Annotated in this window: 225 protein-coding genes, 4 tRNA genes and 1 pseudogene (2 of these 230 running past the window's edge); 110 read left to right on the top strand and 120 right to left on the bottom strand. The window is 66.3% G+C overall.

Annotation, left to right across the window (positions count from 1 at the left end; translation table 11 throughout):
• Positions 1-195 carry the 5' end (the start) of an acyl-CoA dehydrogenase family protein gene (locus U1872_RS08610; RefSeq protein ID WP_332792469.1) on the bottom strand. The gene continues 951 nt to the left of window position 1, outside the view, so 195 of the gene's 1,146 nt are visible here — the first part of the coding sequence; its start codon is at positions 193-195; the stop codon falls past the left edge of the window.
• A 146-nt stretch (positions 196-341) separates the two neighbouring features.
• Here U1872_RS08610 and U1872_RS08605 point away from each other — a divergent pair, with 146 nt between their 5' ends.
• A complete protein-coding gene (locus tag U1872_RS08605) occupies positions 342-1,172 on the top strand; it encodes an SDR family NAD(P)-dependent oxidoreductase (protein ID WP_332792468.1) in 831 nt (276 codons plus the stop codon).
• A gap of 7 nt (positions 1,173-1,179) precedes the next feature.
• On the opposite strand, the gene U1872_RS08600 is transcribed toward U1872_RS08605, so the two are convergent.
• The gene (locus U1872_RS08600; RefSeq protein ID WP_332792467.1) at positions 1,180-1,659 is read right to left on the bottom strand and encodes a hypothetical protein; all 480 of its coding nucleotides are present in this window, start codon (positions 1,657-1,659) and stop codon (positions 1,180-1,182) included.
• 204 nt (positions 1,660-1,863) lie between these two features.
• On the opposite strand from U1872_RS08600, the gene U1872_RS08595 reads away from it, so the two are divergent.
• Positions 1,864-2,391, top strand: coding sequence for a CHAP domain-containing protein (locus tag U1872_RS08595; protein WP_332792466.1), 528 nt, complete (start codon positions 1,864-1,866; stop codon positions 2,389-2,391).
• A gap of 33 nt (positions 2,392-2,424) precedes the next feature.
• Here the strand turns inward: U1872_RS08595 and msrB are convergent, their stop codons facing one another.
• The gene (msrB, locus tag U1872_RS08590) at positions 2,425-2,916 is read right to left on the bottom strand and encodes a peptide-methionine (R)-S-oxide reductase MsrB (protein ID WP_332792465.1); all 492 of its coding nucleotides are present in this window, start codon (positions 2,914-2,916) and stop codon (positions 2,425-2,427) included.
• A gap of 146 nt (positions 2,917-3,062) precedes the next feature.
• Here msrB and U1872_RS08585 point away from each other — a divergent pair, with 146 nt between their 5' ends.
• Positions 3,063-3,347, top strand: a complete 285-nt coding sequence (locus tag U1872_RS08585; protein WP_332792464.1) for a hypothetical protein — start codon at positions 3,063-3,065, stop codon at positions 3,345-3,347.
• A 7-nt stretch (positions 3,348-3,354) separates the two neighbouring features.
• Here the strand turns inward: U1872_RS08585 and U1872_RS08580 are convergent, their stop codons facing one another.
• The 3 genes from U1872_RS08580 to U1872_RS08570 are packed head-to-tail and all read right to left on the bottom strand — an operon-like array spanning position 3,355 to position 6,805.
• The gene (locus tag U1872_RS08580) at positions 3,355-4,584 is read right to left on the bottom strand and encodes a cytochrome P450 (RefSeq protein WP_332792463.1); all 1,230 of its coding nucleotides are present in this window, start codon (positions 4,582-4,584) and stop codon (positions 3,355-3,357) included.
• Between the two features lie 32 nt (positions 4,585-4,616).
• Positions 4,617-5,873, bottom strand: a complete 1,257-nt coding sequence (locus U1872_RS08575; RefSeq protein WP_332792462.1) for an ABC transporter permease — start codon at positions 5,871-5,873, stop codon at positions 4,617-4,619.
• On the bottom strand, positions 5,870-6,805 hold the full coding sequence (locus U1872_RS08570; RefSeq protein WP_332792461.1) for an ABC transporter ATP-binding protein: 936 nt from the start codon (positions 6,803-6,805) through the stop codon (positions 5,870-5,872). The genes U1872_RS08575 and U1872_RS08570 overlap by 4 nt, the downstream gene beginning before the upstream one ends.
• Positions 6,806-6,909: 104 nt before the next feature.
• On the opposite strand from U1872_RS08570, the gene queG reads away from it, so the two are divergent.
• On the top strand, positions 6,910-7,974 hold the full coding sequence (gene queG / locus U1872_RS08565; protein ID WP_332792460.1) for a tRNA epoxyqueuosine(34) reductase QueG: 1,065 nt from the start codon (positions 6,910-6,912) through the stop codon (positions 7,972-7,974).
• Between the two features lie 227 nt (positions 7,975-8,201).
• Here the strand turns inward: queG and U1872_RS08560 are convergent, their stop codons facing one another.
• Positions 8,202-8,567 (bottom strand): hypothetical protein, encoded by a 366-nt coding sequence (locus U1872_RS08560; protein ID WP_332792459.1) that lies wholly within the window; start codon positions 8,565-8,567, stop codon positions 8,202-8,204.
• Positions 8,564-9,244, bottom strand: coding sequence for an EI24 domain-containing protein (locus tag U1872_RS08555; protein ID WP_332792458.1), 681 nt, complete (start codon positions 9,242-9,244; stop codon positions 8,564-8,566). The genes U1872_RS08560 and U1872_RS08555 overlap by 4 nt, the downstream gene beginning before the upstream one ends.
• 124 nt (positions 9,245-9,368) lie before the next feature.
• Here U1872_RS08555 and U1872_RS08550 point away from each other — a divergent pair, with 124 nt between their 5' ends.
• Positions 9,369-10,367 (top strand): adenosine kinase, encoded by a 999-nt coding sequence (locus U1872_RS08550; protein ID WP_332792457.1) that lies wholly within the window; start codon positions 9,369-9,371, stop codon positions 10,365-10,367.
• A gap of 204 nt (positions 10,368-10,571) precedes the next feature.
• On the opposite strand, the gene U1872_RS08545 is transcribed toward U1872_RS08550, so the two are convergent.
• From U1872_RS08545 to hisB, 8 genes are all read right to left on the bottom strand, one after another.
• Positions 10,572-12,146 carry an amino acid permease gene (locus U1872_RS08545; RefSeq protein WP_165954510.1) on the bottom strand — a complete coding sequence of 525 codons (1,575 nt, stop codon included), beginning with the start codon at positions 12,144-12,146 and terminating at the stop codon, positions 10,572-10,574.
• 88 nt (positions 12,147-12,234) lie between these two features.
• Complete coding sequence (locus tag U1872_RS08540; RefSeq protein ID WP_332792456.1) at positions 12,235-12,612, bottom strand: HIT domain-containing protein; 378 nt, start codon at positions 12,610-12,612, stop codon at positions 12,235-12,237.
• 10 nt (positions 12,613-12,622) lie between these two features.
• The gene (locus tag U1872_RS08535) at positions 12,623-12,943 is read right to left on the bottom strand and encodes a phosphoribosyl-ATP diphosphatase (protein ID WP_140847153.1); all 321 of its coding nucleotides are present in this window, start codon (positions 12,941-12,943) and stop codon (positions 12,623-12,625) included.
• Between the two features lie 31 nt (positions 12,944-12,974).
• Positions 12,975-13,163, bottom strand: a complete 189-nt coding sequence (locus tag U1872_RS08530; RefSeq protein WP_332792455.1) for a hypothetical protein — start codon at positions 13,161-13,163, stop codon at positions 12,975-12,977.
• Positions 13,164-13,302: 139 nt separating this feature from the next.
• Positions 13,303-14,070: an imidazole glycerol phosphate synthase subunit HisF gene (gene hisF / locus U1872_RS08525; protein ID WP_332792454.1), complete on the bottom strand. Its 768-nt coding sequence runs from the start codon at positions 14,068-14,070 to the stop codon at positions 13,303-13,305.
• A gap of 157 nt (positions 14,071-14,227) precedes the next feature.
• On the bottom strand, positions 14,228-14,965 hold the full coding sequence (hisA, locus tag U1872_RS08520) for a 1-(5-phosphoribosyl)-5-[(5-phosphoribosylamino)methylideneamino]imidazole-4-carboxamide isomerase (protein WP_332792453.1): 738 nt from the start codon (positions 14,963-14,965) through the stop codon (positions 14,228-14,230).
• On the bottom strand, positions 14,953-15,570 hold the full coding sequence (gene hisH, locus U1872_RS08515; RefSeq protein ID WP_332792452.1) for an imidazole glycerol phosphate synthase subunit HisH: 618 nt from the start codon (positions 15,568-15,570) through the stop codon (positions 14,953-14,955). The genes hisA and hisH overlap by 13 nt, the downstream gene beginning before the upstream one ends.
• 124 nt (positions 15,571-15,694) lie before the next feature.
• Complete coding sequence (gene hisB, locus U1872_RS08510) at positions 15,695-16,282, bottom strand: imidazoleglycerol-phosphate dehydratase HisB (protein ID WP_332792451.1); 588 nt, start codon at positions 16,280-16,282, stop codon at positions 15,695-15,697.
• Positions 16,283-16,353: 71 nt separating this feature from the next.
• Between hisB and U1872_RS08505 the strand changes: the two genes are divergently transcribed.
• The 4 genes from U1872_RS08505 to gmk all read left to right on the top strand — a co-directional run bounded on the left by U1872_RS08505 (position 16,354) and on the right by gmk (position 19,368).
• The gene (locus U1872_RS08505) at positions 16,354-16,836 is read left to right on the top strand and encodes an SspB family protein (protein ID WP_332792450.1); all 483 of its coding nucleotides are present in this window, start codon (positions 16,354-16,356) and stop codon (positions 16,834-16,836) included.
• A gap of 161 nt (positions 16,837-16,997) precedes the next feature.
• The gene (gene fumC, locus U1872_RS08500) at positions 16,998-18,383 is read left to right on the top strand and encodes a class II fumarate hydratase (protein WP_332792449.1); all 1,386 of its coding nucleotides are present in this window, start codon (positions 16,998-17,000) and stop codon (positions 18,381-18,383) included.
• A gap of 58 nt (positions 18,384-18,441) precedes the next feature.
• Positions 18,442-18,663 (top strand): hypothetical protein, encoded by a 222-nt coding sequence (locus U1872_RS08495; RefSeq protein WP_332792448.1) that lies wholly within the window; start codon positions 18,442-18,444, stop codon positions 18,661-18,663.
• Positions 18,664-18,711: 48 nt separating this feature from the next.
• Positions 18,712-19,368: a guanylate kinase gene (gmk, locus tag U1872_RS08490; protein WP_332792782.1), complete on the top strand. Its 657-nt coding sequence runs from the start codon at positions 18,712-18,714 to the stop codon at positions 19,366-19,368.
• A 91-nt stretch (positions 19,369-19,459) separates the two neighbouring features.
• Here gmk and U1872_RS08485 read toward each other — a convergent pair whose 3' ends face one another.
• The 7 genes from U1872_RS08485 to U1872_RS08455 form a co-directional block, all read right to left on the bottom strand.
• Positions 19,460-20,146 (bottom strand): ATP12 family chaperone protein, encoded by a 687-nt coding sequence (locus U1872_RS08485; RefSeq protein WP_332792447.1) that lies wholly within the window; start codon positions 20,144-20,146, stop codon positions 19,460-19,462.
• Between the two features lie 193 nt (positions 20,147-20,339).
• Entirely contained in the window at positions 20,340-20,561 is a 222-nt protein-coding gene (locus tag U1872_RS08480; RefSeq protein ID WP_332792446.1) for a hypothetical protein, read from the bottom strand.
• Entirely contained in the window at positions 20,558-21,238 is a 681-nt protein-coding gene (locus U1872_RS08475) for an HAD-IA family hydrolase (RefSeq protein ID WP_332792445.1), read from the bottom strand. Before U1872_RS08475 ends, U1872_RS08480 begins: the two co-directional genes overlap by 4 nt.
• 177 nt (positions 21,239-21,415) lie before the next feature.
• Positions 21,416-22,015 (bottom strand): FMN-binding negative transcriptional regulator, encoded by a 600-nt coding sequence (locus U1872_RS08470; protein ID WP_332792444.1) that lies wholly within the window; start codon positions 22,013-22,015, stop codon positions 21,416-21,418.
• 16 nt (positions 22,016-22,031) lie between these two features.
• Positions 22,032-23,153 (bottom strand): RluA family pseudouridine synthase, encoded by a 1,122-nt coding sequence (locus U1872_RS08465; protein ID WP_332792443.1) that lies wholly within the window; start codon positions 23,151-23,153, stop codon positions 22,032-22,034.
• Entirely contained in the window at positions 23,150-23,524 is a 375-nt protein-coding gene (gene crcB, locus U1872_RS08460) for a fluoride efflux transporter CrcB (protein ID WP_332792442.1), read from the bottom strand. The genes U1872_RS08465 and crcB overlap by 4 nt, the downstream gene beginning before the upstream one ends.
• An 85-nt stretch (positions 23,525-23,609) precedes the next feature.
• On the bottom strand, positions 23,610-24,401 hold the full coding sequence (locus tag U1872_RS08455; RefSeq protein ID WP_332792441.1) for a hypothetical protein: 792 nt from the start codon (positions 24,399-24,401) through the stop codon (positions 23,610-23,612).
• A gap of 111 nt (positions 24,402-24,512) precedes the next feature.
• Between U1872_RS08455 and U1872_RS08450 the strand changes: the two genes are divergently transcribed.
• Positions 24,513-24,743 (top strand): hypothetical protein, encoded by a 231-nt coding sequence (locus U1872_RS08450; RefSeq protein ID WP_332792440.1) that lies wholly within the window; start codon positions 24,513-24,515, stop codon positions 24,741-24,743.
• Between the two features lie 58 nt (positions 24,744-24,801).
• On the opposite strand, the gene U1872_RS08445 is transcribed toward U1872_RS08450, so the two are convergent.
• The 7 genes from U1872_RS08445 to U1872_RS08415 form a co-directional block, all read right to left on the bottom strand.
• Positions 24,802-25,371, bottom strand: a complete 570-nt coding sequence (locus tag U1872_RS08445) for a glycine zipper 2TM domain-containing protein (RefSeq protein ID WP_332792439.1) — start codon at positions 25,369-25,371, stop codon at positions 24,802-24,804.
• 124 nt (positions 25,372-25,495) lie between these two features.
• Positions 25,496-25,924: an OsmC family protein gene (locus U1872_RS08440; RefSeq protein ID WP_332792438.1), complete on the bottom strand. Its 429-nt coding sequence runs from the start codon at positions 25,922-25,924 to the stop codon at positions 25,496-25,498.
• Positions 25,925-25,996: 72 nt separating this feature from the next.
• Entirely contained in the window at positions 25,997-26,320 is a 324-nt protein-coding gene (locus U1872_RS08435) for a glycine zipper 2TM domain-containing protein (protein ID WP_332792437.1), read from the bottom strand.
• 822 nt (positions 26,321-27,142) lie between these two features.
• A complete protein-coding gene (locus U1872_RS08430) occupies positions 27,143-28,078 on the bottom strand; it encodes a bifunctional riboflavin kinase/FAD synthetase (protein ID WP_332792436.1) in 936 nt (311 codons plus the stop codon).
• A 61-nt stretch (positions 28,079-28,139) separates the two neighbouring features.
• Positions 28,140-28,610 carry a dihydrofolate reductase gene (locus U1872_RS08425; protein WP_332792435.1) on the bottom strand — a complete coding sequence of 157 codons (471 nt, stop codon included), beginning with the start codon at positions 28,608-28,610 and terminating at the stop codon, positions 28,140-28,142.
• A 53-nt stretch (positions 28,611-28,663) separates the two neighbouring features.
• A complete protein-coding gene (locus tag U1872_RS08420) occupies positions 28,664-29,182 on the bottom strand; it encodes a hemerythrin domain-containing protein (protein ID WP_332792434.1) in 519 nt (172 codons plus the stop codon).
• Positions 29,183-29,240: 58 nt separating this feature from the next.
• Positions 29,241-30,035: a thymidylate synthase gene (locus tag U1872_RS08415; RefSeq protein ID WP_332792433.1), complete on the bottom strand. Its 795-nt coding sequence runs from the start codon at positions 30,033-30,035 to the stop codon at positions 29,241-29,243.
• A gap of 109 nt (positions 30,036-30,144) precedes the next feature.
• Between U1872_RS08415 and U1872_RS08410 the strand changes: the two genes are divergently transcribed.
• Positions 30,145-30,558, top strand: coding sequence for a JAB domain-containing protein (locus tag U1872_RS08410; protein WP_332792432.1), 414 nt, complete (start codon positions 30,145-30,147; stop codon positions 30,556-30,558).
• 3 nt (positions 30,559-30,561) lie between these two features.
• Here U1872_RS08410 and U1872_RS08405 read toward each other — a convergent pair whose 3' ends face one another.
• The 4 genes from U1872_RS08405 to U1872_RS08390 all read right to left on the bottom strand — a co-directional run bounded on the left by U1872_RS08405 (position 30,562) and on the right by U1872_RS08390 (position 36,410).
• Positions 30,562-31,263: a class I SAM-dependent methyltransferase gene (locus U1872_RS08405; protein ID WP_443025364.1), complete on the bottom strand. Its 702-nt coding sequence runs from the start codon at positions 31,261-31,263 to the stop codon at positions 30,562-30,564.
• Positions 31,264-31,313: 50 nt separating this feature from the next.
• The gene (prfB, locus tag U1872_RS08400) at positions 31,314-32,441 is read right to left on the bottom strand and encodes a peptide chain release factor 2 (protein ID WP_133186187.1); all 1,128 of its coding nucleotides are present in this window, start codon (positions 32,439-32,441) and stop codon (positions 31,314-31,316) included.
• Between the two features lie 140 nt (positions 32,442-32,581).
• Positions 32,582-35,125 carry a penicillin-binding protein 1A gene (locus tag U1872_RS08395; protein WP_332792430.1) on the bottom strand — a complete coding sequence of 848 codons (2,544 nt, stop codon included), beginning with the start codon at positions 35,123-35,125 and terminating at the stop codon, positions 32,582-32,584.
• Between the two features lie 70 nt (positions 35,126-35,195).
• Positions 35,196-36,410, bottom strand: coding sequence for an N-acetylmuramoyl-L-alanine amidase (locus U1872_RS08390; protein ID WP_332792781.1), 1,215 nt, complete (start codon positions 36,408-36,410; stop codon positions 35,196-35,198).
• Between the two features lie 565 nt (positions 36,411-36,975).
• Here U1872_RS08390 and U1872_RS08385 point away from each other — a divergent pair.
• The 5 genes from U1872_RS08385 to U1872_RS08365 all read left to right on the top strand — a co-directional run bounded on the left by U1872_RS08385 (position 36,976) and on the right by U1872_RS08365 (position 43,814).
• Entirely contained in the window at positions 36,976-39,801 is a 2,826-nt protein-coding gene (locus U1872_RS08385) for an Rne/Rng family ribonuclease (protein ID WP_332792429.1), read from the top strand.
• A gap of 107 nt (positions 39,802-39,908) precedes the next feature.
• Complete coding sequence (locus U1872_RS08380) at positions 39,909-41,264, top strand: M48 family metalloprotease (RefSeq protein ID WP_332792428.1); 1,356 nt, start codon at positions 39,909-39,911, stop codon at positions 41,262-41,264.
• The gene (locus U1872_RS08375) at positions 41,264-41,995 is read left to right on the top strand and encodes a DsbA family protein (protein WP_332792427.1); all 732 of its coding nucleotides are present in this window, start codon (positions 41,264-41,266) and stop codon (positions 41,993-41,995) included. The genes U1872_RS08380 and U1872_RS08375 overlap by 1 nt, the downstream gene beginning before the upstream one ends.
• Before the next feature lie 107 nt (positions 41,996-42,102).
• Positions 42,103-43,029, top strand: coding sequence for an ABC transporter ATP-binding protein (locus U1872_RS08370; protein ID WP_332792426.1), 927 nt, complete (start codon positions 42,103-42,105; stop codon positions 43,027-43,029).
• On the top strand, positions 43,026-43,814 hold the full coding sequence (locus U1872_RS08365) for an ABC transporter permease (protein WP_332792425.1): 789 nt from the start codon (positions 43,026-43,028) through the stop codon (positions 43,812-43,814). The genes U1872_RS08370 and U1872_RS08365 overlap by 4 nt, the downstream gene beginning before the upstream one ends.
• Here the strand turns inward: U1872_RS08365 and U1872_RS08360 are convergent.
• Positions 43,811-44,188 carry a winged helix-turn-helix transcriptional regulator gene (locus U1872_RS08360; RefSeq protein WP_332792424.1) on the bottom strand — a complete coding sequence of 126 codons (378 nt, stop codon included), beginning with the start codon at positions 44,186-44,188 and terminating at the stop codon, positions 43,811-43,813. The two genes, U1872_RS08365 and U1872_RS08360, sit on opposite strands and share 4 nt — an antisense overlap.
• 98 nt (positions 44,189-44,286) lie before the next feature.
• On the opposite strand from U1872_RS08360, the gene U1872_RS08355 reads away from it, so the two are divergent.
• A complete protein-coding gene (locus tag U1872_RS08355; RefSeq protein WP_332792423.1) occupies positions 44,287-45,348 on the top strand; it encodes an SDR family oxidoreductase in 1,062 nt (353 codons plus the stop codon).
• Positions 45,349-45,432: 84 nt separating this feature from the next.
• Here U1872_RS08355 and U1872_RS08350 read toward each other — a convergent pair whose 3' ends face one another.
• From U1872_RS08350 to U1872_RS08335, 4 genes are all read right to left on the bottom strand, one after another.
• Complete coding sequence (locus U1872_RS08350; RefSeq protein ID WP_332792422.1) at positions 45,433-47,301, bottom strand: CocE/NonD family hydrolase; 1,869 nt, start codon at positions 47,299-47,301, stop codon at positions 45,433-45,435.
• 152 nt (positions 47,302-47,453) lie between these two features.
• Complete coding sequence (gene glpX, locus U1872_RS08345; RefSeq protein WP_332792421.1) at positions 47,454-48,422, bottom strand: class II fructose-bisphosphatase; 969 nt, start codon at positions 48,420-48,422, stop codon at positions 47,454-47,456.
• A gap of 209 nt (positions 48,423-48,631) precedes the next feature.
• Complete coding sequence (dapD, locus tag U1872_RS08340) at positions 48,632-49,456, bottom strand: 2,3,4,5-tetrahydropyridine-2,6-dicarboxylate N-succinyltransferase (RefSeq protein WP_332792420.1); 825 nt, start codon at positions 49,454-49,456, stop codon at positions 48,632-48,634.
• Positions 49,453-50,121, bottom strand: a complete 669-nt coding sequence (locus U1872_RS08335; protein ID WP_332792419.1) for a pyrimidine 5'-nucleotidase — start codon at positions 50,119-50,121, stop codon at positions 49,453-49,455. Before U1872_RS08335 ends, dapD begins: the two co-directional genes overlap by 4 nt.
• Before the next feature lie 233 nt (positions 50,122-50,354).
• Here U1872_RS08335 and U1872_RS08330 point away from each other — a divergent pair, with 233 nt between their 5' ends.
• The 4 genes from U1872_RS08330 to U1872_RS08315 all read left to right on the top strand — a co-directional run bounded on the left by U1872_RS08330 (position 50,355) and on the right by U1872_RS08315 (position 53,289).
• Positions 50,355-51,353, top strand: coding sequence for an LLM class flavin-dependent oxidoreductase (locus U1872_RS08330; RefSeq protein WP_332792418.1), 999 nt, complete (start codon positions 50,355-50,357; stop codon positions 51,351-51,353).
• Between the two features lie 166 nt (positions 51,354-51,519).
• Entirely contained in the window at positions 51,520-52,299 is a 780-nt protein-coding gene (locus U1872_RS08325) for a TIGR00266 family protein (protein ID WP_332792417.1), read from the top strand.
• A gap of 106 nt (positions 52,300-52,405) precedes the next feature.
• Complete coding sequence (locus U1872_RS08320) at positions 52,406-52,645, top strand: hypothetical protein (RefSeq protein WP_332792416.1); 240 nt, start codon at positions 52,406-52,408, stop codon at positions 52,643-52,645.
• A 167-nt stretch (positions 52,646-52,812) separates the two neighbouring features.
• On the top strand, positions 52,813-53,289 hold the full coding sequence (locus U1872_RS08315; RefSeq protein ID WP_332792415.1) for a hypothetical protein: 477 nt from the start codon (positions 52,813-52,815) through the stop codon (positions 53,287-53,289).
• 122 nt (positions 53,290-53,411) lie between these two features.
• Here the strand turns inward: U1872_RS08315 and U1872_RS08310 are convergent, their stop codons facing one another.
• Genes U1872_RS08310 through U1872_RS08300 form a run of 3 tightly spaced genes read right to left on the bottom strand, consistent with a single transcriptional unit; the run spans position 53,412 to position 55,857 of the window.
• The gene (locus tag U1872_RS08310) at positions 53,412-54,845 is read right to left on the bottom strand and encodes a sensor histidine kinase (protein ID WP_332792414.1); all 1,434 of its coding nucleotides are present in this window, start codon (positions 54,843-54,845) and stop codon (positions 53,412-53,414) included.
• 2 nt (positions 54,846-54,847) lie between these two features.
• A complete protein-coding gene (locus U1872_RS08305; RefSeq protein ID WP_140846559.1) occupies positions 54,848-55,513 on the bottom strand; it encodes a response regulator transcription factor in 666 nt (221 codons plus the stop codon).
• 38 nt (positions 55,514-55,551) lie between these two features.
• Positions 55,552-55,857 carry a hypothetical protein gene (locus U1872_RS08300; protein WP_332792413.1) on the bottom strand — a complete coding sequence of 102 codons (306 nt, stop codon included), beginning with the start codon at positions 55,855-55,857 and terminating at the stop codon, positions 55,552-55,554.
• Between the two features lie 346 nt (positions 55,858-56,203).
• Here U1872_RS08300 and U1872_RS08295 point away from each other — a divergent pair, with 346 nt between their 5' ends.
• Positions 56,204-57,994, top strand: a complete 1,791-nt coding sequence (locus tag U1872_RS08295) for an ABC-F family ATP-binding cassette domain-containing protein (protein WP_332792412.1) — start codon at positions 56,204-56,206, stop codon at positions 57,992-57,994.
• A gap of 271 nt (positions 57,995-58,265) precedes the next feature.
• Here U1872_RS08295 and U1872_RS08290 read toward each other — a convergent pair whose 3' ends face one another.
• Positions 58,266-58,466 carry a hypothetical protein gene (locus U1872_RS08290; RefSeq protein ID WP_332792411.1) on the bottom strand — a complete coding sequence of 67 codons (201 nt, stop codon included), beginning with the start codon at positions 58,464-58,466 and terminating at the stop codon, positions 58,266-58,268.
• A 170-nt stretch (positions 58,467-58,636) separates the two neighbouring features.
• Here U1872_RS08290 and U1872_RS08285 point away from each other — a divergent pair, with 170 nt between their 5' ends.
• Positions 58,637-60,730: an AsmA family protein gene (locus U1872_RS08285; RefSeq protein ID WP_332792410.1), complete on the top strand. Its 2,094-nt coding sequence runs from the start codon at positions 58,637-58,639 to the stop codon at positions 60,728-60,730.
• 191 nt (positions 60,731-60,921) lie between these two features.
• Here the strand turns inward: U1872_RS08285 and U1872_RS08280 are convergent, their stop codons facing one another.
• From U1872_RS08280 to U1872_RS08250, 7 genes are all read right to left on the bottom strand, one after another.
• A complete protein-coding gene (locus U1872_RS08280) occupies positions 60,922-61,383 on the bottom strand; it encodes a hypothetical protein (RefSeq protein ID WP_332792409.1) in 462 nt (153 codons plus the stop codon).
• Between the two features lie 36 nt (positions 61,384-61,419).
• The gene (locus U1872_RS08275) at positions 61,420-63,492 is read right to left on the bottom strand and encodes a catalase (protein WP_332792408.1); all 2,073 of its coding nucleotides are present in this window, start codon (positions 63,490-63,492) and stop codon (positions 61,420-61,422) included.
• 163 nt (positions 63,493-63,655) lie between these two features.
• The gene (locus U1872_RS08270) at positions 63,656-63,913 is read right to left on the bottom strand and encodes a hypothetical protein (protein ID WP_332792407.1); all 258 of its coding nucleotides are present in this window, start codon (positions 63,911-63,913) and stop codon (positions 63,656-63,658) included.
• Positions 63,910-64,521 (bottom strand): response regulator transcription factor, encoded by a 612-nt coding sequence (locus tag U1872_RS08265; RefSeq protein ID WP_332792406.1) that lies wholly within the window; start codon positions 64,519-64,521, stop codon positions 63,910-63,912. Before U1872_RS08265 ends, U1872_RS08270 begins: the two co-directional genes overlap by 4 nt.
• A 27-nt stretch (positions 64,522-64,548) precedes the next feature.
• Positions 64,549-64,968 (bottom strand): response regulator, encoded by a 420-nt coding sequence (locus tag U1872_RS08260; protein WP_332792405.1) that lies wholly within the window; start codon positions 64,966-64,968, stop codon positions 64,549-64,551.
• Positions 64,953-65,729 (bottom strand): nitrogen regulation protein NR(II), encoded by a 777-nt coding sequence (locus tag U1872_RS08255; RefSeq protein ID WP_332792404.1) that lies wholly within the window; start codon positions 65,727-65,729, stop codon positions 64,953-64,955. Before U1872_RS08255 ends, U1872_RS08260 begins: the two co-directional genes overlap by 16 nt.
• Positions 65,726-66,280, bottom strand: a complete 555-nt coding sequence (locus U1872_RS08250) for a hypothetical protein (protein WP_332792403.1) — start codon at positions 66,278-66,280, stop codon at positions 65,726-65,728. The genes U1872_RS08255 and U1872_RS08250 overlap by 4 nt, the downstream gene beginning before the upstream one ends.
• A gap of 411 nt (positions 66,281-66,691) precedes the next feature.
• Between U1872_RS08250 and U1872_RS08245 the strand changes: the two genes are divergently transcribed.
• The 7 genes from U1872_RS08245 to U1872_RS08215 all read left to right on the top strand — a co-directional run bounded on the left by U1872_RS08245 (position 66,692) and on the right by U1872_RS08215 (position 77,120).
• Positions 66,692-69,202, top strand: a complete 2,511-nt coding sequence (locus tag U1872_RS08245; RefSeq protein WP_332792402.1) for a TonB-dependent receptor — start codon at positions 66,692-66,694, stop codon at positions 69,200-69,202.
• Positions 69,203-69,245: 43 nt separating this feature from the next.
• The gene (locus U1872_RS08240) at positions 69,246-70,535 is read left to right on the top strand and encodes an N-succinylarginine dihydrolase (protein WP_332792401.1); all 1,290 of its coding nucleotides are present in this window, start codon (positions 69,246-69,248) and stop codon (positions 70,533-70,535) included.
• Positions 70,532-71,998, top strand: a complete 1,467-nt coding sequence (locus tag U1872_RS08235; RefSeq protein WP_332792400.1) for a hypothetical protein — start codon at positions 70,532-70,534, stop codon at positions 71,996-71,998. Before U1872_RS08240 ends, U1872_RS08235 begins: the two co-directional genes overlap by 4 nt.
• Before the next feature lie 280 nt (positions 71,999-72,278).
• Complete coding sequence (locus U1872_RS08230; RefSeq protein WP_332792399.1) at positions 72,279-73,154, top strand: glycosyltransferase family 2 protein; 876 nt, start codon at positions 72,279-72,281, stop codon at positions 73,152-73,154.
• 100 nt (positions 73,155-73,254) lie between these two features.
• Positions 73,255-73,815, top strand: a complete 561-nt coding sequence (locus U1872_RS08225) for an RNA polymerase sigma factor (RefSeq protein WP_332792398.1) — start codon at positions 73,255-73,257, stop codon at positions 73,813-73,815.
• Positions 73,816-73,828: 13 nt separating this feature from the next.
• A complete protein-coding gene (locus tag U1872_RS08220; protein ID WP_332792397.1) occupies positions 73,829-74,770 on the top strand; it encodes a FecR family protein in 942 nt (313 codons plus the stop codon).
• On the top strand, positions 74,739-77,120 hold the full coding sequence (locus U1872_RS08215; RefSeq protein ID WP_443025363.1) for a TonB-dependent receptor: 2,382 nt from the start codon (positions 74,739-74,741) through the stop codon (positions 77,118-77,120). Before U1872_RS08220 ends, U1872_RS08215 begins: the two co-directional genes overlap by 32 nt.
• Positions 77,121-77,131: 11 nt before the next feature.
• On the opposite strand, the gene U1872_RS08210 is transcribed toward U1872_RS08215, so the two are convergent.
• The gene (locus U1872_RS08210; protein WP_332792395.1) at positions 77,132-79,351 is read right to left on the bottom strand and encodes a penicillin acylase family protein; all 2,220 of its coding nucleotides are present in this window, start codon (positions 79,349-79,351) and stop codon (positions 77,132-77,134) included.
• 56 nt (positions 79,352-79,407) lie between these two features.
• On the opposite strand from U1872_RS08210, the gene U1872_RS08205 reads away from it, so the two are divergent.
• From U1872_RS08205 to U1872_RS08185, 5 genes are all read left to right on the top strand, one after another.
• Positions 79,408-80,667, top strand: a complete 1,260-nt coding sequence (locus U1872_RS08205) for a metal-dependent hydrolase family protein (protein ID WP_332792394.1) — start codon at positions 79,408-79,410, stop codon at positions 80,665-80,667.
• Positions 80,668-80,818: 151 nt separating this feature from the next.
• Positions 80,819-82,021, top strand: a complete 1,203-nt coding sequence (locus tag U1872_RS08200) for an efflux RND transporter periplasmic adaptor subunit (protein WP_332792393.1) — start codon at positions 80,819-80,821, stop codon at positions 82,019-82,021.
• A gap of 6 nt (positions 82,022-82,027) precedes the next feature.
• Complete coding sequence (locus U1872_RS08195; protein ID WP_332792392.1) at positions 82,028-85,216, top strand: efflux RND transporter permease subunit; 3,189 nt, start codon at positions 82,028-82,030, stop codon at positions 85,214-85,216.
• Entirely contained in the window at positions 85,213-86,736 is a 1,524-nt protein-coding gene (locus U1872_RS08190) for an efflux transporter outer membrane subunit (RefSeq protein ID WP_332792391.1), read from the top strand. Before U1872_RS08195 ends, U1872_RS08190 begins: the two co-directional genes overlap by 4 nt.
• Positions 86,733-87,548: an HpcH/HpaI aldolase/citrate lyase family protein gene (locus U1872_RS08185; RefSeq protein WP_332792390.1), complete on the top strand. Its 816-nt coding sequence runs from the start codon at positions 86,733-86,735 to the stop codon at positions 87,546-87,548. Before U1872_RS08190 ends, U1872_RS08185 begins: the two co-directional genes overlap by 4 nt.
• A gap of 112 nt (positions 87,549-87,660) precedes the next feature.
• Here the strand turns inward: U1872_RS08185 and U1872_RS08180 are convergent, their stop codons facing one another.
• From U1872_RS08180 to U1872_RS08170, 3 genes are read right to left on the bottom strand one after another with little or no spacing between them, the layout of a single operon-like run.
• The gene (locus tag U1872_RS08180) at positions 87,661-88,527 is read right to left on the bottom strand and encodes an S-methyl-5'-thioadenosine phosphorylase (RefSeq protein WP_332792389.1); all 867 of its coding nucleotides are present in this window, start codon (positions 88,525-88,527) and stop codon (positions 87,661-87,663) included.
• Entirely contained in the window at positions 88,524-88,868 is a 345-nt protein-coding gene (locus tag U1872_RS08175; protein ID WP_332792388.1) for a hypothetical protein, read from the bottom strand. The genes U1872_RS08180 and U1872_RS08175 overlap by 4 nt, the downstream gene beginning before the upstream one ends.
• A complete protein-coding gene (locus tag U1872_RS08170; protein WP_332792387.1) occupies positions 88,868-89,491 on the bottom strand; it encodes a DNA-3-methyladenine glycosylase family protein in 624 nt (207 codons plus the stop codon). Before U1872_RS08170 ends, U1872_RS08175 begins: the two co-directional genes overlap by 1 nt.
• A 72-nt stretch (positions 89,492-89,563) precedes the next feature.
• On the opposite strand from U1872_RS08170, the gene U1872_RS08165 reads away from it, so the two are divergent.
• A complete protein-coding gene (locus U1872_RS08165) occupies positions 89,564-89,881 on the top strand; it encodes a 2Fe-2S iron-sulfur cluster-binding protein (RefSeq protein WP_133186893.1) in 318 nt (105 codons plus the stop codon).
• A gap of 117 nt (positions 89,882-89,998) precedes the next feature.
• Here U1872_RS08165 and rlmB read toward each other — a convergent pair whose 3' ends face one another.
• On the bottom strand, positions 89,999-90,745 hold the full coding sequence (gene rlmB / locus U1872_RS08160) for a 23S rRNA (guanosine(2251)-2'-O)-methyltransferase RlmB (protein ID WP_332792386.1): 747 nt from the start codon (positions 90,743-90,745) through the stop codon (positions 89,999-90,001).
• Between the two features lie 223 nt (positions 90,746-90,968).
• Between rlmB and U1872_RS08155 the strand changes: the two genes are divergently transcribed.
• Positions 90,969-91,055, top strand: a tRNA-Tyr gene (locus U1872_RS08155).
• A 4-nt stretch (positions 91,056-91,059) separates the two neighbouring features.
• Here U1872_RS08155 and U1872_RS08150 read toward each other — a convergent pair.
• Complete coding sequence (locus U1872_RS08150; protein WP_332792385.1) at positions 91,060-92,298, bottom strand: tyrosine-type recombinase/integrase; 1,239 nt, start codon at positions 92,296-92,298, stop codon at positions 91,060-91,062.
• Positions 92,298-92,954, bottom strand: a complete 657-nt coding sequence (locus U1872_RS08145) for an Arc family DNA-binding protein (RefSeq protein ID WP_332792384.1) — start codon at positions 92,952-92,954, stop codon at positions 92,298-92,300. Before U1872_RS08145 ends, U1872_RS08150 begins: the two co-directional genes overlap by 1 nt.
• A gap of 137 nt (positions 92,955-93,091) precedes the next feature.
• On the opposite strand from U1872_RS08145, the gene U1872_RS08140 reads away from it, so the two are divergent.
• The 14 genes from U1872_RS08140 to U1872_RS08075 all read left to right on the top strand — a co-directional run bounded on the left by U1872_RS08140 (position 93,092) and on the right by U1872_RS08075 (position 100,444).
• Entirely contained in the window at positions 93,092-93,304 is a 213-nt protein-coding gene (locus U1872_RS08140) for a helix-turn-helix transcriptional regulator (RefSeq protein ID WP_332792383.1), read from the top strand.
• 207 nt (positions 93,305-93,511) lie between these two features.
• Positions 93,512-93,874, top strand: coding sequence for a hypothetical protein (locus U1872_RS08135; RefSeq protein ID WP_332792382.1), 363 nt, complete (start codon positions 93,512-93,514; stop codon positions 93,872-93,874).
• Positions 93,871-94,086 carry a hypothetical protein gene (locus U1872_RS08130; RefSeq protein ID WP_332792381.1) on the top strand — a complete coding sequence of 72 codons (216 nt, stop codon included), beginning with the start codon at positions 93,871-93,873 and terminating at the stop codon, positions 94,084-94,086. Before U1872_RS08135 ends, U1872_RS08130 begins: the two co-directional genes overlap by 4 nt.
• Complete coding sequence (locus U1872_RS08125; protein WP_332792380.1) at positions 94,083-94,562, top strand: hypothetical protein; 480 nt, start codon at positions 94,083-94,085, stop codon at positions 94,560-94,562. Before U1872_RS08130 ends, U1872_RS08125 begins: the two co-directional genes overlap by 4 nt.
• A complete protein-coding gene (locus U1872_RS08120; RefSeq protein ID WP_332792379.1) occupies positions 94,559-97,033 on the top strand; it encodes a DUF927 domain-containing protein in 2,475 nt (824 codons plus the stop codon). The genes U1872_RS08125 and U1872_RS08120 overlap by 4 nt, the downstream gene beginning before the upstream one ends.
• Positions 97,023-97,619, top strand: coding sequence for a hypothetical protein (locus tag U1872_RS08115; RefSeq protein WP_332792378.1), 597 nt, complete (start codon positions 97,023-97,025; stop codon positions 97,617-97,619). Before U1872_RS08120 ends, U1872_RS08115 begins: the two co-directional genes overlap by 11 nt.
• 334 nt (positions 97,620-97,953) lie before the next feature.
• On the top strand, positions 97,954-98,388 hold the full coding sequence (locus U1872_RS08110) for a hypothetical protein (RefSeq protein ID WP_332792377.1): 435 nt from the start codon (positions 97,954-97,956) through the stop codon (positions 98,386-98,388).
• Positions 98,385-98,699: a hypothetical protein gene (locus tag U1872_RS08105; protein ID WP_332792376.1), complete on the top strand. Its 315-nt coding sequence runs from the start codon at positions 98,385-98,387 to the stop codon at positions 98,697-98,699. Before U1872_RS08110 ends, U1872_RS08105 begins: the two co-directional genes overlap by 4 nt.
• Positions 98,686-98,928: a hypothetical protein gene (locus U1872_RS08100; RefSeq protein WP_332792375.1), complete on the top strand. Its 243-nt coding sequence runs from the start codon at positions 98,686-98,688 to the stop codon at positions 98,926-98,928. Before U1872_RS08105 ends, U1872_RS08100 begins: the two co-directional genes overlap by 14 nt.
• Positions 98,925-99,149 carry a hypothetical protein gene (locus tag U1872_RS08095; RefSeq protein ID WP_332792374.1) on the top strand — a complete coding sequence of 75 codons (225 nt, stop codon included), beginning with the start codon at positions 98,925-98,927 and terminating at the stop codon, positions 99,147-99,149. The genes U1872_RS08100 and U1872_RS08095 overlap by 4 nt, the downstream gene beginning before the upstream one ends.
• Positions 99,146-99,313 carry a hypothetical protein gene (locus U1872_RS08090; RefSeq protein ID WP_332792373.1) on the top strand — a complete coding sequence of 56 codons (168 nt, stop codon included), beginning with the start codon at positions 99,146-99,148 and terminating at the stop codon, positions 99,311-99,313. Before U1872_RS08095 ends, U1872_RS08090 begins: the two co-directional genes overlap by 4 nt.
• The gene (locus tag U1872_RS08085; protein ID WP_332792372.1) at positions 99,306-99,758 is read left to right on the top strand and encodes a hypothetical protein; all 453 of its coding nucleotides are present in this window, start codon (positions 99,306-99,308) and stop codon (positions 99,756-99,758) included. The genes U1872_RS08090 and U1872_RS08085 overlap by 8 nt, the downstream gene beginning before the upstream one ends.
• Before the next feature lie 199 nt (positions 99,759-99,957).
• On the top strand, positions 99,958-100,179 hold the full coding sequence (locus U1872_RS08080; RefSeq protein WP_332792371.1) for a hypothetical protein: 222 nt from the start codon (positions 99,958-99,960) through the stop codon (positions 100,177-100,179).
• 28 nt (positions 100,180-100,207) lie between these two features.
• Positions 100,208-100,444 (top strand): hypothetical protein, encoded by a 237-nt coding sequence (locus U1872_RS08075; RefSeq protein WP_332792370.1) that lies wholly within the window; start codon positions 100,208-100,210, stop codon positions 100,442-100,444.
• Here U1872_RS08075 and U1872_RS08070 read toward each other — a convergent pair.
• A complete protein-coding gene (locus tag U1872_RS08070; protein WP_332792369.1) occupies positions 100,418-101,308 on the bottom strand; it encodes a hypothetical protein in 891 nt (296 codons plus the stop codon). The genes U1872_RS08075 and U1872_RS08070 overlap by 27 nt on opposite strands.
• Positions 101,309-101,456: 148 nt before the next feature.
• On the opposite strand from U1872_RS08070, the gene U1872_RS08065 reads away from it, so the two are divergent.
• Complete coding sequence (locus U1872_RS08065; protein ID WP_332792368.1) at positions 101,457-101,750, top strand: hypothetical protein; 294 nt, start codon at positions 101,457-101,459, stop codon at positions 101,748-101,750.
• Between the two features lie 44 nt (positions 101,751-101,794).
• Here U1872_RS08065 and U1872_RS08060 read toward each other — a convergent pair whose 3' ends face one another.
• Together U1872_RS08060 and U1872_RS08055 are read right to left on the bottom strand one after the other, a co-directional pair.
• Positions 101,795-102,070 carry a hypothetical protein gene (locus U1872_RS08060; RefSeq protein ID WP_332792367.1) on the bottom strand — a complete coding sequence of 92 codons (276 nt, stop codon included), beginning with the start codon at positions 102,068-102,070 and terminating at the stop codon, positions 101,795-101,797.
• Positions 102,067-102,390, bottom strand: a complete 324-nt coding sequence (locus U1872_RS08055; RefSeq protein ID WP_332792366.1) for a hypothetical protein — start codon at positions 102,388-102,390, stop codon at positions 102,067-102,069. Before U1872_RS08055 ends, U1872_RS08060 begins: the two co-directional genes overlap by 4 nt.
• 341 nt (positions 102,391-102,731) lie before the next feature.
• On the opposite strand from U1872_RS08055, the gene U1872_RS08050 reads away from it, so the two are divergent.
• From U1872_RS08050 to U1872_RS08040, 3 genes are read left to right on the top strand one after another with little or no spacing between them, the layout of a single operon-like run.
• On the top strand, positions 102,732-103,145 hold the full coding sequence (locus tag U1872_RS08050) for an HK97-gp10 family putative phage morphogenesis protein (RefSeq protein WP_332792365.1): 414 nt from the start codon (positions 102,732-102,734) through the stop codon (positions 103,143-103,145).
• A gap of 32 nt (positions 103,146-103,177) precedes the next feature.
• Positions 103,178-103,621 carry a hypothetical protein gene (locus U1872_RS08045; protein ID WP_332792364.1) on the top strand — a complete coding sequence of 148 codons (444 nt, stop codon included), beginning with the start codon at positions 103,178-103,180 and terminating at the stop codon, positions 103,619-103,621.
• 3 nt (positions 103,622-103,624) lie between these two features.
• On the top strand, positions 103,625-107,467 hold the full coding sequence (locus tag U1872_RS08040; RefSeq protein ID WP_332792363.1) for a tape measure protein: 3,843 nt from the start codon (positions 103,625-103,627) through the stop codon (positions 107,465-107,467).
• A gap of 9 nt (positions 107,468-107,476) precedes the next feature.
• On the opposite strand, the gene U1872_RS08035 is transcribed toward U1872_RS08040, so the two are convergent.
• The 3 genes from U1872_RS08035 to U1872_RS08025 all read right to left on the bottom strand — a co-directional run bounded on the left by U1872_RS08035 (position 107,477) and on the right by U1872_RS08025 (position 110,137).
• Positions 107,477-108,346 (bottom strand): PDZ domain-containing protein, encoded by an 870-nt coding sequence (locus U1872_RS08035; RefSeq protein WP_332792362.1) that lies wholly within the window; start codon positions 108,344-108,346, stop codon positions 107,477-107,479.
• Between the two features lie 101 nt (positions 108,347-108,447).
• Positions 108,448-108,987 (bottom strand): hypothetical protein, encoded by a 540-nt coding sequence (locus U1872_RS08030; RefSeq protein ID WP_332792361.1) that lies wholly within the window; start codon positions 108,985-108,987, stop codon positions 108,448-108,450.
• A gap of 322 nt (positions 108,988-109,309) precedes the next feature.
• On the bottom strand, positions 109,310-110,137 hold the full coding sequence (locus tag U1872_RS08025; RefSeq protein WP_332792360.1) for a KilA-N domain-containing protein: 828 nt from the start codon (positions 110,135-110,137) through the stop codon (positions 109,310-109,312).
• Positions 110,138-110,524: 387 nt separating this feature from the next.
• Between U1872_RS08025 and U1872_RS08020 the strand changes: the two genes are divergently transcribed.
• The gene (locus tag U1872_RS08020; protein WP_332792359.1) at positions 110,525-111,160 is read left to right on the top strand and encodes an SOS response-associated peptidase family protein; all 636 of its coding nucleotides are present in this window, start codon (positions 110,525-110,527) and stop codon (positions 111,158-111,160) included.
• A gap of 12 nt (positions 111,161-111,172) precedes the next feature.
• Here U1872_RS08020 and U1872_RS08015 read toward each other — a convergent pair whose 3' ends face one another.
• Positions 111,173-112,570: a putative bifunctional diguanylate cyclase/phosphodiesterase gene (locus tag U1872_RS08015; protein ID WP_332792358.1), complete on the bottom strand. Its 1,398-nt coding sequence runs from the start codon at positions 112,568-112,570 to the stop codon at positions 111,173-111,175.
• A gap of 253 nt (positions 112,571-112,823) precedes the next feature.
• On the opposite strand from U1872_RS08015, the gene U1872_RS08010 reads away from it, so the two are divergent.
• The 3 genes from U1872_RS08010 to U1872_RS08000 all read left to right on the top strand — a co-directional run bounded on the left by U1872_RS08010 (position 112,824) and on the right by U1872_RS08000 (position 115,323).
• A complete protein-coding gene (locus U1872_RS08010) occupies positions 112,824-113,714 on the top strand; it encodes a DNA N-6-adenine-methyltransferase (RefSeq protein WP_332792357.1) in 891 nt (296 codons plus the stop codon).
• Positions 113,715-113,885: 171 nt separating this feature from the next.
• Positions 113,886-114,995: a site-specific integrase gene (locus U1872_RS08005; RefSeq protein WP_332792356.1), complete on the top strand. Its 1,110-nt coding sequence runs from the start codon at positions 113,886-113,888 to the stop codon at positions 114,993-114,995.
• Positions 114,996-115,071: 76 nt separating this feature from the next.
• Positions 115,072-115,323: a hypothetical protein gene (locus U1872_RS08000; RefSeq protein ID WP_332792355.1), complete on the top strand. Its 252-nt coding sequence runs from the start codon at positions 115,072-115,074 to the stop codon at positions 115,321-115,323.
• On the opposite strand, the gene U1872_RS07995 is transcribed toward U1872_RS08000, so the two are convergent.
• Complete coding sequence (locus U1872_RS07995; RefSeq protein WP_332792354.1) at positions 115,320-115,559, bottom strand: helix-turn-helix domain-containing protein; 240 nt, start codon at positions 115,557-115,559, stop codon at positions 115,320-115,322. The two genes, U1872_RS08000 and U1872_RS07995, sit on opposite strands and share 4 nt — an antisense overlap.
• 155 nt (positions 115,560-115,714) lie before the next feature.
• On the opposite strand from U1872_RS07995, the gene U1872_RS07990 reads away from it, so the two are divergent.
• The 8 genes from U1872_RS07990 to U1872_RS07955 are packed head-to-tail and all read left to right on the top strand — an operon-like array spanning position 115,715 to position 118,559.
• Positions 115,715-115,960, top strand: coding sequence for a hypothetical protein (locus U1872_RS07990; RefSeq protein ID WP_332792353.1), 246 nt, complete (start codon positions 115,715-115,717; stop codon positions 115,958-115,960).
• Entirely contained in the window at positions 115,957-116,430 is a 474-nt protein-coding gene (locus tag U1872_RS07985; RefSeq protein ID WP_332792352.1) for a hypothetical protein, read from the top strand. The genes U1872_RS07990 and U1872_RS07985 overlap by 4 nt, the downstream gene beginning before the upstream one ends.
• Positions 116,427-117,095 carry a hypothetical protein gene (locus tag U1872_RS07980; protein WP_332792351.1) on the top strand — a complete coding sequence of 223 codons (669 nt, stop codon included), beginning with the start codon at positions 116,427-116,429 and terminating at the stop codon, positions 117,093-117,095. Before U1872_RS07985 ends, U1872_RS07980 begins: the two co-directional genes overlap by 4 nt.
• Complete coding sequence (locus U1872_RS07975; protein ID WP_332792350.1) at positions 117,092-117,724, top strand: hypothetical protein; 633 nt, start codon at positions 117,092-117,094, stop codon at positions 117,722-117,724. Before U1872_RS07980 ends, U1872_RS07975 begins: the two co-directional genes overlap by 4 nt.
• Complete coding sequence (locus tag U1872_RS07970; RefSeq protein WP_332792349.1) at positions 117,721-117,849, top strand: hypothetical protein; 129 nt, start codon at positions 117,721-117,723, stop codon at positions 117,847-117,849. The genes U1872_RS07975 and U1872_RS07970 overlap by 4 nt, the downstream gene beginning before the upstream one ends.
• Complete coding sequence (locus U1872_RS07965; protein ID WP_332792348.1) at positions 117,846-118,151, top strand: hypothetical protein; 306 nt, start codon at positions 117,846-117,848, stop codon at positions 118,149-118,151. Before U1872_RS07970 ends, U1872_RS07965 begins: the two co-directional genes overlap by 4 nt.
• 1 nt (position 118,152) lies before the next feature.
• Positions 118,153-118,398, top strand: a complete 246-nt coding sequence (locus tag U1872_RS07960; protein WP_332792347.1) for a hypothetical protein — start codon at positions 118,153-118,155, stop codon at positions 118,396-118,398.
• Complete coding sequence (locus tag U1872_RS07955; RefSeq protein WP_332792346.1) at positions 118,398-118,559, top strand: hypothetical protein; 162 nt, start codon at positions 118,398-118,400, stop codon at positions 118,557-118,559. Before U1872_RS07960 ends, U1872_RS07955 begins: the two co-directional genes overlap by 1 nt.
• 63 nt (positions 118,560-118,622) lie before the next feature.
• Here the strand turns inward: U1872_RS07955 and U1872_RS07950 are convergent, their stop codons facing one another.
• Positions 118,623-119,573 (bottom strand): hypothetical protein, encoded by a 951-nt coding sequence (locus U1872_RS07950; RefSeq protein WP_332792345.1) that lies wholly within the window; start codon positions 119,571-119,573, stop codon positions 118,623-118,625.
• 193 nt (positions 119,574-119,766) lie between these two features.
• Positions 119,767-120,447, bottom strand: a complete 681-nt coding sequence (locus U1872_RS07945; protein ID WP_332792344.1) for a hypothetical protein — start codon at positions 120,445-120,447, stop codon at positions 119,767-119,769.
• A gap of 530 nt (positions 120,448-120,977) precedes the next feature.
• Between U1872_RS07945 and U1872_RS07940 the strand changes: the two genes are divergently transcribed.
• From U1872_RS07940 to U1872_RS07930, 3 genes are all read left to right on the top strand, one after another.
• Positions 120,978-121,565 (top strand): hypothetical protein, encoded by a 588-nt coding sequence (locus U1872_RS07940; RefSeq protein WP_332792343.1) that lies wholly within the window; start codon positions 120,978-120,980, stop codon positions 121,563-121,565.
• A 171-nt stretch (positions 121,566-121,736) separates the two neighbouring features.
• Positions 121,737-121,810, top strand: a tRNA-OTHER gene (locus U1872_RS07935).
• Between the two features lie 21 nt (positions 121,811-121,831).
• Positions 121,832-122,974, top strand: a complete 1,143-nt coding sequence (locus tag U1872_RS07930; protein ID WP_332792342.1) for an aminotransferase — start codon at positions 121,832-121,834, stop codon at positions 122,972-122,974.
• Positions 122,975-123,137: 163 nt separating this feature from the next.
• Here U1872_RS07930 and U1872_RS07925 read toward each other — a convergent pair whose 3' ends face one another.
• The 6 genes from U1872_RS07925 to U1872_RS07900 form a co-directional block, all read right to left on the bottom strand.
• Positions 123,138-123,422, bottom strand: a complete 285-nt coding sequence (locus tag U1872_RS07925) for a hypothetical protein (protein ID WP_332792341.1) — start codon at positions 123,420-123,422, stop codon at positions 123,138-123,140.
• Between the two features lie 62 nt (positions 123,423-123,484).
• On the bottom strand, positions 123,485-124,516 hold the full coding sequence (gene mtnA / locus U1872_RS07920; RefSeq protein ID WP_332792340.1) for an S-methyl-5-thioribose-1-phosphate isomerase: 1,032 nt from the start codon (positions 124,514-124,516) through the stop codon (positions 123,485-123,487).
• 113 nt (positions 124,517-124,629) lie between these two features.
• A complete protein-coding gene (gene mtnC, locus U1872_RS07915) occupies positions 124,630-125,313 on the bottom strand; it encodes an acireductone synthase (RefSeq protein ID WP_332792339.1) in 684 nt (227 codons plus the stop codon).
• Positions 125,310-125,846, bottom strand: a complete 537-nt coding sequence (locus U1872_RS07910; RefSeq protein WP_332792338.1) for a 1,2-dihydroxy-3-keto-5-methylthiopentene dioxygenase — start codon at positions 125,844-125,846, stop codon at positions 125,310-125,312. Before U1872_RS07910 ends, mtnC begins: the two co-directional genes overlap by 4 nt.
• Positions 125,843-126,457 carry a methylthioribulose 1-phosphate dehydratase gene (locus U1872_RS07905; protein ID WP_332792337.1) on the bottom strand — a complete coding sequence of 205 codons (615 nt, stop codon included), beginning with the start codon at positions 126,455-126,457 and terminating at the stop codon, positions 125,843-125,845. The genes U1872_RS07910 and U1872_RS07905 overlap by 4 nt, the downstream gene beginning before the upstream one ends.
• Before the next feature lie 11 nt (positions 126,458-126,468).
• Positions 126,469-126,542 (bottom strand) — tRNA-Gly (locus U1872_RS07900).
• A 134-nt stretch (positions 126,543-126,676) separates the two neighbouring features.
• Between U1872_RS07900 and rutB the strand changes: the two genes are divergently transcribed.
• The 4 genes from rutB to rutA are packed head-to-tail and all read left to right on the top strand — an operon-like array spanning position 126,677 to position 129,663.
• Positions 126,677-127,408 (top strand): pyrimidine utilization protein B, encoded by a 732-nt coding sequence (gene rutB / locus U1872_RS07895; protein ID WP_332792336.1) that lies wholly within the window; start codon positions 126,677-126,679, stop codon positions 127,406-127,408.
• 2 nt (positions 127,409-127,410) lie between these two features.
• Complete coding sequence (gene rutC / locus U1872_RS07890) at positions 127,411-127,794, top strand: pyrimidine utilization protein C (protein WP_332792335.1); 384 nt, start codon at positions 127,411-127,413, stop codon at positions 127,792-127,794.
• On the top strand, positions 127,787-128,587 hold the full coding sequence (rutD, locus tag U1872_RS07885; protein ID WP_332792334.1) for a pyrimidine utilization protein D: 801 nt from the start codon (positions 127,787-127,789) through the stop codon (positions 128,585-128,587). Before rutC ends, rutD begins: the two co-directional genes overlap by 8 nt.
• A gap of 5 nt (positions 128,588-128,592) precedes the next feature.
• Entirely contained in the window at positions 128,593-129,663 is a 1,071-nt protein-coding gene (gene rutA, locus U1872_RS07880) for a pyrimidine utilization protein A (RefSeq protein WP_332792333.1), read from the top strand.
• Here the strand turns inward: rutA and U1872_RS07875 are convergent.
• The gene (locus U1872_RS07875; protein ID WP_332792780.1) at positions 129,660-130,532 is read right to left on the bottom strand and encodes a LysR family transcriptional regulator; all 873 of its coding nucleotides are present in this window, start codon (positions 130,530-130,532) and stop codon (positions 129,660-129,662) included. The two genes, rutA and U1872_RS07875, sit on opposite strands and share 4 nt — an antisense overlap.
• A 99-nt stretch (positions 130,533-130,631) precedes the next feature.
• On the opposite strand from U1872_RS07875, the gene U1872_RS07870 reads away from it, so the two are divergent.
• The 8 genes from U1872_RS07870 (at position 130,632) to U1872_RS07835 (ending at position 139,250) form a co-directional block, all read left to right on the top strand.
• Positions 130,632-132,131 (top strand): CoA-acylating methylmalonate-semialdehyde dehydrogenase, encoded by a 1,500-nt coding sequence (locus U1872_RS07870; protein ID WP_332792332.1) that lies wholly within the window; start codon positions 130,632-130,634, stop codon positions 132,129-132,131.
• A gap of 4 nt (positions 132,132-132,135) precedes the next feature.
• Positions 132,136-132,516 (top strand): RidA family protein, encoded by a 381-nt coding sequence (locus tag U1872_RS07865; protein ID WP_332792331.1) that lies wholly within the window; start codon positions 132,136-132,138, stop codon positions 132,514-132,516.
• Between the two features lie 82 nt (positions 132,517-132,598).
• Entirely contained in the window at positions 132,599-133,705 is a 1,107-nt protein-coding gene (locus tag U1872_RS07860; protein WP_332792330.1) for a polysaccharide deacetylase family protein, read from the top strand.
• Complete coding sequence (locus U1872_RS07855) at positions 133,702-134,847, top strand: acyl-CoA dehydrogenase family protein (RefSeq protein WP_332792329.1); 1,146 nt, start codon at positions 133,702-133,704, stop codon at positions 134,845-134,847. The genes U1872_RS07860 and U1872_RS07855 overlap by 4 nt, the downstream gene beginning before the upstream one ends.
• Positions 134,848-134,959: 112 nt before the next feature.
• Positions 134,960-136,003 (top strand): enoyl-CoA hydratase/isomerase family protein, encoded by a 1,044-nt coding sequence (locus U1872_RS07850; protein WP_332792328.1) that lies wholly within the window; start codon positions 134,960-134,962, stop codon positions 136,001-136,003.
• 103 nt (positions 136,004-136,106) lie between these two features.
• The gene (locus U1872_RS07845) at positions 136,107-136,880 is read left to right on the top strand and encodes an enoyl-CoA hydratase (RefSeq protein ID WP_332792327.1); all 774 of its coding nucleotides are present in this window, start codon (positions 136,107-136,109) and stop codon (positions 136,878-136,880) included.
• A gap of 128 nt (positions 136,881-137,008) precedes the next feature.
• Positions 137,009-137,887, top strand: coding sequence for a 3-hydroxyisobutyrate dehydrogenase (gene mmsB, locus U1872_RS07840; protein ID WP_332792326.1), 879 nt, complete (start codon positions 137,009-137,011; stop codon positions 137,885-137,887).
• Positions 137,888-137,945: 58 nt separating this feature from the next.
• Positions 137,946-139,250 (top strand): methyltransferase family protein, encoded by a 1,305-nt coding sequence (locus U1872_RS07835; RefSeq protein WP_332792325.1) that lies wholly within the window; start codon positions 137,946-137,948, stop codon positions 139,248-139,250.
• Positions 139,251-139,343: 93 nt separating this feature from the next.
• Here U1872_RS07835 and U1872_RS07830 read toward each other — a convergent pair whose 3' ends face one another.
• The 3 genes from U1872_RS07830 to U1872_RS07820 form a co-directional block, all read right to left on the bottom strand.
• Positions 139,344-140,717 carry a glutamate--cysteine ligase gene (locus tag U1872_RS07830; protein WP_332792324.1) on the bottom strand — a complete coding sequence of 458 codons (1,374 nt, stop codon included), beginning with the start codon at positions 140,715-140,717 and terminating at the stop codon, positions 139,344-139,346.
• 50 nt (positions 140,718-140,767) lie between these two features.
• Complete coding sequence (locus tag U1872_RS07825) at positions 140,768-141,520, bottom strand: 16S rRNA (uracil(1498)-N(3))-methyltransferase (RefSeq protein WP_332792323.1); 753 nt, start codon at positions 141,518-141,520, stop codon at positions 140,768-140,770.
• A 223-nt stretch (positions 141,521-141,743) separates the two neighbouring features.
• Positions 141,744-143,318: a PAS domain-containing hybrid sensor histidine kinase/response regulator family protein gene (locus tag U1872_RS07820; protein WP_332792322.1), complete on the bottom strand. Its 1,575-nt coding sequence runs from the start codon at positions 143,316-143,318 to the stop codon at positions 141,744-141,746.
• 254 nt (positions 143,319-143,572) lie between these two features.
• On the opposite strand from U1872_RS07820, the gene U1872_RS07815 reads away from it, so the two are divergent.
• Positions 143,573-144,325: a Crp/Fnr family transcriptional regulator gene (locus tag U1872_RS07815; RefSeq protein ID WP_332792321.1), complete on the top strand. Its 753-nt coding sequence runs from the start codon at positions 143,573-143,575 to the stop codon at positions 144,323-144,325.
• 173 nt (positions 144,326-144,498) lie between these two features.
• Here the strand turns inward: U1872_RS07815 and U1872_RS07810 are convergent, their stop codons facing one another.
• Positions 144,499-144,654 (bottom strand): hypothetical protein, encoded by a 156-nt coding sequence (locus U1872_RS07810; protein WP_332792320.1) that lies wholly within the window; start codon positions 144,652-144,654, stop codon positions 144,499-144,501.
• Between the two features lie 180 nt (positions 144,655-144,834).
• On the opposite strand from U1872_RS07810, the gene ubiA reads away from it, so the two are divergent.
• The 3 genes from ubiA (at position 144,835) to U1872_RS07795 (ending at position 147,983) form a co-directional block, all read left to right on the top strand.
• Positions 144,835-145,767: a 4-hydroxybenzoate octaprenyltransferase gene (ubiA, locus tag U1872_RS07805; RefSeq protein WP_332792319.1), complete on the top strand. Its 933-nt coding sequence runs from the start codon at positions 144,835-144,837 to the stop codon at positions 145,765-145,767.
• 73 nt (positions 145,768-145,840) lie between these two features.
• Positions 145,841-147,199, top strand: coding sequence for a TldD/PmbA family protein (locus U1872_RS07800; RefSeq protein ID WP_332792318.1), 1,359 nt, complete (start codon positions 145,841-145,843; stop codon positions 147,197-147,199).
• Positions 147,192-147,983 carry an inositol monophosphatase family protein gene (locus tag U1872_RS07795; RefSeq protein WP_332792317.1) on the top strand — a complete coding sequence of 264 codons (792 nt, stop codon included), beginning with the start codon at positions 147,192-147,194 and terminating at the stop codon, positions 147,981-147,983. Before U1872_RS07800 ends, U1872_RS07795 begins: the two co-directional genes overlap by 8 nt.
• 1 nt (position 147,984) lies before the next feature.
• Here the strand turns inward: U1872_RS07795 and U1872_RS07790 are convergent, their stop codons facing one another.
• Positions 147,985-148,305: a DMT family transporter gene (locus U1872_RS07790; RefSeq protein WP_332792316.1), complete on the bottom strand. Its 321-nt coding sequence runs from the start codon at positions 148,303-148,305 to the stop codon at positions 147,985-147,987.
• 179 nt (positions 148,306-148,484) lie between these two features.
• Between U1872_RS07790 and U1872_RS07785 the strand changes: the two genes are divergently transcribed.
• Entirely contained in the window at positions 148,485-148,916 is a 432-nt protein-coding gene (locus U1872_RS07785; protein WP_332792315.1) for a hypothetical protein, read from the top strand.
• Here U1872_RS07785 and U1872_RS07780 read toward each other — a convergent pair.
• Entirely contained in the window at positions 148,913-149,611 is a 699-nt protein-coding gene (locus tag U1872_RS07780; RefSeq protein WP_332792314.1) for an HAD family hydrolase, read from the bottom strand. The genes U1872_RS07785 and U1872_RS07780 overlap by 4 nt on opposite strands.
• Before the next feature lie 5 nt (positions 149,612-149,616).
• Positions 149,617-150,813 carry a toxic anion resistance protein gene (locus U1872_RS07775; RefSeq protein WP_332792313.1) on the bottom strand — a complete coding sequence of 399 codons (1,197 nt, stop codon included), beginning with the start codon at positions 150,811-150,813 and terminating at the stop codon, positions 149,617-149,619.
• A 173-nt stretch (positions 150,814-150,986) separates the two neighbouring features.
• On the opposite strand from U1872_RS07775, the gene U1872_RS07770 reads away from it, so the two are divergent.
• The 3 genes from U1872_RS07770 to U1872_RS07760 all read left to right on the top strand — a co-directional run bounded on the left by U1872_RS07770 (position 150,987) and on the right by U1872_RS07760 (position 156,053).
• Positions 150,987-153,350, top strand: coding sequence for a TonB-dependent receptor (locus tag U1872_RS07770; protein WP_332792312.1), 2,364 nt, complete (start codon positions 150,987-150,989; stop codon positions 153,348-153,350).
• A 239-nt stretch (positions 153,351-153,589) separates the two neighbouring features.
• Positions 153,590-155,431 (top strand): translational GTPase TypA, encoded by a 1,842-nt coding sequence (typA, locus tag U1872_RS07765; protein ID WP_332792311.1) that lies wholly within the window; start codon positions 153,590-153,592, stop codon positions 155,429-155,431.
• Between the two features lie 88 nt (positions 155,432-155,519).
• Positions 155,520-156,053 carry a TlpA family protein disulfide reductase gene (locus tag U1872_RS07760; protein WP_332792310.1) on the top strand — a complete coding sequence of 178 codons (534 nt, stop codon included), beginning with the start codon at positions 155,520-155,522 and terminating at the stop codon, positions 156,051-156,053.
• Here the strand turns inward: U1872_RS07760 and U1872_RS07755 are convergent.
• Positions 156,025-157,908, bottom strand: coding sequence for an energy transducer TonB (locus U1872_RS07755; protein WP_332792309.1), 1,884 nt, complete (start codon positions 157,906-157,908; stop codon positions 156,025-156,027). The genes U1872_RS07760 and U1872_RS07755 overlap by 29 nt on opposite strands.
• 262 nt (positions 157,909-158,170) lie before the next feature.
• Here U1872_RS07755 and U1872_RS07750 point away from each other — a divergent pair, with 262 nt between their 5' ends.
• Together U1872_RS07750 and U1872_RS22855 are read left to right on the top strand one after the other, a co-directional pair.
• Positions 158,171-158,470 (top strand): hypothetical protein, encoded by a 300-nt coding sequence (locus U1872_RS07750; protein ID WP_332792308.1) that lies wholly within the window; start codon positions 158,171-158,173, stop codon positions 158,468-158,470.
• Positions 158,439-158,594, top strand: a pseudogene (locus U1872_RS22855) (hypothetical protein); the annotation flags it as partial. The gene U1872_RS07750 and the pseudogene U1872_RS22855, both read left to right, overlap by 32 nt.
• A 111-nt stretch (positions 158,595-158,705) precedes the next feature.
• On the opposite strand, the gene U1872_RS07745 reads toward U1872_RS22855, so the two are convergent.
• The 5 genes from U1872_RS07745 to U1872_RS07725 all read right to left on the bottom strand — a co-directional run bounded on the left by U1872_RS07745 (position 158,706) and on the right by U1872_RS07725 (position 165,646).
• A complete protein-coding gene (locus tag U1872_RS07745; protein ID WP_332792307.1) occupies positions 158,706-161,009 on the bottom strand; it encodes a TonB-dependent receptor in 2,304 nt (767 codons plus the stop codon).
• Entirely contained in the window at positions 161,006-161,470 is a 465-nt protein-coding gene (locus tag U1872_RS07740) for a MarR family winged helix-turn-helix transcriptional regulator (protein ID WP_332792306.1), read from the bottom strand. Before U1872_RS07740 ends, U1872_RS07745 begins: the two co-directional genes overlap by 4 nt.
• A 412-nt stretch (positions 161,471-161,882) precedes the next feature.
• Entirely contained in the window at positions 161,883-164,417 is a 2,535-nt protein-coding gene (locus U1872_RS07735; RefSeq protein ID WP_332792305.1) for a TonB-dependent receptor, read from the bottom strand.
• A gap of 141 nt (positions 164,418-164,558) precedes the next feature.
• Positions 164,559-165,215 carry a peptidylprolyl isomerase gene (locus tag U1872_RS07730; protein WP_332792304.1) on the bottom strand — a complete coding sequence of 219 codons (657 nt, stop codon included), beginning with the start codon at positions 165,213-165,215 and terminating at the stop codon, positions 164,559-164,561.
• 23 nt (positions 165,216-165,238) lie between these two features.
• Positions 165,239-165,646, bottom strand: coding sequence for an EVE domain-containing protein (locus U1872_RS07725; protein ID WP_332792303.1), 408 nt, complete (start codon positions 165,644-165,646; stop codon positions 165,239-165,241).
• Positions 165,647-165,787: 141 nt separating this feature from the next.
• Here U1872_RS07725 and U1872_RS07720 point away from each other — a divergent pair, with 141 nt between their 5' ends.
• Together U1872_RS07720 and U1872_RS07715 are read left to right on the top strand one after the other, a co-directional pair.
• Complete coding sequence (locus tag U1872_RS07720) at positions 165,788-166,162, top strand: hypothetical protein (RefSeq protein WP_332792302.1); 375 nt, start codon at positions 165,788-165,790, stop codon at positions 166,160-166,162.
• 96 nt (positions 166,163-166,258) lie between these two features.
• Entirely contained in the window at positions 166,259-166,531 is a 273-nt protein-coding gene (locus U1872_RS07715) for a DUF3297 family protein (protein ID WP_332792301.1), read from the top strand.
• Between the two features lie 184 nt (positions 166,532-166,715).
• Here U1872_RS07715 and U1872_RS07710 read toward each other — a convergent pair whose 3' ends face one another.
• Positions 166,716-167,516 (bottom strand): LytR/AlgR family response regulator transcription factor, encoded by an 801-nt coding sequence (locus tag U1872_RS07710; protein WP_332792300.1) that lies wholly within the window; start codon positions 167,514-167,516, stop codon positions 166,716-166,718.
• Positions 167,513-168,637: a sensor histidine kinase gene (locus tag U1872_RS07705; protein ID WP_332792299.1), complete on the bottom strand. Its 1,125-nt coding sequence runs from the start codon at positions 168,635-168,637 to the stop codon at positions 167,513-167,515. Before U1872_RS07705 ends, U1872_RS07710 begins: the two co-directional genes overlap by 4 nt.
• Before the next feature lie 201 nt (positions 168,638-168,838).
• Here U1872_RS07705 and U1872_RS07700 point away from each other — a divergent pair, with 201 nt between their 5' ends.
• A complete protein-coding gene (locus U1872_RS07700; protein ID WP_332792298.1) occupies positions 168,839-169,456 on the top strand; it encodes an HD domain-containing protein in 618 nt (205 codons plus the stop codon).
• 155 nt (positions 169,457-169,611) lie between these two features.
• Here the strand turns inward: U1872_RS07700 and U1872_RS07695 are convergent, their stop codons facing one another.
• Positions 169,612-170,184: a DUF3617 domain-containing protein gene (locus tag U1872_RS07695; RefSeq protein WP_332792297.1), complete on the bottom strand. Its 573-nt coding sequence runs from the start codon at positions 170,182-170,184 to the stop codon at positions 169,612-169,614.
• A gap of 83 nt (positions 170,185-170,267) precedes the next feature.
• Here U1872_RS07695 and uvrB point away from each other — a divergent pair, with 83 nt between their 5' ends.
• Positions 170,268-172,466: an excinuclease ABC subunit UvrB gene (gene uvrB / locus U1872_RS07690; protein WP_332792296.1), complete on the top strand. Its 2,199-nt coding sequence runs from the start codon at positions 170,268-170,270 to the stop codon at positions 172,464-172,466.
• A gap of 98 nt (positions 172,467-172,564) precedes the next feature.
• Here the strand turns inward: uvrB and U1872_RS07685 are convergent, their stop codons facing one another.
• From U1872_RS07685 to U1872_RS07650, 8 genes are all read right to left on the bottom strand, one after another.
• Entirely contained in the window at positions 172,565-175,372 is a 2,808-nt protein-coding gene (locus U1872_RS07685; RefSeq protein WP_332792295.1) for a TonB-dependent receptor, read from the bottom strand.
• A gap of 191 nt (positions 175,373-175,563) precedes the next feature.
• Positions 175,564-177,699, bottom strand: coding sequence for an NAD-dependent DNA ligase LigA (ligA, locus tag U1872_RS07680; protein ID WP_332792294.1), 2,136 nt, complete (start codon positions 177,697-177,699; stop codon positions 175,564-175,566).
• A 300-nt stretch (positions 177,700-177,999) separates the two neighbouring features.
• On the bottom strand, positions 178,000-178,362 hold the full coding sequence (locus U1872_RS07675) for a response regulator (RefSeq protein WP_332792293.1): 363 nt from the start codon (positions 178,360-178,362) through the stop codon (positions 178,000-178,002).
• Complete coding sequence (locus tag U1872_RS07670) at positions 178,359-179,933, bottom strand: sensor histidine kinase (protein WP_332792292.1); 1,575 nt, start codon at positions 179,931-179,933, stop codon at positions 178,359-178,361. Before U1872_RS07670 ends, U1872_RS07675 begins: the two co-directional genes overlap by 4 nt.
• Before the next feature lie 339 nt (positions 179,934-180,272).
• Complete coding sequence (locus U1872_RS07665) at positions 180,273-180,722, bottom strand: SEL1-like repeat protein (protein ID WP_332792291.1); 450 nt, start codon at positions 180,720-180,722, stop codon at positions 180,273-180,275.
• Between the two features lie 546 nt (positions 180,723-181,268).
• Entirely contained in the window at positions 181,269-181,475 is a 207-nt protein-coding gene (locus U1872_RS07660; protein WP_010185321.1) for a cold-shock protein, read from the bottom strand.
• Between the two features lie 336 nt (positions 181,476-181,811).
• On the bottom strand, positions 181,812-183,476 hold the full coding sequence (gene recN / locus U1872_RS07655) for a DNA repair protein RecN (protein ID WP_332792290.1): 1,665 nt from the start codon (positions 183,474-183,476) through the stop codon (positions 181,812-181,814).
• A 79-nt stretch (positions 183,477-183,555) separates the two neighbouring features.
• Entirely contained in the window at positions 183,556-184,509 is a 954-nt protein-coding gene (locus tag U1872_RS07650; protein WP_332792289.1) for an outer membrane protein assembly factor BamD, read from the bottom strand.
• Positions 184,510-184,626: 117 nt separating this feature from the next.
• Between U1872_RS07650 and U1872_RS07645 the strand changes: the two genes are divergently transcribed.
• A complete protein-coding gene (locus tag U1872_RS07645) occupies positions 184,627-185,451 on the top strand; it encodes a class I mannose-6-phosphate isomerase (protein ID WP_332792288.1) in 825 nt (274 codons plus the stop codon).
• Between the two features lie 67 nt (positions 185,452-185,518).
• The gene (locus U1872_RS07640; protein WP_332792287.1) at positions 185,519-186,691 is read left to right on the top strand and encodes a glycosyltransferase; all 1,173 of its coding nucleotides are present in this window, start codon (positions 185,519-185,521) and stop codon (positions 186,689-186,691) included.
• Here U1872_RS07640 and U1872_RS07635 read toward each other — a convergent pair.
• From U1872_RS07635 to yajC, 5 genes are read right to left on the bottom strand one after another with little or no spacing between them, the layout of a single operon-like run.
• On the bottom strand, positions 186,677-187,864 hold the full coding sequence (locus tag U1872_RS07635) for a DUF3089 domain-containing protein (RefSeq protein ID WP_332792286.1): 1,188 nt from the start codon (positions 187,862-187,864) through the stop codon (positions 186,677-186,679). The two genes, U1872_RS07640 and U1872_RS07635, sit on opposite strands and share 15 nt — an antisense overlap.
• A gap of 57 nt (positions 187,865-187,921) precedes the next feature.
• Positions 187,922-188,302 carry an Mth938-like domain-containing protein gene (locus U1872_RS07630; RefSeq protein WP_332792285.1) on the bottom strand — a complete coding sequence of 127 codons (381 nt, stop codon included), beginning with the start codon at positions 188,300-188,302 and terminating at the stop codon, positions 187,922-187,924.
• Positions 188,302-189,261 carry a protein translocase subunit SecF gene (gene secF / locus U1872_RS07625; RefSeq protein ID WP_332792284.1) on the bottom strand — a complete coding sequence of 320 codons (960 nt, stop codon included), beginning with the start codon at positions 189,259-189,261 and terminating at the stop codon, positions 188,302-188,304. The genes U1872_RS07630 and secF overlap by 1 nt, the downstream gene beginning before the upstream one ends.
• A gap of 12 nt (positions 189,262-189,273) precedes the next feature.
• A complete protein-coding gene (secD, locus tag U1872_RS07620; protein ID WP_332792283.1) occupies positions 189,274-190,860 on the bottom strand; it encodes a protein translocase subunit SecD in 1,587 nt (528 codons plus the stop codon).
• Between the two features lie 4 nt (positions 190,861-190,864).
• On the bottom strand, positions 190,865-191,206 hold the full coding sequence (gene yajC / locus U1872_RS07615; protein ID WP_332792282.1) for a preprotein translocase subunit YajC: 342 nt from the start codon (positions 191,204-191,206) through the stop codon (positions 190,865-190,867).
• A 214-nt stretch (positions 191,207-191,420) separates the two neighbouring features.
• On the opposite strand from yajC, the gene U1872_RS07610 reads away from it, so the two are divergent.
• From U1872_RS07610 to U1872_RS07600, 3 genes are all read left to right on the top strand, one after another.
• The gene (locus U1872_RS07610; RefSeq protein ID WP_332792281.1) at positions 191,421-192,095 is read left to right on the top strand and encodes a hypothetical protein; all 675 of its coding nucleotides are present in this window, start codon (positions 191,421-191,423) and stop codon (positions 192,093-192,095) included.
• Positions 192,096-192,151: 56 nt separating this feature from the next.
• Positions 192,152-192,228 (top strand) — tRNA-Pro (locus U1872_RS07605).
• A 228-nt stretch (positions 192,229-192,456) separates the two neighbouring features.
• Positions 192,457-193,005: a YcxB family protein gene (locus U1872_RS07600; RefSeq protein WP_332792280.1), complete on the top strand. Its 549-nt coding sequence runs from the start codon at positions 192,457-192,459 to the stop codon at positions 193,003-193,005.
• 54 nt (positions 193,006-193,059) lie between these two features.
• On the opposite strand, the gene U1872_RS07595 is transcribed toward U1872_RS07600, so the two are convergent.
• On the bottom strand, positions 193,060-193,824 hold the full coding sequence (locus tag U1872_RS07595) for a dienelactone hydrolase family protein (RefSeq protein WP_332792279.1): 765 nt from the start codon (positions 193,822-193,824) through the stop codon (positions 193,060-193,062).
• A gap of 190 nt (positions 193,825-194,014) precedes the next feature.
• Between U1872_RS07595 and U1872_RS07590 the strand changes: the two genes are divergently transcribed.
• Positions 194,015-195,628 (top strand): MFS transporter, encoded by a 1,614-nt coding sequence (locus U1872_RS07590; protein ID WP_332792278.1) that lies wholly within the window; start codon positions 194,015-194,017, stop codon positions 195,626-195,628.
• 48 nt (positions 195,629-195,676) lie between these two features.
• The gene (locus U1872_RS07585) at positions 195,677-196,735 is read left to right on the top strand and encodes an alanine racemase (RefSeq protein WP_332792277.1); all 1,059 of its coding nucleotides are present in this window, start codon (positions 195,677-195,679) and stop codon (positions 196,733-196,735) included.
• Between the two features lie 51 nt (positions 196,736-196,786).
• Here the strand turns inward: U1872_RS07585 and U1872_RS07580 are convergent, their stop codons facing one another.
• The 3 genes from U1872_RS07580 to U1872_RS07570 all read right to left on the bottom strand — a co-directional run bounded on the left by U1872_RS07580 (position 196,787) and on the right by U1872_RS07570 (position 202,574).
• Complete coding sequence (locus tag U1872_RS07580; RefSeq protein ID WP_332792276.1) at positions 196,787-200,098, bottom strand: TonB-dependent receptor domain-containing protein; 3,312 nt, start codon at positions 200,096-200,098, stop codon at positions 196,787-196,789.
• Positions 200,099-200,295: 197 nt separating this feature from the next.
• Positions 200,296-201,468, bottom strand: coding sequence for an acetyl-CoA C-acetyltransferase (locus tag U1872_RS07575; RefSeq protein ID WP_332792275.1), 1,173 nt, complete (start codon positions 201,466-201,468; stop codon positions 200,296-200,298).
• 26 nt (positions 201,469-201,494) lie between these two features.
• The gene (locus tag U1872_RS07570) at positions 201,495-202,574 is read right to left on the bottom strand and encodes an alpha/beta fold hydrolase (RefSeq protein WP_443025347.1); all 1,080 of its coding nucleotides are present in this window, start codon (positions 202,572-202,574) and stop codon (positions 201,495-201,497) included.
• Positions 202,575-202,594: 20 nt separating this feature from the next.
• On the opposite strand from U1872_RS07570, the gene phaR reads away from it, so the two are divergent.
• Together phaR and U1872_RS07560 are read left to right on the top strand one after the other, a co-directional pair.
• Positions 202,595-203,188: a polyhydroxyalkanoate synthesis repressor PhaR gene (gene phaR / locus U1872_RS07565; RefSeq protein WP_332792273.1), complete on the top strand. Its 594-nt coding sequence runs from the start codon at positions 202,595-202,597 to the stop codon at positions 203,186-203,188.
• A gap of 3 nt (positions 203,189-203,191) precedes the next feature.
• Complete coding sequence (locus tag U1872_RS07560) at positions 203,192-203,371, top strand: hypothetical protein (protein ID WP_332792272.1); 180 nt, start codon at positions 203,192-203,194, stop codon at positions 203,369-203,371.
• A gap of 145 nt (positions 203,372-203,516) precedes the next feature.
• Here U1872_RS07560 and U1872_RS07555 read toward each other — a convergent pair whose 3' ends face one another.
• From U1872_RS07555 to U1872_RS07530, 6 genes are all read right to left on the bottom strand, one after another.
• Positions 203,517-205,049, bottom strand: coding sequence for a TadA family conjugal transfer-associated ATPase (locus tag U1872_RS07555; RefSeq protein WP_332792271.1), 1,533 nt, complete (start codon positions 205,047-205,049; stop codon positions 203,517-203,519).
• A 330-nt stretch (positions 205,050-205,379) separates the two neighbouring features.
• Positions 205,380-205,631 (bottom strand): ATP synthase F1 subunit epsilon, encoded by a 252-nt coding sequence (locus U1872_RS07550; protein ID WP_332792270.1) that lies wholly within the window; start codon positions 205,629-205,631, stop codon positions 205,380-205,382.
• 187 nt (positions 205,632-205,818) lie between these two features.
• Entirely contained in the window at positions 205,819-207,291 is a 1,473-nt protein-coding gene (gene atpD / locus U1872_RS07545) for a F0F1 ATP synthase subunit beta (RefSeq protein ID WP_332792269.1), read from the bottom strand.
• Positions 207,292-207,310: 19 nt separating this feature from the next.
• A complete protein-coding gene (locus U1872_RS07540) occupies positions 207,311-208,198 on the bottom strand; it encodes a F0F1 ATP synthase subunit gamma (RefSeq protein ID WP_332792268.1) in 888 nt (295 codons plus the stop codon).
• A gap of 91 nt (positions 208,199-208,289) precedes the next feature.
• Positions 208,290-209,819 carry a F0F1 ATP synthase subunit alpha gene (atpA, locus tag U1872_RS07535; RefSeq protein ID WP_332792267.1) on the bottom strand — a complete coding sequence of 510 codons (1,530 nt, stop codon included), beginning with the start codon at positions 209,817-209,819 and terminating at the stop codon, positions 208,290-208,292.
• A gap of 3 nt (positions 209,820-209,822) precedes the next feature.
• Positions 209,823-210,377, bottom strand: a complete 555-nt coding sequence (locus U1872_RS07530) for a F0F1 ATP synthase subunit delta (protein ID WP_133186361.1) — start codon at positions 210,375-210,377, stop codon at positions 209,823-209,825.
• A 255-nt stretch (positions 210,378-210,632) separates the two neighbouring features.
• Between U1872_RS07530 and ada the strand changes: the two genes are divergently transcribed.
• Both ada and U1872_RS07520 read left to right on the top strand, forming a co-directional pair.
• Positions 210,633-211,682 (top strand): bifunctional DNA-binding transcriptional regulator/O6-methylguanine-DNA methyltransferase Ada, encoded by a 1,050-nt coding sequence (gene ada / locus U1872_RS07525; protein ID WP_332792266.1) that lies wholly within the window; start codon positions 210,633-210,635, stop codon positions 211,680-211,682.
• Positions 211,679-212,155 carry a DUF1203 domain-containing protein gene (locus U1872_RS07520; protein ID WP_332792265.1) on the top strand — a complete coding sequence of 159 codons (477 nt, stop codon included), beginning with the start codon at positions 211,679-211,681 and terminating at the stop codon, positions 212,153-212,155. Before ada ends, U1872_RS07520 begins: the two co-directional genes overlap by 4 nt.
• Here the strand turns inward: U1872_RS07520 and U1872_RS07515 are convergent.
• Entirely contained in the window at positions 212,144-213,736 is a 1,593-nt protein-coding gene (locus U1872_RS07515) for a S1C family serine protease (RefSeq protein ID WP_332792264.1), read from the bottom strand. The two genes, U1872_RS07520 and U1872_RS07515, sit on opposite strands and share 12 nt — an antisense overlap.
• Positions 213,737-213,941: 205 nt before the next feature.
• On the opposite strand from U1872_RS07515, the gene U1872_RS07510 reads away from it, so the two are divergent.
• On the top strand, positions 213,942-214,751 hold the full coding sequence (locus tag U1872_RS07510) for a GAF domain-containing protein (RefSeq protein ID WP_332792263.1): 810 nt from the start codon (positions 213,942-213,944) through the stop codon (positions 214,749-214,751).
• Positions 214,752-214,761: 10 nt separating this feature from the next.
• On the opposite strand, the gene U1872_RS07505 is transcribed toward U1872_RS07510, so the two are convergent.
• On the bottom strand, positions 214,762-216,939 hold the full coding sequence (locus U1872_RS07505; RefSeq protein ID WP_332792262.1) for a primosomal protein N': 2,178 nt from the start codon (positions 216,937-216,939) through the stop codon (positions 214,762-214,764).
• Positions 216,940-217,111: 172 nt separating this feature from the next.
• Between U1872_RS07505 and U1872_RS07500 the strand changes: the two genes are divergently transcribed.
• Positions 217,112-217,996 (top strand): tyrosine recombinase XerC, encoded by an 885-nt coding sequence (locus U1872_RS07500; RefSeq protein WP_332792261.1) that lies wholly within the window; start codon positions 217,112-217,114, stop codon positions 217,994-217,996.
• 140 nt (positions 217,997-218,136) lie between these two features.
• Here the strand turns inward: U1872_RS07500 and U1872_RS07495 are convergent, their stop codons facing one another.
• The 4 genes from U1872_RS07495 to rsmI all read right to left on the bottom strand — a co-directional run bounded on the left by U1872_RS07495 (position 218,137) and on the right by rsmI (position 221,258).
• A complete protein-coding gene (locus U1872_RS07495) occupies positions 218,137-218,736 on the bottom strand; it encodes a DedA family protein (RefSeq protein WP_332792260.1) in 600 nt (199 codons plus the stop codon).
• A gap of 177 nt (positions 218,737-218,913) precedes the next feature.
• Positions 218,914-219,864: a glutathione synthase gene (gene gshB, locus U1872_RS07490; protein ID WP_332792259.1), complete on the bottom strand. Its 951-nt coding sequence runs from the start codon at positions 219,862-219,864 to the stop codon at positions 218,914-218,916.
• Positions 219,865-219,932: 68 nt separating this feature from the next.
• Positions 219,933-220,334 carry a YraN family protein gene (locus U1872_RS07485; protein WP_332792258.1) on the bottom strand — a complete coding sequence of 134 codons (402 nt, stop codon included), beginning with the start codon at positions 220,332-220,334 and terminating at the stop codon, positions 219,933-219,935.
• A 90-nt stretch (positions 220,335-220,424) separates the two neighbouring features.
• Positions 220,425-221,258 (bottom strand): 16S rRNA (cytidine(1402)-2'-O)-methyltransferase, encoded by an 834-nt coding sequence (rsmI, locus tag U1872_RS07480; protein WP_332792257.1) that lies wholly within the window; start codon positions 221,256-221,258, stop codon positions 220,425-220,427.
• 11 nt (positions 221,259-221,269) lie between these two features.
• On the opposite strand from rsmI, the gene U1872_RS07475 reads away from it, so the two are divergent.
• A complete protein-coding gene (locus U1872_RS07475; protein ID WP_332792256.1) occupies positions 221,270-222,469 on the top strand; it encodes a penicillin-binding protein activator in 1,200 nt (399 codons plus the stop codon).
• Between the two features lie 120 nt (positions 222,470-222,589).
• Here U1872_RS07475 and hemW read toward each other — a convergent pair whose 3' ends face one another.
• On the bottom strand, positions 222,590-223,610 hold the 3' portion of the coding sequence (gene hemW / locus U1872_RS07470; protein WP_332792255.1) for a radical SAM family heme chaperone HemW. 134 nt of this gene lie beyond the right edge of the window; only the last 1,021 of its 1,155 coding nucleotides appear in the window; the start codon falls outside the window, past its right edge — the gene reads right to left on this strand; its stop codon occupies positions 222,590-222,592.

The raw sequence follows: 223,610 nt of genomic DNA, 5'->3' as shown, positions 1-223,610 counted from the left end.
CATCGTCAGGCCGAGTCCACCATATTCCTCCTCGATCGACAGGCCGAACAGCCCCATCTCGCGCATGTCCTGCACAACGTCGGCAGGGATCGCATCGGCTTCCTCGACCGCGGCTTCGAGCGGGCGCAGCCGCTCGGCGACGAAGCGGCGCACCGTGTCGATCAGCGCGTCGAAGGTTTCGGGGTCGAGGGCCATGGGTCTGTTGTCCGTGGTGGTGGCGCGAGCCGCAGCGATGCCCGATCCTGCTGCAGCTCGCAAACCCGAAATTCCAAAATCATCGCATCTGCCCGCATTGACCAGCGGAAATGCCGTACTAAGCTGCGCAAAACGAGGAGAATGCAATGCGTTTCGCGGGCAAGCGGGCCGTCGTCACCGGCGGTGCATCGGGGATCGGGCGCGCCACCGCGCTGCGGCTGGCAAGCGAAGGCGCCGAGGTGTGGATCGGCGACATCGACGTCGCCGGCGGGCAGGAGATTGCCGATACGTCGAACGGCCGGATCCATTTTCTGCGCACCGACGTGCTCGAGGTGACCGACATCGCCGCTCTGGTGCAGGCGGCGGACGATGCCGGCGGGCTCGACATATTGTTTAACAATGCCGGCGCGGGCGGCGCGCGCGATCCGATCGAGGCGATCAGCGCCGAGGATTGGGATCGCACGCAGGCGCTGCTGCTGCGCTCGGTCGCGATGGGCATCCGCTACGCCGCGCCGATGATGATCGCACGCGGTACGCGCGGCAGCATCGTCAACACCGCGTCGATCGCCGCGCTCGAAGCCGGCGCCGCGCCGACCGCTTATTCGGTGGCGAAGGCGGGCGTGCTGCATCTAACGACGATGGCCGCCGCCGACCTCTCGCAGCACGGTATCCGCGTCAACGCGGTGTGCCCGGGGTTCATCACCACCAATATCTTCACCGCGGCGATGGGGATCGTGGGGGACAAAAAGGCGCCTGCCGACGCGATGATCCAGCGCATTGCGGCCCACGCACAGCCGCTGCAGCGCGCCGGTACCGCCGACGACATTGCCGGCGCGGTCGCCTATCTGGCCAGCGACGATGCCGCGTTCGTGACCGGCACGCATATCGTCGTCGATGGCGGGATGACGATCGGGCCGCGCCACAGCTGGGATCCCAAATCGCCGTCGCTGTTCGCGAGCCTCGAAGCCTTCAAGTGACGGCGGCTCAGTCGCCGGTCTGGCGGACGAAGCCGCTCGACACCCAGCCGGACTTGCACGGCCCGGCATAGGCCTGCGGCGCGGCGACCGAGACGGTGACACCGCAATCGGTGGTCGGCGCGTCGGCCGGCGCGACGACGACGCCGTGCCAGCGCTGGTCGAGCGAGCGCGAACACAAATACAGCTTCGCACCATCGGGAAGGCGGGTGACCTCGTCGGCCTCGGCAAAGGGCGCGGCGCGGACGGCGAGATAGCGCTCGCCCGACGGCGACAGGTTCACCACCTGCCCGACGCTCGCGCAGGCGCGAAAGGCGGGGCCACCCTCGCCGATACGAACGGGCTGGACCCCCGGAGTCAGCGTTGCGGCGTTGGCCTGATAGAGCTCGGCGTCATTGTCCGGCGCCGCTTCGCGCGAACAGCCGGCGAGCAGCGCCGAAGATAGCAACGCGAGGATGGTCAGGCTGGCAGATCGCACGATGCTGTTCATGCGGTGATTCTTAGCGCTTCCGGCGCCGCTTGGCGAGCGCACAGACCAGAAGAGGCCACGTCCGGACCGGTTGGACGGGCAGTCATCGTACGGTCAACTCACTTCATCGGAAAAGGTTCCATTCATCGGGGCGACAGGGTTTCCAGCGGGCCGCCGACCTGCTTTGAGACACTCAACGAGTTCAAACGACCTTTGGGGGGTCACATGACATTCAAGGCTTTGACAGCGCGTTTTGCGCTGGTGGTATCATGCGCCCTGCTGACGGCGACCCCTGCGATGGCGCAGTTCTGGCAGTGTGCGCCGTTCGCGCGCGTCGTGTCGGGGATCGACCTGCACGGCAACGCCAACACCTGGTGGGGCCAGGCCGCCGGCCGCTACGCCCGTGGCCATGCTCCCAAGGTCGGCGCAGTGCTCGCTTTCTCCGCGACCAGCCGGATGCGCATGGGCCATGTCGCGATGGTCAGCGAAGTGGTGAACGACCGCGAAGTCCTGCTGACCCACGCCAATTGGTCGCGCCGCGGCGGCGTCGAGCATGACGTCCGCGCAATCGACGTCTCGGCCAATGGCGACTGGAGCGAAGTCAAGGTGTGGTACGGCCCGCAGGGTGGCCTCGGCACCTCTGCCTATCCGACCAAGGGCTTCATCTATTCGGCCAAGTCGACCGGCGACGACACGCAGGAGCGTGGCACGCCGATGATCATGGCGTCACTGTCGAACGATCGTCACGGCTGATCGACCTCCCGGCCGTAGCCGGGGAGCGGGGGATCAGGCCTTGCCCGGCGTGAAGGTCATCGCCACGCCATTCATGCAATAGCGCAGGCCCGTCGGCTTCGGGCCGTCATCGAACACATGCCCGAGATGCCCGCCGCAGCGGCGGCAATGCACCTCAGTCCGCGCCATGCCGAGCGAACTGTCGGTGCGCGACTTGACCGCATTGGCGAGCGGCGCCCAGAAGCTCGGCCAGCCGGTGCCGCTCTCGAACTTGGTCTTCGACGAGAAAGCGGGCAGCGCACATCCGCCGCACGAGAAGATTCCAGCGCGATGCTCCTTGTTGAGCGGGCTGCTATACGGCGTTTCGGTGCCTTCATGGCGTAGCACGGTATACGCGGCGGGCGAGAGCTTGGCCTTCCACTGCGCATCGCTCAGCGTCAGTTCGAATTTCTCGGGCGGACCCGCGCTCGCGCCCTTGCAGCCGAACAAGGCAAACGCGGCGGCACCGGTGCTGGCGAGGGTTAGGAAATGGCGGCGGTCGTGCATCGGTCGGATCCTCTTGGCGTCACAGTCCCTATACGCTCGGGCTACGGGATAGTTACGCGATTTCGCGGTCCGCGGACGCATCGGATGACGCGCGGATGGCGCGCGGCTACGGGGAACCCCAGACGGTTTCGCGCGATTCAAACCGTATGACGATGCAACAGCTCGATCCGCCGCTTCCGGTTCACGTCCTCGACAAGGGGCCAGGCTTTGCCTTTGCCGTGATCGATTACGGCCAGGAGCATAACCTCATCTGGGTTACCGCGATCAACGAGACCGGCGAAATCTGGTGCGCGCCCAATCCCAAGGTGCGCATGCAGGCGAACTGGACGATGGGCCGCAAGGCGCCGCCCGCGGTGGCTGCGCGGCAGAATGGCGATTGCTCGGGTGCGTCCGAGACGATGGTTGCCGAGCCGATCGCCAAGCCGAACTGAACGATGCTCAGTAGCGACTGATCTCCACCGGCAGCTTGCGATACCCGTGGACGAAGCACGCCGCGACCCGCTCGGGTTCGCCGAGCACGTTCACGCGCATCCGCCGTTTCGCCATTTCCTCGAGCAGGATCGCGACCTGCATCTCGGCGAGCCGTGCCCCGACGCAACGGTGAATCCCGTGACCGAACGCCAGATGGCGTCGCGCGTTGGTGCGATCGACGATGATCTTGTCCGGGTTCTCGAAGACACTCTCGTCGCGATTGGCCGAGATGTACCAGAGCGCAAGCTTGTCGCCCGCCTTGATCTGCTGCCCCTCGAGCTCGGAATCGACCGTCGCGGTACGCCGCATGTGCGCGAGCGGCGTCTGCCAGCGGATCACCTCCTGCACCGTATTGGGGATTAGCGACGGATCGACTTCGAGCTTGGCGCGCTGGTCGGGGAACAGGTCTAAGCCATACGCGACCGCGCTCATCGTGTTGCGGGTCGTGTCGTTGCCGCCGACGATCAGCAGGATCAGGTTCCCCAGGAATTCCATCTGGTCCATTTCCGCCATCGCGTCGGAATGGATCATCATCGAGATCAGATCGGGCGTCGGCGGCTTGCCGATCTTGGCGTTCCACAGATTTTGGAAGTAGCCGCCGCACTCGTACATGTGCTTCAGCCGCTCGAGCCGCAGCTCCTCATTCTTGACGAGCTCGATGTCGCCCGCCCAGTCCGACCAGAAGGTCAGCTTGCGGCGATCCTCCCACGGAAAATCGAACAGGATCGCGAGCATCTGCGTGGTCAGCTCGACCGAGACGGTGTCGACCCAATCGAACGGCGTGTTCCAGCTGAGCGAATCGAGCACCTCGGCGGTGCGCGTGCGGATATTGTCGCTCATCCGCACCATCTCGGACGGCGTGAAGGCGGGCGCGACGGTGCGGCGCTGGCCGGTATGCTTGGGCCGGTCCATCGCGATGAACATCGGCATGCGCACGTCGGTCGGATTGTTCTCGATGAAGTCGGCGAGCGTGATGCCGCCCGCCTGCGACGAATAGAGATCGGGCAGCGATTCGACCGTTACGATCGGCTTGTAGGTCGACACCGACCAATAGGGACCGAAGTCGGACTGCTCGACACGGTGGACCGGTGCGGTCGCGCGCAGTTCGCGGAACGGCGCCTGCCAGACATCGTCGCGGTAGAGTTCGGCTCGGCTGACATCGAGCCGATCGATCACGTCGCGCACCAGGGTCGCCATCGTTCACTCTCCTATTTTCGGAGAGTGAACGTCTAACTGACATTCATGTCAACAGTCTTTCTCCGCGCGAACAGCCGGCCGCTACCCGATTGCAGCACGCCCCGCCGGAAGGCCCGCGCGCCGACCGTGATGGCGATGGCGACCCACAGCGCCTGCCAGCCGAGCGCCGCTACATGCGGCCACAGCTCTGGCTGGTTCGCCGCGTGCGCTGCCATCGCGTAGGGCGAGCTGAGCGGGAAGATCTCGACCACCTTGGCCAGCGTAGAGTCGGGCGCCGCGCTTGCCTTCAAAGCGAGGCCGAACATCGCGACCTGGATGATCGTGATCGGCAGCGACATCATCTGCAGTTCGCGCGCGGTCGAGGCCTGGGCGCCGACGCCGAGGAACACCGCGCCGAGCAGCAGATAGGCCATCGCGAAATAGGCGAAGAACAACAGGAAGAACATCGGCGCGCCGACCGCCGGGCCGATCTCGCCGATCGCGGTGGCGTAGCGGGCCGGCAGGATGCCGCCGATCTGCGTGACGAGCGTCGTCCAGAAACCGACGAAGAGAATCGCCGAGCCGAACATGCCGAGCAATTTGCCGAAGAACACCGCCTCGAGCGGGACTGCTGCGGCGAGCACCTCGACCACCTTGTTGCTGCGCTCCTCCATCATCGTGCCGACGACCTGCCCGGCGAGCAGTAGGGCCAGGAAGAAGATACCGAACACCGCGATGAAGGCGGCTTGCTTGTGCCCGCTCTCGGTCGGCGCGGCGCGTGCGATCGAGCTGAGCGTCGCCGTGCTGAGCGGCTTGGTCTGCGCCGGGTCGGTGCGCAGCGTCGCCTCGGCGAGCGAGGCGAGATAGCGCGCATCGGCGCGGCCCTGGCCGTCGTAGAGGATCGTCGGATGCGTCAGGTCGCCAAAGAGGGTGGCGGAGGCGTCGATGCCCTTGCGGCTTTTGAACGCCGCGCGCGCCTGCGCTTCGGGGTTCGCGGTCGGCGCCTCGATCGCCAGCGCAGGCGGGCGGTCGCCGCGCGCGAAGGCGTCGCGCAGCCGCGTATCGGCCGATCGCATCGCTTCCTGTTGCGCCGAGGGGACGATCGCGACGATCCGCGTCTTCTCGCTCGATCCGCTCGCCACGGTCGACGCCCCCATCCCGCCGACGAGGCCGAAGCCGATCGTGAACAGCGGCGAGAGCAGGAACAGCAGGAAGGTCGGCGTGAACACCGTCGCGACGAAATCGCGCCGCGCGATCGTCATCGCCTGGCGGATGGTGCGGCGCGTGTTGCTTATGGGGTGCGCGCTCATGCGGTGTGCTCCGTCGCGGCCTTGGCGGTGTGTCCTGCAGCGCCAACGATCCGCACGAACGCGTCGTGCAAGCCGGGGCGTTCGATCGACAGGCCCGCGATCCCGTGGCCTGCACCGATCAACCGGCTGAGCGCCTGTTCGACTCCGCCGTCGGGGACTTCGAACGACCAGCCGTGCTCGCCGTGCCGGGCGTCGGCGGGCAAATGCTGCGCGATCGTCGGATCGTCGCGCTCGGGGACATAGTGCGCGCGCATCGGGAGCATCCCGCGCGCGTCGGCGACGGTGCCCTCGAAGCGGCGTTTGCCACCGGCAATGATCGCGAGCCGGTCGCACAGCCGTTCGGCGTGCGCCATCACGTGCGTCGAGAAGAGCACCGTCGCGCCGCGGTCGCGCTCGGCGAGGATCAGCGCTTCCAAGCGCTCCTGGTTGACCGGGTCGAGCCCGGAAAAGGGTTCGTCGAGCACGAGCAGATCGGGCTGGTGGACGACCGAGCCGAGCAACTGGACGAGCTGCGCCATGCCCTTCGACAGCTTGCGAATCTTGGTATCGACCGCATGGCCGAGCCCCGCCGCCTCGAGCAGTTCGACCGCGCGCTTGCGCCCGGTCTTGAGATCGAGCCCGCGCAGTGCGCCCATGAAGGCGACCGCATCCTTTGCGCGCATCGCGGGATAGAGCCCACGTTCTTCGGGGAGATACCCGACGCGGTCGCTCGCATCGCGCGGGCGATCATGGCCGAGCAGTGTGCGCGTGCCGCCATCGGGCTCGATGATGCCGAGCAGCATCCGCAGCGTCGTCGTCTTGCCCGCGCCATTGGGGCCGAGCACGCCGTAGATCGCGCCCTTGGGCACCGCGATGTCGACGCCGTCGACGACGCGCCGTCCGCCGAAATTCTTGATCAGGCCGGAGGCGCTGACCGCCAAATGATTGTCCAAGAAGACCCCCGCCGTCCGCGCCCGATGCTGAGCGCTGTGTTGCCTGTGTAGATGAGTGCGCCGGGCTTCGACAAGCGCGGCGCGAACAGGCTATGTGGCCGACAATGGTTGACGCTTTGCCCCTCGAACAGCGCCTTGCCGCAAAAGCGCGCGAATTCGGTTTCGTCGCGTGCGGGGTGGCGGCGGCGGATGCTGCGCCCAAGACCGCCGAGCGGTTGCAGCAATGGCTGCGCGAGGGGCTGCACGGGGGGATGATCTGGATGGAGGAGCGCGCGCACCACCGCGAATCGCCCTCCGGCTTGTGGCCCGAGGTGAAGAGCGTGATCGCGCTTGGGATGAGCTATGCCCCGGCGACCGATCCGCTCGCTTTGGCCGACGAGGGCGGGGTAGGGCGCATCTCGACCTATGCGCAGGGCGGCGATTATCACGACGTCGTCAAGCGCGCGCTCAAGGCGCTGGCGCGTTGGCTGGTGGCGGAGGCACCGGGGATCGACCTCAAGGTTTTCGTCGATACCGCGCCTGTCATGGAGAAGCCGCTCGCCGAGGCGGCGGGGCTGGGATGGCAGGGCAAGCATACCAATCTGGTGAGCCGCGTGGAGGGGAGCTGGCTGTTCCTCGGCGCGATCTACACGACGCTCAACATCGCCGCGTTCGGGGCCGTCACGTCGCCCGTGGCCGACCATTGCGGATCGTGCGACGCCTGCCAGCGGGCGTGCCCGACCGATGCCTTCCCCGCGCCCTACCGGCTCGATGCGCGGCGCTGCATTTCGTATCTGACGATCGAACATGCCGGGCCGATCCCGCTCGAATTTCGCAAGGGCATCGGCAACCGCATCTACGGCTGCGACGATTGCCTCGCGGTGTGCCCGTGGAACAAGTTCGCTGCCGCCGCGAGCGCCAACCGCGCCTTCCTGCCCCGCGTCGAACTGGTCGCGCCCGAACTCGCCGACCTGCTCGCGCTCGACGACGCCGGCTTTCGCCAAGTCTTCGCCGGCTCGCCGATCAAGCGCATCGGGCGCGACCGGATGGTGCGCAATTGCCTGATCGCGGCGGGCAATAGCGGCGATCCGGGATTGCGGGCGGTGGTCGCGGGGTTGCGGGAGGATCCGAACCCGGTCGTGGCGGAGGCAGCGGACTGGGCGTTCGCCGAGCTTGCCAGCGAGTCATAGCGCGCGCCCCCACCGTTCACAGCGCGCACCTCACCGTTCGCCCTGAGCTTGTCGAAGGGCTGACCTTCTTGCCACCGCCGGAAGAGAGACTTGCCACCGCCGGAAGAGAGAACAGTGCTTCGACAAGATTAGCACGAACGGGGAGGGGGCAACGCGCGTGAACCGGGGAGTGGGCGCACGCACGGATGAGGTGTGCGGGATGGACGTACCCCCCAATCGCTTAAGCCTTACTTCCGCCGCCCGATCTGCAACGCTCCCACGCAGCTCGCGCGGTCGATCGGCGAGCCGTCGGTCTGGCGCGCATCGAGATAGGTGACGACCGGCTCGCTGCGCGTTCCCGGATAGAGATAGGCATCTAGCACGCAGGTCGCGTTGGTGAATTGCAGTTTGCGCGCGGTGCCCTCGCGTATGTCGGCGGCGGGTGGGCCGAGCAAGCTGGTGAGGCCGGCGGCGGTCGCGCCGATCACGCCGCCGAGACCCGCCGTCCCGGTCGGGATCGGGATGATCGGCGGTCGCGCAGTCGTTGTCGTCGCGCCGCTCGCGACGCAGCCCGACAGCGCGAGCCCGACCAGAATTGCACCGAAAAGCTTCATGTCGTTCGCCCCGAATGGAACAGATGCGTCGCCATCGCCGCACCGAGGATCGGCGCGAAGAGGTTCGCAATCGGAACCATGAACAGGGCGGTCCCCGCAACCCCCAGCGCGAAGCGGTCGACCGCGCCCGTCTTGCGCCAGTCTCGCATCAGCGCAGGTGGCACGTGGCGCGCCGCGACGAGCTCGCCGAGGTCGCGCCCGAGCAGCCAGCCATTGACCAGGAAGAACAGCAGCCACGTGCCGACGCCGGTGACGAGCAAGGCGATATAGACCGGCGCGAGCGCCAGATTGACCAGGATCGCGCGCGCCGCCGAACGCAGGCCCAGACCGGCGCCGCGCAACACCGACACGCTGCGCGCGGTGGCAAGCGCTTGCGGGTAGTGCCGCGCCTCGACCGCGACGACGACGTCGTCGGCAAACGCCATCATCACCGCGATCGCGATCGCGCGGAACAGCAACCAGCTGATCGCGAAGGCCGCGAGCAACGCCGCCGCGCCCAGCACGCCGCCGGCCGCCGGGTCCCAGCCCCACTCCGCCGCCTGCTGTGTCGCGCCATACCAGAGCGCGGCACCGAGCGCGACGATCAGCACCACGGTCAGCGCGAGCGACTTGAGGAACACTGCGACGATCTTGCGATCACCGAGCTGGCCGAGCGAGAGGAGGAGCGCACGCAACATGGGGCTGGTCCTAGCCGCGTCCCACGCGCCCGTCACCCCGGCGTTCGACGGGGTGACGAGAGTTGCGCGCCTTCCACCCCCCCGGTACGGCACGCGGTAAGAGCCCTTTTCCCGGAGACCATCCTTGAGCCAGCCCACTTATGACGTCGTCGCGATCGGCAATGCCATCGTCGACGTGCTGTCGCAGTCGACCGATGCCTTCCTCGCCGAAGCCGCGATGACCAAGGGGTCGATGCAGCTGATGTTCTCGCCCGAGGAAGCCGATGCGCTCTATGCCAAGATGGGCCCGGGGATCGAGGCGAGCGGCGGCTCGGCGGCGAACACCGTCGCCGGCATCGCGGCGATGGGTGGCAAGTGCGGCTTCATCGGCCAGGTCGCGAGCGACGAGCTCGGCGACATCTTCGCGCACGACATCCGCGCGGTCGGGATCGACTTCACCACCGCCGCGCGCGACGGCGACCCTACGACGGCACGCTGCCTGATCTTCGTCACCCCCGACGGCCAGCGCACGATGAACACCTTCCTCGGCGCGTCGCAGTTCCTGCCCGAGGCAGCGCTCGACCGCGAACTCATCGCCAATGCCGCGATCCTCTATCTCGAGGGCTATCTGTGGGATCCCGAGGAACCGCGCCAGGCGATGCGCGCCGCAATCGACGTCGCCCGCTCGGCCGGGCGGAAAGTCGCCTTCACGCTCAGCGACGTGTTCTGCATCTCGCGCCACGGCGGCGATTTCCGCCAGCTGATGGCCGATGGGCTGATCGACATCATGTTCGCCAACGAGGCCGAGATCACCGCCTTGATGGACAATCAGGATTTCGACGCGGCGGTGGCCGAGGCGGCGACGCAGGTGCCGATGCTGGTGGTGACGCGCAGCGAGAAGGGCGCGATCGCCGTTTCGGGCGGGCAGACCGTCAGCGTCGCCGCCGAGCCGATCGAGCGCGTCGTCGACACGACCGGTGCGGGCGACCTGTTCGCGGCGGGCTTCCTGCGCGGCCAGGCGCAGGGCAAGAGCATCGCCGATTCGCTCAAGATGGGCGCGGTCTGCGCGGCCGAGATCATCTCGCATTACGGCGCGCGTGCGCAGGTCGACCTCAAGGCGCTTGTGGCGTCGAAGCTCGGTTGAACGAGCGCTCCATCCTCCCCTCCCTGGAAGGGAGGGGGCGGGGGTGGGTTGCTCTCAATGGGAACGGTCCGCCCGACTACGGGCCGACCCACCCCCAGCCCCTCCCTTCCAGGGAGGGGAGGAGTAACTCCCGGTTCGCCGCACGCACAAAAAAGGCCGGGGAGCGATCCCCGGCCTTTTTCGTGTCCAGCGTGGTGCTCGTCCTTACGGGCGATGCACCGGCGCGACATATTCGCCGAGCTCGGGGCCGTCTTCCTCGTCGAGGCCCTTCGCCAGCCGGCTGTTGTGCATGCCGTAGGCGAAATAGAGGATGATCGCCGCCAGCGTGTACCAGGCGAAGAACACCAGCACGCGGCTTTCGACCGTGAAGATCAAAGCGATGCAGGTAAGAATGCCGACCGCCGGCACCACCGGATAGAGCGGCACGCGGAAGCCGCGCGGGATCTCCGGGTGGGTGCGCCGCAGCCAGATGACCGACAGGCAGACGATCGCGAACGCCGCAAGCGTACCGACCGAGGTCATGTCGCCGAGCGTGTTGATGTCGAAGAACGCCGCGGCGACCGCGGTGATCAGCCCGACGAGCAGCGTGTTGACCCACGGCGTCTGGAACTTCTTGTGGACCGTTGCGAACACGCGCGGCAGCAGGCCGTCGCGCGCCATCGTGTAGAAAATGCGCGTCTGGCCGTACATCAGCACGAGCACGACCGAGGTCAGCCCGACGATCGCGCCGGCCTTCACCAGCTTGGCGAACCACGCCCATTGCGGGCCCAGCGCGTCGACCGCGACCGCGACGGGATCCGGCACGTCGAGCGTCTTGTAGTTGACGATCAGCGTCATCACGATCGAGACGAGGATGTAGATCGCGGTGCAGACGAACAGCGAGCCGAGCAGGCCGATCGGCATATCCTTGGCCGGGTTCTTGGCTTCCTGGCCCGCGGTCGAGACCGCCTCAAAGCCGATATAGGCGAAGAACACGATCGAGGCGGCGCGCAGGATGCCGCCCCAGCCGAACTCGCCCTTGTCGCCGCTGGCCGGCGGGATGAAGGGCTGCCAATTGGACTTGAGCGTGTCGAAATGCGCGATCACGAACGCGCCGCAGATGACGATGAAGGCGATGATCACGGTCAGCTTGATCGCGACGATGACGTTGTTGACCTTGGCGCTCTCCGACACCCCGATGATCAGCAGGGCGGTCATCGCGCCGCAGATCAGGAAGGCGGGAAGGTTGAACAGATAGGTCAGCGGCGCGCCATTGACGATCACGGGGACGAGCTCGCCGCCGACCGCATGCTTGATGACATGGCCGGTCGGACCGGTCAGCTCGACCGGGATGACGAGCCCGAAATCGCCGAGCAGGCTGACGACATAGCCGGCCCAGCCGACCGCGACGACCGACGCCGCAAGACCGTATTCGAGCAGCAGTAGCGCGCCCATGATCCACGCGGCGAACTCGCCGATCGTGGTGTAGCTATAAGTGTAGGCCGAGCCCGAAACGGGCAGGGTGGAGGACAGCTCGGCGTAGCACAGCCCTGCGAGCGCGCAGACGAAGCCGGCGATCAGGAACGAGATGAGGACGGCCGGGCCGGCATGGAGCGCGGCGGCGTTGCCGGTCCGCACGAAGATGCCGGCGCCGATGATGCAGCCGATTCCGAGGAACACGAGGTTCCAGGGGCCGAGCGTGCGTTTGAGTTGGCTGGTCTGTGTCTCGCGTTGGACTTGCTCCACGGTCTTTCGGAGCAGCATGCGGTTCAGAATACCCGTAGTGGGCTGTGTCGCCATTCGATAAGTCCCCTGGGCCGGAGCGTTGCCGGCACGAAAGTTTTGGTTGGCGGGAAACCTAACCGCAAAACGGGCAGGCGCAATCCCCTTAGCGCGCGAGCAGCGGCCCGAGTTTGCGTCCTGCGAGGATGTGGACGTGAAGGTGCGGCACCTCCTGGTGCGAATCGAGGCCGCTATTGGCGAGCAGGCGATAGCCCGGCACGACCAGCCCGGCATCGCGTGCGACCGTGCCGACCGCGCGAACGAACCCGGCGATCTCGGCGTCCGACGCTCTCGCGCTGAAATCGTCCCACGATACGTACGCGCCTTTGGGGATCACCAGGATGTGGTTCGGCGCCTGTGGAGCGATGTCGGGAAAGGCGATTGCGTATTCGTCTTCGTAGAGCCGCGTCGCGGGAATCTCGCCGCGCAGGATCTTGGCGAAGATGTTCTGGTCATCATACGGCTGCGTCGCGTCGATCGGCATGTTGGCTCCTTCAGGCTTTGCGCGCGGCCTTCTCGTCGATCCCCGACACGCCCTCGCGCTGGCGGATCTCGGCGCGGATATCGTCGAGCGACACGTCGCACTCGGCGAGCAGCACGAGCAGGTGGAACATCAGGTCGGTCGCCTCGCCGACGAGCGCGGCCTTGTCCTCGGTCAGCGCGGCGATGACGGTCTCGACGGCTTCCTCGCCGACCTTCTGCGCGATCTTGCCGCGACCACGCGCGAATAGCTTGGCGGTGTAGGAGGTCGCGGGATCGGCGCCGCGGCGTGCGCGGATCGTCGCCTCTAAGGTGTCGAGTGTATCTTCGGCCATGACCGCGGGCTGGCCCAAGCGGGCGCGCAGGTCAATCCTTGCGCGTGTCGCGCTTGGCGAAACGCGCGCGCATCGCCCGCCGGACGAGCCAGACCCCGAGCGCCGCGACGACGAACAGGATGATGTCGGAGAGTTCGGGCCCGGTGCGGACCTTGACGACACCGCTATGTGGCGCGGCGAGCGCAGGGCTGGCGAGCAGGAGGGCGAGGAGGAAGCGCATGATCGAAAGATACCCTCGGTCTCTTAACGTTCCGTCATGCCGGACTTGATCCGGCATCCAGGCGAGACGTCGACACCTCGCCGATCACTGGGTGCGAGCTGCCCGCATGGACCCCGGATCAAGTCCGGGGTGACGGGCATCATGCCACGGGCCGGCGCACCGGGATGCCCGCCGCCGCGAGCGCGGCATGCGCTTCGGCGATGCTGACCTCGCCAAAGTGGAAGATCGAGGCCGCGAGCACTGCGCTTGCATGCCCCTCGCTGATCCCCGCGACGAGGTCGGCCAGCCCGCCGACACCACCGCTCGCCACCACCGGCACGCGCACCTGGTCGGCGATCGTGCGGGTCAGCGCAAGGTCGAACCCGCTCTTGGTGCCGTCGCGGTCCATCGAGGTGATGAGCAATTCACCCGCCCCGAGCTCGGCCAGCCGCAGCGCATGCGCCACCGCATCGATCCCCGTCGCCCGCCGGCCGCCATGCGTGAACACTTCCCAGCCGCCATCGACCTTGCGCGCATCGACCGAGGCGACGACGCACTGGCTGCCGAACTTGTCGGCAAGCTCGGCGACGAGCTCGGGCCGCGCGACCGCGGCGGAATTGACCGCGACCTTGTCGGCGCCCGCGAGCAGCAGCGCGCGCGCATCCTCGACCGAGCGCACCCCGCCGCCGACGGTCAGCGGCATGAAGCACACTTCCGCGGTGCGCCGCACGACGTCGAGGATCGTGCCGCGCGCCTCATGGCTTGCGCCGATGTCGAGGAAGCAGAGCTCGTCGGCGCCGGCGGCGTCATAGGCGCGGGCCTGCTCAACCGGATCGCCGGCGTCCTTCAAGTCGACGAAGTTGACGCCCTTGACGACACGACCGTTGGCGACGTCGAGGCAGGGAATGACGCGGGCGCGGACGGTCATCTTCTCCCTCTCCCTGCTTCCGGGGAGAGGGCAAGCGAGCGAAGCGATGCGAGGGAGAGGGGCAGTGTCGAGCGGCGGCACCCGTCACTGCCCCTCTCCCCGACCCTCTCCCCGACCCTCTCCCCGCAAGCGGGGAGAGGGAGACCGTTGCGCCCGCTCACGCCGCCGCCGCCACGGCGAGCGCCGCAGCCAGGTCGAGCCGGCCGTCATACAGCGCCCGCCCGGTAATCACGCCCTCGATCCCGTCGCGCGCATGCAGCGCGAGCACATGGATCTCGGCAATCCCTTTAACCCCGCCACTGGCGATCACCGGAATCTTCACCGCCCGCGCCAGATCGACGGTCGCCTGGACGTTGGCGCCCTTGAGCATCCCGTCGCGCCCGACGTCGGTGAACAGCAACGCTGCGACACCCGCATCCTCGAACTGGCGCGCCATGTCGGCGACCTCGATGGTCGAAACATCGGCCCAGCCCTTGGTCGCGACGAAACCGTCCTTGGCGTCGACCGCGACGACGATCCCGCCGGGGAAATCGCGCGCAGCCTCGCGCACCAGGTCCGGGTTCTCAAGCGCGGCGGTGCCGATCACCACGCGCGACACGCCCAGGTCGAACCAGCGCTCGATCCCGGCGCGGTCGCGAATCCCGCCGCCCAATTGGACATGGCCGGGGAAGCGCTTGACGATCTCGGCGACCGCTTCGCCATTGACCGACTTGCCAGCAAATGCGCCATCAAGATCGACGACGTGCAAATATTCGGCGCCTTGCTCGGCGAACAGCATCGCCTGCGCGGCGGGGTCGTCACCGTAGACGGTCGCGCGGTCCATATCGCCCTCGGCGAGGCGGACGACTTGGCCGCCCTTGAGGTCGATCGCGGGGAAGATGATCAGGGACGCCACGTCAGGAACCTCTCCAGCAGCGCAAGACCGTAGCGCTGGCTCTTTTCGGGATGGAATTGCACGCCGAGCAGATTGTCGCGGCCGATCGCGGCGGTGACCGGGCCGGCATGCTCGGTCGTCGCCAGCGTGTCCCCGGAGTCGTTCGGGCCGTCGAAGGCGTAGCTGTGCAGGAAATAGGCCTCGCCGGGCACGATGAGCGCGTGAGGGGTGGTTGGGACGACGTCGTTCCAGCCCATATGCGGGACCTTTGCGGTCGCGTCGGTGGGGGTGAGGTGCCGCACCGTGCCGGCGACCCAGCCGAGCCCGGCATGGACGCCGTGCTCCTCGCCTGTATCGGCCATCAGCTGCATCCCGACGCAGATGCCGAGGAACGGCACGCCGTCGCGCCGCACGCGCTGCTCGAGGGCTTCGACCATGCCGGGGACCGCACGCAACGCCGCCGCGCAGGCGCCGAACGCGCCGACTCCCGGAAGGACGATGCGGTCGGCCTTGAGCACCGCGTCGGCATCGGCGGTGACGAGCACGTCGGTGCCGCCTGCGGCTTTCAGCGCATTGGCGACCGAGTGGAGGTTGCCCGCGCCGTAATCGATGAGGGCGAGCGTCACGCGCCTCCCCTCCCTGGAAGGGAGGGGCTGGGGGTGGGTCGGCCTAATGCGGGTGTTAGGTCACCACTCGGGCCGACCCACCCCCGACCCCTCCCTTTCACGGAGGGGAGGAAGATAGGGTGGCTCACAACGTCCCCTTGGTGCTGGGGATCACCCCCGCCTTGCGTGGATCGAGCTCGACCGCCTCGCGCAGCGCCCGCGCGACACCCTTGAACGCCGCCTCGGCGATGTGATGGTTGTTCGATCCGTACAGCGTCTCGATGTGCAGCGTGATGCCGGCGGTCTGCGCGAACGAGTGGAAGAAATGCTCGAACATCTCGGTGTCCATCTCGCCCAGCCGCTTCTGCGAGAATTCGGTCTTCCACACGAGATACGGCCGCCCCGAAATGTCGATCGCGACGCGCGTCAGCGTCTCGTCCATCGGCGAGTGGGCGTCGGCATAGCGGCGGATGCCGCGCTTCTCGCCCAAAGCCTCGAGGATCGCCGCGCCGATCGCCAGACCCGTATCCTCGACGGTGTGGTGCTGGTCGATATGCAGGTCGCCGACGGTCTTGACGTCGAGGTCGATCAGCGAGTGGCGGCTAAGCTGCTCGAGCATGTGATCGAAGAAGCCGACGCCCGTCGATATGTTGAACGCCCCCGTTCCATCGAGGTTGACCGAGACGTCGATGGAGGTCTCGCTGGTCCGGCGGCTGATCGTGGCGGTGCGCATTTGCTTCCCATAGCGCCGTTAGGGACGCATGCAATCTTGACCCGCCATCAAACCGCGCTACCCAAGGGCGCATGAGCGATGGCATGCCCGATAGCCTGATTCCCTACGATGACATCGTACAGGAAGCCCTGCGTGCCGTGGTCGGCCGTGTCCTCGGGTCGGTGGCGACCAATGGTGGCCTCCCCGGCGAGCACCATTTCTACATCACCTTCAAGACGCAGGCGCCCGGCGTCGACATCCCGCAGCGTCTGCTCGAGCGGTTTCCCGACGAGATGACGATCGTGATGCAGAACCGCTATTGGGATCTGGTCGTCGACGACGAGCGCTTCTCGGTCGGCCTGAGCTTCAACCAGGTCGCTTCGAAGCTGGTCATTCCCTATTCGGCGATCACCGGTTTCCACGATCCCGCGGTCAATTTCGAACTGCGCTTCCAGGCGCAGGACGTGCCCGAAGGCCCCGAGCCGCACGACACCGCCGAAAATGACGAGCCGGTCCACAAGCCGGTCGAGGACGGATCGAACGTCGTCGCGGTGGATTTCAAGCGGAAGAAGTAAACCGTCCGGGGGACGGTTTACTCCGCCGGAGGCGTTCAGCAGCGATACCGCACTTTCCGTCACCCCGGGCTTGTCCCGGGGTCTACCGTGCCACACATGCCGCACGTTCGGCTTTGCGGCCCGGTGGATGCCGGGACGGGCCCGGCATGACGGAGTCTGGCATGGCTGAAAATACCCGCACCGAAACCGATTCGCTTGGGGCAGTCGAAGTCCCCGCCGCCGCCTATTGGGGCGCGCAGACGCAGCGCTCGATCGAGAATTTCCCCTTCCCCGCGACCGAGCGGATGCCGCTCGCGATCATCCACGCGCTCGCGTTAGTGAAACAGGCCGCCGCCCGCGTGAACCGCGCACACGGTCTCGCCCCCGACATCGCCGATGCGATCGAATCGGCCGCCGCAGAGGTCGCCGCGGGCAAGCTCGACGACCAGTTCCCGCTCGTCATCTGGCAGACCGGCAGCGGCACGCAGTCGAACATGAACGTCAACGAGGTCATCGCCGGCCGCGCCAACGAGGTGCTCACGGGCACCCGCGGCGGCAAGACCCCGGTCCACCCCAACGACCACGTCAACATGAGCCAGTCGTCGAACGACAGCTTCCCGACCGCGCTTCACGTCGCCGCCTCGCTCGCGGTGACGGAGCGCCTCTCGCCCGCGCACGGCCGGCTAAAGGGCGCGCTCGGCGCCAAGGCCGAGGCGTGGGCGGATCTCGTCAAGATCGGCCGTACGCACCTGCAGGACGCGACCCCGCTGACGCTCGGCCAGGAGTTTTCGGGCTATGAGCGCCAGGTCGCGACCGCCGGCTCGCGGATCTGGACGGCGCAGGCCGAGCTGTTCGCGCTCGCGCAGGGCGGCACCGCGGTCGGCACCGGGCTCAACGCGCCCGACGGCTTCGGCGCGGCCTTCGCGCACGAGATGGCCGAGATCACCGGCCTGCCGTTCGTCACTGCCGACAACAAGTTCGAAGCGCTCGCCTCGAACGATCCGATCGTCCAGCTGTCGGGCACGCTCAACACGCTCGCCGTCGCGCTGACCAAGATCGCCAACGACGTGCGCCTGCTCGGCTCGGGCCCGCGCTCCGGCCTAGGCGAACTGCACCTTCCCGAAAACGAGCCCGGCAGCTCGATCATGCCGGGCAAGGTCAACCCGACGCAGTGCGAGATGCTGACGATGGTTGCGGCACAAGTGATCGGCAACCACCAGGCGATCACGATCGGCGGCTTGCAGGGGCATCTCGAACTCAACGTGTTCAAGCCGATGCTCGGCGCCGCGCTGCTGCGCTCGATCGACCTGCTGAGCGTCGGCATGGCGAGCTTCGCCGAGCGTTGCGTCGAGGGGATCGAAGCGAATCGCGACCGAATCGCCGAGCTGGTCGATCGCTCGCTGATGCTCGTCACCGCGCTCGCCCCCGAGATCGGTTACGACAATGCCGCCAAGATCGCCAAGCATGCGCACAAGGAAGGGCTGACGCTCAAGGAAGCGGGGCTCGCGCTCGGCCTGGTCGACGCCGCTACTTTCGACCGGCTCGTCCGCCCCGAAAGCATGGTCTGACAGCGTCCGGAACCAACGCCCGTTTCGTGCGCTGAGCGTAACGAATTGGAGACAGACGATGAGTTTCACGACGATGATCGGCGCCGCGATCGGTGCGGCAATTGATGGCTCGAGCGGCGACGATAGCAGCGTCGATGGCGCGATCGAAGGTGCGATCGTCGCCAATGTCGTCAAGGCGGTGATCCCGCTCGCGCTGACCTTCGCGACCGGCTGGCTCGTGCTGCGCGGGCTCAGCGAGCTCAAGACGCGCGCCTTCGGTGAGGACCGGCCGGCCGCCTGACGCGACACCACGCCTTGACGGAGGGGCATGCCCGCGCCACTAGCGCGCATGGTCGATCATCGCTCCTCCCAGCCCAAGAACTTCAAGCGTCGCGGGCTGATGTTCGTGCTGTCCTCGCCGTCGGGCGCGGGCAAGTCCACGATTGCCAACCGCCTGCTCAAGGAAGAGCGCAACCGCATCAAGATGTCGGTGTCGTATACGACGCGCGCGCCGCGCAAGGGTGAGGTCGACGGCAAGGACTATCACTTCGTCGACAAGGAAACCTTCCGCGCGATGGCGGAGGACGACCAGTTCCTCGAATGGGCGCGCGTGTTCGACGAGCGCTACGGCACGCCGCGCGACACCGTGTTCAAGGATCTCGAGCACGGCCAGGACATTTTGTTCGATATCGACTGGCAGGGTGCGCAGCAGCTGTTCCAGCTCGCCGGCGGCGATGTCGTCCGCGTCTTCATCCTGCCGCCCGGCCTCAAGACGCTGCGCCAGCGACTCGAGGATCGCGCGACCGACACGCAGGAAGTGATCGACCGCCGCATGGACCGCGCGCTCGCCGAGGTGAGCCATTGGGACGGCTACGACTATGTGCTGGTCAACGACGATCTCGACGACTGCTACGAGTGCGTCGAGACGATCCTGACCGCCGAACGCCTCAAGCGCTCGCGCCAGCGCGGGATGATCGGGTTTATTCGGCGGCTTCCGGAGAAGTGAGAGTCAGTGCTTCTGCGAAGGCAGGAGCCCAGGATTGCGAAGCGAGCCGCTTCTGGCTCTGGGCTCCTGCCTTCGCAGGAGCACAAGGCGGTCAGCGCCGCAGCAATTCGAGCATCCGCACGCCAGCGCCATAATCGCGCCGCCGCGTCGCAATTCCAGCCTCGGCGAGCGGATCACGGCCCCAGCGCTCGGCCTGATACTCCTCATCGAGTGTCACCGCGTCCCACACCTGCTCGGGCGTCGTCGCCTGCTCGGCCAGTGCCAGCGCGGCGATTAGCGAGCCGCCGATCGTCACGATCGGCGACAGCGCCGCCAGTTCATACGCCCCGCGCGCCGCGATCGCATCGCCGAGTCGCGCGAGCGTCGCCGCCGGCTGCGCGCGATGCAGGATGCCGGTGACCACCTCGATATGCACGTCGTAGCGCAGCCGCGCCCAGTCGATCAGCGGGTCCCACGCCGCCGCCTGCCGCGCGACGAGATCCTCGGGCGAATCGGCGCGGTAACAGAGCAGGTCGCTCTCGGCATATGCGGCGAGGCCTTGCGCGAACAATGCCGGGTCGGGCGAGATCCGGTCGATCGCGGCATTGGCGAGCCCGGTCAGTGGCATCGTCCGCGGGTCGATCTCGCCCTCGACCGCGCGCCACTCGTCGGCGACGGCTTCGGCGAGCGCGTCGCTCGGCAAGGCCAGCGGCACGCGGCCGGGGGTGCGCACGGGCTTGCCGTCGAGGAAGACGGCGCGCGATGGGTCGAGGGTGACGCTGGTCCAGAAACGCTTCATGGCCGGAGCCCTAGCGCTTTTAGGGGCTGACTTGAAAGGAGCGAGCGCAGCGCAACCGCAAACGCTTCCCCGGCGAAGGCCAGGGCCCAGTCGTGATGGCCATGGTAACGAAGCGCAGTGGCCTGCACTCGGGCGTTGCGCTCCTGGGCCCCGGCCTTCGCCGGGGAAGCGCTCGAAGTGAGGGGGCCGCCCCTTACTTCCCCGGCGGCGTGCGCCAGCGGCGCGCCAGCGCGCGCGGGACGGTTGCGATCATCAGCATGGCCGACAGCACCAGCGCGGTGCCGATGATCTTCGGGACCAACGTTTCGGCGCGCGCGATCAGGATCAGGCCGAGCATCGCGCCCGCCGCGCCGAGCAGGCGCGTGCCGGCCAGCGCGAAATAGCGATTGCGGACGGTGGCGTCGGGGTCGCTCATGCACTCGGCTCCTGCATCAGGCGCGGCAGCGCCGCGACGGCATCGGCGATCGCATGCGCGCCCGCCGCGGTCAGTTCGTCGACCGGATGATAGCCCCACGCCACGCCGAGTGCCCGCGTGCCCGCCGCGCGCGCCATCAGCATGTCGTAGCTGGTGTCGCCAATCATCACCGTCGTCGCCGGAATCGCACCGGCATCGGCCATCGCGGTCTCGATCATCGAGGGATGCGGCTTCGACGGATGCCGATCGGCGGTCTGCAGCGTGATGAAGTGCGCGGCGATGCCGTGATGCGCGAGGATGTGCGCGAGGCCACGATCCGACTTGCCCGTTGCCACGCCGAGCATCCAGCCATCGGCGGCGAGCATGTCGAGCACCTCGAGGATCCCCTCGTACAGCGGCTCCTCGGCCATCGCGCCGGTGCTGCGCAACCGGAAGAACGCGTCCTTATAATCCTGCGCCAGCCTGCGGTGCAGCGCGTCGTCGCCGTCGGGCAGCAACATCTGCATCGCCTCGACCAGGCTCAGCCCGACGATCCGCCGGATCGCGGTGCGTGCCGGCGCGTCGATCCGCGCGATCGCGAAGGCTTCCTCGACCGAGCGGCAGATATTGGCCTGGCTGTCGACCAGCGTGCCGTCGCAATCGAATAGCGCGAGGCGGTTGGGGAGGGGGTTTAGCATCGTCCTAAATCCTCATCCCGATATTCCCTCTCGCTTCCCCCGCGAAGGCCGGGGCCCAGGAGCGAGCGGTTTGCCGTGGCAGCGCTGCGCGTGATGATCTCGACCTTCGCGACTGGGCCCCGGCCTTCGCCGGGGAAGAAGGGGAGGGGGGCGCAGGCAATAGAGGTTTGCTCCCCGTCACGCGTTGCGCATCCAGTAAGCGATCCCGCGCCGCCCGGCCGCCTCGACCCCGTCCGCCGCCGCCAACCGCGCCGCCGCAGGCTTGTTCTGCCCGAGCTTGCGCGTGCCGCGCCAGCCCTGCACCTCGAGCGTGAAGCCGACGATCCCGCGCGTCATCTGCTCGAACACCGACGGCGTCATCTTCGCGCGCGTCCAGGCGGGCTTGGGCGCGAGCCGCGCTTCCTGTTCGGCCGAGAGCTGATCGAGCTGTGCGACCAGCCCGGCCTGATCCATCCGCCGCATCCGCCCCTCGAGCTCGACCGCGACGTAATTCCATGTCGGCACCTGCTCGTTGCCCAGACCATACCAGTCGGGGCTGACATAGCCGTCGGGCCCCTGCGCGACGAACAGCCCGGTCGCACCATCGAGATGCCGCGTGATGCCATTGCCGCGCGCGACATGCAGCGCGAGCGTGCTGTCATCCAGCCACACCACCGGGAGGTGCACCACCCGCGGCCCGTCGGGCGTCGCCGCGAACAGCGTGCCGAAGCCGAGCGCGCGCACCAGATCGCGCATCGCCGCGCGATCTTCCCAGCGGAAGGTCGAATCGGGATGCATCAGCCGCGCATGGCGCTTACGTCGCCGCGCCGCGCCGCCGGCGCTCGCCCTTGCGGTCCTTGCGCACCGTCTTGGCATGCTGACGTGCCTGCTGCTTCTTGACCGCGCGGCTCGGGGGCGGGGGCTCCTCGAGCGGCATCGTGTTGCCGAGCATCTCGTCGAAGCCCAATTGCTTGAGGCTCTCGGCGAAATGCGTCGGCAGCTCGGCCTGGACGTCGATCTGACCGCCGTCGGGGTGATCGATCCGGATCCGCCGCGAATGCAGATGCATTTTGCGGCTGATGTTGCCGGTGAGGAACGCGGCCTGCCCGCCATACTTCCCGTCGCCGACGATCGGATGCCCGATCGCCGCGAGATGGACGCGGAGCTGATGCGTGCGCCCGGTATAGGGGATCAGCTCGACCCAGGCGGTGGTCGTGCCCGCCATCTCGATCACGCGGTAGCGCGTCCGTGCGGGGCTGCCTTCCTTCTCGTCGACGTGCATCTTCTCGCCGCCAGAGCCCGGCTGCTTGCCGATCGGCAGTTCGATCGTGCCGTCCTCGATCGAGGGAACGCCGACGACCAGCGCCCAATAGGTCTTCCGCGCGGTGCGCGACGAGAAGGATTTCGACAGAAACCCTGCCGCACGCGCGGTGCGCGCGATGACGAGCGCGCCCGACGTGTCCTTGTCGAGCCGGTGGACGAGCTTTGGACGACCCTCGAGATCGTCCTGCAGCGCGTCGAGCAGGCCGTCGACATGCTCGATCGTCTTGGTCCCGCCCTGCGTGGCGAGGCCGGGCGGCTTGTTGAGCACGATCACCTGCGCGTCGCGGTGGATCACCATCTCGCGCGCGAAGGTCATCTCATCGTCGCTCAGCGGCGGGCGCTCGCGCTTGACGGGGGCGTCGACGCGGACCGGCTCGGCCGGCGGTACGCGGATCGACTGGCCGGCGACGACATGATCGCCGGGTTTGGCGCGCGCGCCGTCGATGCGCAGCTGGCCGGTACGCGCCCATTTGGCGACCGTGGTGAAGCTGGTGTCGGGCAGATGCCGCTTGAACCAGCGATCCAGCCGGATCCCGTCATCGTCGGCGCCGACGTTGAACTGGCGGACGTCCGAGGTCGCCTTGGTGGTGGCGGTGGTGGGGGCCTTGCTCATGCTGCCACCCGTGTCAGCGAAAGGCCGAGGAAGACGGCCGCGATCGCGCCGATCACCGAGACGAGCGTATAGCCGAGCGCGGTGGTCAGGTCGCCGCGCTCGATCAGCGTGACGACGTCGAGCGAGAAGGCCGAGAAGGTGGTGAAGCCGCCGAGCACGCCGACGCCGAGCAGCAGCCGCCAATCCTCGGCGGCAGCGGTCCGCGCGAGGATCCCGACGAGCAGGCCCATCGCGAATCCGCCGACCAGGTTCACGGTCAGCGTGCCATAAGGGAAATTGGGGCCGAGACCGGCGAGCGTTGCGCGTCCGACGAGGAATCGCGCGCCCGAACCGAGCGCGCCTCCGGCCATGACTAGGATGAGTTGGTACATAGCGCGTGCGTTAGCGCTTATTGCGCGAAATGAGAACCTCGTGCGGCAGAAGGCGCGATCACGGGCACACCGTGCCCGAAATCGCTCAGCCGCCGTTGTTCGCCACCAGGTCGACGTCGGTCCCGCCATCGCGGCGTGCGGTGAGGAACAGCACATAGGCACCGTTGTCGCGGGCGCGCGTCCCGCCCAGCGTATGCTCGGCGCCATCGGACTGACGCTCGGCGCTGAAGCCGCCGTTGGTGACGCGCGTATAGTACCAGTCGATGACCGTCTTGAGCGGCGCGCCGGTGGCGAAGCTCACAGCGCGCAGGCGGCAATCGGCGCTGTTGGCGCCGGCCGCTTCGACCACACGGGCGCCGGGATAGAGCGGAACGTCGGCGGGGAGGCGGGTCGCCCAGTCGGCCGAATAGCGCAGCGCGCCCGCGCAGTTGCTGGTGCGGCGGTCGCTCTGGCGCTTGGCAAGCGCACCGAGGGTCAGCGATTCGCGCGCCGTCTTGCAGCTCGGGCAATCCTTGGACGCGGGCGCTGGGGCGGCTTTGATCGTCTGGCTGGTGGCGGTGCCCGCGCTGCCGTCGGCACTCGCCGTGCTGCCAGGTGTCTGCGCGATCGTCACCGGCGGCACCCCGCCCGAATAGGGTTCGGCCGGCGGGCGGACCGTGTCGGCATTGGAATGCTGGGCAAGCGCGGGATCGACCATGATCTGGTCGTGCAGCGCCGCGGTCATCGCCGGGTCGCTGGCGTTGCTCGATCCGGCGCCGGCGTCGACCAGCTCGTTGTCGAGCGTATCGAGATTGCGGTCATCGGCGCGCTTGCCGCACGCCACCAGGGCGAGCGGCAATATCAGCGCGGTCATCAGGCGCAGACGTGTGCGGTCCATCGAAGGTCGAACTCCCCTAGCAGCCCCATCTATACAGCGTTTTTCCTTAAAATTAGCTTTACCAGCCGCGACCGCTTGCGCGCCACCGCGATGTTGACCATGCTGAGCGTCATGGGACTTATTGTAAACCTGATCTCGATCTTCGTTGGCCTCGTCGCCCTGCCGGTGGCGCTGGTCGGCCTGGTGCCGTTCTTCGGCCTCGCCAACTATCTGGCGATCCCGCTCGCGGTGGTCGGCGCGGCGATCGGGATGCTGTCGGGCTACAAGTCCGGGCGCAATTTCAACCTGTTCGTGCTCGTCGTCGCCGTCGTCCGGCTGCTTCTTGGCGGCGGGCTGATCTGAGCCACGAAAAAGGCCCGACGCTTGCGCGCCGGGCCCTCCGTTCAACCAGCCGCAAGGCTTAGCGGCACTGCACCTGGCCACGATCGACCGACTGGCCGAGCAGGGCACCCGCGCCGCCACCGATCAGCGTGCCGAGCGTGCGCGAGCCGCCGCCTGCCAGCGTGTTGCCAAGCAGGCCGCCGGCGAGGCCGCCGATGATCAGGCCGGTCGTCCCGTCGCTGCGCCGGCAATAGTAACGGTTGTCGCTGCCGCGATAGATGCGGTCGTTGCGACCCAGGCGCCGCGGCTGGTAATAGCGGCCGTCGCGATAGTAGCGATCGGCATAATAGGTGCGCTGACCCGGCTCGTAGCGATTATAGTCGTAGCTGCGATACTGCTGCCAATTGCGCTGGCCGATCGCCTGGCGCCGATCCTGACGCGCGTCCTGCCGCATGTCCTGGCGGAAATCACGGCGGTCTTCGCGTCGATCCTCGCGGCGATCTTCACGGCGATCTTCTCGGCGGTCGGCGCGATCGTCACGACGATCGGCACGCTGGTCTTGCCGGTCGTCGCGATAGTCCTGTGCGACAGCGGGCATGGCGGAAAGCGTGGTCGCCGCGAGTGCCGCGGCCAGGAAAAACGTGCGCATTGGAAATGCTCCCTTGGGATAATCCATATCGGATTACAGATAGAACACACTGTCCCGCAGGAGGTTGCGTGAACGCGAAACTACGTCGCGTTCACGTCCCCGCAAGCAAGTCTCGTCGGCAGCTTTACGCGTTAAGTTTATGGGTCAACGTGATTTCTGCGTTGAGCACTTTGGAGACCGGGCAGTTTGCCTTGGCGTCTGCGGCGATCGTCTCGAATTGTTCTGCCGTAATGCCGTCGATCGTCGCGGTGAGGTCGAGCGCCGACTTGGTGATGGTGAAGCCGTCGCCATCCTTGTCGAGCGTGACCTTGGCGGTCGTCGCCAGCTTGCCGTCGGTGAAGCCTGCCCCAGCGAGCGCGAAGCTGAGCGCCATGGTGAAGCAGCTGGCGTGCGCTGCGGCGATCAGTTCTTCGGGGTTGGTGCCGGCGCCTTCCTCGAAGCGGCTGTTGAAGCCGTATTGCGTGTCGCTGAGCACGCCCGACTGGGTCGAGACATGGCCTTTGCCGTCCTTGCCGAGGCCGTCATAGCTGGCCGATCCGCTGCGTGTCGTCATGATGCTTCTCCAAAGAAAAAGGCGCGGACCGAACATGTCGGTCCGCGCCTGTACTACGCAGTCGCCGGGCGCTTAGTTGCAGCGGCGGTCCGCGGTGCTGGCGCGATCGAGCGCGCGGCCGCCGAAGGCACCGGCGACGCCACCGAGCACGGTACCCAGCGTCTTGTCGCCTCGCCCGGCGATCGAGTTGCCGAGCAACGCACCGCCGACGCCGCCGATCAGCAGGCCGGTCGTGCCGTCCGAATGGCGGCAATAGCGGCGGCCGTCGCGGCCCTCATAGACTCGCGGCGCATAGCGGCGATTGTGCTCGCGCGCTTCGGCCTGGGTGGCGGGCGCGACCATCGTTGCGGGGATGGTGACGGCAGCGGCGCTGAGGGCGAGGATCAAGGTACGCATGTTTCGGACTCCCATGTGGTTTTTACGAGCTTCGGTAAATCGTGAAGACGTAACGCGGTCGATTTAAGTGAGGTTGCATGAACCTGAAACAACCGTGCGTTCATGAAAAAGACGGCTCGCAAACCAAGGACGTGCCGGTGCCGATCTATCCCCGTTTTCCACACTATTCACAGCGACGGAGTCGCAATCTGGACTTGGTGCGACTCGAAACTCGTGAGACCCTTCATCCCGTAAGCAGCGGATGGTCGGACGGGAAACCGAAGGAGCATCAGAGGTTTATGGCACAAAGCGCGCCGGGGAAACCAGGCGCGGCGCGTGTCGGAGGGCTGACGAGGTCCCTGTGGCGATCGCCGCGTGAGCGGTGGATGGACCAGGGTGCGGAAGTGGCCGTCCAGACGCACTGATCGCGGCATCCCCAGAGATGCGGCGACACAGGCGGGCGTCGGACGATGCGAAGCGCCGATCCTTCTCGAAGGGGAGGCAAATCGTGGCAGACGATGCCGAGGCGCGGCGGGCGGGGAAATCCGGTCGCGACGCTGGCCACCAGGGCCGGGGTGCCAATGCTCGCAAGAGCGGAGGACCCGACCCTGGCGACCGAACCGCTTTCCTGCCGCCGTTCGCGGCGCAGGCAAAGCGAGCCGCCGAAGCGGGACGAACGCGGTGCTGCGCTTTCGAGCGCAACGTCGCGGCCCTCCAGGTCCGGCGACAGGGGGCCGGCAGCGATGCCGGCCCCTTTTTTTGTGGGCGGATGCCGCAGCTTAAATCGCAGCGCTTCCCCGGCGCCGTGCGGTTTACGGTAACAGGCCGAATCGAATAAGAACCCTAGCGCGGCGCGCTCGCCAGAATGTCGCGCGCCCGCGCGCAATCCGCGTCCATCTGCTGCATCAGCGCCTCGAGCGTATCGAACTTCGCCTCGGGGCGCAGATAGTCGATCAGCTCTACCTCGAGGGGCTGGCCATAGAGATCTTCCGAAAAGTCGAAGAAAAACGGCTCGAGCAATTCCTTCGGCGGATCGAAGCTCGGCCGGATCCCGAGATTGGCCGCGCCGTCGACCACGCGCCCATCCGCCAGCCGCCCGCGCACCGCGTAGATGCCGTAGGCCGGGCGGAGATATTTCCCCATGTCGAGATTGGCGGTCGGATAGCCGATCGTGCGGCCGAGCTTGTCGCCATGCTGCACCACGCCCTCGATCGCGAACGGGCGCGTCAGCAACCGCGCCGCGCCGCGCGGGTCGCCCGCCTGCAGCAGCTCGCGGATCCGGCTCGACGATACGGGCGCGCCGTCGAGCGCGACCGGCGCGACCGTCTCGACCGAGAAGCCGTTCTTCGCGCCAAGATCTGCGAGCACGTCGACATCGCCGCCCTTGGCCTTGCCGAAGGTAAAATCCGCCCCCGTGACGACACCGCCCGCGCCGATCTTGTCGAGCAAGCGATCGCCGACGAATTCGGTCGCTGTCTGTGCGGCGAGCGCGGCATCGAATTCGAAGACGACCATCGCATCGGCGCCGGCTTCGGCGAACAGCCGCTCGCGCTGGTCGAGCGTGGTCAGGCGGAAGGGTTCGGCATCGGGCCTGAAATAGCGCACCGGATGGGGATCGAAGGTGGCGACGAGCGCCGGGCGGTCCTCGGCGCGGGCACGCGCGACCGCGCGGCCGACCACCGCCTGGTGTCCCAGGTGAAATCCATCGAAATTGCCGAGCGCGACGATGCCCGAGCGCAACGCCGCCGGTATCGCCGAGCCGCCGTCGAGCCGCTTCATGACAGCGGCTATACGGCGGGGTTTTCGCGCACGCTAGAGGCTGCGGGCGGGTTCGGTACGCTCATGCTCTTTCCAGCGTGACGAAGCTGTAGGCGGGGCGGCCGCCCTCGGCGTCATTCGCTTCGCGCGCGGTTTCGCGCCATCCGACAAAGGCGGGAACGATCGCGTCGCCCTCGGGGGCAAGCGCCACTTCGGTCAGCTCGATCCGCTCGGCGCGGTCGAGCAACAAGGCGAACACCTCGGCGCCGCCGATCACCGCGATGTCGCCGGCACCGGCGAGCGTGAGCGCGTCCTCGACCGAATGCGCGATTTCGGCGCCATCCGAACGCCAGTTCGGGTCGCGCGTCAGCACGATGTGGCGGCGCCCGGGCAGCGGCGCGGGAAAGCTCTCGAAGGTCTTGCGCCCCATTACCATCGGCTTGCCCGTGGTGCGCGCCTTGAAGCGCTTGAGGTCGGCGGGGAGGTGCCACGGCAGCTTGCCGTCGACCCCGATGACGCCGTTTTCGGCGCGCGCGAGATGGAAAGTGATCATGCCACCGTCATGCCCGCGCGCGTCGCGATTGGCGAGAGGATCAGTCGGGACGGTCAGTCGGGCGCATGATCCTTGACCCACTGCTTGGGGTCCTTGTCGACCGGCTTCACCCCGGTGATGTTCTTGGCCTCGAAGGTCGCGAACTTCACGCCCAGATCGTGGCGCTCCTGCAGCGTGGCGTTGAGGCGGAAGTCGGTCAGGCCCTGGCGTTCTTCCTCCGCCATATGGTCGCTGTTCGCCTTGTTGCATTCGCCGAGCGCCTCGAACCACGCCTTGCTGCCGATCTTTTCCTTGTCGACCGCTGCGGCGGTGTCGCGAATCTCGTTATGATCCTCGATTGCGTCTTCGGTTTCCTCGGCGGCCGAGTCGGCATCGTTGCCGCCTTCGCCGACCTGCATCAGCCGCGGGTAGAAGAAGCGCTCCTCGGCTTCGGCATGCGAATCGAGCAGCGCGCGCAGCCGGTTCCACAACGCGCCGAGCGCGGCGGTATCCTTCGGGTCGATCTGCTCGATCTGGGCGAACAGCGCGCGCTGCTGGCCATGTTCTTCGAGAATGAGTTGCGTGATGTCCATGACGGGCCCCTGAGTGAAATTCAGGAGCTAAGCGCGCCGACGCCCGCGCGGTTCCGCCTCAGACCGCGACGGGCGCCTTGATATGCGGTTGCGCGACATAATCGTGCAGCGCGAAATCCTCATAGGCATAGCCGTCGATCGCATCGGGCTTGCGCAGGATCTCGAGCCGCGGGAGCGCGCCCGGCGTGCGGCCAAGCTGCTGGCGCGCTTGGTCGAGATGGTTCGAATAGAGATGGCAATCGCCGCCCGTCCAGATGAACTCGCCGGGCTCGAGCCCGCATTGCTGCGCGAGCAGCATCGTCAGCAGCGCGTAGCTCGCGATGTTGAACGGCACGCCGAGGAAGATGTCGGCGCTGCGCTGATAGAGCTGGAGCGAGAGCTTGCCGTTCGCGACGTGCGTCTGGAACAGGCAATGGCACGGCGCCAGCGCCATCGCGTGGAGATCGCCCGGGTTCCACGCGCTGACGATCTGGCGGCGCGAGGCGGGGTTGGTCTTGATCTGCTCGATGAGCTCGGCGATCTGGTCGATGTGGCGGCCGTCCGCCGTCTCCCAGTCGCGCCATTGCTTGCCGTAGACCGGGCCGAGATCGCCCTTCTCGTCGGCCCATTCGTCCCAGATGCTGACCTTGCGCTCGCGCAGCCATTCGACATTGGTGTCGCCGCGCAGGAACCACAGCAGCTCGATGACGATCGAGCGCAGATGCAGCTTCTTGGTGGTGAGCAAGGGAAAGCCGGCGGCGAGATCGAAGCGCATCTGGTGGCCGAACACCGACAGCGTCCCCGTGCCGGTCCGGTCCATCTGGGGCGTGCCATGGTCGAGCACGCGGCGCATCAATTCGAGATAGGCTTGCATGGCGAGCGGTGTAGCGCGCGGCGGCGGCGGCGCCAACCGCACACGACACTTGCACCGTTGCGGAGTGGGTTCGCCTCGCCTGCGCGCGCGGGGTGGTGAAGCATGCGGCATGGCGGTGCACCATTCCGGTCTGGACGCGTTTTCTGCGGTTGCCGACGATGCGGTGCCCGCCACGGTCCGCGCGCTGTTCGTTTCGATCGCGACCGAGGCGCACGAGGTCGCGGCGTTCGGCTATTTCGATCCGCAATGGCGGCTTCTCGCGATGCGCCATGTCGAGGCGGGACGGGCGGACAGCGTCGCGGTGCGGGTGCGCGACGTCATCGCCGATGCGCTGGCGTTCGACTGCGCGCTGATCGTCATGGCGCACAATCACCCCTGTGGCGATCCGACGCCGAGTGCTGCCGACTATGCCCTGACCCGGCAACTGGCGCGGACACTCGATGCGGTCGGAGTGCGGCTGGTCGAGCATCTCGTGCTCGCCCCCGGCCGCGTCGAGAGTTTCCGCGCGCGGGGCCTGCTCTGATGCTCAGCCGATCCGGCAGGCCTTGATCGCACCGGGGTCGGGACGAGCGCCTTCGGCGCGGAACGCGGCGAGATAGCCGCCGGCCGAGGGCATGTCGTAGGTCGCGACTTCGCGATAGCCGACTGCGGCGAATTCGCAGCGGAGCAGCGCGGGCGGGGTGCCGTGGTTGCGCGTCGCGCGGTTGGCATCGACGACGATAACGAGGCCGTCGGGCTTGAGCGAGGGCCGCATTCGCCACAGGAATTCGTAGGGCGCGCCGATCTCGTGATACATGTGGACCATCAGGATCCGGTCGAAACTGGCATCGGGCAACCGCGGGTCGGACGGCGTACCGAGCCGCACGCTGACCGTCTCGAGCCGCTCGCGCGCCACGCGCAAGGCGAGCGCGTCGCGGACGTCGGCGACGATATCTTCGGCAAGCACGCGGCCTTCCTTGCCGACGCGGTTGGCCAGGCGGATTGTGTAATAGCCCTCGCCAGCGCCGATGTCGGCGACGGTCATGCCGGGCTTGATCCCGGCCTTGGCCATCACTTCACCGGCCTCGTTGAGCCGGTCGCGATCCTCTTCGGTCGACCAGCGCGCCGAGACGATCGCGGCGACCGGACGGTCGGCGGCGGGGAAGGGGCCGACCTTCGGGCTGCGGTCGGGAACGCGGGCCGGGCCGCCGTCGCACGCAGCGAGCGTGAAGAGCGCAAGCGCAACCAGAGCGACCTTTCCCCTTCTCGCCGGGGAAGAAGAGAAGGCGGAGGTGCGCACTATTCGACGTCCTCGACCTCGACCGTCTCGCCGGTGACGCGCTGCGACAGCGCGGCGGCCATGAAGGCTTCGAGGTCGCCATCGAGCACGTCCGACGGGCTCGACGAGGTCACGCCGGTGCGCAGATCCTTCACCATCTGATACGGCTGGAGCACGTAGGAGCGGATCTGGTGGCCCCAGCCGATGTCGGTCTTGCCGGCATTCTCGGCATTGGCCGCAGCTTCGCGGATCGCCAGTTCACGCTCGTAAAGGCGCGCCCGGAGCTGGTTGTAGGCCTCGGCCTTGTTCTTGTGCTGGCTGCGCTGATTCTGGCACTGCACGACGATGCCGGTCGGGATGTGCGTGATGCGCACCGCCGAGTCGGTCGTGTTGATGTGCTGCCCGCCAGCGCCCGAGGCACGATAGGTGTCGATGCGCAGGTCGCTCTCGTTATATTCGACCTCGATATTGTCGTCGACGACCGGATAGACCCACACGCTCGCAAATGAGGTGTGGCGGCGTGCCGCGCTGTCATACGGGCTGATGCGGACCAGGCGGTGGACGCCGCTCTCGGTCTTGGCATAGCCGTAGGCGTTCTCGCCCTTGAGCAGCAACGTCGCCGACTTGATCCCGGCCTGCTCGCCCGAATGCTGGTCGATCAGCTCGACCTTCAAGCCGTGGCGCTCGCCCCAGCGCGAATACATCCGGCTGAGCATCCCGGCCCAATCCTGGCTCTCGGTCCCGCCGGCGCCGGCATTGACCTCGATATAGGTGTCGTTGCCATCGGCCTCGCCCGCGAGCAGCGCCTTGACCTTGTCCTTGTCGGCGCGCGCGGCGAGATCGGCGAGCGCGGAGACGCCCTCGGCCTCCATCTCGGTATCGCCTTCGGCTTCGGCCATCTCGATCAGCTCGGCGGTGTCGTTGAGCTCGCTCTCGATCGCGCGCGTCGCGGTGATCGCCTCCTCGAGCCGGCGACGCTCGCGCATCACGACCTGTGCCGCCTTGGGGTCGTTCCACAAGGCCTGGTCCTCGACGCGCGCGTTGAGCTCGTCGAGCCGGCGCAACGCGCGGTCCCAGTCGAGGAAGCGGCGGAGCAGCGCGAGCGCGTCCTTGATCGAATCGATATGAGCCTGCGCTTCAGCGCGCATCGGGGAACTCCAAACTTAAAATTCGTCGCCCCGGCGGAGGCCGGGGCCGCTATATAGGGTGCGCGGCGCCGATTGTCCCGCGACAACCCAGCGTCCCCGGCCCCACCTGAAATTGGCGCCGGGGCGACGGCTATCCATCGCTAGTAGATGCCGCCCTGCTTTTGCAAGAAGTCGCTGTCCTTGCGCGCTTCGCTCTGTGCCTGCGTCGCCGCGCGCGCGCGTGCCGCGGCGGCTGCCGCAGCGGTCGCGGCGGCGGCGGGATCGGGCACGATCGTACCGCGATGGATCACGCGGCGCGGCTCGCTCTCGGGCTTGAACGCTTCCCAGATCACCGATGCCTTGGGGTCGTCGGTCGGCCAGGCGCCGAATACCGGCTTACCGCTCTGCCGGTCGATGCGGACCATGCGGATGCCGGCGGGCGCGCGGAACGGGAGCTTGTCCATCCCTTCATACGCCTTGACCGCGAACGCCTTGAAGATCGGCGCGGCGAGCGTACCGCCCTGCGCGCCGCCGCCGAGCGAGTGCGGCGTGTCATAGCCGATATACAGGCCGCCGATCATCTGCGGCGTGCCGCCGATGAACCACACGTCGGTCGGCCCGGTGTTGGTGCCGGTCTTGCCGAACATCGGCCGGTCGAGATCACGCAGCACGGTCGCGGTGCCGCGCTGGATCACGCCCTCGGCGATGTGGATCATCTGGTAGGCGCTCATCGCATCGACGATCTGCTTGCCGCCGGCGACCGGGCGCGGCATCGGCCGGCCGTTCCAGTCGGGCGCGTTGCAGCGGTCGCAGGCGTGCCAATTCTCGGGCCAGACGACCTTGCCGTGGCGATCCTGGACGAAGTCGATCAGCGAGGACGGGTGCGAGCGGCCCTGGTTGGCGAGGATCGCATAGGCGTTGACCATCCGCGACACCGTCGTCTCGCCCGCGCCGAGCGCGAAGGAGAGGTAGGGCGGATATTTGCCGACGCCGATCCGGTCCATCAGCGACACGACGCGCGGCATGCCGGTGGTCGCCGCGGCGCGCACCGTCATCAGGTTGCGCGACTGCTCGACGCCCCAGCGCATCGTGTGCCCGCCCGATCCGCCGACCCCGCCGAAGTTGCGGAAGCATTTCTGCCCGAGCCGCGCGCCCTGATAGACGCAGAACGGCCCGTCGACGATGATCGAGGCCGGGGTCATCCCGCCCTCGAGTGCTGCGGCATAGACGATTGGCTTGATCGTCGATCCCGGCTGCCGCATCGCCTGCGTCGCGCGGTTGAACGCCTGGATGCGGAAGTCGAAGCCGCCCTGCATCGCCAGCACGCGGCCGGTCTGCGGCTGCTCGACGACGAACGCGCCCGAGATCTTGGGGACCGAGCGCAGCGCGAACTCGCTGCCGCTGGGGGCGACGGCAATGATGTCGCCGGCGGCGAGCGCGGCGAAGGCGGTGCCGCCCTTGCCGCGCACCGGCATCACCGCGGCCCAGCGCGGCAGCGTGCCGGTGCTGCCGTCGGAGAAACCGATCCGCGCCGCGCTGTCGTCGCGCGCGATCACGATCGCGGCGCGCCAGTCGTCATAATCGAGCCCGATATTGGTATTGAGCAACGCGCCCTGCCACGCTTCGCCGGTGATCTCGGCATGGCCAAGCGGCCCCGACCAGCCGCGCCCCTGGTCGAAGCGCAGCAGGCCCTCGCGCAGCGCGGTCTGCGCATAGTCCTGCATCTTCTCGTCGAGCGAGGTGCGCACCCACAGCCCGCCCGAATAGACGCTGTACGGCCCGGCGCGGGCATCCTCGCCGAACTTGTCGATCAGCTGGCGGCGCACTTCCTCGACAAAATAGCCCGAGCCCGCGGTCTCGGTCTTCGGCGTCTGGCGCGGCACGGTGCCGAGCGGCTCGGCGCTCGCGGCGTCGTGCTGCGCTTGCGTGATGAAGCCGTTCTTGAGCATCTCGCGCAGCACATAGGCGCGGCGTGCGAGTGCGCGGTCGGCGTGGCGGATCGGATCGTAGTTGGACGGACCCTTCGGCAGGATCGCGAGATAGGCGAGCTGCGCCAGGTCGAGCTGGTTGAGGTCCTTGCCGAAATAGGCATAGCTCGCCGCCTCGACGCCGAACGCGTTCCGCCCCAGCGCGATCTGGTTGAGATAGAGCTCGATGATCTGCTGCTTGGTCAGCGTATCCTCGATCCGGTAGGCGAGGATCGCCTCCTTGATCTTGCGCGCATAGCTCGTCTCGTTGCCGATCAGCAGGTTCTTGGCGACCTGCTGCGTGATCGTCGAGGCGCCCGCCGGGCGCTTGTGGCTGGTCAGGTTGTTGACCGCGGCGTTGGCGATGCCGAGATAGTCGATGCCGTGATGCTCGAAGAAATTCTTGTCCTCGGCGGCGAGGAAGGCGCGCACCAGCAGCGGCGGATATTCGTCGTAGCTCAGCTCGACGCGACGCTCGCGCGCATAGCTGTGGAGCGGCGTGCCATCGATGCCGCGCACGTTGGTCGGCAGGGGCGGCTCGTAGGTGCGTAACTTGTCGACCGAGGGCAGCCCGGCGGCAAAGGCGAAATAGAAGATCGCGACCGCCACCGCGAATAGCAAGGCGAGCACGGCGATCGTCTTGACCCACCAGCGCGCCCAGCTGCGGGCGAGGAAGCCGCCGAACCCGTCGATCTCACGGCGGATACGGAAATTCACGGTGGAGTCGGGTTCGGCCATATTGGGGGCAGGCTCTAGCAAGTTTCGCGGGGCTTGCCAGCCGCCTTAGCGTGCGCCGCGCCCGTCCGGTTCAGCGCGACGCCAGGCGGCGCGCGAAATGCACCTCGACCGCACGCTCGATGCTCTGCGCGATCCGCGCGCGGCCGTCGGCGCTGTCGATGAAGGCGGCGTCGCGCGGGTTCGAGATGTAGCCCGTCTCGAACAGGATCGAGGGCATGTCGGGCGCCTTCAGCACCATCAGTGAGGCCATGCGGTGGAAATTGGGCTTGAGCGGGATCAGCGGCTGCGCTTCGCGGCCGAGCAGCCGCGCGAAGCTCGCCGAACTGTTCATCGTCTCGCGCTGCGTCAGGTCGATCAGGATCGACGAGATGTCGGCCGAGGTCGACGCGAGATTGACCCCGGCGATGATGTCGGCCTTGTTCTCGCGCGCCGCCAGCTTGGCCGATTCCTTGTCCGAGGCGACTTCCGACAACGTGTAGACCGAGGCGCCGGTAGCCGTTCCCGAGCCGACGCTGTCGCAATGGATCGAGATGAACAGGTCGCCGCGCAACCGTCGCGCGATCCCGTAGCGTTCCTGCAGCACGAGGAAACGGTCGTCCTCGCGCGTCAAGGCGACCCGCGCACGCCCCGATTTGACCAGCGCATCGCGGATCGCGCGCGCGATCTTGAGCGTCACATCCTTTTCGCGCAGTCCGTCGATCGGCGAGATCGCACCGGGATCGACGCCGCCATGCCCGGCATCGATCACCACCAGCGGGCGGCTGTCGTCGTCGCCATAGATGCGCGGCAGCCGCCCGGCGTGCCGCGCCGGCTGGATCGGCACGCTGACCTGGTAGGTGGCCGAGTCTGCCGCCGCCGCCGTCTGCCCCATGGGGAACGGCGGCAGGAAGCGCATCCGCCGCTCGCCCGCGGCGCGCGCGAAGGTCGCATCGTCGACGGTGCGCAGCTCGAGCGTCAATTCGCGTCCGTCGCGGCCGAACACGCCTTCGGTGATCAGCGTCGGGCGGGCGAGATCGAACACGATCCGCGTTCCGCCCGTGCCACGCGGGGCCAGCCGTATGCCGGTGACCGCGCCACCGCTCGCAATGTCGCCGCCGGGTGTCGCCCCGCCCAGATCGAGCGCGATCCGGCGCGGCGCGGCCAGCACGAAGCTCGACGCGTCCGCGATCGGCTGGTCGAACCGCAGCACGATCCGGTCGCGATGCACCTCGACCTGTTCGACCGACGCGGCCCAGGCGGGGGCGCCGGCGAACCAGCAGGCCAGCAATGCGAGGAGGAACGACACCGCGCCGTAATGCAGCCGCGACCGGTGGCCGGTAAAGCGAAAAGGCGCCGCAGCCAGATGGGCAGCATTCGGCGAGGGGGAACGGGGGATCGCACTCATGCATCTTGGTTAAGGGGCCAGGCGAAAAGACCGCCTTGCCGGGCGCGGTTAATGCGCCGGTAGGCATAGAATTGCCGTGTGCCGGCAAAAACCTGCCAGTTGCTGCGCGCGACCGGGGGTGCTACGCAATAGACAGTACCGGATCGTTGCTGGGTTCAGCCAGCGTTCAGGGCTAGTCGGCCGCCTCGATATCCTTTGGCGCGGCCCATCCAGGTTGACGTTCGCATGCTGCATTTATCCCGTCCCTCGCTCCGCCCGGCTTTCGCCGGCGGAATCGCGAGCGCGCGGGGTGCTCCAGGCCGGAAGGCGGAGCGTGCAAAGCGAGCAGAGGCAGTTTTCGTAACAACCCAGGGCAGCGAACCAGGCGACCTTTTCGCCGGGACGAGCCCTTTCATTGATCGCGCGCGAGCAGCGCCACGGCGCGCAGCGCCCCTGGCCCCTGCGTCGCGCGACCGGAGAATATTACATGACCACGCGTATGCTGATCGACGCACGGCACCGGGAGGAAACCCGCGTTGCTGTCGTCAAGGGAAACCGAATCGAAGAGTTTGATTTCGAGAGTGCCGAGCGCAAGCAGCTCAAGGGGAATATCTATCTGGCCAAGGTGACGCGAGTCGAGCCGTCGCTGCAGGCCGCGTTCATCGATTATGGCGGCAACCGCCACGGCTTCCTCGCGTTCAGCGAAATCCATCCCGATTATTACCAGATCCCCAAGGAAGACCGCGACGCGCTCCTGCGCGAAGAGGCCGAGCATGCCGCTGAAGAAGCTGCATTGCGCGCCCAGCAGGATGCCGAAGACGATCTCCATGACGACGAGCATGGTGAAGATGACGGTTTCGAGCGCGATTCGGATATCGACGAAGCGTCGGTAGAGCGTTTCGACGATGACGGCGGGCAGGAGCCCGACACCGAAGTCGTCGCCGAGGGCGAAGCGCGTGGTGGTGAAGGCCGTGGCCGTCGCCGCAAGCGTTCGGCGTCGGACGATGCTGCCGACGATCTGCAGCAGCGCCGCACCTCGCTGCGCCATCGCTACAAGATCCAGGACGTCATCCGGCGCCGCCAGGTGCTGCTCGTCCAGGTCGTCAAGGAAGAGCGCGGCAACAAGGGCGCGGCGCTGACCACCTATCTGTCGCTCGCCGGTCGTTACTGCGTGCTGATGCCCAACACGTCGCATGGCGGCGGGATCAGCCGCAAGATTTCGAACGCGGGCGATCGCAAGCGCTTGAAGACGATCATGGCCGACATGAAGCTGCCCCCGTCGATGGGCTGCATCGTGCGCACCGCCGGCCTCCAGCGCACCCGCCAGGAGATCAAGCGCGACTTCGATTATCTCGCGCGCCTGTGGGACGGGATCCGCGAAACGACGCTGACGTCGTCGGCGCCGGCGCTCGTCTATGGCGACAGCGACCTGATGAAGCGCGCGATCCGCGACATCTACAATAAGGAGATCGACGAGGTCATCGTCGAGGGTACCGAGGGCTATCAGCACGCCCGGGAGTTCATGAAGCTCCTGATGCCGAGCCATGCCCGCAAGGTGAAGCATTACAGCGACCCCGTGCCGCTGTTCCAGCGCGCCGGTGTCGAGGAGCAATTGTCGGCGATGTACCACCCGGTGGTGCAGCTCAAGTCGGGCGGCTATCTCGTGATCAACCCGACCGAGGCGCTGGTGTCGATCGACATCAACTCGGGGCGTTCGACGCGCGAACATTCGATCGAGCAGACCGCGACCGCGACGAACCTCGAGGCCGCCGCCGAAATCGCCCGCCAGCTGCGCCTGCGCGACATGGCCGGGCTCGTCGTCATCGACTTCATCGACATGGACAACGGCTCGAACGTCCGCAAGGTCGAGAAGGCGATGAAGGAAGCGCTCAAGAACGATCGCGCGCGCATCCAGATCGGCCGCATCTCGTCGTTCGGGCTGATGGAAATGAGCCGCCAGCGCCTGCGTACCGGCGTGCTCGAAGCCTCGACCCGGCCGTGCCCGCATTGCGAAGGCTCGGGCTTCGTCCGTACCGCTTCGTCGTCGGGCCTTTCGGCGCTGCGTATGCTCGAGGATGAAGCCGCGCAGGGTCGTGGGTCGCAGCTGTTGCTGCGCGCGAGCCAGGAAGCCGCTTTCTACCTGCTCAACCGCAAGCGCGGTGAGCTGGCCGAGATCGAGGAGCGCTACGGCGTGCTGATCGAAGTCGCGCAGGATGGCGAGCAGGAAGGCGCGCGCATGTCGGTAGAGGTCTCCGGGCCACCGCCGGCCTATGCGCCGCGCTTCGAGCCGGTGATCGAGGAAATCGAGGAAGATTTCCTCGAGGACGAGATCGAAGACGAGATCGAGGAAGAAGCAGAGGAGCAGCCGCGCGCCCAGCGCGAGCCGCGGGCACCGCGCGAAGGCGGCGATCGTCCCGAGCGCGCTGCCGGAAGTGACGAGGACGCCGGCTCGCGCCGCAAGCGTCGCCGTCGCGGTCGTCGCGGTCGCGCGCGTCCCGAGGGCGAGGGTTCGGTCGAGGGCGAAGCGCTCGAGGCCGGCGACGAGCTCGAAGCCGGTGACGGCGCGGACGCCATCGACATGGACGCCGACGCCGATCGGGCAGATGGCAGCGAAACCGCCGGTGCCGTCGATGGCGATCCCGAAGCTGGGGGCGAAGGTGGCCGCCGCCGTCGTGGTCGTCGCGGTCGCCGTGGCGGACGCCGCAGCGAGGGCGAGCAGACCGCAGGCGAGGTGGCCGAAGCCGGTGATGCGGACGCCGTCCAGGCCGAAGCGCCCGTCGTCGCGGAACCGCTGGTCGAAGCCGATGCCGAGCCCGAAGCGGAGGCGCCCAAGAAGGGTCGCCGTCGCCCCAAGGCGCGCGATGTCGAGCCCAAGGCCAAGCCGGCTCGCGCCGCCAAGGCAGCGCCGGCCGTCGCGGCACCGGTCGTGGCGCAAGCAGCGGTCGAGGCCGAGGCGCCGGCCGATGCCCCGGTCGATGCCGACGCCAAGCCGAAGCGCGCGCGTCGCAAGAAGACGGTCGACGCCCCGGTCGCCGAGGCGGCGCCCGCCGATGCGAGCAGCGCGATGATGGACGTGCCGGTCTCGGAAGAGCCTGCGCCCAAGCCGAAGCGCACGCGCAAGCCCAAAGCGGCGGTCGCTCCGGCTGCGGCAGCGCCCGAGGCCGACGCACCAGCGACGCCGCTGGCAGACGGTCTCGACGGCGCGGCCCCGGCGGATGACGCCGCGGCCGGCCCGGATGCCGGCATCGATCCCGATCCGGGCGAAGCCGGCAGCCCGCGTCGCGGCTGGTGGCAGCGCACCTTCGGGGTGTGATGTGACGAGGTGATACAAGAGCCCCTCCCCTTCAGGGGAGGGGCATTGCGCTGACGGCCTACCGCATCGCCGTTGCCCCGCTGGCGAATCTCCGCGATACAGCGCGAATGAAGCGGCTCTTGGCAGGTCTTGCGGCCTCACTCCTTGTCTGGGCGCAACCGGCGGCTGCGCAGTCGATCCTGCGAGATGCCGAGACCGAGGCGATGTTCAACGACATGTCGCGCCCGCTGATCCTTGCGGCGGGCCTGTCGCCCAACAACGTCAAGGTCGTCTTGATCAACGACGATTCGATCAATGCCTTCACGGCCGGTGGGCAGACCATCTACGTCCATTCGGGCCTGATCCAGGCCGCCGACAATGCCAACCAGGTGCAGGGCGTGATCGCGCACGAACTCGGCCACGTCGCCGACGGGCATGTCGTGCTGATGGACGCCGGCGTGAAGCCTGCGCTCGGCATCTCGATCCTCAGCATGGTGCTCGGCGTCGCCGCGATCGCGGCGGGCGCGCCCGAGGCCGGCGCCGGCATCCTGTCGGCGGGCACGACCGCGGCGCAGGGCAAGTTCCTCGCCTTCAGCCGCGTCCAGGAATCGACCGCCGACGCGACCGGCGCCAAGTTCCTGCGCGAAGCCGGGGTGACCGGCAAGGGCATGCTGACCTTCTTCAAGAAGCTGCAGAACGAAGAATATGCCTATGGGCTGAAGAACATCGACCCCTTCGCTCAGAGCCATCCGCTGTCGGGCGAGCGCATCGCCAGCCTCACGGCCGACGTCATCGCCTCGCCGGCCTATGGCAATAAGTCCGACCAGGGGCTCGAGGAACAGTTCAAGCGCGTGAAGGCCAAGCTGCTCGGCTATGTCGCCGATCCCAAGACCACGCTCAACGTCTATCCCGACACGGATCAGAGCCTCTATGCGCATTATGCCCGTGCCTATGCGTGGCATAAGTCGGCCTATCCCGAAAAGGCCGATGCCGAGGCGGTGGCCTTGCTCAAGGCGGCGCCGCACGACCCCTATTTCCTCGAGATCCGCGGCCAGATCCTGCTCGAGGCGGGCAAGCCGCTCGAGGCGCTGGCGCCCTTACGCGAGGCAACCGACCTGTCGCGCAACGCGCCGTTGATCGCGACGACCTTCGGCCACGCGCTGATCGCGACCGAGGACAAGGCGAACTATCCCGAGGCGATGAAGGTGCTGCGCCAGGCGGTCGCGCGCGACGACGAGAATCCCTTTGCCTGGTACCAGCTCGGCACCGTCTACGAGGCGATGGGCGACCAGCCGCGCGCCATGCTCGCCAGTGCCGAACAAGCGAGCCTGACCGGCAACGTCCGCTTGGCCGCCTACAGCGCGCGCGGTGCGATGCAGGGGCTGCCGGCCAATTCGGTCGACTGGATCCGTGCGCAGGACATCGCGCTCGCTTCGCAGAACGAGATGGACGACAACCCCAAGAAATATAAGAAGAAACGGTGATGCGCGTCAGTTGGAATGTCTTCGCCCCGGCGCTCATCGCCGGGCTGGTCGGGGCTGCGGCCTTTGCCGGGATCGAGCGGCTCGTCCCCGCTACGGGTGGTGATCGCGCGCGGCTCGAAGGCGTGGTGCGCGATTACGTGCTGGCGCATCCCGAGATCATCCCGCAGGCGATGGACGCGCTGCGCGACCGCGGCCATGCCGAGACGATTGCCGCCAACCGCGATGCGATCCTAAAGCCGTTCGGCAGCGCGTGGGCGGGCAATCCGCAGGCCGACGTCACGCTGGTCGAATATTTCGATTACAATTGCGGTTATTGCCGCGCCAGCCTCCCGACGATCGCGGCGTTGCTGAAGAGCGACCCCAAGATCCGCATCGTCTATCGCGACTTTCCGATCCTCGCGCAGAGCAGCGTCGATGCCGCGCGGATGAGCCTCGCCGCGGCCGAGCAGGGTAAGTTTCAGGCATATCATGATGCGCTCTACGCGGGCGGCCAGGTCACGGCGCAGAGTATCGCCGCGGCGGCGCAGCGCGCGGGCGTCGATGCCACGCGCGCAGCGGCCTTTGCGCCGAAGGCCGATGCCGAGATCGCGTCGAACGAGACCGTCGCGCGCGCACTCGGGCTGACGGGCACGCCGAGCTGGGTGATCGGCAACAAGGTCGTCTCGTCCGCGCTGCCGCTCGAGGACTTGCAGAAGGCGATCGCAGAGGCGAGGGCGGGGGCGGCTAAGTAGCACCCGTCACCTCCGCACGAGGCAGGGATAAGCGCCGCGACTTTCATACCGAGCGGTTGTTATCTCTCCCCGGCACGCCTATCTGCGCGACAACAATCGGGGACAGCATGGACAGCATCTTATCGGTCGCAGGCGTGTCGAAGACATACGCCTCGGGACATCGTGCGCTCGAGCCGGTCGATCTCGATATTGCGCGCGGCGAGATCTTCGCGTTGCTCGGGCCTAACGGTGCGGGCAAGACGACGCTCATCTCGATCATCTGTGGCATCATCACGCCTTCGACCGGGACCGTCACCGTGCTCGGCCACGACGCGCAGAAGGACTTCCGCAGCGCGCGGCGCGCGATCGGCCTCGTGCCGCAGGAACTGTCGGTCGACATGTTCGAGACCGTGCTCGCCACCGTAAAGTTCAGCCGCCGCCTGTTCGGCAAGGCGCCGAACGACGCGCATATCGAGCAGGTGCTGCGCGACCTGTCGCTGTGGGACAAGCGCGGCGCCAAGATCATGGAGCTGTCGGGCGGGATGAAGCGCCGCGTGCTGATCGCCAAGGCGCTCTCGCACGAGCCCGAGATCCTGTTCCTCGACGAGCCGACCGCGGGTGTCGACGTCGCCCTGCGGCGCGACATGTGGAAGCTGGTGCACAAGCTGCGCGCCGCCGGCACTACGATCATCCTGACGACGCACTATATCGAGGAGGCCGAGGAAATGGCCGACCGCGTCGGCGTGATCGACAAGGGGCGGATCATCCTGGTCGAGCAGAAGGCCGCGCTGATGAAGAAGCTCGGCAAGCGCCGCATGCTGATCGCGCTGCAGGAGCCGATGACCGCGGTGCCCGCAGACCTTGGCGACTGGCACCTCGCGCTGGAGGATGAGGGCAAGACCCTGCACTACACCTTCGATTCCGAAAATGAGCATATCCCGAGCCTGCTCGCCAAGCTCGGCGCGCTCGGCATTGGCTATACCGACCTCGAAACGCACAAGAGTTCGCTAGAGGACATTTTCGTCGACCTCGTCGAACAGAAGGACGCGGCATGAGCGGTGCAACCAAGGCCCCCGCGATCAACTTTCACGGCATCTGGGCAATCTACCGCTTCGAGATGGCGCGCGCGCTGCGCACCTTGTGGCAGAGTCTCGTCACCCCCGTCATCACCACCTCGCTCTATTTCGTCGTGTTCGGCGGGGCGATCGGATCGAAGATCAGCACGGTTGGCGGGGTCGGCTATGGCAGCTTCATCGTGCCCGGGCTGATCATGCTGTCACTGCTGACGCAGAGCATCGCCAATGCCTCGATCGGCATCTATTTTCCCAAATTCACCGGCACGATGTTCGAACTGCTGTCGGCGCCGGTCTCGGCGATGGAGATGGTGGTCGGCTATGTCGGCGCGGCGGCGACCAAGTCTATCGTGCTCGGGCTGATCATCCTCGCCACCGCGTCGCTGTTCGTGCCGCTGGAGATCGTTCATCCGCTGGCGATGCTCACCTTCCTGGTGCTGACCAGCGTGACGTTCAGCCTGTTCGGCTTCATCATCGGCGTGTGGGCCAAGGGGTTCGAGCAGCTGAACTTCATCCCCGCGCTGCTGATCACGCCGCTGACCTTCCTCGGCGGCGCCTTCTATTCGATCGACATGCTGCCGCAGCCGTGGCGGACGGTGAGCCTGTTCAACCCGGTCGTCTATCTGGTGAGCGGCTTCCGCTGGGCGTTCTTCGACAAGGGCGACGTGTCGGTCGGGGTCAGCCTCGGCGTCACCGCTCTGTTCCTCCTCGTCTGCCTCGGCGTGATCTCGTGGATCTTCAAGACCGGCTGGCGGATGAAGAACTAACGCCGCGCGGTCGGCCGGTCGCCGAGCTGGTCGAGCGCGTCGGCATTGTCGCGCGCCCAGGCGTAGAGCGCCTCGACCGGTTCGACGAAGCGCTGCGCGAGCGGCGTCAGCGCATATTCGACCGCGGGCGGGCGCGTCTCATGGACGTGACGGGTAAGCAGACCGCTCGCCTCCATCTCACGCAGCGTCTGCGTCAGCATCTTCTTGGAAATGCCCGGCAGGCTGCGCTCAAGCACGCCGGTGCGCGCGATCCCGTCGTGCCGCGCGTGGAGCGTGTGCAGGATCATGCTCGTCCATTTGGTCGTGAACAGCGTCAGGATGCGGCGCGGTGCGCAATCTTCCCGCCATTCGTCGTCGGCACTGCCCGGCTGCATCTGGTCACCTCTTGGTGCCTATGTCCCCAAATGGTGCCGTCTTCAAGGCAACCACTCTGCTGCCTACCTGTTGGGTCGACAGTGAAAAGGAATGAACGATGGCCAAGACGGCATTGGTAGTGGGCGCGAGCGGGATCGTCGGCAGCGCGACGGCAGGCTTGCTGGTCGATCATGGCTGGACGGTGCACGGCCTCGCGCGGCGCCCGACGCAGCAGGACGGCGTGCTGCCGGTCGCGGCCGACTTGCAGGATGCCGCGGCGACCAAGGCTGCGCTCGACGGCTTGCGCCCCGACGCGGTGTTCATCACCACCTGGCTACGGCAGGACAGCGAGGCCGAGAACATCCGCGTCAACGCCGCGATGGTGCGCAACCTGCTCGACGGTCTGCGCCAATCGGAGGGCCCACGCCACGTCGCGCTGGTCACCGGCCTCAAGCATTATCTCGGGCCGTTCGAGGCCTATGGCAAAGGCGCGCTGCCGCAGACGCCGTTTCGCGAGGAGCAGGGCCGGCTCGACGTCGACAATTTCTATTATGCGCAGGAGGACGAAGTGTTCGCTGCCGCCACGCGCGACGGCTTCCGCTGGAGTGTCCACCGCCCGCACACCGTGATCGGCAAGGCGGTTGGCAATGCGATGAACATGGGGACGACGCTCGCCGTCTATGCGACGCTGTGCCGCGAGCTGGGTCGTCCGTTCCGCTTCCCGGGGTCGGCGGCGCAATGGGAAGGGCTCACCGACATGACCGATGCACGCCAGCTCGCGCGGCAATTGCTGTGGGCGGCGGAAACGCCCGAGGCGGCGAACCAGGACTTCAACATCGTCAATGGCGATGTCTTCCGCTGGAGCTGGATGTGGGCGCGGATCGCCGAATGGTTCGGCGTCGAAGCCGCGCCGTTCGATGGGACGGTCCAGCCGCTCGAAACGCAGATGGCCGACGACGCCGCCGTCTGGCGCAAGATCGCCGAGCGTGACGGACTGGTCGAGCCCGACCTGTCGCGGCTCGCCTCGCCGTGGCACACCGACGCCGATCTCGGTCGCCCGATCGAGGTGGTGACCGACATGTCGAAGAGCCGGCGGATGGGCTTCCTGGCGTATCAGCCGACCGACGACGCCTTCTTCGACCTGTTCCGCGATCTGCGCGCGGAGGGGTTGATTCCATAAAATCTCCCTCTCCCAGCGGGAGAGGGAAGGGTGAGGGCAGGCGCGGCGAGGCTCGCTTCCCCGGGGAAGTGACCGCAGGTTTTGCTACTGAATAACCGGCAGCACGATCTTCGAGCCGGCGCAAACACGCTGCGTCGCCTTTACGAAATCCTCCGCCTTTGCCCGCGCGATATTGGGCACGAAGCTCTGCGGGTTGCGGTCGATCACCGGGAACCAGCTCGACTGGACTTGTACCATCAGCCGATGGCCCTTCAGGAATACATGGTCGTGCTCGCGCAACGGCACCTCCCAGCGTGTCACCTTGCCCGGCACCAGCGGCTGCGGCGCGGTGTCGCTGGCGAGGAAACGCCCGCGGCGGACATCCATCGCGATCGGTAGCTGATAGCCGTTGAGCGAGCGAGCATAGTCGCCTGGCTTGAGCGCTTCGGGGTTCTGGACATAGCTGTCGGGGAAGACGTCGATGAGCTTGACGACGAAGTCGCTGTCGGTCCCGCTGGTCGAGGCAGCGAGCTGCGCCAGCACATGCCCCGTCACCGTCAAATCCTTCTCGAGCGGCGCACTCGTGTAGTTCAGAACGTCGGGCCGCCCGCCGAGGAAACGCTGGTCGGCCGCCTCCCACCACGACCAGTCGGGCGAGAGATACGTCCCCGACATCGGCCGCGCGCGGAACGGCACGGGATTCGCTGGGTCCGAGACATAGTCGCGGCACGTCTCGCCCGGCGCGGGCGCCTTGAACGACAGCGAGCCGTCGGCGTGGAGATACAGGTCGGTCGGCTTGGTGCCCGCCAACGGCCACGCCTTGTAACTCTTCCATGTCCAGCTGCCGCTCTGGAAGCTCTTCACCCCGGTCGTCGGCTTCGTGCCGGTGCCGTGGAGCCAGTAGGCGAAGAACGGCGCCTGGATCTGCTCCTGGAACTGCGTCCCGCTCGGAACACCGTAGGGAATCGCCCCGAGCGCGTTGGTCGGGCGCTGCCACCAGCCGTGCGCCCATGGCCCCGCGACCATCGTCGCGAGATGGTCGGGGTCGTTCTGCGCCTGCTTGAAATAGATCTGCCACGAGCCCGACGGATCCTCCTGATCCCAATAGCCCGCGACGTTGAGCGTCGGGACGGTCGTCTTGCCGAGCCGGTCGCTCCAGCGCTGGTCGGTGTAGAAGGCGTCGTGATTGGGATGGTCGAGCAGCGCGGTGAACATCGGCACGCGGCCCTTGAATTCGGTCGCGTCGATCTGCTCGACCGGCCCCTTGTTCAGGAACCAATCGTACGTGTCGTAGCGATCATATTGGAAGGTGGTGTCCTGCGTCTTGTCGAGCTGGAGCATCGCCAGCCAGTCGGTCGCATAGGACAGCCGCAGCGCGCCGTTGCGGTGGAGATCGTCGGACTGCCAGTAATCGACCCAGGCCGCCTGCGGGCTGACCGCCTTCAGCGCGGGATGTGGGCCGATCAGCGCGATCGCGGCGGCGAAGCCGGGGTAGGAGACGCCCCACATCCCGACCTTGCCAGTGTTCTGGGCGACGTTCTTCACCAGCCAGTCGATGCTGTCATAGGCGTCGGTCGATTCATCGACCTGCTTCGGATCGCCCGGATGCACCGCGGTCGACAGCGTGAAGACGCCGTCAGACTTGAAGCGCCCGCGCATTGATTGCTCGACATAGATATAGCCGTCGCGGTCAAGCGCGACCTGGTTGCCGGGGACCTTCTTCGGCGCGGACTCGGTGACGCCGTAGGGCGTGCGCGAGAACAGGATCGGCAGCGGCCCGGTCTGGTTGCGCGGACGCAGGATGATGGTCTGGAGCCGTGCGCCGTCGCGCATCGGGACCATCACTTCTTCGTAGGTGTAGGGCGAGAGCACGGGAGCAGGCGCGGCCGTCGGGGCCGTTGCCGCTTGTGGGCGCGCGGCGATCGGGCCGGCCAGCGCGACACCGGCAGCCAGCGCCGCCACAACTTTACGCATACCCAACCCCCAACCGTCACCCCGGCCTCGTGCCGGGGTCCACCGTGCCGCAAATGCTCACGCGGCAAGTGTGCGGCACGGTAGACCCCGGGACAAGCCCGGGGTAACGATTTGGCGCTTAGCCCCTCCCCTGAAGGGGGGGCTCTATCGCCTTAGATCCGGTGTTCGCCTTTGACCCAGCGCACCGTGCCCGAGCTCGCGCGCATCACGACGCTCTCGGTCGTCATGATGTGCCCCTTGCGCTTCACACCGGCGAGCAGCGAGCCGTCGGTCACGCCGGTCGCCGCGAAGATGCAGTCGCCGCGCGCGAGTTCGGTCAGGTCGTACTGCTTGTCGAGATCGGTCACGCCCCACTTCGCCGCGCGCGCGCGCTCGTCGTCGTTGCGGAACAGCAGTCGGCCCTTGAACTGGCCACCGACACAGCGGAGTGCCGCGCACGCGAGCACGCCCTCAGGGGCGCCGCCCGAGCCCATATAGATGTCGATCGTCGTGTCGGGGTTGGTCGTCGCGATCACGCCCGCCACGTCGCCGTCGCCGATCAGCATGATGCCGCAGCCGATCGCGCGCAGCTCGGCGATGATCTTGGCATGGCGCGGGCGGTCGAGCACGCAGGCGATGATCTCCGACGGCTTGACGCCCTTGGCAGCGGCCAGCGCGGTGACGTTTTCGGTCGGCGACTTGTCGAGGTCGATGATGCCCTCGGGATAGCCCGGGCCGCACGCGATCTTGTCCATATAGACGTCGGGCGCGTTGAGCAGTCCGCCCTCCTCGGCGATCGCCAGCACCGCGAGCGCGTTCGGCCCCGCGGTGGCGCAGATCGTCGTGCCCTCGAGCGGATCGAGCGCGATGTCGATCTTCGGCCCCTTGCCGATCGCCGAGCCGACCTTCTCGCCGATGAACAGCATCGGCGCCTCGTCGCGCTCGCCTTCACCGATCACCACGGTGCCGTCCATGTAGAGCGAGTTGAGCGCGGTGCGCATCGCGTCGACCGCCGCCGCATCCGCCGCCTTCTCGTCGCCGCGCCCGGTGAGCGTCGAGGCAGCGATCGCCGCCGCCTCGGTCACGCGGACCATTTCGAGCACGAGAACACGGTCGAGTGTCTTGGAAGCGGTGGTGGTCATTGACGAAGCATCCTCTTGTTTGGGGAGGGACTAGGCGGCGTGCGTTACGTTGTCGAGACTGCTTTCCCTCTCCCCTTGTGGGAGAGGGAGGGAGCCGCAAAGCGGCGGACGGGTGAGGGGGCGGTATCCTGTCGCGCGCCGGCCCCCTCACCCTTCCCACGCCTTCGGCGCGGGCCCCTTCCCTCTCCCACAAGGGGAGAGGGAGACGATCAGTCGCGCAGCAGTTCGTTGATGCTGGTCTTCGACCTCGTCTGCGCATCGACGCGCTTGACGATCACCGCGCAATACAGCGCCGGCTTGCCGTCTCCGCCACCGGTCGAGCCGGGGACGACCACCGAGTAAGGCGGCACTTCGCCGCGAAACACTTCGCCGGTCGCCCGGTCGATGATCTTGGTGGAGGCGCCGAGATACACCCCCATCGACAGCACCGCGCCCTCGCCGACGCGGACCCCCTCGGCCACCTCGGCGCGCGCACCGATGAACGCGCCGTCGCCGATGATCACCGGGTCCGCCTGGAGCGGCTCGAGCACGCCACCGATCCCCGCGCCGCCCGACAGATGCACGCCCTTGCCGATCTGTGCGCACGAACCGACCGTCGCCCAGGTGTCGACCATCGTGCCTTCACCGACATAGGCGCCGATATTGACGAAGCTCGGCATCAGGATCGCGCCCTTGCCGATGAACGCGCCCCGCCGCGCGACCGCGCCGGGAACGACGCGGAAGCCACCTGCGCGGAACTCGGCCTCGCCCCATCCGGCGAACTTCGACGGCACCTTGTCGAACGCGGGCGCGCCACCGGCGCCGCCCTCGACCAGGCTGTTGTCGTTGAGCCGGAACGACAGCAGCACTGCCTTCTTGAGCCACTGATTGACCTGCCAGCTGCCGTTACCGGTCGGCTCGGCGACGCGCATCGCGCCCGAATCGAGCTGGAGCAGCGCCTGCTCGACCGCGTCGCGCACATCGCCCTTGGTCGCGAAGCTGATCGTGTCGCGCGCGTCCCACGCGCCTTCGATGGTCTGTTGCAGGTCGCTCATATATCCCCCGTATGGTCGTGGAGCCACGCCGTGATGTCGGCGCAGGTGAAGTCGATGAAGGAGCGGTCTTCGCCGCCCGGAGTCTGTTCGGAGCCATTGTCGACCCACAAGGTCGTCATCCCGATCGCCTTGGCGGGCGCGAGGTTGCGCGCCATGTCCTCGGCGAACAGGCAGGTCGCGGGATCGAGATCGAACGCCGCGCACAGCCCGGCATAAGCGGATGCTTGCGGCTTGGGGATCAGGTCCATCGCATGGACGTCGTGGATCGCCTCGAAGCTCTCGCCGAGCCCGAGCTTGGCGAGCACCTTGCTGGCATAGGGCGTGTCGGCATTGGTGAAGACGAGCTTGCGTCCCGGCAGCTTCGCGATCGCGGCGGCGAGCGGGGCGTTTTCCTCGAGCACGTCCATCTCGATATCGTGGACATGGTCGAGAAAGGCGTGCGGGTCGACGTCATGCTCGGCCATCAGCCCGGCGAGCGTGGTGCCGTGGGCGTGGAAATAGCCCTTCTGGATGCGCCGCGCCTCGACCAGATCGACCGCGAACTTGTCGGCGATGAAGCCCGTCATCCGCGCATCGATCTGGTCGAACAGCCGTGCGCTCGACGGATAGAGCGTGTTGTCGAGATCGAAGATCCAGGTGCGGATATGGGCGAGGCGTGGGTCCATGCGGTGGCTCTAAGCGGGGTGGGCGAGGGGGGCAAGGTTCTCCTCCCCCGCACTTCTTGCCTCCCCTCCCTGGAAGGGAGGGGCCGGGGGTGGGTCGGCCCGTGGCTGGCGGACCGTTTCCCTTGAGAGCAACCCACCCCTCGATCCCCTCCCTTCCAGGGAGGGGAGGAGATTCGGGGGGAGGGCTGGACACACCCCCTAGCGCCGCCGCAAATCCTCCCCACATCCCTAACATGACCCAATATTCCCTGCTCGATCTCGTCCCCGTCATCGAAGGCGGCACCGTCTCCCAGGCGCTCGCCAACGCCCCCGATCTTGCGCGCCACGCCGAGGCCCACGGCTTCAACCGCTACTGGACCGCCGAGCATCACGGCATGACCGGCATCGCCAGCGCCGCCACTTCGGTCGTGCTCGGCCACATCGCCGCCGCCACCTCGACGATCCGCGTCGGTGCGGGCGGGATCATGCTCCCCAACCACGCCCCGCTCGCGATCGCCGAGCAGTTCGGCACGCTCGACGCGCTGTTCCCCGGCCGGATCGACCTCGGCCTCGGTCGCGCGCCGGGCTCGGACCAGATCGTCGCGCGCGCGATGCGCCGCAATCTCGAGACCGACGCCAACGCCTTCCCGCGCGACGTGGTCGAGCTGCAGAGCTATTTCGCCAATGACGGCCAGACCGGCATCGTCGCGACGCCGGGCGCCGGCGCCGACGTCTCGCTGTGGATCCTCGGGTCGAGCACCTTCGGCGCGCAGCTCGCCGCGATGCTCGGGCTACCCTACGCCTTCGCCTCGCACTTCGCACCTGATTCGCTGATGGCGGCGATCGACATCTACCGCCGCACCTTCCGCCCCTCGGCAGCACTCGCCCGGCCGCACGTCATGGCCGGCTTCAACGTCTTCGCCGCGGATACGGATGCGCAGGGCGAATTGCTCGCGAGTTCGCAGCAGCAGGCGTTCGTCGCCTTGCGCACGGGCAACCCGCGCCAGCTCCCGCCGCCCGTCGCGGGCTATCGTGACAGCCTCGGTGCGCAAGGTGCCGCGATCCTCGATCACGTCCTGTCGTGCTCGGCAGTCGGTGGCCCCGCCAAGGTCGCACGCGAGATCGCCGCGTTCGTCGCCCGCACCGGCGTCGACGAGCTGATGATCGCCAGCTCGATCTACGATCACGAAGCCCGCAAGCGCAGCCTGACGATTACCGCGCAGGTGATGCAGGACGTCGCCATCGCGGCGTAACGCCCCCCGTCACCCCGGCCTTGTGCCGGGCCCCACCGCGCCGCGCACGCTGCCGCCTTGATGCGCGCGGCACGGTGGACCCCGGGGTGACGAGGGGAGGGGCGCATATTCCATCCTTCCCCGAGCTGTGTTACGTCAGTGCACCACAGCAAGGGCTTCTCCAACCATGCGCTACGACATCGCCGGCACCGTAATGCAGACCGTCTCGATCGATCTCGATCGCGGCGAACGGATCGTCAGCCAGACGCACGCGATGGCGTGGATGAGCGACGGCATCCGCATGGACACGCACACCGGCGGCGGCCTCTTCGCCGGCCTCAAGCGCGCGATGTCGGGCGGCAGCATCTTCATCACCGAATATATCGCCGACGAGAGCGCGCACGTCGCCTTCGCGCCACGCTTCCCCGGCAAGATCATCGCGCGGAACCTGCGCGCCGGCGAATCGCTGATCTGCCGCAAGGAGACCTTCCTCTGCGCCGAATATTCGGTGTCGCTCGACATCGCCTTCCAGCAGCGGCTCGGCGCGGGCGTGTTCGCGGGCGAGGGCTTCATCCTCCAGCGCGTCACCGGCCCGGGCACGGTGTGGCTCGACCTGTCGGGCGAGGTGATCGAGAAGGACCTCGCGCCGGGCGAGCGCCTCCGCGTCCATGCCGGGCATATCGGCATCCAGGAGCCGACCGTCTCGACCGACATCCAGATGGTGCGCGGCTTTCGCAACATCCTGTTTGGCGGCGAGGGTCTATTTCTCGCGACGCTCACTGGGCCGGGCAAGGTCTGGCTGCAATCGATGCCGATCATGAATCTGGCGGAAGAGGTCGCGCGGCACCTGCCGGGGAATGAGGAGCGCGGCGCGGCAGCGGGCGCGGGGATCGGGCGTCTGGTCGGCGGCGGTGCGGCAGGCGCGGTGGTCGGCGGGCTGCTCGGCGGGTTGCTCGGGAACGAATGAGCGGCGGGTCGAAGGCGGGCGGACGGTCGGCACGCTTCGCCCGTTAGCGGTTGAATCGCATCGGCTTTGTCTGCCAAGGGCGGCCCCCATTTCGAGAAGGGCCGTAATGCAGAAAATCATCCAAGTCGTATGTGTCGTCCTCATCGCAGCCGCGGTGATGTTCGGCGGACGCTGGTATATGTACGTCGCGCGAGCGGAGAGCCCGTATGACGAGGTCGGCATCGCGCTCAACGGCTATATGCCCGCGCCGATCCGCACCTGGGGCTGCCACAAGATGCAACAGCGTTTCCCGGGACAGTTGCCGCCTTATGGCTGCGCCGGGGCGGACGGCCGTAGCTGGCGCTGAGCGAGTTGCGGGGGCGGGGTCGGCAGCCTGGGGTATGACGATGTCTTCGCGTCGATCGTGCTTAAAACCGGGATTGTCGCGAAGGTTTGCTGGTAGGCTGCCCGACGGCTATTAGACGTGAAGCCCGAAAGCAGCCAAAAACCTGCGCCCACGGGGAAAGCGCCGAGATGAGCTTTGAGACGATTGGTCCCTATGAGCTGACGCGCGGCGACTTGCTCGCTGCGGCATTCGTGATTTCGTTTTCGACCGGATCGCGCGCCACGCGGGTAAAAGCCGCGCTTTTTGTCCTGGTCGGGGTGATGATCATCGTTGGTGGTCTGGTCATCGGCGAACCCCTGACCGCCGCCTTCGGTTTGGTGTTCCTTCTCCTTGTGTTCGTGATCGCTCCGGCGTTCCGCACCCGCGCGGGGCGGACGGAAATCTATCTGGCTTACAGCGAAGAGGGCATCGTCGCAGATACACCGAACGCGAAAGTCACCTACAAATGGGCCACGGTCCGATCGGCAACGAAGGTTGGGTCGCGGCTGTTCATCATGATCAGTGACGGGTGGGCGCTCGTGGTTTCCGACCGTGTCACCAGCCAGGACAATATGGAGCGTTTGGCGGCGACGGTCGCACAGCATCAGAGTTTCGTCGCGCCTTGAACGTCCGGTTTCTGAAGCGCCACATTTAGACCGGCATCAACGCAGGAACGGAAACGATCGCCGTCGCGAATACCACGTCGTGGGGTTAATCGAGCCAAGCACCACTCGGTTCGTCGTAGCGCTCAGTTCGCCGCCGGCAACCGCAACCGCACCAGCAAGCCGCCGAGATCCTCGCTCTCCTCGAGGCTGACCGTGCCCTCGTAGATCTCCGCAACATCGCGCACGATCGCCATGCCGAGCCCGGTGCCCGGCTTCCCCGAATCGAGCCGCACGCCGCGGTCGAAGATGCGGATGCGCTGCTCCTCTGGGATGCCGACGCCGTCATCCTCGATCAGGAATTCAACGAAGCCGGAATGTTTCGATACCGTCACGAAAACCGAGCCCCCGCCATACTTCGCGGCGTTTTCGATCAGATTGCCGAGCATTTCGTCCAGATCCTGCCGTTCGACATGGACCTGCAGATCCTTCGGACCGTCGGTGTCGATCCGCACATGGCGGTACAGAATGCCGACCGCCCGCTCGACCGACTCGAGGCTCGGCCAGACGTCGGCGCGGCTGTGCGCCGATCCGCGCCGCCCCACGGCGCGCGCACGCGCGAGGTGATGGTCGACCTGCCGCCGCATCGTCCGCGCTTCGCGCACGACTGTCTCGCCGAGATCGTCGGCCTGCGCGGTGGCGGCGTTCATGATGACCGTCAGCGGCGTCTTCAGCGCATGCGCGAGATTGCCGGCGTGGCGGCGCGCTTCCTCGGCCTGGCGCTCGTTATGCGCGATCAGCGCGTTGAGTTCCTCGACCATCGGCGCGACCTCGATCGGCATCGGCCGCTCGATCTGCCGCGCCTTGCCCGCGCGCATCCGGGCGATCTCCTCGCGCACCTTGCGCAGCGGCCACAGCCCGTAGAAGGTCTGCAGCGCCGCCATCACGATCAGCCCGAATCCGAGCAAGGCGAAACTGCGAAGCAGCGTCTTGCGCAGCACCTTGATCTGCGCGTCGAGTCCGTCGCGGCTTTGCGCGACCTGGAAGCGCCAGCGGACCTTCGACCCCGGCAAGGTCGCGTCGCGCTCGACGATGCGCAGCCGCTCGGGATTCTCCGCCTTGGGGTCGACGAACTGGTTGCTGTCGTAAGAATGGACGCCAAGATCGTTGTGCGTGCCGCCATAGGCCAGCCGACGATCCCACAGCGAGCGCGACGGCAGCCAATCCTGGCCGGGCGCGCTGATCTGCCAGTAGAGCCCGGAGTTGGGCTCGAGGAAGCGCTGGTCGGCGGGCTCGCGGTTCGAGATCACCTCGCCCTGCGGCCCGATTTCGCCCGAGACGATCAGCGCGGTGAGCACGTCCTCGAGCTGGGCATCGGCGTTGCGCGTGATCGCGTCGGTCAGCACGCGGTCGAGCGCATAGCCGCCGCCCGCGAGCAGCAGCAGGATCCAGCCCGCCGCGATCAGGATCATCCGGCGCGACAGCGAGCCCGTGGTGCGCACGGGGATCGCCGGATGCGCGTCGCCTTCGAGCGGAGGGAGTGGGGGCGCGACCAGATCGGAGGCGTCGGCCTCGGCCATGGTCAGGCGTCCGGATCTTCGAGACTGTAGCCCAGGCCGCGGATCGTGGTGATCACGTCCTGCCCGAGCTTCTTGCGGATGCGCGTGACGAACACTTCGATCGTGTTCGAATCGCGGTCGAAATCCTGATCGTAGATATGCTCGATCAGCTCGGTGCGGCTGACCACCTTGCCCTTGTGGTGGAGCAGATAGCTGAGGAGCTTATATTCCTGCGCGGTCATCTTGACCGGGTCGCCGTTGAGCGTGACCTTGCCCGAGCGCGTATCGAGCCGAACGCCGCCCGCGGTCAGCTCGGACGAGGCATTGCCCGAGGCGCGGCGGATCAGCGCGCGCAGGCGGGCGATGAGTTCCTCCGACTGGAAGGGCTTGGCGACATAATCGTCGGCTCCGGCATCGAGCCCGGCAACCTTGTCCGACCAGCTGTCGCGCGCGGTGAGCACGAGCACCGGGGCGGTACGGCCTTCCTTGCGCCAGCGGTCCAGCACCGTCAGCCCGTCGATCTCGGGAAGCCCCAGATCGAGGATGATCGCGTCGTAATTCTCGGTCGAGCCCATGAAATGCCCTTCCTCGCCATCGGTGGCGAGGTCAATCGCATAGCCGGCACCTTCCAGCGTGGCCTTGAGCTGCTGACCCAGGCTGGGTTCGTCCTCGACGATCAATACGCGCATGTTATTTTCCCCTTCAGGACGGCGCTCAACTCAGGCGCTCAATTGCCGGTGCGGCCGATGATCGCGCCCGAACGGCCATCGACCTCGATCCAGATGACGGTTCCATCGCGCAGGAACTTGAGCGTGTAAATCCCGCGCTCCCCATCGAAGTCAACGCCGAGATACTGGCTGCCGCGCATCGTCGGCAGCACGCGGCCTTCGATATCCTTGAGCGGGAGAATGCGGCCCTCGCGTCGCGCCCGCCAGGCTTCGCGCTGGTCGACATGCTGCATCCACACGCCGCCCGGCGGTGGTGGTGCGGCGGCGGTGGCCAGGCCCAACAGCAAAGATACGAGCATCGACATTGGCTTCGCATAGGGACGAAGGCTTGAACAGCCTGTGAATGAGCCGAAGAGCGGCAGCCGGCTACGCCGGCTGACTCGCGCAAGGCCGGCCGGCGGGTTGCGCAAGCGAACCCGTCCGACGACGCGGCTTCGCCGCGGCGGGTATTCAAGGGTATCCCTAACCCGGTCCAATCGTCGTCACCCCGGCCTCGTGCCGGGGTCCGCCCCGCAGCGAGCCCTACGCGGACTTCATGGCACCGTGGCGGGGTGGGAGACTGGTCGCACGACTGTAGCATTCAGCAAGGGCGGCCGACGCCTACGCTTATCCCTCGATTTCGCGGCGCTAAACCGTTAGGGGCCCCACGTTATGGCTGCACCAATCTTAGCATATGAAAATCTCGGCGTTATCCAAGGCTCGGGCTGGCTCTTCCGCGGGCTCGACATTCACATCGGGCCGCGCGACCGGCTTGCGCTGATCGGGCGCAACGGCGCGGGCAAGACCACGTTGATGAAGCTGCTCGGCAACAAGATCGACAGCGACGAAGGGCGCCGCACGATCGTCCCCGGCACGCGCGTCATCCTGCTCGAACAGGAACCGGCGATGACCGGCTGCACGACGCTCGCCGATTACGTCCTCGGCGGCGATGACGCCCCGCGCCAGCACGAGGCCGAAGCGATCGCCGACCAGCTCGGCATCGATCTCACGCGCGAGGCCGCCAAGGCCTCGGGCGGCGAGCGCCGCCGCGCCGCGATCGTCCGTGCCTTCGCGCAGAACCCCGACGTGCTGCTGCTCGACGAGCCGACCAACCATCTCGACATCGGCGCGATCGAATGGATCGAGGAATGGCTCCAGCGCTTCCGCGGCGCCTTCGTCGTGATCAGCCATGACCGCACCTTCCTCACTAAGCTGACCAAGCAGACGCTGTGGATGGACCGCGGCAACCTTCGCCGCGCCGAGATCGGCTTCGGTGGCTTCGACGCGTGGACCGAGGCAGTCTATGCCGACGAGGCGCGCAACGCCGAGAAGCTCGACGCCAAGCTGAAGCTCGAGGAGCATTGGCTGCTGCGCGGCGTCACCGGGCGCCGCAAGCGCAACCAGGGCCGCCTGACCAAGCTGGTCGAGATGCGCGCCGAACGCGCCTCGATGGTCGGCCCGGCGGGCGCCGCCAACCTCTCCATCGGCACCGGCGACGCCAAGTCGAAGGTGGTGATCGACGCCAAGCACATCACCAAGGCGTTCGGCGACCGCACGATCATTGATGATCTGACGCTGCGCGTGACGCGCAAGGATCGCATCGGCATCGTCGGCGCGAACGGCGCGGGCAAGTCGACGCTGCTCAAGCTGCTGACCGGCGAACTCGCCCCCGATGCGGGCACGATCAAGATGGCGCAGGGGCTCGAGCGCATCGTGATCGACCAGCAGCGCAGCAAGATGGAGCCCGACAAGACGATCCGCGACGTGCTCGCCGATGGTGGCGACTGGGTCGAGGTGCAGGGGTCGCGCAAGCACGTCGTCGGGTACCTCAAGGACTTCCTGTTCGAACCCGGCGTGCTCGACGCCAAGATCGGCACGCTGTCGGGCGGCGAGCGCTCGCGACTGCTGCTCGCGCGCGAATTCGCCAAGCCGTCGAACCTGCTCATCCTCGACGAGCCGACCAACGATCTCGACCTCGAGACGCTCGACCTGCTGCAGGACGTGATCGGCGATTATGAAGGCACCGTGCTGATCGTCAGCCACGATCGCGACTTCCTCGATCGCACGGTGACGATCACGCTCGGGCTCGATGGGTCGGGCACGGTCGATGTCGTCGCGGGCGGCTACGAGGATTGGGAGCGTCGGCGCAAAGCCAAGGCGCCGACCAAGCGTGGCGCGATCGCCAAGAATGCGGTTTCGGTGGCGGCTCCGACGGCGCCGGGCGCCAAGGTCAAGCTGACCTACAAGGATCAGCGTGATTACGAGCTGCTGCCCAAGCGGATCGAGGCGCTCGACGCGGCGATCGCGCGCGACCAGACGCTACTCGAGGATCCCGATCTCTACACGCGCGACCCCGACGCCTTCGAGCGGCTGATGGAGGCGATCGGCCAGGCGCAGGAAGACAAGACGGTGGCCGAGCTGCGCTGGCTCGAACTGGCGGAAATGGTCGAGGGGCAGGGCTGAGCCGGGGGCTGGCGGCGCGCTCTGACACGAGCGCGTCCCGTTCCCTCGCTGCTTCTTCGCTCACGCTAGCCCCACGGCGTTGGGTCATCACGCCAAAACGAACATAAGCCTAGGCGCTTCCCCGGCGAAGGCCGGGGTCCAGTAGCGCCGCGCGGAGTGGCGCGCGATCGCGCTTAGGATCTTGCTCCCCGCGACTGGGCCCCGGCCTTCGCCGGGGAAGCGGGTTTAGAGGCTTCGTCGCGAAACGGTGGCGATCGCGCCTAAGCGCCTGCTATTTCTTCGGCGTGACCCACACCGACACCGGCACCACGAACTTGCCCGGCGCGGGCTTGCCGACGTCGACGCGGTCGGCGGTGACGAGTTCGCCCGTTTCGAGCGTGAAGGAGGCCCAGGGCTTGGGCATGCGGCCGAACACCATCTTCTGGATCGGCAGGCCGGTGGCGGAATTCATGATCGTTGCGGTGACACTCATGCGCGGGGCGTTAGCGAGGAACCGGCAAGGCTGTCCACCCGCGCTGCGGCGGGACGGCACTTTTCGCGACACGCCGCGTTCAATCGGGTGCGGCTCCGCCCGAAATCCGTTCAGTCCAATGGAAGATGCCCGATCCCGATGACGCGTCCCCCCAGCCAGACTGCCCGCGCATGAGCGACATCGCCGCCGCCGAACCTGCTGTCGAAGTGCCCGAACCCCGATCGCGCCGGCGCTGGCTGATCGCGCGCAACGTCGTGCTCGGTATCGTTGCGGTGCTGTTCGCGATCTGGCTGGTGCTCTATATCACCAAGGGCCGCTTCCTGAAGCCGACCTTCGAGCGGATCAGCGGCTCGCTGACGCACCGCGCGGTCAAGGTGCAGGGCGACTTCCAGCTGTTCTTCGATCCGTTCCAGATCAAGTTCCTCGCCGAAGGCCTGACGATCTCGAATCCGTCATGGGCGTCGAAACCCAATCTTTTCGAAGCCAAGAAGATCGATACGCGGATCGCGCCGCTGTCGCTGCTCTTCGGCAAACGCCGCTTCTACTGGCTCGACCTGGCCGATGGCGCGGTCGATCTCGAATGGAGCCCCGACCACAGCACCAACAGCTGGACCTTCAGCCAGGAAAAGGGCGGCAAGCGCCTCGAATTTCCGACGATCGACCGGGCGACGCTGGCCGGCACCACGGTGCGCTATCGCGACACGCGGATGCGGCTGCTGGCCGATCTCAAGTTCGACACGATCAAGTCGAGTGCGGCGAAGATCGGCGAGCAGGTCGATTTCACCGGCACCGGCACCGTGCGCGAGACGCCGTTCACGCTGACCGGCGCCTTGCTCTCGCCCGATGCGACCGTCGCGCGTGGCGCCAACAAGCTGACGCTGACCGCACGCGCGGCGCATAACGTCATCGATGTCGACGGCACGCTGCCGAGCCTCGCAGAGATCGAGAAGGTGCCGCTCGCGGTCAAGGCGCGCGGGCGCAACATGCAGGAACTGCTGCACATCATCGGCGTGACGATCCCGCAGTCGCGCACCTATGCGCTCAAAGCACAGCTGGTGAAGACCGGCGACACCTACGCCTTCACGCGGATGAGCGGCCATTTCGGCGACAGCGACCTGACCGGGCGCTTCACCGTCGAGAACAAGCTGCCCAAGATCTACATCGATGCCAAGCTGGCGAGCAAGAAGGTCGACATCATCGATCTCGCGCCGTTCATCGGCTACAATCCCGATCTGGTCGCGACCAAGGGCGTCCAGGCCGCCGCCGCCGCGACGGGGGCCGCGCCGGCGCGACTCCTGCCCGACGCCTCGCTCGACATTGCTGCGCTCCATGCTTTCGATGCCGACCTGAAATGGACGATCGGCGTGGTGCGCTCGAAGAACGTGCCGGTGTCGAACATCGACCTGACGCTCGCGCTCAAGGACAGCGTGCTCAAGTTGTCGCCGCTGACGATGTCGATGGCGCGCGGCAACGTCGCGTCGGACATCGTGCTCGACGCGCGCCAACGGCCGACCAAGGCGAGCTACGACATCCGCTTGGCGTCGACGCCGATGGGGCGGCTGCTCGCCGGGTTCGGCGTCGCCGAGGCGGGGACGACGGGGACGATCAAGGGCCGCCTGCAGCTTGCCGGATCGGGCGACAGCCTGCACGATTCGCTTGCCAACTCGAACGGGCGGATCGCATTGGTCATGCCGGCGGGCAGCTTCTGGACGCGCAACGTGCAATTGGCCGAGCTCGACATCGGCACCTTCGTACAGAAGATGTTCCAGGACAAACTCAAGGAACCGGTGCGGATCAATTGCGGGCTGATCGGCTTCACCGTGCGCAAGGGCGTCGCGGCGGCCGATCCGATCCTGATCGACACCAGCAAGAACGTCATCGCCGGGACCGGCGGCTTCAGCTTCGGCACCGAGAGCCTCGATCTCGCGTTCCGCGCCGACGGCAAGAAGTTCAGCCTGTTCTCGGCGCAGTCGCCGATCGGGCTGCAGGGATCGTTCGCCGGGCCCAAGATCAATCCGATCAGCCCGCAGCTGCTCAGCCGGGCTGGTGCGGGGCTTGGCCTTGCCTTGCTGGCGACCCCGCCGGCGGCGCTGATCGCGTTCGTCGACGTCGGCGATGCCAAGGCGGCGGCGTGCGGGCCGATCCTGGCGGCGCGCCCGGCCGCGGCGCAGAAGACTACCAAGGGCAAGGCGCGTGATGACGTTGGCGACGGATCGGCCAAGATCGAGGTGAGCAAAAAGAAGAAGTTCCTCGGGATCTTTTGAGAGAGAAGGGGGCTGCCGCCTTCGCCTATACGCTTCCATCGACCAAGCACTTCCCCGGCGAAGGCCCGGGCCCAGGCGGACGGGCGCTAATGGCGGGGGGCTGCGCGCGCCAAAAAACCTTCGCTACTGGACCCCGGCCTTCGCCGGGGAAGCGCTTGGTAGGATGATTCGCGATTTATAACGAGGCGGCGTTACCGCCCCTTACGCAACCGTTTCGCGTTCCCCGTCGCTGCCGCGTGCAGCGGCGCCAAGACGTCCTGTCCCATTCGCGCACCCGTTTCGAGCACGTGGAGCGCGTGCATGCTCGATCGTTCGGACAGTTCGGCCAGCTCGAACAGCGTCGGCGGGCGTCCGCGCAGCCACAGGGCGCCAAGCTCCTGCGCCTGCGCCAGATAGCCCGCCTGCAGCGCTGACAGCGCCTTCATCCCGGCATTGCCCGATTGCGAGAAAGCCGCGACCTTCTCAGGCACCATCCGGCCGAGCTCGGCATAATCACCGCTGAGCGGCGAGCGCATCGCCTCGCCGATCGTGTTGGTGCGTGATGCGATCACCGCGTGCGATGCGCTGGCGGTTTCGCCGAGCCGCTCACCGGTCGCCCCGACCGATCCCCACGCCGCCGCGACACGTGTCCAATAGGCGAAGGGATCGATCATCGGGGTCATCCAGTGACTGGCGACGCAGCCCTCGTGTTAGGCGAGGGTGCGCAGCTTGGGTTCGCGGGCATAGAAGCGCTTGGCCGCGGCGGCGGCGAAGCCGTCGTCGAGTCCGGTCACGCCCTCATCGGCCTCGACGCCGGCCTTGTCGAGCAAAGGCTGTGCGGCAGCACTCGCGCCGATCGCCTTGAGATGGCCGAACGCATCCATCACCCACTGCACGGCGGCGCCTTCCTTGAGCAGCATAGCAGTGCCCTCCTCCGACAGCACGACCGCGACCGCGTCGAAGATCTGCGACGGCGAGCCGGCAAGCTGGCCATCCGCCTTCTTCTGCGTCCCGTCGGACAGCTTGGCGCCGCCAACCTTGGGCGCGACCAGCACGGCCTTGCCCTTGGCCTTCTTGATCGCGGTGACGAGCGCGTCGAGCTCGGCGGCATCGGTCCCGTCGGCGATGAGGATGCCGACAGCACGACCCTCGAGCGTCGCCTTCATGTTCTTGTGGATCGACAGCGCGTCGGACGGCGCCATGTCGACCGGCTCGCGCGCGGCCTTGGCCTTCTTGGGCAAGGGGATGCCGAGCCCGTCGGCGACGCGCTTGGCGAACGCCTCGTCGACGTTGCGCAGGTTCGCCACCATCCGCGGCGGGACCTGGTCGAGCGTCCCGACCTTCGACAGCTCGAACACGAACGACGACGCGATATGTGACTGCTCGCTTTCGGTCTGCGACTTCAGGAACAGCCGCGCCTGGCTGTAATGGTCGCTGAACGTTTCCGAGCGGATGCGCAGCTTGTCGCCGGTTTCGTTCGGGCCGGTCGCGGCATTGACCGTCGCGAAACCCTTCGCGCTCTCGCGCGGGCCACCGTCTTCGCCATGTGCGCCGAGGCTGTTGGGCTCGTAATTCGCCCGGCCCTTGGGCACCTGCGTCTGCATCATCCCGTCGCGCTGGAAATTGCCGAACGGGCAGCGCGGCGCGTTGATCGGGATCTGGTGGAAGTTGGTCGTCCCGAGCCGCGACTTCTGCGTGTCGAGGTAGGAGAACAGCCGACCCTGCAGGAGGGGATCGTTCGAGAAATCGATGCCCGGGACGATGTTGGTCGGCAGGAAGGCAACCTGCTCGGTCTCGGCAAAGAAGTTGTCGACGTTGCGGTTTAGCACCATCCGCCCGATGATCCGCACGGGGATGTCGTCCTCGGGGATCAGCTTGGTCGAATCGAGCACGTCATAGGGCTGCGCGTCGGCGAATGCCTGGTCGAACACCTGGATGCCGAGCTCCCATTCGGGGAAGTTGCCGGTATCGATCGCCTCGAAAAGATCGCGACGGTGATAGTCGTTGTCGGCCGCCTGAAGCTTCAACGCCTCGTCCCAGATCGTCGACTGGATGCCGAGCTTGGGCTTCCAGTGGAACTTGACGAAGCTCGCCTTGCCCTCGGCATTGACCAGCTTGAAGGTGTGGATGCCGAAGCCCTCCATCATCCGCAGCGAACGCGGCAGCGTGCGGTCGGACATCGCCCAGAACAGCATATGCGTCGCTTCGGGGGTGAGCGAGGCCCAGTCCCAGAAGGTATCGTGCGCGCTGCCGGCCTGAGGATAGCCGCGATCGGCCTCCATCTTCACCGCATGGATCAGATCGGGGAACTTGATCGCGTCCTGGATGAAGAACACCGGGATGTTGTTGCCAACGAGATCCCAATTGCCCTCGCGCGTGTAGAGCTTGACCGCGAAGCCGCGCACGTCGCGCGGGGTGTCGACCGAGCCCGATCCGCCGGCGACGGTCGAGAAGCGGACGAACACTTCGGTCTTCTCGCCCTTGGTGAACACCGCGGCTTTCGACAGGTCCGAAATATCGTCGGTCGCTTCGAAATAGCCGTGCGCACCCGAACCGCGGGCGTGGACGATGCGCTCGGGGATTCGCTCATGGTCGAAGTGGAAGATTTTCTCGCGCAGCACGAAATCCTCGAGCAGCGTCGGTCCGCGCTCGCCCGAGCGCAGGCTGTTCTGATTGTCGGAGATCGGCACGCCGTGATTGGTGGTGAGCACGGCGTCGCCGTCACCGGCACGCTGGTGGGTTTCGCCGCCATTGCCAGCGGTGGTGGTCGGATTGGGTGCCATGGGATGTCTCCGAACTGGCGATCAAGGAGTGATGCGCACGGTAGCGGCACGGGAAAGTCCCCGAACCGCGTCACCCAAAGAACGAGCGACACGACAATTCTTTCCGGTCTTATCTGGTCTTTCCGGTCTTATCTGGTTGATGCAGGATAAGTCGGAATGCCGCTCAGCGCGACAGCACTTCGCGCATCGCCGCGACGAACGTGCAGGTACGGGCCGCCTCTGCGCTCGCTTCCTCGATCAACAGGGCGAGGCCTTCCGGGGCGGTCTGCTGGTCGAGGGTGATCCGGGCAGCGCCGAGGAAGTTGGTCAGCGCGGTCAGCGGCTGCGCGACGTCGTGGAGCAGCATGATGAGGGCATCGCGCTCGATCGCTGTGGTCGCGCCGCAGGGGGCGATTGCGACGGGGGGCGGGGCGTCGGTCAATCGACGAGTCCTGCGGCGTAGGCGATACGGAGGGCGTCGGGGAGCGAACGGACGCGCAACTTGGTCATCAGGTGCGCGCGATAGACCTCGACCGTGCGCGGGCTGATGTCGAGCTCGTGCGCGATCACCTTGTTGACCTTGCCCGCGATCAGCCCGCGCAGCACGTCGACCTCGCGCGGGGCGAGCCGTGCGATGCTGTCCTGAGCGGCGGCGATACGCGCCGCTTCGGCCCCGGCTTGCTCGAGCCGGTCGAAAGCACTGGCGATCGTTTCGATCAGGGTAAACTGGTCGTAGGGTTTTTGGAGCAGGTCGACCGCCCCGCTCTTCATCGCTTCGACCGCCAACGCGATATTGCCATGGCCCGTCAGGATGACGCACAGGAACGGTAGCGCGTCCTTGTTGATCGTCGCCAGCACCTCCAGCCCCGACATGCCGCCCATCTGGATGTCCAGCAACACGACACCGGGTTCGATCTCGCTTGTCCGCGCAAGGAAGTCTTCGCCCGATTCGAAACTCGTCGCGCGGAACTCGGTGTGCCGCGCGAGCAGCGCCATGAGCGATCGGCGGGTCGCCGGGTCGTCATCGACAATGTAGATCGGCTTGGTCATCGGGAGTCTCGCTCAAGGGGGTGCCATTCAGTGGCGGACGAGCCCGTCGGGTGGACCGGTGGCTTTCGCATGCCGTTGTTCGAGCGCCTCGAACAATTCGGTCATCTCGAACGGTTTGTTGAGGCAGACGTCGGCCCCGGCTGCGGTGGCGCGATGCAACAGGCTGGCGCCACCCAGGTCGAACCCGCCCGACATGGCGATGATCAGCACCTCGCTGCTCGCACGGCGGATCTGCTCGATCATCTCGATCGCAAGATCGCCCGAGAGGATGATGTCGGTGATTAGGACGTCGGGACGATGCGCTGCGAAGCTCGCGAGGCCCGTCGCGGCGTCGCGTGCGGTGAAAACGTCGTGGGACCGTGCCCGCAGCACCAGCGCCAGCGCGACGGTGATCGCTGCATCGTCGTCGATCACCAGGATCCGCAGGGGCTTCATGCGACCAGGCATTGCGAGCCTCCGGAGTCCGGGACGGGCAGCAGTATCGCGATTTCGATCCCGCCGACGGGAAGCGCGCGGGTCGAGATCGATCCGCCATGGCTGGTCGCGATCGCCTGCGCGACGGCGAGATCGCATGCGGCCGGGGCGAGCGACGCGCAATCGTCGCGGACGAACAGCTTCACGCTGCCCGCGGCGGTCCGGCCAGATGGCGCGCAGTGCGTGCCGATCGTGATCGCACCGCGCCGCTGCCCGATCGCGCGGGCGGCGCCGTCGACCATCGCGCGCACCGCCTCGCTAATGTGGCGCGCATTGCCCTGCACGGCCGGGACGCGATCGAGCGCAGCGACGATGGTGATCGCAGGGGGCAGGCTGGCGCGCAGCGTCGGCATCGCTTCGTGCACCAGCCGGTCGAGGTGGATCGGGTCGAGTGGGGGCGGCTCGGCGCGGCTCTGCGCGCGCACCTCGGTCAGCAGCTGCTTTGCCCGCCGTGCCGATTCGAGGATGAGGTGCAGGCTGTTCCGTTCGGCCTCGTCTTTATGTTTGTCGATCAGCAGCGGCACGATCATCGTGATCGGCGAGAGCATGTTGTTGAGATCATGGACAATGTGCCTCGCAAGCAGCTGGCGCGCGGCATCGTGCGGTGCGTCGCGCGACACCACGCGGACGACGCCCGTGATGCGGTTCGACGTGTCGTCCGCGCGGAAGCAGCGTACCGTCGCGGTGTCGATCATCGTCCCGTCGTCATCATAGATGCCATAGTCGAGCGTCACCGCCGGTTCGCCGCGCTGATCGCCTGCTGGCCTTCGGGCGCGAGCCGGGCTGCCATGAACGCCAGCCAATCGCGCTCGCCGCACGCGGGCGAGCGATGGATCTGGTCGAACAGTGCGGTGCCGGTGAACCGCAATGTCGCGAGATCGAGCTCGAAGCGGCCGGTCGCACCGAACTGTTCGACCGCCGTGAGCCGTTGCGCAAGGGTGTGCTGTCGTATGCGCGCGGTGCGATGCGACAGCGCCAGTGCCGCAAAGAACGCGATGCCGGCAGTCAAGCTTGCGACATCCCGCGCGAGCGCACCGACGCCCGAAGCTAGGGTGCCCAGCAATAGGAGGATTCCGATCGAGACCAGGACGATTTCGTACCGCCAAGCTGCAGTATCGGGAAATAGGTCGATCGACTCGAATCCTGTGAAAGCAGAGCGCGTAGGATGACCCGTTTCCACATGGTCGGACTCATTATGGTTCAAGAGCGGATTCAGTATTCGCAATATCCTTCGATCGCCCAAGCGCTGGATAACATTCAAGTATCGTTTTACCGCGGTGGACATTATGGCATGACCAAATGAATTGTTTTTTCGGATAGAGCTTACGGCATGATTACGAGAGGTGCGCGATAAAAAGAAAATACGTAATATTAGCATAAAAATTGAAACGAGACTTTGCAACATTATACCATTGTACAAATGAGACGTGGGTTGCTGCGTCGTCCGTGTAGCGCGGGTTTCGCTTTGCCCCGGGGTGCTGCTCGCCCGCCGTGGTCGCTTGCGGCCCTTGCCAGCATGGCTTTCGATCGGCCATGGCGCGCTCCGAGATGTCCGATCCGCCGGATTGCGACGTGGCCGCCGCTCGCGGTGGACGCGTCGGTCTGCGGCAGGTCTCACCCTCGGCAAGCAACGGGCCACGCAGCCCGGCGCTGCCAGGCGGTGCGACGGGACGCCTGCGACAAGGGGAATAGGCACATGGCACTTCATCACATCGTCCGATTGCAGCACCGTGCGCGATCGCTGGCGATCCTGCTGGCGTCGAGCGCCGGCCTCGCGCTCCTCGCGCCGGCTGCTGCACAGGCGGCGGCACCGCGCGCGGCGGACGCCGCTCCGCCCGCCGCCCAGCCGGCACCGCCCGAGACGGCGGCGCCCGATGCGCCGCCGGCCGACATCGTCGTCACCGCCAACCGCTCGGGCGCGCAATCGCTGCAGAAGGTGGCGATGGCGGTCTCGGTCGTGAACATCGATCAGGCGACCAAGGCGGGGCAGGGCAATCTGTCCGATCTGTCGCGCTACACGCCCTCGCTGTCGATCACCGAAGGCGCGCCCGGCTTCAACAAGTTCAACATGCGCGGCCTGTCGACCGGGGCCTATGCCACGTCGGACACGTCCGACCGCTCGCTCGTCGCGGTGTATCTCGACGACACGCCGATCTCGGTGCAGGGCCAGACCCCCGATCTCAAGGTCTACGATCTCGACCGGGTGGAAATCCTGCGCGGGCCGCAGGGCACCTTGTTCGGCGCGGGCTCGATGGCGGGCACGATCCGCTTCGTCACCGCCAAGCCCAATCTGACCAAGGCGTTCGGCACCGCCGAGGCCGGCGTCGCGACGACCGACCATGGCGCCGCGAGCTACAATCTGCGCGGCATGCTCAACCTGCCGCTCGTCTCGGACACGCTCGCTGTGCGCGCGAACTTCTATGTCGGGCGCGACGGCGGCTTCATCGACAATATCGGGCTGCGCAACACCGCCAACGCCAACAGCAACCGCACCTATCAGGGGCGCGTCGCGCTACGCTGGACGCCGACGCCCGATCTGACGGTCGACGGCAGCGTTACCTATGAGCGCAGCATCGCCAACGGCCTCAACACCGTGTTCAGCGGCCTCAAGCCCTACACCGTGCTGACCAACGGCCCCGAAGGCACTGACGACCGCTTCCGGCTGTATCAGCTCGGCGCGACGCAGGATGTCGGCTTTGCCAATCTGGTGGCGACCGCGGCCTATACCGATCGCGCAATCGGCTTCGACGCCAGCGTCGAGCCGCAGATCGGCTATTTCTTCGAAGGCGCCGGCACGCCGAGCAAGACCGCTTACCCCGTCTACGCATCGCCGACGGCGTATAGCGATGCGCTCGCGCGCTCGATCCCGGCCGAGCTCTATCAGATCGACCAGAAGCTCAAGGATTATATGGGCGAGCTGCGGCTCGTCTCGAAGAGCGGTGGCGCGGTCAGCTGGACGGTCGGCGCGTTCTACGAGCAGCAGGACCGCCATCTGCGGCAGGACATCCCAGTTGCCGGCTTCGACACGCTCTCCTATCTCAGCCTCGGCAGCTATGCGACGCCGACCGGCAAATATGATTCGAAGCTCGTCGACGGCGCGTTCCAGTCGAACGACATCTTTTCGGGGCTGCAGGACGTCAACGAGCATCAGTTCGCGGTCTACGCCGACGGCACGTGGCACGTCACGCCGCGGCTCGATCTGACCGCGGGCTTGCGCTACTTCAACTTCAAGGAACGCTATTATCTGTTCGAGGGCGGCACCTATGGTGCGCTCAACGGCGTGCCGCTGACGACCAATGCGACGCTGAAGTCGAACGGCGTCAACCCGCGCGGCAACGTCTCGTTCAAGGTGAGTGACGCCGTGATGGTCTATGGCGAGGTGGCGAAGGGCTTCCGCTACGGCGGCGGCAACCAGCCCGTGCCGCTCGCGACGAGCTATCCCGCGACCGGCGGCTCGGTCGCCGAACAGTGCACGCGCCAGCTCGCCGGTTACGGCTTCAGCGCGGCGCCGCTGACCTTCGGCCCCGACAAATTGTGGAACTACACGATCGGCGAAAAGGCCAAGTTCGCCGATGGGCGCGTCACGCTCAATGCCAGCGCTTATTATATCGACTGGCGCGACGTGCAGACGCGGCTGCGGCTCGACTGCTCCTATTTCTTCACATCGAACAAGGGGAAGATCACCAGCAAGGGCGTCGAGCTCGAGACGACGATCAAGGCCACGCCTGAGCTGACGCTGGTCGGCAGCGGATCGTATAACAGCTCGAAGGCGAACGGCGACATTCCGACGGTCGGGGCGTTCGACGGCGATCGAACGCCGTATTATCCCGAATGGACCGCGACGGCGTCGGCCTTCTACGACCGGTCGCTCGGGCGTGGCAGCGTGCATCTGCAGGCGAGCTACCAATATCAGTCGCAGCAGACGACCACCTTCAACGCCTTCTCGACGACGATCGTCGGCGGCGTGCTGACCCGCAACGGCGCGAACTCGACCTATGCGGTGATCCCCGAGACGCACAATCTCAGTGCGGCGGTCACCTACGACATCGGCCAGCTCGAGTTCGGGCTGTACGGCAACAATCTGGCGAACGGCGTCAAGGTCACCAATATCGCGCGGGCGACTTATTATCAGGTCTATCAGGCCGGAAGCCGCGACACCGTCGCGCGGCCGCGCACGATCGGGGTGCGCGCAAAAGTCAGCTTCTAGCATACGGTGGATTCGCGGGCACGAGTGCGGTAGCGCTTGCGCCATGCGGGAGATCAATTTCGACGGGCTGGTAGGGCCGAGCCACAATTATGCCGGGCTGTCGTTCGGCAACATCGCCTCGGCGAGCAATGCCGGGGCGGTGTCGTCGCCGCGCGCGGCGGCGCTGCAGGGGATCGCCAAGATGCGCCACATGCTGGCGCTCGGCCTGCCGCAGGGGCTGCTGCTGCCGCACGACCGGCCCGATGCAACGTGGTTGCGTACGCTGGGCTTTGCCGGCGACGACGATGCGGTGCTCGCCGCGGCGTGGCGCGAGACGCCCGACCTGTTGCGCAACGTCGCCGCTGCGTCGGCGATGTGGACCGCCAACGCTGCGACCGTCTCGCCCGCGCCCGACACCGGCGACGGGCGCTGCCACCTCTCGGTCGCCAATCTCTCGACGATGCTCCACCGCAGCCTCGAGGCGCCGCAGACCGCGCGGCAGCTGCGTCTCGCCTTTGGCGACACGCAGCATTTCGTCGTCCACGATGCGCTGCCGGCCGCGCTCGGCGACGAGGGCGCCGCCAATTTCATGCGGCTCGCGCCGACGCACGGCGCACGCGGGATCGAACTGTTCGTCTATGGCGTGCGGCGCGACACGGGATTCCCGGCGCGGCAGAACAAGCTCGCCAGCGCGGCGATCGCGCGGCGCCACGGCATCGATCCGGCCGACCTGCTGCTGGTCGAGCAGAGCGCCGCCGCGATCGCCGCGGGCGCCTTCCACAATGACGTGGTCGCGGTCGCCAACGAGACGGTGCTGTTCACGCACGAACAGGCGTTCGAGGATCCGAAGGTGGTCTACGCCTTCATCCGCGAGCGCCTGCCCGAGGCGATCATCGTCGAAGTCCCCGCCGCACGTGTCTCGCTCGAAGCGGCGATCGCCTCCTATCTGTTCAACTCGCAACTGGTGACGCTGCCGGATGGCGGGATGGCGCTGATCGTGCCGGGCGAATGTCGCGCACAGCCCGAGGTGTGGGCGTGGCTGCAGGAGCTCATCGCCGGCAATGGCCCGATCCGCTCGGTCGAGATCCTCAACCTGCGCGAATCGATGCGCAACGGCGGCGGTCCGGCCTGCCTGCGGCTGCGCGTCGCGGTCGATGATGCGGCGCACGCGGCGATCGATCCGCGCTTCCTGCTCGATCCCGCACGCTGCGATCAGATCGAGGCGCTGGTAGACCGCCACTGGCCCGAACGGATCGCGCCGGCCGATCTCGGCGATCCCGCATTGTGGCAGCAGTGCCGCAGCGCGCGGGCGGCGTTGCTCGCGTTGCTCGGCTTCGGACCCGGCGACCTTTGACGATTCCACAGGGGGTGCGCGCAGCCGGGCCGATGCTGGTCCTGCTGCTGCTCGCGCTGGCATTGCGCGCGCCCGATTTCGGCAACCCGATCATCCATACCGACGAGCAATATTATGTGCTGGTCGGCGCGCGGATGTGGCACGGCGCGCTGCCCTATATCGACCTGTGGGACCGCAAGCCGATCGGGCTGTTCCTGCTCTATGCGGCGACGCAAATGCTGCCGGTCGGCGCGATCCTGGCCTATCAGCTGGTCGCCTTGCTCTTCGCGGTGCTGACCGCCTGGACGATCGGCCGAGCTGCGCGGGCGATCGGGGCCAGCCCGGCGGGCGCGCTGATCGCGGGGGCGGCCTATCTCGTCTGGCTGCCCTTGCTCAGCGGACGCGCGGGGCAGGCGCCGGTCTTCTTCAACCTGTTCGTCGCGCTCGGCGCTGTGCTGATGCTGCGCCTGCCCGAACTCGCGCGGCGCGGGCAGATCGGCGCGATCGTACGTGGCGGGGCGGCGGCCTGTTTCCTCGCCGGGCTGGCGATCCAGACCAAATATACGCCCGCGGTCGAGGGCGCTTTGTTCGGGGTGGCGCATCTTTATTATCTGCGCCGCGCCGGTCCGAAATGGGGCGGGGTGCTCGGAGCCGGCGCGCTGTGGCTTGCGCTCGGGCTGGCGCCGACGCTCGCCGCTCTGGCCTTCTACTGGCAGCTCGGCCGGCCGGCCTTTGCTGCCTTCTGGTACGACAATTTTGCCTCGATCGTCGCGCGGGGCCACTATAGCTACCCGATCGACCTGACGCTGCGCCGGCTCGCTGGGATCAGTGCGCAGCTGCTGTTGCTTGCGCTGTGCGCCGGTGTCGCGATCCGCCGCGGCTGGGCGCGCGCCGAATTGCGGCTGGCGGCGGCGTGGCTGGCGGCGGCGCTGGTGCCGTTCCTCCTGCTCGGCGTCTATTTCGACCATTATGCGCTGCCGCTGTTGCCGCCGTTGCTGACCCTCGCGGCGGTCACGTTCGGGCGCCATCGGCGGCTCGCGCTGGCGATCGTCGCGGCGGGCCTGACGGTCTTCGCGGTCGAAGCCACGATCCGCCCCGACGACGCGCCCGGCGTGCGCGCGCTCGCCAGAGTGGTGCAGGCCAATAGCGGGCGCGAATGCCCCTATGTCTTCATCGGCGACGCGATCGTCTATCAGCTCGCGCACGCCTGCATCCCGACCGCCTATGCCTTCCCCTCGACGCTGGCCTATGCGCCCGAGCAGGGCGCGACCGGGATCGACGAGGCGGCCGAGGTCCGCCGCATTCTCGCGCGCCGTCCGCCGGTGATCGTCACCGCCAGCCGCCCGCTTGCCGAGTGGAACGTCCAGAGCCACGCCGCAGTCGCCGCGGCGCTGGCGCGCGACTATCGCGCGGTGTTCAGCGTGCCGCGCAATCACTATCGCGCGATCGTCTATTTGCGACGTGATCGGGCGCTACCGCGCTGAGCGCACGCGCGGTGCGAAAAAAAGTTCCGTAACAAAAGATTTCCCGTCCGGTTTTCGGCCGTCGGTATCGTTTCGTTAACGAGGAGATCTCGTTTGCCGAAGCCGACCGCGACCTACTTTACGGGTGTTAACCCCTGTTTCGCGCGTGTCGTCTGCGTGTGCCGATGGCTGGGGGGCCGTGTGCACTTTGTGAACTGAACGCGGGCCCTCGTGGCGATCCGCGCTCTCTCCTCGACCTTTCAAACCATAGGATCCGGCTGGATCACCTTAGGAAACGCGTATGTTGCTCGAATCGCAATATGATCCCCATTGGGTGTCGCCGTGGAAGCGTTCGCGTGCCGCCAGCCCCCCGCTGTGGACCGTGCTGGTGCCGTTCTTCAACGAGCGCGACTTCCTCGACGGCACGCTCGCCAGCCTGGCTGCGCAGGACATGCCGTTCGATCTGATCCTGATCGACAATGGCTCGACCGACGGCAGTGGCGCGGTTGCCGCGACGATCTGCGCGCGGCTCGGCCTCACCTTCACGCTGCTCGTCGAGAACCGTCCGGGCAAGGTCAATGCGCTGCGTGCCGGGGTCAAGCGCACGCGCACGCATCTCGTCGCGACGTGCGATGCCGATACGCTGTATCCGCGCGATTATCTGCGCCAGGCGGGCGCCTTGCTCGCGCGCAACGGGGCGGTTGCCGGTGGCGCCTATTTCGTTGCCCCCGACGCCGATGCCGCAGCGCATGCCGGCGCTGCCAAGCGGATGGCGCGCGCTGCGCTGTTGCTGCCCGGGCAATGCCATACCGGCGGGGCAGGGCAGGTATTCCGCACCGAAGCGCTGCGGCGCGCGGGGCAGTTCGATGCGCTGCGCTGGGGCTATGTGCTCGAGGATCATGAGATCATGCACCGCATGGCGAAGCTCGGCCCGCTCGCCTATGGCGGCGCGCTATGGTGCGCCCCGTCGCCGCGCGAGCGCGACCGGGACTCGATCCGCTGGACGCTTTCCGAGCGGCTTTTGTACCATGCCACCCCTGGTCCGGCCCGCGACTGGTTCTTCTACACCTATCTCGCGCGCCGCCTCGCCGCACGACGCCTGACCAGCGACCGGATCCGCGAACGGCAGGTCCAGGCAGCGCCGGACTGCGCGATGGCAGTATCGCAGGCGGCGTGAGCCGACTGTCTCCTTCTGCGACGCCGCCGGTGCCATTGGCCTTGCGGCGGGGCGTTTTCGACGCTCTAGTGTCTGGCATGCGGCGCTTTTTTCCGATTCCGTGACAGATAGCGGACTCAAGGCTGTCTTCCTGGCCGAGCAGCCGATGCTGTTGCGGCTGCTGACGGCGCGTCTCGGCAATCGCGCCGATGCGGAGGATGCGCTGCAGGACATGTGGCTCAAGCTCGACCAGCAGGCCGGCGCGCAACCGGTCGCGCAACCCGCCGCCTATCTCTATCGCATGGCCTCCAACCAGGCGTCGGACCGGCGGATTGCCGCGACGCGCGCCGGTGCGCGCGACACCGCCTGGCTCGAGGTCCAGCCCGCGGCCGACGAGCAGCCGACGATCGAGCAGGCGTTGCTGGCGCGCGAGCGGCTCGCCCGGCTCGAGGCGGCGCTCGCCGCGATGCCGGCGCGGGCGAGCGCGGCGCTGCGGATGTACCGGCTCGAGGACCTGCCGCAGAAGGAGATTGCCGAACGCCTGGGGATGACGCTGAGCGGCGTCGAGAAGCTCCTGCGGCGCGCGATCAAGGAGCTGCAATCGTATAAGATCGCGAGCGAGGCGGATTCGGACGACCCGCATCGTCTATCGATCGAAGGGGAATCGCATCGTGGCCGCTGAGGAAGCGCACATCGTGGATCGCGCCATCGACTGGCATTTGCGCCAGGCCGATATGGGCGATGCCGACTGGCACGCTTTCGTCGCGTGGCTCGAGGCCGACCCCGCGCATGCGCGCGCGTTCGACGCGGTCGCGCTCGATCTGGCGCTGCTGGGCGAGCGCGCTGATCTCTATCCGGCGGATGCGGTGCCCGAAATCGAAACCGTGGTGGACCAGCTCGTCGTGCCGGCGCGTCGTCGCCGTGTCTGGGCGTGGGCCGGCGCTGGGGTTGCGGTGGCCGCGGCGGCGAGCCTGACCTTGATCGTCACGCCGATCGGCGGCGCGCGCAGCGACCCCTATGCGGTCGAGACGAAGCCCGGCCAGCGTCGCGACATCGCCTTTGCCGACGGCACGCGGATCGAGCTCAATGGCGCGACGCGGCTGCTGCTCGATCATGGCAATGCCCGCATCGCGACGCTCGAGACGGGGGAGGCGACCTTCCACGTCCGCCACGATGCGCAAGATCCGTTCACCGTCCACTCGGGCGCGCTGGTCGTGCAGGATGTCGGGACGGTGTTCAATGTCGCGCGTGACGGCCCGCGGCTCGACGTGCAGGTTGCCGAAGGAGAGGTATTGTTCCAGCCGAAACGCGAGGCGGTCACGCTGCGCGCCGGCGGTTCGGTGGTCGTGCGCGAGGATCTCGGCAGCCTCGCGGTGGGCAAGATCGACATTGCCAAGGTCGGCGCGTGGCGCAACCGCACGCTGACCTCTTCGGGCGAGCCGTTCGGCCGGGTCGCCACCGCAGTGATGCGGATCGACGGCGTCATGCTTTCGATCGACTCCCGCTTGTCGCAGCAGCCCTTTACCGGCATGGTTCGCCTTTCGGGGACGGCGGCGCAGGATGTTCCGCATCTTGCGGCTTTGGTTGGGGCTGAGTGGCATTACGATGGCGAGCGGTGGTCTATCTCGCCCCGATGATCGATTCCGCACGATTGCGGCCGCTGCCTTCATCTTCTTCGCCACGCTACCCGGCATCGCCCGGGCCGAATCTGCACCGATCGCGATCGGCGCGCAGACGCTCGACCACGCGCTGACCGCGCTCGCCGCGCAGAGCGGCTTCGACATCATCAGCACCGAGCCGGGTCTGTCGCGCGTCCGCACCGGCGGCGTCCGCGGGGCGATGACGCCGCGCGACGCGCTCCGCCGGCTGCTCGACGGCACCGGCTATCGCGCGATTGCGGTCGATGCGCGCAGCTTCCGCATCGTTCGCGCGGTCGACGCCGCGCCGCGGCGGCACGTGCCCCGCCATCGCGTCGCGCCCGACGCCGAGCAGGACGACATCGTCGTCACCGCCAGCAAGCAGGGCTCGACGCTGCTGCGCTTCCCCGGCAGCGCGTTGCTGGTCGGTGGCTTCGCGCCGGGGGCGCTCGCGACCGGATCGGTCGACATGGACGACGTCGCCCGCGCGACGCCGGTGTTGCAGAACACCGAGCTCGGCGCGGGCCGCAACAAGATCTTCATCCGCGGCATCGCCGACAGCAGCTTCAATGGCCCGACGCAATCGACCGCGAGTCTCTATTTCGACGAGGTGCCGCTGGGCTTTGCCGGTCCCGAACCGAGCCTCAATCTCTACGACATGAAGAGCGTCGAAGTGCTCGAGGGGCCGCAAGGCACGCTCTACGGATCGGGCGCGATCGGCGGGATCATCCACCTCACGCCGAATTCGGTCGATCTCGTCGGCACCGCCGCGTCGCTCAGTGGCGGGCTGACCGCGACGCAGGGCAGCGCGGCGGGGTTCGATCTGGCGGGGATGGTCAACGTGCCCGTGCTGCGCGACAGGGTCGGGCTGCGGGTCGTCGCCTATCGCGACCGCGACGGCGGCTATATTGACGATCGCATGCGCAAGCTCGCCAACGTCAACCGCACCGATACGCTCGGCGGGCGGGCGACGCTGTCGATCGATCCCGGCGATGGCTGGAGCGTCGAGCTCGGCGCGCTCGGCCAGCAGATCGACGCCGCCGATGCGCAATATGCCGAGACGATCTTCAGCCGGCTCGAACGCGGATCGACGCTCGCGCAGCCGTACAGCAGCCACATCAAGCTGCTGCGCGGCGTCGTCCGCAAGACGTGGGACAGCGGGCTCAACCTTTTGTCGGCGACCGGCTATGTCGATCTGCGCACCGCCGATACGTTCGACGCGTCGCGCGCGATCGGCGTGACGATGCCGACGGTCTACACCACCGAGCAGGTCGACAAACTGTTCGTCCAGGAAACGCGCCTGTCGCGCGCGGTGCCGGGGCGGATCAGCTGGCTCGTCGGGCTCGCGGTGCTGCGCAACACCGACGTCCAGGCGCGCACGCTCGGCATGCCCAATCAACCGCGCGCGATCATCGGCGTCAGCAATCGCACCGACAGCGTGTCGGGCTTCGGCGAGGCGACCTGGCCGGCCTCGTCGGCGCTCTCGCTGACCGCCGGCGCGCGCCTCACCGCCGCGCGGACCGACGGCGAGCCGTCGGTCACGCCGCGCAGCAACAGCTTCGTCAAGGGCCGCGCGACACGCCGGATCGATCCGACGCTGGCGCTGTCGTGGCTGGTGGCGCCGCGCGTGGCGGTGTTCGCGCGGTTGCAGTCGGGCTATCGCACCGGCGGCCTCGCCGTCGCCGCCGGGATCGGCCGCGTGCAGGATTTCGGATCGGACTCGATCGTCGTCGGCGAGCTCGGTCTGCGCAAGCAGCGCATCGGCACGACCGGGCTCGAGCTCACGGTGGCGGGCTCCTACGCACGCTGGCGCGACATCCAGGCGGATCTCTACACGCGCCGCGGACAGCCCTACACCGCCAATATCGGCAATGCCGATATCGCGGGGATCGAGGCGTCGGGCGACTATGTCCCGCTGCGCGGGCTCCACGCCACCTTCGCCTTTCTCTACACCTACAACGTCGTCGATGGCCCGCTCGCGCAATCGTCGGTCAAGGCCAATCGGCGGCTGCCCGAAACCCCGGCATTCTTGGGCAATGCCGGGTTGAGCTATCGCTGGACGCATGGGCGCTCGTCGACCTTCAGCGTCGGCGCGTCGGGGCGCTATGTCGGGCGTTCGGTGCTCGGCACGGGCGACTTTCTCGACGTCAGCCAGGGCAAATATGGCATGCTCGATGCGCAGCTCGGCTGGCATTGGCGCAATGTCGACGTGACGCTCAGCGGCGACAATCTCGCCAATGCCAGCGCCAACCGCTTCGCGCTCGGCAATCCGACGATCCTCGCCTCGCGCGAGCAGACCACGCCGCTGCGGCCGCGAAACGTGCGGCTGGGGATGTCGGTCGGCTGGTGACCACGCGGGGCTCAGTGATGCGCGATCGGCATGATCTCGCCCGGATGGTAGCGGCCGAGCGCATGTGCCGCGACGTCTTCGGGATAGAAATAGACCGGGCGTAGCGCGCCCGCCGCATAGCGTTCGGCCTGGTCGGTAAAATGCGGCGAGGTCGGATTGCCGCTCTCGCCGCCCGCAGTCACCGCCCAGGCGCGCAGCCGCGGGCCGAATTCGACCACCGCGACGAAGCTGTTGCCGCTCGATCCGTAGAGCTTCCTGGTGCCCGGATACGGCCGCACGCCGAACGAGGCGAGGCTGCCCCATTGCGCCGAGGCGAAGGGCACGGGGATGCTCGGGGCGGCGTCATCGAAATGCGGCTCGATCGAATCGTCGAGCCGCTGGAAGCGGTTGATCGTGCCCCAGCCGATCCGCCAGTCGCCAAAGTCGCGCACCAGCTGGTCGGCCGCCTCGCCGAGCGCCTCGAGCTTGCGGGTGTCGGTCACGCTGGTCGCGATGTAGCGCGGGACGTTGATCTGCTCGGCCTGGACGAAGCTGCCGACGTCGCGCCACATCCGCCCGGCCCACAGTACGCCGAGCGTCGTGCCGACCGAATCGGCGCCCCAGCGATAGTCCCAGCCGCGCAGCACGCCGACCGGCCCGGCCAGTTTTCCGCGGCGCGGGTCGCCCGCCGGCAGCGCGTCATACGCCTTGAGCAAGGGCGGGATCAGCGTCGCGAAGGCGGGCATGTAGCTGTCATAGGCGGCGGCAATCAGCCGCTCGGGCGTGAAATCATGGCGTCCCTTCAGCAGCAGGTCGGCATGCACGCCGCGCTGATTCTCGCCGAACGTGTCCATGTAGCGCGGATAGTCCTTCGCCCGCGGGCTGTCGGGCCCGGCGGCGCCCCATGGCGAATCATTGGTGTTGCGTGCCCAGCCGACCCCGGGGTTGATCGCGTTGGGCAGCGACGCGACGCTGTGCAACCCCTTCCAGTCGGTCGCCGGATCGGCGCCGTCGACGGTCTGCGCATAATCGAAGCGATCGTCGCGGACCGGCACGAATTGCGGGTGGAGATAGGCGATCTCGCCCTTGGTATCGGCGAACAGCGTGTCGTTCGAAGAATTGGCCTTGCGTTCGGCGACCTGCATGTAGCTCGCCAGATCGTGCGCCTTGGTGCGCAGCCAGCTCTGCTCGAGCGCGGGGACGGGCTTCCACATCAGGCTCTGCGCGATCCACTTGCCGCCGCGCTCGGCGATGATCGGTCCGTGCGGCGAGGCATAGGTGGTGAAGCCGCGCGTCGCCATAGTGCCGTCGGGCTGGCGATAGGACAGCGTCACGCGCGACGGCGTGAGTGGGCGGATCGTGCGACCGTAGCGATACGAGGGAATGCCGCGCGGCCGGCTGATATCCTCGGCAAAGCTGTCGACATTGTCGACGCCCGACGAGGTGTGCATCCACCCGGCCTGCGCGTTGAAGCCCTGATAGATGAAGAACTGTCCCCAGGTGGAGGCGCCATAAGCGTTGAGCCCTTCGCCGCTCGTCATCTGCAGTTCGGCGCGGAAATAGAAGCTGGTGTGCGGGTTGATCAGCAGCAGCGCGTGGCCGTCGACGGTGTTCTTGGGCGCGATCGCGATGCCGTTCGATCCGCGCGGCTCGCGCGGGAGCGGCCCTGCATCCTCGCTTGCGACGACGACGCTCTTGCCGCCGTAGAATGCGGCGAGATCGGGCAGCGAGATCCGCTCGATGTCGCCGCCGATGCTACCCTCGGTAAAGGACAGCGCCATCCACGGCTCGAACCGCGTGAGCACCTTGGGATGCACGCCGGGGTGGCGCGCAAGATAGTAGTTCAGCCCGTCGGCCCACGCCGTCATCAGTTTCTGAAGGTAGACGGGGCTCTTGCGATACTGCGCCTGGAGCACCGCCGGGTCGACGAACAGCCGCTGGCGCAGATCGGCCCAAAGCGCCGCTTCGCCCTGCGCCTCGGCGGTGCGGCCGAGCGCGGTCAGATAGTTCGCCTCGATCCGGCTGAAATCATCCTCGGCCTGCGCATAGATTGCGCCGAACACCGCGTCGGCATCGCTCTTGCCGACGACATGCGCGATCCCCCACGTATCGCGCGTGATCGTGACGCGCGCCGCTGTGGCGCGCCAGCGGGCGGTCTCGTCGGCCACGGGGGCGGGCACCGGCGCGGCTGCGATCAGCAGCACGGCGGACAGAGCGAGCAGGTTGCGCGGGGAGCGGGTCAGTCTATCCATGCAGCGGAAGCTATCGGGCATCGTCGGTGGCGACAATCGCCCATGGAGACGCCGCGATGAAATCCGTGACTGCCCTTTTGCTGCTCGCGCTCGTCGCCGCCGCGCCGACGCCCGCACCGGTTCGCACCACGGTGCTGCGCCCGGCGGCGGTGTTCGACGGCGTCGATCCGGTCGCGCATCCCGGCTGGCAGGTGCTGGTGCGCGGCGATCGTATCGTCGCGGTCGGGCCTGATCTGGCCGTGCCCGCAGGCGCCGAAACGATCGACCTGCCCGGCGAAACGCTGATGCCGGGGATGATCGAGGGGCATGGCCACCTCTTTCTCCATCCCTATGACGAGACGAGCTGGGACGACCAGGTACTCCACGAGCCGCTCGCGCTGCGCACCGCGCGCGCGGTGGTGCAGGCGAAAGCGACGCTGCTCGCGGGCTTCACCACCGAGCGCGATCTCGGCACGGAGGGGGCGGGCTATGCCGATGTCGGCCTGCGCCAGGCGATCGCGAGCGGGATCGTGCCCGGTCCGCGGCTGATCGTCGCGACGCGCGCGATCGTTGCGAAGGGCGCTTATGGCCCCAAGGGGTTCGAGCCCGGACTCGCCATCCCGCAGGGCGCCGAGGAAGCGAGCGGCAGCGACGACCTCGTCCGCGTCGTCCGCGCGCAGATCGCGGCGGGGGCCGACGTGGTGAAGCTCTATGGCGACTATCGCTGGGGGCCGGGGGAGCCGAGCCGCCCGACCTTTTCGGCGGCGGAGATGAAGGCCGCGGTGGAGGCGGCGCACGATGCCGGGCGCACGGTCGCGGTCCACACCGCGACGCCCGAGGGGATGCGCCGTGCGATCGCTGCAGGCGTCGACACGATCGAGCATGGCTACGGCGGCACCGCCGAGATCTTCCGCACGATGGCGGCGCGCCATATCGCCTTGTGCCCGACGCTCGCCGCGTCGGATGCGGTCGCGCGTTATCGCGGCTGGAGCGGGAGTGCGCCGGTCCCCGAGGCCGTGGCGCAGAGCCGCACCGCCTTTGCGCTGGCGCGGGCCGCCGGCGTGCCGATCTGCATGGGCGGCGATGTCGGCGTCTTCGCGCATGGCGACAATGCGCGCGAGATGGTCCTGATGGTGGGGGCCGGCATGCCGGTCGCGCAGGTGGTGATCGCCGCCACCTCGGGCAATGCCGGCTATTTCCACCTTGCCGATCGCGGCGCGATCAAGGTCGGCCTGCTCGCCGATCTCATTGCCGTGCGCGGTGATCCGACGCGCGAGATCGCGGCGGTGCAAAAGGTCGGCTGGGTGATGAAGGGCGGGGCGGTGGTCCCGCGCTAGACGCCGCGGCGCAGCGTTTTTCGCAGACCCTCTTGCAATGCAGCATGAGCGATCGCATTTTGTCGGCAACACTGTGCAGACCAGTCGTGGCGAGCAGGGTCGCTGCGACGGAGTTGGCGTAAAGCCACGCAGTTCGTGGGGACTGACGCCGATGACGATGCTTCCGAGCCCGATGCGCTCGATCCTGATGGGTGGTGCTCTGCTCGTCCTTGCAGGGTGCTCCAAAAGCGCTCCGCCCGCGCCCCCACCGCCACAGGTCACCGTCGCCGCGCCGCTCCAGCGCAACGTCGTCGACTGGGACGAATATGTCGGGCGTTTCGAGGCGATCCAGGATGTCGAGCTGCGCCCGCGCGTCTCGGGCACGATTGAATCGGTGCTGTTCGCCAACGGCCAGCGCGTGCGCACCGGGCAGGCCTTGTTCACGATCGATCCGCGGCCCTACCAGGCCACACTCGCCCAGGCCCGCGCGCAGACCGCCAAGGCGCAGGCCGCGCTGACCAATGCGCGGTCCGAGCTGGCGCGGGCCGACAAGTTGCTGGCCGCCGAGGCGATCAGCAAGGAAGAATATGAGACCAAGCTGGCGACGGTGCGCAGCGCGCAGGCCGATCTCGGCGCGGCCAATGCCAATGTCGCGGCGGCGCAACTCAACCTCGGCTTCACCACGGTGCGCTCGCCGATCACCGGCGTCGTGTCGGACCGCCGCGTGAGCAAGGGCAATTACGCGACCGAGGCGACGACGATCCTGACGCGCGTCGTGTCGACCGACCCGATCTGGTTCTCGTTCGACGGCGCCGAAAGCTTCTACCTCAAATATCTGCGCCAGGCGAAGACCGGCGAGCGTGGCTCGTCGCGCAACACGCCCAATCCCGTCGACGTCCAGCTGGCCGACGAAAGCGGCTATCGCTGGCACGGGCGGATGGAATTCGTCGACAATGCGGTCGACCCCAATTCGGGCACGATCCGCGCGCATGCGGTGATCGCCAACCCCGACGGCTTCCTCACCCCCGGCCTGTTCGGCCGAGCGCGGCTGCTCGGTTCGGGCACCTATGCCGCGCTGCTGGTGCCCGACGAGGCGGTGATCACCGATCAGACGCGCAAGCTCGTCTATGTCGTCGGCAAGGACGGCAAGGCGATCCAGCGCCCGGTCGAGACCGGTCCGCAGGTCGAGGGCCTGCGCGTCATCAAGTCGGGGCTCGCCAAGACCGAGCATGTCGTGGTGGAAGGCATCACCACGCTCCAGCCGGGAATGCCGGTCAAGGCGGTGATGAGCGTGATGAAGCCGCGCGCGGCCAACACCGCGCCTGCCACGCAACCCGATTCCGCGCCGCCCGCATCCGATGCGACGGCGAAGTAACGGCGCGTGAAGTTCCCCCATTTCTTCATCGAGCGCCCGATCTTCGCGGCGGTCCTGTCGATCCTGATCGTCGTGTTCGGGGTCGTCGCCTATCCGGGGCTCCCGGTCGCACAATATCCCGAGATCGCGCCGCCGACCGTCGTCGTGACCGCGACCTATCCCGGCGCCAATGCCGAGACGCTCGCCGAAACGGTTGCCGCGCCGCTCGAGGAATCGATCAACGGCGTCGAGAACATGATCTACATGTCCTCCTCGTCGACCGGCGATGGCGCCTTGTCGATCACGGTGACCTTCAAGCAGGGCGTCAACGTCGACCAGGCGCAGGTGCTGGTGCAGAACCGCGTCTCGACCGCCGAGCCGCGTCTGCCCGACGACGTCCGCCGCGTCGGCGTGACGGTCGCCAAGAATTCGCCCGACATCCTGATGGTGATCGCGCTGACCTCGCCCGACGGGTCGCTGTCGCAGCAATATGTCTCCAACTATGCGACGACGCAGCTGATCGACCGGATGGCGCGAATCCCCGGCGTCGGCGGCGTGCGCGCGTTCGGTGGCCGCGACTACAATATGCGCGTGTGGATCAACCCCGATCTCGCCGCGTCGCGCAACCTGACGACCGACGAGATCGTCGCCGCGATCCGCGCGCAGAACGCGCAGGTCGCGGTCGGATCGGTCGGGCAGCCGCCGTTCAACCAGGGCGGCACCGCCTTCCAGCTCGGCATCCAGACCAAGGGACGACTCAGCAGCCCCGAGGAATTCGGCCAGATCATCGTCAAGCGCGATGACCAGGGGCGGCTGACGCGTCTGCGCGACGTCGCGCGGGTCGAGCTCGGCGCGCAGGATTACGGGATCAACGCGGTGCTCGGCGGCAAGCCGATGATCGGTCTCGCGATCACCCAGCTGCCCGGATCGAACGCGCTGACCACCGCCGACGCGGTCAAGTCGGTGATCGCCGAGGCCTCGAAAAGCTTCCCGCCGGGGATGCAATATCAGATCCCGTACAACCCGACCGAATATATCCAGGCGTCGATCGAGGCGGTGTATCACACGCTGGTCGAGGCGATCGTGCTGGTGGCGCTGGTCGTGCTGCTGTTCCTGCAGAGCTGGCGCGCGACGATCGTGCCGCTGATCGCGGTGCCGGTTTCGCTCGTTGGGTCGCTGGCGATGCTCGCGGCGTTCGGCTTCAGCCTCAACAACCTCTCGCTGTTCGGGCTGATCCTCGCGGTCGGCATCGTCGTCGACGACGCGATCGTCGTGGTCGAGAATATCGAGCGGTTAATGGAGGAAAAAGGCCTCAGCCCGCGCGAAGCGGCGCACGAGACGATGGACGAAGTGTCCGGCGCGCTGATCGCGATCTCGCTGGTGCTGTGCGGGGTGTTCATCCCGACCAGCTTCATTCCCGGCATTTCGGGGCAATTCTACCAGCAGTTCGCGCTGACGATCGTGTCGGCGGCAGTGATCTCGGCGTTCGTCTCGCTGACGCTGTCGCCCGCGCTCGCCGCGCTGCTGCTCAAGCCCAAGCACGATGCCGAGCCGCGCGCCGGCGTGCTCGGCTGGCCGACCAGGTTCGCGCGCGGCTTCAACCGCGGGTTCGAGAAGATCAGCCAGCGCTTCGGCAGGTTCACCGCACGCGCAGTGCGCGCGCTGGCGCTGGTCGGGATCGTCTATGCCTGCCTGATCGGGCTGGCCGGCTGGCGGCTCTATGCCACGCCGTCGGGCTTCATCCCGGCGCAGGACCAAGGCTATCTGATCGCGGTGATCCAGCTGCCGCCGGGCTCGTCGCTCCAGCGCACATCGGAGGTGATGGCCCAGGCCAATGCGATCGCGCTCAAGAATCCGGCGACGCTGACCACGGTCGCCTTCGCCGGGCTCGACGGCGCGACCTTCTCGACCGCGCCGAATGCCGGCGCGATGTTCATTCCGTTGAAGGCGTTCGGCGATCGCAAGAACGCCAACGAGATCGCCAACGAGATGCGCGGCGCGTTCAGTGCGATCCACGGCGGCAATCTGCTCGTCGTGCCGCCCCCGCCGGTGCGCGGGATCGGCACGGGCGGCGGCTTCAAGATGCTGATCGAGGACCGCTCGAACCTCGGCTACAAGGCGCTCGAGGGCGCGGCCTTCGCGATGATGATGAAGGCGAACCAGACGCCAGGGCTGATCAGCACCTTCACCACCTTCAACACGCGCACCCCGCGGCTGTCGGCCGACGTCGACCGCGAGCGCGCCGAACAGCTCGGCGTGCCGGTGGCGAACGTCTTCTCGACGCTCGGCACCTATCTCGGCGGGACCTACGTCAACGACTTCAACTATCTCGGCCGCACCTTCCGCGTGACGGCGCAGGCCGACGCGCCGTATCGCGACCAGACGTCGGACGTCGGGCACCTCAAGACGCGCTCGGCGGCGGGCAACATGGTGCCGCTCGATTCGGTGATGACGCTCAAGAACGACAGCGGGCCGTATCGCGTCGTGCGCTACAACCTCTATCCCTCGGCCGAACTGCAGGGCGACACCGCGCTCGGCTACTCGTCGGGCCAGTCGCTCCAGACGATGGCGCGGCTGGCGGGCGAGACGCTGCCCAAGGGGATGGCGTTCGAGTGGACCGAGCTCGCCTTCCAGCAGCAGCAGGCGGGCAACACCGCGGTGCTGGTGTTCGGGCTCGCCGTGCTGTTCGTCTTCCTGCTGCTCGCGGCGAATTACGAGAGCCTCGTGCTGCCGCTCGCGGTGATCCTGATCGTGCCGATGTGCCTGCTCGCCGCGATCGTCGGGGTGAACATCTTCGGCGGCGACAACAACATCCTGACGCAGATCGGCCTCGTCGTGCTGATCGGCCTTGCCGCGAAGAATGCGATCCTGATCGTCGAGTTCGCGCGCCAGAACGAGGATGCCGGGATGGAGATGCATGAGGCCGCGATCCACGCCGCCGAGCAGCGCCTGCGCCCGATCGTGATGACCTCGATCGCCTTCATCCTCGGCGTGCTGCCGCTGGTGATCGGCACCGGGCCGGGCGCCGAGATGCGCCAGGCGCTCGGCGTCGCTGTGTTCTTCGGAATGATCGGCGTGACGACCTTCGGCCTGCTGTTCACGCCGGCTTTCTATGTCATCAGCCGGACCTTCGGCGATTGGGTCGCGGCGAAGATGCCGCGCCGGAAGGAAACGGCGCCCAAGCGCCTTCCGCCGCCCGAGGAGACGCCGGCATGAAGCATATCGTGACCGTGTTGCCGGCGCTGGCGCTCTCGGGCTGCGTCGTCGGCCCGAACTATACCCCGCCGACGACCCCCGTCGCGGCGACCGGCGGCGGCTTCGTCGAGGGCGGCAAGAGCGCGGCGGTCGCGCTGACCCCGCTGCCCGACCATTGGTGGCGGCTCTACAACGATCCGGTCGTCGATCGGCTGGTCAGCGACGCGCTCGCGCACAATAGCGACATCCGCGTCGCCGCGGCCAACCTCGCGCGTGCGCGTGCCGTGCTCGACGAACAGCGCGGCGCGCGGCTGCCGACGACGGGGCCGAATGCGCAATATACGCGCGGGCAGGCCAATCTCGCCAGCGCGGGGCTCGGCGGCGCGGGTGTCGGCGCCGGCGCCGGCACGGGGACGGGGACGGGGACGGGGACGGGCACCGGCGCTGCTGCTACGCCGCAGACCTTCCAGTACAACAGCTTCAAGCTCGGCTTCGACGCCTCGTACGAGATCGACCTGTTCGGCGGCATCACGCGCGCGATCGAGGCGGCGCGCGGCGACGTGCAGGCGGCGCAGGCGCAGCTCGATGCGGCGCGCGTCTCGGTCGCCGCCGAGACCGCGCGCGCCTATGCCAGCGCGTGCGGCAATGCCTCGCAGCGGGCGGTCGCGCTCGAGACCGTCCAGCTACAGCAACGCACCTTCGCGCTGACCAATACGCTGTTCGATGCCGGCCGCGGCACGCGCCGCGACGTGCAGCGCGCTGACGTGCTGCTCGCGCAGACGCAGGCGACGATCCCCGGCTTCGAGGCCGAACGCCGCGCGTCGCTCTATGCGCTCGCCGTGCTGACCGGACTGCCGCCCGAGCAGGTCGACGCCGCCGCCGATGCCTGCAAGGCGCCGCCGCGGATCGCTGCGGTGCTGCCGGTCGGCGACGGTGCCGCGCTGATCGCGCGCCGCCCCGACGTGCGTGCGGCCGAGCGCACGCTCGCTGCCGATACCGCGCGGATCGGCATCGCGACCGCCGATCTCTATCCCAAGATCCAGTTGCTCGGCTCGATCGGCCTCAACGCCCAGCGCGGCAGCCAGTTGTTCAAGAGCAGCGCGGTGACCTATTCGGCCGGCCCGCTCATCTCGTGGAGCTTCCCCAACCAGACGATCGCGCGCGCGCGGATCCGCCAGGCGCGGGCCGGCGCCGATGGCAGCCTCGCGAGCTTCGACCGCGCCGTGTTGACTGCGCTGCAGGAGGTCGAGCAGGCGCTCGCACGCTATGCCGGCGCGCTCGATCGCAACACCGCGCTGCGCCGTGCCGAGGCGTCGAGCAGCGGTGCGGCCAAGCTGTCGCAATTGCGCTTCGATTATGGGGCGGACAGCTTCCTGCTGTTGATCGAGGCAGAGCGCGATCGCGCCAGCGCACGGGCCGCGCTTGCGCAATCCGATGCGGCGGTCACCGATGCGCAGATCAGCCTGTTCAAGGCGCTCGGCGGCGGCTGGGAAGATGCGCCGGTGCCGGTGCGGCGCGATCCGGTGACGCCCGCGCCGTGAGCGCGATCCGCAGCGCTCTGTTCATGCCCGCGTCGAACCTGCGCGCGATCGTCAAGGCGCGCGGGCTCGACTGCGATGCGGTGATCCTCGATCTCGAGGATTCGGTCGCCCCCGAGAGGAAGGCCGAGGCGCGCGAGCAGGCGATCGTCGTCGCGGCGGAGGGTGGCTTTGGCGACCGGCTGCTGGTGCTGCGCGTCAACGGGCTCGATACTGCGTGGGGCGCGGCGGATTGCCATGCGGCGGCCGATGCCGGCTTCGACGCGGTCCTGCTGCCCAAGGTTTCGGCGCCGGCCAATCTCGCGCTGGCGCGTGCGCTGTTGGGCGACGTACCGCTGTGGGCGATGATCGAGACGTGCGCGGCGATGCTCGCGCTGCCGGCGATCGTCGCGGCGCCTGGGCTGGCGGGTCTGGTCGCGGGGACCAACGATCTTGCCAAGGAGATGCGCTGCACGCCGGGTGCGGACCGGCTGCCGTTGCTGCCGCACCTGACTGCGATCGTCACCGCGGCGCGCGCGCATGGGCTGATCGCGCTCGACGGTGTTTCGAACGTGCTGGCCGATTCGCCCGAGCTCGCGGCGGAATGCGCGCAGGGCGCGGCGTTCGGCTTCGACGGCAAGACGCTGATCCACCCCGCGCAGATCGCGCCCGCCAACCGCGCCTTTGCGCCGTCGGCCGCGCGGGTGGCGTGGGCACAAGCGGTGATCGCGGCGTTCGCGCTGCCGGAGAATGCCGACAAAGGCGCGATCCGGGTTGACGGCGAGATGGTCGAGCGGCTGCATCTCGAAGAGGCCGAGCGGGTCGTCTCAATTTGATGGCGCCCCTCCCCTTCAGGGGAGGGGATGGGGGTGGGGGATGCCTCGCAGAGCGCGGCGTCCGTTACTTCCCCACCCCAACCCCTCCCCTGAAGGGGAGGGGCTTAGAAGCTCAGAGCACCCGCCCGGCCACGGCGTCCAGCATCGCCAGCACCGCTGGATCGCGCGCCTCGGGAGCGGTGATCAGCGCGTAATCGAGCACGGTGTCGAGCGGCGACGCGGTCCGCTCGGCCGGCAGCGCGGCGACCAAAGCGGCGATCGTCTTGCGCGCGATCGCGCCGTTCGCGCCCATCTGCTTGATCACTTCATGCACCTCGACGAAGGCGGCTTCCTCGCGCCAGCAATCATAATCGGTGACCATCCCGATCAGCGCGTAGGGCAGCTCCGCTTCGCGCGCGAGCTTGGCCTCTGGCATCGCAGTCATCCCGATCACGTCGGCGCCCCATTGCCGGTACAGCAGGCTCTCCGCGCGGCTCGAGAATTGCGGCCCCTCCATCGCCAGATAAGTCGCGCCCTTGGCGACCGTCCCGCCCGCGGCATGCACGGCTTCCGCGGCGAAGGCCGACAGGCGCGGGCAGACCGGCTCGGCCATCGAGACGTGCGCGACCATTCCCGTGCCGAAGAAGCTCGACGTCCGCGCGACGGTGCGGTCGATGAACTGGTCGACCACCACGAAATGCCCCGGCGGCAATTCCTCGCGCAGCGACCCGATCGACGAGATCGCGATCAGGTCGGTGCAGCCGCTGCGCTTCAGCGCGTCGATATTGGCGCGGAAGTTGAGCTCGGACGGGCTGATCCGGTGTCCGCGCCCGTGGCGCGGCAGGAAGACCAGCTCGACGTCGCCGATCGAGCCGAACAGCAATTCGTCGGACGGTTCGCCCCACGGCGTGTCGACGCGGCGCCATTCGGGATTCTGCAATGCATCGATCGCATACAGCCCCGAGCCGCCGATGATCCCCAATTTCCATTTGCCGCTCATGCGGGAGTCTCCGTCCATTGATCCAGCCAGGCCTGCGCCTGTTTCGGTTCGCCGACCGCATGTGCGCTGACCGCGCCGCGCGAGGCAAGGAAGCGCGCGTGCAGCGCGAAGGGCTCGATCTGCAACTGGTCGCGCAGCTGGTCGATCGTCTCGCCGAGCTCGGTCAGCTCGGCGACGATCGGCGCCGCCTTGGCGATCTGGGCCTTGTCCTTACCGTGCCCGAACAGCTTCAGCTGCCCGGCGGCGGTCTGCTGCAACGCGCTCAGCAGCAGTGCGTGATAGTCTGCCTCGGTCTCCAATCGGCGCTCGTCCATCCGGGCGAGGCGGTCTGCTTTGGCCATCAAATCACCTTCATGTTGCTCTGGTAGTGATACCACGCGAAGATCGCGGCCGCGCCGCGGTGCGGGCGCCACGGTTCGGCGAGTTCGCGCACCAGCTTCTCGCTCGGCCGCGCCTCGTGGCCGAGGATCCGCCCGATCTCGATCTGCACCGCGAGGTCGCCCGCCGGCCAGATGTCGAGCCGCCCCTCGGCGAACAGCAGATAGATTTCCGCCGACCAGCGCCCGATCCCCTTGACCGCGACGAGCTTGGCGATCGCTTCCTCGTCGTCGGCGGGCAAATTGGCCAAATTGAGTTCGCCGCTCGCCACCAATGCCGAGAGGCTGCGCGCATAGCCGGCTTTCTGCCGCGACAGCCCGGCCTCGCGCAATTGCTCGTCGCTCGCGCGCGTCACGTTGGCGGGGTCCTCGAGATCGCCGATGATCCCCTCGAGCTTGTGCCACACCGATTGCGCGGCCTTGGTGCTGACCTGCTGCCCGATGATCGTGCGCAGCAGCGTGCCATAGCCGCGCGGCGAAATCCGCGGCGCGGGATAGCCCACCGCCGCCATCGCTTTGGCAAAGGCGGGCTCGCGCTGCGCCAGCGCATCCATGGCGGTCTTCAACTGGTCGGCGCTCAGGCCCATGCGGTGATCCCTTGATCGGCGCCGCGTCTGGCGGCATGGCGGTTGAGAAATCGCTATCGCAAAGGACCGTCAATGCCCAAGCTTATCGTCGTGACCCGTGAGGGCGAAGAGCGCGAAATCGAGGGCGAAGCCGGCCTTTCGGTGATGGAAGTGATCCGCGACGCCGGGATCGACGAGATCCTGGCGCTGTGCGGCGGCTGCTGCTCGTGCGCCACCTGCCACGTCCATGTCGACCCGGAGTTTGCGGACAAACTCCCCAAGATGAGCGAAGACGAGAATGATCTGCTCGATTCGTCGGCCGATCGCACCGCGACCTCGCGCCTGTCGTGCCAGCTGCCGATGACCGATGCGCTTGATGGCCTCAAGGTCACGATCGCGGCGGAGGACTAAGCACTCCCCCCGTCATCCCCGCGAAAGCGGGGATCCCGCTGCCTCGCTCCGCAAGTCGAAGAAGCAGCGGGACCCTCGCTTTCGCGAGGGTGACGGGGCGATAGATCCAGCGGCGCGTTACCGCGTCGACACCGCATACAGCGCGATCGCCGCCGCGTTCGACACGTTGAGGCTCTCGATCTTGTCCGAGATCGGCAGCTTGGCGAGTTCGTCGCAATGCGCCGCGGTGTTCTGCCGCATCCCTTCGCCCTCGGCGCCGAGCACGAGCGCGATGCGCTGCGTCCCCATCGCCTTGGCGAGCGTCTGGTTCGAATCGCCGGTCAGCCCGATCCGCCAGAAGCCGGCCTCGGCAATCTCTTCGAGCGCGCGCGCCAGGTTGGTCACGCGCACCCACGGCACCGTCTCGAGCGCACCCGAGGCCGAGCGCGCGATCGTGCCCGATTCGGGCGGCGCGTTGCGGTCGGGCGTGACGATGCCGAGCGCATCGAACGCCGCGGCCGAACGCAGGATCGCGCCGACATTATGCGGATCGGTCACGCCGTCGAGGATCAGCAGCGGGCGCTGGTCGCCTTCACCCTGCTGGAGCAGGTCGGCGAGCCAGATGTCCTCGAGCGGATCGACCTCGATCACCAGCCCCTGATGCGGCGCGTCGCCGGGCACGAGGCGGGCGAGATCGGTCACCTGCGCGTAGACGATCGGGATGGCGGGATCGAAATCGATATTGGCGATCGCCTCGCGCGTCGCCCAGATCTTCCGCACGACGCGCTCGGGATTTTCGAGCGCGGCGGTGACGGCATGGCGGCCCCAGAAGCGGGGACGCCCCGCCGGAGCCTGCGACGGGCGATGTCCGCGACGGCCGGCCATCAGGCGTTTCCGCCGATAAAGCGCGTGGGGAGGGGGAGAGACTGCATTACGAGAACCTTCGGATCGACAAGGCCACTGGGGCGCGAATAGTGCCGCCACGGGTATGCGCCCGACGCCGCGCGTGCAAGCCTTGCGCGATTTGATCGCGAAAGCGACGCTATAGCCGTTGACACGCGCCGATGCGGTCGGCATTGGCACGCCTCGCTTTTCGGAGCGCACCTGGGGACAGGTGGCCGAGTGGTTAAAGGCAGCAGACTGTAAATCTGCCGGAGTTTCTCCTACGTAGGTTCGAACCCTACCCTGTCCACCACCCCTTAAGCTGCTGTTTTACGGCGCTTTATGGGGACAACTGACGTCGAGGCGTCAGGCACAACTTCGACCGCCGTGTGTAGTTCTGGTGTAACAGCGCCAGGAATACCGATGTTGAGCCCGCCGATCGCGTCGTCGATATGCTCGCCGAAAATATGGACGTAGTGGAGGACCATCGCCGCGGTTTTGTGCCCGCTGATCTTCTGGATCGTCGGGACGTCGACCTTCTGTTTCACCAGCGCCGTGATGGCGGTGTGGCGCATGACGTGCGGCGTGCAGAAGGCTGGGTCGAGCCCAGCGCGGATGACGGCACGGGTGAACTGACCGCGCATGTCGCCTCGGTGCGGCGTCTTGCCGCCGACGCGGGCCGCTGGGAAAATCCAGCCGTTCTTGTCCTTCTCCATTTTGCGCTGGCTTAGTAGCGCGTCCCGTAGTGCGACCGTGATGGGCTGCTCGCGTTCGCCGGCCTTGGCCTTGTCGATCCAGATGCGGCAGTGATCGAAGTCGATCTCGTCGTAGCGGCGGGCGACGATCTCGCTGTGCCGCATGGCACAGTTCATTCCGAACATCACGAATAGCCAAGTCCGGCCATCCTGGTCGGCAATAGCGCCCTGCAACAGACGAGCTTGCTGCTCAGGGGTGAGGATTCGGATCTTCTTCCGCTCTTCGCGTGCCTTTGGAATCTCCGGGACATCCTCCCTCTTGATCCACTTCCAACCCTTCGACGCGGCGCGGTTAAGCAGGTGCTGCAGCGTCGAGAACTCGCGGTTCACGGTCGCGTCCTTGGCGCCTGCCTCGACGCGCTTCTTCCGATAGATCTGGAGCCCGAAGGTGCTGAGCTTGTCGAGGCGTTCGGCACCGAGGAGAGGGACTAGGTACTGGTCGAGATGGCGGCGTTTGTTCTTCAGATCTTTGCCGCCGCTCTGCTCCATCTTTTCCAGATATTCAGTCGCGGCCTCCGCCACCGTCCTGTGCAGCTTGCGGCCGGTCGGCAGATCGAGTCGATCCTCGCGCGCCTCTGTGCGCAGCTTCTCGATCAGGCGCTCGGCCTGTTCGCGGGTGACGCCTTCGCTCTCGCGTCCGACGACGCGGTGGATGCGCTGGCGGTCCACCATGACGTTGACGCTATACCGGACGTCTCCGTTCGCCTGGCGCTCTGCCACGATTCCGTGCTCGGCGATCTTCTCGCCTGGCGCGAGTGTGCGAACCGCGGGACGAGTGAGCTTGGCAAACTTAAGGGCCACTAGGGGGCCTTTCCAAACCGAGCCATGGCCATGCCGACGATCGGCATTAACCTCCCCCACACCCGGCTACCGACCTGCTCTTGGCGTAAAAACTGCTGCCAGCCTTCCATGTCGGCATCCGACATATCCGGCAGGGGCGTTGCTCGGGGCGGATTTTCTAAGAGTTCATTTAGCCGCTTGCGCTCAATGCGAGACAGCCGACCAATCACTCTCTCCTTCAACATCAGATCTTCTGCTTCCCGCGCTTGCATGTGACCGACGCGCTGCTCGAGCCCTAGCTCGTTTTCCCAGCGCTTTATGATCTCAAGCCCGTCGTGTGACACGAGATCTTCTAACGTCGGCAGCGGATCAGGCTGTAAAGCGGACATGAGCAAGCCCACCGTCGATTTCACGTATTCCCAAGCTGTGTGGTCCTGATGCCATGCTGTGCCTACCGACTCGGATGCTGCGCTCATCAGGTGGACAATTACGCCCACGACGTCTGCTTGGTCTGCGCCGCCCATTGCCTCGTCCTCGCGAAACGTCCGTTCAAGACGCGCAACGATTTCTGAGTTCAATGATCGACCAGCCCTCTCGGCCGCTTCTTCGAGACTGATGCGCAACTCCTCGCGGAAGCGCAGCTTAAGTTGGACTACCTCTGTTGGCTCGCGGCTCATAAAAAACTCCCTGAACTTACCTAGACCTTCCCGGCGCATCCCGTCAACACCTATGGGGCCAAAAATGACCCCAAGCTATTGCATCTTGATTAGCGCCAGCATATCGTGGGGTCACATCTGGTTCCACGGAGACCGTCATGTTGATCGATCAAGTTCGCGTACGTGTGCTGCCCGACGGGAGAGTTTCTCGCGCTGACGCCGCCGCGTTCTTGGGCCGTAGCCCCAAGACGCTAGCTGAGTGGTTTTCTCGCGGGATCGGCCCGAAGGCTCGGAAAGTGGGAGGGCGCCAGTATTATTACCTGGCCGACCTCGAGGCTTTCACCTCCACCGGCGCGCGCGAGGCGGCGTAACGGTATGCCCGATCCCCATGCACGCTCGCCTAATACGCGAGCGCCCCACCCCACTCAGCAGGTAGGGCAGGGCACCGGATGTCACTTCGCGGGCGACGTCCTCCTCCATACAGAAAATTCCCTCGCAGCGCAATTCGTTGCGGAGCGCTACGCCCTCTCTCTGAGCCGGGCATCGCTGATCGCAGACCTTGCGTTCGAGGTGCGGTCATGACCGTTGCCCATGCGTGCAATCGAACCCAGGGGAACGCCGAAGCCGCCAAAGCGCGGCTCGCCTGTTCGGCACCATGGCGGGACCTTCTCCAGCGCGAGCAGGGCCGGCGTCGCCGGAGCAATCTCCGGCAAGCGGGCAACATAGTCTATCTGCCCGCGCCAATCGCGGCGTATCGCCTGCGCCACACCGCACGCCACACGATTGTCGAGATCGTCTCGCGCGGGGGCCACATCACCCACATCGACCGTAGCGCGACGGCGGCGGCTGCTCGGCAGCTTTTGAGCATGATCTGGGCGGATCACTCTCGACCAGTGCTGCCCGAAGTCGTCGACGGCGTCATGTTCGGCGGTGGCTCATGATCCCCGACGTCTACCTCGTCCTCGAGCAACTCAATCGTGGCCAGTGGCATTCCTATGGCCCGATGATCACCGGCGCGACCGGGGTCGAACCCTATCCGGCGGCTCTAAGCACGGCGCTCGATATCGCCGCCGACACAGGTGCGGGCATCATCAGCCTCGACCTTCATCGCACGCACTTCGTGCTCCTCCAGCCGACGACGGTGTTGCCATGAGCGCGCGGGTCGATTTGGTGTCGAACGAAACTCAGGCCAATCAGATTGCCACCGCCGTAGCGACATGCCGTCTGAAGGCCGACCTTTATTCCAGTCGCGAAGTCGAATTCCTTCGCAGCGTTGCGGGTCGGGATCGTCTTTCGGCCGCGCAGTTCGAATGGCTGTTGGCATTGGCCGAGCGCGAGAGATTGGACTTTCACGCGATCAACACCGCTGCCCTCGGACGGCTGCAGTCCATCTGCGAGCGCTGGCTGCCCGACGGCCTGGTGCGCGGTAATGAGTTCACCGCCCGGAACCCTACGCGGGCGGACGGTGATCTCGGTTCGTTCAAAATCAACTTGAGCACGGGCCGCTGGGCCGACTTCGCCGTGGCGGAGGCGCGGGGCGGGGACCCAATCAGCCTAGCAGCATACCTGTTTCACGCGGGCGACCAGCTCGCCGCGGCGAAAGACCTCAAGCGAATGGTCGGACAATGATGGCGCTCGCAGATCCTTTCGCGCCGATCGCCGAAACGGACACCGCACCGGCAACGAAGCATGTCGCTAAGGCGCAGAAGGTGCCGATTGTCCCGGTTCCCGACGACGCGCCGCCTTGCACGTTCAAGATTCCCGGAAAGGGCGGAGCGCCGACCCAGAAATGGGAATATCGCGATGCGGCGGGGTGCCTGCTCGGGTATGACGCCCGCTTCGAGTATCTCGAAGATGGCAAGCGTTGCAAGGACGTGATGCCGGTCACGTTCTGCCAGGAGGGTGACAAGCAAGCGTGGCGTTCGAAAGGACTGCCTGCTCCTCGACCCCTTTATGGTCTCGATCGACTGGCCCAGCGTCCCGACGCGCCGGTCGTAGTGGCGGAGGGTGCAAAGTCGGCGGATGCCGCAGGTTCGCTGTTGCCCGATCATGTCGCCGTGTCGTGGCAAGGTGGCGCGAATGCGATTAGCCAATCGCACTGGCGCACGCTTGCAGGACGGGATGTGCTGATCTGGCCGGATCGCGATCGGCAACTTGATGTCTTCGGGCAGGAGCGGGCCTATGAGGACCAGCCGGGCACAATTGCTGCCGAAAACATCATCGAGAAGCTGAAGGGCCACGCCGCCTCTATCCGCATATTGGACCTTCGCGAACTTGAGTGCTCCGATGGATGGGATGCTGCCGATGCAGTGGTTGAAGGCTGGGACGTGGAGCGGGCGAGCCATTTCGTTCAGGTACACTCCACGCTGATCGACACGGACGCCCCTGGCACGATCATGCCTTTCGGTTTCGAGAACACCCCGGAGGGTCTATTTTACACGGAGGGCGAGACGCGGCGCCTGTGGATCTGCGGTCGCCTGAAAGTGCTCGCGAAGACGCGGGACGTCGCGGGAACATCCTGGGGCCTGTTGCTCGAGTGGAATGACAGCGACGGGGTGCAGCACCGTTGGGCAATGCCGAAGGGCATGCTTGCCGGCGACGGATCTGCCATCCGAGAAGAACTGCTGTCCCGCGGTTTCGACGTCAGCACCGATTCAAGGGCGAAAGGCCGATTGCTAGAATTTCTCGCGCGCGTCGACACCCCTAGCCGGTCACGCGCTGTTACGCGTGTCGGATGGTCGAACGGCGTGTTCGCATTGCCCCACCTCACATTCGGCGACACCGCCGCGGACCGGGTTCTCTTCCAGAGCACTGACGCGGCGGCACATCAATATGCATCCGCCGGGACCCTGGAAGAGTGGCAAACACACGTCGCGCTGCCTGCGATCGGCAATAGCCGGCTTGTGTTTATGGTCTCAGCGGCGTTCGTCGGGCCAATCCTAGGGCCCGCAACCGAGGAGGGCGGTGGCGTCAACTTCGTCGGCGCATCCAGTTCTGGCAAGACGACAGCGCTAAAAGCCGCGGCAAGCGTGTGGGGGCCCTCGGCGTTTATGCGGACCTGGAAAGCGACCGGCAACGGTCTGGAGGGCGTCGCGGTCCAGCACTCTGAGACCCTTCTGTGCCTCGATGAGCTCGGGCAGCTCGAGCCGAAAGAGGCAGGACAGGTCGCCTACATGTTGGCCAATGGCCAAGGAAAGACCCGAGCCACACGCGCCGGCGGCAGTCGCAGCGCTGCCAGCTGGCGTATCATGTACCTAAGCACCGGTGAGGTTGGTCTGGCTGATCTGGCCCGCGAGGCGAAAGCGTCTCGCGCCCCGCAGGCTGGCCAGGAAGTCCGCATTCTCGACGTGCCGGCCGACGCGGGCCGTGGCATGGGCGTATTCGAGCGTATCAGCGGGGCCGAGACCCCGGAGGCGTTCGCGCGAATGATCAAATCGGCCGCCGCCGAATTCTACGGCACCGCCGCGCTCGCGTATCTCGAAGAGGTGACCGCACTGCGTGACCAGGTTGGCGATATTATCGCCGCCAGTGTGGCGGAGTTCGGCTCGACCTACGTCCCGGACGGCGCGGACGGTCAGGTCGAGCGCGGCGCTAGGCGCTTCGGCCTCGTTGCCGCGGCTGGTGAGCTGGCGATAGCGCTTGGCATCCTGCCTTGGCCGAAGGGTGAAGCGACCGGCGCCGCCGCCGTCATGTTCAAGTCGTGGATTCGGCGTCGCGGCGGGACGGGTGCTGCCGAGGACCGCAACATCATCGAGCGACTGCGCCTGTTCATTGAAGCGCACGGTGACTCGCGGTTCGCCCCGATGATCGAACCGGAGGACGGATTTCATCGCCAGATCCTGAACCGCGCAGGATTTTATAGGAACGCGGTCGATCAGCGCGGCGATGACGCCCGCACCGTGCGGGAATACCTGTTCATGACCGAGACCTGGAAGGAAGTGTTCGCCGGCCACGATATCACGCGGGTGAACAATGTCCTCGTAGACCAAGGCATTCTCGTGCCTGGCGCTTCGAAGCGGTCGCAGTCGATCAACCTGCCAGGTCTTCCGAAGACCCGCTGCTACGTCGTCAACGCGGGGGCCCTTGGCGATGGCGACTGATCTGTTCGCCTCGATCCGCAAGCACGACACCGGGGAATCCACTTCCTTCCGAGCACCTGAACACCTGGAACACCCGATTTTCGACGAGGTGTTCCCTGAAAAACGGCTGATTTCTGCGGCCGGAACACCAAGAACACGTGGAACACCGGAAATCTTTAATAAGCCCGAGACGGTGGCCCGCAGCGTGCTCCTCACCGTTCCCCAGATCCGCGACAGCGACTATCGATGGGTGCCGATCGCGTGGCGTGATGGCCTGGCCAGGCTCAACCGCGTGAATTGTCCGTCGGTCGCCGAGCCTGCCCGGTGGGCCCAGATCGTCCTCGACGCGCACAAGTTCGCATGGGGCTGGAACGACGACACGGCAATCGAGAGTTGGTCGATTGGGAGCTTGTTCGGGTTCGATCAGGCCGAGCCCGATGTTCACAGTCTGATACTCGACATTCGTGGCGGCAACGTGATTGCCTTCAACGTTGATGATCGCGGTCGCCAAATCGCCACGATCGCGCAGCCGGGGAAAGCGCGGTGGCACTACCGCCGCATGAGGGACGACGCCCCGCCGATCTGGACGGTCGGGGGCGAATCGTGAGCGCTTTGGTGAAAAGCACGATGCGCGGGCCTCTAGAATGGGGTGTTCCGGGTGTTCTGGGTGTTCCGTGGCAGAAAAGCGTGGGTTTGCTGGAACACCTGTATCGGTGTGAGGTGTTCTCATGTGTTCCACACATAAAGAGGGCTTCATTCTTGGTGGGGTCCAAGGCGGACTGCCACCGCCCGCCGCTGTCGGCCATGGACGTGCCGAGCTCTCGCCGCGTGCCCGCCGATCCTGCTGCGTGCCGTCCCGTCGGCGCCGCCGTCATCCCGCCGTCTACCGCCCCAATCGCATGCGTCATCCTTGCCCTGGTGACCTCAATGGACAAATCTTCATGACCGAACCCCGTAAACCCGCCGAAAAAACGGAGGACGGCCGCTTCAAGCCGGGCAACCCGGGGAAGCCGCGCGGCGCCAGATCGCGCGCGACGTTGGCTGCTGAAGCGCTGCTCGACGGCGAGGCAGAAGGCTTGACCCGCAAGGCGATTGAGATGGCGAAGGCGGGTGACATGATGGCATTGCGCCTCTGCCTCGAGCGCTTGGTGCCACCGCGGAAGGACCGGCCACTCATGTTCGAGCTGCCGCCGATCGCCAGCCCCCAAGACCATCCGGCGGTCCTCATCGCAGTGATCACGGCCATGGCCGGCGGCGAACTCACCCCGACGGAGGCGACGGCCTTCGCCGCTGTCATGGAGCAGCACCGTCGCGCCGTGGAGACGGGCGACTTGGCTGCGCGAATTGAGGCGCTGGAGAAGGGAACCGCGAAATGATGAGGATGCACGAACGCATAGCCCGCTTGGAGGAACGCCGCCGTGACCGGCCAGACCTTGCTGCCGCCTGCGTGGCCGCTGCAGAGCGTGTCGACGCGACACTCGCCAAATACGCAGCCGGCTTCGATGACGCGGCGGCTACGATGACCCAGGTCGAGCGGGTCAGCCGATTCAGCCCGGCCGAGCATGTCGCTTGGACAATGCGGTTCGCGCCGCGTCCTGCCAGCATCAAAAGGATCATGGATCTGCATTGCCGGCCACTACCCGCCGACCTTTCCGCGAAGTTGGAGATCCTCGATGCGAATTGCTGAACGCCTCGCCCGCCTCGAATCACGTGCTGGACAGGCTCAACCAGGCATGACGCCAGTTGAGATCGACGCCGCGGCGGTCGTGTACGAGCAACGTCTGCGCGAGGACGGCGTGCCCGGCGGTGGCACGATCGAAGCCAGCTTGGCGGGCTGGCGAACGCTGGTTGAGCGCGCGGCGCCCTCGATGCAACGAATTTGGGCCAATGTCGAGCCTTGGGACTTGTACGCGTGAGCGCGGCGCTCAACCGCCGGCTAGCCGCGCTCGAGGGACGCCGCGAGAGCAACATCCCGCGCTACGTCGTCATGTGGAACGAGCACGACGCTGCAGTCGATGCCGGCGACGACACGCACGTGATCCGGGTCGCTTGGGTGTCGCCCGGCCAACCAGCCTTGCTCGTGTTGCCGCATAATCGTCGCGACGAACTGCCAGCTAGGGAAGGGAGCCCAACATGAACCGCTACTTCACGCGCCGCATCGAAGAACTCGAGAAGCGGCAGCCCACGAAGCCCGGCAAGGTTTCGATCATTGGCGAGTTCGATCCAGCCCCGGAGGATGCCGGCTTCGTGATCCGGATCTGCGCGGCGCCGTTCCCAGCGAAGGAGGATTGTCATGCGTGATCTGGCGAAGCGAACCGCCGCGCTTGAGGCTCGGCCACGTCCTGTGTGCGACAGGACGCCTGCGGAACTGCGCCGGTCGGTCAACATTGTCTCCACCATCAAGGCGAGCCTAGTCGCGTTCTACCTTGGCGAATGGCAGCCGGGCGTGGATTCGATGGTGTCGCTCAAGCTGGGTCTCGCCAAGACCACACCGCAACATTGCAAGCCGAGCCTGTGTTCGGCGAGTCAGGCTGCCGAGTATCGATTCAGCGGTGAGCTCGGCATGTGGCATTCGACCGAGCGTCTGAACGCGGCCTATCTCGCCATCGGAGACGACCGTCACGACCTCGTGCGCGGATTTGGCGACCTGCTGTCGCGCGTGGACTTGTTTGACGACCCGGTGCTGGTCAACCTGGAGCGCGAGTATCTCCAGGAGACCACATCCTGCACGGTCGCGGCCGAGTGACCTCGATGCCGCACCTGAAATATGGCCGACGGAACGGCAGGACAGGGTTCTTCCATCGGCTCGGCATCCCCACGGCGCAGCTCGCGCCTATCTGGGTCGGGCCCTATCCGACATGCGAGCGGGCCTTGCGAGCTCACCGACGACTGTTCTGGCAACACCCGATAACGCGCGCGCTACCACAGGACGGGGGGTATACGGCATGAGCAGGATCAGCAAGCAGTACGGCTACACCGGCGGGTCTCAGCGCATCGTCGCCACCGTCGACGGAATCCGACGCCCGATCGCGTGGGGTGACGACATCACGGTGGAGGAACTTGGGTCATTCATGATGTGCGAAGAGTTCGTCGACATCGACATCGAGTGGGTGGACGATCCGGCTATGGAAGCTCGCCAATGGCCTCCACGCTACGGATTGCAATGACTCGGCCAATCCGCACCAAGCGCGGCCTATGGTCGGGCAACTTTACCCGGGGGCTACGGCGTGCGACCTGTTCGACATGACCCAGCGCAAGCGGACATTGAAGCGGAAGATCGCCGGTCTGGTGCCACTTGTTGCCCTGACGTTCGCATCATTCGGTGCGCTCGCGCTGATCGAGCGCGCGAGCGTAGTGATGGCGTGGATGATAGCCGTAGCCTGTGCGCTCGGGCTGACGCTGTATCTACTGCTCAGTCGGCAAAGCGAATGATGGCTGGCCTCGATCGCTAGGCTCGATCACGCGACTGACCGCCCGTTCCGTGACTTCCCATATTTCGCCGTGCAGTTCCTCGCGGCTCTGGACCTCGATCCGCATTGGCACCCCCGGGCGCATTGGCACCGACAACCTCCCAGCGTTGAGAGCCTCAAGGAAGGCGTGGTCCTTCATGGTTGCGCCGAACTCCGGCAACCCACCATGTTGGAAGCGCCACCGCCGTTCGGCATCCTTTAGCACGGGGCTGATCAAGATGACGTCGAGCTCGGAGACCACGGTCCGCCGCCGGTCGTCTTCGCTGCTCTCGACCGTCTCACCTGCGCGTTGCTTGAAATCGGCGCGGGGGACGATGTCGGCTGGCCTCTCGCCAGGTTGCGCGCTGGCGCCGACTCCACGGATCGCACCGTCTCGCTCAACCTCCCGAAATAGCGCCCGCTTGGGCCCCTCGGCGATGCTCGGCTTGAGTAATACGGCAACCCGTCGGGCAATGTCCTGCGCGTCCTCCTCAGCGATCTCCTGGCCGTTCGCAACTGTGCGGTGCTTCACGGCGTCGAGGATCTGATCGTAGGTCCATTCGAGACCGTGCTCCGTCAGCCAAAGCAAGATGCCGAAAAGCAGCGCCTTCGATGCCTTGCGGGTCGGGACCGCGCTGCGAACGAAGCGGAAGACAGCGTTGAGGCTCAGACTTCCTTCCGTGCCGCTGATTAGGTCAACGCGCAGTTCGCTCATCGGATCGAGATGAACAGCCATTTCCCGAATGGTTGCGGCCCATGCAAGTGCGGCCCGCGCGACCACCTCGATGTCGGCCCGCTGATCGGGCTCTAAGTCCAAGTACAGGCTGATTGTTTCTTCGTCTGCCATGCGTCCCCCGAAAACATCGCTAGAACGCATAACGGCTACGAGTCAAAGAGTGGCACCGTAAACGACCCGCACGTGATCCCGATGACCGTGCGTCATGTCGCATCGTCTGCCTGGCCCGAAACGCCCGATGCCGCCAGACTTTCCCACGATGTTCGTCATGCTTGGTTGGGAGGCGATCGAGGACCATTTCGAGACCGGGCAGACGGTCGTCCTACGGTGGATGCGTGAGGTGGGCGAGTTCCGGCTGATTGAACTTCGCCGCGCTTACATGCGAAAGATTCGCGCCGCAGCGGGATTCGCGACGATCACGGGATTGAAACCAGGCCGGAAGTTCGGCGGCATCCCCGAAATGCGCTCAGGCGATCCGGCGCTCGAATTCATGCCGATCCGGCGGATGCGTCGCCAATACGAGCGTGACGTATCGTTTCCGCCGCTTCTTTAAGGCAAGCGGCCGAAATTACGAAAGAAACCATCGGCTAAAGCGCGTCAATCAACGTGCTGGGCACTGCTCGTTGCGACAGATTTAGTCTTCTTTACACGCGAATAAACGCTCGGCCGCTTCCTTACTCGCGCATCTTTTCGCTCCGCAATCGGCGTCAGCTGGGTGTCACGCACGAGGGCGTCGAACAGACCCGCGATTGGAGCGACGAATGTACGCAAGGCTTGGTTTGCTTCGGTCACGATATACTGCCCATTCACCATGAACCGGCCGGCGTCGGTTTGACGCTTGCCCGCAGATCCTTTGATTTTGATGTGGGTCATTTCGACCGCTCCAAGAGTGGCGCTAAGGCCAGTTTATAGATCAACTTGAGGGCTTCCACGGCCAAAAACAATCCACCGAGGAAAAGGTCCAAAAAGAAAAGCGACTTCTCGGCCAGCTCAGCCGGCTCGGTAAACCAGGTAGGCTGGAAACCAAAATAACGGATCACGTGTACCACACCCGCGAGGCATGCGGCTACTACCATGATCGTCGCAACCACAACGGCTCCAACCACGACATGGACAGCGAAGTCGACAATCGGTTTAACTGATTCTGGAAGGGCGAATCCGCTCGCTTTTTTCGCAGGCTGTCCATCGTCCATACCGTTATCGCCACCCCAATAGCACTTCAATGGCACGAAAAGATGGGCGAACGCTAGGCTTGCAGAAACCCGACGTTCGATCCCCGACGAGATTTACCGCCGACAACGAGGCGCCGTGAGCCCCTGTCGCCGTAAATGCCACGCCCTGCGGCAATACCATCCGCCGCATACCCCCGCGATGACCACGCCGGGGTCGGGAGCCGGCAAATGCATCAGATTCACGAAATCCCGAGATCGTCGGCGCCTCGTCCCCGCCGGCGCGCCGAAGTCCAGGCACAGCTTTCCTCCCGGTGCGCCACCTGGGCTTCGGCAACCTATCCCTACCTGTACGGCGATAGATCGTGATCCGCCTGACCGACAACGCGTCGGCCCGCCTGCGTCGTATCGCGGCCATTCCGATCCTGCCCGCGCTCGGTGAGGAACTGCTCGCCGCAGCTGCGGCGACGGCGGAGGACGCGAAATTTAGCATCCACGATGGCGCAATCTCGGGCAGCGGGCATGTGCCATCGGCACCTTTCGATCCGCCTAACAACGACACCGGCGAGTTGGCTGACAGCATCGTGGTCGGCGATCTTATCGAGACACCCGGTCAGATCCAGACCAGCGTGATCGTCGGGGCCGAGCATGGTCTGTACCTTGAACTCGGCACGTCGCGGATGCTGCCTCGCCCCTTTCTCCAGCCGGCCACCGAGCGCCAGCGCATCCCCCTCTTCGAAGCACTTGTCGCGCGGGTTCGCCAGATCACCGGCGCTTAGCACCACCGCACCATCAAACAGGACGCCACACTATGACCGACACTCCTTCGATTGACCTGGACGTTGCCAATGGCACCTATCGATTTGCGCTGCCGAGCACGTCTCAGATGCAGATAGAGCGCAGATGCCGCGTGCCGTTCGGGGCGGTCGCCGCTCGCGTGATGCGCGGCCGCCTGCCGAACGGCGACACCTCGACCACGGGGCTCATCACCGAAGCCGAATTCGGCGCGTTCGACTTCGACGCGATCATTCGCGAAGGACTCATCGCCGGCGGCTGGGCCAGCCTGCCTGGGCACCCAGATTACGTCATGGAAATCGGCGACGTCGATGGCTGGTTCACGACGGAATACCTCAGCCAATGGACGATCGAGCAGAAGTGGGCGTTAGCGGCTGCGATAATCGGCACGATGTTCTTCGGCCACCCCGCCGCGGGCAACCTACCGCAGGCCGCGGCTGATGCTGAAGCCGGGGGCTAGGCCATGGGCGTGGTTGTCGATCAGATCGTATCGGAATACATCGCCAAGGTGCAGGGGCATAACCAGGACGTGCAGACCGCCGTCGCTGCCCTCGACGCATACACAGCGGCGATCGAGCGGAACAATCGCGCCGGCGCGAAGGCCGACGCCGAATCCACGACGAGCCGCAAACGTCGCACCAGCGCCGAAGTCCAGGCCGCGCGCGAACAGGCCACCATCCAGAAACAGGCCGCGAAAGAGATTGCCGAAGCCGAGAAATCTGCGGCCAAGGCAGCCGCCGACGCGGTGAAGGCATCCACGCGCGCGCAGGCCGCCGACGTTCGCGCCGCCGAGCGCGAAAAGCAGGCCGCGATTAAGGAAACACAGCGGGTCGCTGAGCAGGCGGCTGCGACGGAAGCCAGTTCCGCGCGGCGCATGGCGAATATCGACGCCACCATCGCCACGCAGGCCGGGCGCTCGTCTGGCACGCGTAGCGGCCCGCTTAATGGCACCGGCACCAATGATGGACCGCAGCGGCCGCTCGCGTCCAATGCGGCTGCATACATCAACGGAGCGGAGCCGAGCGCAGCAGCCGCACGCGAGATAAACCATGAAATTGCCGAGCGCGCTACGCTTCAAGCGGGCTTGGTCGCTTCCACGCGCGAAGAGACGGTCCTTATTCGAGACCAGCTTACCCAGCTCAATCTGGTCGCGCAGTACAAGCGGGCCGGATATACCGAAACCGAGGCGGCAATCCGTGCCGAGGAAACGCTCTCCGCGCTGGAAGCGCGACGCGTTCGGCAAGCTGAGGAGCTGGCTGCCGCTCAGGCCGCGACTGCCGCCAAGCAACAGGCCGCGCTGGAAAAGCAGATCGCGGCTAACGCAACGAAGGTGTCGAGCGGCATCAGCCTGTTCACCGGCGCGCTGGTGGGTGGCATCACGGTCGGCGAACTGTCTCACCTGAATGACGAATATATTAAATTCAGCAACTCGCTCAAGGTGGCGGGTGTCAGCGCTGCGGACTTCGCGAACGTCCAGGACCATCTGCTCAAGACCTCGACGCGCACCGGCGCGAATATCGGCGCCCTCGCCGACACATATCGGTCGATCGCGCTCGCCTCGCATGATCTGGGGGCGTCGCAATCCGACATCCTGAAAGTGACGGATGCCGTCGCGAACTCGCTGCGCATCACCGGCGCATCGGGCGGCGCGGCGCGCGCTGCAATCCTCCAGCTCGGTCACGCGTTTGAAACCGGCCGCGTCACGGCGCGCGAGTTTAACGGGCTGGCGCTCAACGCCTATCCGATCCTCCAGGCAGCGGCGGCGGGGTCGGATAAGTACGGCGGGTCGGTGTCAAAGCTGCGCGCGGCGCTTCTGGCCGGCGATCTGTCGAGCAAGGACCTGTTCGATAGCATCCTCAAGGGCTCTGACATGCTGGAGAGCCGCGCGAACAAGGCGGCTCTGACGACGGCTCAGGGGTTCACGGCGCTGCAAAACGCGCTCGTGGTGTATATCGGGTCGGCGGATCAGGCGAACGGCGTATCGGCGGCCCTTGGCCGAGGTTTGCAGCTGATCGCGCAGAACCTCGACACTTTGATCCCGGCTATCGCCGCGGTGGGCGTAGCACTCTCAGTGGGTTTCACCGCCCGTATGATCGGGGCAGCGGGATCCGCCGCGAAGTTGCGGTCTGCCATGCTGGCGGCGTTCGGCGGCCCCGTTGGGCTTGTGCTCACCGCCCTCGTCGTGTCCCTCGCATCATTTTCTATCACCGCCAGCGAAGCGTCCGACAGCGCCACGAAGTCGGCCGAATCATTGGCCTCGCTGAAAGACGAACTCGGCACCGCCGGGGCGATGGCGAAAACTGCGGCAGGCGGCGTCAGTGGCTTCGGTAAGGACGCACTCGGTGCCATCCCAAGCGTCAATTCGTTCGCAGGGGCGGTCGGCAATCTTGCGCAGCAGCTCTACAATCAGGCGCGCGCTGCGCGCGTCGCGCAGGTCGAGACGTTCAAGGCGCGCCTTGCGAGCGCGCAGAAGGATGAAGCGGACGCCAAGGCTAAGACGCCTTCGGGGCAGGAGGCGAGCGCCGACCAGGCGCGTGGGGCGTTACGACGGGGCAATCTGCTCGCGGGCATCCCCGGCGCATTGAAGGATGCGTACGGCAGGATCGCGAACACCCTCTCTGCGGGTGAAAACGACCAGAACAATATCGCAGCGTATCGCGACAAACTCCAAGCGCGCCTTCTGATCCAATCGCAATATCAGAAGCTCACCGACACCAAGAACAACCCGATCGGTATCGGCGATCTACCCCAGCACGACACGCCAACCGACCCCAAGACCGTCAAGGCGCTCGCTGGGCTCAATACCAAGCTCGACGGGCTTGAGAAGCTGGCCGGTGGCGCGACGGGAAAGCGGCTGGAGCGCATCAACAGTCAGATTGAGAACACCAAGAAGAAGATCGAGGACATCAATTCCGGCGTCTCGGTGTCGGCGGCGAATGCGGCCGAGGGCGGTGGCGGCGGGACCGGTCGGCGCGGTCCATCTGCCGAGACGCTGGCACACCGTGCCGAGTCCGCGCGCCTCAAGGCGGTGCGCGACGATGAGGGTTACACCACAGCGCTGAAGCAGGCGCACGACCAGGAATTGCAGGCCGCGATCGACCTGTCGCACGACGCGCAGGCTCGTGCCGATCTGGAACGCCAGCGCGTGCGCGATGCGGCGGACGAAACGGCGAAGAACATCCGCGCCAAGGGCCCCAAGGACGCCAAACTCAACGGTGGCGTGGCAGGCACCGGCGAGCGCAACGCGGAAGAGACTGGGAACCTGCTCGGCTACAATACCCGTCTTGCCGACCTCAATCTCGCCAAGATCGATCAGGCCGAACGCCGCCGCAACGCCGAGGATCTTCGCAGCCTCGACTTGGCCGAGATCGATGCACGCCGCGATACCTTGCAGTCGCAGCAGCAGCAGAACCTCACGCTGGCCCAGCGACGCAGGCTGGCCCTCGATCTGCTCGACCTCGACTATCAGCAGAAGGCGATTGAGCTACAGGCGATCAAGGACGACACGACGAAATCCGATGCCGAGCGCGTAATCGCGGGCGACAAGCTGCGCGCATTGCCGGATCGAAAGGCGGCGGACGAGAAGGGTCTCGATCGTCAGTACCAAGGTGCCGGCGCGTCTTATTTGGAGGGCCTGAAGCTCGACAAGCCGCAGTTCCTGCAGTCCGAAGAGGTGAAGGTTCTCGACGATTTCAACCGCGGCCTCGACGACTCGGTGAAGAAGGCACTCCACCTCCACGGCATCTTTGGAGACATCATTGGCGACCTGATCGATATGGCGATCCGGCAGGCGGTCATCAAGCCGATCGCGAATGCGTTGTTCGGCGGTAGTGGCGACTCGGGCAGTAGCGGTGGCGGCGGGATAGGCGGATTTCTGGGGACCATCCTAGGCGCATTCACCGGTGGGGGTGGCCAATCCACCGCTGCTACCAACGCCGCGGCGTTTAGCCTCCCCGGGTTTGCGTCCGGGGGCTCGTTCATGGTGGGCGGCACTCCTGGCACGGATAAGAACATGCTCTCGATCGGCGGCCAGCCGCGCGCGATGGTTGGCGCGCACGAGATGGTCACGGTGACCAATCCGAATGTTGCCGCGTCGAACCGGTCGGTCCAGGCCACGGCACCGCAGTACACCGTTCTCGCGCCGCGCCACTATGACCTGACCAACTCGTTGATCGATCGCAACACGCTGGCGCAGATGAATGCCGAGAACCGCGCCTATGCCGATGCAGTCGGCAAGGCGGCAGCGCAATACGCGCTCGGGCCCGGTCTCGCCATGGTCAGGCGGGAAGAACGCGGTCGCAGTTAAGCGTTTCGGTCAGCCGGGGCGTTTCAGCACGACGTCCCCCTTGCCGATCAACGTCAAGGTGATCCGATCGCCCGCGATGCCGATCAGGCGCGCGAACGTTGGGCGATCGACACCCTTGATCGACTCGCCGTTCAATTTCGCGATGACCATGCCGGGGACGATCCCGGCAGTGCCAGCGATAGACCCGGGCGTCACCGTTTTGACGTAGGCGCCCTCGCTGACCATATCGACGTCGAAGCCAAACCTCGGGGTAGGCGCTGGCACCGTGGGATTGCTCGACAAGGCAGCCGAGAGCCCATGATCGCGCCGATATGCGTCGACGACCTGTAGCATGCCGACGATCTCGGCGGGCAGCATGCCGTCCTGCCAGTCCTCGCCGGCCTTCGCTTTGTACTTGAAGCGCCAGCCCAGCGCGGCGCCCGGTTGGTATAGCGATGCGATCCGTCTCAGCAGGGACTCGGGGACCGAGAACCCAAACGCTTCATCATGCGTGCAACCACCATAGGCGCTGCACCCAACGACGTCCCGCGCGATGCTGGTGACCTCGGCCGCTTCCGGCCCGTCCGGTGTCTCGTAATTGACCTGCTGATAGAAGCGCCAGTCGCCGCTGTAGGCGATCCGCTGGTAGACTTGGAATGTCGCCGCGCCGGTCTTTTTGTCGATGAAGGCGCGCAGGAAATTGTCGTTCCAGACGATGCCGAGCAGACCCCGCTTGTCCTGGAAGCCCGCCTCGGTGGTAATGGTCGCCGTAGTGTCGAGGCTGTCGTCGCTAACCTTCGCCGTCGATTGGAAATGCTCAGGCGTGAGTGCCAGCGCGACCTTCGCCGCCTTATCGGAGTGGCTATCAGCGCCCGCCGGCGATGCCGCCACCAGCATCATCGTGATCACCGCCCCCGCCGGTCGCCAATGCCGCATTTTTATCTCCCCAAGAGGCGCTTACGTTGCTCCGAGTACCCTGCTCGCGCAAGATCGGGTGACACTTACTGGTGCGCCATTCGGTACACCTCTTTCCGCATCCGTCCGACTTCGTCGAAGGCGGCTTCGAAGGCGGCATATTTTTCGGCGTAGTCCCGGTGTGCTGTCATCGCTCCCATCACTCGACGCTGTGCCTCGATGAACGCTTGTTCCGCTTGGTTCAGCCGCAGCACGACAGCGCGACCCTCGGGCGATCGGCGCTCGAGGATTTCCGCCCAAGATTGCCCCGCCTCCTCGAAATCCTCTTCGTCATCGGACATCGTGCGACACCCCGCTATCGTGGCCAGGTGCGAAACGGCTGGCGGCGCGATATTATAGGCAATCCACGCGGTGCGCGAGATGAAGGGATCAGATCGGCGGTGAAACCAGCGCTGCACTTCGTCGGCTTCCGCGGCGACGAATATCACTCGGCCGTGCGGATTTGGGGCAAGCCAGATTTCATCCACCCGGCTTGGGATCGCTGGGCGCAGCAGGACATGCATCCTGTTGATACGGTGATCTTCGCCCGTGGGACTGAGGCGGATCCGGTAGCGCGCTTCAACCACTCGCCAGCGGTGCCGGGTTAGGGGAACAGGTGCAGACTACGTAGCCTTCAGATACCAGGCGGCATCGGTGTATTTTATGACGAGCACCCAAGGCGCCGGGACAGAGCCAGACGTCGATGCTTGATTGCTGATAGCTAACCGAAGATCGGCCGCGGATAGGCTGCTGGGGACAAGATACATCGCCGACGGGAGATTATATACGCTTCCGTCGCCAGCGGTTATCGTCCGTCTGGCTCCAATGCGAGCCATTTTGGTGTGGAGATCCGCATAGTCCGGGTGAAGGCCGTGAAGCTCGATACGCACCAAGTAATCGGTCATCGGTTCACCCCTTGCCTGGGTAAGGAAGGGCGCGGTTCGCTTCGCGCGAAGCCAGCGCTGCGAGAGCGTTGTTCGCGATTTGCGCCGGGAGCTTCTGTTGCGAGACCATTGACTTCAGATACGCAGGCATCTTGTGAGGCACATAGACCTCTCGCAGCCACCGCTTGAATGTCGGTTGGGCGTCTTCTGGGTAGCACCAGGCATCCTGCGGGTTCGACCAAGCCTGAGGGAAATAGCTGGGATAGTTGTGCGGAAACTTCATCCTGGGGCCAAAGGTGCTTTCCAGCCCTGATTTGGTCCAGTGTGGCCCCCAGCATCCGCCAACGCTCAGATCTAGGATCATTCGCGTTCCGAAATCGGCGCCGTTCGAGATCATCGACGCAAATAGGTCAGCAATCTGTGCGAAAACACAGAAGTATCCAACGGGCACGTTGTCATAGACTAGGGATACGCGGTCCTCGAATTGCGCCCAGATACGATCGCTCGGATGTCTTCCGGACATCCACTCGACCACCCACTCCGAAACGCGAACCGCGAATTGCGGAGAAGCCCATTGGGCAAGATGGATCGAAACCTGAGGATGAACCCAAGTCCCCTGTAGTGCGGCAACACCGCCGTTGACGGACTGCACCAAGGTCGTTGCGGGAATCCCCGTAACGCTCGCTAGCTCCGCTAGAAAGGCGACGGTGCTACTGAGGCGATGGTAATCATTGAAGCGCTTGCCCGCTGCTTGGCACATGGCGGTGGCGTTGATGTACCCATCCGCCGCACGTTGGTCGATCAACGACCCTTGATAGGTGTGAGGCACTAAGGTGATCTGGCTTTCGGTCATATAACGGCTTCCTTATATCCCGTAGGACGGAGCCTTGACCGACAGAGAGGTAAGGAATATACCCTTCAGCGAACCACGGCAGCGCTCCCATCCAACGGGTTTGTTGCTTCACCAAAAGCCGCGTTTGGGTCTCGACACCCTTGCGCGGCTTTTGCGTTACTTGGCAGTAACGGTTTGTTAGGTATCGCACATTAGGTTTTGGCGCAAGCTGGGCCGTGAGGGCTTGTTCGGGCGTATTACCCCTAGACACCCCACAACGCACGCCGATGTCATCCTCCGGGCTCCCTAGGGCGTTTTCGAGCGAAAGTTGTATCGAGGGGTTGCCCCCTTAGATTACGCGCCCGATTTTCGCTGGTTGGGGCGGGTCGTCGAAGCTACGAACCGACAATGTGCAACCGCGCCCGCAACAGCTATGAGCCCGAGACGCTCCACGCCCACTTCGGGACCGTATTCGGCGTCGATCGCCCGATGGACAATCGCTTCAACCCAGTCGAGCTGATGCCGCGCAGCCGGGCGTACGTCGTGCGCGAGACCAGCCGCGGCCGGTGCCTCGATGTCATGTCGTGGGACGTCCTCGGCGGCGGCGCGGCCTGGCCGATGACCAACGTGCGCAACCTAGGCCTGTCGCAATGGCGGACGCTCGCCGCGAAGCCCGAGAACCGATGCCTGATCCCGCTCAGCGAGTTCTGCGAGTGGACGCCAGCGGCTTTCGACCTTGGCGACGGCAAGAAGCCGCTAAAGGGCGAGATGTGGTTTCAGGTGACCGACCAGCCCCTGTTCGCGGTCGCGGGGTTTTGGCAGGCGACCGCCAGGGGCAACGGGTTTACGATGGTGACGTGCGACGCCAACGAGTTGGTCGCGCCAATCCACCCAAAGGCGATGATTACCGTGCTTGAGCCCGCCGACCACGAGCGTTGGTTACGCGGGAGCTACGAGGATGTGGTGGCGCTCCAGCGGCCTTATGCTGCCGAGCGAATGACTGTGCGGGGGCCGGTCTTTCCGACGCGGCGGGACGAGAAATAGCGACCCGCTTCTTTACCGCCCGCTCGCTGCCACTTTGCCGATGGGCAAAACACTCTCGGATAGGAGGGAGCGACAATCATTCGAGCGCTGTGCTCGTTCGATGAGCAACTTGGTCATGGCGTCTCGATCGATCGCATGCGAAAATAAGTAGCCTTGGCCAAGAGTGCAGCCGGCCGCCTGTAGAAGCGCGGCCTGATCCTCTGTCTCGATCCCCTCCGCAATTACACGGAGGTTTAGCTTTCGTGCGATGTGAAGAAGTCCCTCGACGATAGCCATGCTCGCGTTGTCGGGTGCAAGACGATCGACGAAGCTCTTGTCGATCTTGATGATGTCGACCGGCACCGTCAGCAGATGGGTCAACGAAGCGAAGCCTGTCCCGAAATCATCGAGCGCCACCCGAAATCCCTTCGCCCGAAGCGCCTCAACCGTGTTTCTTACAGTGTCGTCGCCGTCCTGCATGTAGACGGTCTCGGTCACTTCGATAATGACGTGTTTCAGGGCAACTCCGACCCGGTTGAACGCTGCGGTAAGCAGGGTGTCGAGTGTACCATCATGCATATCGGCCGATGAGACGTTTATGCCGACATGCTGAAACGGAATTCCCATATCCAGCCACTCCCGAAGATCTGCCGCAACAAGGGCCATCATGCGGGCTGTCATAGCTTTTGCGACGTGCACGTCCTTCGTCGCTTCCTGGAAGGCAGCGGCCGGTAACACCCGATCTCCCAACCGCATCCTGCACAGGGCTTCAAGTCCAACTATCTCCCGGGAATCCAGTCGGACAACTGGTTGGTAAAACGCATCTATCCGGTTGTCGCGAAGCGCGGCATCGACTTCGCGGATGTTGTCGAGACGCTTGGTAATGGCGGTTCCGAGCCCTGGCCAATACCGCACGAAACCGCCGCGGCCGGTCTCCTTAGCGTGGTACAGCGCAAAGTCCGCGTTCTGGCGGACCCGCTCGGGAACGCGATCGCCCGCTGACAGCACAGCCCCTCCCACGGTCGCGCGGGGAACGACTGTGTGGCCACCGCATTCCGCCGGCTCGACGAGTGCCCCCAATATGCGTTCTGCGGACCGTTCCAGATCGAGCGGCGTATCTCTGGCCTGCAGCAGTATCGCGAACTCGTCCCCGCCGATGCGAAAAGCACGATCTGCCCCTACCTCTGCGGCGATCCTGGTGCTGGCGGTTTGCAGCAGGCGGTCGCCCGCATGGTGACCGAAGGTATCATTGACCACTTTCAGGTTATCGAGATCGAGGACGAGGATCGCCCACTGACCGAGCACGTTGCAATCCAACTCTGCCAAGGCCGCGTCGAAAGCTGCGCGGTTTGCCATCCCGGTCAGAGCGTCGATGAAGGCTCGCCAAGGTCCGGCGCGCACGCGCAGCAGGCGGATGGCGACGTGTTCCAAGCAGTCGATGATGCGGAGAGCGCGTGGTCGAGCCTGTTGCTTACGCTCGTTGCTGGCTCTGCAGGGCGAATGAAGTCGATGCGCTGACCGAGGAACTTGCTGCCGAGCCGAGGGTGAGCAGCCGCCACGGCAGGTCGCGCCGGTAACGCAACGGCGTTGAAACTCACGAGAGTTTTTCTCACCGCCGGGCACTTGCCCACAACCGCCATCGCAGAATACCGGGTCAGAATACGAACCCAAGCGGGGTCAGATATTGATCGACGAATTACGTGAAGCCCGACGGTCGGCAGGCTGGTCGCAACGGACGCTGGCCAGTCGCATTGGGGTCGAGCCGCAAACCATCAAGAGACTAGAGGGTGGCGTCGGGTCGGTGCCAACCCTGATCGCGGTGATGGCGGCGTTAGACTTTCACCTCGCAGGCTTGGGACCCGGCAAGACATTGTCCGAGCAGTTGCGCACCCGCCGCCGCGCACGGACAATGACGCTGGAAGCAGCGGCGATGAGGACGGGCCTTTCACGGACGACCATCGCGAGTCTCGAGCGGGGCGGCGGATCGGTCGCCAGCCTGCTGCGCCTACTGGCGGTTCTGGCCCCCAGCGCTCGTCGCCGTGCGCCCGAGCGATCGTATTGGGGGCAAGGTGACAAGGATGATCGCGATAGCCGTTTCACCCCTCCCGACTTCATGGCGAGCATTTACGCGGCGTTCGGTGAGATCGACCTTGATCCCTGCGCCCATCTATTGAGCCCGGTCGTCGCGCGTCGCCGGATTTTGCGTAGCGAGGGCGGCGACGGCCTTGCCGATGCGTGGTCGGGGCGGGTCGCGTTCGTCAATCCGCCCTATTCCGAGCTGCTTAAGTGGCTGCGACGTGCTCACGATCAGTGGCGGGCTGGCACGGTGGAAACAGTGGTGTGCCTCATTCCGGTTCGAACCGACTCGGTCTGGTTCCACGATGTGTTGAGCACCGACGCGGACATTTACCTGCTGCGAGGGCGCGTGCGGTTTCTCGATCCACGTGGCAAAGGCCAACATACGCCGTTTTCTCTGATGCTCCTGACGCTCGGCGCCACCGCCGAGCAGAAGGAACGATACGAAAGCTCCACGCCGGGATTTTGGCTAATGCGCGGAGCCGCCGCGACGCGCTAGCGAAATGGTAACGCCGACAGAAAGCGTAATCGTCCGCGGACGAGCAGGAGCGGCGTTTCGGCCGGAACGATACTGCCGGATTAATCGACTGAGCGACTAGAAAGAAACCGCTTCGTCGGGACTCGCGCCCATCCTAAAAAGAGCTGTGAGCCTAACTATAGGAGCACGCTCGTGACGATTTTGAACCTCACCCCGGCCCAGCAGGATCTGGTCCACACCCGCTTTCGCTTAACCGGCATCCCCGCCGAATTCGCCCACCGCTTCGACCGCGACCAGTTCGACAACCTGGAGGGGTACGTCGACGGGCATGCCCTCAACACCCTGAAGTCGCTTCGCCACGACCTCGGGCGGTGGTTCCCTTGGTGCCTCGCCCGGTGCATCGATCCGTTCGCGCCTGCGGCCCGCGACGTTCGCGATTTCCTTCGCGCCTTTGGCAGTGGGCGGCACCCGGACTCGCTCCGGCGCATGCTTTCCAACATCAACGTGTTCCTCACGCGCATCGTTGGTGGCCCGAACGTCACGTCCTGCGAGATGGTCTACGCCGAGATTGCAAAGACGGCCCGCGCTTGGAGCGGCGACCACCACCAGATGCTCGCTATCCGTCGTCGCGGGAATGTCGCGCACATTGAAGATGAGCCGGAGCCGTTCTCGATCTCCCGCATGATTGACGCGCTGGAGCTGTTCAGCACGGTTCGCGAGATTCGCTCGCGTTTCATCCTTTCCCTCGGGGGAGACACTGGGCGTCGCGCCGCCGAATACATCGCCGCGAACATGGGCGACATCACCGAAGCCGGAAATGGAGAAGGCTGGTTCGTCGTGGTGCGCAGCAAGACCGATCAAGAGGGTGAGGGTATTACCAAGCTGCTCTCGGTGCGAACGATGCGATTCTACCGGCAGTGGCGTTCCGCGTTGGCAGAGCGAGGTATCGACCTCGGCCCGGCCAGCCCACTGCTGCGAGGGATCAACATGCACGGCACCGTCGGTACGCGGCTGTGGACATGCGGCTTCCGTTACGTCGTTCGCTGCGCCGTGCGCGAAGCGCTGCGTCTGATCGACGCCGGAGAAGGGGTGATCGACTATAACGCGATTGCGCTCCAAGTCGGCGGGCACAGCTTTCGCGTCGGTCTCGCGCAAGACTTGGCGCAGGCGGGCGAGGGGATGCCTGCCATCTGTCATGAGGGTGGCTGGAAGGACGATCGCTCAGTGATCAAGTACGTGCGCAATATCGCGCCCCAGTCGGGCGCTATGGCGAGGTTGCGCCGACGACTGGGTGACGAGTAGCCGCCGGCGATCGGGGGCAAGGGAAGATCAGGGAGGCGGGGCTGGTGGCTGGTAACCACCAGTGAAAGGAAAAATAGTGAGCAACACCCGTGCTTGGCGTGCGAAGCAGCGCACGTCGAAACCCAACGCGCGTCAGAAGCGAAATGGCCTGTTCCTCGACGCGCACCCGATTTGCCAGAGCTGCGGTGCGTCCCCGTCGGAAGAGGCGCACCACGACCTTCCCCATGGTCATCCTGATCGCAACCTCGACCGGTACATGCGGGCGCTGTGCATTCCGTGCCATGCTGCCGTCCATTGGCCAAAGGCGCGATATCAGAACCAGCGCTAGGCGCGGAGGCGCACTCCGGCTCCGCCCGGTGACGGGATTGCGCCGTCCTCGATGAACTCGACGCCGGCAGCCTCAAGCGCCGACTGGATCGCTCGTCGATTGTTCGCGATCGGCTCGTAACTGCCGGCTTCGAAATTCTTGATCGTCGACAAGCCCACGGAAGCTGCGGCGGCAAGCTGGGCTTGCGTTAGGCCGACGAGAGCGCGGCCGGCGCGGCAGGTTGCGGGCAATATCATGCCCTGCCGCTACCAACTATTTTAGCCAATGGCAACTGAAGGAGTTGACATAGACCAAGGGAGTAAGGATAACCATTTTAGTTAACCGACGACCCGACCGAATGCTACCAACACTCGGCCGGGCCTAACCTCAACGATCCTGTGGAGATCGAATAATGGCTTCGAATACCATACCGGCACCCGTGTGCCTGGCCAACAGGCTTCGTCGCCTGCTCGGCGCAATTGAGCCTTGGTACAACTGGGGCGAAGTCCACGTCGAACGCATGCAGGAAGTGCGTTTCGGCGACGGCAGTCATATCGAGGCGGGCGGCGAAGGCCCGGTCCGCTACGTCGAACTTCAGTGGCTCGGTATCCATCTCGCCGTCCAGTTTGGCCGCACGCCGAAGGCGGTGCGCTCGTGAGCGGCGCCCATGTGTCAGAGCGGGAGAAAGCCGCCGCTCCGATCTTGTCCGCCCCGCCCCTTGAACTGATTTCCAATCTCGCCCGTGTTCCCTCGAGCTACATTGTCCACGCTGCGACGAACAACCACAACGCGCCGCTGATCCGGCACGGTGAGATCGTCGTCGTCGACACCGGCGGTGGCAGCGTCACCGGCGGGTGGATCCCGGTCGAAGGTGGCCTATTCCTGATCGAATACACCTCGTCGCCGACTGCGAGCGAACGCTACGCTCGTCGCTCGCGCGAGATCGTGCAGACCTTCCTCGGCCATCGCGACCGTTGGTACGCCGGCCCACTGCGCCGCGGCGTTCAAGGGCGCGAGTTCATCTGCGTTGACGGTCCATATCGCGACGAGATGGCGCTTGCCGACAAGCTGATCGGCAAGGTGGTCGGGCTGTATTCGTCGCGCGCCCAGATCGGCGGTGACGCATGACCGCAACCTCGGCTGACATGCTAGCGTCTGGCGGCGTCGAGCGAGAACTTTGGGGCCCCGACCTCGATGCCCTGCCGAGCCTCGCGGACCAGATCAAGGTTCTCGATACCGCGGCGTCCTTCGACGACCTGGACCAATACGTGTTGGTGTGGCTGTCGATCTCCGACCAGAACGGCGGCGGTGCCTCGGCATTCTGGGGCAACAACGACGCGGCGGACGCGCCCGCTCAACTTACCGCTGGCGTGATCTGCGACCGGCAAGAGGGCGAACGGCGCGCTCGCTGGAAGGCGCTGCGCGACCATCACGAAGCTGTTCAGGGTTTCCGCCCGGCAATGCAGCGCGAGCTGGTGCGTCAGGGTCGCTTTGTCGACAACCGCAAGATTGAGCTGGTCGAGATCAAGGCGGTCGTCCGCGCGTTCCTCGCCACCGGTGGCCGGCTGCTGATCGCTCCAGAAGGTTCACGCCGACGTGGCGAACCGATCGAGGCAATGCCCGATACCAAGCGGTTCGCTCACGGCCCGTGGTCCGATGCTGACGCTGTCGCCGCCGTGGCGATGTTCCGCACAGCTCAGCGGTGGCGCGCTCGCGCCGCGTTGGATCGTATCGTTCGCACACTGGGCACCACCGAAAACGGATGGATCGTCCTTGAGGGAGCACGTTCATGACACAGATAAATATCTCTCGCCGGGCTGCGCTCGGCGGCTTGGCTGTCACTGCGTTCGCGACTTCAGTGCCGGCTTTCGCGGCGACCAGCGCGCCAAGCGTTTTTCAACGGCTGCTGGCACGATACCGGCAGCTTTGCGCCGATGAGCTTGCGTACGACACCGATCTGCTCGAGCCGATGGCGGAAGAGTATGCCCGTCGTGCTGCGCAGGTGCCGCACGTTTCGGCGACCTATGACAACGTCCTTGGTGGCGAGGCTCGTCTATCCACGTCCTGCGGCACCGATGTGGCGATAGCGATCAAGCACATTCGCGGCATGAAGACTGGCGGGTGGGATCGTAACGACCAGTTCAATCAAGCATGCCGCCGCATCCGAGCGGGTGATCTGCACCGTCGCCGCGAACTGCGTCGAATTCGCACGGCAATCGGCGCGCAAGTCATCGAAGCGCGCTCCGAGCAACTGAATGATCTCGCCTGGCGTGCCGGCTTGGCGGCGATCGAATGCCCGGTTCAAGCGGGCACCGACTTGGCCGCGAAGATCGAACTCATCACCGAAACCGACCGGTGGGAATGTGATGCCGCTATAGCCGCGATCCTCGCTGATGCCCGCCGGCTGGGAGGTGTCGCATGAAGGCGCTGCTCAACCGCCCGTTCATGGGCACCGACCTGACAATCGGCGGCGCAATTGCCACCGTCGCCGTCGCACCCGCTGCGTGGTCGATTTTCGCTCTCGCATTCGTGGCGATGCCGTCATGAGCGCCGCCCAGAATGAACAGTGCAGCCGTTGCCGGTTCTGGTTGCTCGATCCCAGCACGCATTTCGAGGACGGTCGCCCGGTGGAGGACGGGGACATTGCGTTCGGCCATTGCCGCCGCAACGCTCCCGTCGTGCTCGGCGAACTCGCCGCCTTAGGCGTCCCTCGTCAGGCGTGGGGACGTGACCCGGACAAAGATGAGGAACTTTGGACGACACAGCTTTGGCGCGCGTCAACTCAGCCGGTTAGCGAATCGGCCGACTGGTGCGGCGAGTTCAAGCTCAACTCGAAGGAGGGCCGCTGACATGGCGAGCCAATATGCGCCGACGACGTCTAACGCCCCGACCTTCGACCCCGCCGCGTGGCTATCCGCGTTGGTTGCGATCGGCGGCGGCTACGCCCTCGCGTCCGGCCGTAAGCTATGGTTCGTCGTGCAGGATTGCCCAGCCGACCAGCTGACCACCGTCATGTCGCAGATCGTCGGCAAGCCTGATCGCGTCGAGGCGGTGCGCTGGACGATCGAGCGTCGCCAAGCCGGTGAGGTGTTGTGATGGTCGAGACCCCGCAGCCGCCAATCCCGCCGGGCTTCGTCGACACCTTCAACGCTGGCGGATGGCGCGCGATCGAGCGCGAGTATCACGCCAGAACCGAGACGCTCGTACGCTGGCATCGGGCGGCATTCGAGGAGCCCGGGAGGCAGCCGGCAGGGTGATTTAGCACCACAGCGTTCAATCGCGTCCCCGGTCTGCTTCAACCGGGGACACAACGCCAGGACCTACGCGACCGCGTCGAACGCCTGAAGCGCCCGCTCATCGGGGATGTTCTCAACCCAGCTACCTGTGCCGTCCTCGCGAGTCGGCGCGTCGATGCTCAGGTTGCCCCACGGGTTGGCGAAAGCGCTGAACACTCGGCCGCGGACCTTCCGCATCCCCTCACGCAGATGCTTTGGGTCAAGCCGCCCTTCCAGCACCTCGAGATAGGCTTGGCTGATCATATCATCTCGCAATGCCGGGTCGATGCGACGAGAGACTGACTTCGCGATCTCAGCATAAAGGGGGTCGGCGGCGGGGTTCGTTGCGCGCGGGCGACTGATTGAGTCAGCGAGCTTCGAGGCGCGCCGACGGGCGGCGGCGACAAGAAATGTGTCGTTGCGGACGCGCCGGTCGTCAGAGCTGAGGGAGCGCAAGAATCCGCCAACTGACATTTTCGGCAGCCCGAAACGCTCAGCCACCGAACGCACGGTATCGCCTGCGAGGAGCCGATTTCGAACTTCGATCTGGTCCTCGTTGCTCAATGTTACTACCGAGCGGATGCCGCTATTCTTCATGTGCTGGCGGTGCCTTACCCAGCACATCCGAGCGTGATGGAGATCTTGGCCGCAGTCGCATTTTGGCAGCTCGCCGCCCGACTTAAGCACCTCGGCATTGAACCGGCGCCGGGACTTGTTGACGCTCTCCAGAGCAACACCAGTTTCCGCTACGATCGCTCGGTTCGACATCAACGTGGATCGAAAGAGATTGTGCAGCCGGGCTTCTCGTTCGGGGCTCAGACGGCTCGGCTTTCGCGTCTCGATCGCTACGCCATGGGCCCGAAGGGCTTTGATCGCTTTCTCGAGGGTTTTCGAATGCACCCCCATCGTTCTCCCGATGGAAGCCTGAGACTCGCGGTTGATCAAGCGAGCGCAGAGTTCGGCGACACGCGTGACGGTCATGTTCGATTTCGGCATTAAACGTCCTTCAGGTCGTATCGGATCGGCCTGATCGGGGTCGTCGGAAGGCGGCTCTCGATCCGGCCCCCGATGGTGCTGCGTGCGATCCACGCAACGCCTGTCTCTGCCTTTGAACTTCGCGCCGCGACCAGATTTAGATGAAACGAGCCGACGACGGGACGGCGATAGCGGTTGCGGCGTTGCGAGCTTGTCAGGCGCGTCCCTTCGGCCCCATTTCAATTGCCGAACTCAACACATCTGCGGTTGATACGAAGGTGCCGCCTTGGCCCTGCGAGAAAGCGTCGAACATCGCGTACAGGATGTTGTCGTCATCTGGAATCTGCGTCCTAAGATCCCGCCCGAAGGGCAGGCGCACCCGCGCCCCAGGTTCGACCTGACGGACTAGCACCTGCAACTGATGAAATAGGGGAACCTGTTGATTTCCGACTGCGCCGAAACTTTCTTTCTCGCCACCAATCATCGGCCTTAGCCGATGTGTCCTGGAAGGGTTCGCCGCAAACCAGTTGGCGTCGTCGGTCTTCCACTCGGTGGTCGACGTGTTCATTATCGCCGACTTGGGATCAATGCCGGCCCGCGCAGCAATCTTTCGACGCTCGCCTTCCCTCATTTTTCCAACCGAGCGGAACGCGTTTATCGCTTCGTTGACCTCCTCGGGGGAGCGCACCTCGTTCGGATCGGATTTCCTCGAATTCAGCGGGAAAGGGAAGTCAGGAGTAAGAAACACCCCTTTTATGATGCCGATTTTAAGGCGCTTAAGGCAGCATTCGCCGACGAGGGCAGGGGCTCCGGTATTTGTCGCGCCGCCGAAGGTTAGGTCATTCTGCTCGAACAAGCGGCGGCATATGGAACAATTATCGCCATCGTTGGCCATGACGTCCTGAAGTTCGCGCTCTAGGCGTCGGCGAGAGGATGGCTTCATGGCACTACACTATCGCAGTCTCACCGGTCCGCAACACGCTAAGCACAGGGCCCGCTTGGGAGCCAGCCTGTCATGCCGGAGTGGGGCGCCCAGCACGACTAATAACCTCGAAAAGGCGGATTGCTGCCTCGTAAGATGGTGCCTTTGCGAGGACGGTAATATCTTCGTTCGGATGATCCGCATCGACCTCGAATACGAAGTACCCGCGGTCGCCGCCGAGACCAGAACCTACGGAAGCCCTATAAGTTTGACGCGAGATCGCCGACACGCATACTCTCTTGGAATCGCCTACATTCGCCGAGAGGAAGATATCTTCCATGCCGTCGTCACCCAAACCGAAGTATCGTGAAGTTATCGAACCTGCCATCTCGGCCAACCAGCTCGCGCAGTATCTTAGTGCCGGACCGCACGCGCGCAAGAACATTATCAGGGCGGCGAGGTGGCAATCAACGGCCGTCGTAGCCCGATATAAGCACGCTAGAATGGCCATTGCCGAGTGCCTCTGCGATGCAACGAAGAGTCCCACGACCTTCCATAAGCATCGCGCGGACCTTGTGAAAAAGCTGGACGCCGCAGGCTTAAGCAGTTGGGTTAAGGGTGATCTGCAAGCCTCGCTTGAAGCCTTGGATCGATACGCAGCTACGCTGAACCAGACCGGCGTCAACAAGCTCGACTGTAAACCGGTGAACGGATCTGTGCCGCCCCTCCTGATCGGCGGCCTGCGGGTCCGGGTGACACCGGACGTTACCATTTTGAAGCCTGACCCGAAGGAGCTGGACCCGAAGGTGGGCGCGATTGTGACGATGATCGCCAAGAGCGAAAGCTCGACGACCAAGCGCAAAGAACAAGCGCGAACCGCTGCCGTGCTCGTCTGGCTTTTCGCAGAGAAGCATCTCTCCGCGAAAGGGTCACCGGACCGGAAGCTATGCTTTTCATTCGACGTGTTCGACGGCAGTCTCGTCCCTGCTGGGACTGGCATAGCCACGCGGGTGAACAACATCACGGCCGCATGCGAGGAAATCGCGCATGCCTGGTCTACCGCGGCACCGCCCGATGACCTCGATGCCTAGGACAGCGGAAAGAGCGGCGCTGCGCATCAGGACGACAGCATTGACTTCGCGTTGTGTGATTCGTGTGTAATCGCGTCGGGAACGTCTCGGAATGTTCCCGAACGTCTTTGGACGGAACAAGCCATGAAAATGACGATCTGTCAGGATGTTAAGGCAGTTCGAGAATGTTCGGGAATGTTGCTAAGCCGGACTGTAAATCTGCCGGAGTTTCTCCTACGTAGGTTCGAACCCTACCCTGTCCACCAACATCTTGGGCGATCACCGCCATGAATCCCCTCTTTGCCGGGCTCGGCACGACGATTTTCGAAGCGATGTCGGCCCGCGCCCGCGCGACCGGCGCGATCAATCTCGGCCAGGGCTTTCCCGACGGGCGCGGGCCCGAGGACGTGCTGGCCGAAGCGGCCCGCGCGCTGCTCGAAGACTCGAATCAGTATCCGCCGATGGCGGGCACGCCGGCACTGCGCCAGGCGGTGGCCGACCATTACCGCGTGCATCAGGGGCTCGATCTCGACGCGAGCGAGGTGATCGTCACGTCGGGGGCGACCGAGGCACTCGCCGCCGCGATCTTCGCGCTGGTGACGCCGGGCGACGAGGTGGTGATGTTTCAGCCGCTCTACGACGCCTATCTGCCGCTGGTGCAGCGGGCAGGGGGCATCGCCCGGCTGGTGCGGCTCGAGCCGCCCGCGTGGCGCATCACCGCGGAGGCGCTCGCCGCGGTCGCGAGCGATCGGACGCGGCTGATTATCCTCAATTCGCCGCTCAACCCGACAGGCACGATGATCGGCGGCGACGAACTCGCGCTGCTCGCCGATTTCTGCGTCGCGCACGACGCGATCGCGATCTGCGACGAGGTGTGGGAGCATGTCGTGTTCGACGGCGCGCGCCACCAGCCGCTGATGGCGCTGCCGGGGATGCGCGAGCGCACCGTCAAGATCGGCTCGGCGGGCAAGATCTTCTCGCTGACCGGGTGGAAGGTCGGCTGGATGTGCGCCGCGCCTGCCATCTCGTCGGTGCTCGCCAAGGCGCACCAGTTCCTCACCTTCACAACGCCGCCCAACTTTCAGTCGGCTGCGGCCTATGGGCTGGGCAAGGACGTGGCCTATTTCGAGGAGATGCGGGCTGGCTACCAGCGCTCGCGCGATCGGCTGGCAGCGGGGCTGAGCGGGCTCGGCTACAGCGTGCTGCCGAGCGCGGCGACCTATTTCCTCAACATCGACCTTGCCGCCTCTGGCATCGCGCTGGACGACGTCGCCTTCGCGCAGTGGCTGCTCGACGAGGCTGGCGTGGCGACGATCCCGGTGTCGGCTTTCTATGCGCAGGAGCCGGTGACGAGCGTGGTGCGGCTGTGTTTTGCCAAGCAGGACGCGACGCTCGACGCGGCGCTCGAGCGGATGGCGAAGCGGCCGTAGCCGACCATGGCTATTGCGGGCCCATCTCCACACCGTTCGTGCTGAGCTTGTCGAAGGGCTGTCTTTCCTTTCGACCTAGCTGAGAAGGACAGTGCTTCGACAAGCTCAGCACGAACGGGGATAGGGGTGCTCCCCGACAGCAGCGACGGGAATCCTCGACCTCTCAAAACGCCACCGTCGCGCTCAACCCGTGCCAGTGGATCGGCCCGATCTTCACGTCCATCGGCTTGGTCAGGAATCCCTTGTTCTCGGGCAGCGGGGGAAGCGGGCGGAGGCGGTATTGTTCAGTGTCGCGCTTGCCGCACACCACGATCTCGCCCGAACTGCTTGGCGCGCAGGCGCTTCGGTTGACCAACGCCAGAGGTGCGGCGGGCGGCGGCCCGGGCGCGGATTCGACCGCCGACTGCGCCAGCGCGAACGTGAGAGCCGTACCGACGATAACGGACATATCCGGCCCCCCAACCCAAGGAAGCGCGAGGCTAGACGATGGTCCGGTGCCCCCGCAAGCGCTCAGACCGAATCGAGCAGCCCGCGTTCGGTCAGATAGCCCGTCACCAGCCGCGCCGGCGTAACGTCGAACGCCGGGTTCGCCGCGGCCGAGGCGGTGATCCGCATCGATCCGCCTTCACCGCTGACATGCGTCACCTCCGCGCCCGAGCGCTCCTCGATCGGGATGTCCGCGCCGGTCGCGGTCTCCGCGTCGAAGGTCGTATAGGGCAGGGCGACGTAGAACGGCACGCCGGTGTCCTTGGCGGCGAGTGCCTTCAGATAGGTGCCGATCTTGTTGCAGACGTCGCCATTCGCGGTGACGCGGTCGGTGCCGACGATCACCGCGTCCACCTGCCCCGTCATCATCAGATGACCGCCGGCATTGTCGGCGATCACGGTGTGCGGCACGCCGTGCCCGGCCAGCTCGAACGCGGTGAGCAAAGCGCCCTGGTTGCGCGGGCGCGTCTCGTCGACCCAGACGTGGACCGGGATGCCGGCGTCATGCGCAAGATAGATCGGCGCGGTCGCAGTGCCGTAATCGACCGTCGCCAGCCAGCCTGCGTTGCAATGCGTCAGGATGTTGAGCGGGCGACCGGGGTTCTTCGCGTGGAGCGCACGAAACAGTTCGAGGCCATGCGCGCCGATCGCCTGGTTGAGCGCGACATCCTCGTCGCAGATCGCATCGGCCCGCGCGAAGGCGGCGGCGGCGCGATCGGCGGCGGGGAGCGGGCGGACCGCGGCGGCGACGATGTCGAGCGCCCATTTGAGATTGACCGCGGTCGGGCGCGATTCGAGCAACTGCGCGTAGGCGGCGTCGAGCGCGGCGTCCGATCCGTCCTCGGCAAGCGCCATGGCGAGCCCGTAGGCTGCCGTCGCGCCGATCAGCGGCGCACCGCGCGTCCACATCTCGCGGATCGCGACCTCGGCCTCGTGCGCGCTGCGCAGCTCGACCCACTTCACCGTCCAGGGAAGCTCGCGCTGATCGAGGATTCGCGCGCCCGCGCCATCGCTGGTGCGCGTGATCGAGCGTTGATGCGTGCCGTCGAGTTTCATCGCGCGAACCTTCTTATGTGTGTTGCGTCCTTCTTTCCTTCCCCGGCGAAGGCCGGGGAACAGGAGCGAAGGTCTTTGCGAGCGAAGCGCAGCGCTCGCCGTTCAGCCGCCCGCTACCGGGCCCCGGCCTTCGCCGGCGACGAGGGAGGGGGTGGGGAGGCAACGGGCGTGGGCACCTCGTCGAAAGTCGCAATATCCCCGCCGCCCCCGGCGCGATCGATCAGCAACGCGTCCATCCCCGCCGCACGTGCCGCCGCGACTTCCTCGGGTGTGTCCGACAGGAACAGCACCGCGTCCGCCTCGACCCCGATCGCCGCGGCGATCTTCGCATAGGCCGCCGCCTCGCGCTTCGGCCCCGTCCTCGTATCGAAATAGCCCGAAAAAAGCGGCGTCAGGTCGCCCGCATCGCTATGTCCGAACAGCAATTTCTGCGCCGCGACCGAGCCCGACGAGAAGACGTAGAGCGTCACCCCCGCCGCATGCCAGCGCCGCAGCCCCGCCACCGCATCGGCATAGACATGCCCGGTGAACGCGCCCGCGGCATACCCGTCCGCCCAGATCATCCCCTGCAGCGCCTTGAGCGGCGTGGCCTTGCGGTCCTCGTCGATCCAGCGCGTGAGCGTCGCCACCGGGTCACCCGGCTCGCTCGCCGCAACCTCGGCGAGGATCGGCGCGGTCTCCGCCGGATGCGCCGCGACATAGTTGGCCAGACGCGCGCGGGCATAGGGGAACAGCACCTCGGCGACGAACGCGATGCTCGACGTCGTCCCCTCGATATCGGTCAGGATCGCCTTCACGCGGGTTCGAGCCGCGGAAAGCGCTCGGCAATGTCGCTGCCGGTGAACTGCGCGATCCAGCCGTCGGGGTTCACGAACAGCCGGATCGCGGTGAAACGCGGGGACGCGCCCATGTCGAACCAGTGGCGCATCCCCGCGGGCACCGAAATCAGGTCTCCCGCGCTGCACAGCATGTTGAACACACGATCCTCGTGGTGGAGCGTGAACAGCCCCTCGCCCTCGACGAAGAAGCGCACCTCATCCTCGCCATGCGTGTGCTCGGACAGGAATTTCCCGCGCATCGCGTCGCGCTCGGGATGGTCGGGCGCGATCCGGGCGACGTCGATCGAGCGATAGCCCCCCTGTTCGGTCAGCCGCGCGACCTCCTCGGCATAGACCGCAAGGATGTCGCTGCCGGCATCGAGCGGCTTGAGCGGCCAGCGCTCTAACTGCACGCCGACCGCGCCGAGCGCCGCGGCGATCGCGGCGCCATCCTGCGTGTCGAGCAGCGGGGTCGTGCCGTCGGTTTCGGCGAACACCTGCAAGCGGCTCATCGAAAGCTCCTTTCAGCGAGTTCGGCGGCGATCATCCATTCGATCGCCTCGATCACGCGCTCGGCCTCGGCCATGTCGCGGCCCCAGCCATACAGACCATGGCTGCGAATGAGATAGGCGGGAATAGCCCCCGTTTCCAGCAGCCGCGGCGCGATCGCCGCCTCGACCGCCGTCATGTCCTGGCTGTTCTCGACGATCGGCAGCGTCGCCGTGGCGTCGTGCGTGGCGATCCCAGGCAGCGCCTTGAGCATCTCGTGCCCCGCGAGCCGATAGGCGTCACCCGCCACCGCACGGCTGAGGCCGACCGCGGCAGGCGAATGGCTGTGGAGCACCGCGCCGACGTCGGGAAAAGCGCGATACAAAGCGAGGTGGAGCGCCGTCTCGGCCGAGGGTTTCTTGCCGTCGAGCGCCGCGCCGTCGGCATCAACGCGCATCACGTCGTCAGGGGTGAGGCGCCCCTTATGCCGCCCCGACACCGTCACCGCAAAGCTGCCATCGTCGAGCCGCGCGGAATAATTGCCCGAGGTCGCGGGTGCCCAGCCCTTGGAGTCGAGCCACCGCCCGACTGCGACGATCGCGGTGCGCGCCGCTTCGAAGCTGCTGCTGGTCATCGGATGGCGGCTGGAGCGGGTAACGGGAATCGAACCCGTGTATTCAGCTTGGAAGGCTGCTGTACTACCATTGTACTATACCCGCTCGCCGGCTTCGCGCACGCGTGTGCGGCGATGGGCATCGGTTAGCGCGGTCGCGCGGCGGGCGCAAGATGCGGGCCTTGCGCTGCCTGTCTATCCGCGACAGGATGTTGCGCTTGTCCGCAAGGGAGTGCGCAAGTGTCCGACGATCCGACCGTGATCTGCCCCGGCGGCGACGGCACGAACGCGGTGACGCTTCCCGCGCGGCCCGAGGCGCTGCGGCTCGCGCCCGAGCAGACCGCGGTGATCGTGATCGACATGCAGAACGCCTATGCGAGCGACGGCGGTTACGTCGATCTCGCCGGCTTCGACATTTCGGGAGCGGCGGGGACGATCGGGAAGATCGCGCAGGTGCTCGATACCGCGCGCGCGGCGGGCGTGCAGGTGATCTTCCTGCAGAATGGCTGGGATGCCGAGTATCAGGAGGCGGGCGGGCCGCTGTCGCCCAATTTCCACAAGTCGAACGCGCTCAAGACGATGCGCGCGCGGCCCGAGCTTTCCGGGCAATTGCTCGCGCGCGGCGGGTGGGATTATGCGCTGGTCGATGCGCTGACGCCGCAGCCGGGCGATCTTTCGCTCCACAAGACGCGCTATTCGGCCTTCTTCAATTCGCAACTCGACAGCGTGTTGCGCGCGCGCGGCATCCGCAACCTGGTGTTCGTCGGGATCGCCACCAACGTCTGCGTCGAGAGCACGCTGCGCGACGGCTTCCACCTCGAATATTTCGGGGTGATGCTCGAGGATGCGACGCACCATCTCGGGCCGCCGACGATGCAGGCGGCAAGCGTGTACAATATCGAGAAGTTTTTCGGCTGGGTGAGCACGACCGCGGATTTCTGCGGCAGCTTCGGCCAGTCTCCCAAGGAGTGACCATGTCTTTCGAAGCGATCAATCCCCCGCAATTCCCGACCCCGATCGCGCCCTATTCGGCTGCGGCGAAGGCGGGCAACACGGTCTACGTCTCGGGCATGCTCGCGCTCGGCGAGGGCGGGGCGGTGCTGCATGTCGGCGATGCCGCCGCGCAGACGCGCCATATCCTCGATACGATCCAGACGACGCTCGAGGCGGCCGGCGCGACGCTCGAGGACGTGGCGATGAACCATATCTTCCTGAAGGACCTCGCCGATTATGCCGCGTTCAACGCGGTCTATGCCGAGTATTTTCCGGGCGCCAAGCCGGCACGCTATTGCATCCGTGCCGATCTGGTGAAGCCCGACTGCCTGGTCGAAATCGCCTCGGTCGCGCATCTTGGTTGAGGCGGCGGGGCTTTATTACGAGGTTCACGGTGCGGACGACGCGCCGCCGCTGCTGCTGTCCTCGGGGCTCGGCGGGTCGGCGCACTATTGGGCGCCCAACATCCCCGCGCTGGCCGAACGGTACCGGGTGATCGCCTATGATCATCGCGGTACGGGGCGTAGCGACCGGACGTTACCCGATACGGTCAGCGTCGACCATCTCGCCGCCGACATGCTGACGCTGCTCGACGTGCTCGCCATTCCGCGTGCGACCGTGGTCGGCCATGCCGCGGGCGGTGTCGCCGCGCTCGCGCTCGCGCTGATGGCGCCCGAGCGGGTCGACAAGCTCGTCGTGGTCAATGGCTGGGCCTCGCCCGATCCGCACTTCCTGCGCTGCTTCGCGGCAAGGCTCGCGCTGCTGCGCGGCAGCGGGGCCGAGGCGTATCTGCGCGCACAGCCGCTGTTCCTCTATCCGCCCAACTGGATCTCGGCGAACGACGCCTTGCTCGAGGCCGAACTGCCCGAGCAGCTCGCGCATTTTCCCGGCGCGGAAACGATGGAGAAGCGCATCGCCGCGCTCGCCGCGTTCGACGTGACCGAGCGGCTGCGCGACATCCACCGCCCGGTTTTAGTCGTGGTGTCGGACGACGACATGCTGGTCCCGCCCAATGCCGGCGTGGCGCTGGCCAACGGCTTGCCGATCGCCGGCTTCTGCCGCGCCGAACATGGCGGCCACGCGGTCAACGTGGTCGATCCGGATGCGTTCAACAGCTTCGTGCTCGCCTGGCTGGCGGGCGAAACCGTGCAAGGATAACGCGCATGCAGGTCGGCGTCTTCGTCCCCATCAACAACAATGGCTGGCTGATTTCGGAGACTGCGCCGCAATACATGCCGTCGTTCGATCTCAACAAGCAGATCGCGCAGAGCGCCGAGAAGCACGGGCTCGATTTCCTGCTGTCGATGATCAAGCTGCGCGGCTTCGGCGGCAAGACCGAGTTCTGGGAATATGGCCTCGAGAGCTTCACGCTGATGGCGGGGCTAGCCGCGGTGACGGAGAAGATCAAGATCTTTGCGACCTGCCCGACGCTCGTCATCCCGCCGGCGTTTGCGGCGCGGATGTGCAACACGATCGATTCGATCAGCCACGGGCGCTTCGGGCTCAACCTCATCACCGGTTGGCAGCCGCCCGAATATACGCAGATGGGGATGTGGCCCGGCGACGAGCATTTCCGCAACCGCTACAAGATGCTCGACGAATATGCCCACATCCTGCGCGAATTGTGGGCCGACGGCGTCAGCGACTTCAAGGGCGATTACTATCAGATGGAGGACTGCCGCGTCCGGCCCAAGCCGGAAGGCGACATGAAGATCATCTGCGCGGGCTCGTCCGACGAAGGCCTCGCTTTCTCGGCGAAATGGGCGGACTACGCCTTCTGCCTCGGCAAGGGCGTCAACACCCCGACGGCGTTTGCGTCCAACAACAGCCGCCTCGCCGCCGCCACCGCCAAGACCGGACGCGACGTGTCGATCTTCGTGCTGATCATGATCATCGCCGCCGAGACCGACGAAGAAGCGATGGCCAAATGGCAATCGTACAATGCCGGCGCCGATCTCGAGGCGATCGCCTGGCTCGCCGACCAGGGTGCCAAGGATACGCACAACAAGGACACCAACGTCCGCCAGCTTGCTGCACCCGAGGGAGCGGTCAACATCAACATGGGCACGCTGGTCGGGTCTTACGAAAGCGTCGCGCGGATGCTCGACGAGATGGCCGAGGTGCCCAATACGGGGGGCGTGCTGCTGACGTTCGATGATTTCGTCGAGGGCGTCGAGGCGTTCGGGACGCGGATCCAGCCGCTCATGCGGTGTCGGGCGGGCGTCAAGGGCTAGGCGAGACCCGCCGCCAACGCTTTCAGCCACTCCGCCACCGCCTGGATGCGCGGCGTCGCGTGGGTGTCTTCATGCGTCACCAGCCAGAAGGTCCGGGCAAGGCGGACGCTGTCGGCCAGCACCGGGACGATCGTCGCATCGCGCCGCGCGATGAAATCGGGCAGCACGCCGATCCCCGCGCCCGCGCGGATCATCGCATGCTGGACGTTGATGCTGGTGCTGCGCGCACGCGCGGCGAGGCCGTCCTGGATATCCGACAGATAGTTGAGCTCGGGCGCATGGACGTGTTCGGGAACGTAGCTGATCAGCGCGCGATCCTGCAGCTCGCCTGCGTCGGCGGGCGTACCGTGATCGGCGAGGTAGCCGGGCGTTGCATAGAGGTGCAGCGCATAATCGGCGAGACGGCTCGCGCGGAGCTGACGGTTACGCGGGCGCGCCAGCATCACCGCGATGTCGGCCTCGCGCTTCGAGGGGTTGAGGAAGCCGGAGGCGGTGATCAGGTCGAGCCGAAGATTGGGCTGGTCGCGCCGGAACGTGGCCAAGGCGGGCGCGACGACGTGCGTTGCGAGACCTTCGGCGAGGCTCAAGCGGACTTGCCCGGCCAAGGTCGCGCTGGCGGGGTCGACCTCGGTCGCGGCGAGCACCGCGGCCTCGATCGTCTCGCTGTGGATCAGCAGCGCGCGCCCGGTCTCGCTCAGGTGGCGCTCCCCGCCGATCGACTCGAACAGCGGCGCGCCGAGTGACGCCTCGAGCCGCGCAAGCCGCCGTGCGACGGTGGTGGTGTCGATCTCGAGCGTGCGTGCCGCCACCGCGAGCCGCTGCGCGCGCGCGACCGCGAGGAAAATGCGGAGATCGTCCCAATTGCCCATCATCGATCCTGCAAAAATGCAGCTTATAGCGGCAAGGATGAAGGGTTGAATGCAGAAATGCGCAGTGGGATAGAGCGTAAAAGCGTTTAGGAGAGTGTCATGCGGATCATCGACCATCACATCGTCGGCCTGTCGGGCGGCGGCGCGGCGCGGACCGGCGACGTGTTCGATCCCAACACCGGCCTCGTTCAGGCGAGCGTCAACCTCGGCACGCAGGCGACGCTCGACGCCGCCGTCGCCGCCGCGCTGAAGGCGCAGCCGGGCTGGGCGGCGACCAACCCGCAGCGCCGCGCGCGCGTGATGTTCAACTTCAAGGCGCTGGTCGAGGCGCATATGGACGAGCTCGCGCACCTGCTCTCGTCCGAGCATGGCAAGGTGATCGCCGACTCGAAGGGTGACATCCAGCGCGGGCTCGAGGTGATCGAATTCTGCTGCGGCATCCCGCACGTGTTGAAGGGCGAATATACCCAGGGCGCGGGCCCCGGCATCGACGTCTATTCGATGCGCCAGCCGCTCGGCATCGGCGCCGGCATCACCCCGTTCAACTTCCCGGCGATGATCCCGCTGTGGATGTCGGGCGTGGCGATCGCAACGGGCAACGCCTTCCTGCTCAAGCCTTCCGAGCGTGATCCGTCGGTGCCGGTACGGCTTGCCGAGCTGTTCGCCGAAGCCGGTCTGCCCGAGGGCATCCTTCAGGTCGTTCACGGCGACAAGGAAATGGTCGACGCGATCCTCGATCATCCCGCGATCAGCGCGGTCAGCTTCGTCGGCTCATCCGACATCGCGCATTATGTCTACAAGCGCGGCGTCGCGGCGGGCAAGCGCGTCCAGGCGATGGGCGGCGCGAAGAACCACGGGATCGTCATGCCCGACGCCGATCTCGACCAAGTCGTCGCCGATCTCTCGGGCGCTGCGTTCGGCTCGGCGGGTGAGCGCTGCATGGCGCTCCCGGTCGTCGTCCCGGTCGGCGAGAAGACCGCGGTCGCGCTCCGCGAGAAGCTGATCCCGGCGATCGCCGCGCTGCGCGTCGGCGTCTCGACCGACAACGACGCGCATTACGGCCCGGTGGTCAACGCCGCGCACCGCAGCCGGATCGAGCAGTGGATCCAGACCGGTGTCGACGAAGGCGCGGAACTGGTGGTCGATGGCCGCGGCTTCGAGCTGCAGGGCCATGAAAAGGGCTTCTTCATCGGGCCGAGCCTATTCGACCACGTCACGCCCGAAATGTCGGCGTACAAGGAAGAGATTTTCGGCCCCGTCCTCCAGATCGTCCGTGCCGACGATTTCGAGCACGCTTTGCGCCTGCCGAGCGAGCATCAATACGGCAACGGCGTCGCGATCTTCACGCGCAACGGCCACGCCGCGCGCGAATTCGCCGCGCGTGTGAACGTCGGCATGGTCGGCATCAACGTGCCGATCCCGGTGCCGGTCGCGTATCACACCTTTGGCGGGTGGAAGCGCTCGGCGTTCGGCGACACCAACCAGCACGGCATGGAAGGCGTCAAGTTCTGGACCAAGGTCAAGACCGTCACGCAACGCTGGCCCGACGGCGGGGTAGGGGACGGCGCCAACGCCTTCGTCATCCCGACGATGGGGTGAACCGATGAAGCGCCGCGTCAGCAGCGGTTCGCCGCTCGAGCCGATCCTCGGCTTTTCGCGCGCGGTGCGGACCGGCGGCCAGATCATGGTCGCCGGCACCGCGCCGATCGAACCCGACGGATCGACCACGCCGGGCGCCGCGGCGGCGCAGATGGAGCGGTGCTGCGCGATCGTCGCCAAGGCGATTGCCGATCTCGACGGCGACATTGCCGACACCGTGCGCACCTGCATCTATCTCACCGATCGCGCCGATTTCCCTGCGGTCGCGGCGGTGCATGGCCGCTGGTTCGGCACGGCGCGACCGGCCACCACCACGCTGATCGTAGCGGGTTTCATTCGCCCCGAGTGGCGTGTCGAAATCGAAGCCGAAGTGATGTGCGCGTGATGCAGATCGGCCGGCATAATCCTCCGAAGCTGGGGTGAGGCGCGGGGGACTCCTCTGGCGGCTGACCCGCAAGCGGCGTCGCGTGGCGCCCTCGAGGCGCGCGGCGCAGCTCTATCGCTTCCGCGTGGTGCTGCTGTCGGGCGCGATCGTCGTACTCGGCGTGCCGACCGCGTTCAGCGTCGGCCGTGCGCCGCCGTGGCAGGCGAGCGACAAGCGCATCGCGCTGACCTTCGACGATGTGCCGCGCGGGCCCGGCGCCTTCTACACGCCCGACCAGCGCGCCGCGCTCCTGATCGCCGGGCTGCGCGAGGCCGGCGTCGAACAGGCGGCGTTCTTCGCCAATCCCGGGCGGATCGGGCCCGCCAACCGCGCCGACGAACGGCTCGCCGCCTATGTCGCCGCGGGGCATGTCGTGGGCGATCACACCTTCTCGCACCGCGATCTCGCGTCGATGCCGGCGGCGGCGTTCCTCGACGATATCGACCGGGCGGAGGGATGGCTCAAGGGGCGGGCCGGTTATCGCCCGTGGTTCCGCTTTCCCGGCCTCAACCAAGGCGGTCGCGATGTCGCGAAGCGCCGCGCGGTGGTCGATGGCCTCACCGCGCGCGGGCTGCAGATCGCCTGGGTGTCGGTCGACGGCTCCGACTGGAACATCGAGGGGCAGGCGATCGCGGCGAAGCGCGCCGGGCTCGCGATTGACTATGCCGCTCTGCGCGACCTCTATGTCGAGACGATGGTACAATCGGCCGATTTCTCCGACGCGCTGATGCGCCGCACGATCCACCGCGCGCCGCCGCAGGTGCTGTTGCTCCACGAGACCGACATCGCCGCGCGCTATCTCTCCGCGCTCGTCGCCGCGCTGCGCAGCGATGGCTGGCAGATCGTCACCGCCGACGCCGCCTTCGCCGATCCGGTCTATCACGACACGAGTGACTTCGTCAGCGCGAACGGAACGCTGCCCGAGGCGCTGGCGTGGCGCGCCGGGCTTGCCGGCCGGCTCGATTACGAGCGGAACGGCCTGCCGCTCGCCAACCGCCTGTTCGCCGAGCGCGTGCTGCACCGCGTGCCGAGCGCGAATGTCCCCGCACTGTCGCGCGGTTGTCGGGTGAACCTTCACCCGGGGCGGCGCGTCTGTCCTTCGACGGCGCTTGTCGCGCCCCTTCATAGCCCCCTAGGGATTGCCGCATGACCGACCAGTTTGACCTCACGGACGACCAGCGAGAGATCCAGGATCTCGCGCGCAAGTTCACCGCCGACCGGATCACCCCGCACGCGGCGGAATGGGACGAGAAGCATATCTTCCCGCGCGAGACGATCAAGGCGGCGGCCGAGCTCGGGTTCGCGTCGATCTACGTGTCCGAGGAATCGGGCGGGATCGCGCTCGGGCGGCTCGAGGCGGCGCTGATCATGGAGGCGATGGCCTATGGTTGTCCCTCGACCTCGGCGTTCATCAGCATTCACAACATGGCGGCGTGGATGATCGACCGGTTCGGATCGCAGACGGTGAAGGACAAATATCTGCCCTCGCTCGTCACGATGGACCGGATCGCCAGCTATTGCCTGACCGAACCCGGCTCGGGCTCGGACGCCGCCGCGCTGAAGACCAAGGCGGTACGCGATGGCGACGATTACATCGTCACCGGCAGCAAGCAGTTCATCTCGGGCGCGGGCGAGAATGAGGTGTACGTCACGATGGTGCGCACCGGCGTCGAAGGGCCCAAGGGCATTTCGTGCCTGGTGATCGAGAAGGACATGCCCGGCGTCAGCTTCGGCGCGAACGAGCGCAAGCTCGGCTGGCACTCGCAGCCGACGCGGCAAGTGACCTTCGACGGCGTGCGCGTGCCCGCCGAGAACCTCGTCGGCGGCGAGGGCGAGGGGTTCCGCATCGCGATGATGGGGCTCGACGGCGGGCGGCTCAACATCGGCGCCTGCTCGCTCGGCGGGGCGCAGCGCTGCCTCGACGAGGCGATCGCCTACACCCGCGACCGCAAGCAGTTCGGCACCGCGATCGCCGATTTCCAGAACACGCAGTTCACCCTTGCCGACATGGCGACCGACTTGGAGGCGGCGCGCGCGCTGCTCTACGTGGCGGCGGCGAAGGTGACGGCGAACGCGCCCGACAAGACCAAGTTTGCCGCGATGGCCAAGCGCCTCGCGACCGACAGCGGGTCGGCGATCGCCGACCGCGCGCTGCAGCTCCACGGCGGCTACGGCTATCTGATGGACTATCCGATCGAACGCTTCTGGCGCGACCTGCGCGTGCATTCGATCCTCGAGGGGACCAACCAGGTGATGCGGATGATCGTCGGCCGCGAATTGACGCGGCAATGAGCCCGCGCAGCGGAAGACCCTGTCTTTCCTTTTGTGGCTTCGTGTCTTCGTGTGAGTCAGCTTTTCTCACACAAAGACACGAAGCCACGAAGCAAGAAGAGCGATCCTGGTCATGACGGACGAAGTCCTCGCTTTCATCGAAGGGCCGGTCGGCCGCATGCGCTTGAATCGGCCGAAGGCGCTCAACGCGCTGACGACGCCAATGTGTACCGCCATGCTCGAAGCGTTAGACACCTGGCGCACCAACCCCGCGATCGAAGTCATCCTCCTCGATCATGCGGAAGGCCGCGGCTTCTGCGCCGGCGGCGACATCCGCATGCTCGCCGAGAGCGGTGCGGATGACGGCGCGGAGGCGCGCGCGTTCTTCCACACCGAATACCGCCTGAACCACCGCCTGTTCACCTATGCCAAGCCGACCGTCGCCTTCATGGACGGCATCACGATGGGCGGCGGTGTCGGGCTTGCCTGCCCGTGCGACCATCGCATCGGGACCGAGAACACCAAGTTCGCGATGCCCGAGACGGAGATCGGCCTGTTCCCCGATGTCGGCGGCGGCTGGTTTCTGTCGCGGCTGCCGGGGCGGATCGGCCAGTACCTCGCGCTGACCGGCCACCGGCTCGACGGTGCGGAGTGCCTCGCGCTGGGCTTAGCCACGCACTATTTGCCGAGTTCTGCGCTCGAAGACGCCAAGGCACGGATCGCAACGGACCCCGCAGCGCTGGCCGCAACGCTCGCGGATCTGGCCACGTCTCCGCCCGAAGCGAGGATCCTCGCCCACCGCGATGACATCGACCAGCTGTTCGCCTCGGACGTACTCGAGGAGATCTACGCCGCGCTCGAGGCGGATGGCGGCGAATGGGCGCTCAAGCAGCTCGCCACGCTGAAAACCAAGTCGCCGCAGACGATGAAGGTGTCGCTCCGCCTGCTCCACGAAGGCGCGATGATGCCGACCTTCGAGGACGAGATGCGCCAGGAATATGCCGTCGGCGCGCATGTCGTGCAGCGCCATGACTTCCTCGAGGGCGTCCGCGCGGTGATCGTCGACAAGGACAATGCCCCGCGCTGGGAGCCGGCGACGCCCGAGGGCGTGAGCGATCACGTGATCGACCAGATTTTCGCGCCGCTGCCTGCGGCCGAGGAATGGACGCCCGGCTGATCGTCGCCCCGGCGCAGGCCGGGGCCGCTCTGTATTCGCGCGCGGCAGGCGTCGCGCGCACCACCCAACGGCCCCGGCCTTCGCCGGGGCGACGGAGAGAAGAATGACTTACCAAACCCTCCTCGTCGAACAGCGCGGCCGCGTGACGCTCGTGACGCTCAACCGGCCGCAGGCGCTCAACGCGCTCAACAGCCAGATCCTCGCCGACCTGCTCGCCGCGATGGCAGCGTTCGATGCCGACCCCGGGCAGGGCTGCGCGGTGATCACCGGCAGCGAAAAGGCGTTCGCCGCCGGGGCCGACATCAAGGAGATGCAGGCGCAAGGCTTCGCCGACATGTACGCGCATGATTTCTTCGCCGGCTGGGACCGCTTCACGCGCACCCGCAAGCCGATCATCGCCGCGGTATCGGGCTATGCGCTCGGCGGCGGGTGCGAGCTCGCGATGATGTGCGACTTCATCCTCGCCGCCGACAGCGCCAAGTTCGGCCAGCCCGAGATCAAGCTCGCGGTCTCGCCCGGCATGGGCGGCTCGCAGCGCCTCACCCGCGCGGTCGGCAAGGCGAAGGCGATGGAGATGTGCCTCACCGGCCGGATGATGGACGCCGCCGAAGCCGAGCGCGCCGGGCTCGTCTCGCGCGTCGTGCCCGCGGCCGAGCTGGTCGAGGAAGCGGTCAAGACCGCGACGACGATCGCCGGAATGGCGCCGCTCGCGGTGCTGGCGAACAAGGAGATGGTCAATGCGGCGTTCGAGACGAGCCTTGGCATGGGCGTGCAGTTCGAGCGGCGGCTGTTCCATGCGCTGTTCGGGACCGAGGACCAGAGCGAGGGGATGAGCGCTTTCGTCGAGAAGCGTGCGGGGACGTGGACGGGGAAGTGACCTTCTTCTCCCCTCCCGCTTGCGGGAGGGGTCGGGGGTGGGCGCGCGCTCTCGACCGTAGCTAACCTGATAGCGCGCGCCCACCCCCAGCCCCTCCCGCAAGCGGGAGGGGAGTAGGAAGGAAGACCATGACACGCATCGCTTTCATCGGCCTCGGCAACATGGGCGGCGGGATGGCCGCGAACCTCGCCAAGGCCGGCCACGACGTCCGCGCCTTCGATCTGTCGGCAGAGGCACTCGACCGCGCGAAAACCGATGGCTGCCTGCCCGCGACCTCCGCGGCCGAGGCCGCCGACGGCGCCGAGGCGATCGTCACGATGCTGCCCGCCGGCAGCCATGTCGAAGCCGTCTACAACGACCTGTTCGCCGCCGATGTCGCCCCCGCGACGCTGCTGATCGACTGCTCGACGATCGACGTCGCCACCGCCAAGCGTGTGGCCGAAGCCGCGCAGGCCAAGGGACTCACCGCGGTCGACGCGCCCGTCTCGGGCGGCATCGGCGCCGCCAATGCCGGCACGCTGACCTTCATGGTCGGCGGCAGCGCGGAAGCGTTCGAACGGGCGCAGCCGATCCTCGCGGCGATGGGCAAGGCCGTCATCCACGCAGGCGCCAACGGCACCGGTCAGGCCGCCAAGATCGCCAACAACATGCTGCTCGGCGCGACGATGGTCGCGACGTGCGAGGCGTTCCTGCTCGCCGAGAAGCTCGGACTCGACCCGCAGACCTTCTACGACATTTCGAGCGTCGCCTCGGGGCAGAGCTGGTCGATGACGAGCTATTGCCCGGTCCCCGGCGTCGGCCCCGATACGCCCGCCGACCACGACTATCAGGGCGGCTTCGCGACCGCGCTGATGCTCAAGGACCTCAAGCTTGCGGCGGCCGCTGCCGGCGATACCGGCGCCGACACGCCGATGGGGGCAAAGGCCGCCGAACTGTACCAGCGCTTCGCCGATGCCGGGCAGGGCGGGCTCGATTTCTCGGCGATCATCCGCATGTTGCGCGGCTGAGCGAGGGTGGCAACATCCTTAACCCGCTTCTAACGCTTGGGTGCTACCCCTGCCGGTGATGTTCCATGACACCGCCCTAGCGCGCGCCGCGCGTGCCGCCGATCCGCGACCCGCCTCGGCGGTGAGCACGGGCTGCGGGCTCGCCGGGCTGGCCGGGCTGCTCGCCTGGGTCGCGGTTGCGCGCATTGTCGGGATGGACGGCCCCTATGCCGCGCTCGTCAACATCGCGGCGTGCGCGCTGCCGATGGTGCTGTGGGCGGTGCTGGTCGACAAGGTTCATCGGCGTCCCTCGACCGGGATCGACTGGTCGGCGCCCAAACCGTGGCGCGAGACGCTCGACCTGTCGCTCACCAAGCTAGCCGGGCTGTGGCTGACCTGGGCCGGGATCGCGCTGATCTACGGCACCGGGCGCTTCTACTGGAGCAACCAGTGGGGCGGCTTCCCGTTCGCGATGCGCTGCTTCGGGGTCGCCGCGCCGATCCTGTTCGTCGCTTCGATCGCCTACATTCCGTGGATCGACCGCCGGCTCGAACAGCCCAAGGATGGCTGCTGGGCGCTCGGCGCGTGGCTGATGGGGCTCGACGAGCCGATCGACCGCGAGGCGATCTACAACCATCTGCGCAGCTGGGGGGTGAAGGCCTTCTTCCTCGCCTTCATGCTCGCGGTGGTGCCGCCGGGCTTCGCCGGCCTGATCCGCGGCAGCCTTGCCGAGGTGCTGCACGATCCGGTCGCGCTCGCCAACTGGCTGATCGGCTTCATGTTCGTGATCGACTGCGCGTTCGCGACGGCGGGCTATATCCTGACCTTCCGCCCGCTCGATTCGCACATCCGCAGCGCCAACCCGTTCGCCGCGGCATGGATGGCGGCGCTGATCTGCTATCCGCCCTTCACGCTGATGGCGGACAATGGCCCGCTCGATTATCATCCCGGCACCTACGGGTCGGATGGCTGGTCGACCTGGTTTGCCGGGCAACCGCTGCTGCTGATCCCGATCGGTGCGGTGCTGGTCTGGCTCACCGCGATCTACGCCTGGGCGACGCTGGCGTTCGGCTTCCGCTTCTCCAATCTCACCAATCGCGGCATCCTGACGCACGGGCCCTACGCCTTCTCGCGCCACCCGGCCTATCTGTCGAAGAACCTGTTCTGGTGGATCTCGACGATCCCGTTCCTGACGACCGGCTCGTTCGTCGACGCCGCGCGCGCGACGATCCTGATGGGAGTGGTCAGCGGGGTCTATTACTGGCGCGCGCGGACCGAGGAGCGGCATCTCGGGATGGACCCGGACTATCAGGCCTATACCGCATGGATGGCGCGCAACGGCGCGGTGCCGCGGTTTTTTGGCTGGGTGACGGGCCGCAAATAGTCGTCGCCCCGGCGGAGGCCGGGGCCGCTGGAGGGTATGCGCGCGGTGTGCCCAAAGCGCAGCGGCCCCGGCCTCCGCCGGGGCGACGCAAGATCAGAACCGCAGTTCGTCGTAGACCTTCGAAACATCACCGCCCCACACGCCGTGATATTTGTCGAGCAGCACCTGCGCCGGCACCTTGCCGCTGCGCACGATCTCGCGCAGCGGATCGAGGAAGCCCGTCTCGTTGCTGCCGCTCGCGTCGGTGCGGTTGCGCGCGCTGAGCCCCGCGCTCGAAATATCGACCACCTGGCCGGCAATGTCGCGCAGCGTCCGCCCACCGGCGACCGGCGCATCGAGCCCGAGCTTGGGCACCGCATCGCGCAGCGCCTGGCGCTCGTCGATCGTCCAGTCCTTGACCAGATCCCACGCCGCATCGAGCGCACCCTGATCGTACAGCAGGCCGACCCAGAACGCCGGCAGCGCGCAGATCTTGTTCCACGGTCCGCCATCGGCGCCGCGCATCTCGAGGAAGGTCTTCAGCCGCACCTCGGGGAAGGCGGTCGAAAGATGGTCGTTCCAGTCGTCGAGCGTCGGCTTCTCGCCCGGCAGCACCGACAGTTCGCCCTTGAGAAAGTCGCGGAACGAGAGGCCCGCGGCGTCGATATATGTGCCGTCGCGATAGACGAAGTACATCGGCACATCGAGCGCATAGTCGGTGTAGCGATCGTAGCCGAAGCCATCCTCGAACACGAACGGCAGCATGCCGGTGCGCGCCGGGTCGGTGTCCGACCAGATATGGCTGCGATACGACAGCATCCCGTTGGGCTTGCCTTCGGTGAAGGGCGAATTGGCGAACAGCGCCGTCGCCAGCGGCTGGAGCGCGAGGCCGACGCGGAACTTCTGCACCATATCGGCCTCGGACGCGTAATCGAGGTTCACCTGGATCGTGCAGGTGCGCAGCATCATGTCGAGCCCCATCGACCCGACGCGCGGCATATGGCGCAACATGATGGCATAGCGGCCCTTGGGCATGATCGGAAGTTCGGCGCGCGTCTTGTCGGGCCACATGCCGAGCCCAAGGAAGCCGATCCCGAACTTCTCGCCGATCGCCTTGACCTGCTCGAGGTGACGCCCGGTCTCGGCGCAGGTCTGATGGAGGTTTTCGAGCGGCGCGCCCGACAGCTCGAACTGGCCCGCGGGCTCGAGGCTGATCGACCCGTCGCTGCCCGACATCGCGATGACGTTGCCGCCTTCGGTGACGGGCGCCCAGCCGAATTGCTCGAGCTCTTTCAGGATGTCGCGGATGCCGCCCTGCTCGGTATAGCTCGGCGCGTGATGGTCGCTGTCGGCATAGACGAACTTCTCATGCTCGGTGCCGATCCGCCAGCGGTCGGCGGGCTTCTCGCCGCGCGCGAAGCTGGCGACGAGCTGGTCGCGCGATTCGATCAAGGGCGAGCTTTTGATGCTGTCTGGGCGCGTTGTCATGCTCGCGCCTTAGCGCTGCGATCGCCCGCCCGCCAGCAGGTTTCGAATGACTACCAATCCCCTCGGGATGCCATCCAGATCGCGACCGCCGCCGCCGCCGCCGTGTCGGCGCGAAGGATGCGGGGGCCAAGCCCGATCGCGACCGCGCCGGGCACCGCGCGGATCGCCGCGCGCTCGTCGTCGTCGAAGCCACCCTCGGGTCCGATCAGGATGGCAGCCGAGGCGGGGGCGCCGCGCATCGCCTCGAGCGCAGGCGCGCCGCCGGTCTCGTCGGCGAAGAACAGCGCGCGGCCCTGCGGCCAATCGCGCAGCAAGGCGTTGAGCTTTACCGGCTCGGCGAGTTCGGGGACGGCGGTGCGGCCGCATTGCTCGGCCGCCTCGATCATGTGCGCGCGCAGGCGTTCACCGTTGAGCCGATCGACTACGGTCCGCCGCGTCAGCACCGGCACCAGCCGCGCGACGCCGAGCTCGCACGCCTTCTCAGCGACCCAGTCGATCCGCCCCTTCTTGATCGGTGCCGCGCAGAGCCACAAATCGGGCACCGTCTCGGGTCCGCGCAGCTGCTCGGTAACGTCGAGCATCAGCTCGCGCTTCCCGACACTCGCCGCGATGCCGAGCCATTCGCCCGAATGGCCGTCGAACAGTTTGACGGGATCGCCCGGCTTCATCCGCATGACAGCGCCGAGATAATGCGCCTGCGGGCCATCGACGCGCAGCGGGCCGACGCCGAGCCCAGACCCGGGCGGAGTCTCGACGAACAGGCGCGGGGTCGATTGCGGGGGCCAGGCGGGGGTAGCGGGCATCGCCGTGTCCTAGGGGGTGGCGGGGCGGTTTGCTACCGGGATTGCGAGCTGGCCCGCCCGACAGCCAACCCGCGGCACGTTCGGTGAAACGTCGAGCGGCAGGATACGACCGACAGCGCAGGTTCGGGCCGCATCGCCAACCCATCGCTTGCGTCGCATCCGAGTGGGAAGACTGGCGGTCGCGCGATACGTCCACAACGATGCCAGTTACGCCTCGCCAGCATTAATGGAGCTGCTCGACAGGTCCTTTGTCGAGGTTTATTCTAATACATTGCGATAGATCATCGAGCCTATAGGGCTTGCCAACGAATCCATAGTCTAATGTCTCAATCTGCGCGAGCTGGTTCGTATAGCCGCTCGTGACGATCACCGGTATTTCCGGGAGCATGTCCCTCGCTCTTTTCGCAAATTCGAAACCGCTCATTCCCGGCATGATTATGTCGGTGATGATAATGTCAAATGAGCCTGGTTGCTTTGACAGTATGGCCAGGGCGGCATCGCCATCCTCGAGCCAGGAGACCTCATATCCAAGATCGACGAGTCCCCGGACGGCGCTCGCGCCGACGATCTTATTGTCTTCGACGAAAAGGATGGAAGCGTTCGGTGGGCCATCGCTCTTGGCTTGCAGCGCCGCGACAGCATCGGGCCTGACCTGTACTGGTGAAAGGGGTAGATAAAGCGTGATCGTGGTTCCGTGATGCGGTGCCGGGCTGATCGCGACGTTACCACCCGATTGTTTCGTGAAGCCGTAGACTTGGCTCAGACCCAGGCCGGTTCCATGCAAAAGCTCCTTTGTGGTGAAAAACGGTTCGAACACCTTGTCGCGAATATCGACCGGGATGCCAGAGCCAGTGTCGATGACGGACACGCCTACAAATCTTCCCACGATTGCGTGGTGCTTTCGGACGGCGGGCATCGCGGTAAAAATTTGGGTTCTTAGCTCGATGACGCCATCCGATTGGATCGCGTGTTTCGAATTGGTGACGAGGTTGAGGATCGCCGCCCGAAACTGGGTGAGGTCGATGTCCACGGTGCAGTCATCCGTCGCCAAATGAGCACTGAGCACGATTTTACCGCCGACGACGGCCTGCAGCAGCGGGAGGAGTTCCTTGATGCAGTTTCGCATCGAGAAGCGGGTGGGCTTGAGCGGCTGACTGCGCGCAAACGCGAGCAATTGTGATGTGAGCTGCGCGGCCTGTTCGGCTGCAAATTCTATTGTATCGATGTGGCGCGTCATGGCCGGGTCGGGGTATGCGGATTTCAGGTGATCGACCGATCCCATGATCGCCGTCAGCAGATTATTGAAGTCGTGTGCCACCCCGCCAGCGACCCGACCAAGGGACTCCATTTTCTGCACCTGCGCGATTTGCCCATTGGCCTCACGCAAAGAGTCGGCTGCAGCTCGCTTGTCCGAAATGTCGCGGGTAATCTTCACGAAGCCTTTGTGCGAACCGTCGGCTTCGAAAATCGGATTGATGACCACGCTCGCCCACAAGCGGCGTCCGTCAGCGCGTACGCGCCAACCCTCGTCCTCAAACCTGCCCTCGTGCAGGCTGGTCGCGAGGGCACGGGCCGGCACGCCGGCACCAATGTCTTCTTCGGTATAAAAGCAAGAAAAATGCCGTCCGATAATGTCCTTCGCCGAATATCCCTTGAAGCGCTGCGCGGGCGCATTCCAGCTACACACTATTCCATCAGCATCGAGTTGATAGATCGCGTAATCCGTGATGGCATCCAGCAACAGCTGAGCATCGGTTACTGCCCCTTCTGCTGTGGCTCGCGAAACGCTACTCTTCATTACGGCCTCCTCTTTCACGATCCGTGATAAATCGTAGCGCTATCGAAACGAATTCATGTGATGTACGAGGAGCGCCGCCGAATAATATTGGTCGGTCCGGTAACGGGAATAGCGCTGTATTTTTCCGGACAAACAACAGTGGCCTGCTTGTAATTCCGACATGCCGTACCCAAATAACGGTTATCTCCGCTACACGATCAAGGCAGCGGCGACAGAGAGACGATCGCGCTCCCGCCTCTGAGCAGGAGTGCATTGTGGCTGTCGAACCTTTGTGGTCGCGTAATCGCTTTCTGGATTCGCTGTCGTCCTCCGCCTTCGATTTTATAAAATTCTATCTCAGACCGGTCGATCTCGTGCAGGGCGACGTCCTGGTCGAAGGCGGCGAGAAGATTTCCAGCGTTTACTTTCCGCACAGTAGCGTCATCTCGCTGGCCGTCAGGCTCGAAAACGGCGCGACTGTCGAGGCTGCGATGATCGGCAACGATGGCATCTTTGGTGCTTTTTCCGCGCTTGATGGCAAGTTGTCGTTGAACACCGCCATCGTTCGGATCGGCGGCGGCGCGTCGATCCTTGACACCACGCAGCTTCGCGCAACCGCCCAGCACAGCGAATTGTTTCGCGCACTGTTGATGCGCTACGAACAGGTTATTTTCGGTCAAGCGGTACAATCGGCCGCCTGCAATGCGTCCCACAGCGTGGAGGCACGCCTCTCCCGCTGGTTGCTGCGAGCCCGCGATCTGTCGGCCAGGAGTACGCTGCCGCTTACCCAGGAATTTCTTGCCGACATGCTGGGAACGCGGCGGAACAGCGTTTCGGTTGTCGCCAATAGGCTGCAGCAGGCCGGCCTTATCCGCTATCGTCGCGGGCAAATTGAGATAACCGACGTGCCGGGCCTGCGCGCACGCGCGTGCGAGTGCTATGGAGTGGTGAAGAGCAATTATGAGAAATTGCTTCGCGGCCCGATAACGGATGTGATGAATCCAGACAGGGGCATCGAGCTCGCCTGAATCAACGCCGAGCGGCCGCCAGGGCGCGTGCCGCCCAGCAAAGCGTGCGGTTTCCACCAACACTCAGGCATTCTCGGTTGCGTCGTCCCGGCTCTCGCCAGAGCGACGGTCGCGGGTGAGGGCGGCAATCAACGCTCGTGCAACCTGTTGGCCGATCGGCCAGGATCGCAGTGCTATCGCCGCCGCCACACCGCGCGCACCCCCAGCGCGACCACCGCCAGCGCCAGCGCCGCGAGGATCGCCCAGCCGGCCATCACGCCGACGCCGCGCGCCAGCGCCCAGAGCAGCGCTTCGAAGAACCGTCCGATTGCGACGGAGAGATGTACCATACGCTCCGCCTTTGCTGTCCGGCCCGGAAATGGGTTGGCCCTGTATCGCGATCGACCGTGGCGAAGTCGAGGCGGCTGTCGTTGGACCGCCGCGCCGCGCCGCGCCGGAACGCTTGCGCTGTTTGCGCCGCGCGCAGAACAGCGTTTCCGCAATCTTTCCGCGCGGGTATGGCGGAGGGCATGAGCTCCCCTGACCGCATCCCCGCTGACCTGACCCCCGATACCGAGCATCGCGGCCTGGTCGGCTTGCTCCCGCGCCGCGCACGTCCCTTCGCATTGCTGGCGCGCTTCGATCGACCGATCGGCTGGTGGCTGCTGTTCTGGCCGGGCGCATGGGGCGTCGCGCTGGCGGGGAGCGCGGTGACGCACTGGGATCTGATCGTGTGGCTGCTGCTCGGCAGCATTGCGATGCGCGGGGCGGGGTGCGTGTTCAACGACATCGTCGATCGCGATCTCGACCGGCAGGTCGCGCGCACGCGCAGCCGCCCGCTGGCGAGCGGCGCGGTGACGCTCACGGCAGCGTGGGCGTGGCTGGTCGCGTTGTGCCTGATTGGGCTGATCGTGCTGCTCCAACTGCGGCTTTACGCAGCGTTGGTCGCACTCGCGAGCCTGGCGCCGGTCGCTGCCTATCCCTTCATGAAACGGATCACCTGGTGGCCGCAGATCTGGCTCGGGCTCGTCTTTTCCTGGGCTGCGCTGGTCGGGTGGAGCGATGTCACGGGATCGCTGAGCGTGCCGGGGCTGCTGCTCTATGCAGGGTCGATCTGCTGGGTAGTCGGCTACGACACGATCTATGCGCTGCAGGACCGCGAGGACGATGCGCTGATCGGCGTGCGCTCGTCGGCGCTGCGGATGGGCAGCCGGGTGCGGCTCGGGGTTGGGCTGTTCTACGCCGCGGCGCTGGTGCTGTGGGCGGCGGCGATCTGGACAGTACGGCCCGATGGACTCGCGCTCGTCGCGCTGCTGCCGGTGGCGGGACACTTCGTCTGGCAGGTCGCCACGCTGATGCCCGAGGACGGCGCGGGCGCGCTGCACCGCTTCCGCTCGAACCGTTTTGCCGGGCTGCTGGTGTTCATGGCGTGCGTCGTGGTCGGGACGCCCTGGCCGTATTGATCAAGCCCTCCCCTGAAGGGGAAGGGAGCAGGGATGGTTGCACCCCCGCCCGCCCGCACCTAAGTCCGCAGCTATGTTGACCCCAGACCAAGCCCGCGATCGCGCTGCCGATATCGTCACTCGTGCCAAGGCGGCGGGCGCCGATGCCGCCGATGCGGTCTATGCCGCCGATACCTCGCTCGACATCGCCGTGCGGCTTGGCGCGCTTGAGGATGTCGGGCGCTCGGAAAGCGCCGAACTGGGCCTGCGCGTGTTCGTCGGCAAGCGCTCGGCGAGCGTCTCGACCTCGGATCTCTCGGCCGACGCGCTCGCCGCTTTGGTCGAGCGTGCGGTGGCGATGGCGCGCGAGGCGCCTGAAGATGCCTGGGCTGGCCTCGCCCCGGCCGATCGCCTGATGCACGGCGCGCCGCCGCTGCTCGACCTCGACGATCTCGCGCACGGTGGCAGCGAGCCGAGCCCGACGGTGCTGCGCGACGCGGCGCAGGCGGCGGAAGACGCAGCGCGCGCGGTCCCCGGCGTCACCAACAGCGAAGGCGGCTCGGCCAGCGCCGCGCGCTCGATCTGGGCGCTCGCCACCAGCCACGGGTTCGCCGCGGCTTATGCCACGACCGGCTACGGCCTGTCGGCGAGCGTGCTGGCAGGCGAGGGCGGCGCGATGGTGCGCGATTATGCCTATAGCTCGAAGCGGCATCGCTCCGCGCTCGACGATCCCGCCGCAATCGGCACGCGCGCCGGCAATCGCGCGGTGGCGCGCGTCAATCCCGGGCGCCTCGCCAGCGGGCCGATGAGCGTGGTGTTCGATCCGCGCGTCGGGTCGAGCTTGCTCGGGCATCTGATCGGTGCGATCTCCGGCCAGGCGATCACGCGCAAGACCAGCTTCCTGCTCGATGCGCTCGGCACGCAGGTGTTCGCGAGCGGCGTGACCGTGCTCGACGATCCGCACCTCCCGCACGGCCTGCGTTCGCGCCCGTTCGACGGCGAGGGGCTTCCCGTCTCGCCATCGGCGATCATCGACGCCGGGATGCTCGAGACGTGGCTGCTCGACAGCGCGTCGGCCCGGCAATTGGGGCTCGAGCCGACCGGCCATGCCGCGCGCGGCGTCAATGGTGCGCCGGGGGTGTCGACCAGCAATCTCCACATGGCGGCGGGCGACGTACCGCCGACGACTCTGATCGCGGACATCGCGAACGGCGTGCTCGTCACCGAACTGATCGGCATGGGTGTCAACGGCGTGACCGGCGACTACAGCCGCGGTGCGGCTGGTTTCCGGATCGAGAATGGCCAGGTCACCGGCCCGGTCGCCGAATTCACCATCGCCGGCAATTTGAAGGACATGTTCCGCAACCTCACCCCCGCCAACGATCTCGAATTCCGCTACGGCATCAACGTGCCGACGATCCGGATCGACGGGATGACGGTGGCGAGTGGCTGACGCCGGCCCCGATCGGGCGCTGGTCGATGCGGTCGCGGCGATCGCCGCCGAGGCGGGCGCGCTCGCGCTGTCGCACTGGCGCACCGATTTTCACCGCTGGGAGAAAGCGCCGAACGATCCGGTCAGCCAGGTCGATCTCGACGTCAACATGCTGCTCCAGGCGCGCCTGACCGCGCTGCTGCCCGATGCCGGCTGGCTGTCGGAAGAGACTGCGGACAATGCCGACCGCCTCGCCTGCGGGCGGGTGTGGGTGGTCGATCCGATCGACGGCACGCGCGATTACATCCGCGGGCGCGACGGCTGGGCGATCTCGGTCGCGCTCGTCGAAAATGGCCGCGCGACGATCGGCGTGCTCGATGCGCCTGCGCGGGGGGACATCTTCCGCGCCGCGCTGGGGCAGGGGGCGACGCGCAACGGCGTGCCGGTGCGGGTGGGAAATCGCGCCGCCTTCAGCGGCGCACGCGTGCCGACCGACGGCCTGCCCAAGGTCGACAGCGATCTCGTCGTGGTGGCCAAGCCCAATTCGATCGCGTTGCGCATCGCGATGGTCGCGGCCGACGAGGCTGATCTCGTCGCGACGCTGCGCTGGGGATCGGAATGGGACATCGCCGCCGCCGCGCTGATCGCCGCGGAAGCCGGCGCGAGCGTGACCGACGCGCTCGGCGGCAAGCTCGCCTTCAACACGCCGACCGCCAAGGCGTTCGGCGTGTTGGTAACGACCCCCGGCATCCACGCCGCCGCGGTTGAGCGGCTGCGCGATCGCGCGCGGACGCTGTCGGCCTAGCTCACGCGCTGGCGAACGCCTTGGTGCCCACCACGCCGACGATGATCAGCGCGATGAAGCCGACCTGTGGCGCATTGAGCTTCTCGCCGAACAGCATCACCCCGAGGATCGTCACTCCGACCGCGCCGAGGCCGGTCCACACGGCATAGGCCGTACCCGCGGGCAGGCCGCGCATCGCCAGCGCGAGCAACCCCATGTTGACGAAGCTGAGCGTGACGGGCACCGCGCCGGCGAGCCAGCCGCCATGCATCGCTGCCCATTTGAGGCTGAGCGCCCAGATAATTTCGGTAACCACGGCAATGCCGAGGATGAGCCACGCCATGTGCGGGACCTCCTGCTGTAACGGGCTCGGCTGAAATGCGGCTGCCGGAAACCCGAAAGAGGCGCGCGCCGAGGGCAGATGGGGTTTCATGGCGCGATTGTCCAGCCCGTGCGGTCGGCGGTTTTGCGGATCGGATGAACGCGGCTTGTTGGGCTTTCGTCGCGCTGCTAGCCCAGGGCATGGATAGCACATACCGCCCGGTCCCGTTCGGACTGGCCCTCGTTGCGGCGCTCGCCGTCGCCGCCCCGCTCGCTGCCAAGGAGGCCGCTGGCCCGCCAAAGAGCGAACCGATGCTGGCGCTCGCACAGCTCAGCGAATCGGTCGACGACGTGACCGATCCCGCAGCGCTGGCGAAGCGGCTCGAGGCGTTTCGCGATGCCACGCAGAAGATCCGCAGCTGCAGCGAAGTCCCCGCGGTTGCCAAGGCGCTCAATGCCGAACTGACCACCAACCGCCAGGTCCCGCTGTCGGCGCTGCCGTCGGCGTTGCGCACCACGGTCGCGACGATGCCGATCGGCACAGCGACCCCGATCTTCGGCGAGCCCGGCAAATATATCCGCACCGTCGTGCTGTGCGGGCGCGACGTTTCGACGCCGCAAGATGGACGTTAGACCGAACCCTCGTCGCGATATTTGATCTCGAGGAACCGCCCGCGCGTCTCGAGCGAGTCGAGATCGCCCTGCGCGATCTGCGCCGACATCTGGCCGATCTCGTCGTCGATCAGCCGGAGCCCGTCGGCGAGTTGCGCGTCGGGGGTCTTGCCGTTGCGCGCCACACCGCGCAGCGACGCCGGGACCTTGGCATAGCCCTTGAGCAATTCGGGCAATTGCTCGCCGATCAGCTTGCGCACTTCGGCGGCGACCGGCTCGCTTTCGTCGAGCGCGGCGAGCTGCGGCGACAGCGTCTCGAGCCGCACGCCGATCCCGTCGACCAAGGTCTGCGCGGGCGCGGGGAGCAGCTTGCGCTGCGTGTCGAGCCACTGCTCGGTCTTCGCCGGCAATGCCTTGAGCGGCACCTGCGTCAATTGCTCGACGCGCACCGGCGCGCTCAGCGTCGCGAACAGCAGGATCGCGGTGACCACGATCAGCAACGCGCCGACCAGCAGCGCCCCGCCCATGCCGAGCGGGACGAACCAGCCAACCGCGATCGCCGCGACGATGATCGCGAGGTCGGCCGCACCCGCGAGCGCGACGCGCCGCCCGAGCCCGGTGCTGCGGCGCCGGCGCGCGCGCAGCGCCTCGCGGTCGCTGCGGGTCCGGTCCAGCAGCGCGCCGGCGCGTTCGATCTGGCGGTCGACATCGGTCACGGCGCTTACATCGCCTCCAGCTTGAAGGTGTCGCCGCCGGCGCCCTTATTTTCGATCGCGCCCTGCGCTCGCGCGATATAGCCCTTCGACTTCTCGACTTCGTTCGACAGCGTGCCGACGGTGGTCTTCATCGAATCGAGCGCCTTGAGCTTGAAGCTGTCGATCGCGTCCATCGTATCGTAGATGTTCTGGAACGCGCGCTGCAGCGTCTCGACGGGAATCGTCGAGGCCGCGGCCTGCTCGTGGATCGTCGCGGTCTGCGACTTGAGCAGCTTGCCGGTGGCATCGATGATGTTCGCGGTGGTCGAGTTGAGCGCGGTGATCTGGTCGAGCACGAGCTTCTGGTTGGCGAGCGCCTGCGCCACCGTCACCGCGGTGCGCAACGCCGAAACCGTCGTGGTCGAGGCGCGATCGACGCCCTTCACCAGCTCGACATTGTTCTTCTTGACCAGATCGAGCGCGAGATAGCCCTGCACCGTCACCGCCATCTGCGTCAGCAGGTCCTGCGTGCGCTGGCGCACGTAGAACAAAGCGCTCTCGCGCAGCGCCTTGGCTTTCGCGGGGTCGCTATGGTCGAGCTCGTTGGCCTTGTCCTCGAGCCGCGCGTCCATCTCCTTCGACAGCACGATCATCTGCTCGAGCCGCCCCATCGCCGACCACAGATTGGCGCGCTCGGTGTCGATCGCGGCATTGTCCATCAGCAGCTCGTCCTTGCCGCGCGCGAGCGTCTTGAGGATCGCCGAGATGTGCGACTGCGAGGAGCGATATTTGTCGAAATAGGTGTTGAGCCCGCCGCCGAACACCTTGCTGAGCAGGCCGCGGCCCGAGATCAGTTTGCTGTTGGTCGAGGGATCGAGCTTCTCGATCGTGCGGCGCAGCTCGGTGAGGTCGGCGCCGACGCCGGTCTCGCCGTCCATCGCCTTGACCGGGCGATCGAGGAAGCGGTTCGACTGCTCGGCCGCGGCGCGGATTTCCTTCTGGCCCATCGCCGCGATCGCGTCGACGCGCTTGCCGAATTCGGGGCTGTTGACGTCCTGCGCGACGAGATCGTCGACGAAGCCCGCAACCTTGGTCTGCAATTGCGTGCGCACGGCGTCGTCGACCGGCACCAGCCCGATCGCCTTTTCGGCGGGAACGACGGGGACGGGATCAGGCGGGGTCAGGACCAACGTGGTCGCTTCGGTATCGGCAGCGGTGGCCATGTCGTCACTCCAGGCAGATTGTGCACCCTAGATGACCGGGAACGCGCTGCGGTTCAAGTGTGTCACTCTACTAATACGCGAACTGTCACGCAACCTTCACGGAAATGACGCGCGTTCGACGCCGAGTGCCGATACCGCGCTGCAGCAACAGCATAAGTGTAAGGGGTTCCATCATGCGTCGTTCGTTTTCGCTGGCCACGGCCAGCGCCATTCTCTGTTCCGTTTCGTCGGCGGCGCTCGCCCAGGCGACCGTCCAGCCTGACGCGCCCGAGGAGAGCGGCGACATCGTGGTGACCGCGCAGAAGCGCGAACAGCGCATCCAGGACGTGCCGATGACGGTGTCGGCGGTGACCGGCGCGAAGATGGCCGAGCTCGGCGTCAATTCGCTCGCCGAAGTCGCGATGTACATTCCGGGCCTGCGCATTCAGGAGCAGAGCGCCAACAACCCCGGCTTCGTCATCCGCGGCATCACCTCGGACAGCGGCTCGTCGCAGCAGGGCGCGCGCGTTTCCTTCTATTACAATGGCATCGACATTTCGCGGACGCGCGGCGCCTATCAGGACCTGTACGATCTCGAGCGCATCGAAGTCGTCAAGGGCCCGCAGGCGACCTTGTTCGGCACCGCCTCGGCGGTCGGCGCGGTCAACATCATCTCGGCACAGCCGCGCGCCGGCACCTCGGCCGGGCTGACCGGGACGTACGGCAATTACAATCGCGGCCAGGTGTCGGGCTTCGTCAACGTCGGCAACGATACGCTGTCGGGGCGTCTCGCCTTTGCCTACAAATATCATGACGGCTTCGTCCGCAACATCGCCGGCGATCCCAACGTTCCCAACCAGAATCAGGGCAAGATCGACCAGGACGATCTCAACGGGCAGGACCAGCGCGGCATCCGCGGCTCGCTGCGCTGGGCGCCGACCGATGCGATCACGGCGAGCCTTGTCCTCACCTACGACGGCCAGCGCAACCCCGGCACCGCGTTTCGCTCGCGCGCGCAGGCGCCGACCGGGGGTAATGGCGGCGATTACAGCTATGCCGAACTGTCGGGTTCCCCGTTCAGCGCGCAAGTACTCGGCGCGGCCAAGCTCGGCCTCAAGCGCGACGTCTACGACGCCAACCTGACCGTAGCGTGGGAGCTGGCGCCGGGGGTGACCTTCACCACCGTCAATGGCTATCGCAAGTTCAACAGCAACGAAGTGTTCGATGCTGACGGCGGCCCGGCCTGGTTTCTCGAATTCGCAGAGGATGCGCGCGGCGACCAGTGGAGCCACGAAGGTCGCTTCAACTTCACGGGCGAGAAATATCGCGCGTCGTTCGGCTGGAACGGTTTCTTCGAGAACAACCTCCAGCGCGTTCCTTTCTCGACGGAAGAGGGCACCTATCTGACCTGCGCCGGGGCCCTGCCGGCGGCGACCCGCGCGGCGCTGCTGACGGCAGGTATCCCGAGCGGCCCGGGCTGCGTCCTTCCCAACGGCACCGTCGCGGCGGCGCGGACCACCGCGATTCTGACGCGCGGCGCCGCGACCGCGATCCCCTACGCGTCGGTCTTCACCAACTATGGCACCAACGACACCTATTCGGTGTTCGCCAACGGCACCTGGATCCCGACGCCGCGGCTCGAACTGACCGCGGGCGCGCGCGTCCTGATCGAGCAGCGCAAGTCGGGCTACAGCTCGGTCCAGCCCAATTCGGTGCTGGCGGGCGTCCCGCTGCTGCCGACGGTCAGCACCGACGGCGCGACGTATCGCGCACAGCGCAGCTTCACCGCGGTGCTGCCGCGCTTCAACGCGCTGTTCCGCGTGACCGACGCGATCAACCTTTACGCGACGATCAGCAAGGGGCGTCGTTCGCCCGTCGTACAGCTCGCTGCGCGGACCGTCGGCGGGGTCGCGATCCCCAACCTGCAGATCGTCCCCGACGAAGTCGTGTGGAACTACGAAGGTGGCATCAAGGGCAAGATCGGTCCGTTCAGCGGGTCGCTCGGCATATTCTACCAGGAATACAATCGCTTCCAGGTGTCGGTCACCAACAACGGCGTGACGACCACGGAGAGCGCGGGCAAGGCGACCAATCCGGGCGTCGAGTTCGAAGGCGATCTCCGCGTCAGCAAGATCCTCTCGCTGTTCGGCAACTTCGCCTATGTCGACGGCAAGATCGCCAACAATCCGAGCTACGGCGCCTATTCGGGCGACCAGTTCCGCCTGCAGCCGAAATACAGCGCCTCGGGCGGCGCCACGCTGCGCGTTCCCGCCGGCAGCCTGACGGTCTACGCCACCCCGTCGGCCACCTATCAGAGCAAGGTGTTCTTCGAGCTCCCGAACTCCGAGGCGATCAGCCAGGGCGGCTACACGCTGGTCAACCTGCGCGCCGGCGTCGAGCTCAAGGACGGCCAATATCGGATCGGCGGTTTCGCCCGCAACCTGCTGAACAAAAAGTATCTGATCGACGCCGGCAACACCGGCGGCGGCTTCGGCATCCCGACCTACATCCGCGGCGAGCCGCGCGTGTACGGCGTGGAGGTTGCGGGCAAGTTCTAAGGCCGCGCACATCCTCCCCCGCCAGGGGGAGGTGGCGCCGAAGGCGACGGAGGGGGAGGTAAGGGTGCCCTCCGTTGCCGAGGACACCGCTTCCGCCCCCTCCTTCACGCTGCGCGTGCCACCTCCCGCTGGCGGGGGAGGATTGGCGGCCCTCCCGAAAAACCACCCCCCCTTTCCGCGACGCACCATTTGCGCTAGGGGCCCAACGCAACCATTCCTCACTTCATCGAGCTATATTCATGAGCCTCCGCAATGTGGCCATCATCGCACACGTCGATCATGGTAAAACAACTCTGGTCGATCAGCTGTTCCGCCAGTCCGGCACCTTCCGCGACAACCAGCGCGTCGAAGAGCGTGCGATGGATTCGAACGATCTCGAAAAAGAGCGTGGCATCACCATTCTCGCCAAGCCGACCTCGGTCGACTGGACCCCGCCGGGCGAGTCCGAGAGCATCCGCATCAACATCGTCGACACCCCCGGCCACGCCGATTTCGGCGGCGAGGTCGAGCGCATCCTGAGCATGGTCGACGGCGTCGTCCTGCTGGTCGATTCGTCGGAAGGCGCGATGCCGCAGACCAAGTTCGTCACCGGCAAGGCGCTCGCGCTCGGCCTCAAGCCGATCGTCGTAGTCAACAAGGTCGATCGTAACGACGCGCGCATCCAGGAAGTGCTCGACGAAGTGTTCGACCTGTTCGTGTCGCTCGACGCCAATGACGAGCAGCTCGATTTCCCCGTGCTCTACGCCTCGGGCCGCAACGGCTACGCCTCGACCGACATGGACGCGCGCGAAGGCACGCTGATCCCGATGTTCGAGACGATCGTGAAGCACGTCCCCGCCCCGAAGGTCGAAGTCGCCGGCGTGCCGTTCACCTTCCTCGTCACGCTGCTCGATCGCGATCCGTTCCTCGGCCGCATCCTCACCGGCCGCGTCAACTCGGGCGTGGTCAAGCTCAACCAGCCGATCCACGCGCTCGATAACGACGGCAAGATCGTCGAGACCGGCCGTGCGTCGAAGATCATGTCGTTCCGCGGCCTCGACCGCGTTCCCGTCGACGAAGCCAAGGCCGGTGACATCATCAGCCTCGCCGGCCTGTCGGTGGCAACGGTCGCCGACACGATCGCCGACATCACGGTGAGCGAGCCGCTCCACGCCCAGCCGATCGATCCGCCCACGCTGTCGATGCGCTTTGCCGTCAACGATTCGCCGATGGCGGGCCGCGAGGGCAGCAAGGTGACGAGCCGCATGATCCGCGAGCGCCTGTTCCGCGAGGCCGAGTCGAACGTCGCCGTCAAGGTGACCGAAGCCTCGGACAAGGACAGCTTCGAAGTCGCCGGCCGCGGCGAGCTTCAGCTCGGCGTGCTGATCGAGACGATGCGCCGCGAAGGCTTCGAGCTCGGCATCAGCCGCCCGCGCGTGCTGTTCAGCGAAGACGAGCAGGGCAACAAGACCGAGCCGTACGAGACCGTCATCATCGACGTCGACGAGGAATATTCGGGCACGGTCGTCGAGAAGATGAACCTGCGCAAGGCCGAGATGACCGATATGCGGCCCTCGACCGGCGGCAAGACGCGCATCACCTTCTCTGCCCCCTCGCGCGGCATGATCGGCTATCACGGCGAGTTCCTGTCGGACACGCGCGGCACCGGCATCATGAACCGGCTGTTCGAGAAGTACGGCCCGCACAAGGGCAACATCGAAGGCCGCAAGAACGGCGTGCTGATCTCGAACGGGTCGGGCGAAGCGAATAACTATGCGCTGGGTCCGCTCGAAGAGCGCGGCATCCTGTTCGTCGGCCACGGCGAGGCGCTGTACGAGGGCATGATCGTCGGCGAGAACGCCAAGCCCGACGATCTCGAAGTCAACCCGATGAAGACCAAGGCGCTGACCAACTTCCGCGCGAGCGGCGGCAAGGACGACCAGGTCCGCCTGTCGCCCCCGAAGCGCGCGACGCTCGAGCAGGCGATCGCGTACATCGACGACGACGAAATGGTCGAAGTGACGCCGAAGTCGATCCGGCTGCGCAAGCGCTTCCTCGATGCGAACGAGCGCAAGCGGGCGAGCCGCGCGAAGCTTAGCTGAGGCGACTGCCTTAGGCGAAAGAAAAGAGGCCGGACGCAAAAGCGTCCGGCCTCTTCGTTATGGGGCGTTTGTCGCTAGGGTGTGCCGCATGGCGAAATCCTATGCGATGCTTTCCAGATTATATCGGTCGCGCGCTGCGGCGCTGCTGCTGGCATTCGGCGTCGCGTCGACTGCGTCGGCTTCCGCCGCGCCCGCGCCAGCGCCTGATTTCACGGTACAGCTTCTTGTCGGGGGCGCGGTCACTTCGGACACCCTCAAGGGGAAGGTAATTATTCTCAACTTCTGGGCGAGTTGGTGCGTGCCGTGCAAACGGGAATTGGCCGAGCTCGACGCCAGCTTCGTACGACACGGCTCCAACCGCCTCGCGATATTCGCGATCAACGCCGAGCAGTCGCCCAATCAGCGCGGGCTCGCGCAGCAGGCTGCGCGCATGACGATCCCGGTCGCGACGAGCGTTACCGGTGGCTATCGGCCTCGCAACAATGCGGTGCCGACCTCCTTCGTCATCGACGCCGACGGCAAGCTCGTCCTTACGAAGGCTGGCGCGTGGAAGCCAGGCGAAGTCGATGTACTTATCCAAACGTTGCTTGCGCCTAGCTCGGCATCTTATACGACACATTGACCGTTTGTCCGACACAGCCAAGCACCTGATTGCCAAGCGTAGGCGGCAGATAGCGGAACTGCCCAACGGCTCGTTCGGTCGCCGGGCCGAAAACAAACGGCGGATACGACAGGACCGTGCGGACGTTCTGGACCCTGCCGTCGGCCGCGATGTCAAAGGCCTCGCGCACCGTGCCCTCGAAATGCCAGCGCAATGCCTCCTCGGGAAAGGTCGAACTCGAAATGTCGGCATTGCGCGCGACAGGCCGCACGTCGAGCAGCGAGCATTGTTCTGCGTCGATTCCCGCATCGCTGATACGCTGATCCGCGACGGCCGGCGCTCCCGAGCGTTTGTCGATCAGCGCCAGATGCAGCACTGCCAGACTGCGGATCGGGTCGTCCGCCGGGAGCGTGCTGAGCGGCAGCGCCGCGACCGCTTGCAACGCGGTTTTTGCCGGAGCGAGCGCATAGCTGGCTTCGAGCGCGAGGCCGTATTCGGTTTGTAACCACGCGCGGGCATGCTCGGCACCGGCGACATTGTCGAGCGCGTGCGCCGCCGTCGCCAAGCTGCGCCCGCGTGCTGCCTGGTAGCCGCGGACTCCACGTGCGCTTTGCGGGGCCGCAGCGAGGTAAATCGCATAGGCGCGCACGTCGATCGGGGCGTTCGCGGCGATCAGGACAGCGTTCAGAGTGGCGCCGGCGGCGGCCACCGCGCGATCGCCGTCCGCCTTCCAAAAGGCGGTGAAGGCCGCGGGAACTGGCGCGACACCGGTCGCATGCGGATCGAAAATCCCCTTGGCCAGTTCGGGGTCGTACCCCGATTTCGCCAGCCAATCGCTGGTGGCGGTGCGGAACGAATCGTTCAGGCGGAGGAGGGGCGGACGCGTGACGCACCGCAGTTCGAGCCGAACCGACGCGCGCCAAAAAGGATTGAGCTTGGCGAGCGCATCGGGTTTCCAGCGCCAGGTGTTGACCGCCGCCGCGAACGTCGCGCCGATCTGTCCCGGTCGACTGGCATAGACGGTGTCCGCACCCCTCGCACGGCCATCGTCGCCGATCGCGAAATCGACCACCGCGAAGTCGTTCGGTCCAACGACCGAGTCGCACACGGGCAAATCCTTCTCGGCGGCGGAAAGCCAGCTGCCGTCGGGCAAGTGACCGGCCCCCGAATAGGTAAGATACTGGCGGACGTTTTCCTCGTCGCCGAGTTTGGCGTAGATCAGCGCGGCATTGCCGCGGATCTGCACCTGCGCGATATTGACCTTGGTTGTCGTACGGCCCGTGAGCGTCAGCGCCTTTTCAATATAGCTGGCCGCGAGCTTCGCTTGGCCGCGGTTGAGCTCGGCCATCGCTCGGGTGCTGAGGACATTGGCTTGATCGGTCTTGCTGATCGACGCAAAAACCGGCGCGTTGGTGATGATTGAATCAAGCGTACTTGCTGCGAGGTTCGGGTTTGCGGTCAGCGCTGCGCTCGCCAACCCATAGCGTGGCTCCAGTAAGGCTGCAGGAGAGTCGGTAGCCATGGTCGCAATGGCATTCTGATATTCGGTGATTGCGAGATCATTGTCGGACGCGCCCCGATGCAAGTTTGCCAAGAGCGCATAGGACAGGGCGAGGTCGTCATCCTTGCCGACCTCCCGTTCCTTGAAGCGTGCGATTGCGAGCCTTGCCTCGGTTTCTGCTTCGGCCCGCTGTCCGGAGCGCTGCAAGGCGGCGGCCAGGCGTGCATGGATCACCGGGATCGCCGCTGCGCTCGGCTTCAACGCGGAAAGTGCAGCACGATAGCCTGAGACTGCGGCCGGCCAGTCGCTGCGATCAAAGGCGGCCTGCGCGGCATTGAACAGCACTTGCGGACTCGGGCGCGCGTCGCTCGCCATTGCGCCGCCGTTCGCGAGCGACCCAATCATCGTCGCCATCACGGCTGTAGCGGTAAGTGCCCGTAGGTGCATGAAAGCTCCCCCTTTTGTGCTTGGAAGCGTATCATGACAATCGCAAACTGCGAAGTAAATCGGGGGTCGCGATGACAATGCTGGAGCTCCCCCTCATATCTGGCGCAACAGAACAAACCATAAGTAAACCCTGTCCTACACGCCCCGGAATCTGCCTACCCTCCGCGCACCCACCGCATCCGGAGGCCCCATGCAGAACCGCACCCCCGTCGCGCGCGAGGCGCGACCGGCTCTTCCCGAGTTCACCCCCGTCCCCCGCAAATATCGCCACGACGGTTGGACGCCCGAGCGGCAGAAGGCGTTCATCGCGGCGCTCGCCGATACCGGCAGCGTCTCCCGCGCCGCGGCGATGTGCAACATGGCGCAGGCCAACGCCTACACGCTGCGCCACGCGCCCGGCGCCGAGGCGTTTCGGCGCGCCTGGGATGCGGCGCTCGATTATGGTGTGCAGCGGCTCAAGGACATCGCCTCCGAAGCGCGCGACGCTTGAGCAGGCAATCGCCTATATCGACGACGACGAGATGGTCGAGGTGACGCCGAAGTCGATCCGGCTGCGCAAGCGCTTCCTCGATGCGAACGAGCGCAAGCGGGCGAGCCGCGCGAAGCTTTCGTAAGCACGCCCGAAGCGCAGGGGCGACCGAGGCGGGCGATCCAGCTCGCGGACGCGCCCGCTGCACAGACATCACCGAAGGGCGGGACCGCCCGCCCTTCGGTGAAGCCGCCGTTCAGAATTTGAACGCGGCGCTGATGCCCCATTCGCGTGGTCGGCCGTAGCTCGCCTCGGCCAACCCGAACGCACCCGAGGCATTGCCCGACACCTTGTACAGCGCGTTGGTCAGGTTCGACCCGAACACGGCGAGCGTGATCGCATCGCCGGGCAGGACGTAGCTGAGCCGTGCGTTCAGCAGGCCATAGCCCGGCTCGGTGATGATCGCGGTGTTGGCGACGTCGTTGTAGATCCGGCTGTACATCGAATAATCGACCCGCAGCGCGGCATTGCCGCCCTGGTCGAAATGGTGCGAGAGTTCGAGCCCGGTCGAGACGGTCCATTCCGGCGCCTTGACGAACTGCGTGGCCAGCGTGATCGGAAGGACCTGGGTCGGCCCCAATCCCTGGCCGATCGAGGTGTATTTCGCGTCGAGATACCCGACGGCGGCGTTGAAGCTCAGCCATTTCGCCGGCCGCATGACGGTTTCCAGCTCGAGCCCGTTGATCTCGCCGCCCGCGGCATTGGCGACGAAGTTGGTCGGTGTCTGGTTCACCGTCAGCTGGATGTCCTTGTAGATCGAATGGAAGGCGGCAAGGTTGGCGGTCAACTGCCCGTCGAGCCACTGCGATTTGATCCCGGCTTCGTAGCTCGTCAGCTCCTCGGGCGCATATTGCGTGACCTCGGCGTCGCTCACCAGCGGACGGCCGTTGAAGCCGCCCTGCTTGAACCCCTTCGAATAGGAGGCATAGATCAGCAGGTTGCGGTTCACCTTGAAATCGACGCCGAAGTGCGGGGTGAACTTGCTGAAGGTCGCTTGGCGCGTGACGTTGACGAACTGCACCAGGTCGCGCTGGCGCACGTTGATCGAGGTAAACAGCTTCTTGTCGTTGGTGTAGCGCCCGCCCGCGGTGAGGGTGAGGCGCGGGACGATCTCGAAGTCGATCTGTCCGTAGGCCGCAAGACTGCGGTTGTCGGTGTAGTTGCGAATGAACACCGCCGGGGTGAAGGGCGGCGGCGCGGCCGGGGCCTGCAACCCGATCGCCAGATCGGCGGTCGCGATGTCGGACGCCTTTTCCTTGAAATAGAAGCCGCCGAAGACGTAGCTCAGCCGATCGTCGAACGTCTTGCCGGTCAGCTGCACTTCCTGGCTGAACTGCCACTGCGTATCGCGATTGGTGGTCTGGCGGAAGACGAACGGCGTATTGTCGCCGTCGCGCGTGAAATAGGCCTTCATGTGGCGATAGGCGGTGATCGATTTCAGCGTCGCGCCGCCCATCTGGTAGGCGATGATGCCTTGCGCGCCCCACAGATCGAGATCGTTCGCATTGGGCCCGCCGGCCCAGGTCTCGAACGGGCTGGCGGTGATATAGCTCGGGTTGAGCGTCTTCTGCCCATTGGGCGCGGTGATCCCCTTCGAGGGCGCGACGAAGAGGTTGTAGTTGGTCAGGAAGGGCACGCCGGTGATGCCGGGGGCGTTGCCGACCGCGAGCAGATCCGAGGGTGCCGATGTCTCGCGGGCGCGCGTGTAATCGCCGCCGATGTCGATCGTGAGGCCACTGCCCTCCGGCGCGATCCGCAGCTTTGCGCGCAGCATCTGCGCCGAGCGGTCGCCTTGCGTGTCGCCGTCGAGGAGGCGCCTTACATAGCCGTCGCGGTTGAGGCTGGCGCCGGACAGGCGCAGCGCCGCCGTGCCCGGGACGATCGGAATATTGATCGCGCCCTTCACGTCGATGCGGTCGTAGCTGCCGTAGATCGCTTCGGCCTTCCCGCTGAAGGCATTCAGGTCGGGCTTGGCGGTGTTGATCAGCACCGCGCCGCCGATCGTGTTCTTGCCGAACAGCGTTCCCTGCGGTCCGCGCAGCACCTGAACGCTGTCGATGTCGACCGCATCCATCACCCCGCCGATCGAGCGGGCGTAATACACGTCGTCGACATAGAAACCGACGCCCGGATCGCTGAAGATCGCGAAGTCGTTCTGGCCCACGCCGCGGACGAACACCGTGGCGTTGTAATTGCCACCCGACAGCGCCGCCGCCCCGTCGAAGCGGATGTTGGGCGTGAATTTGGCGATTTCGTCGAGCGTGGCGACATTGCGCTGCGCCAGGGCATCGCCGCTGAACGCGGTCACGGCGACCGGCACGTCCTGCAGCCGTTCCGCGGTGCGGCGGGCGGTGACGACGATGTCGTTGGCGGTCTGATCCTGCGCAGCCGTCTCGGCTGGAACGGGGGCAGGGGCGGGCGCCTGATCTTGCGCCCAGGCCGTGCCCGTGGCGAGGGTCATCAGGCCCGCGCCGCTCAGCAGCTTGCTCCACACCTTCATTTGACTCTCCTCAATATTGCCCTGGTAGTCGACGATGCGGACCGTGCGGCCGTGCTGTGCGAAGCCCGGACTTTGACGAGCAGCCGGAACAGTTCGGCGCTTTCGTCGGGTGTCAGGGCTGCGAAGAAATTGGTGTTGTGCTGGTCGATCAGCTCGACCACCTCGTCATGGAGGCGTCGGCCCTGGTCGGTCAGGTGAAGCGCGTTGCTCCGGCGATCGCGTCCGGGCCGCCGCTCGACGGCCCCGAGCGCGACGAGGCCGTTGACCGCGGCCATCGTGCTCGCGGCGTTGATGCCGAGCACACGACCGAGCGCGGCCTGATCGGATCCGGGGTTCAAATGAATGAAGGACAGCGCGGTCGCCCTGCCGGGCGCGACGCCGAGTTTGGCGAGCTCTTCGCTCAGCGCTTCCATCGAGATCAGATCGACGCGGCGAAGCTGATACCCGATCTGCGACACCATCGCGCCAACGGCGCGTTCCTCACCCTTCATGCCGCCATCCCCCCCTCATCGGCGCTTGGGGTCTTTGCCCCTTATCGTTCCGACAATATCATATGGCAGGCGTACTATCTACCGATAATAGCTGTATGGTATTGCATTTTCTCCGGGGGCGAAGTTTGCCGTGTTCGAAGGGTGCGGGCGGGCAGGTGCCGCAGATCGTTGATCGGGAGCTACCGTTGCCTGCTGGGCAGGGTGGTCCGCAAACGGCGTGGGGCGGTGTTAGCGCCGCTCGGGGCGAAGGGCGGCGCCCGATTGGCTTGGGCGCCGCGCCTGGGCCCCGGCCTTCGCCGGGGAAGCGCTTGGCGGGGGCGTTTGGGGGGAAGCGTTCGTGGAGAAGGGGCGGGCGGTGGTGGGCCGCCCGCCCGCCCGGCCCTCAATAGGCGGCCGACACCGTCAGGAACCACTGGCGCGGTGCGATCGGGTAGGCCGAATAGCTGTTGGTGGCAGAGCCGATCGACAGCGTCGAGACGCCCGTGCGGTCGGTGAGGTTGGTCACGTTGAGCGAGACCTCGACCTTGCGCAGCGGCAGCGTGCCGTCGGGAACGCGCGCCGCGAGCCGCAGCGAGGTCAGGAAGTAGGAGGCGACGCTCGCATCGTTGCTGAAGGTGGCGAAGCGGCGGCCGACATAATCGCCGATCAGCTGCGCCTCGAACGGGCCGACCGCCAGCGTGGCGACGGTCTTGTTCATCCACTTCGGTGTGCCCGGCAGCTGCTTGCCGCAGGTCGGCACGACGCCGTTGGTGACGAGATAGCCGCCGATGCAGCTGTTCGTCGCGCCGCCGATGCCGGTCGCGGTCGAGGTGTAGTCGCTCTGATATTTCGACAGATTGTACGACGCCGCATTGTAGAGCGAGAAGGCACGGCCGAGGTGGAGCGTGAAGGCCGCGTCGACGCCGTCGGTCTTGACCGAGCCGACGTTGACCAGGATCGACGTGCCGCCGGTGATCGCACCGCCGGCGATGCCGCCGGGGTTGGTCGAGATGGCGAGCAGGCGGTTGTTGAACACGACGTGGTAGTAATTGACCTGCGCCTCGAGCCGGATGTCGCCGGCAAAGCTGCGTTTGGTGCGCAGGCCGCCTTCATAGGTCCAGCTGCTCTCGGGCTTGCCCTGCGCCGCGAACGCGTCGAACGCCGCCTGGCTGCCGGTGAACCACGGGCCGCCACCGCCCGCGAGATAGGCGGAATATTGCCGCAGATTCTTCTGGGCGTTGAAATAGACCTGTTCGTGGCCGTTGAAGTCGTAGGTCGCGCCGGCGGCGGGCAGGAACCAGCGCAGCGTGTTGATCTTGCCCTCGGGCAGGCCGCCGGTCAGCCCCGACAGCGAGCCGAGCCTGGGCTGCACCGGGAAGCGCCCGTCGGCCCATTGCGCGCTGGTCTTGAAGCCGGCCTGGAGCACCAGCCGGTCGAGCGCCTGCCACGTGTCCTGGACGTGGAGCTGGAGCGTGTTGATCCGCGCCTCGCCCTGATATTGCGTGAACAGCGGCGCGGCCGCCTCGAGCGGGCGGATGTAGGGCGTGCTCGACGCCGGATTGGCGACGTCGACGCCGTACCAGCGGCGCCACTGCGTCGTGCTGTTATGCTCGAACCAGCCGCCGAGTTCGATCTTGTGCGCGCCCGCGTCGATCGCGAGCGCCGAGATGACGCCCTCGCGGTCGATGCGATATTCGGTGGTGCGCGTGATCAGCCCCGATCCGCCGGTCGCCGCGACCAGCGCCGCGCCCGACGCGCTCGCCTGCGCGGCGGTCAGCGCGGTGCAGGCGGCAGGCTTGATGCCGTTGGCGTTGCTGGCGAAGCGGCAATTGCTCGGCAGCGTCGCATAGGCCGGGTCGAGATAGGCCTGGGCGGTGGTGATCGACTGGCCGAGCGGCCCGGCGACGACGCCGGCGCCGTCATTGTGGTGGAAATAGCCGGTGGTCGACCAGGTGACGTGCTGCGACAGATGCGCGTCGTAGCGGGCATAACCGAGATAATCGGTGCGCTGCGCGTCCGAATAGTAATTGCGATAGTTGCCGCCCTCGGCGCTCGGGCTGTTGCCGAGCGGGCTGAGGTAGCTGCTGCGGTAGGTGGTGAAGTCGGGATAGAAGAACGGCTTGGTGTAGGGCGTGTAGAGCTGCACCGCGGTCGCCGTGCCGCCGGCCGAGGGCTTGAAGAAGGTCGTCGCGTCCTCGTTCGGCTGGGTGAAGTCGTTATAGTCGAAATAGACGGTCAGTTTGCCGACGCTGTCGTCGTGGACGAACTTGGCATTGGCCTGGTAGCCGCCCTGGACGCCGTTGAAATCCCACGCGCGGGCATGCTGGCGCGCGGCGGAGATGTAGGCGCTGTTGTTGCCGCCGAAGGTGCCTGTGTCGATCCGCACGAAGCTGCGCGACGTGTCGTAGCTGCCGACGGTCTGCGTCGCCTGGATGCCAAATTTTGCGAGCGGGTTGGACGAGAAGGTCTCGACCGTCCCGCCGAGATTGCTGTTCGAGGCGGTGGCGAGATCGCCCGCGCCAGTCGCCACGACGATCCGCCCGACATTCTCCGAGATCACCGCGCGCTGTGGCGACAGGCCGTTATAGTTGCCGTAGCTCTGGTCGCCCAAGGGCAGGCCGTCCATCGTGTAGCCGAGCTGGTTGCCGGCAAAACCGTGGATGAAGATCTGCGCGTTCTGCTCGTTATAGCCCCACGGATCGGCGGTGATGTAGAGCACGCCGGGCAGCGTCTGGATCGCCTTCAGCGGCGAGATACCGGGCAGGATCTTCTGAATCTCGGCCTGTGCGATCGCGGTTGCCGAGCGCGTCGTCTTGGCGGTGACGACGATCGCCGAGGCTTCCTCGGGGGCCGCGACGGCGCTCGTCTGTGCGAAAGCGGGCGTGGTGGCGAGAAGCGCGGCGGCAAGCGCGAACAGGCTCGAAGTGTGTCGGATCATTGAGGGCCCCCCAGGTAATGGCACTGTTGCAATGCAGCAGGCCGTCCCTCTGGGCGCCAAGCATGACGCTCGCGCGACGCTTTTGTTGCGCGGGCGTGACGTTCGTGAAATTAGAGTAGGAGGCGGATAGCCACGCGATCCTCAGCGCTTCACCCCCCTCAACATCAACCACACCTTCATCCCGCCGGTCGGCTTGGCAACACCGTCGAGCCGCTCTGCGCGCAGGATCGTCACCGGCTTGGCCATCATCTGCCCCTTGAACGCGCCGTCGCCGCCGGGCAGCGTCGGCCGCGCGAGCATCTGCTTGACTACGTTCATCCCGATGATCACCCGCCCGAACGCGGCATAGCCGACGAAACCCGGCCGCGCATCGAGCGATGGATTGGCGCCGACCATGATCGAGAAATTGCCTGACCCCGAATCGCTGCGCTCGTAGCGGGCCAGCGACAGCGTGCCGTCGAGATGCTTGAGCCCGGTCTTGCTGGTCGGCTCGAGCGGGACGACGCCGAGCATGCGGTGCGAATCGGTGCCGATCCCGCCTTGCACGAAGCCGGTGGTGGGCGCGGTCTTGCGTCGCGTCGCACGGTAGAAGCTGGTGCCCTCGAAGCGGCCGTCGTCGACATAAGCGAGGAAATTGGCGACCGTGCCCGGCGCATGTCTGTAGTCGAGCGCGACGACGATCGGCCCGGCGGCGGTGACGAAGCGAACGCGCACGATCGGCGGCTCGGGCGCCGCTTTGGGGGCGGGGGGTGCCGCATTGCCCGCCGCGACGCAGGTGAGCGCCAATGCGCCTGCCATCACCGTCGCCCTCCATCCTCGCATCAATCCGTACCTTCACTCATCGCGAGCACCGTCGCCCACTCGTCGTCGCGCACCGGCGATACAGACAGGCGCGACTGGCGCAACAGCGCCATGCCGGCCAGCGCCGGAGCGGCCTTCATCTGCGCCAGGGTGACGGGGCGGGGGAGGGGCGCGCGCGGCGCGATCGCGACCGAGACCCAGCGCGGGTCGTCGCCGTCCTGCTGCGCGGCACGCACGATCTCGACCGTGCCGACGATCTCCCTGGGCTTGCCGCTATGGTAGAAGAAGGCATGATCGCCGGGCCGCATCGCCTTGAGGTGGAGCGCGGCCGCCGCGTTGCGCACGCCGGTCCATTCGGTCGTGCCCTCGGCGCGGAGGTCGTCCCAGCCATAGCTGTCATGTTCGGATTTCAGCAGCCAGTGGGCCATCGATTTCTCCTTGGTGAACGCTTGCTAAACGCGCCATTCCGGGGCCGTTCAGGGCGAATCGGATACGGCTTGCAACAAGCTAGCCCGCTGGTGCGTTATTTGGCGATGCACGGGGAAGGCTTTGGAATGAGGAGATACGAGATGAACAGCCTGATGAAGAAGATCGGTCTCGGCCTTGCCCTCGGCGCCACCGCCCTGACCGCAGCCGCGCCCGCCGAAGCACAGCGGTGGGGCGGGTATCGCGGCCATGGCTATTATCGCGGCGGTGGTGGCGCGGGGACGGCAGTGGTCGCCGGGATCGCCGGCTTGGCGGTCGGCGCGGCGCTCGCCTCGAACCGCGACCGGGGTTATTATCGCGATCCCTATTATCGCGGCTATTACAATGACGGCTACTACCGCGATCGCGGCTATTACCGGGGCTATTATGCCGAGCCCTATTACGAGCCGCGCTGCTTCATCGAGCGCCGCTGGGACAGCTATTACGATCGTCCGGTCAACGTCCGCGTCTGCCGCTAAGCCGGCGACTGTGTGACGGGAAGCGGCGCGGGACTTCGGTTCCGCGCCGTTTTCGTGTCTGGCGTGGAGGCGCATTTTGCGTCATGAGCCCGGGCCATGACCGATACAGATCAGACCCCAGACCGCCTGTCCTCCAACCCGCGCAGCCCGCATTATGACGAGGCTGCGCTCGCGCGCGGGATCGGCATCCGCTTCAAGGGCCAGCAGCGCCACGACGTCGAGGAATATAGCCGCTCCGAAGGCTGGATCCGCGTCGCGCTCGGCAAGAAGGTGGATCGGCATGGGCAGCCGTTGACGCTCAAGCTGTCGGGCGAGGTCGAGGCGTGGTTCGAGCGGCCGGCCGATAGCGCGGATACGGCTGAGGGTTGAGCGGGCGCTAAAAGCCCCGCCCCTTCAGGAGCGCCAGGTTAACCGCGCCCCGCGCGGTTCAGGTCAGGCCGGGGGCCTGACCGACCTGGCGCTGGGTTGGGGTGGGGAAGTGACTGCGGCCGTTGGTCTCGGTGAGACCCGCCCCACCCCCAACCCCTCCCCTAAAGGGGAGGGGAGTAGTAAATCAGTGAACGAACCGCGCGACCACGTCGCGATAGCTGCGCGACACCTTCACCTGCGCGTTCGACTGCAGCACCAGGAAGCACTCGCCATTGGTGTGCGGCTTCACTTCCTTGACCAGGTCGAGATTGACGATCGTCGAGCGATGCACGCGCTGGAAACGGCGCGGATCGAGGCGCTTTTCGAGATCCTTCATCGTCTCGCGCAGGATCAGCGTGTTGTCGCCGGTGTAGATGCACATGTAGTCGCCGGCGGCATCGATCCGCTCGATCGTGTCGACGTCGACGCGGAAGATCTGCCCGCGATCCTTGATGTTGATGAGCTTCTCGAAACGGTTGGCCGACACCTGGTCGCCCGCCTCGTGCAGGTTCTCGACCGAATCGGGCGCGATCTCGGCGATCACTTCCTTCAACCGGTCGACTTCCTCGACGCCGCGCTTCTCGGCGAGGCGCTGGCGCACGCGATCGAGCGTATCGGCGAGGCGCGATTCCTCGACCGGCTTCATCAGATAATCGACCGCGTCGGTCTCGAACGCCTTCAGCGCGTGGTCGGAATATGCGGTCACGAAGACGAACAAGGGGGGCTCGACCTCCATCAGCCCCTGGACGACCGAGAAGCCGTCGAACCCCGGCATCTGGATGTCGAGGAAGACCAGGTCGGGCTTGTGCGTCTTGATCGCGCGGATCGCCTCGCGACCGTTCATGCAGGTATCGACGATTTCGACGTCTTCATGGGCTGCGAGCCGGAGCGCGAGGCCCTGGGTAGCGAGTTTTTCGTCGTCGACGAGGATGGTGCGGATCGTCATGCAAACTCTTTCTTCGGTTCCTCGAGCTGGAACGGGATTTCAATCTCGACCCCGAAACCGCCCCCCGGGATCGATCGCGTCTCGAATCTGTGGTCCGGCCCGTAAGCCTGGGCCAGTCTCTCTCTAATATTGGCAAGGCCAACCCCGGTTGAAAGAGTCTGGCTTGGAGAAACGCTCTGCCGCGCCTTCGTTTCATTCAAGCCGGGGCCGGTGTCGGATACGACGATCTGCACCCGATCCCCGGTGAGCCGCGCGGTGACGGCGATTTCGGCGCCATCTTCCTGGGGGGTCACCGCGTATTTGATCGCGTTTTCGACGAGCGGCTGGAGCAGCAGCGAGGGCAGCCGCGCCTTGGCGACGCGCGGGTCGACGTCGAAGGTCGGGCGCAGCCGCTCTTCGAAGCGCATCTTCTCGATCTCGAGATAGAGTTTCAGCGTCTCGAACTCCTGCTGCACGGTGACGTGCGCGGTCGGTTCGTTGGCGAGCGTGTAGCGCAGGAACGACGACAGCCGCCCGAGCATCGCATTGGCGCGCTCGGTTTCCTTGAGCAGCACCAGCGTCGAGATCGAGTTGAGCGTGTTGAACAGGAAATGCGGGTTGAGCTGATAGCGCAGCATCGCCAGCTGCGCCGACGAGGCGGTGTTCTCGAGCGTGGCGAGCTGGTCGATCTGATCCTCGACGATCAGGTAGAAATTGATCCCGAAATAGAGCGCGGTCCACCCCGCCAGCACGGTGAAGTTGAGGAAGATCGTGCCGAGCACCAGGCTGACGTTGAGCCCCGGGCTCTGCAGCTTGATGAACGAGAAGGAGAAGGCGTCGAGCACCGCATAGAGCAGCGTCGCGGCGGCAAGCGTGATGATCGTCAGGATCGCCATCGCGAAGCGCGGCTGGCGCCGGTAATAATGGTACACCGTCGCGAGCAGCAGCGTGATGCTGTAGCCGACGATCGATTCGATCACGACCGGCACGACCACCGACACATCGGCGGCGTTCGACACGCTCGAGACGCCGCGCAGGATGAGATAGCCGGTCCACCCGGCCGCCTGCAGCGTCCAGAACGCCCGGCTCTTGTCCTCGAAAAAGGGCCGCGAGAAGATCGCGGGTCTGGTGAAGAGCGGCATGCGGGGGGTCTTAGCCCGGCTGGGCGCGATGCGCAAAGTGGGGTATCAAAGCGGCGCGCAACGACGCGGACCTCCCCTCCCTGGAAGGGAGGGGCTGGGGGTGGGTTGGTCTAAGGCGGGCGTCCCGCTCTCCTACGGGCCGACCCCACCCCCGACCCCTCCCTTTCAGGGAGGGGAGGAAGAGATAGGAGAGAGAGCATCATGAACGATCAGCCCGACCGCGCGCAGTTCACCGCGATGGAGCATGGCACGCAAGGCGACTGGAGCCTGATCGCCGGGCATTTCGGCCAGTTCGCCAAGACGCTGCCCAAGCGTGTGCTGACGCATCTGCGGCTGCTCGACGGTGATTATGGCGGCTTCCCGGTCGACCGGCTCGAACATTCGCTGCAGACCGCGACGCGCGCCCACCAGGACGGGCGCGACGAGGCCTATGTCGTGACGGCGCTGCTCCACGACATCGGCGACACGCTCGGCACCTACAACCATCCCGAGATCGCCGCGGCGATGCTGCGGCCGTTCGTGTCGGAGGAACTGCACTGGATCGCCAATACGCATGGCGTGTTCCAGGGCTATTATTTCTTCCACTACATCGGCGGCGATCGCGACATGCGCGAGGCGTATCGCGGGCACCCGCATTTCGAGGCGTGCGCCGAATTCTGCGAGAAATACGATCAGGCGGCGTTCGACCCGGCCTATGACAGCGCGCCGCTGAGCTTCTTCGAGCCAATGGTCGAACGCGTGTTCGCGCGACCGATCAATTCGATCTACGCCAAGGCTGCGGCCGAGGCGGGGGCTGAAGTTGGGGCCCCCACGCGCTAGCCGATACTTTAGCGGCGAAATGGTCGCTCTAACCCGTTCGGGCTGAGCTTGTCGAAGCCCTGCCCTCAACACGCGGGCCGGCGGTATGCTGACAGGTGCCCTTCGACAGGCTCAGGGCGAACGGGGGCTGCAGCGCGAGCCAGCCCCCCCAAAGCTTACGGCTTCGCAGGCACCGGGACCGGTGCCACGCCGGCGGCGGGCGCCTCGGGCGGGGTGACGTCGCCGGGCTTGCACTCGCCGCTGCGCGACGACTTGATGCGCATCTGCATCGTGCCTTCCTTGGTGCCGTTGGCGGCAAAGCCCTCGGTCTGCATCGTCATGTCCTGCGCGGTCGCGCTGTTGGTGCCGGTTATCGTCATCTTGACGGTGTTGCCGTTGGGCTGCTTGCAGGTCGCCGCGACGTTGATCGTGCCGCCCGACACGTCCTTCTTCTCGAAGGTGCAATTCTGGCCGCGCGACGCCATCTGCTCCATCGCCTTGCCGATATCCTCCTTGGCGGCCGCTTCGGGGGTGAGGCAGACCGACATGCCCGCCATCGAATCGAACATCTTCTGCATCTGGCCCTTGGTCTCGGGCGTCGCGCCGCGACCCTCGAATTTGAGGATCTCGATCTTCTGCGACCAGCTGCCGGCCTGGCGCTTGACCGGGCCCGAGGGCGAGCAGGCTGCCAGCGCGACCGCGCCGAGGACGGGTACGGCGATCAGCGTCGCCACAGTACGAAACGTCATGAAACTTCTCCCCCGGGGGCGCGTGCCGACAGAGTGCCGGCGCGCGTTGTCTGATGACGACTTCCTTCCCATATTGTTCGGCTATGGCAATCCAGATTCGCACCAGTCTCGACGAACCCGAAACCGGGGTCAGCTTCGTTCCGCATCGTCCGGCGCGACCGCCCAAGGCCGAAGGGGGCAAGCGCTTCACGCTCGTCTCGGACTATACCGCGGCAGGCGACCAGCCGACCGCGATCGCCGAGCTCGTCGCGCAGACCCAGGCGGGCGAGCGCGACCAGGTCCTGCTCGGCGTCACCGGCTCGGGCAAGACTTTCACGATGGCCAAAGTGATCGAGGCGGTGCAGCGCCCCGCGCTGATCCTCGCACCGAACAAGATCCTTGCGGCGCAGCTGTACGGCGAGATGAAGTCGTTCTTCCCCGACAATGCGGTCGAATATTTCGTCTCGTATTACGACTATTACCAGCCAGAGGCCTATGTCGCGCGCTCGGACACGTACATCGAGAAGGAAAGCTCGACCAACGAGGCGATCGACCGGATGCGGCATTCCGCCACCCGGTCTTTGCTCGAGCGCGACGACGTGATCATCGTCGCCTCGGTGTCGTGCCTGTACGGTATCGGCTCGGTCGAGACCTATTCGGCAATGATCTTCGACCTCAAGAAGGGGCAGACGGTCGACCAGCGCGAGATCGTGCGCAAGCTCGTCGCGCTCCAATACAAGCGCAACGATGCCGCCTTCCAGCGCGGCAATTTCCGCGTGCGCGGCGACAATCTCGAGCTGTTCCCGTCGCATTATGACGATACCGCGTGGCGGATCTCGTTCTTCGGCGACGAGATTGAGGAGATCGTCGAGTTCGATCCGCTGACCGGCAAGAAGATTGCCAGCCTCAATTCCGTGCGCGTCTATGCCAACAGCCACTATGTGACGCCGGGTCCGACGCTCAAGCAGGCGATGGAGGCGATCAAGTTCGAGCTGTCCGAGCGGCTCAAGGAGCTCGTGCCCGAGGGCAAGCTGCTCGAGGCGCAGCGGCTCGAGCAGCGCACCAATTTCGATCTCGAGATGATCGCGGCGACGGGATCGTGCGCTGGCATCGAGAATTATTCGCGCTTCCTCACCGGCCGGATGCCCGGCGAGCCGCCACCCACGCTGTTCGAATATCTGCCCGAGAATTCACTGCTGTTCGTCGACGAGAGCCATGTCACCGTCGGTCAGATCAACGGCATGTCGCGCGGCGATCACCGCCGCAAGCTAACGCTGGCGGAGTACGGGTTCCGCCTGCCGTCGGCAATCGACAACCGTCCCTTACGCTTCAACGAATGGGACGCGATGCGCCCGCAGACGACTTATGTCTCGGCGACGCCGGGGACGTGGGAGATGGAGCAGACCGGCGGCGTGTTCGCCGAACAGGTGATCCGCCCGACCGGGCTGATCGACCCGCCGATCGAGATCAAGCCGGTCGAGGAGCAGGTCCAGGACCTGATCGTCGAGGCGAAGAAGACCGCCGAGGCGGGCTATCGCACGCTGGTGACGACGCTGACAAAGCGGATGGCCGAGGATCTCACCGAGTTCATGCACGAGGCCGGCTTGCGCGTCCGCTACATGCACAGCGACGTCGAGACGCTCGAGCGCATCGAGCTGATCCGCGACCTGCGGCTCGGCGTATACGACGTGCTGGTCGGCATCAACCTACTGCGCGAGGGGCTCGACATCCCCGAATGCGGGCTGGTCGCGATCCTCGATGCCGACAAGGAGGGCTTCCTGCGCTCCGAGACGTCGCTGATCCAGACGATCGGCCGCGCGGCGCGCAACGTCGACGGGCGTGTGATCCTCTATGCCGATCGCATCACCGGCTCGATGGAGCGGGCGATGAACGAGACCGGGCGGCGCCGCGAGAAGCAGCTCGCCTACAATGCCGAGCATGGCATCACTCCCACGACGATCCGCCGCAATATCGGCGACATCATCCAGGACGTGTCACAGCGCGACCAGGTGACGGTGGAGATCGACGAGGACCGGCCGCACATGGTCGGCCACAATCTGCGCGCCTATATCGAGGATCTCGAAAAGCAGATGCGCACCGCGGCGGCCGACCTGGAATTCGAGACGGCCGGGCGGCTGCGCGACGAGATCCGCCAGCTCGAGCAGGAGGAGCTCGGCCTGCCGGTCGACCAGCAGAAGCTGCCGCAGATGGGCCGCTCGAACGAGGGCAAGCCGGGCACGCGCAAGACGCGCTACGGCAAGAGCCAGAAGATCCGCATGGGTGGAGCACGCAAGGGCCGGTAGCCGGGTGGGCTGCGGTCGTGCCGAGTGGTACGCCCGAACCAAAAAAAGGCCGCCGTCCGGGTTCGGACGGCGGCCTTTTTCCTGCAGCCTAGTTCAGATCAGAAGGCGACGTTGAGCGTTCCGATGAACGCGCGCGGGCTGCCGATCTGAACGAACGGCACGGCGTAGGCCGTGGTCGTTCCGCCCGAGAAACCACCAACATAATATTGGTTGAACAGGTTCTGGACGTTGAACTGGAAGTAGGTCTTGTCGTTCAGGCCAGCCCAACCCATCGAGACGCGAAGGTCGATATCGACCTGCGTATAGGCTGCGGCCTTGGCCGGAGCGACCTGATACTGGAAACCGCGGGTACCGTTGAAGGTCGCCGTGGTGTTCGCAGCGGTCGGGCAGATCTGGTTCACCAGTGCGGCGGTGCACTGGAGGTTGGCGAAGTTCTGATCGTTGACGTAGCGGGGACCGGTGCGCTTCGCCTGAACGCCCAGCGTGATCGGGCCGAAGTCGCCCTGAACACGGCCGCCGAAGGTGTAGACGGGCGAACCCGACTCACGCTTGCCGGCGGTGAGCGCGAAGATCTGCTGACCGATCGTCGAACAATTCACCGTCGTTGTGGTCGTGCAGGTGCCGAGGACCACGTTGTTCTTGATCTCCGACTTCAGATACGAGCCGTAAGCGTACAGCGTGATCTCGCGGATCGGACGATAGGTCACGCTGCCGTCGACGCCATACTTATCGACGCGGCCGAGGTTGCGGTAGAAGGTCGACTGCGTGTCGGGATCGAACGAGCTCGCCAGACGGTTGGTGAAGCGCGTGTACCACGGCCCAACTTGGGCCTGCAGTCGGCTTGACGTGTAGCGCAGGCCTGCGTCGAAATTGTCGGTCGTCTCCGGCACAGGGTTCGCCTGCGGGGCATTCTGCGGGAAGTAGAAGGCGTTGTAGAGGTTGTCGGTCCCGGGGACCTGGATACCCTTCGAATAGTTGGCATACATCGAGAAAGCCGTGTCGAACTTGTAGGTAAAGCCCGCGCTCGGCAGCACGCGGTTATACTTGTACACCCGGTTCTGCGGCGCGGCGAAGCCCGTCACGACTGCGGCGGTCGTGCCCGTCGCTGGGGTATAGCTGTATGGATTATAGCCCGCGATCGCACCCTGCAGCGCTGCATCGCGACCGAAGCATTCGACGAACCCGGACGCGTTGCTGGAGAAGCAGTAGTTGGTCAGGTCGCGCGTGAAGAACTTGGCGGTGACACCAAGATCGACGACGAGCTTCTTGTCGAAGAATTCGCCGCGATATTCGGCCGAACCCTGCTGCAGCGTCGCGTATGACAGACGATCACGCTTCTGGAGCGCCTGGCCGTTGCTGCCCACGATCGGGTTATTGACCGGGAACACGTCGTACGGCGTGCCGTTCACCTGGAGGGCGCCGATTTCGCCGGTCTGGCGATGGCGACCGCGATCGAGCGTGTAGCCGACGCGGACGGTGTGGTTGTCGCTCAAGTCGTAGCGCAGCGATGCGATGACGCCGTAGCGACGCGTCTGCGTCTGGCTGGGGGCCAGGACGTTGACGGTGTCGAGCAGGTCGCCGTCGCCGTTCAGATCCTTGCCGACATACGGGTTGCCCGCGAAATAGCCGACTTGGCAGTTGTTGGTCGCCGAGCTGGCTGCGGTGATGCAGGCTGCAGGCGTGGCGACACCGCCAGCCGGGTTGATGTCGCGCAGGCCTTCACGTGCCGTGACCGTGCCGCCGCCGTTCGCCTTGGTGTACTGGAAGCTCGGATCGACCGTCAGGACGAGGCCGGGTGCCAGCGTGAAGCGCGAATTAATGCGGATGCTGCCGGTGTTCGACGGGTTGTAGCGCTCATCGAACGAGGTGCCGCAGCCCGAGCCGTTGTTCGATGCGCCCGGCGCGACGACGTTGGCAGGCGCGTCGGCGACGCCTGCCGTGCCGGCGCCGATCTGGCAGCGCGCAACCGAATAGGGCAGCTCATCGCGGCTACCCGGGAAGCGATTGAGCGTGCCGGTGCCGGGCGTACGGAGCGCGCCGGTCACGAGCTGCGGGTTGAGCGGTGTCGCACCACCGGTCGTCGTGTTCTGCGTCAGAACGTTGGTGTCATAGCGCAGCGGGGCCGAGCCAAAGAAGTTGTTGCGGTTCTCGTTGTAATTACCCGAAACAGAGATGAAGTCGCCATTGCTGCCGATCGGCTGGTAGATCTTGGCGTTGTACTGCTGCTTCTTGATCTTGCCGAAATTGTTGAACACGACGTCGTTCACGGCTTGGCTGGCGGAAAACCAAGCCTTGGTGCCGAACGGCGTGAACACGCCGGTGTCGACCTTACCGAAGATGCGGAAGAAGCCATAGTCGCCGGCCGAGCCCTCGAGCCGCGCGCCGAAGGCGTCAGTCGGGTTGACGGTGCGATAGTTGACGGTCGAGCCGGTCGCCGAAGCCGACGGGCTGTCGACGTCGCCCGACCCGTAGTTGACGTTGACCTGCTCGATCAGCTCGGGGTCGAGCTGCTGGTTCGAATAGAGCGCGTAGTTGCCGGTGTCGTTGAGCGGGATGCCATCGAAGGTCAGCGAGATGCGCGACGCGTCGAAACCACGAATGGTGAGCGTGCCGCCGGCCGAACCGAACGGATCGTTATTCTGGAAGCTGACGCCGGGAAGGCTGTTGATCGTATCGAGAATCGAGTTGCCGGGGGTCTGCTTGGCGATGAACTCCTGCGTCAGAACGCCCTTTGCCTTGGTCGTGTCCGGCGACTGGATGCCTTCGATCCCTTTGCTCGCCCGAGCGGTCACAACGATGTCGGCAGCGCCTTCGTTGAAATCGACCGAACCCGTCGACTGCGCGTATGCCGCGCCCGGCACTAGGAGCGCGGCAAAGGCCACGCTCGTGAACAGCTTCATCTTCATGATACTTCCCCTGAGGATCTCGTGACTAGCAGTGACCGGATTCTGGCCCGCGAGACTGCGTCGCACCGAGCCCTTGCACGCGATATATTTCGCTTACGTGACAGTCGAGCGCAGCGTTCATGTCGGGTTAAAACAAGTTATTCTGCGTTGCACAAAAGCATCACTTCGCCGCAGCACGTTTTTCCCACCGATTAGCGCGCCGCCGCGACAATTTCCGCCCACGCCGCCTCGTCGATCACCCTAACTTTCAGATCTTCGGCCTTTTTCAGCTTCGATCCCGCGCCCGGGCCGGCGACGACGAGATCGGTCTTGGCCGACACCGATCCCGCCACGCGCGCCCCGAGCAGCTCGGCTTGCGCCTTGGCCTCGTCGCGACTCATCCTCTCGAGGCTGCCGGTAAACACCACGGTCTTGCCGCTGACCGGCGACTCGCGGGTCTGATGGACGACGTCGAGCGGGGTCACTTCGCGCAGCAGCGCATCGACCACGTCGCGATTGTGTGGCTCTGCGAAGAATTCGAGCAGCGCGTCCGCGACTTCGGGGCCGATCCCGGCGGTCTCGATCGCCGCCGCCAGCGCCTTGCCGCGGCGGACGACGAATTTCGCGTCCGACTCGCCGAGTGCGAGGACGATCTCGGCGCGCACCGCGAGGACGCGCTCGATCATCTCGGCAAACCCGGCATAGCTGACATAGCGGCGCGCAAGGTCCCGCGCGGTGATCTCGCCGACATGGCGGATGCCGAGCGCGAACAGGAAGCGGTCGAGCCCGATCTGGCGCCGCAGGTCGATCGCGGCGAGCAATTTGTCGACGACGAGCTCGGACATCCGCTCGCGCGTGACCAGCGCGGCGCGGTGTTCGTGCAAGCGGAAGATGTCGGCGGGCGAGCCGATCAGGCCGTCGCGGAAGAATTCCTCAATCCGCACCAGCCCGAGGCCGCTGATGTCATAGGCGTGGCGCGAGACGAAATGGATCAGCCGCTCGACGCGCTGTGCCGGGCAGATCAGCCCGCCGGTGCAGCGCACGACGACCTCGCCCTCGCCGCGCTCGGCGAGCGAGCCGCATTCGGGGCACGTCGTCGGGAATGCGAAGGCGGGGCGCTCCTCGTCGCGCGTGAGGACCTCGACGATCTGCGGGATGACGTCGCCCGCGCGCTGCAGCACGACGCGGTCGCCGACGCGCGCGCCGAGCCGCTCGATCTCGTCGGCATTGTGCAGCGTCGCGTTGGTGACGACGACGCCGCCGACGGTCACGGGGGCGAGCCGCGCGACCGGGGTCAGCGCGCCGGTGCGGCCGACCTGGATGTCGATCGCCGTAAGAGTCGTCTCAGCGCGCTCGGCGGGGAATTTGTGCGCGATCGCCCAGCGCGGGGTGCGCCCGACGGTGCCGAGCCGCGCCTGCCAGTCGAGCCGGTCGAGCTTGTAGACGACGCCGTCGATGTCGAAAGGGAGGTCGGCGCGCTGCTGCTCGATGCTGCGATAGACCGCGAGCGCGGCATCGGTCGTCGCAACATGCGCGAAGCCGCTCGCGACCTGGAAGCCCCAGTCGCGCAGCGCGGCGACGTTGGCGGCCTGCGTATCCCCGGGGAGCGCGCTGGTCTCGCCCCAACCCCAGGCGAAGAAGCGCAAGGGCCGTGTCGCGGTGACCGCCGCGTCCTTCTGGCGCAGCGACCCGGCGGCGGCGTTGCGCGGGTTGGCGAACTGGCGCGCGTCCTTGCCGGCAGCCTCGGCCTCGGCGAGCAGCCGGGCGTTGAGGCCGGCGAAATCGGCCTTTGCCATATAGACCTCGCCGCGCACTTCGAAAATGTCGGGCGCATCGGCGGGGAGCGTCTGCGGGATGTCGGGGATGTGCGCGACATTGGCGGTGACGTCCTCGCCGACTGCACCGTCGCCGCGGGTCAACGCCTGGACGAGGCGGCGCTGTTCGTAGCGCAGCGAGCAGGACAGGCCGTCGATCTTGGGCTCGGCGGTCATCTCGACGGTTGCATCGTCGGGCAGCGCGAGGAAGCGCCGCACGCGCGCGACGAACTCGGCGACGTCCTCGTCGGTGAAGGCATTGTCGAGGCTCGTCATCGCCCGCGCATGCGCGACCTTGGCGAGATGCGCGGCGGGCGCGGCGCCGACCTGGAGCGCGGGCGAATCGGCGCGGACGAGCTGCGGGTACGCCGCCTCGAGCGCGGTGTTGCGCGCGCGCAGGGCGTCGAAGTCGGCATCGCTGATCTCGGGCGCGTCCTCGGTGTGATAGCGCGCGTTGTGATAGGCGATCTGATCCGCCAGCCGCGCGAGTTCGGCGGCGGCTTCGGTTTCGGTGGCGGGGAGGGGGGCGCTCATGGCGTGGCGTTACCGGAGAGCGGGGGGCGGCATCAAGCTTTGGCGCGTTGTAGAGATGACGAAGGGCGGGGATTGGTTGTCAGCGGAACGGCAGCTTCTCGCTTTCGGTTGTCCTGCCTCACTGTCGGCGCACTCTCTGTCTGGTGTTCCGACCATTAGCTCACGAAGCCCGGCATATCGGGATGCGTTCGAAACTTTGAGCGTGTTCGACCAATGGCGACCGGCTGCACTAAAAGGTATGCCGAATTCGGAAGAATATCGCCCGGTTAGCGCTGGTCTGCTTTTCTCCGCTCGGTTTTCTCAACCGCCTAATCGCCGAATTTCTGCGAAAATAGTCGCCAGGCCCACGGGTTTTTCAAAAATTGCGGCGACGCCAGCGCTGACTGCTTCTTCCTCTAGCGCACGGCTTGCGTTTCCCGTCGTGAGAATAATAGACATGTTCGATCCGCGTTCACGAAGCAGGTTTGCCAACTCGATCCCATTCATACCCGGCATCCGCACATCGCAGATGAGGATACCGCGCTCGCATTGGCCGCGTTCCAAGAAGTCTTTCGCATCGAAATAGCTGGACGCATTAAAGCCGACTGCTTGTAACGCAAACTGAAGTGCGGTCCGCACTGCCTCGTCATCTTCGACAATCTGAATGACGGGTGAAACGCTCATGGTAAAACCCGGCCGACGGCTGGGAGCGTGAAGCGGAAGGTGGCGCCAATCGCCCCTTTTGGATCAGCCCAAAGCTTGCCCCCGTGACTTTCGATGATGGTGCGGCAGATGGAGAGGCCAATGCCCATACCTTTGACTCCCTTCGTACTCACAAACGCCTCAAAAATCCGGTCCACTACATCGGCGTTTATTCCCGGGCCGTTGTCGCTGACGGACAGAATGGCCATGCCTTCCGCATCGTAGCCGGTTTCGATTCGCAGCGTGCCGCCACGCGCACTCCCCATCGCATCCAGCGCGTTTCGAACGAGATTGACGATCACCTGTTCTATCTGGACGCTGTCCGCGAGAACCTCGAGGTCGGGCTCGTTGTGAACGAATTCGACAGCAACGCCGTTTTCACGCGCCCCTAAAAGCGCCAAACCGCACGCCTCCTCCACAATAACCGATAATCTTTCAGGGCGCCTCACATCCTCGCTGCCGGAAACGAAGGAACGCAGGCGACGGATAATCTCCCCTGCGCGTACAGCTTGAGACCTCGCAAGCGTAAGAGGCACGGTCAGTGGGCCATCATAATCTGCGCCAAGTAGGGCCAGGCTGCCGTCAATGGACAGCGTTACGGAAGCGAGGGGTTGATTGATCTCGTGAGCAATCGCGGTAGCCATTTCTCCCATCGCCGACCGCCGGGAAACGTGAAGTAATTCCCTCGCGAGACGTTTGCGTTCCGTAATGTCGATCGAAACACCCACCATCCCGCTGATCACACCATCAGCATGAGCAAAAGGAACTTTAGTCGATAGAAAAATGCGGGAACTCTTTTTGGGAAAGTCGACGATCTCTTCCAGCTCTTGGGTCATTCCCGTATCCATAACCCGCCGGTCGTTTTTCATGACGATCGCCGCCTGGCGAGGATCATCCAGAAATTCGTCGTCTCTTCGGCCATGAACTTGAGACCAATCCAATCCGATTGCCTCTAAAGTGGCTTTGTTCGCGAGCAGCATCCTGCCCGACCGATCTTTTGCATAGATCATTCCGGGCATAGCCTCGATCACCGTCGCCAATAACGCATTCGACTGATGTTGATGCTGTTCCGCGACCCGCAATTCCCCTTCGGTGAGATCGACCCTGATCGCAAGCGCGGCACGCGCTGCATCTAGTGCGATCATCGTTTCACGATGCGCAGCAATTTCAGCGCGCATCGACTCGTTTGACGGCAGCTTAAGGGCTTGCGGGACGAGCAGTGTCAGGCGGATTGCCGTCGCAACCGAAACGACAGCCGTCAGTACCTTAAGCCAGCCTTCGGTCACATAGACCGGCACCCAAATGACATAGATGCTTGCCACATGCGTCAACCCGCAAAAGGCGATGAACGCGGCGAACAGCAATGCCATCCGTCGATGCTTGGCCTCCAGATCTTCCCGACCTCGGACGAAGCGCAAGATCGCGAAAGGTATCGTAAAATAGGCAAGGGCGATGAGCGCATCTGATATGACGTGGAGAGCCATGAGCTCTGGGCGCCAGAGGAAGCACATCCCGTGCGGCATGAAGGCTTCGTATTCCAGGCGCCAATTCATAAAATACACCGCCTAAAAACAGGACACATTAGGCACATCTCACATATTAACTCCGGATAAGAATTTGAACGATTCTTTGGAGCAAATACGTAAACACCCTTAGTAAGCGCATCTTTTGCCAATGCCAACAGCGCTGCGGATGGTACGAACGCCCACTACGCGTGCACAGCGACCCGAACACTTCCCGAGCGATGTTGCCATCGATCGATTCTGCGCAAGTGCTTGGCGGACGTCGCTATTTTAGCCGGTGAATCGCCGCTCGTCGTTCCAGGTCCGATCACCTCGGGGCACGCCGCGTAACCGCGCACGTGTCTGGAAGTGGTGGCAAGCGGACATTCGTCACGCATACTCGTCACGCTTCTGCGACGGTCTCAACCGCCGTATTTTTCGGGCCGCAGCGTGCCAAAGGCGCGTTTCGAAATAGAGCAGCTCGGCTCTCGACTCGTCATCTCCAGCGGTCGCAGCTCGCCTAAGCCACTGCCGGTAGCCGATCATATCGTTGCGGTTGAAGCAGCCCATTGCCGCATTTCGCGCAGCACGTGCGTCGCCTTTCTTATAAGCCCGCCGATACAGTCCCGCTGCGCAAAACGGATCAGCGGACTTGCCGACCGACGAGATACTGTCGTCATCGGAAAACCAGTCGGCCAATTCGATCATCGCGCCGACGTGCCCGCGTAGCGCAAGATGCCACATGATTGGCTGCCACAAGCCGACACGTTGCCTGTCGCGAATGGCGAGCCCTTTTAGGTAAAGCCGATCTTCGGGCGTCTCGTCAGGTAAGGGCTGCATTTATCGATGCTCGCACGCGGGCTGAACGTCTGCAATTGGTCGAAAGCGGACGCGGCGCTGACCTACGCGTCGCGGTCACGATATGTACCGAAGCGCGCCCCGAAATCGTCGCATCCGCCCGAATGCGTTGATGCAAACACGGAGACAATCGCCGTTGTCCACACCACGTCTTGCGGTCAATCGAGCCAAGTTCTCGACACGTGATGCGCAAGTCGTGATGTCAGAACGGGGTCGCTAACGGCGATCCGCCGCTAGGATGTCACGACCTCGTCGTCATCCTCGTTCATCTCGGCCGCAAGTTTGGCTTCTTCGTTGACCGACTTGCGCTCGGCGGTCTTTTCGGCGCGGGTCGCCATTTCGTCCCAGGCCTTGGCGGCGCGCAGATGGCGCGTGCGGACGTTGTCTAGCGTCGCGGTGGCAGCGTCGGACTCGGCCTGGCGGGCACGGTCGCGATAGAAGATGGCGGTGGTGTTCGTCGGAGGTCTCCTGGCCGAGGGGGGGCAAAGGTAAAAGGGGTGCCGCCGGTTGGCGACACCCCGAAGCGCGTCAGGCCTGAGCGAGACGGACGGCCGAGACCTTGCCGCGGCGATCCTCTTCCAGCTCGTACGAAACGCGCTGGTCGCGATCGAGCGTCGCCATGCCGGCGGCTTCGACCGCGCTGATGTGGACGAACGCATCGCCGCCGCCGCCCTCGGGCGCAATGAAACCGTAACCCTTGTCGGCGTTGAAGAACTTAACGGTGCCGATAGCCATAGTGTATTCCTTAGTGCCGGATCGCCGCGCAACGTGTGCGAAAGCGCCGGAGTGGGGCCGAGATCAAAGACGGATGCGACGTCCGGCCCCGGCCGGCGCATCCGATGACGGTGTCACCCGCGCGCGGAAAGTCCGCAGCGGGCAGGGTGACGAAAGAGGAGCGAAGAGAGAAGCAAGACCACGCGTCCGATGCCAGGCAAGCGGGAGCGCAGGAGGTCTCTCAGTCGTGCGAAGCTTGGAAGCGGAGTCGCGCGATGCGCTCGCTCTAACAGGTTGCTTTGCAAATGTCGCCTGCTTTGCGCGGAGGCGGTACGGGGGCGGGGGGCGGCGCCGCGGTCAGGCCGTCTCGATCAACCGTTCGGCCTGCGCGCGGGCTTCGGGCGTGATCGTCGCGCCCGACAGCATCCGCGCGATTTCCTCGCGGCGTTGCGCGATGTCGAGCGCGGTCACGCCGGTGCGCGTGACGATCCCGTCGTGGCGCTTGGCGATCAGCAGGTGATGCCCGCCGCGCGCCGCGACCTGTGGGCTGTGCGTGACGACGAGCAATTGGGTGCTGGTCGCGAGCCGTGCGAGGCGCTCGCCGATCGCGCTCGCCACCGCGCCGCCGACGCCGCGGTCGATCTCGTCGAAGATCATCGTCGCAGCCCCACCCTGCTCGGCGAGCGCGACCTTCAGCGCGAGGATGAAGCGCGAGAGTTCGCCGCCCGACGCGATCTTGACGAGCGGCGCGAACGGCGCGCCGGGGTTGGTCGAAATCTCGAACTCGACGCGGTCTTTGCCCGCCGCCGACCAGTTTTCGGGGGACGCGGGCGCGACGACGGTGCGGAAGCGCGCGGCGTCGAGCTTGAGCGGGACGAGCTCGCCCTTCACCGCGGCGTCGAGCTGCAGCGCGGCGGCGGTGCGCGCCTTGGTCAGCGCGGCGGCGGCGCTGTCGTAGGCGGTGCGCGCCTTGGTCAGCTTCGCCTCGAGCGCGGCGAGGCCCTCTTCGCCCGCCTCGAGCGCGGCGAGCTTGGCTTCGAGCTCGCTCGCCAGATCGGCGAGCTCGTCGGGCTGGACGCGGTGCTTGCGCGCCATCGCGCGGAGTTCGAACAGCCGGGTCTCGTCGTCTTCGAGGCTGGCGGGATCGAACCACAGGTCGGTCTTCGCTTCGCGCAGCCGCTCCTCGGCGACGGCACCTTCGATCACCGCGCGATCGACCGCGGCGAGCGCATCGGCGAGCGCGGCATGATCGCCCGCGATCCGCTCGAGCACGCGCGCTGCCTGGCGCAACTGGGCGAGGCCGCCATCCGAGCCTTCGAGCCAATTCTCGATCGCGAGCAGATCCTCGGAAATCTTCTCCGAGCGTTGCATCGTGCGGCGGCGATCGGCGAGCGCTTCTTCCTCGCCCGGCTCGGGCGCGAGCGTGCGCAATTCGGCGACGGCATGTTCGAGCCATTCGCGGTCGCGCGCGGCGGTGTCGATCGTCGCGCGGGCCTCCGCCAGCGCGGCCTCGGCATCGCGCCACGCTTTGTAGGCGGTCGCGGTCGAGCCCGCCGCGACGCGCCCGAACGCGTCGAGCAAGGCGCGGTGGCCGCGCGCGTTGAGCAGGCCGCGATCGTCATGCTGGCCGTGGATCTCGACCAGAGCGGGGGCGAGCTCGCGCAGCAGCCCGGCCGAGGCGGGCTGATCGTTGACGAAGGCGCGGCTGCCGCCGTCGGCCTTGACGATGCGGCGGATCATCAGCGGCTCGCCGGGATCGAGTTCGAGCCCGTTTTCGCTCAGGAGCGCGACGACCGGGCCGTCGGGGGCGGGGGTGTCGAAGGTCGCGGTGACGACGGCCTGCGTCGCGCCCTGCCGCACCAGCGACGCTTCACCGCGGGCCCCGAGCGCGAGCCCTAGCGCATCGAGCAGGATCGACTTGCCCGCGCCGGTCTCGCCGGTCAGCACGCCGAGGCCCTGCCCGAATTGCAGGTCGAGCGCTTCTATCAGCACGACGTCACGGATGGCGAGAGAGATCAGCATAGGGTCGCGGCACCCTTTAGCTCAGCCGCGCGCGTTCCGGTATCGTTCTTTTTCGACCGGCCCGCGCATCGGCGGCGGATCAGCTACCCGGGTTCGGGTTGCCCGGATTGGTCGACGACCCGCCCGAGACCGGCGCGGCGCTCGGCTCGCGCTTGATCTCGTCGCTCTTCTTCGGGACCGAATCGAGCACCTTGTTCTTCTCGGGAACGATCAGCTGCCCCGGCGCGATCGCGGCGACCGCGACCGGCGGATGCTCGTTGGTCAGCTTGTACGCTCGCTCATACCATTGCGAGCCGGGATAGTTGGCTCCGAGCACGGCGGCGGACTTGCGTGCCTCGTCGGGCGTGCCGAGCGCGAGATAGGTCTCGGTCAGGCGCATCAGCGCCTCGGGGGTGTGCGTCGTCGTCTGATATTCCTCGACCACGCGGCGGAAGCGGCCGTTGGCGGCGAGCCACTGGCCGCGCACTTCGTAGAAGCGCCCGATTTCCATCTCCTTGCCGGCGAGATGGTCGCGGACCAGGTCGACCTTCAAGCGCGCATCGGCGGCGTAGCGGGTGTTGGGATAGCGGCGCATCAGCTCGCCGAGCGAATCGAGCGCTTGCTGCGTGATCTTCTGGTCACGCGTGACGTCGCTGATCTGCTCGTAATAGCCGAGCGAGACGAGATAATAGGCATAGGCCGCGTCGCGGTTGCCCGGGTGGACCGTGAGGAAGCGCTGCGCCGACTGGATCGAGGCGGTGTAATCATGCGCGAGATAGTAGCTGAACGCGCTCATCAGCTGCGCGCGGCGTGCCCACACCGAGTAAGGGTGCTGGCGCTCGACCTCGTCGAACAGTGCCGCGGCAATCTTGTAGTTGCGCTGGTCGAGCTGCTTCTTCGCCGCGGTGTACAGCGTGCCGACGTCGCGCGCGACATAGGGGATGTCGCCCTTGGTCTTGTTGCGTGCGCACCCCGTGGTGGTGAGCGCGGTCGCGGCGATCAGACCGATCGCGAGGCTGCGGAAAAAGGGCGAGCGGGGCAGGGGGGTGCGCATTGGCGCCAGCCTTAGCGCAACCCCCGTTGCGCGAACAATCCTTTTAACGCGAGATGGATCGCTTGGACGCGACGACGCGTTGGCGTTACAGGTCGCCCCGACAGGAGAGATAACGCCGTGACTGCCATTCTGCTCGCTACCAAACGCGTCGAAAAGCCCTGGGGCCGCCACAGCTTGTGGCCCGGTTTTGCCGATCCCGCGCCCGGCGGCGAAAAGATCGGCGAGGTGTGGTTCCAGACGCCGCACGCCGGCGAACCCGAACTGCTCATCAAATATCTTTTCACCAGCGAGAAATTGTCGGTGCAGGTGCACCCCGACGACGCCGCCGCGCAAGCCGCCGGCTACCCGCGCGGCAAGGACGAGGCGTGGCTGATCCTCGCCGCCGAGCCCGACTCGACGATCGCGATCGGCACCCTCGCGCCGATGACGCACGAGGAATTGCGTGCGGCCTCGCTCGACGGCTCGATCGAGCATCTGCTCGACTGGAAGCCGGTCAAGGCGGGCGATTTCTATTATAACGAGGCGGGCACGATCCACGCGATTGGTGCCGGCATTACCACGATCGAAGTCCAGCAGAATGTCGATCTGACCTATCGGCTCTACGATTACGGCAGCGACCGCGAGCTGCACCTCGATGCCGGGGTCAAGGTGTCGGATCCGGTGCCGTTCGTGCCGCTGCCGACGCCGGCAGCCGACGGCAAGGACCACCTGATCCTGTCCGAGGGGCCGAAATTCGTCACCGAGCGCTTCGCCGGTGGGCATCGTGTGATCGACCTGCCCGAGGGCAAGCCGGGCTGGTTCGTGCCCGTTGCCGGTGCCGGCACGGTCGACGGCGTCGCGTTCAAGGCGGGCGAGTGCCTGCTGTTGACCGGCCGCTGCGAGATCGCGTCCGACGCCGGCAGCGACCTGCTGCTCGCTTACCCGGGCGACAAGCGGATCTGAGTCGATCGTCTTCCCCTCCCGCCGCCGGGGGGGAAGACTTTTACCGTCTCGTGCTAGCAAGGTCGCCATGCTGCGCGTGCTGACCCTCTCGACCCTGTTCCCCGATGCCTCGCGGCCCAATTTCGGGGTGTTCGTCGAGCGCCAGACGTTGGGGCTGGCGGCACATCCGGAGGTAGAGCTCAGGCTGGTCGCGCCGATCGGGCTGCCACCGTGGCCGCTGTCGCGCCATGCGCATTATGCCGGGCTCGCCGCGCTGCCGACCCGCGAGAGCTGGAAAGGGCTGCCGACCTGGCGTCCGCGCTTCACCACGCTGCCGGGGACGGCGGGGCGCTTCCACGCTGCCGCCTTGACGCGGCGCCTGATCCCGCTGCTCACCGAGATTCGCCGCGACTTTGCGTTCGATGTGATCGATGCCGAATTCTTCTTTCCCGACGGCCCCGCCGCGGTCGCACTCGGGCGGCATTTCGGGGTGCCCGTCTCGATCAAGGCGCGCGGTGCCGACATCCACCATTGGGGCACCGCAGCCGCCACCGGCGCGCAGGTCGTTGCGGCCGGGCAGGCGGCCGATGGCGTGCTTGCGGTGTCGCAGGCGATGCGCGCCGACATGATCGCGCTCGGCATTCCGCAGGGATCGATCCGCGTCCACCATACCGGCGTCGATCTCGACCGCTTCGCGCCACGCGACCGCGCCGCGGGTAAGGGGGCGTTCGGCGTCACCGGGCCGTTGATCGTCTCGCTCGGCGCGCTTATCCCGCGCAAGGGGCATGATATCGTGATCGACGCGGTCGCTGCGCTGGCCGGCGCGACGCTGCTGATCGCGGGAGAGGGGCCGTCGCGGCCGGCGCTCGAAACGCAGATCGCGACATTGAAAGTGGGCGACCGCGTCCGGCTGCTCGGGTCGATCGCGCATGCCGAGCTCCCTGCGCTGCTCGCCGCCGCAGACGTGATGGCGCTCGCCTCGGCCTCCGAGGGCCTCGCCAATGCCTGGGTCGAGGCGCTGGCGTGTGGTACGCCGATCGTGATCACCGCGGCGGGCGGGGCCGGCGAGGTGGTGACCGAGCCCGCTTATGGCCGGATCGCCGACCGTACCGCGCCGGCCTTTGCCGCCGCAATCGCCCAATTGCTTGCCGATCCGCCCGCACCCGCCGCAGTGCGGCGCGGTGCGGAGCGCTTCACCTGGGCCGCCAACACCGCCGCGCTGTACGCGCATCTAAGCGGGCTGGTGTCACTGCCCGGTTGAGACGGGCTGCTTGGCCAGCCACGCCTTGGCCTGCGTGTCGCTGAGCTCGACCAGATCGCCCATCGCGACCGGCATGTCGATCAGGTGCAGCCCCCAATCCTTGAGCGTCACGCCGCGCACCACGACGTCGCCGACGATCGTCTGTGTCCGCTTGTCGGTCGGCTTGGCGTTGACGGTCACCGCGAGATACTGGGCGTTGCCGGTGCTGGTGCAGGCCGCGCTCAGCAGTCCCGGCACCTTGACGAACGGCGTCGTCACCGGTGCGGCGTCGGTCGTCCACGGGCCCATCGGCGCGCTCGCCAGCCCTGCACCGCGCGCGCCGAGATAGGCGTCGGTGACCGCCGATCCGCCGGCCAGCGCCGCGGGATTGACGCACGCCGCGACCATGCCGGGCTGCGGCACGACGCCGAAGCGGCTGCCCGGCGGGGGCGGGGCGTCGGCGCGGAAGCTGACATAGCTGACGACGCAGCCGCTCTGTTTCGCGCTGCGGCACAACGGCGTCGACTTGAAATCGCCGCCGACATCGGCGCCTGCCGGCACGGCGACGTTGGTGCCGGGAATCAGCGCCGAGATCAGCAGCGCCTGTTCGGGCTTGCCCTCGATCGCCTCGGCGATGAGCTGCTTGAGCACGCCCGAGCCCTGGCTGTGGCCGATCAACACCACGCCGCGGCCATGATTGTCGTACGCGAGATAGGACTCCCACGCCGCCTTGACGTCGCGATACGCCATCGCGCGATCGGCGACGACGGGCTTGCCCTGCAGGATCGCCTGCAATGCCGAGAGCGTGACCTGGCGGTAGAGTGGCGCGAAGACGCGGCAATGCTCTGCAAAGCGGCCCGCCTGCGCTGCGGCGACGCTGTTTTCCTCCGGGCCCGCGATCATGTCGCTGTTCGGCGTGGGGTCGAGCGAGACGGTCGGATAGACGTAGAAGCAGTCGAACTTTGGATCCTTGGTCGCCGAGAATTTCTCGGTGCTGCGCGATCCGTCGGCCTTGATGATTGTCGCGTCCTGGCTGGCGTCGCACGGATCGACCTTGCCGGGGCGGCACAGCCAGTTTTCGGGCTTGCCGTAATCGGGCGATGCGGCGGCCGGCGCGGTCTGCGCGGACGCGTCAGAGGGGAGGGCGGCGACCACGGCTACGGGCACGGCCACGGCCATCAACAGCGATTTCACCACGTCATTCTCCCCACACCCGGTTTGGCGCGAGAGTAGCAGCCGCAGCGCCTGCCTTCAAAGGGGATACAGCGCGCCCACGACCCAGCGCGTCTCACCGCGCAGCACGGCCCAGGCGCGCGCAGCGGCGCGGCTGTCCATCGCCTCGACGCCGATGCCGAGCGCTTCGCACGCGCGGACGAAAGCGGGGGGCGGGCGCTGCATCGTCGCGCCGGTGCCGAGCAGCAGAAATTCCGGCCGCGGATCGAGAGCGAGAAGCGGGCCGAGCGAGTCGACCATCAGCGCTTCGATCGGCGGCGGCGCCCATTCCTCCGACCCGTCGGGCCAGATCAGCAGCGCGCGGTAGACGCCGGTGAACTCACCCGCCTCGACCTTGTAGCCACCGCCCGAAAAGGCGGTGATCACCGGCCCGATGCCGCGCTCGCGCTCGACTCGCATCAGCGCGCCTTGGGCGTTCCCGCGGTGGCGGCGGGGACGTCCTCGATCCGCGGATCGGGCCGCAGGCCGAGCGTGATCAGCAGCGACGACGACACGTAGATCGACGAATAGGTGCCGACGAAGATGCCGAGGATCATCGCCGCGGTGAAGCCGCGCAGTACGTGGCCACCGAAGATCAGCAGCGCGAACAGCGCCAGCAGGATGGTCAGCGAGGTCATCACCGTGCGCGGCAGTGTCTCGTTGACAGAGAGATCGACGATCGCGGGCATGTCCATCTTGCGATAGCGGCGCATATTCTCGCGGATGCGGTCATCGATGACGATCTTGTCGTTGATCGAGTAACCGATGATCGTGAGCACGGCGGCGACGATGTTGAGGTCGAATTCGTACCAGGTCAGCGCGAAGAAACCGAGCGTCATCAGCACGTCGTGGACGATCGCGACGACGGTCGACACGCCGAACTGCCACTCGAAACGGAAGATCGCGAACAGGCCGATACCGACCACCGCGAGCACGACGGCGAGCACACCCTTCCAGATCAGCTCGTCGGACACCTTGCCGCTGACCGCATCCTGCTTGGAGAATTTGGCGTCGGGGAAGTCCTTGACGACGGCGGCCTGCACCTGCGCGACGACGCGATCGGTTGCGTCCTTGGCCTGGCTCTTGACCGGCGGGAGCTTGATCGAGATCGTCCTGCCGCCCTCGCCGACGGTCTGCAGGCGGACCTCGCCGAGGTTGAGCCGGTCGATCGTGGTGCGCAGCTTGTCGGTCGACGGCGGAGTCGAGAATTTCTCCTCGATCATCAGACCGCCGACGAAATCGACGCCGAGGTTGAGTCCGCGCGCAAACACCAGCCCGATCGCGGCGAGCGACAGCAGGATGGTCAGCCCGAACGCCCATTTGCGGAGCGACACGAAGGGCAGGTTGGTATTGTCGGGAACGAGTTTCAGCAGGCGCATGTCTCTGGCCGATCAAATATTGATTTCGGTCGGGCGGTTCTTGCGAATCCACAGCACGACCAGCATTCGCGTGAAGGTGACGGCGGTGAACACCGAGGTGGCGATGCCGATCAGCAGCACGACCGCGAAGCCCTTCACCGGACCCGAACCGAGCAGCAGCATGATGATCCCCGAGATCGCATGCGTCGCATTCGCCTCGAAAATCGTGCGGCTCGCTTCCTTATAGCCCAGCTCGACCGACTGGATCACGCTGCGCCCGCGACGGCGTTCCTCGCGGATGCGCTCGTTGATCAGCACGTTCGCGTCGACCGCGGTGCCGATCGTCAGCACGAAGCCGGCGATCCCTGGCAGCGTCAGCGTGCCGTTGAGAAGCGCGAGCACGCCCATGATCACCATGACGTTGATGACGACGGCATAGTCGGCATAGAAACCGAAGCGGCCGTAGGTCGCGATCATGAACAGGACGACGAGAGTGACCGCGATCCCCGAGGCGAGGATGCCGGCGTGGATCGAGTCGTTGCCGAGATCGGGACCGACGCTGCGCTCCTCGACCACCTTGAGGCTGATCGGCAACTTGCCCGAGCTGAGCGCGATCGCGAGGCTGTTCGCCGATTCGACGGTGAACGAGCCCTCAATATAGCCCGCGCCGCCGAGGATCGGCGTGTTGATGCGCGGCGCCGAGATGACCTTGTCGTCGACGATCACCGCGAAGCGCTTGCCGGTCTGCTCCTGCGTGATGCGGGCGAACTTCTTGCCGCCGTCATTGTTGAAGCCGAAATTGACGATCGGCTCGTTGGTGTCCTGCTTGAAGCCCTGGCTCGCGGTCAGCAGCTGGTCGCCGGTGAGGATCGCCTGGCGCTTGACGATGATCTTCGCAGCCGGGCCGGCCTCGGGATATGGCAACACCTGGCTGCCGACGGGGACGATGCCGCCGTCGATGTACGGCGTGTCGTCGACCATCTTGAATTCGAGCTTGGCGGTCTTGCCGAGCAGTTCGCGCAGCGCCTTGGGGTCCTTCAACCCCGGCACCTGCACGACGATGCGGTCGTTGCCCTGGCGGACGATCGTCGGCTCCTTGGTGCCGAGCTTGTCGATGCGCGTGCGCACGACGTCGGTCGCGGTGCCCATCGCGGTGTTGATCGCCGCCGCGATGCCGGCCTGCGTCGGGGTCATCACGACGCGCGACGAATCGACGACCTGCAGGTCCCAATCCCGCTGGCCGGTATAACCGACGCCGCCGGTCAGCTTGTTGAGCCGCTCGCGCGCGGTGTCGAGCTGCGTCACGTCGCGCAGCATGAAGCTCAATTTCCCGCCGTCGGTGGCGATGTCGCCGATCGAGATCGGCGGCCCCTTGGCCATCTCGGTGATGATCTGCTCGCGCATCGCCTCGAGCCGGTTCTTCACCAGCTCGTCAGTGTCCGCCTCGATCAGCATATAGCTGCCGCCGGCGAGATCGAGCCCGAGATTGACCTTGGGGTGCGGGAAGCCGCCCCACTTTTCGGTGACCGAATCGGGCAGGAAAGTGGGGACCGCCAGCGCCATTAGGCAGGCGAGGAACCCCAGGATCGAGACGACCTTCCAGCGCGGGAAATCGAGCATCGGATCAGTCGTTCGCGGGCTTGGAGCCGAGCGGGGTCACGTCGGCGAGCGTCGCCTTGACCACCTTGATCTTGATCGACGGTGCGATCTCGACCTCGACGAAGGCGTCCTCGACCTTGGTCACCTTGCCGACCACGCCGCCGGCCGTGACGACCGAATCGCCCTTCTTGACCGCGCCGATCGTCGCGGCCTGTTCGCGCGCGCGCTTCTGTTGCGGGCGCAGGATCAGGAAGTAGAAGACGACGAAGACGAGCAGCAGCGGCGCGAACTGGACGATCATCGCAAGAAAGCCGTCTGGTCCGGCGGTGGCGCCTGCGGTCTGGGCGAATGCTGGGGTGGCGAACATGGGCTACCTTGGTCAAAAACGGGACCCGCCTGCACGCTCGCGCACGCGGGATCGCGCACTCTTTCGGGCGCGCTACAAGCGGGGCGCGCTATCAGTTACTGCAAGGCTACGCAACGATATCTCGCGCGCGGTGCGCCCGTTGCCGCCTGTCGTGGGTTGATAGCCCAACGAAAGGTCGTAACATTTCGGCCCTTCCAGTCGAGTATCGAAGCCCATGCTGAAACCGCTCCCGACCGTGATCCTGTTCCTGGCGGCGCCCGGCATCGCGCATGCCGACAGCGGGCGCGAGACGCTGGTGCAGACCGCTTTCGTGGTCCGCGACCGCGGCGCAGCGCTGGCGCAGCTCGCCAGCGTCGAGGCCGCCGCCATGGCGACGCTCGCCCGGGCGCCGGGGGATAGCGAGGCGCTGCTCGCGCGCGCGATGGCGACCAGCTACCGCGCCAAGCTGACGCGCAGCCGCAGCGACGCGCTGTCGGCCAAGGCGCAGTTCGAGGCGCTGGTTGCGAAGAATCCGCGTGATGCCGAGGCGCAGGCGGCGCTCGGCGCGTGGCATCTCAGCGCAGTCAAATCGCTCGGCGCGCTGATGGCGCGCGGCGGGCTCGGCGCGCGCAAGGCGGTCGGGCTGGCGGCGATCGACCGCGCAATCGCGCTCGGCGGCGATCGCGCGCTGTTCCCCGGGATCGCCGGGCTGCTACGGTTGGCGCTCGACCCCACAGACCCCCGCGGCGTCGCGCTGATCGGGCAGGCGACCCACGCCACGACCGCGACGACGCTCGACCGGCTGATCCAGCGCCGCGCGGTGCAGCTCGACCTCGCGGTGAAGGGCGGCGACACAAAGCTGATCCAGGCGCTCGCCAACCGCCTGCTGCCGCTCGGCCAGTTCGGCTGAACCGCGCGAAGGGACTTGCATCTGCGCGCGGCTCAGCCTAACGCGCCTCCCTCGGTCGGGGCGTAGCGCAGCCTGGTAGCGCATCACACTGGGGGTGTGGGGGTCGCAGGTTCGAATCCTGTCGCCCCGACCAAGATTTCCAAGACATCTCGTTGGGGTTGGCGGGCGGCGGAAGCTGCCCCGATCCGATAGCGCGCGCCGTCCGAGGATGCTGCAAAAACCCGTCCGCACGGCATACCCGCCTGCAAGCCATTGCGAGCGGCTGCGATACGCCGCACTCTGCCGCCGTTGATCGTCAGATTCTCCCATCGCGGGGCGCCGCACACAATATTCGCAACAGCAGCTGCATCGAGGAACTGGGATGGAAGCGAGCGGCTTCATTGTGGTCGGCGAGTCGGCCAGCGCGATGGCCTATATCAAGGGCCGACGCGGCATCTCGCCGCGTTTGATGAAAGCCATTCTCTTTGCCTGCATGGCGGCGGTTGGCATCTCCGTGGGCGCATGGGCGTCGGAATCCTGGTTCGCAGCCACGGTGTCCGTCGAGTTCGCGTTTCTCGGTCTCGGCGTCGGGCTCGTCATCATTCAGACGCTGGCCGCACCTTCCCTGCGAAAGGCTCTCGCCGACCGCGGACAAGCCTCTGAGCAGGCGCTCACCTTTCGCCTCACGCCCGACGCCTTGGTGTATGATTTGGCGGAGCTGACGATGATTGCGCGCTGGCCGTGCGTCACGGACCTCTATCGAACGCGCAAATATTGGGTTTTCCTGGTGCAAAGCAGCGCCATGGTCTTGCCGCGCCGCTTCTTCGCAACCCCACAGGCCGAACGGGATTTCATCGGCGCGGCAATGTCGCGCATGAGCGATGCAGCACGGGCGAGGAGCCCCGACGCGGCAAAGATCGTCGGCGGGTGAAGCCCCGCGTCGGAAGCACCGCCCGCGATCACGCAGGCGATGCTCCCGATACCCTCACGCCGGCAAGGTACGCCCGAACAACGCGAGCATCTCGCTCCAGCCGCGCTCGGCGGCATCGTGGTCGTAGACCGGGAAATCGGTCTTCATCCAGCCATGCGCCGCGCCCGCGTAGATCTCGCTGCGATGCCGCACCCCCGCCTCGTTCAGCGCGCGCTCGAGGCGTTCGGCCATTTCGGGCGGGTAGCTGTGGTCGTTCTCGGCGCCGGCGACATAGACTTCCGCGGTGATCCTGGGGGCGAGCAAATGCGGGCTGGTCGGCGCGTCGGTCGCGAGGTTGCCGCCGTGGAAGCTCGCCGCCGCCGCGACGCGGTCGGGATAGGTGCCCGCCACGGTCAGCGCCATGCCGCCGCCCATGCAGAAGCCGACGGTGCCGATCTTGGTCCCCGCGACGTCATCCCGCGAATCGAGATAGGCGAGGAATGCCGCGCTGTCCTGCGCCGCCTTGTGATTGTCGGTCGTGGCCATCATCGGCCCGATCACCGCGCGGAAATCGCCCTTGAACACTTCCTTGGGCTCGAGCGTGGCGTAGCTGCCGAAGCGATAGAAGAGATCGGGCAGCAGCACGACATAGCCCGCATCGGCCAGCCGCCGTGCCATGCCGACCAGTGCCGGGCGGATCGCGAAGGCATCCATATAGACGATGATCGCCGGCCACGGCCCCCCTCCTTCTCGGGCGCCTTCGCGGGCGCCTTCGGGGGTGAGGATCGACGCGGGGCAGGTGCCGTCGGTCGTCTCGATGCGGATCTGTTCGAGGGGCATTGTCGTCTCCTTGCGCATCACGCGGAACTGGGGCGGCGGCAGCGCGGTCGCCCGCCGCGCCGCCTGTAAACGAGCCCCGCTATCCCGCAAGACCTGCCGCCCGCGGCGCCCGCATCGCTTGCCGCGCGAAAGAAACCGCTTATCGTTGCGCCGCTGCGGGCGAGCGCAGCACGGGGCAGGGGCAGCGACGATGGCGACGATATTGGCGAGCGATGTGGGACCGGACGCGCCCGCGACGCCGAGCCGCAAGGACATCCAGCTGATCATCACCGCCTCGTCGCTCGGCACGATCTTCGAATGGTATGATTTCTTCATCTACGGGACGCTCGCCGCCTCGGGGATCATCGGGCGGACCTTCTTCCCGGCGCAGAGCGAGTTGCTCCAGACGCTCTATGCCTGGGCGGGCTTCGCGGTCGGTTTCGGCTTCCGCCCGCTCGGCGCGATCCTGTTCGGCTATCTCGGCGACAAGCTCGGGCGCAAATACACCTTCCTCGTCACGATCACGCTGATGGGGCTGGCGACCGCGGGCGTCGGGCTGGTGCCGTCGGCGGCAACGATCGGGCTGGCCGCGCCGTTCGGGGTGATCGGGCTGCGCATCCTGCAGGGCCTCGCGCTCGGCGGCGAATATGGCGGCGCGGCGATCTATGTCGCCGAACATGCGCCGCCCGGGCGGCGCGGCTATTTCACCAGCTTCATCCAGGCGAGCGTCGCCGGCGGCTTCATCCTCAGCCTCGCGGTCGTCTTGCTCGCCAAGGCGGTGATGCCGGCGGGGGTGTGGGAGGCGTGGGGCTGGCGGATCCCGTTCGTCTTTTCGCTGGCGCTGCTCGCCATCTCGCTATGGATGCGGCTCAAGCTGTCCGAAAGCCCGGTGTTCAAGCAGATGAAGGCCGCTGGGACGACCGCGAACAATCCGTTCGTCGAGAGCTTTACCTATCCCGGCAATCTCAAGCGGTTGTTCGTCGCCTTGTTCGGCATCGCCGCCGGCCTGACGGTGATTTGGTACACCGCGATGTTCACCGTCCTGTCCTTCCTGCAGGGCACGATGCGCGTGCAGGAAACCGCGGCGCAGCTGATCGTCGGGTTCGGCGCGCTCGGCGGGCTCGGCTTCTTCATCCTGTTCGGCTGGCTGTCGGACCGGGTCGGGCGCAAGACGCCGATCATCGTCGGCTACGCGCTGACGCTGATCCTGCTCTTCCCGATCTTCTGGGTGATGGGCAGCGCCGCCAACCCTGAGTTGGCGCATGCCGCCAAGCGCGCACCGGTCGTCGTGTCGGGGCCGGCGTGCAGCTACGACCTGTTCCCCGCCAAGCCGACCGAATGCCGCCGCCTGCTCGATTATCTGTCGAAGAAGGGCGTGCCCTACACCAAGGCGCGCACGCCGGTGACGCTGGTGCTGGTCGGCGGGGTCGGGGTCGACGATCTGAGCGACGCCGGGATCGACACCGCGCTCGCCAAGGGTGGTTACGATCTGCGCCCGGTCATTCCGACGCCGGGCAACATCGCCTTGATCCTGCTCGCGATCCTCGCGCTGAGCGCGCTCGCCGGAGTCACCTACGGCCCGGTCGCCGCCTTGCTGTCGGAGATGTTCCCGCCGCGCATCCGCTACAGCTCGATGTCGATCCCCTATCATTTCGGCACGGGCTATTTCGGGGGGTTCCTGCCGCTGATCAGCCAGGTGATCGTCGCGCGGACCGGCAATCCCTATGCGGGCCTGTGGTACACCATTGCGGTGGTGGCGATGGCGCTGGTGGTGACGCTCTACGGGCTCGAAGAGGGCAAGCCGGGCACCGCCAGCGCCGATTGACCGCGCGGTGGGGTGGCGCGGCACGGGGCAGGGGGCTAACCGCGGGGGATGACCGTCGTTCCGCCCGCTGCTCCGCCCGCCGCACCTCTGCGCCTTAGCCTCGATACCGCTGCGCTCGTCGCCAATTGGCGCGCGCTCGATACGTTGAGCGGTGCGGCGGCGTGCGGCGCGGCGATCAAGGCCGACGGCTATGGCCTGGGCGCACGCGGTGTCGCGACGCGGCTGGCGGGCGCGGGTTGCCGCGATTTCTTCGTCGCGAACTGGGGCGAGGCGGCGGCGCTCGCCGATCTCGGGCTCGACGTCGCGGTGCTCCACGGCCTGCGCGCCGAGGATCTGGCGATCGCGGCGACCGGCATCGCGCGGCCGGTGCTGAGCAGCGCCGCGCAGGTCGCGCGCTGGCGCGCGGCTGGCGGCGGGCGCTGTGACGTGATGGTCGATACCGGCATGAACCGGCTCGGCGTCTCGGCTGCAGAGGTGCGGGACGGCCTGCTCGACGGGCTCGCGATCGAGACGCTGATGAGCCATCTCGCCTGCGCCGACGAGGACAGTGATATGAATGTGCGCCAGGCGTCGGCGCTGCGCGGCCTCGGCGGGCGCACCGCGGCGCGGCGTCTGAGCCTCGCCAATTCCGCCGGGATCGCGCTCGGCGCGGCCTATGCGTTCGACCTGACGCGCCCTGGCCTCGCGCTTTACGGCGGCGTGCCGCGGTGCGAGCTCGCGGGTGTGGTGCGCCAGGTAGCGACGCCCGAGGCGCAGATCCTCCAGCGCCGCACGCTCGGGGCGGGCGAGTCGATCGGCTACAACGCTTTGTTCACCGCGCGCGCGCCGCTCGAAGTGGCGATCCTCAACATCGGCTATGCCGACGGCTATTGGCGCGGGTTCACCAATGCCGGGATGGCGCGCGCCGGCGATGCCGCGCTGCCCGTGATCGGCCGCGTGTCGATGGACCTGACCGCGATTTCGGTCGAGGCCGCGCCCGGCCTGGGGGAGGGCGACTGGGTCGCGCTCGATTATGTGCTCCCGACGGCGGCGGCGGAATCGGGGATGTCGCAATATGAACTGCTAACCGGGCTGGGCGCGCGGTTCGCGCGGGTGTGGTCCGCATAAAAAAAGGGGCGAGATTTCTCTCGCCCCTTTCGTGAAGGTATTCGTGCTCGATCAGAACCGAGCGCGGAAGCCTGCATGGTAGGCCCGACCGTTGTACCGGTAGATCGCCGTGCCAGCGCCGTTCGCCAGTGTCCCGAGCGGCGGAAGCTGGTTGAACACGTTGTCGACGCCGGCATAGAGCTGGAACGCGTCCTTCTTGCCCTTGTTGCCGATGTCCCAGGTCATCTGGAGGTCGGAATAGGTGATCACCGGATATTTGATCGGCGCCGATGCATCGCTATTCGCCGGCGGGAACCCGTTGACCGAGTTGAAGTTGGCGTAAGAGGTCACATATTGCGGACCGATTAGATGGAGGCGGTAGCCGAAGGTGACCGGGCCGATGCCCAGATCGGTATCCCACTGGAATTCGTCAGTCGGGTTGCCGACGTTTTCGAGATTGTGCGTCTCGAAGTTCGGATTGGTCGGATCCTGATAGTCGCTGTTCGTCAGCGTTTTGACGTAGATCATGTTGGTGTTGAACTTGACGTTCGCCGACAGGTCCGTGTGGTACGCGACCTGGAAATCGATGCCCTTACGAACACGCTTTGCAAAGTTGAGCGGTGCCTGGACCAGCGAATTGGCGAGGATCTGGCCTGGCAGTTCGCCCGCCGGACCGGTGCCCGCGCCCAGGTAGCGCGAAAAGGCCGAGCAGAACACGTTGTTCAGCGTTGCCGAGTCGTAGCACTGGTTGACGATCGTCTGCGCGGCCACCGAGACGATGATGTCTTTCACCTGGATGTTGTAATAATCCACAGTGATCGACAGGCCCGGGATGAAGCTCGGCTGCAGGACCCCACCGAACGTCCACGAGTCCGAGGTTTCCGGCTGCAGGTTCGGGTTGCTACCGCTGACGATCGGGAGCGAAACGCCGTTTACGAGATTGGTCCGCTGTGCTGCGGTCAGGGCCGCGGTGCAGTTGGCCGTGCGATTGGCGCCGTTGGCGCCGATGTTGTTGGCCTGGCACGGATCCTGGAAGTTGTTCGCGAAGTTCGGGACCAGCGGGAAGCCGGTCTCCGAGACGTTCGGTGCACGCACCGCGCGACCATAGTTGGCGCGGAAGCGGATGTCGCGGATCGGCGCCCACTGCACGCCACCATTGTACGTCCAGGTCGAGCCGAGGCTCTTGCCGTAATCCGAATACCGGCCTGCACCGGTGGCGCTCAGTTCCTTGAAGAAGGGCACGTCCTTCAGGATCGGCACCTGGATTTCGCCAAAGGCTTCCTTCACCACGAAGGCGGGCGGGTCGAACAGGGGGATCGAGACGCCGTTGGTGTAGCCGTCCGTGACGAACGGATCCTGCCGGTAATAGGCCTTCTCGCGACGATATTCACCGCCGAGCGCGAAGCGGACAGGGCCACCGGGAAGTTCGAACAACTGGCTCGAATCGCCGTTGACGAAACCCTGGATGTCCAGCTGGGTGAGCTTGGCCTTCGCATCGAACGCACGCGAGAAGTAGGCGACCGAGGCGCTGTTGTCCGAGCCACCGAACGGATTGTAGGGCTTGCACGCCGCGATGTCCGCCGCCAGACGGGCCGCGTTGACCGCCGCGTCGCCCGAACCGGCGCGCTGGATCGCGATCGCCGAGGCCGGATCATATTGCGCACGGCACTGGATCTGGCCGTTGGCCGGGTTGCGGCCGGCATCCATCGCGAGCGAGAAGCGCTGGCGATCGATGAAGCCGTTGGTGTTGGTCGTCTGGTTGAACTCGCCATAGTTCGCCGAGATTTCGTACGACCAGTCGTCGTTGAACTTGCCGCGCAGACCACCGACGACACGGAAGGTGTCGCGCGTGAACTTCTCGTCGCGCAGACCGACGTCGAGCAGGTTGCGGGCGAGCTGGAAACGATACGACCCATCCGCGATCGCGGCGCGGTTGGCGGCGGTGAGGTTGCCCGGGATCAAATTGGGCACGGCCGCCGTGCCGATGTTCGTCGTGCTCGGGCAGGTCGCGGTCAAACTGGTGTTGCAGTTCGAGGCGAGAATGAGGCCCGCCAGCGTGGCGCGGTCGGCCGGATTGAGGAACGGGTTGTCGATGCGCGGACGCTCGCGTGCGTCGCCGACGTTGCCCGTGTTGCCCGAGCCGGTCTGAATGAAGGACGGTCCGGCATTGTTGCCGAGCGCCTTCACACGATCGAACTTGGCTTCGAGGAACACTTCGGCCGCCGGCGAGAATTCATAGTGCGACAGCAGGTTGAAATTGTACCGCTCGAGGAACGGCAGGATCGAGACAGTCTGGCCTTCGCGGCCGGTCGCGCCGTTGCCGCCGACGATGCCGCCCGTCGGACCCGAGCCGAAGCGCGCGCCGGTCTGCGGGGTCAGGCGGCCATCCTGCGTGAAGATGTAGGTGCAGTTATACGGCGTGCCGCTGCTGTTGGGGCCGCCGTTGGTCGGCAGCGTACCGGTTCCGCAGGCGGCGATGCCGGGGGTCTGCTGAATCGGTATCAGGCCGTACGGATTGTTCGTCGCGCTGCGGACATCGCGCACGAACACCGCGTCGGGGAATCCGTCGCTGCCGTTGGCCAAGCCGCTGGGATCGGTGTCGACGGTGAAGATGCCGTTGTTCTGGCGATCGAACGGAATGTCGGATGCGAACACGCGATCCTGATGCGAGAATTGGCCGCTGATCGTGATGTTGCCGCGGCCGTCCGCGAAGGTGTGGCCGGCGACGGCGGAAATGAACTGGTTCGCGCCGAAGCCGGGCTCGTTGACACTCGTCGAGCCGCGGACCTGAAGGCCATTATAGTCGCGCTTCAGGACGAAGTTGACGACGCCCGCGATCGCGTCCGAACCGTAGACGGCCGAGTTGCCGCCGGTCACGATGTCGACGCGCTCGATCAGGTCGTTCGGGATCGAGTTGACGTCGGGCGATACCGCGTTGACCAGGATGTCGGCCGCGACGTGGCGACGGCCGTTGACCAGAACGAGCGTGCGCGAGGTGCCGAGACTGCGGAGGTCGAGCAGGTTGAGGCCGCCGATGCCGATGCCCGAACCGGGATTCTGCTGCGAGAAGCTGCTGGCAAGCTGCGGCAGGTCGTTCAGGACCGAACCGATGTTGGTCTGGCCGTTGGCGAGCATGCTTTCGCCGCTGATCGACGTAACCGGGACGTCCGACACCAGGTTCGGGCTGCGAATACGCGAGCCGGTGACGACGATCGACTCGTCCTGGCTCCTGTCCTGCTGGTCCGTGGCGGCCTCAGGTGCTGTACCGCGTGGCGCGCTCGATTGGTCGGTCGGCGTCGTTTGCGCGAAGGCTGCGGTCGGAAGGGTGGCGACCAACGCTGCGCTGCTCAACGCCGTCGCGGATAGGAGTGCTCGAAGCTTCATGTACAATATCCCCGTTTCCGGGCGGCGATTGGGCCTGCCCGGTTGGGGGTAACAAATGAGAAATATAGGTCCGGCGCAACCCCTTCTTATCGGAAACATGAACCTAAGCTGACAGTTTGTTAAACCTGTGACCAATTCGTCACAGATCCGTTGCATTCACGGAATGAATGCAACGGCCCACCGCATCTGCCCGATTCCTATCGCTCGACGCAGACGGCAATCCCCATTCCGCCGCCAATACAAAGCGTTGCGAGTCCCTTCTTCGCGTCGCGCTTGGCCATCTCGTACAGCAAAGTCGTCAGCACGCGCGCGCCCGAGGCGCCGATCGGGTGGCCGATCGCGATCGCGCCGCCATTCACGTTCACGCGCTCGGGATCCCAGCCGAGCTCCTTGCCGACCGACAGCGCCTGCGCCGCGAACGCCTCGTTGGCCTCGATCAGGTCGAGGTCGGCAATGCTCCACCCGGCCTTTTCCAGTGCGCGGCGCGTCGCGGGAACCGGGCCAATCCCCATGATCGAAGGATCGACCCCGGCCGATGCCCAGCTCGCGAGCCGCGCGAGGATCGGCGCGCCGCGCTGCTCGGCCTCGGCGCGCGTCATCAGCACGAGCGCGGCGGCGCCGTCATTGAGGCCGCTGGCGTTGGCGGCGGTGACGGTGCCGTCCTTCTTGAACGCCGGACGCAGGCCCGCAACGCTCTCGAGCGTCGCACCGGCGCGGATATATTCGTCGTCCGAGACGATCGTGTCGCCCTTGCGGCCCTTGATGGTGACGGGCGCGATCTCGTCACGGAAGCGGCCGGCGGTGCGCGCGGCCTCGGCGAGGTTCTGCGAGCGGACCGCGAACACGTCCTGCGCCTCGCGCGAGATCTGGTACTGCTCGGCAAGGTTCTCGGCGGTGATGCCCATGTGATAATTGTTGAACACGTCGGTCAGCCCGTCGCTGATCATCGTGTCGACCATCGTGACGTTGCCCATCTTGGTGCCGCCGCGCAGGTTCTGTGCGTGTGCGCTGAGCGACATCGATTCCTGGCCGCCGGCGACCATGATCCGCGCATCGCCACACGCGATCGACTGCGCCGCCAGCGCCACCGCGCGCAGGCCCGATCCGCACACCTGGTTGACGCCCCAGGCGGGGATTTCCTTCGGCACGCCCGCCGCCATCGACGCCTGCCGCGCCGGATTTTGCCCCTGGCCCGCGGTCAGCACCTGACCGAGGATAACCTCGGACACTTCGTCGCCGGAAACGCCCGCCTGCGCCAATGCCGCCTCGATCGCGATCCGGCCGAGCTCGTGCGCGGGGGTGGCCGCGAATGCGCCGAGGAAGCTGCCGACGGGGGTCCGCTTGGCGGCGGTGATGACGATATCGTGCATGGCGCGTCTCCGGATAGGTTTGGCGGTTATCTAGCCGCGGGAAGGGCATTTAACCAGCCCGACAGTGGTTCCCACAGTTGCGCGCGCGCGCCGCGGCCGACGATCATGCCGACATGGCCCGCGCCCAGATCGCGCCGGTCGGCCAGGTTCGCGGCGCTTGCTGCGGGGACGATCCGATCGTTCATCGACACGAAGTCGATCGCCGCGCAGCGCAGCGCCGCCGGGGTGATCGCGGTGCCGCCGATCGTCCAGTCGCCGCTGCCGGGCCGGTCCTGCGCGATGCAATCCTCAAACAGTTGCCGCCCCGTCGCGAGCGGTAGCGGGGCGCCGGCATTGGCCCAATCTTCGAGCGCGACGAAGCTGCACGCCGCGGCGCTGTCGGGCGCGAGCGCGGCGAACGCCTCATATTTGGCGATCGTCCGAGCCGGGTCGAGCCTCCAGAACCCCGCCTGCAACACCTCCATCGGGACCAGCCCGAGCGCTTCGCACGCCGGTTTCGCGGTTGCCCACAAGGCCGCTATGTCGTCGCGCGCGCGCGCGCCATAGCCGGTGAAATGCCACGGCGCCGCGATCAGCGCGACCCCGGCGACCGGCGCGAGGCACGCCGCCGCCAGCGCCAGCGTCCCGCCCAGGCAATAGCCGACCAGCACCGGCGGTTCGGCAAACTTGGCGATCAGCGGCAGCAGGATGCGGGCAACGTGCGCATCGAGGTCGAGCGCGTGCGCGGCGGGCCCGTGTGTCCCCCAGTCGAGCAGGAACGGGCGATGGCCCTGGCTGGCGAGCCAGCGCAGCAGCGAGACGTCGGGCTGCAGGTCGAGAATATGCGCCGGGTTGATCAGCGACGGGATGACGATCACCGCGCGCCCGGTCGCACCCTTGGCGCCATAGTCGCGCAGCCGCGCCTGGCCCTTGCGATACCGCGCCGGCATCGCCTTGCGCGCGCGGCCGCGCGGCGCCGCCTGATAGGCGCGCAGGCCCGCCAATGCCGCAGCGCGGCGTTCGGGCGATGCTGCGGTTTCTTCGCGCAACATATCGAGAAACAAGGGAAGGGGGCGCGGGCCGTGTTGCGATGCGGTATCGAAAGATGATAGGTTCGCTACAAACATGGTACGGGGAGCCAATCTTCATGAAGAAGACCATCCCGGGCGACGGCCCGGTCACGATCAAGAAGTACGCGAACCGCCGACTCTACAACACCGAGACCTCCTCTTACATCACGCTAGAGCATCTTGCTGCGATGACGCGCGAGGGGCGGGATTTCAAGGTGCTCGATGCCAAGTCCGAAGAGGACATCACCCACAACATCCTGACGCAGATCATCATGGAAGAAGAGCAGCGTGGCCAGACCATGCTGCCGGTGAACTTCCTGCGCCAGCTGATTGCGATGTACGGCGATTCGATGCAGGCGATGGTGCCGGGTTATCTCGAAGCCTCGATGGACAGCTTCCGCCACAACCAGCGCCAGTTCAAGTCGGCGGTCGAGGGTGCGTTCGCGCAGTCGCCGTTCGCCAACACGCCGCTTGCCGAGATCGCCAAGCAGAACATGGCGATGTTCGAGGCGGCGACCGCCGCGTTCAAGCCCGGCGCGGTGCCCGGCGCGGTGCCCGGTGCGGAGGCGAAACCCGCCCCGGCGGCCGCGATGAGCAAGGATGACGAGATTGCGGCGCTCAAGGCCGAGCTCGGCCGGTTGAACGAGAAGATCGAGAAGCTCGGCGACTGAGGCATGGTCTGGTGGATTGCCGCGGGCGTCGCGGTCTTGGTGGCGGTGCTGGCCGGCGTCGCCGACTGGCGGCGCGACCGGCGCGATGATCTCGATCGCGTCGGCTGGGTCGATTGGCGCTCGACCCAGATGTTCGCGCTGATCGCGGCGGCGGGATGCGCGATCATCGCGCAGCACGGGTAGCGAACGGCTTCGGCCGCTTGCGCGGACCCTAATACCGTTCGCCCTAAGCCTGTCGAAGGGCCCTCCCCGCTGGCGAAGGGCCCGCGTGTGGCGCGTGGGGCTTCGACACGCTCAGCCCGAACAGAGATTGGCGTTCGCGTGCCCCTTACAGGCACGCCTCGAGATACGCCTGGTCGAAGCCGAACGTCCGCGCCTTTTCGAGCGTGTAGGGCCGCAACCCCATCGAACGATATTCGCCGATGATCTTCCCATCGGCCGATTCGTCGAGATATTCGAACTTGAACAGCTCCTGCGTGACGATCACCGGGCCTTCCATGCCGATCACCTCGGTGACGTTGGTCACGCGGCGCGAACCGTCGCGCAGGCGCTTCACCTGGATGATCATTTCGACCGAATCGGCGATCTGGCGCGAGATCGCTTCCTTGGGCACCTTGATGTCGGACATCATCACCATGTTCTCCATACGCGCCAGCGCCTCGCGCGGCGAGTTGGCGTGGAGCGTACACATCGAGCCGTCGTGACCGGTGTTCATCGCGGCGAGCATGTCGAAACACTCGCTGCCACGGATTTCGCCGAGGATGATGCGATCCGGGCGCATACGCAGCGCGTTCTTGACGAGATCGCGGATGCTGATCTCGCCCTGGCCTTCGAGGTTGGCGGGGCGCGTTTCGAGCGGGAGCCAGTGCGGCTGCTGCAGGCGGAGTTCGGCCGCGTCCTCGATCGTCAGCACGCGCTCGCCCGGGTCGATCATCTTCGACAGCGCGTTGAGCATCGTCGTCTTGCCCGAGCCGGTACCGCCCGAGATGACGACGTTGAAGCGGCACGCGCCGGCGATCTTCAGCGCGGTCGCCATCTTCGGGCTCATCGACCCGAAGCCCGCCATCATGTCGAGCGTGATCGGCTTGGCGGAAAATTTACGAATCGAGATCGCGGTGCCGCGCAAGGAGAGCGGCGGGACGATGACGTTGACGCGGGAACCGTCCTTGAGGCGGGCGTCGGCAAGCGGGGTGGTCTGGTCGACGCGACGGCCGACCGAGTTGCAGATGCGCTGTGCGATCTGGAAGAGATGCTCCTCGTCGCGGAACTGGATCTGCGCGAGCTCGAGCTTGCCCTTGCGCTCGACATAGGTCTGCTCGGGGCCGTTGACCATGATGTCGGTGATGTTCGGATCGGCGAGCAATTCTTCCAAGGGCCCGAGCCCGAGCAGTTCGTCGACCAGCACTTTTTCGAGCGCGAACTGCTCGCGCCGGTTGAGCGTCAGCTTCAGCTCGGCGAGCACTTCGCCGATGATCGGGCGGAATTCCTCGGCGAGCTCGTCCTTGTCGAGCGTCGCCGCCGCCTCTGGGTCGACGCGTTCGAGGAGGCGCGGAAGCACCTGCTCCTTGATCTTGTGGATCGAGCTTTCGAAACCCTCGACTTTCGAGCTGCCGGCATCGCCCGACAGCGCTTGGCGATCGGCCAGCCGCTGCATCGCATCCTGCTGCATGCCCGGCATGGTGCCGAGCGGATCGACGTCGAGCGACGGCATGCCGGGCAGCGGCGGGAATTGCTCGCCTGCGGCCGGCCCCGCTTCGCCATCTGCCGGACGCGATCCACCACCCTGCATCGGGCGCGCTACGCCGAACGCGGGACGCGTCCCCGCACCTGCCATGCCTGGTCGACGCCCAAATGCACTCATGCGGCCTGCTTCCTTCTCATCCGCACCGACGTAGCGTGCAAGCTTTTACAATCTCCTAACCACGCGAACGGGGGGCACAGGGACGGGAATTCACTATGTGTTGAAGGGCCGCCGCGGGCGTTTGCCGGGCTTGGCCGCGGATCCGCGGCGCACGCGGTATCGTTCGGGCATGGCATCGATGCCGGAGTGAGGAGCGCGGAGGTCGGTGCGGACCAGCGCGCACCTTTCTGGAGATTTGATCCGCCGGTACGCGCCGGCGCAGGCCTTGCGCAAGTAAGCAGTCGATGGCGGCGGCGCCTCGGCGTTGGGCGGAAGCGGCGACCGCTGCGTTTAAAGCGTGCGTTCGGCCAGAACGGTCAGGCCGCTGGTCGAGACCTCGGCGAAACCGCCTTCGATCGCGATCAGTTCGGGCTCGCCCTTTTCGGTGCGATAGACCGACAGCGCGCCGTCGCGGATCGTCGACATGACGGGCGCATGGCCCTCGAGCACGCCGAAATCGCCCTCGGTGCCGGGGACGACGACCATATAGACCTCTTCAGACCGGACGAGCGTTTCAGGGGTGACGAGTTCGAAGTGCAGCATGTCTTGTCCTTCTCCAGGCCCTCTCCCGCTTGCACGGGAGAGGCTACGGAGACTTGGGCCGCATTCTTCATGCGGGCCTAGTCGAAGTCGGTGAGGGTCTTCTTCTTGTCCGCAGCGCGGCGAAGAAGAAGACACTCACCCAACCCTCTCCCGCGAAGGCGGGAGAGGGCTAGTAAGGTAAGAAGCGTTACGCTTCCTTGGCCATCTTCTCGGCCTTGGCGATCACTTCGTCGATGCCGCCAACCATGTAGAAGGCGCTCTCGGGAAGGTGATCATACTCGCCGTCGACGACGGCCTTGAACGACTTCACGGTGTCTTCGACCTGGACGAACTTGCCGCTGATGCCGGTGAAGACTTCGGCGACGTGGAACGGCTGCGACAGGAACTTCTGGATTTTCCGCGCGCGCGACACGGTCGACTTATCTTCTTCCGACAGCTCGTCCATGCCGAGAATCGCGATGATGTCCTGCAGCGACTTGTAACGCTGAAGGGTTTCCTGAACCCGACGCGCCGTGTCGTAATGCTCCTGGCCGACGATCGCCGGGGTTAGCACGCGCGAGGTCGAGTCGAGCGGATCGACCGCCGGGTAGATGCCCAGCTCCGAAATCGCGCGGTTGAGGTTAGTCGTTGCGTCCAAATGGGCGAACGAGGTTGCCGGCGCCGGATCGGTGAGATCGTCTGCCGGAACGTAGATCGCCTGCACCGAAGTGATCGAGCCCTTGTTCGTGGACGTGATGCGCTCCTGCAGCGCGCCCATGTCGGTCGACAGCGTCGGCTGATAGCCCACCGCCGAAGGAATACGGCCGAGCAGTGCCGACACTTCCGAACCCGCCTGCGTGAAGCGGAAGATGTTGTCGACGAAGAACAGCACGTCCTGGCCTTCGACATCGCGGAAATATTCGGCGATCGTCAGGCCCGACAGCGCGACGCGGGCGCGCGCGCCTGGCGGCTCGTTCATCTGGCCGAACACGAGCGCGACCTTCGAGCCCTGGGGCGTCGGGTTGCCGTCGGCATCCTTGGCGATGACGCCTGCGTCGAGGAACTCGTGGTACAGATCGTTACCCTCACGGGTACGCTCGCCGACGCCGGCGAACACCGAGGTGCCGCCGTGGCCCTTGGCGATGTTGTTGATCAGTTCCTGGATCAGCACGGTCTTGCCGACGCCGGCGCCGCCGAACAGGCCGATCTTGCCGCCCTTTGCGTAAGGCGCGAGCAGATCGATGACCTTGATGCCGGTGACGAGAATCGCGCTCTCGGTCGACTGGTCGACGAAGAGGGGAGCCGGTGCGTGGATCGGCATCGTCTCGGTGTGGCCAACCGGACCGCGCTCGTCGATCGGCTCGCCGATGACGTTGAGGATGCGGCCGAGCGTCTGCGGGCCGACGGGGACGCGGATCTGCGAGCCGGTGTCGGTGACTTCCTGGCCGCGGGTCAGGCCCTCGGTCGAGTCCATCGCGATCGTGCGGACGGTATTCTCACCGAGATGCTGCGCGACTTCGAGCACCAGGCGGTTGCCGTTGTTCGACGTCTCGAGCGCGTTGAGAATCGCCGGCAGGCGATCCTGCTCGAAGGTCACGTCGACGACGGCGCCGATGACCTGGCTGATACGGCCAACGCTGTTCGTAAGCGCCGGGGCGAGTGTGTCTGGGGCGGTTGCCATGATGCTTTCCTCGTATCGACTACTTGAGCGCTTCGGCGCCGGAGATGATTTCCACCAGCTCGGTGGTGATCGCGGCCTGGCGGCTGCGGTTGTACTGGATCGTCAGGCGATTGATCATGTCGCCGGCATTGCGCGTCGCATTGTCCATCGCGGTCATGCGGCTGCCCTGCTCCGACGCGGCATTCTCGAGCAACGCGCCGAAGATCTGGATCGCGATGTTGCGCGGCAGCAGCTCGGCGAGGATAGATTCCTCGTCGGGCTCATATTCGACCGCGGCGGTTGCCGACGATGCGGCGACGTCGTTCGCGGCGGACGGCAGCGCGACCGGAATGATCTGGCGGCCGACCGGCTCCTGCACCAGCGCCGACTGGAAGCGGGCGTAGAACAGATGCGCGACGTCGAATTCGCCCGCCTCGTACCGCACGATCAGATCGTCGGTGATCGCCTTGGCATCGACGAAGGCGACGGTCTTGATGTGGCTCATCTCGTGATCGGTGAGGATCTGCGTCGGGAAGAAGCGCTTGATCACGCGGCCCTTCTTGCCGGCGATGTAGAACTTCACGGTCTTGCCGGCGCGCTCGAGCTCTTCGGCCTTGCGGCGCGCCGCACGGACGATGTTCGAGTTGAACGCACCTGCGAGGCCGCGCTCCGAGGTCGCGATCACCAGCAGATGGACCTGGTCCTTGCCGGTGCCGGCGAGCAGCTTGGGGCTCGATTCGCTGACGGTCACCTTCGATGCGAGGCTCGCCATCACCTGCTCGAGGCGCAAGGCGTAGGGACGCGCCGCGATCGCCGCTTCCTGCGCACGGCGCAGCTTGGCGGCTGCGACCATCTTCATCGCCTTGGTGATCTTCTGCGTCGACTTCACCGAGCCGATGCGGATCTTGAGGGCCTTTAGGCTTGCCAACTCGTTCTTCCCTTTTCCGTCATCCCGGCGAAGGCCGGGATCGCTCTGTTACTGAGCGGCCCCCGCCTGCGCCGGGGCGACGTGGTTGGTTTTACGCAAACGTCTTCGAAAACGCACCGAGCGCGGTCTTCAGCGCCTCGGTCGTCTCCTTCGACAGGTCGCGCTTGTCGCGGATGTCGGTGAGGAGATCGGCGTGGCTGCTGCGCATCTCGGCGAGCATCGCCTGCTCGTAGCGGACAACTGCGTTGACCGGCACGGTATCGAGGAAACCGTTGGTGCCAGCGAAGATCGACACGGTCTGCTCTTCGAACGGCATCGGCGCGAACTGCGCCTGCTTCAGCAACTCGGTAAGGCGAGCACCGCGGTTGAGCAGCTTCTGCGTCGAGGCATCGAGGTCCGAACCGAACTGCGCGAACGCCGCCATTTCACGATACTGCGCGAGCTCGAGCTTGATCGAGCCCGAGACCTTCTTCATCGCCTTGGTCTGGGCGGCCGAGCCGACGCGCGACACCGACAGACCGACGTTGATGGCGGGACGGATGCCCGCGAAGAACAGGTCGGTCTCGAGGAAGATCTGGCCGTCGGTGATCGAGATCACGTTGGTCGGAATGTAGGCCGACACGTCGCCTGCCTGCGTCTCGATGATCGGCAGCGCGGTGAGCGAGCCGCCCCCGTTGGCGTCGTTCATCTTCGCCGCGCGCTCGAGCAGGCGCGAGTGAAGATAGAACACGTCGCCGGGATAGGCTTCGCGGCCCGGCGGGCGGCGCAGCAACAGCGACATCTGGCGGTAGGCGACGGCCTGCTTCGACAGATCGTCATAGACGATGACGGCGTGCATGCCGTTGTCGCGGAAATATTCGCCCATCGCGCAACCGGTGTACGGTGCGAGGAACTGCAGCGGAGCAGGGTCCGACGCGGTTGCCGCGACGACGATCGAGTAATCCATCGCGCCCTGCTCGGTCAGCGTGCGGACGAGCTGAGCGACGGTCGAGCGCTTCTGGCCGACCGCGACGTAGATGCAATAGAGCTTCTTCGACTCGTCGTCGCCCTGATGCGCGGCCTTCTGGTTGATGAAGGTGTCGATCGCGACCGCCGACTTGCCGGTCTGGCGATCGCCGATGATCAGCTCGCGCTGGCCACGGCCGACGGGAACGAGCGCGTCGATCGCCTTGAGGCCGGTCTGGACCGGCTCGTTGACCGAGGTGCGCGGGATGATGCCCGGTGCCTTGACTTCGACGCGGCTACGCTGGGTCGTCTCGATCGGGCCCTTGCCGTCGATCGGGTTGCCGAGACCATCGACGACGCGGCCGAGCAGCGCCTTGCCGACGGGGACGTCGACGATCGTGCCGGTGCGCTTGACGACGTCACCTTCCTTGATCTGCGAGTCCGACCCGAAGATCACGACGCCGACATTGTCGGCCTCGAGGTTGAGCGCCATGCCCTGCACGCCGTTCGAGAATTCGACCATCTCGCCCGCCTGGACGTTGTCGAGCCCGAAGATGCGCGCGATGCCGTCACCGACGCTGAGCACCTGGCCGGTTTCCGAAACCTGCGCTTCGGTGCCGAAATTGGCGATCTGGTCCTTGATGACCTTCGAGATTTCTGCGGCGCGGATATCCATGACTTAACCTTTCATCGCGTGCGCGAGAGCATTGAGACGAGTGCGAATCGAGCTGTCGATCCGCTGCGAGCCGATCTGGACGACCAGACCGCCGAGGAGGGTGGGGTCGACCGAGAGATCGACCGAAACGTCGGTGCCGATGCGGGTGCGCAGCTGCTGCTTGAGCGCCTCGACCTGCTCTTCGGTGAGCGGATGCGCCGAAGTCACTTCCGCGGTCGTCTCGCCGCGGTGGCGCGCGGCCAGGTCGCGGAAGGCGCGGATGATCGCCGGGAGCTGCGACAGACGCCGGTTGTCGGCGAGCACGCCGAGAAACTTCGCCGTCGTATCGTCGACGTCGATCATCTCGGCAGCCGATGCGACGGCCTTCGCCGCCTGCTGGCGCGAGACGACCGGGCTGCCGATCAGCTGTGCGAACTCGCTCGACTGGGCGATCGCGGCGCGCACGCGGCCAAGGCTGGCCTCGACCGCGTCGATGCTTTTGGTGTCACGCGCGAGCTCGAACAAAGCGGTGGCATAGCGGCCGCTTAAGCTTGCTTGAATACCGCCGGATGCTTCCACGCGATTGAGGTCCTCTTGGGCACGAATGGTGGCCCCATGCAAAAAGAGGGCGCTGGGGAATGCGCCTTCAGATGGGATGGCGAGCGGTTAGCATCGGCGTGGACGGCTTGCAAGTCATGCGCACGGAGTGGCCCTATCGCCGCGAGTATTGGCCGCTCGGCTTGCTGAACGCCGCCTGAAGGACGCGCGCCCGTGCAGGTCTTTGAGCGCAAGGCGCGGGATGGCAGCGTGCGGTGACGCAGCTACACCATCAGCATGACAGACCCGCTCTCCCTCGACTCGCCGATCGATTCTCGCGCAGCCTGGGCGGCGTTCGAAGCGCGCGACCGCCATTCCGACGGGCGCTTCGTCGGCGCGGTGAAGACCACCGGCATCTATTGCAAGCCGAGCTGCCCGGCACGCCACCCCAAGCGCGAGAACGTCACTTTCTATCGCACGCCCGAGGCAGCGCGCACGGCCGGGTTCCGCGCCTGCCTGCGCTGCAACCCCGACGAGGTCGGGCGCGATCGCGTAGCCGTGGCGCGGGCGATCGCAATGCTCGAGGCGGCCGAGGCGCCCGTCGGGCTCGACGCGATCGCCGCCGCGGTCGGTTATGCGCCGCACCATTTCCACCGGCTGTTCAAGCGCGCGACCGGCGTGACGCCGGCGGCCTACGCCCGCGGGCTGCTGGCGCAACGCGCGGCGCGTGCGTTGACGCAGGAGCGCAGCGTGACCGAGGCGATCTACCAGGCGGGCTATTCCGCGCCGAGCCGATTCTACGAGACGGGCGCCAAGCGACTTGGGATGAGCCCGAGCGCGTGGGCGCGGGGCGGCGAGGGGGTGACGATCCGCTGGACGATCGCCGACACCAGCCTCGGCGCGATGCTGGTCGCGGCGACCGACAAGGGGCTGTGCCGCGTGTCGTTCGACGAAGACGAAGCGGCACTCCACGCGCGCTTCCCGCAGGCCGAGATCCTCCCCGGCGGTGCGGCGCTGGCCACGCTCGCAGCGCAGGTCGTCGCCAGCGTCGAATCGCCCGACCGCGACCGTGATCTGCCGCTCGATGTGCGCGGCACGGCGTTTCAGGAGGCGATCTGGCAGGCGTTGCGCGCCATCCCGCTCGGCGAAACGCGCAGCTATGCCGAACTCGCCGCCGCCGCGGGCAATCCCAAAGCGGTGCGCGCGGCGGGGACGGCGTGCGGCGCCAACCCCGTGTCGATCGTCGTGCCGTGCCACCGTGCGCAACGCGCCGACGGGACGCTCGGCGGCTATGCCTATGGGATCGATCGCAAGGTCGCGCTGCGCGACCGTGAAGGTGTGAAATGACGCGGTTCACGATCGACGGCCTCGATCCCGCGCCGTTCGTGCCGCTATACGGCCTGTCCGATGACGCACTGGCGGAGCGGGGCGCGCTGCGCATGACGGTCGATGCCACGCCGGGCTTCCCGTGCCGCATCTCGCTCGAGGATGCGGTGCCGGGCGAAACCGTCTTGCTGGTCAATTACGAGCATCTGCCCGTCGCCACGCCGTATCGCTCGCGCCACGCGATCTTCGTGCGCGAGGGCGCGCTCAAAGCTGCGCGCTTCGTCGACGAGGTGCCGCCGCAACTGGCGATTCGGCTGCTGTCGCTGCGCAGCTTCGATCGCGACGGCATGATGATCGAAGCCGATGTCGTCGAGGGCCGCGATCTCGCCGCGGCGATCGCGCGCTTCTTTGCCGATCCGCGCGCCGCCTATCTCCACGCGCACAATGCCAAGCCGGGCTGCTTCGCCGCCCGGATCGACCGGTTACCCGCCTGACGGCGGCGTGGCCGCAGCGCTGCCCGCCGCCGGGGTGCAGCTGTACACGATCTTCTCATTGGGTTGTGCCGGCAGGCTCGTGCGGATCGCGGCCTGTTGCGAGGCGAGGCTGGCGCGGCCCGCTTCGTCGGGCGAGCAGGCCTTGAGCGTCACCTGCGCGCGGATCTTGCGGATCGCGTCCATCTCGTCGGCGCCGAGGAAATAGCGCTTGGTGACATAGCTGCGCGTCGCCGGGTCGAATTGCAGCACCGACACCGTCTGCTCCTGCGCGGGGACGAGGATGCGGTCCCACTTGCTGCCATTCTCGGCATATTGCGTGCGGCCGTTCATGCAGCCGGCCTTGCCCCACTCGATCGTCGTGTCGGTGGTCGACGAGGACACGACGCGGCTGCGCTCGGGCACGAAGCGACATAGCAGCGTGCCGAGCGGCGCGGTTGACGACACGGCCGGTGCGGACGCCGCCTTGAGCGCCGCGCTGCTGCTCGGCAGCGCAACGCCGGTCGGGCGCAGCAGGAAGAGGACGACCGCACCGACCATCATCAGCCCGCCGAGCCCCCACGCCCAGATCGCCGCGCGCCGCAGCGCCTGCGCGTCGAGCAGGCCGCCCGCACCGACCGCGAGCGCGCCGAGCACCAGCACCAGCGTCGCGATCGCCATCACATTCTCGCGGTGCCGGTCGGCGGCATCGCGCGCGGCGACCAGGGCGGCCTCCTGCGCGAGCACGGCCTTGCCCGCGGCATCGCGCCGCGCGCTGTCGGCCAGCGCTGCGGCATTAGCGTCGGCCTGCGCCTCGACCTTGTCGATCTCGGCGATGCTCGTGCACGGCGTGCCAACCGCGGCATAGCTTTGCTTGGCGCGGATCAGGAAGGCGGTGAGCTCGCTATTGGCGATCGCGAAGCCGAAGCTCGAATCGCCCTCCTCGCCGCGCGTGATCGCGGAATTGACGCCGATCACGCGGCCGCACGGATCGAGCAGCGGCCCGCCCGAATTGCCGCGCGCGATCTGCGCGGTGTGGAGCATCACCGCGGTCCCCGACATCTGCCGCCGCCCCGAGAATACGCCCTCCGAGCGGATCGGCGAGAGCGGATGGATATAGTCGACCGCCGATTTCGCGGTGGCGAGATCGACATTGCCGGGATAGCCGAGCGCGGTGACCATCCCGCCTTCGTTGACTGGGCCGGTGTAGAGCGCGACGGTCGGCACCGGCTTGCCGGTGAATTCGATCAGCGCGAGATCGTGCACGGTGTCGAGCGCGATGATCTTGCCCTGATAGCTTTTCGAGCCCTCCGACGGGACGATCCCGATCACGACGTTGCCGGGATAGCGCGCGAGCAGTTCGACGACATGCGCGTTGGTGACGATGCGGTTGGGGCCGACCGCAAAGCCGCTGCCATGGCCGAAGCCGACCACTTCATCGTCGACGATCGCGATCGTGACGACGCGCACCACGCCGCGCGCGGTCGCCGAAATGTCGTCGGCGCGCGCCGGGGAGGCGGCGAGCATGGCAAAGCCGACGAGCGCGAGCATGGCGGCGAGGCCCGCGCGGAGCCGCGCGGCGAAGGAGCGAGTGAGCAGGATCATTCGCGCGATTCTGACAGGAAGCGCCCAGCGAGAATAGCGGAAAGTGGTTTTGCCGCCTGGCGCGATCTCGCGGGAGCGCTCTGGACCGCTCGCGGCGACTCCATCCTATAATAGACACAAGTTAATGCCGTAGTGGACCGCAAAGGGCGTTGTGGCAGTGTCACTTAGCGGTTGGCGATCCGGGGAAAGCAACGAAGGACCGACGATGTCGCTTGCCAGATCGTATCCCATACCCGCGAACGAGCCCGATCGGCTCGACGAGCTCGAGCGCTACGCTGTGCTCGACACGCCCGCGGAGACGGTGTTCGACGATGTCGTGCGGCTAGCGCGCAGCCTGTTCGGCGCCGAGTGCAGCCTGATCTCGTTCGTCGCCGACGATCGGCAGTGGTTCAAGGCGCGGTCGGGCTTCGGCTTGCAGGAGACGCGGCGCGAGGATGCCTTCTGCACGCATACGATCGCGGCGAATGCGGTGCTGGTCGTGCCCGACGCGCGCTGCGATTCGCGCTTCAGCAGCAACGCGCTGGTCGTCCGCGCGCCGTATATCCGCTTTTACGCCGGTGTGCCGCTGCGCACGCCGCGCGGGCTCAACATCGGCAGCGTGTGCGTGATCGATTCGGCGCCGCGCCGCGACTTCCGGGCGCATGAGTGCGAGCAACTGGAGCGGCTCGCCGCGATCGTCATGGCCGAGCTCACCAGGCGCGTGTCGCACTATCAGCGCCGGCTCGATGGCGACCAGCTCTCGCCGCTGCGCGGCCAGGTGAGCGGCTATGGGATCACGCCGCAGGAGGTCGAGATCGTCAGCATTTCGGCGCGCGGCGCGATGATCCGCGGGCCGAAGCCCGCGCTGCTCAAGGGCGACGAGCTGATCCTGACGATCGGCAAGATGGTGGTGGTGTCGAAGGTCACCTGGACGAAGGACACGCTCGAAGGGATCGCCTTCCATTGCCCGATCGACCCGCGGCTGGTCGCGCGCCTCAACGGCAAGATTACGCAAGCGTCCGGCGTGGCGCACTGAGCGCGCGCGGTCAGACGAAGCTGTAGGGATCGACGTCGACCACGACGCGCACCTTGCTCGGCCAGTCGAGCCCGCCGAGCCACTCGCGCACCACATCCTGCACCGCCAGCCCGCGCTTGGCGTGGATCAGCAGGCGGAAGCGGTGGCGCCCGCGCAACATCGCGAGCGGAGCGGGGGCGGGGCCATAGACTTCCATCGCCTCATGCACCGGCGCGCTGCGGCCGATCAGCCGCGCGGTTTCGAGCGCGGCCTGCTGGTCCTCGCTCGACACGACGATCCCGGCGAAGCGTCCGAATGGCGGGGCGTTGGCCTCGCGGCGATGCTCGGTCTCGGCACTGTAGAACGCCTCCGAATCGCCCGAGACGAGCGCCTTCATCACCGCGGCGTCGGGGCTGTGCGTCTGGATATAGACGTGCCCCGGCTTGGCGCCGCGGCCCGCGCGCCCGGCGACCTGGCAGATCTGCTGGAAGGTCCGCTCGCTCGCGCGCAGGTCGCCGCCGTCGAGACCGAGGTCGGCGTCGATCACGCCGACCAGCGTGAGGTTGGGGAAGTGGTAGCCCTTGGTGACGAGCTGCGTGCCGACGACGATGTCGATGTCGTGCGCCTCCATCCTTGCCACGAACTCGGCGGCCTTGGCGGGCGACCACATCGTGTCCGAGGTGACCACCGCGATCTTGGCGGCGGGGAACAGTTCGGTCACTTCGTCGGCGATCCGCTCGACCCCGGGGCCGACCGCGGCGAGCGTATCCTCGTTATGGCATTCGGGGCAGATCTTGGGGACCGGCTCGGTATGGCCGCAATGGTGGCACGCGAGCCGGCGGACGAGGCGGTGCTCGACCATCCACGCGGTGCAATTCGGGCATTGGAAGCGGTGGCCGCAGGTGCGGCACAGCGTCAGCGGCGCGTAGCCGCGGCGGTTGAGGAACAGGAGCGACTGCTCGCGCCGTTCGAGCGTCGCTTCCATCGCTTTCACGAGCCGCGGCGCGATCCAGCGGCCACGCTCGGGCGGTTCGGCGATCAGGTCGATCGCCTCGATCGCGGGCATCTCGGCGGCGCCCCAGCGGCCGGGGAGCTTGACCTCGGCATAGCGGCCGAGCGCGACCTGCTGGCGCGTCTCGATTGCGGGGGTAGCAGACGCGAGGATCACCGGGATCTCCTCGAACTTGCCGCGCATCACCGCGACGTCGCGGGCGTGATAATGCACGCCCTCTTCCTGCTTGAAGCTCGTCTCATGCGCTTCATCGACGACGATCAGGCCGAGGTTGGCGTAGGGCAGATACAGCGCAGAGCGCGCGCCGACGGTGACGAGCGCCTGCCCGCTGGCGATGCCGCGCCACGCGCGCCGCCGCTGCGACTGGCGCAGGCCCGAATGCCACGCGACCGGCTGGACGCCGAAGCGCGCGGCGAAGCGTTTGAGGAAGGGCTCGGTCAGCGCGATTTCGGGGAGCAGCACGAGGCACTGGCGGTTCTCGCGGATCGCCGCGGCGACCGCCTCGAAATAGACTTCGGTCTTGCCCGAGCCGGTGACGCCGTCGAGCAAGGTCGGCGCGAAGGCGCGCGCGGTGACGTCGGCGACGAGTGTGCTCGACGCAGCGCGCTGGTCGGGCGAGAGCGCCGGGATCGCGTGGTCGGGATCGGGGGCGGGGAAGGGGCTGTCGATATCGACCTCGATCGCCTCGAGTGCGCCGACTTTGACGAGCCCGCGGATCACCGCGTCGGACACGTCGCCGAGCGCGGCGAGCTCGCGGATCAGGCCCTGGAAGCTGCCGATCTTCTCGAGCGCCTGTTCGCGCTGCGGGGTGAGGCGTGCGGGGACGTCGCCGGTCGCGCGATATTCGGTGATCGTCTTGCTGCCCTCCAGCGCCGAGGTCGACGACAACGCCATCCGCACGACCGCCGCGGGCGACGCGAGGTAATAGTCCGCGGTCCATTCGATCAGCCGGCGCAGCGGTGCCGCGAGCGGTGGCACCGGGACGACGCCAACCAGGTTGCGCAGCCGGTTGTCGCCGACCTCGGCGTCGGAGGGCATGTTTTCGGGTTCCCAAACCACGCCGAGCAATTGTCGCGGCCCGAGCGGCGCGACGACGACCGAGCCCGGCTCGACGCTCATGCCATGCGGCACGCGGTAATCGAGCGGGCCAAGCGCGGAATTGAGGACGAGGACGCGGGCGCGGGACATGGAGCGCATATGGCGGGTCGCGGGGGCGGGTGCAAAGGGTTGAACTTCGGTCGCCCCTCCCCTTCAGGGGATGGGATGGGGGAGGTCTCGCAGAACGGGGCGCCGGTGACTTCCCCACCCCAACCCCTCCCCTGAAGGGGAGGGGCTTACGTGTGGCAAGCGCTGCGCTACACCCACAGCCATGTCCAACCTCCCCCGCCTCTACGCCGATCACCTCGCGCGCGACCGGCGTCGCTCGGTGCATACCGTGCGCGCCTATGAGGCGACCGCGACGCGGCTGTGCGGGTTTCTCACGCAGCATTGGGGCGAAGCCGTCGACCGCGCAGCGCTCTCCCAGACCGACACCGCCGATCTGCGCGCCTTCCTCGCCCAACGCCGCGGCGAGGGGCTGACCAATGCCTCCGCCGCGCGCGAACTCTCGGCGGTGCGCGGCTTCCTCGCCTTCGCGACGGGCGAGGGCACCACCCCGCGGCTCAAGGGCCCGCGCGTCAGGAAAGGCGTGCCGCGGCCGATCTCACCCGACGAGGCGGTCGCGCTTGCTGACGATGTGGCCGACGATGCCAGCGAGCCCTGGATCGGCGCACGCGATCTCGCGGTGTTGCTGCTGCTTTACGGCGCGGGCCTGCGCGTTGCCGAGGCGCTGTCGCTCACCGGCGCGGTGCTGCCGCTCGGCGCGACGCTCAGCGTGACGGGCAAGCGCGACAAGACGCGGATCGTCCCGCTGCTCCCGCAAGTGCGCGCGGCGGTCGAGGCCTATGTCGCGCTCAGCCCCTACGGCACCGCGCGCGACGCGCCGATCTTCCGCGGCGCGAAGGGCGGGCCGCTGTCCCCGCGGCTGGTGCGCCGCGCGGTGCAGGGCGCGCGCGTGCGGCTCGGGCTGCCCGACCGCACGACGCCGCATGCGCTGCGGCATTCGTTCGCGACGCACCTGCTCGGGCGCGGCGCCGATCTGCGCGCGCTGCAGGAATTGCTCGGCCATGCGAGCCTGAGTTCGACGCAAATCTACACACAGGTCGATGCGGCGCATCTCCTCGACGTTTACCGCAACGCGCATCCGCGGGCTTAGGCCGCTTCGACCTTCCCACCCGTTCGCCCTGAGCCTGTCGAAGGGCTGCTCTCCCCTGGCGCGCGGCGCGCAGGAGGAGGGCAGGGCTTCGACAAGCTCAGCCCGAACGGATGGGGGATCGCGCTCGAATTTAAGCGCTTCTAGGCGCGTGGCTTCCAGCGCAGCAGTCGCCAGACATAGCCGCCAATGATCGCCACCGTCAGCGCGATCGCGGCGGGGCCGATGAAGCGATCGAGCTCGCGGAAATTGGCGCCGAGGTAATAGCCGGCAAACGCCAGCCCGGTATTCCAGATCGCCGAGCCCGCCGCAGTCCACAGCAGGAAGCGCGCGTGCGACATCCGCGCCATCCCCGCGGGCAGCGACACCATCGTGCGAAAGGCGGGCATGAAGCGGAACACGAACACGACCCATTGCCCGCGCGACTGGAAGAAGCGCTCGAGCGCGACGACATGCTGCCAGTCCAGCGTCAGCCAGCGGCCATAGCGATCGACGAACGGCCGCAGCCGGTGATAACCGAGCCGATAGCCGATCGCGTACCAGAAATAATTGCCGACGACCGTCCCCACCGTGCCCGCAACGATCAGCGGGACGAGCGTCATCTGCCCGCGTGCGACCGCGATCCCGCCGAGCCCCATGATCACTTCGGACGGGATCGGCGGAAAGACGTTTTCGAGCACCATCAACACGAAGATGCCGAAATAGCCGCCCCACGCCGTGAGGTTGACGATGAAGTCGGTCACGCATTCCCCTCCCGCTTGCGAGCGGCAGGTGAAGGATGCCCCGCATCCTTCAGGTCAGGTCGTGGGCCTGACCGACCTGACGCTGGGTTAGGGGAGGGGCTGTACGCGAGATTGGCGGGGGCGGTGGAAAGGAGGACAGGCCCTCCCCCAGCCCCTCCCGCAAGCGGGAGAGGAGCTTTAGGCACGCACTTTGCGCTCGATCGCATCCCAGATCAGCCCGGCGACATCGGTGCCGTCGAAGCGCTCGATCGCGACGATCCCGGTCGGCGAGGTGACGTTGATCTCGGTCAGCCACTCCCCGCCGATCACGTCGATCCCGACGAACAGCAGCCCGCGCTTCTTGAGCTCGGGCCCAAGCACCGCGCAGATCTCTCGCTCTTTCTCGGTCAGTTCGGTCTTCACCGCCGACCCGCCGACCGCCAGGTTCGAGCGGATCTCGCCTTCGCCGGGCAATCGGTTGATCGCGCCGGCGACCTCGCCGTCGATCAGCACGATGCGCTTGTCACCCTTGGCGACGGCGGGAAGGAACGCCTGCACCATGTGCGGCTCGCGCCACATCGTGTTGAACACCTCGATCAGCGCCGAGAGGTTCGCGCCGTCCGCCCCGACCTTGAAGATCGCCTTGCCGCCATTGCCGTGGAGCGGCTTGATGACGATTTCGCCATGCTCGCTAAGGAAGGCGCGCGCTTCGTCGAGGCTGCGCGTGACGAGTGTCGGCGGCATGAACTGCGGGTAGTCGAGCACGAACACCTTTTCGGGCGCGTTGCGCACCGAGGCGGGGTTGTTCACGACGAGCGTCTTGTGCGCGATCCGCTCGAGCAAATGCGTCGCGGTGATATAGCCGAGGTCGAACGGCGGATCCTGCCGCATCAGCACGACGTCGGCCTCGTCGCCGAGATCGAGGCTGACGGGCTCGCCAAAGCTGTAATGATCGCCGACGACGCGCTGCACCGTGACCGGATCGGCCTTCGCCCAGACGCGGCCGTTCGAATAGTTCAGGTCTTCGGCGCTGTAGTGGAACAGTTTATGCCCGCGCTCCTGCGCGGTGAGCATCAGCGCGAAGGTCGAATCGCCCGCGATGTTGATATGCGCGATCGGGTCCATCTGGACGGCGACTGTCAGGCTCATCGATATTCTCCGTCCAAATGACGTGAGCGCAGATAGGGGGCGATGGCCGCGCTGTCACCCGCTCGGCCTCAGCCGATCCACGCATTCTCGATGTGGCGCGGCCGCGTGCCGGGCGCGAGGAGGATGACATCGACGCGGATGTCATCGCCTGGGCCGGCATATGTCGCCATGAGATATTCGGCGGCTGCGGCGACGCGGGCGAGTCGGCGCTCGTCGATCGCATAATCGAGTTCGGCCGAGGTGGCGCGCATTTTGACTTCGACGAAGGCGACGAGCGTGCCTTTGCGGGCGATCAGATCGACTTCGCCGGCGGGCGTGCGCACGCGGCGCGCGAGGATCTGCCAGCCCTTGAGGCGGAGCCACCAGCCGGCCAGGCGCTCGCCGCGGCGACCGGAGGCTTCGGCAGCTTGCCGCTTGGCATTCCCCTCCCGCTTGCGAGAGGGGCTAGGGGAGGGGATGTCGCGCGGCACGCTCTCAGAGTGCCCTCCCCCAGCCTCTCCCGCAAGCGGGAGGGGAGTAAGAAGAAGCCCCTCCCGGAAGCCGGAGGGGAGTCAGAAGTATCAGGCCTTCAACTCAAGCGCCCGCGCGTAGAGCGTCTTGCGATCGAGCCCCAGCGCCTTGGCCACTTCGCTCGCTGCCTGCCCGGTCGACAGCCGCGTCAGCGCCTCGGTCAGCGCGCTGTCGGCATCGGCCGCGCTCGCCGCCTCGGGTGCGCCGGGGCCGGCCACCACGACAACGATCTCGCCCTTGGGCGGCGCATCTGCATAGCGCGCGGCAAGCTCAGACAACGTCCCCGTCACCGCTTCCTCGAAATGCTTGCTGATCTCACGCGTCACCGCCGCCTCGCGATCCCCGAGCCCTTCGGCGAGTGCCGCGAGCATCACGCCCAAGCGCGGCCCCGATTCGTACAGCACCAACGTCGCGCGCACCGCCGCCACCTCGGCGATCGCGGCGGCGCGCGCCTGCGCCTTCGACGGCAGGAAGCCGAGGAACAGGAAGCGGTCGGTCGGCAAGCCGGCAAGCGTCAGCGCCGCCACCGCCGCGCACGGCCCCGGAATCGTCCACACCGTATGCCCCGCCGCGCGCGCATCACGCACCAGCTTGTAGCCCGGATCTGAGATCAGCGGCGTCCCCGCGTCCGACACCAGGGCCACCGCCTCGGTCCCCATCCGCGCGATCAGGCCGGGGCGGACGTCCTCGGCATTATGGTCGTGATACGGCGTCATCGGCCGCTTCACGCCGATATGGTTCAACAGCTTGCCCGTCACCCGGCTGTCCTCGACCGCGATGATCGCGGCGTGGCTGAGGATATGCGCCGCGCGCGGCGAGAGATCGCCGAGATTGCCGATCGGGGTGGCAACGATGTAGAGGCCGGGGGAAAGATCAGGGTTCATCAGGAGTGGTCATGGCAGAGCGGGATATGGGCGCGCAACGTCCCATCGGGTTTAAGCGACTGTTGCGCGGGGTGGCGCTGGTCGGCGCCGTCTTGCTCGCGGGTTGCCAAACCGTCGTGCCGGGGCCCGCGCCGACGCGGCGCCCGCCGGCGCAGCGCCCGTCGCAGAACCAGCAGCCAGCGGTCGAGCAGGGCATCCCGACCGACACGCAGCGCCACCGCGTCGCGTTGCTCGTGCCGCTGACCGGCCCCAATGCCGGCGTCGGGCAGAGCCTCGCCAACGCGACGCAGCTCGCGCTGCTCGATTCGCGCAACGAGCGCGTCCGCATCACCAGCTATGACACCGCTGCGGGCGCCGCGCAGGCGGCGCAGCGCGCGCTGGCGGACGGCAACCAGCTGATCCTCGGCCCGCTGCTCGCCGACGACGTCCGCGCGGTGACGCCGATCGCACACCGCGCCGGCGTTCCCGTGGTGAGCTTCTCGAACGACACCACCGCGGCGGGCAATGGCGCCTATCTGATGGGCTACGTCCCGGCGCAGTCGATCGTCCGCGTCGTCAATTATGCGCACGACCAGGGCGTGACGAGCTTCGGTGGGCTGGTGCCCAACGGCATGTATGGCGAGCGTGCGTCGACCGCCTTCCTTCGCGCGGTCGAATCGGCCGGCGGCCGGGTCGGCTCGCTGCAGACCTACGACCGCGTGTCGGGATCGATGAGCGCCGCGATCCAGCGGATGGGCAAGAGCGCACCCTATCAAGCGATCCTGATCGCCGATGGCGGCGGTGCAGCGGCGACGGGCGTGCCCGTGCTGCGCCGCACGGGGATGGGCGGCGCGCGCATCCTGGGCACCGAATTGTGGAATTCTGAAGCGTCGATCGCGAGCAAGCCCGCGCTCGAGGGCGCGTGGTTCGCCAGCGTGTCGGACGGGCTGTACCGCCAATATGCCGCGAAATACCGCGCGCGTTTCGGCTCGGCGCCGTTTCGTTTGTCGAGCCTCGGCTACGATTCGGTGCTGCTGACGATCCGTATCATGCGCGATTGGCCGATGGGGACGGCGTTCCCCGAGGATCGGCTGAAGGATCGCGGTGGTTTCGCCGGGATCGACGGCGCGTTCCGCTTCGGCCGCGACAATGTCGCCGAGCGTGCGCTCGAAGTGCAGGAAATTCGCGGCGGGACGACGGTGACGATCTCGCCTGCGCCGGGCGGGTTCTAAGGGCACTGCCACTTCGTCACCCCGGCCTTGTGCCGGGGCCCACTGCGCCGCGCGTGCTGCCAGGTCCGCTCGCGCGTCACGGTGGACCCCGGGACGAGCCCGGGGTGATGGTTTGCTGTCTTACCCTCGCACGATCAGCGGCAGGATCGCGTCGAGCAGCAGCATCCCCGCCTCGGTTACGCGCAGATGATCGCCTGCCCGCGCAAGCAGTCCCTGCGTTTCCAGCCTCGCCGCCGCCGTCCAGTCGATCAGCGCGTCGACCGAGGTCGCGCCCAGTCCGGCGATCCGCGCGAGATCGACGCCTTCGCGCAGCCGCAGCCCCATCAGCAGCGCTTCGGTCGCGCGCTCGCTCGGCACCAGCGGCGTCTCGATCTGCGCGCCGTGGCCATTGCGCGCGACCGCGCCGAGCCAATTCTCCGGCTTCTTGTGGCGCGCGGTGGCGAGCCCGCTGCGGCGCCCGTGCGCGCCGGGGCCGACCCCGGCATAATCGCGATAGCGCCAGTAGACGAGATTGTGCCGGCTCTCGGCGCCGAGCCGCGCATGGTTCGAAATCTCGTAGGCGGGCAGCCCGGCCGCGGTGGTCGTCGCGCGCGTCGCCTCGAACAGGTCGGCAGCGGCGTCGCCGTCGGGGATGACGATCCGCCCCGCCGCCGCTTCGGTCGCGAAGCGCGTGCCGGGCTCGATCGTCAGCTGGTAAAGCGAGAGATGCTCGGTGCCGAAGGCGAGCGCGCGGGTGAGTTCGGCATCCCACGCGGCAAGCGTCTGCCCGGGCCGCGCGTAGATCAGGTCGAAGCTGACGCGCGCGAAGGCGTTCTGCGCGGTTTCGAGCGCGGCGATCCCCTCGGCGACGCCGTGCGCGCGCCCGAGAAAGACCAATGCTTCGTCATCGAGCGCCTGCAACCCGAGCGACACGCGATTGACCCCGGCGCGCGCGATATCGGCGAAGCGCGCCGCCTCGACCGAGGAAGGATTGGCCTCGAGCGTGATCTCGATGTCGGGTTCGGGCGCCCAGTGCGTCGTCGCCGCGTCGATGATCGCCGCGACCGTAGCGGGCGGCATCAGCGAGGGCGTGCCGCCGCCGAAGAAGATCGAGCCGAGCCGCCGCCCGGGCAGCGCGGCAGCCTCATAGGCGAGGTCGGCG

It is taken from the genome of Parasphingomonas frigoris, from assembly GCF_036663815.1.
Taxonomy (GTDB): Bacteria; Pseudomonadota; Alphaproteobacteria; order Sphingomonadales; family Sphingomonadaceae; genus Sphingomonas.
Note: the sequence above shows the minus strand (reverse complement) of the source record. Positions and strands in the feature narration are given on the sequence as shown.

Excerpts from the sequence above, each read along its gene's own strand:
- U1872_RS08605 (WP_332792468.1), top strand. The coding sequence starts at position 342 with ATGCGTTTCGCGGGCAAGCGGGCCGTCGTCACCGGCGGTGCATCGGGG.
- U1872_RS08600 (WP_332792467.1), bottom strand. The coding sequence starts at position 1,659 with ATGAACAGCATCGTGCGATCTGCCAGCCTGACCATCCTCGCGTTGCTA.
- U1872_RS08595 (WP_332792466.1), top strand. The coding sequence starts at position 1,864 with ATGACATTCAAGGCTTTGACAGCGCGTTTTGCGCTGGTGGTATCATGC.
- msrB (WP_332792465.1), bottom strand. The coding sequence starts at position 2,916 with ATGCACGACCGCCGCCATTTCCTAACCCTCGCCAGCACCGGTGCCGCC.
- U1872_RS08585 (WP_332792464.1), top strand. The coding sequence starts at position 3,063 with ATGACGATGCAACAGCTCGATCCGCCGCTTCCGGTTCACGTCCTCGAC.
- U1872_RS08580 (WP_332792463.1), bottom strand. The coding sequence starts at position 4,584 with ATGGCGACCCTGGTGCGCGACGTGATCGATCGGCTCGATGTCAGCCGA.
- U1872_RS08575 (WP_332792462.1), bottom strand. The coding sequence starts at position 5,873 with ATGAGCGCGCACCCCATAAGCAACACGCGCCGCACCATCCGCCAGGCG.
- queG (WP_332792460.1), top strand. The coding sequence starts at position 6,910 with ATGGTTGACGCTTTGCCCCTCGAACAGCGCCTTGCCGCAAAAGCGCGC.
- U1872_RS08560 (WP_332792459.1), bottom strand. The coding sequence starts at position 8,567 with ATGAAGCTTTTCGGTGCAATTCTGGTCGGGCTCGCGCTGTCGGGCTGC.
- U1872_RS08555 (WP_332792458.1), bottom strand. The coding sequence starts at position 9,244 with ATGTTGCGTGCGCTCCTCCTCTCGCTCGGCCAGCTCGGTGATCGCAAG.
- U1872_RS08545 (WP_165954510.1), bottom strand. The coding sequence starts at position 12,146 with ATGGCGACACAGCCCACTACGGGTATTCTGAACCGCATGCTGCTCCGA.
- U1872_RS08540 (WP_332792456.1), bottom strand. The coding sequence starts at position 12,612 with ATGCCGATCGACGCGACGCAGCCGTATGATGACCAGAACATCTTCGCC.
- U1872_RS08535 (WP_140847153.1), bottom strand. The coding sequence starts at position 12,943 with ATGGCCGAAGATACACTCGACACCTTAGAGGCGACGATCCGCGCACGC.
- U1872_RS08530 (WP_332792455.1), bottom strand. The coding sequence starts at position 13,163 with ATGCGCTTCCTCCTCGCCCTCCTGCTCGCCAGCCCTGCGCTCGCCGCG.
- hisF (WP_332792454.1), bottom strand. The coding sequence starts at position 14,070 with ATGACCGTCCGCGCCCGCGTCATTCCCTGCCTCGACGTCGCCAACGGT.
- hisB (WP_332792451.1), bottom strand. The coding sequence starts at position 16,282 with ATGCGCACCGCCACGATCAGCCGCCGGACCAGCGAGACCTCCATCGAC.
- U1872_RS08505 (WP_332792450.1), top strand. The coding sequence starts at position 16,354 with ATGAGCGATGGCATGCCCGATAGCCTGATTCCCTACGATGACATCGTA.
- fumC (WP_332792449.1), top strand. The coding sequence starts at position 16,998 with ATGGCTGAAAATACCCGCACCGAAACCGATTCGCTTGGGGCAGTCGAA.
- U1872_RS08495 (WP_332792448.1), top strand. The coding sequence starts at position 18,442 with ATGAGTTTCACGACGATGATCGGCGCCGCGATCGGTGCGGCAATTGAT.
- gmk (WP_332792782.1), top strand. The coding sequence starts at position 18,712 with ATGGTCGATCATCGCTCCTCCCAGCCCAAGAACTTCAAGCGTCGCGGG.
- U1872_RS08485 (WP_332792447.1), bottom strand. The coding sequence starts at position 20,146 with ATGAAGCGTTTCTGGACCAGCGTCACCCTCGACCCATCGCGCGCCGTC.
- U1872_RS08480 (WP_332792446.1), bottom strand. The coding sequence starts at position 20,561 with ATGAGCGACCCCGACGCCACCGTCCGCAATCGCTATTTCGCGCTGGCC.
- U1872_RS08475 (WP_332792445.1), bottom strand. The coding sequence starts at position 21,238 with ATGCTAAACCCCCTCCCCAACCGCCTCGCGCTATTCGATTGCGACGGC.
- U1872_RS08470 (WP_332792444.1), bottom strand. The coding sequence starts at position 22,015 with ATGCATCCCGATTCGACCTTCCGCTGGGAAGATCGCGCGGCGATGCGC.
- U1872_RS08465 (WP_332792443.1), bottom strand. The coding sequence starts at position 23,153 with ATGAGCAAGGCCCCCACCACCGCCACCACCAAGGCGACCTCGGACGTC.
- crcB (WP_332792442.1), bottom strand. The coding sequence starts at position 23,524 with ATGTACCAACTCATCCTAGTCATGGCCGGAGGCGCGCTCGGTTCGGGC.
- U1872_RS08455 (WP_332792441.1), bottom strand. The coding sequence starts at position 24,401 with ATGGACCGCACACGTCTGCGCCTGATGACCGCGCTGATATTGCCGCTC.
- U1872_RS08450 (WP_332792440.1), top strand. The coding sequence starts at position 24,513 with ATGGGACTTATTGTAAACCTGATCTCGATCTTCGTTGGCCTCGTCGCC.
- U1872_RS08445 (WP_332792439.1), bottom strand. The coding sequence starts at position 25,371 with ATGCGCACGTTTTTCCTGGCCGCGGCACTCGCGGCGACCACGCTTTCC.
- U1872_RS08440 (WP_332792438.1), bottom strand. The coding sequence starts at position 25,924 with ATGACGACACGCAGCGGATCGGCCAGCTATGACGGCCTCGGCAAGGAC.
- U1872_RS08435 (WP_332792437.1), bottom strand. The coding sequence starts at position 26,320 with ATGCGTACCTTGATCCTCGCCCTCAGCGCCGCTGCCGTCACCATCCCC.
- U1872_RS08430 (WP_332792436.1), bottom strand. The coding sequence starts at position 28,078 with ATGAAGCGGCTCGACGGCGGCTCGGCGATACCGGCGGCGTTGCGCTCG.
- U1872_RS08425 (WP_332792435.1), bottom strand. The coding sequence starts at position 28,610 with ATGATCACTTTCCATCTCGCGCGCGCCGAAAACGGCGTCATCGGGGTC.
- U1872_RS08420 (WP_332792434.1), bottom strand. The coding sequence starts at position 29,182 with ATGGACATCACGCAACTCATTCTCGAAGAACATGGCCAGCAGCGCGCG.
- U1872_RS08415 (WP_332792433.1), bottom strand. The coding sequence starts at position 30,035 with ATGCAAGCCTATCTCGAATTGATGCGCCGCGTGCTCGACCATGGCACG.
- U1872_RS08410 (WP_332792432.1), top strand. The coding sequence starts at position 30,145 with ATGGCGGTGCACCATTCCGGTCTGGACGCGTTTTCTGCGGTTGCCGAC.
- prfB (WP_133186187.1), bottom strand. The coding sequence starts at position 32,441 with ATGCGCGCTGAAGCGCAGGCTCATATCGATTCGATCAAGGACGCGCTC.
- U1872_RS08395 (WP_332792430.1), bottom strand. The coding sequence starts at position 35,125 with ATGGCCGAACCCGACTCCACCGTGAATTTCCGTATCCGCCGTGAGATC.
- U1872_RS08385 (WP_332792429.1), top strand. The coding sequence starts at position 36,976 with ATGACCACGCGTATGCTGATCGACGCACGGCACCGGGAGGAAACCCGC.
- U1872_RS08380 (WP_332792428.1), top strand. The coding sequence starts at position 39,909 with ATGAAGCGGCTCTTGGCAGGTCTTGCGGCCTCACTCCTTGTCTGGGCG.
- U1872_RS08375 (WP_332792427.1), top strand. The coding sequence starts at position 41,264 with ATGCGCGTCAGTTGGAATGTCTTCGCCCCGGCGCTCATCGCCGGGCTG.
- U1872_RS08370 (WP_332792426.1), top strand. The coding sequence starts at position 42,103 with ATGGACAGCATCTTATCGGTCGCAGGCGTGTCGAAGACATACGCCTCG.
- U1872_RS08365 (WP_332792425.1), top strand. The coding sequence starts at position 43,026 with ATGAGCGGTGCAACCAAGGCCCCCGCGATCAACTTTCACGGCATCTGG.
- U1872_RS08360 (WP_332792424.1), bottom strand. The coding sequence starts at position 44,188 with ATGCAGCCGGGCAGTGCCGACGACGAATGGCGGGAAGATTGCGCACCG.
- U1872_RS08355 (WP_332792423.1), top strand. The coding sequence starts at position 44,287 with ATGGCCAAGACGGCATTGGTAGTGGGCGCGAGCGGGATCGTCGGCAGC.
- U1872_RS08350 (WP_332792422.1), bottom strand. The coding sequence starts at position 47,301 with ATGCGTAAAGTTGTGGCGGCGCTGGCTGCCGGTGTCGCGCTGGCCGGC.
- glpX (WP_332792421.1), bottom strand. The coding sequence starts at position 48,422 with ATGACCACCACCGCTTCCAAGACACTCGACCGTGTTCTCGTGCTCGAA.
- dapD (WP_332792420.1), bottom strand. The coding sequence starts at position 49,456 with ATGAGCGACCTGCAACAGACCATCGAAGGCGCGTGGGACGCGCGCGAC.
- U1872_RS08335 (WP_332792419.1), bottom strand. The coding sequence starts at position 50,121 with ATGGACCCACGCCTCGCCCATATCCGCACCTGGATCTTCGATCTCGAC.
- U1872_RS08330 (WP_332792418.1), top strand. The coding sequence starts at position 50,355 with ATGACCCAATATTCCCTGCTCGATCTCGTCCCCGTCATCGAAGGCGGC.
- U1872_RS08325 (WP_332792417.1), top strand. The coding sequence starts at position 51,520 with ATGCGCTACGACATCGCCGGCACCGTAATGCAGACCGTCTCGATCGAT.
- U1872_RS08320 (WP_332792416.1), top strand. The coding sequence starts at position 52,406 with ATGCAGAAAATCATCCAAGTCGTATGTGTCGTCCTCATCGCAGCCGCG.
- U1872_RS08315 (WP_332792415.1), top strand. The coding sequence starts at position 52,813 with ATGAGCTTTGAGACGATTGGTCCCTATGAGCTGACGCGCGGCGACTTG.
- U1872_RS08310 (WP_332792414.1), bottom strand. The coding sequence starts at position 54,845 with ATGGCCGAGGCCGACGCCTCCGATCTGGTCGCGCCCCCACTCCCTCCG.
- U1872_RS08305 (WP_140846559.1), bottom strand. The coding sequence starts at position 55,513 with ATGCGCGTATTGATCGTCGAGGACGAACCCAGCCTGGGTCAGCAGCTC.
- U1872_RS08300 (WP_332792413.1), bottom strand. The coding sequence starts at position 55,857 with ATGTCGATGCTCGTATCTTTGCTGTTGGGCCTGGCCACCGCCGCCGCA.
- U1872_RS08295 (WP_332792412.1), top strand. The coding sequence starts at position 56,204 with ATGGCTGCACCAATCTTAGCATATGAAAATCTCGGCGTTATCCAAGGC.
- U1872_RS08290 (WP_332792411.1), bottom strand. The coding sequence starts at position 58,466 with ATGAGTGTCACCGCAACGATCATGAATTCCGCCACCGGCCTGCCGATC.
- U1872_RS08285 (WP_332792410.1), top strand. The coding sequence starts at position 58,637 with ATGAGCGACATCGCCGCCGCCGAACCTGCTGTCGAAGTGCCCGAACCC.
- U1872_RS08280 (WP_332792409.1), bottom strand. The coding sequence starts at position 61,383 with ATGATCGATCCCTTCGCCTATTGGACACGTGTCGCGGCGGCGTGGGGA.
- U1872_RS08275 (WP_332792408.1), bottom strand. The coding sequence starts at position 63,492 with ATGGCACCCAATCCGACCACCACCGCTGGCAATGGCGGCGAAACCCAC.
- U1872_RS08265 (WP_332792406.1), bottom strand. The coding sequence starts at position 64,521 with ATGACCAAGCCGATCTACATTGTCGATGACGACCCGGCGACCCGCCGA.
- U1872_RS08260 (WP_332792405.1), bottom strand. The coding sequence starts at position 64,968 with ATGCCTGGTCGCATGAAGCCCCTGCGGATCCTGGTGATCGACGACGAT.
- U1872_RS08250 (WP_332792403.1), bottom strand. The coding sequence starts at position 66,280 with ATGTCCACCGCGGTAAAACGATACTTGAATGTTATCCAGCGCTTGGGC.
- U1872_RS08245 (WP_332792402.1), top strand. The coding sequence starts at position 66,692 with ATGGCACTTCATCACATCGTCCGATTGCAGCACCGTGCGCGATCGCTG.
- U1872_RS08240 (WP_332792401.1), top strand. The coding sequence starts at position 69,246 with ATGCGGGAGATCAATTTCGACGGGCTGGTAGGGCCGAGCCACAATTAT.
- U1872_RS08230 (WP_332792399.1), top strand. The coding sequence starts at position 72,279 with ATGTTGCTCGAATCGCAATATGATCCCCATTGGGTGTCGCCGTGGAAG.
- U1872_RS08215 (WP_443025363.1), top strand. The coding sequence starts at position 74,739 with ATGGCGAGCGGTGGTCTATCTCGCCCCGATGATCGATTCCGCACGATT.
- U1872_RS08210 (WP_332792395.1), bottom strand. The coding sequence starts at position 79,351 with ATGGATAGACTGACCCGCTCCCCGCGCAACCTGCTCGCTCTGTCCGCC.
- U1872_RS08205 (WP_332792394.1), top strand. The coding sequence starts at position 79,408 with ATGAAATCCGTGACTGCCCTTTTGCTGCTCGCGCTCGTCGCCGCCGCG.
- U1872_RS08200 (WP_332792393.1), top strand. The coding sequence starts at position 80,819 with ATGACGATGCTTCCGAGCCCGATGCGCTCGATCCTGATGGGTGGTGCT.
- U1872_RS08190 (WP_332792391.1), top strand. The coding sequence starts at position 85,213 with ATGAAGCATATCGTGACCGTGTTGCCGGCGCTGGCGCTCTCGGGCTGC.
- U1872_RS08180 (WP_332792389.1), bottom strand. The coding sequence starts at position 88,527 with ATGAGCGGCAAATGGAAATTGGGGATCATCGGCGGCTCGGGGCTGTAT.
- U1872_RS08175 (WP_332792388.1), bottom strand. The coding sequence starts at position 88,868 with ATGGCCAAAGCAGACCGCCTCGCCCGGATGGACGAGCGCCGATTGGAG.
- U1872_RS08170 (WP_332792387.1), bottom strand. The coding sequence starts at position 89,491 with ATGGGCCTGAGCGCCGACCAGTTGAAGACCGCCATGGATGCGCTGGCG.
- U1872_RS08165 (WP_133186893.1), top strand. The coding sequence starts at position 89,564 with ATGCCCAAGCTTATCGTCGTGACCCGTGAGGGCGAAGAGCGCGAAATC.
- rlmB (WP_332792386.1), bottom strand. The coding sequence starts at position 90,745 with ATGGCCGGCCGTCGCGGACATCGCCCGTCGCAGGCTCCGGCGGGGCGT.
- U1872_RS08145 (WP_332792384.1), bottom strand. The coding sequence starts at position 92,954 with ATGAGCCGCGAGCCAACAGAGGTAGTCCAACTTAAGCTGCGCTTCCGC.
- U1872_RS08140 (WP_332792383.1), top strand. The coding sequence starts at position 93,092 with ATGTTGATCGATCAAGTTCGCGTACGTGTGCTGCCCGACGGGAGAGTT.
- U1872_RS08135 (WP_332792382.1), top strand. The coding sequence starts at position 93,512 with ATGACCGTTGCCCATGCGTGCAATCGAACCCAGGGGAACGCCGAAGCC.
- U1872_RS08130 (WP_332792381.1), top strand. The coding sequence starts at position 93,871 with ATGATCCCCGACGTCTACCTCGTCCTCGAGCAACTCAATCGTGGCCAG.
- U1872_RS08125 (WP_332792380.1), top strand. The coding sequence starts at position 94,083 with ATGAGCGCGCGGGTCGATTTGGTGTCGAACGAAACTCAGGCCAATCAG.
- U1872_RS08120 (WP_332792379.1), top strand. The coding sequence starts at position 94,559 with ATGATGGCGCTCGCAGATCCTTTCGCGCCGATCGCCGAAACGGACACC.
- U1872_RS08115 (WP_332792378.1), top strand. The coding sequence starts at position 97,023 with ATGGCGACTGATCTGTTCGCCTCGATCCGCAAGCACGACACCGGGGAA.
- U1872_RS08110 (WP_332792377.1), top strand. The coding sequence starts at position 97,954 with ATGACCGAACCCCGTAAACCCGCCGAAAAAACGGAGGACGGCCGCTTC.
- U1872_RS08105 (WP_332792376.1), top strand. The coding sequence starts at position 98,385 with ATGATGAGGATGCACGAACGCATAGCCCGCTTGGAGGAACGCCGCCGT.
- U1872_RS08100 (WP_332792375.1), top strand. The coding sequence starts at position 98,686 with ATGCGAATTGCTGAACGCCTCGCCCGCCTCGAATCACGTGCTGGACAG.
- U1872_RS08090 (WP_332792373.1), top strand. The coding sequence starts at position 99,146 with ATGAACCGCTACTTCACGCGCCGCATCGAAGAACTCGAGAAGCGGCAG.
- U1872_RS08085 (WP_332792372.1), top strand. The coding sequence starts at position 99,306 with ATGCGTGATCTGGCGAAGCGAACCGCCGCGCTTGAGGCTCGGCCACGT.
- U1872_RS08080 (WP_332792371.1), top strand. The coding sequence starts at position 99,958 with ATGAGCAGGATCAGCAAGCAGTACGGCTACACCGGCGGGTCTCAGCGC.
- U1872_RS08075 (WP_332792370.1), top strand. The coding sequence starts at position 100,208 with ATGGTCGGGCAACTTTACCCGGGGGCTACGGCGTGCGACCTGTTCGAC.
- U1872_RS08070 (WP_332792369.1), bottom strand. The coding sequence starts at position 101,308 with ATGGCAGACGAAGAAACAATCAGCCTGTACTTGGACTTAGAGCCCGAT.
- U1872_RS08065 (WP_332792368.1), top strand. The coding sequence starts at position 101,457 with ATGTTCGTCATGCTTGGTTGGGAGGCGATCGAGGACCATTTCGAGACC.
- U1872_RS08060 (WP_332792367.1), bottom strand. The coding sequence starts at position 102,070 with ATGACCCACATCAAAATCAAAGGATCTGCGGGCAAGCGTCAAACCGAC.
- U1872_RS08055 (WP_332792366.1), bottom strand. The coding sequence starts at position 102,390 with ATGGACGATGGACAGCCTGCGAAAAAAGCGAGCGGATTCGCCCTTCCA.
- U1872_RS08045 (WP_332792364.1), top strand. The coding sequence starts at position 103,178 with ATGACCGACACTCCTTCGATTGACCTGGACGTTGCCAATGGCACCTAT.
- U1872_RS08040 (WP_332792363.1), top strand. The coding sequence starts at position 103,625 with ATGGGCGTGGTTGTCGATCAGATCGTATCGGAATACATCGCCAAGGTG.
- U1872_RS08035 (WP_332792362.1), bottom strand. The coding sequence starts at position 108,346 with ATGATGCTGGTGGCGGCATCGCCGGCGGGCGCTGATAGCCACTCCGAT.
- U1872_RS08025 (WP_332792360.1), bottom strand. The coding sequence starts at position 110,137 with ATGACCGAAAGCCAGATCACCTTAGTGCCTCACACCTATCAAGGGTCG.
- U1872_RS08020 (WP_332792359.1), top strand. The coding sequence starts at position 110,525 with ATGTGCAACCGCGCCCGCAACAGCTATGAGCCCGAGACGCTCCACGCC.
- U1872_RS07995 (WP_332792354.1), bottom strand. The coding sequence starts at position 115,559 with ATGATATTGCCCGCAACCTGCCGCGCCGGCCGCGCTCTCGTCGGCCTA.
- U1872_RS07990 (WP_332792353.1), top strand. The coding sequence starts at position 115,715 with ATGGCTTCGAATACCATACCGGCACCCGTGTGCCTGGCCAACAGGCTT.
- U1872_RS07980 (WP_332792351.1), top strand. The coding sequence starts at position 116,427 with ATGACCGCAACCTCGGCTGACATGCTAGCGTCTGGCGGCGTCGAGCGA.
- U1872_RS07975 (WP_332792350.1), top strand. The coding sequence starts at position 117,092 with ATGACACAGATAAATATCTCTCGCCGGGCTGCGCTCGGCGGCTTGGCT.
- U1872_RS07970 (WP_332792349.1), top strand. The coding sequence starts at position 117,721 with ATGAAGGCGCTGCTCAACCGCCCGTTCATGGGCACCGACCTGACAATC.
- U1872_RS07965 (WP_332792348.1), top strand. The coding sequence starts at position 117,846 with ATGAGCGCCGCCCAGAATGAACAGTGCAGCCGTTGCCGGTTCTGGTTG.
- U1872_RS07960 (WP_332792347.1), top strand. The coding sequence starts at position 118,153 with ATGGCGAGCCAATATGCGCCGACGACGTCTAACGCCCCGACCTTCGAC.
- U1872_RS07955 (WP_332792346.1), top strand. The coding sequence starts at position 118,398 with ATGGTCGAGACCCCGCAGCCGCCAATCCCGCCGGGCTTCGTCGACACC.
- U1872_RS07950 (WP_332792345.1), bottom strand. The coding sequence starts at position 119,573 with ATGCCGAAATCGAACATGACCGTCACGCGTGTCGCCGAACTCTGCGCT.
- U1872_RS07945 (WP_332792344.1), bottom strand. The coding sequence starts at position 120,447 with ATGGCCAACGATGGCGATAATTGTTCCATATGCCGCCGCTTGTTCGAG.
- U1872_RS07940 (WP_332792343.1), top strand. The coding sequence starts at position 120,978 with ATGGCCATTGCCGAGTGCCTCTGCGATGCAACGAAGAGTCCCACGACC.
- U1872_RS07930 (WP_332792342.1), top strand. The coding sequence starts at position 121,832 with ATGAATCCCCTCTTTGCCGGGCTCGGCACGACGATTTTCGAAGCGATG.
- U1872_RS07925 (WP_332792341.1), bottom strand. The coding sequence starts at position 123,422 with ATGTCCGTTATCGTCGGTACGGCTCTCACGTTCGCGCTGGCGCAGTCG.
- mtnA (WP_332792340.1), bottom strand. The coding sequence starts at position 124,516 with ATGAAACTCGACGGCACGCATCAACGCTCGATCACGCGCACCAGCGAT.
- U1872_RS07910 (WP_332792338.1), bottom strand. The coding sequence starts at position 125,846 with ATGAGCCGCTTGCAGGTGTTCGCCGAAACCGACGGCACGACCCCGCTG.
- U1872_RS07905 (WP_332792337.1), bottom strand. The coding sequence starts at position 126,457 with ATGACCAGCAGCAGCTTCGAAGCGGCGCGCACCGCGATCGTCGCAGTC.
- rutC (WP_332792335.1), top strand. The coding sequence starts at position 127,411 with ATGTCTTTCGAAGCGATCAATCCCCCGCAATTCCCGACCCCGATCGCG.
- rutA (WP_332792333.1), top strand. The coding sequence starts at position 128,593 with ATGCAGGTCGGCGTCTTCGTCCCCATCAACAACAATGGCTGGCTGATT.
- U1872_RS07875 (WP_332792780.1), bottom strand. The coding sequence starts at position 130,532 with ATGGGCAATTGGGACGATCTCCGCATTTTCCTCGCGGTCGCGCGCGCG.
- U1872_RS07870 (WP_332792332.1), top strand. The coding sequence starts at position 130,632 with ATGCGGATCATCGACCATCACATCGTCGGCCTGTCGGGCGGCGGCGCG.
- U1872_RS07865 (WP_332792331.1), top strand. The coding sequence starts at position 132,136 with ATGAAGCGCCGCGTCAGCAGCGGTTCGCCGCTCGAGCCGATCCTCGGC.
- U1872_RS07855 (WP_332792329.1), top strand. The coding sequence starts at position 133,702 with ATGACCGACCAGTTTGACCTCACGGACGACCAGCGAGAGATCCAGGAT.
- U1872_RS07850 (WP_332792328.1), top strand. The coding sequence starts at position 134,960 with ATGACGGACGAAGTCCTCGCTTTCATCGAAGGGCCGGTCGGCCGCATG.
- U1872_RS07845 (WP_332792327.1), top strand. The coding sequence starts at position 136,107 with ATGACTTACCAAACCCTCCTCGTCGAACAGCGCGGCCGCGTGACGCTC.
- mmsB (WP_332792326.1), top strand. The coding sequence starts at position 137,009 with ATGACACGCATCGCTTTCATCGGCCTCGGCAACATGGGCGGCGGGATG.
- U1872_RS07835 (WP_332792325.1), top strand. The coding sequence starts at position 137,946 with ATGTTCCATGACACCGCCCTAGCGCGCGCCGCGCGTGCCGCCGATCCG.
- U1872_RS07830 (WP_332792324.1), bottom strand. The coding sequence starts at position 140,717 with ATGACAACGCGCCCAGACAGCATCAAAAGCTCGCCCTTGATCGAATCG.
- U1872_RS07825 (WP_332792323.1), bottom strand. The coding sequence starts at position 141,520 with ATGCCCGCTACCCCCGCCTGGCCCCCGCAATCGACCCCGCGCCTGTTC.
- U1872_RS07820 (WP_332792322.1), bottom strand. The coding sequence starts at position 143,318 with ATGAAGAGTAGCGTTTCGCGAGCCACAGCAGAAGGGGCAGTAACCGAT.
- U1872_RS07810 (WP_332792320.1), bottom strand. The coding sequence starts at position 144,654 with ATGGTACATCTCTCCGTCGCAATCGGACGGTTCTTCGAAGCGCTGCTC.
- ubiA (WP_332792319.1), top strand. The coding sequence starts at position 144,835 with ATGAGCTCCCCTGACCGCATCCCCGCTGACCTGACCCCCGATACCGAG.
- U1872_RS07800 (WP_332792318.1), top strand. The coding sequence starts at position 145,841 with ATGTTGACCCCAGACCAAGCCCGCGATCGCGCTGCCGATATCGTCACT.
- U1872_RS07790 (WP_332792316.1), bottom strand. The coding sequence starts at position 148,305 with ATGGCGTGGCTCATCCTCGGCATTGCCGTGGTTACCGAAATTATCTGG.
- U1872_RS07785 (WP_332792315.1), top strand. The coding sequence starts at position 148,485 with ATGGATAGCACATACCGCCCGGTCCCGTTCGGACTGGCCCTCGTTGCG.
- U1872_RS07775 (WP_332792313.1), bottom strand. The coding sequence starts at position 150,813 with ATGGCCACCGCTGCCGATACCGAAGCGACCACGTTGGTCCTGACCCCG.
- U1872_RS07770 (WP_332792312.1), top strand. The coding sequence starts at position 150,987 with ATGCGTCGTTCGTTTTCGCTGGCCACGGCCAGCGCCATTCTCTGTTCC.
- typA (WP_332792311.1), top strand. The coding sequence starts at position 153,590 with ATGAGCCTCCGCAATGTGGCCATCATCGCACACGTCGATCATGGTAAA.
- U1872_RS07760 (WP_332792310.1), top strand. The coding sequence starts at position 155,520 with ATGGCGAAATCCTATGCGATGCTTTCCAGATTATATCGGTCGCGCGCT.
- U1872_RS07755 (WP_332792309.1), bottom strand. The coding sequence starts at position 157,908 with ATGGCGAGCGACGCGCGCCCGAGTCCGCAAGTGCTGTTCAATGCCGCG.
- U1872_RS07750 (WP_332792308.1), top strand. The coding sequence starts at position 158,171 with ATGCAGAACCGCACCCCCGTCGCGCGCGAGGCGCGACCGGCTCTTCCC.
- U1872_RS07745 (WP_332792307.1), bottom strand. The coding sequence starts at position 161,009 with ATGAAGGTGTGGAGCAAGCTGCTGAGCGGCGCGGGCCTGATGACCCTC.
- U1872_RS07740 (WP_332792306.1), bottom strand. The coding sequence starts at position 161,470 with ATGGTGTCGCAGATCGGGTATCAGCTTCGCCGCGTCGATCTGATCTCG.
- U1872_RS07735 (WP_332792305.1), bottom strand. The coding sequence starts at position 164,417 with ATGATCCGACACACTTCGAGCCTGTTCGCGCTTGCCGCCGCGCTTCTC.
- U1872_RS07730 (WP_332792304.1), bottom strand. The coding sequence starts at position 165,215 with ATGGCAGGCGCATTGGCGCTCACCTGCGTCGCGGCGGGCAATGCGGCA.
- U1872_RS07725 (WP_332792303.1), bottom strand. The coding sequence starts at position 165,646 with ATGGCCCACTGGCTGCTGAAATCCGAACATGACAGCTATGGCTGGGAC.
- U1872_RS07720 (WP_332792302.1), top strand. The coding sequence starts at position 165,788 with ATGAACAGCCTGATGAAGAAGATCGGTCTCGGCCTTGCCCTCGGCGCC.
- U1872_RS07715 (WP_332792301.1), top strand. The coding sequence starts at position 166,259 with ATGACCGATACAGATCAGACCCCAGACCGCCTGTCCTCCAACCCGCGC.
- U1872_RS07710 (WP_332792300.1), bottom strand. The coding sequence starts at position 167,516 with ATGACGATCCGCACCATCCTCGTCGACGACGAAAAACTCGCTACCCAG.
- U1872_RS07705 (WP_332792299.1), bottom strand. The coding sequence starts at position 168,637 with ATGCCGCTCTTCACCAGACCCGCGATCTTCTCGCGGCCCTTTTTCGAG.
- U1872_RS07700 (WP_332792298.1), top strand. The coding sequence starts at position 168,839 with ATGAACGATCAGCCCGACCGCGCGCAGTTCACCGCGATGGAGCATGGC.
- U1872_RS07695 (WP_332792297.1), bottom strand. The coding sequence starts at position 170,184 with ATGACGTTTCGTACTGTGGCGACGCTGATCGCCGTACCCGTCCTCGGC.
- uvrB (WP_332792296.1), top strand. The coding sequence starts at position 170,268 with ATGGCAATCCAGATTCGCACCAGTCTCGACGAACCCGAAACCGGGGTC.
- U1872_RS07685 (WP_332792295.1), bottom strand. The coding sequence starts at position 175,372 with ATGAAGATGAAGCTGTTCACGAGCGTGGCCTTTGCCGCGCTCCTAGTG.
- ligA (WP_332792294.1), bottom strand. The coding sequence starts at position 177,699 with ATGAGCGCCCCCCTCCCCGCCACCGAAACCGAAGCCGCCGCCGAACTC.
- U1872_RS07675 (WP_332792293.1), bottom strand. The coding sequence starts at position 178,362 with ATGAGCGTTTCACCCGTCATTCAGATTGTCGAAGATGACGAGGCAGTG.
- U1872_RS07670 (WP_332792292.1), bottom strand. The coding sequence starts at position 179,933 with ATGAATTGGCGCCTGGAATACGAAGCCTTCATGCCGCACGGGATGTGC.
- U1872_RS07665 (WP_332792291.1), bottom strand. The coding sequence starts at position 180,722 with ATGCAGCCCTTACCTGACGAGACGCCCGAAGATCGGCTTTACCTAAAA.
- U1872_RS07660 (WP_010185321.1), bottom strand. The coding sequence starts at position 181,475 with ATGGCTATCGGCACCGTTAAGTTCTTCAACGCCGACAAGGGTTACGGT.
- recN (WP_332792290.1), bottom strand. The coding sequence starts at position 183,476 with ATGCTGATCTCTCTCGCCATCCGTGACGTCGTGCTGATAGAAGCGCTC.
- U1872_RS07650 (WP_332792289.1), bottom strand. The coding sequence starts at position 184,509 with ATGCGCACCCCCCTGCCCCGCTCGCCCTTTTTCCGCAGCCTCGCGATC.
- U1872_RS07640 (WP_332792287.1), top strand. The coding sequence starts at position 185,519 with ATGCTGCGCGTGCTGACCCTCTCGACCCTGTTCCCCGATGCCTCGCGG.
- U1872_RS07630 (WP_332792285.1), bottom strand. The coding sequence starts at position 188,302 with ATGCGAGTCGAGCGCGAGCGCGGCATCGGGCCGGTGATCACCGCCTTT.
- secF (WP_332792284.1), bottom strand. The coding sequence starts at position 189,261 with ATGCGCCTGCTGAAACTCGTTCCCGACAATACCAACCTGCCCTTCGTG.
- secD (WP_332792283.1), bottom strand. The coding sequence starts at position 190,860 with ATGCTCGATTTCCCGCGCTGGAAGGTCGTCTCGATCCTGGGGTTCCTC.
- yajC (WP_332792282.1), bottom strand. The coding sequence starts at position 191,206 with ATGTTCGCCACCCCAGCATTCGCCCAGACCGCAGGCGCCACCGCCGGA.
- U1872_RS07610 (WP_332792281.1), top strand. The coding sequence starts at position 191,421 with ATGCTGAAACCGCTCCCGACCGTGATCCTGTTCCTGGCGGCGCCCGGC.
- U1872_RS07600 (WP_332792280.1), top strand. The coding sequence starts at position 192,457 with ATGGAAGCGAGCGGCTTCATTGTGGTCGGCGAGTCGGCCAGCGCGATG.
- U1872_RS07595 (WP_332792279.1), bottom strand. The coding sequence starts at position 193,824 with ATGCCCCTCGAACAGATCCGCATCGAGACGACCGACGGCACCTGCCCC.
- U1872_RS07590 (WP_332792278.1), top strand. The coding sequence starts at position 194,015 with ATGGCGACGATATTGGCGAGCGATGTGGGACCGGACGCGCCCGCGACG.
- U1872_RS07585 (WP_332792277.1), top strand. The coding sequence starts at position 195,677 with ATGACCGTCGTTCCGCCCGCTGCTCCGCCCGCCGCACCTCTGCGCCTT.
- U1872_RS07580 (WP_332792276.1), bottom strand. The coding sequence starts at position 200,098 with ATGAAGCTTCGAGCACTCCTATCCGCGACGGCGTTGAGCAGCGCAGCG.
- U1872_RS07575 (WP_332792275.1), bottom strand. The coding sequence starts at position 201,468 with ATGCACGATATCGTCATCACCGCCGCCAAGCGGACCCCCGTCGGCAGC.
- U1872_RS07570 (WP_443025347.1), bottom strand. The coding sequence starts at position 202,574 with ATGTTTGTAGCGAACCTATCATCTTTCGATACCGCATCGCAACACGGC.
- phaR (WP_332792273.1), top strand. The coding sequence starts at position 202,595 with ATGAAGAAGACCATCCCGGGCGACGGCCCGGTCACGATCAAGAAGTAC.
- U1872_RS07560 (WP_332792272.1), top strand. The coding sequence starts at position 203,192 with ATGGTCTGGTGGATTGCCGCGGGCGTCGCGGTCTTGGTGGCGGTGCTG.
- U1872_RS07555 (WP_332792271.1), bottom strand. The coding sequence starts at position 205,049 with ATGAGTGCATTTGGGCGTCGACCAGGCATGGCAGGTGCGGGGACGCGT.
- U1872_RS07550 (WP_332792270.1), bottom strand. The coding sequence starts at position 205,631 with ATGCTGCACTTCGAACTCGTCACCCCTGAAACGCTCGTCCGGTCTGAA.
- atpD (WP_332792269.1), bottom strand. The coding sequence starts at position 207,291 with ATGGCAACCGCCCCAGACACACTCGCCCCGGCGCTTACGAACAGCGTT.
- atpA (WP_332792267.1), bottom strand. The coding sequence starts at position 209,819 with ATGGATATCCGCGCCGCAGAAATCTCGAAGGTCATCAAGGACCAGATC.
- ada (WP_332792266.1), top strand. The coding sequence starts at position 210,633 with ATGACAGACCCGCTCTCCCTCGACTCGCCGATCGATTCTCGCGCAGCC.
- U1872_RS07520 (WP_332792265.1), top strand. The coding sequence starts at position 211,679 with ATGACGCGGTTCACGATCGACGGCCTCGATCCCGCGCCGTTCGTGCCG.
- U1872_RS07515 (WP_332792264.1), bottom strand. The coding sequence starts at position 213,736 with ATGATCCTGCTCACTCGCTCCTTCGCCGCGCGGCTCCGCGCGGGCCTC.
- U1872_RS07510 (WP_332792263.1), top strand. The coding sequence starts at position 213,942 with ATGTCGCTTGCCAGATCGTATCCCATACCCGCGAACGAGCCCGATCGG.
- U1872_RS07505 (WP_332792262.1), bottom strand. The coding sequence starts at position 216,939 with ATGCGCTCCATGTCCCGCGCCCGCGTCCTCGTCCTCAATTCCGCGCTT.
- U1872_RS07500 (WP_332792261.1), top strand. The coding sequence starts at position 217,112 with ATGTCCAACCTCCCCCGCCTCTACGCCGATCACCTCGCGCGCGACCGG.
- gshB (WP_332792259.1), bottom strand. The coding sequence starts at position 219,864 with ATGAGCCTGACAGTCGCCGTCCAGATGGACCCGATCGCGCATATCAAC.
- rsmI (WP_332792257.1), bottom strand. The coding sequence starts at position 221,258 with ATGAACCCTGATCTTTCCCCCGGCCTCTACATCGTTGCCACCCCGATC.
- U1872_RS07475 (WP_332792256.1), top strand. The coding sequence starts at position 221,270 with ATGGCAGAGCGGGATATGGGCGCGCAACGTCCCATCGGGTTTAAGCGA.